The organism is Staphylococcus sp. MI 10-1553 (genome assembly GCF_010365305.1).
Lineage (GTDB): Bacteria > Bacillota > Bacilli > Staphylococcales > Staphylococcaceae > Staphylococcus.
Map to the genome: position 1 here is coordinate 692056 of NZ_CP048279.1, position 230686 is coordinate 922741.

The following is a 230686-nucleotide window of genomic DNA, read 5'->3' on the forward strand; positions in this document are numbered from 1 at the left end:
AGGAACAGTCGTCTTACCGTGCTCGCCAATCACAAACGCCTCGACACTTTTTGGATCAACGTGATAATGATCGGCAATTAAAGTACGAAAACGTGTCGACTCTAACATCGTACCTGTCCCCATGATTTTGTGATGTGGATAGTTGAATTGTGTTTCAGCAATATAAGTCATCGTATCCACTGGGTTTGAAATCATCATAATATGCGGAGATGTCGTCACGGTAGTAATCTGCGACATTATCTCTTGAATGATTTTAGTATTGTGTGCTGTCAGTTTCGTACGATCCGCCATATCTGCGTTGGAAGGAATGCTAGCAGAAATAATAATTAAATCAACATCTGCTAACATATCGTATGTACCCACTTTAATGCGTGTATGATGTGTCCCGCTTAATCCTTGAAAATGCATATGATCGAGTGCTTCACCTTCCACACGGTCAAGATCTGTATCTATTAAAACGATTTCTTGAAACAGGCCTGCATACTGAATATCAGTTAAAATCTGGCTACCTACGCGTCCTAAACCGATGAGTGCTACTTTATTGACCATTTAAAAACCCCCTTTAAGTTGTATCAAAGTATGTTATTGGATTGACTAAAATATAGATAATATTAGTATAAACTTTGTGGAAGACAAGATGCAATGACCAATCAATTCATCAGCAAACACATTTTTCAGAATTTTTGGTATGATAAGTAGGACGCATCCAATGAAGGGGGACAATGAATAATGAAAGATACAAAAGCATTACTCCAACAATTAACAAACCTTAACGGGATTGCTGGACATGAATACAACGTTAAAAAGGTAATGAACGACCTTTTAGAACCGAATAGCGATGAAATGATTTATGACAATTTAGGTGGCGTATTCGGTAAGAAGCATTCCAAAACAGGTCAACGTACCATTATGATTGCTGGTCATTTGGATGAGATTGGCTTTATGATTACGAAAATAGATGACAACGGCTTTATTCGTTTTACACAAGTCGGAAGTTGGTGGAATCAAGTGATGTTATCACAAAAGGTAACGATTACGACAGATGAAGGCCGTCAAATTCGCGGTATTATCGGTTCGAAACCACCCCATGTCCTAACGCCTAAAGAACGTAAACGCCCAGTTGAGATGAAAAATATGTTTATTGATGTCGGCGCAAAAGATAAAGCTGAAGTCGAAGCGGCAGGCATTGAAATTGGGAATATGATTACGCCATATTCTGAATTTGAGACGTTATTAAATGAAGATTACATGACCGCGAAAGCATTTGACAATCGCTTTGGTTGCGCAGTTGCAGTCGACGTGATGGACGAGCTTAAAGGTGAGGACATCGATGTGAATTTAGTCGCAGGTGCGAATGTACAAGAAGAGGTTGGCTTACGTGGTTCTAAAGTTGCGGCGCATAAAGTGAAACCCGATTTAGCAATTGCGGTAGACGTCGGTGTCGCGTATGATACACCAGGATTAGAAAGTAATGGAGACACGAAAGTAGGAAATGGGCCAATCGTGTTAAATTTAGATGCCACAAACATTGGCCATGTCGGTTTAATTCGTCACGTGAAAAAGGTAGCCAAAGCCAATGGTATCGACTTACAATGGGATTCCATTCCAGGTGGCGGTACAGATGCCGGTAGTTTCCATACAGCGTTAGACGGTATTCCTTCTATCGCATTGTCACTGCCATTACGCTACATGCATTCAAATGTATCAATCCTGAGTCGCAAAGATTATCAAGCAGTCGTTAAGTTAGTAAATGAAATCATTCGTGCCTTAAATGATGAAGTAATCGACGAAATCATTTGGTAAAATATTTAAAATTACGATTCAAGCAGAATTCCACTTGTTCAACTGAGCAGTGGCGTTCTGCTTTTTATGTGGAACGGGGTAAAAGTGAATTGAAGGAAGCAAAAAGATATTGTCTTCGCGTGTGAGTCATGATAGATTAGACAAAACTATAAAGACAGCAGAGGAGGCTTTCCATGACACAACAACATCAAAAAAGGTGGTTAGGTTATTTATTAGTCATCATAGGCGCTTCATTTTGGGGTGTAGGTGGAACAGTCTCACAATGGCTTTTCCAACATGCAAATGTCGACGTGACATGGTTTGTAGCCGTTCGACTCATGCTCTCAGGGCTGTTATTAATCGGCATTGCTTTTATTTCAGAAGGTTCGAAAGTCTTTCACATTTGGCGCGATAAACGATCCACGGCGCAAATTTTAATTTACGGCTTATTCGGCATGCTTACCGTACAATATACCTTTATGGTCACTATCAGTTATGGTAATGCGGCAGTCGCGACATTATTACAATACCTAGGTCTCATTTTCATTATTTTTTATCTCGTTTTCAAGAAAGTCACAAAAATAGGTGTGAAAGAAATAGTTGCGGTATTACTCGCATTAACCGGTACATTTTTATTATTGACTAACGGTGATATTCAAAATCTACAAGTTCCGAAATTAACGATTGTATGGGGATTACTGTCAGCCATCGCACTCGCTTTTTATACCATTTATCCAGTGAAATTATTAGCACGATGGAGTTCACTGACTGTAGTCGGTTGGGCAATGTTCATCGGAGGGTGTGCATTAAGCTCCGTACATCCACCGTGGCAAATGGACTTTACAACTTGGACGTTAGCGACTTATCTCTATTTTGGATTTGCCATCATTTTTGGAACGATGCTCGCATTTTGGTTTTACATCGATAGCTTGCGATATTTACATCCACATGAATCAGGGCTATTAGGCACACTCGAACCATTAACAGCACTCTTAACATCTGTTGTTTGGTTACATACCACATTCGGATTGTGGCAACTCATCGGCGTCGCTTGCGTCATATTAATGGTCGTCGTCATCTCCGTAGTCCAAAACAAATAAAAACATCGTACTGATTGAGAAAAATATGAATGCGTTTGTAACTTGAAAAGAAGGAAATTCAGAAAACTCATTGTAGAAAGTGAAGATTGCTTTGAGGAAAAAGATATAGCAGTATAAATTCACTTTGTCTCATGAGGATTGCCGCGCAGCTTTGAAGAAAATAGAACGCATTAACATTTAATAGAGAAGGCTTATATCGTTTCAATAATGTTGAATTACATTTTGAGTAGAATAAAAAAACAGATTGCACAACCACCCGAGACGCTTGAGGGATTAAGTGCATGCGAATAGCAAATACCTTTTAATTTTAATATTGATTGCTGCTTAACGCAGTAGCTGTCTGACTTCTCAATGCATCCGCTTTTGAGAAGTCTAGTCAGCCTTGCGGGGGCAGTACTACGAAATCTTTATTTCATATGAGATTTCTGTACTGCTCCCGAAAATCCAATTTGGCTTCCTTCAAGTGAACACTTTTAATCAAGCCAAATTGAGTTGAGGCAAGTCCCCTAAGGACGCGAGGGATGGTGACGCAATCTGTAAGTTTATCTTTAAAAATGATGTATGACCCATGTAAAAACGATACATAAGCTTTTTCATTTAAAACTACTAATGCATGTCGTGAATTTTCATCATCAACCCATGCGGCACATCATCATGTGATACTATCTTTTTCTTAATATATACATGCGGCTCATCTTTTTTCGCAACAAGCTTCACAAAATCACCCTTTTCAGGTCTGAAATCATCATCAGTCGGAATCTTCACATTTTCTTCCACAGTTTTATCAGACTCACTCACCACTTTTTCAGCAGTCGTGTCATCTTTCATATAACCGTAGTAAGTTTCCTTTTGTCCTGCAAGCATCATCGCTACAACAACTCCTACTGTAACGACTAACATAGCTACGATCAACACGATACCTATCGTTTGTTTTTCTTTCATTGTTGTGTCTCCTTTAAAAATTTAATTGCGACATGACTTCATAATAAGTCACTTCTTATTGTATCGAATGAAAATACTTTCGGAAAGTAAAATATTTAATGTACATGTGATGTGAATGCTATAGATTTTGTGTTCTAATGTGATGCGCACGTTAAATAGGTATATAAAAAGTTGATCGATGTGATGATGAAAACCTGCACAAAGATACGCAGAGAATTTTCAATTTTTTCACAAGTCGTGAATGGAGAGTTGTGGTATAGTGTCTATATTAGAAATTATCGCTTCCATGAAGCAAGAGGTGGAGGAACAACAATGTCTGAGTTCAATGGACATCAAAAAATTCAAGAGCAATGGCTACTCGTCTTCGGTGTTATTTTAATTGCGGCTACATTACGCGCGCCATTAACAGCCGTGGGACCGGTCATCCAACAAATTAAAACAGATTTACATATTAACAACGGAATTGCAGGTTTGATTACGACCATTCCACTCATTATTTTTGGTATTATATCGCCCTTTGTATCGCGTATGCTTTCAAAAATTTCGATGTCGCGTTTTTTATTTTTAACTTTAATGTTAACAATTGTAGCACTTTTCATTCGAATTTTGGGAGGTATTCCAGCATTTTTCATAGGGACAGTGTTACTCGGCGTATCGATTGCGCTGGCCAATGTGACTTTGCCGGCTTATGCGAAATGGGCTTTCCCGACACAAATAGGCATAATTACAGGCATTTATAGTGCAACGATGAACTTTACAGCGGGGCTAGGCGGGGGATTAAGTTATCCACTGTCTACTGTTACATCGTTATCATATCGCTTTTCACTCGTCTTTTGGGTCGCTTTTGCAGTGATCGCACTCGTGATATGGTTACCTCAGCTTAAACAAGCGTCTGATTTAGCTTCAAAACAGCATGATGGATTGAGAAAGCCTATTTATCGTTCAAAAATTGCATGGGCGGTGGCACTGACGATGGCGTTCCAATCTATGATGTTTTATAGTATCGTTGCTTGGTATCCGTCAATTTTAGTGAGTAAAGGCATTGATCCGGAAATGTCTGGTTACTTCTTAATGTTGAATCAATTTGCGCAATTACCGATGACGTTTACATTTCCGATTATTGCTGCAAAAATGTCGACACAAAGAAGTTTAATCAGCATTGTAGCAGCGCTGATGAGTGTAGGATTTATTTTGCTGTTTTTCAATAATACTTGGATATTACTTGTGGCGATGATTTTGACTGGTATGGGAATTGGCGCCTGCTTTAGTTTATGTATGACGATGTTTTCGATTCGTTCAAAAACAACAGCCGGCAGTATGGCTTTATCAGGTTTTGGTCAGTCAGTCGGCTATTGGGTAGCAGCGATTGGGCCTTTCGTACTTGGTATGGCACACGACATGTTGAATAATTGGACTGTCGCTATTGTGTTATTTTTAATGATGGTCGTAGCTGTATTTTGTGCAGGTATGATTGCTACTCAAAATAAATATATTGAAGATGAATAAGAGATGAAAGTAAGGGTTAAGACGAGGCCTATGTGCACCTTGTCGTAACCCTTATTTTTGCTGATGTTCAATCTTTCATCAGCAAACGATTACAACATATCTGATTGTTGCTGTGCTTGACTTTTCGTAATGCAAATTAATTTGATGTGACCAGAATGCAGTGTCGTTTGATAACGTGACTCATCAAAATGATGGAGCTGAACATTAAATAACAATTGATTCGCTGCATGAATGGATGAGATAAACTGTGGAGGCAAGTAATAGCCTTTTGTATTTTTTGCCAGGATGTCATCGATGTTACTGTATTTTGGATGATACGTATATTCTGCCACTAAATGTTGATGTAACTCTAAAGTACCGTATAGCTCATACGTTAAATCCTTTTTGTCATTTTGGACTTGAAACGGATGAAACAACAAAATATCATACCCCAATGGAGATTCATGAACGATATAGGAACGCCCCACCACACTATGCGAATGATTGAATGGTTGCATTAAATGAAATAGATGTTGTAGGGTGGTTTGATGGCCAAGTATATCGAAATAACCGTGCATTTCTGGCTGATGACAGATGAGCGGTAAAGTTAAACCTTGGACAGTATGATGCATATTCAACCAAATTTCCAACCATTCTCTTGGGTGTACTTTCTCTTCTTGTTGCGCAAATAACCATTCATTGACACCGGATAATAAAATCGGGCGTTGATTCAAGTTGTATTCTTCTAGCCAGTCTTTAAGTTGTCGATGAAAAGGATGCTCCAGTTGCAATGATGAAGATGTTGATTGCGAAGTGCTGTTCACCATTACCATATCCACCATATAATAATCAAAATCCGTATCAAGTTGTAATGTACGTTGTTGAATCGGCATATGCATGAGTAAAGTGAATTGGCAACTTTCCAGTAATGTATTCATCTCGCGAACGATGAATTTGATGTCACGTGCTAAAAGTGTCACATCATCTAATACGAGATTGAAACGCAACTGTGACATATTAAAATCAACAGCAGACTGGCGTAGCACTTGTAATAATGGTTGTAAAAAGTGCAATTTAAACTTTTCATAACTTTGCATAGATGAGATGCGATACGCGATGCCATATTGATGGTGCTGCACTAACTGGCTTAAACATTCGACCTCATCCAAGTTATCAAATGTGATATTCGCCCATGACGTTGCGTTGAAGTACAGTGTGATAGGCGCTGTTTTTTGATAAGTATGCGCATGAGAAGTTGAATTGAAAATCTGCATCATCTCACGCATATGTTGCACTTCAAGTAGTAACTGTTTAGATGGTAGCCATCGCGTTTGTTGGGATTGATTTAAATAAATGCTAAACGGCTGATTTGTATTAAATTTTTCATGATCATCGAGTAAATGACCTTCAAAATATTGATAATCAAACGGCTGAACGTCGACCTGAATGACTTGCTTTTGATGCTGTTTTCGAAACGCAATTGGACTGACACCAATGAAACGTTTGAATTGTTTAGAATAATGATTGTAATTACTAAATTGATAGTATAATGCAATCTGATTGATCGATTCATTCGTGTTCAGTAAGTGATAAATGGATAAGCCAATCTTCAGTGAAACAAAATACTTTTTGAACGTATAATTTAAATATCTGTTAAACAATGTTGAGATGTATGATTCGGTAACAAAAAAGTGCTCACTTAACTCTGGCAAAGATAATCGGGAAAGGGGTCTTTGGTGAACATAATCCATGATGTTATTAAATAAGATACTTTTCACTTGAATCCGTGGAACATGAACTGACCCTGTAACGATAAAACATTCATTGACCAATATTTCGATAATCGGTTTGAAGCATTCGAAATATTTGTCCGCATTATTTTCGGTAATCACTTTTTTTATTTGTGTGGTGATTATATTGTGAGATGATAACTTTTCTTGATTGAAAAATCCTAATAAATAATGTGGTTGATATTCTGAGAAGTAGTGTAATGGAATAGAGATTTTTGCGACAGCTTGTGCATCTTTAACTTTAACAATGTCATTATGGTTAATGATTGCAATTTGATGATAAAAGTGATTCTTTTTACCGTTAAGCTCGAGTGTCAGGACGCCTTCAAATGAAACGAATAATTCTATACGATTAAATACACGATATGCACTAGATGTGTACTGTTTCATTAATTCAATAGTGATGCCTTGCATAATTGACCTCTTTCAAATTCAATATTTTTCAACAGCATTGAAATGACTTAATAAATCAACATTATTATAAAATTATTGATTGTTAGACTACAATAAGAATTACAATATTGTGAAAAGAAAGACTTAAAGTGAAAAGATAACGACATATTAAATGGTTTAAAAAGAGTATAGAAAACAACATTCTTTAAAAAAAGATATATCCAGTAAAAAAACGTGGTAAACATCCAGAAGCGGTGTTGTACTATGGAATAGGTGCGAAAAGTTTAAAATTCAAAAGTAGAATAAGTAAACACTTTGGAGAGAAAGTAACGCCAATATCCAACAGATTTTGAAGTAACATTACTATAACATATCCTCAACAAAGCGACATCCTCGATTTATACATCATTGAACAGAAGTAACAGAGAATGATTGAATAGGTATTGATTATCCTTTTGAAAACGAATAAAATGAAGATGATTTTTTGGTACCGGTCCCAAAAAGTTTCAACAGCATTGAATAGGCCATTTTGAAGCCTTGCATTGTTTTTGAAACATATTTAAGAATGCAAGACAACTTAAGGAGTGATGTTATGACCTATCAAAAAGAAGCAGCAACGATTTTAAAAGCAGTGGGTGGAGAAGAAAATATTGAAGAAATGGCTCATTGTGCGACACGTTTACGCCTCACATTGAAAGATGAGGGCAGACGTAGTCGGAAATCCAATTTGGCTTCCATTAAGTGAACATTTCAATTAATGGAAGCCAAAGTGAGTTGAGGCAAGTCCCCTAGGAAACGCGAGGGATGGTGCACAATCTAAAAACTAAAACCTTTTGATTTCAAATATAAAATAATCACAAAACCAAACGTCAAAGCTTATCATTCCGCCATAAAAAGACAAACAATACAACCACAAGCACCGCAGAAAGCACAATAATAATCAACCAAGACAAGCCACTTTCTGTATCAATCGGCAATGGCACATTCATCCCAAAAAAGCTAAACACCAAAGTCGGCAACGTTAACAACACCGTAAAAATCGTTAACGTCTTCATCGTCGTATTCAACTGATTCGAAAGCAATGACGCATATGAATTCGACATACTTTCCACAATACGTAAATAAAGCTCAGTCGTTTCTACAGCTTGTTGGTGCTCATTTTTCAAGTCCTCTAACAATTCTTCATCATCATCAAACCGTTTAATTGCCGGCAAGCGGAACAGATGACGAATCGTTGAGGAATTGGTTTTTAATGAACCTAAAAAGTAAACGAGACTTTTTTCAATTTCACTTAATAAAAATAAACGTTGGTTCGTCACGCGTTGTTGTAAATTATACTCCACTTGACGACGCTCTTTATTTAGTAAGCGTAAACTTCTATTATATTGTGCCGCCATATCATACATGACTTTCAAGGCGAATTGACTTTTATACTTCAAGTTAATCGGCTTTTGAATTAAGTGATCAAAATAATGAAATGACTTTGCACAAACGGTCACAATAATATCTTTACCAATAATGATACCCAAAGGCAATGTTGTAAAACTTTTAAGCTTGTATTGGCCTGATTTTGTAATAGGGAAGTCACTAATAATTAATGAGTAGTCGCTATCGTCATCATACTCAATACGTGAACTTTCTTCGCTATCTAAAGCATCTTCAAGGAAATCTTGAGGGAAACTATACACATCAATTAGACGTTGTATTTCATCTTGAGTCGGTTTAACGACATTAAGCCACTGTGCATATTCCCAGTTTTCACTTTCTACTACACGGAGGTCCGCGTCATTACGATAGGCACGAATCATGTGGCGTCACCTTCTTCTATATCTTGTTTTAAATGTCTGATGTCTTTGTAGCCTTGTCTATAGGAGGCAAACCCTTCCATAATGGCATACCAATCTTCACCAAACTCTGACTTAATTCGATTAAATAAATCACTTTGTGCGCGATTTAACTTTTTGATTAACGCTTTACCTTCTGGCGTTGGATAAAGTCTCTTCAAACGACGATCCGTTAAATCCGGTTTATCATAAATTAAACCTTTTGATTTTAATAATTTGAGTGTCGCGTGTGAGCCTTGTTTTGAAATTTCTAGATTCTCCAGCAATTTTTTAGTAGTAATGCCTGGCAATTTGTTAATAAAAAAGAGAAAGCGATGGTGTTGACGACTCATATCATATTCAGCGATGAGATCATCAGCTGTTTTAGTAAATGTTTGATAAGCGTAATAAAAAAGAAATAGTTCATAATCATTATTTTGAGTCATAGTAAACTTCCTTTTCTGAAAAGTCTTTTTCATTATAGTAAAGAATTTTATTTCTGTCATGGATATGCTGATGAATTTTGAAGGATAGTGATTAAAGAACACACATGAGACTATGAGAAGGTGAAGCATACTTAACGGCGTACGTAGCCCTACACAGACTAATGTGAAGTTTGTATCGTGAATGTTAAGCGTTTGATGTGACATAAATAACACAAAATTTGGAATGTGACGCTAAATTTGTTGTGATTTTTTAGAAAAACCATGAATTTAAATCGAATCTTCATGAAATATTAACATTAAATTTACAAAGATAAGAGATAATCAGAGTGAATCATACTTGGATAGTATGGCTAAGATATTGAAAAGTAACCTATTTCATGTCTTTTTGATGTTTTTACAAACTTTATATTGAGGTGGAAAAATGGAAATGTCGGTAACTGAAGTCATCTTTTCGTTTTTAGGTGGCTTAGGTATCTTCCTGTATGGTTTAAAAGTAATGGGGGATGGTCTTCAAGCTTCTGCTGGAGATCGTTTGCGTAACATTTTAAATAAATATACCTCTAACCCAGTACTCGGTGTATTAGCAGGTATGATTGTGACAATATTAATTCAAAGTAGTTCAGGAACGACAGTGATAACAATTGGTTTGGTCACCGCTGGATTTATGACGTTGAAACAAGCGATTGGTGTCATTATGGGTGCCAACATTGGGACGACAGTGACCGCGTTTATTATCGGTATTGATTTAGGGGAGTATGCAATGCCGATTTTAGCATTAGGTGCGTTTCTTATCTTCTTTTTTAAACGTTCAAAAATCAATAATATCGGGCGAGTTTTATTCGGCTTCGGTTCACTATTCTTCGGTCTTGAGTTTATGGGAAATGCAGTGAAACCATTAGCCGAATTGGAAGGATTTAGACAGCTGATGCTCGATATGTCCTCACATACGATTTATGGGATTTTAGCTGGAATAGGTTTAACGGCACTTGTGCAAAGTTCGAGTGCGACAATTGGGATTTTACAAGAATTTTATAGTCAAGATTTAATCAATTTACAAGGTGCGATTCCGGTACTGTTAGGTGATAATATCGGAACGACGATTACAGCAATATTAGCAAGTTTGACGGGCTCACTCGCTGCAAAACGAGCGGCATTTGTCCATGTCATTTTTAATGTCATCGGTGTGCTCATCTTTGCGTTATTACTCCCCGTCGTCATCCCACTGATAGCGACAATTCAAGACGCATGGCATTTAAAACCAGTGATGACGATTGCATTTGCACACGGCGCATTTAATGTGACGAACACACTCATTCAATTACCATTTGTTGGTGTATTAGCTTGGATTGTAACGAAAATTGTACCAGGTAAAGATGTCACAGAAGATTATAAGCCGCAACATTTAAACAAAGATTTAGTGTATCATGCACCGGGTGTTGCGTTACAAGAGACGCAAAAAGAGCTGCAAAACGTTGGGAATATCGTACAATCTATGCTTAATGATGTACATCATCCATCTCAAATGGATAAAAAAATGATTAAAAATGTGCAACAAAAACATCAAGCTGTCGTGACGATTTGTGACAGTATACGCAATTATCTTGTGCGTATTTCGACTAAAAATATTACTCGGAAAGATGTTGAACGATTGGCTGTGATGTTTGATGTGAATCGTTCCGTTTTGAAAGTGTCCGAACTAATTGAAGCGTATATTGATCAAGTGAACCGTAAAAAAGCGAGAGAGATTACGTTAACAGATGATGCTGAGCGTGGCATTGATAAACTGTATCGCTTTGTTGATGAATCATTTACGAAAGCGATTGAAACATTAGATGTATATGATACGACGAAGAAGGATGAAGTGGTCGAGCGGAGTCGTGAAGCATTCAATATTGAACATCAGCTCCGTAAAGGTCATATTAAACGATTGAATCGTGGTGAATGTTCAACTGACGGTGGCTTGCTCTATGTAGATATTATTGCCATATTAGAGCGTATCGGTTATAACTCACGAAATATTTCAGAAGCCATGGTTGGTTTGAATGAAGATGTATCAATTGAAGAAGAAGTTGTGAACGTATAGCACGTTATCAACTCAATCAGGTGTAGGAGAGGGGATACAAAAATTTTTAATGTCCTATTCATCCTCATTTTTCGATTGATTTATAACTATTAATGTAAAATAAAGTAGATAGAGGCTGGGAAAGCTTGATATGCTCCCTCCAAAGTTTTCATTTTTTCAATGTCCACTTTGGAGGGGCATTTCATAGTGTCCCAGCCTCTATGCCTTTTTAAATGGAAGTGAAAACAAAATAAGAATTGATAAAAATATTTCATTAAAAACTATCATAATCAATAGTCGTTTTTACAATATTCTGTCAAATGAATAATGTTAAGTGACAAATATTTGAAAAGTAAACAAAATGATTGTGTTCATTTTTACTTTTGATAAACTTTTAAAGGATGACAAATTTTTGATTTTGTCTATACAGTATCGATTTGAAAGGGGTGAGTGCATGCACAGAATGAAAAAAAGCATGTATGTCATTTTTTTGATGGTGACATTCATGCTGTTTTTAACGATGCATCCGAAAGAAGCATCCGCGCATGCAACTTTAGAGAAACAAACACCGACTGAAAATAGTATTGTTCAGTCACAACCAGAGACGATCCAGCTCGAATTCAATGAACCTGTTTATACCGATTATTCTAAAATCACGCTTTATGATGATAAAGGGAATAAAGTAGATACATTGAAGCCACAAGAGTCTGGAAAATCACAAAAGCTGAATTTTGATGCTTCGGAAGTTGAGAAAGGGACATATCAAATCTCATGGGAAACAATCTCTATCGATGGGCATGAGGTCGATGGGCAGTATGATTTCTCTGTCGGTAAGAAGACGGCAGATGCGATTGATACGTCTGGTTCATTTTATACAGATGCCTTTTTCTGGTTCGGCCTCGTCCGCTTTATATTACAATCCGCATTGCTCATATTAACAGGCCTTTACATTGTGAATTTGTTTATGTCACGTCAAGAAGCACCTACATATCACATCATTCCTCATCACCGTAGTGCCGTTGTGTTGTTAATGATGACAGCTGTTGGCGCAGGGATTGTATATTTAATGACTTTACCAGAAGAAGTCATTATGTCGATATTAAAACTTGATTTTTCTGTTTGGATACAATTTCCGTTTATTCTTTCAATGACAAGTTTAATCGTCGTACTGGGCTTATTCACGCTGCGGAATATGGAATCGTTTTGGTATCAAATAATGCCGTTATTCATTTTTATTAGTTTAGCGATTTCTGGGCACGTTTGGACACAGGCTGTACCAATTTATTCCATTATTTTGCGAACGATTCATTTAATTGGTATCGCAACATGGCTCGGAAGTTTGGCCTATTTAATGGCTTACTTATTTTCGAAACAACGTCATTCTTATGTATTAATTATTAAAGACGTACTGTTCAAAACGAATATTGCTGCAGTCGTGCTTATTGTTGTGACAGGCTTTTTAATGTCTATCGACGTCACGTCTTTGTCTACCATGATAACGACTTCATCAACGTATAGTAGTCTTTGGTTCGCAAAAATTGGGTTAACGATTGTGATGATGGTTTTAGGTGCGTTACAAACTTTTTGGGCGATGCGGCAAAAACGTCGTATCCATCAACCGTTACTTTATATTGAAATCATTGTCGGCCTATTTTTAATCTTAGCCGGTGTAATCATGAGTCAAATTCAAATTCCATTATAGATAGAAAGGGAGTAAAAGAATGAAAATGCCTAAATTTTTAATGAGTCTCGCTGCTTTAATAGTGATGTTTGCGACGTTAACGACTGTAGCTGAAGCACATGTCAAACTTGAACCACAAGTGAGTGAGCCTGGATCTTTTCAGCAATATAACGTTCGTGTCCCAGTTGAGCGTGATAGCCATACGACAAAAGTTGAACTCGAAGTGCCTCAAGGTGTAACAGTGTCAGCCATTCAACCTGTGCCTGGATTTAAACATCAACAAGAGAAAAATAAAGCGGGCGAAATTACGAAAATCACTTGGACAGCAACAGGTGACGGCATCGGTGAAAATGAGTATCAAAATTTCCCGATTATGGTAGCTAATCCGGATAAAGAAGGCACGTTTAAATGGAATGCGCTTCAAACATATAAAGATGGCAAAGTGGTTAAGTGGACACAAGAGGGCGAAGATAGCGAAAACCCTGCACCATTGACAGAACTTAAAACGGGTGGTGCAGCGACGAATAGTGGAGAAGCGGGTGAAACGACAGCAGCTGTATCGCCATGGTTATGGGTTATCAGTATTGCTGCTTTAATTGTAGCAATCGTCGCATTGTTTAAACGACAAAACTTTACGAAATCTGACAAATAATTGTTATTGACACGATGTCTATGTTTCCCGATATAATCATTAGTATAGAAGATGAGGGTATCAAAATTTTTGTCTTTAATTCACTTGGATTTAATGGATGATTGCGTCGTATGTATGATGCATCAAACGGTTCGAAAAAGACGAAAAACGTCAATTCTCGTATTGTATAAAGTAATGTCAGCAAGCATGAGAATGAACGGATTAAAACAACGGAGCGTGAAAACAATGAGACGTATTTTATATGCATTTATGACTTACACCGTGTTGGGGTTATTGAGTGGATTTGCTTACAGAGAATTAACAGTACATTATGAATTTACGGGTTCTACCCAAATGAGCGTCATGCATACGCACTTATTGACGCTCGGTATGTTTATGTTTTTAATGTTAATTCCGATAGAAAAATTATTCAAAATCAGTAGCTACTATTTATTTAACTGGTATTTTATTATTTACAATATTGGTGTGTTGACGACAGTGTTAATGCAGTTTATGAAAGGGTTTAAGGAGATTTCAGGCGGTACGATTCCAGCGTCGTTTGCAGGATTTGCCGGTATTGGGCATGTGACGATAACGGCTGGATTTATTCTGTTATTTTTCTTATTAAGACAAGCCATTCTAGTGTCACCACGAGATGGTGCTGTATCCAAAGATGAAGTGAAAGACGAAACACCTGTTGAATAAGCGATGAAAACAAAAAGCCATTCAGTTCTCTGTCTAGAAATCGGACACAGTGCTGAACGGCTTTTTTGTGCGCGTTACTTTTCAATGGGATAGTGGCGGTACATCCCACCTGAATGCGGTTCTGTAGAGATAAAACCGAATTGCGCATAAAGTTGGTCGGCAGGATAATCCGCGATAAGACTGACATATGTACCGGGTTGACGCACGGACTCAATGTAATCCATAATCTGTTTCATAATCGCTTTGCCGTGACCTTGACCTTGGTATTCCGGACGTACTGCAATATCGATAATTTGAAATGCAGTTGCTCCGTCTCCAATGACACGTCCCATACCGATTAGTTGATTGTCGTCATAAAGCGTAACTGTAAAACACGCATTCGGCAATCCAATTCGAGCAGCAACTTCTGATTTTTCACTCAGCCCCGCGATACGACGCAGTTCACAATAGTCGACTGGGGTCGGAATTTCATATTTTACTTCAATTGTCATGGCATAACGTTCCTTTCGTTCTAGTGTGGTAAAAATTGACGATTCGCTTCTTTAAAGACATCGTTGTGACTCGATACGTAGCCTTCTTTTGGTGCTGAAGGATCAATGTATTGTTTAGCACTGTTTGCCGCATGAGCCGCATCACTGAAAGCACTCGTGATTAAATGCACTTTTGCGGGATGTTGTACAATGTCGCCACAAGCATAAATACCTGGCACAGAAGTACACGTATTTTTCTCACCATACACATAATCGTCATTCACAGTTTGAATTGTAACATCAGAATCATTCAAAAGTGTCAGTTCACGTTCGAAGCCATGACTAATGATGACGTCATCTACACGATGGATCGTTGTTTCACCAGTTTCACTATTTTCAAGGACGACTTCGTTAATCTTGTTCGCGTCATCCGCAGTACTCTTCAACTGTACAATTTTGCTATTCGGAAACTTTTGGACATTTAACGAATCCAAAATATTTTGCATCGCTTCATGACCAGAAATATCTTTTTTGCGGTAAACGAGTTTAACACTTTTCGCGTAACCGGATAAATCTCGCGCCCAGTCTAATGCAGAATTGCCTGCACCTGAAATGATGACGTCTTTATCTTTGAATTTTTGATATTGTTGAACGACATAATGTAAGTTCGTCAGTTCAAATCGTTCTGCACCTTCAATTTTGAGTGGTAACGGTTTGATGATGCCAGCACCTATCGCAAGAATAATTGCGCGTGACGTTAAAGACTGACCGTCAGCTGTAATGACTTCAAAATGGTGTTCACCATGTTTTTTAATATTTGTGACTTTCGTTTCCAGTAAAACGTCAGGGTTAAAATGAAGGCCTTGTTCTATAATATTTTTTAAGATGTCATAACAGGATTGAGGTGCGACACCACCAATATCCCAAATGATTTTTTCGGGATAAATTTGCATTTTGCCACCTAATTCTCGTTGAACATCTACAATGCGTACGTCCATTCCTCTAAGCCCTGCATAAAAACTCGCATATAAACCTGCCGGGCCACCACCGATAATTGTTACATCTTTCATTTTTTTACGCTCCCTCGAGTTAATCTGATGCTTTCTATTATCATATAAATGAGAATAATTATCAATTGAAGTACCGTCAATTTCTAAAATATATTTTGAAATATACACATAACAGTGTGGAATGGAAGTCGATAGGTGTCAAAATAATAAAAATCAGCCAATAAGCATGACGGTTCATACTTATTGACTGCACCACTATAGATTATTCGACATTTTTCGCATTCGTACGTGCACGCAAGTCTTGTTCGATTTGTTCAAGGCTGCGACCACGTGTTTCAGGCAAGAATTTCATAACGAAAATCATTGCAATGATACCAATGACTGCGAAGATTAAGAATACTTGATGAACTTGGAGCACGTCAGTGAGCACAGGGAAGAATTGTGCTACCAATAAACTACCAATGGATAATACGAGCGCGGCAATACCTGTTGCTGCACCACGCGCACGCATTGGGAATAATTCAGGTAACATGACCCATAATACTGGTCCCCATGACACACCGAAGAAAATAATGAATGTTGTTAAACAAATCATAATAATCCATACAGCGCTATTCACACCGATAAGCCAAATTAAGCCACTCATGATAAGCAACGAAGCCACCATGCCGATGTTACCAATCACGAGTAATTTTTTTCGGTCAATTTTGTCGATAATGGAAATGGCGAAAATGGTTACTAGAACGTTCACAACCCCGATACCGACTGTACTTAAAATGGCTGTTGATTCACCTAAACCAGCTGTTGCGAAAATTTTAGGTGCGTAGTAAATAATGGCATTAATCCCAATCAATTGTTGGAGTAATGCAAAAATACTACCGATAATGATTGTAGACAACAACCAAGGAGATTTAAGAACTGTCCAAGTGTTATCAGCAATTTGATTGATTTTCTTCATGTTTTCGATTTCATGATCAATTTCTGAAGCAGGGTAAGTCAATTTCATCACGTCACGCGCTGCTTTTTCACCACGTTTTTCAAGTAACCAACGTGGGCTTTCGGGCATGAAAATGACACCGATCATCAAAATAAGAGATGGAACAACTGCTAAGCCGAGCATCCAACGCCATCCTTCAATCGGCGCAAATGCGTAGTTCACAAGGTATGATGCTAAAATACCGATTGTAATCATTAATTGGTTGAGTGAACTTAATGAGCCACGTGCGTCTGTCGGTGCAAGCTCAGAAAGATAAACTGGAACAATCGCAGTAGAGCCTCCGACAGCTAAACCGATAATGGCACGACCTAAAACTAAAATTTCCATCGTTGGTGCGAGCGCTAAAATTAATGCACCGATAATAAAGACGATAGATATCATAAAGACTAAACGACGACGACCAAATTTTTCAGATAATGGGCCACTTAACCCAGCACCGACAATCGCGCCGACCAACATGGATGAAACAACAAGCCCTTCAGTATATGCGTTAAGTGTGATGTCATCCTTTAAATAAAGTAATGCACCGGAAATAACCCCCATGTCATAACCGTATAATAAACCACCTAAAGCACCAATGAAGAAAATCATCTTTTTATTTATTTTCATTGTGCAACCTCCAATATTTTTCTGTATACAAGTATACGCTTTCATAAGACAATAGTAAATTATAAAATTTTGCAAGTTTAAAGTTTTGTAATCAATAATAACTCGTCGTTGCAATATTTGTTTAAACTATTAATCATGCGCCTCTATACGACAAAGTTTGAATCCCATTAATTTGTGCGATGTTGCTTCAAAAGTGTGACGGATATCGCATTTCTGAAGCAACCATTGTATAATTTTTAAGCTTCAGGTCGTAAATCAACGACAATACGGCCTAAAAAGTCATGTTTTTCTGCTTTTGCTAAATATGTTTTTAATTCGCTAAATGGGATAACGGTTTTAATGTCATGCAACTTTTCAGGTTTTAAATCTTTAGAAAGACGTCGCCATAAATGCTGTCTACGTTGCATTGGAAAAGCAACTGAATCAGCACCTAAAAGTCGGATGCCACGTAAAATAAATGGGTAAACTGTACTTGTGAATTCAGCACCACTTAAATGACCACTGACGGCAACTGCACCGTGACGTTGAATACGTTTTAACACTTCAGTTAAAGTTTCACCACCGACAGGATCGATAGCCGCCTGCCATTCCGTTGAAGCGAGTGCTTTGTCAGTCACTTCATCAATTCTAGGGATAACCGTACGTGCACCTAACGCTTTTAATTGCTCGTGATGTTCGGTCTGACCAGAACTTGCAATGACTTTATAGCCAATTGCGTTTAACATCATGACCGACATCACACCGACACCACCTGTAGCGCCACGTACGAGTACAGGACCATTTGTACTTGTCATTTTATTGTCTTCTAATAATTGAATAGAAATCGCTGCTGTAAAACCTGCAGTACCAATAATCATCGCTTCTTCTAAAGTTAAGTCTTCAGGCAGATGAACCAACCAATCACCTTTCACACGTGCGACTTCACTAAAACCGCCGTCATGATTCACACCGAGGTCATAACCCGTTGCAATGACTTTGTCGCCTTCTTTAAACGACGGATGGTCTGAAGCCATTACGACACCAGCTAAATCAATGCCTGGTACAATCGGATAATTACGAATGATTTTATTGTTCGATTTTGTCGCTAAAACATCTTTATAGTTAATACTTGAATAATGTACACGAATTGTGACATCGCCTTCAGACAAATCATCTAACGTAAGCTCTGTGAAATCTGCAGAGAATGCGTCTTCATCATGATTCACGCGAAAAGCTTTAAATGTTTCTGTCATATGCATGTGCCTCCTCAAATTTTTTCGTTCACACTTTACCAAAAACGCTCATGAAAGGCAATTAGATTGCTTTTGCTCGTTGAAGTGAAGTGTCTCGTGTACAATAAAAGAAAAAGTGGGGAGATGAGACGTTGGTATATGAATTGAGAAAAGTGACTGTCACAGAGGTAGCAACGTTACAAAAGATAAGCAAAGATACATTTTATGCGGCGTATCGGCATGATTATGAACAAGCGTTATTTGACAGTTACTTTGCAGAAGAGATGTCTATAGAAAAGTTAACGGCTGAATTGGAAGATCTGTATATGTACTTTTTCTTTTTATATAAGGATGATGAAATAGTCGGTTACGTAAAAGTGAATGTTGAAGCGGCACAAACGGTAGCCAAAGGTATACAGTATGCTGAACTTCAACGGATTTATTTGTATCCTGACTATCAAGGGCAAGGGTTGGGACAATGGCTATTCGATTTTGTATGTGACTTCGTAAAAAATGAATTAGGGAAGCCTAAGTTATGGTTAGGTGTGTGGGAAAAGAATGCACCGGCACTCAACTTTTATTTGAAACAAGGACTTGTTAAAACAGGCGTACACCCATTTAAAATGGGAAAACATATCGACGAAGATTGGATTATGGAGAAAGATTTATAAATATTATTTGAAAATTTTGCCGGAAATGTTTAGTATTCAGTGTGAAGTGTATAAAAAAGTGATAGGGTTTTTCTATATCATATCCTGAATGAGGAGGAAGCATCATGAAAAGATTATTGGCAAGCTTGATGATAGTACCGTTATTACTCGTAGCATGTTCTGACGACGAAGGTAAGGACAAAGATCAGTCGTCGAACAAAGATCAAACAACACAAAAAGATAAGAAAGCAGATCAAGATAAGCAAAAAGAAAAAGACAACAAAGCGAAAGATAGCAAAGAGAAGGACAACAAAGCGAAAGTAGAGCAATCTAACGACAACGGTGCGTCATCATCAGACAACAACCAAGGTTCTAATGATGGACAAAGTACAAATAAGTCACAACAAAATCAAAATCAGGCGGACCAAGGACAATCATCAACACAAGGTCAGCAAAATAATGCATCAAATGGTAACGGAAATGGACAAAAACAAACGTCTCAATCATCTTCACAATCACAACCGAAATATGTCGCACCATATCAAGGACAAAATGTTACACCTGTTGCTCAAAATATCGTGCGTCAACAAGTTGATCGTCAACAAGCATTAAAACATCTTCCGAACTTCCAAACATCACTCGACAGTGCACAAGCAGAAGTGAACCGCTTAAATGGTCAAAACAATCCTTATAATGACTATGCATTGCAAGGTGATGGTAACCGTTACAGTTATATGTTTAGTTTTATCAACCAATCACAGCCGGGCACATATACAATCGTTACAGTAGATGGTACTGGTCAAGCGAAAATTGTAGACCCAGCGTATCGTCAATAATAGGTTTTGCACAAAAAGGTTAGGCACATGGGGGCTTAACCTTTTTTGATTTTCCAACATAAAAGTGATGAGATATCGCGTTTGCTGATCTTTATTATCATCGCGATATGATAGTAAAAAATGAAAAATAAACATATATTGTAAAATGAATAATTATTTTTTAACTTTGCATTTCTATCATATTGAAATCTATCATTGCAATTAGAAAAAACAACTTATATAATCTAAAATAAACGTCATTGTATGGTAATAAATACACTTTTTAAATGTTGATGACACGAATAAATAGTATTCTACAAGTATTGAGAAAATATTCACAAGCACTATTGAATTAATTGGTTTGGCGTGATATATTTTATGTGAAATCAATCACATGTCCCCTCATGGAGATTGAAGCAAAAAATAAATATTGAAGGTAGATGAAAAGAGATGCTAGTAGAGAATTTCGATCCATTTCACAATCTTGCAATTTCTGCATTGGTTGCAAGTATTCCAATCATTTTATTCTTGTTATGTTTAACAGTGTTTAAAATGAAAGGGATTTATGCAGCAATTACAACACTCGTCGTTACACTTGTGATTGCATTAGCTGTATTTAAATTACCAGTAGGCATTGCTTCTGGTGGTATTTTAGAAGGTTTCTATCAAGGTATTTTACCAATTGGCTTTATCGTTATGATGGCCGTATGGTTATACAAAGTAACAGTGGCTACTGGTCAGTTTGCCATTGTACAAGATAGTATCACAACAATTTCTGAAGACCAACGTATTCAATTGTTATTAATTGGTTTTGCGTTCAATGCATTTTTAGAAGGTGTAGCTGGATTCGGTGTACCGATCGCAATCTGTGCGGTATTACTGATTCAACTTGGATTTAAGCCATTACAAGCCGCAATGCTTTGTTTAGTAGGTAACGGTGCAGCAGGTGCATTCGGTGCCATTGGTTTACCAGTTTCTGTTATCGATACATTAGCATTAAAAGGTGACGTATCAGCATTAGATGTTGCTCAAGCGACAAACTTAAGTTTACCTATTTTAAGTGTCATTGTACCGTTCTTATTAGTCTTTATTATCGACGGATTTAAAGGGATTAAAGAAACATTACCGGCGATTATTGTAACAATCGTGCCATTCGTAGTATTACAAGTATTCTTTAACCAATTTTTCGGTCCTGAATTAGTGGATATTCTTCCACCACTTGCTTCAATGGGTGCATTAGCATTATTCTCTAAAAAATTCCAACCGAAAAATATTTTCCGTTTAAATGCTGGCGAAGAAAAGATGGAAGTCAAACATCATTCTTTCAAAGAAGTCGTATTTGCATGGAGCCCATTCATTATTTTAACGATTCTTGTATTAATTTGGAGCTCAAAAGCATTTAAAGGCCTCTTTTTGGAAGATGGCGCATTGTCATTCATGAATATTAAATTTGGTATTCCAGGTACAATGAATGATGTTTCTGGTCAACCCATTATGTTAACATTTAATATTTTAAATCAAACAGGTACAGCATTATTGATTGCCGGTATTATTACGATTTTAATTTCTTCAAAAGTAAACTTCAAACGTGCCGGTGCATTGTTTACAGAAGCATTTAAAGAATTATGGTTACCGATCTTAACGATTTGTTTCATCTTAGCCATTGCGAAAGTGACAACATATGGCGGTTTAACAAGCGCGATGGGTGAAGGTATTTCAAAAACTGGAGCAGTCTTCCCATTCTTATCACCAATTCTCGGCTGGATCGGCGTGTTTATGACAGGTTCAGTAACGAACAACAACGCATTATTCGCACCAATTCAAGCGTCAGTAGCACCTCAAGTAGGTACGAGTGGTGCATTACTTGTTGGCGCTAACACTGCAGGGGGTGCGATTGCGAAATTGATTTCTCCACAATCTATTGCGATTGCGACTGCGGCCGTAAAACAAGTAGGTAGAGAGTCAGAGTTGTTGAAGATGACTTTAAAATATAGTGTTGGTTTATTGATTTTCTGGTGTATTTGGACGTTTATTTTATCGTTAATTTTAAGTTAATGGGTTTGAGGGCTGATGTGGCTGATTTTGGCTATGTCAGTCCTTTTTTGGTTTGTTTCTTTTAGATTGCTGGAACCGTGCTACGCTTTCCGAGGCGCGGAAACATCAACTCAATTCGGTTTGATTCGATTGTACACGTGGTGGAAGCCGAATTGGATTTTCCGGCCCAGCCCATAGGAAACGCGAAGCCATGAAGGCAATCAAAACAACAAACTGTAGGAAGAGGGTGGGTTAATTCAAATACTGCATCAATAGCATCAAAAATCTTTATGTCTCCCTCCCTCGCTTTATATCGATAAGTCATGATGGATGTGTTCCAATCACATCATCCATTGCTTTTTTAAATTGATTATAAATGGATTCAGGATGATATTGTTCCACTGTTTGATAGCCGCTTTGAATAATAGGGTTTAAATATTTTGAATGTCCATATTCCGCAATTTCTAAGAGCTGCATTGCGAGTGCTGACGTTTGAAGATGTGGCACTAAGAAACCGTTACGGCTATGCTGAATAAGTGATTTCGGACCGGTATTACCATCAAAACTCACGACGATACTGCCTTGGTTCATCGCTTCTAAAATCGTCATGCCGAAACCTTCATTACGTGAGGGTATACATGTGATCTTACTTTCTGCAATATACGTGCTGAGATGTTGTGTCGTTGGTCGTAAAAAGACGAGATCCTGTAACCGTAAAAAGTTGATTTGTTGTTGTAATGCCTCTTTCTCACTACCATCTCCAAAAATCGATACAGTATATCCAAAGTCACGCAAATCTTCTTGTATTTCATAAACAGCTTGAATAAGGAGGTCAAATCCTTTTTCATATTCAAAGCGACCTGCTGCGATGATTTGGTTTTTCTTCATAATATGATGGCGCTTTTCATCAATCATATTTGGAACAACAAAAATAGGTGCATCTAAATATTGTGTATAGCACTGTTTATCGGCTTCAGTTAAAGTCGTTATCGCATTGAGATGTGGATAATAAGTCAATATCTCTTCTTTCAACTCTTGGCAATGTGCATCCAAGTTCATATGCTCCATCCCGATAGTTAATTGATGACTTTTCGCAAATCGTGCAATGAGAAGATTGTGACTGGCACGCGTACCTACAAAAATATCTGACGTGTCATTTTGTATGGCACGAATCATCTTTTTTTCAATATAACTTGAATATTGACGAAAACCGGGTTCGTAAGCTGTTAAATATTTTGGTTTTAACAGTGGTGTAAATTTACGAATGCGGTTTGTTGCGAGTGGGATGAGATTTCGTAAGCCAAGTTGATAATGAACTAATGACTTAACTGTGACGCGTGAATCAAGTTCGAAATACGGTTGTTGTTTCGATTTGAAAATTGAAATAATCGTGACTTGATGTCCTTGGTGAACTAATTGATTGGCAAGGTTTGTAATCGTCTTAACTGTACCGCCAACAGCAAAAATATTGTGCATTAAAAACGTGATAGACTTCATGACGCATCCCTCGATTAGTTACTTTTTCTTCATTATAGCACTGCTGAAATGTGGAGTGTTAATGAATTGTGAACGTAAAATGTAATTATTTCATGAAGATGTTAGAAATGAAAATATGCACAAAAATTTCTTCAAATGCATTTAATGAAAATTTCACAAATTAGACGGAATCGCTTTTTTCTTACATGATTAAGGTATATAATTAAATTATTGGCCTATTGTGTTATCGGATAGCATTTTCATGACATACGAATGATGATTTTGTATCGCTACGAAATGTAAGGATAAGGCAAAGGATAACAGTTCATATGAGGTATGATTAGCTGAAATAGTCGAAATATTTTTATACTTCATGAATGTAACAGATGGATTTGACAACATAGGATGCTGTGAATGATTTAAAACGAAAAAGGGGGTCTGTATTGTTATGAAAAACTTACATAACAAGACAGATGTTGTACTTATTGGTGGCGGAATCATGAGTGCGACATTAGGAACATTATTAAAAGAATTAGAACCTGAATGGGATATTAATGTTTTCGAACGTTTAGATAAATGTGCACAAGAAAGTTCTAACGTGTGGAATAATGCGGGCACAGGACATTCTGCACTATGTGAGTTGAACTATACAAGTGAACAAGAAGATGGTTCAGTCGACATTACAAAAGCAATTAAAATTAATGAACAGTTTCAAATTTCGAAACAATTTTGGTCATACCTCGTGAAAAATGGTCAGCTTAACCAACCTGCGGGCTTCATTCGCACGGTACCACATATGAGTTTTGTTACAGGGGAGAAAAACGTGAACTTCTTAAAAGCGCGTGTGAAAGCATTGCGTGAAAACGTATTATTCCAAGGTATGGATATTACAGATAATGAAGAAACGTTGAAAAAATGGGTGCCTTTAATGATGGAAGGTCGACAACAAGACGATGAACCGATTGCTGCGACACGTGATGAGTCAGGAACAGATGTGAACTTTGGGGCATTGACACACAAATTGTTGAGCAATCTAGAAGCTAAGGGTGGTTCATTATATTACGAACATGAAGTACTCGACTTAAAACAACATCGTGATGGTACGTGGACAGTTAAAATTAAAGACTTAAAAGAGAATCGTGTTTTTACAGTCGTTTCTAAATTTGTGTTTATTGGTGCGGGCGGTGCAAGTTTATCGTTACTCCAAAAAACAGGGTTACCCGAGTCAAAACGTATCGGTGGTTTCCCAGTCAGTGGTATGTTTTTAGTATGTAAAAAACCAGAAATTACGCATCAACATCAGGCGAAAGTATATGGTAAAGCAGAAGTGGGTGCGCCACCGATGTCTGTACCACACCTAGATACACGTTATATTGACGGAGAACGTGCCTTGTTATTTGGACCGTTTGCAGGTTTCTCTCCAAAGTTTTTAAAAAGAGGATCATATTTTGATTTAATTAAGTCTGTGAAACCAAATAACGTTACAACAATGTTAGCAGCGGGTGCTAAAGAAATGGGTCTTACTAAATATTTAATTCAACAAGTCCTGTTATCTAATGAAGAAAGAATGAATGATTTAAGAAAATTTGTGCCAACAGCGAAAGACGAGGATTGGCAAGTGGTTGTAGCAGGCCAACGTGTTCAAGTGATTAAAGACACAGAAGATAAAGGAAAAGGAACATTACAATTTGGGACTGAAGTCATTACGTCTCAAGATGGTACGTTAGCGGCATTGTTAGGTGCTTCACCAGGGGCATCTACAGCAGTTGCAGTGATGTTGGATATTTTACAACGTGCGTTCAAAGATAAATTTGAGAAATGGGAGCCGCAAGTGAAAGAGATGGTACCGTCGTTTGGTGTACATTTGACGGATGATATTGAGTTATTTAAGAAGTTGAATCATGAGATTTCGGAAAACTTGAAGTTGGATGAATCGGGTGCGTTATTGAGTTGATTTATAGATGAAAAAGCAGTGAGGTGATGTGGCTTCACTGCTTTTTTGCTTGTTAATGAAACAAAGTAATACACTTAAATGGGTTTCTAGTCTTAGATTGCTGAACCATTCTGCGCCTTCCTAAATGCTATGTTCTCGCCTTTTGTCTCACCAACTATGATTTATGAATTGTCAGATTGAGATGCTTCGATGCGTGGGAGGGTAATTGTAAACGTCGTCCCATGATTGATTTCGCTTTCTACGTCGATGTGGCCACCATGACGTTCAATAATGGATTTGGAAATCGCGAGTCCGAGACCATTGCTGTCTGCATGGCTGGAAGATTTATAAAAGCGTTCAAAAATCCGTTGTTTCACTGCATCACTCATGCCAGTTCCGTCATCTTGTACTTTTAAAATCATTTGATCGCCTTCAGCAGTGAGGTCGATTTCAATGGTACCGAACGCCTCTGTATACTTAATAGCATTTCGAATAATATTTTCAAAGGCTTGTGTTAACAAACGTGCATTCCCTCGAATCGTCATCTCTTCTAAATCATAGAGTAGCACTTGATTTTTCTGATCAATCGCATAATTTTCATGTTTTAAAATGTCTAAAATACAATCGTTAGCTAAAAATGTATCATCAAATTGTAAATGCGTATCATTGTCTAATTCTGATAATAACAACAGTTGACGTACGAGTTGACTCAGGCGATGGGTTTCATCATAAATGCGCTCAATATAACGTGATTGTTGTGCTGTCGTATGTTCTTGTTGAAGTTGCGTCAGTACATGATGAATATGTGTTAAAGGTGTTTTTATTTCGTGTGAGACGTTTTGAACAAAGTGCTGCCTCATATCATCGACTTGTTTTAATTCGAGTCGCATCGTGTCGAAATGTTGCTGGAGGACGCCGAGTTCATCGCGACGTGTGACGGCAATAGGTGTCGCAAAGTCACCCGCCATTAAACGTTCAGTTGCTTGTTTTAACTGTTTAACAGGTTTAACTAATGCGTAAGTTGACCAAGTCACAAGTGCGATAGAAATGATGACAAGTAAGACGAGCAGCACGAGTAAAAAGATACGAAATTCGCTAAAAGTATGTCCGATGTCAGGTCTCATAAATACTGCGACGTTACCATTTGAAGTTGTGAAATGTGTACCAACTGTGTTACGGGTTTCGTTATCAAAAAAGCCAGTAATGACGGGGTTAAAGGGTCTGTCACCAATCCCGTGATAATCTTGTCCTGACTGTACACGTCGAATATCAGCAGTCGTTAAATTTTGTTTTCTAAATGGCTCACCATAGTATGTCGCATGGCCCGCTTCATCATAAGCAACAACTTGATAATTTAAATCACCTAATAACGCTAAATAACGGTCTAAGTCTTCACTGTTTTGGGCATCTTTATACGCTTGTGCACGTTTAAGTGTGCCCATAATTTGCGCGTCATTTTTATCTTTTAATTGAAAATGATAGTAAATATTAGCAATCTCAAAACTGAGTAGCGAACTAATTAACATGACAGTAAAAGTATAAAGTGCAAAACGTGAGTACAATGATTTAAGCATCTTGCGTCACCTTATAACCGATGCCGCGTACAGTATCAATATGGACATTGGCACCTAATTTTTTTAAGCGTGTTCTTAAGCGTTTAATGTGGACGTCCACTGTACGTTCATCTCCTTCATAATCGATACCCCAAATTTTTTCAATCAATTGTTCGCGATGAAAGACTTGTTTCGGATAAGCGACGAGCAAACTTAACAATTCGAACTCTTTATGTGGTAAAATCATGCCTTTTGTATCAACCTTAACTTCGAGCTGTGTTTGATCTATTGTAAGGTTGCCAAGCGTCAAAAGTGTTTCAGTAGCAATTTGATAACGTCTGAGCACGGCTTGTATGCGAAATATGAGTTCAGCGACTTCGAATGGTTTTGTGACGTAATCATCTGTCCCAGCTAAAAAGGCACGTTCTTTGTCACTGAGTGCATCTCGAGCAGTTAGCATAATGACGGGATATTCATAGTCATACTTTAAGGTTTCGCATAGTTCAAAGCCGTCCATTCCATCCATCATGACGTCTACGATAGCGATATCAATGATATGTTTTTCAAGATATTCAAGCGCTGATTCACCACTTGTGACAGTGACAGCTTGATATCCTTTACGTTGCAAGTGTGTTTCAACATAGTTTAAAATCTCGGGATCATCATCAACAACTAAACATGTGACTGACACGTTGACCGTCCTCCTTGAAGTGCATTTTCAGCTTTTATCATCCATATGGATATAACGTTGTGGAGCTGTTGAAGTTATCTTGAACCTCTCATGACTAAAGTCACGAGATTCTTGGGAATAGAGCATACTTGTAAGTATATTTCTTTACTAACAGCGGTGTCTCTTATTTACCAAGCTATCCCCGTAGTTCCTACGGTTATTGTTTATTTAATTTAAGCTCGTCTCATAGAATGTAGTCTTAAACCTTCGTTCAAAATATTAATACTAGCATTGATGTCTCGATCATGATGGGTATGACAAATAGGACATGTCCATTCTCGAATTTCGAGTGGTTTCTTACCATCGTTGTGTCCACATTCCGAACAAATTTGACTAGATGGAAACCATTTATCTATCTTAACGATTTCTTTGCCATACCAATCAGCCTTATACTCTAATTTCGTTACAAAATTAGACCAAGAAACATCAGAAATACTTTTTGCTAATTTATGATTGCGCAACATGCCTTTTATATTTAAGTCTTCAATACAAATCATATCGTGGTTTTTGATCATTTCTGTACTCATCTTATTTAAAAAATCTTCACATTGGTTCATAACTTTCTCATATAATCTAGCAACTTTAATCTTCTGTTTTTGATAATTAATATCTCTTGTTGTGCATTTGGATATATTCTAAATTTATACGCTTTATGTTTAATCATAACTCTCACTCTCCTTGATTTTTCTATATATTTTTCTAATTTGTTCTTCTGTATTATTATCCATAGCAATTTGTTTCAATAACTGTTTAACATCAATATCGACATGACCATACAAAACAAAATATCACGTCGATATTTTACACACCAAACAAGATGATACTGAATAGAGTAGACGTATCCACGTCCATAATGGATTTCTGACATACAAAAAATACCGCTCAATAATTTTAACACACGTTTATGTTAAAAAGCGTATTTATAGGTGTTTTAAATATAGATTTAACATATGTCACTTGATTAGTATAGTTAAAGCTATACCTCAAGCGAAACCGATTCATCTACACGGCTAAAGTCGCGAGTATTCTCGGCTTTTGATAAATGTTTTTATTCAAAGTTGCAATTGGAAATGAAAAGTATGTTTTATGTGATGGCAATCACACTTTTCAGCTGTTGCCTACTTGTTTTAAAGTGTTTCATCAAAAATGTATCTTGTTCATATTCAGTTCATAAATGGGCGATATAGTATACCCAAGATGAAATTGAAAGGGAGATACGAGTATGAAACTTGCATTGAACGAACTCAAATTTTACAAGTTCAAGTATTTATTAATTACATTTATTGTCATCCTTCTTGCAAGTATGGTGCTTTTTATTACAGGATTAGCACAAGGTTTAGCAAGAGAAAATATCGCGCTTATTGACCAATTCAAGTCTGAACGCTTTGTTATTCAAAAAGATGTCGATCAACAACTTGAAAAATCAAATATCGATTCGCAAACACAACAAGACATTGAAAAAAATATCAAATCAGCGCCATTAAAATTAGCAATGGCAACGATGAAACATCAAGATAACAAAACAGACATGCTTTTTGCGACGATGCCTAAAGATGAACACCCTCAGTTAAAAACAGGGGAGTTACCGCAAAAAGCAAATGAAGTCGTCTTGAATCAGAAATTAGCAGGTGAAGGTGTCAAAATTGGTGATAAAGTGAACATCGAGGATAAAGATGTTACTTTAAAAGTTGTAGGTTTCTTTGATGATGCGATGTATGCACATACGAATATTGCTATGACAACGGATGAAGGGCTGAAAGATATAGCTGGTCATCATGTCGCAACGTCACTCTACTTTTTAAATGATGTCACAGCAAAACAACTCAAAAATATTGAAGGCATTTCAGGTATCGAAATCGTCAACAAACAAGATTTGACTGATGCGATTCCGAGCTACCAAGCTGAACAAGCACCACTGAATATGATGATTGTGAGCTTATTTGTCATTACTGCGATAGTACTGACAGCATTTTTCTACGTCATGACAATTCAAAAAACGTCAGAGATTGGGATTTTAAAAGCGATTGGGGTTAAAACGTCACATTTATTATGGAGTTTATTATTCCAAATTTTATTCGTGACGATGTTAGGTGTCATCATCGCACTACTACTCATTACAGGATTAGCAGCGGCTTTACCTGTAACAATGCCATTCTTTATAAATAGCAGCATGATGTTACTCGTCGTTGTCGTCTTTATTGTTGTAGCTATCGTCGGCGCATTACTGTCATTAGTGCGTGTCTTTAAAATTGATCCTATTGAAGCGATTGGAGGGGGACAAGTATGAGTTTAGTCGTCAAAAATTTAGTGAAAACATTCGGTAAAGGTGATGCAGCCACAAAAGTGTTAAAAGGCATTAACTTTGAAGTGCAACCAGGAGAATTCGTCATTTTAAACGGGATGTCAGGCTCTGGGAAATCAACATTGCTGACGATTATTGGTGGGCTCTTATCTCCTACAGAAGGCACAGTAATGTTGGATGGTGAAGATTTGAGCGGTTTATCTCAAAAGGCATTGACAGAAAAACGTTTGAAAGATATTGGTTTTATTTTTCAAGCTTCACATTTAGTCCCTTATTTAAAAGTACATGAACAACTAGAACTTGTTGGCAAAGAAGCAGGGATAGACCGGCAAACAGCACAACAGCGCGCGACAATGTTATTAGAGCAAATCGGTTTAAGTCATCGAGAACGTGTTTATCCACATATGTTATCTGGGGGCGAAAAACAACGTGTGGCGATTATGCGTGCATGGATGAATCAGCCGAGACTGTTACTTGCAGACGAGCCAACAGCAAGTTTAGATGCCAAACGTGCGACAGAAGTTGTAGAAATGATTAAACAGCAAGTACGTCAAGAAGGCGCTATCGGCATTATGGTGACGCATGATCAACGGTTGTTTGATTATGCAGACCGTATGATTTATCTCAATGATGGTGAATTGATGGAGACAGCGACAGCAGTAACTGTTTAATATTGTGGTTTTTCGTAGTTGGACAAATTAGAGTAAGAGGGACCTCCTAATGAAAAGGAGGTATCCCAAAAAGTTTCAATCGTAATTATTACAGATTGCAAGAGGCTGGGAGACTATTAAGTTTTCCCAGTTTTTCTTATGATAATAGGAAATCATAAAAATGAAATGTAAAATCACTTTAAGTCGTATGATGATTATCATTTAAGACAATCAAAATGATATACGTTTCACCCCTTTTTGCCTTCAGTGAGGATGAAATGTTATGACGTGACATGAATGGGTCCAGCTGGTCCTACAGGTATGCCCATTGAACCTCTCATGACTAAAGTCACGAGATTCTTGGGAATAGAGCATAACTTGTAAGTATATTTCTTTACTAACAGCGGTGTCTCTTATTTACCAAGCTATCCCCGTAGTTCCTACGGTTATTGTTTATTTAATTTAAGCTCGTCTCATAGAATGTAGTCTTAAACCTTCGTTCAAAATATTAATACTAGCATTGATGTCTCGATCATGATGGGTATGACAAATAGGACATGTCCATTCTCGAATTTCGAGTGGTTTCTTACCATCATTGTGTCCACATTTCGAACAAATTTGACTAGATGGAAACCATTTATCTACCTTAACGATTTCTTTGCCATACCAATCAGCCTTATACTCTAATTTCGTTACAAAATTAGACCAAGAAACATCAGAAATACTTTTTGCTAGTTTATGATTGCGCAACATGCCTTTTGTGTTTAAGTTTTCAATACAGATAATATCGTGATTTTTGATAATTTCTGTACTCAACTTATTCAGAAAATCCTCACGTTGGTTCATAACTTTCTCATATAATCTAGCAACTTTAATCTTCTGTTTTTGATAATTTTTAGCTTCAAACAATTTAATACCTTTCTGTTTAGCTCGCAATCGTCTCCTTGACAATTTTCTTTGCTCACGTTTAAGTTTCTGTTCCATTTTGTAAGTCAATTTGTTGTTATTATAAATAACTCCATTATCCAAAATAGCAAAGTTATTAATTCCCAAGTCAATCCCAACACTACTATTAGTCTTAGGTAAAGTATTAATTTCTTCTTCAACTAACACTGAAACAAAATATTTACCACTAGGTCGCTTACTGATTGTGGCTCGTAATATTCTACCTTTAACTTCTCTACTGTTAGCAAACCTTACCCATCTTAATTTAGGCAATTTAATTTTATTATCAATGATTTGAATACCCTTACTTACATTCTTAGTAGTATAGCTTTGATTAGGATTTTTCTTACTTTTAAATCTAGGTTTCATATTTTGTTTTTTAAAGAAGCGTTTAAAACTCTCTTCTAAATTTTTAATACTTGATTGTAAAGCAATACTATCGACTTCTTTTAACCACGAATATTCTTCAGACTTTTTCATGTGTGGTAACATGGCAGAGCAAGAATTATAACTTAATCCTTTTTTAGTTTTAGAATACGCTTCATTCCAAAGAGATAAGAAATGATTAAACACAAAACGTGATGAACCAATTGTTTTATTAATTAATATCTCTTGTTGTGCATTTGGATATATTCTAAATTTATACGCTTTATGTTTAATCATAACTCTCACTCTCCTTGATTTTTCTATATATTTTTCTAATTTGTTCTTCTGTATTATTATCCATAGCAATTTGTTTCAATAACTGTTTAACCTCAATATCGACATGACCATACAAAATATCACGTCGATATTTTACACACCAAACAAGATGATACTGAATAGAATATACGTATCCACGTCCATAATGGATTTCTGACATACAAAAAACACCGCTCAATAATTTTAACACACGTTTATGTTAAAATGCGTATTTATAGGTGTTTTAAATATAGATTTAACATATGTCACTGATTAGTATAGCTAAAACTATACCTCAAGCGAAGCCGATTCATCTGCACGACTAAAGTTGCGAGTATTCTCGGCTTTTGATAAAAATCATTGCGACAAGGGGTGGCATGACAATTGGGGCTGCGTCTCCAGCAATATTCCCCATCATACCGACAAAAATAATCGTCGGTAAAATGATGCGCTCAGGTGTGATTGAGACGACATAGATTATCAATTTATCAAAGTAGCCACTTTTTTCAGCGATCCCAATCCCAATCATGACAGAAAGTACAATTCCAAGTGCAGGAAATTGTGAAAAGTTCTTAATCGCATCGTTCATCAACATGACAAAGCCGTCATGACTTAAAATACTTCTTACTTCAATCATTTTGCCAGTACCTGGATGTTTGACAACTGTATCAAATTGTGACACCACTGCAGTTGCAATAGCTAATATGATACACAGTGAAAAGAATAGAATAATCGGGTCAGGTAAACGATTGCCGACTTTTTCAACTTGATTGAGAAACATTGAAATAATCGGCTTTTTATCATTTCTGTTTTGCATGACATCACATCCTATTTGAAAACTCGAAACGCGTTGTGAACAACAATGCTCCGCGCGTGATTTCGCTTGGTCAAATACATTTAATGAAATATATTTAAGTATTTAAATATGAGTATAACAAATAGAAAGGATGTCTGTATATTATTTTCTGAAATTTAAGAAAATATATTCAAAATACAAATGCCGACTTGTAAAATACTGTATAGTACCCACATTCGCGGATATTGAAAAAGTAGGCCACTATAATCACGAATGAGTTCACGGCTAACCCAATGATGGGGTGTTGGGGCACCATAGCCTAATACACGGACGTGTTGGCGTTCAGCAAGTCGGAGTGCGCGCATAATGTGAAACGAACTCGTAACGATAATCGTATGCGACAGTTTGTGTAACGCTAGATATCGCTTCGAAAAGTAAATGTTTTCTCTTGTATTGGTAGACTGATCTTCCATAGAAATGTGTTGAGGATCAATACCTTGTTGAATTAAATAACGTTGCATAGCGAGAGCTTCTGATATCGGTTCGTCAGGGCCTTGACCGCCACTCACGATGATATGAAATTGTTCTAAACGTTGACTCAATATGATGGCACGATCTAACCGCGCTTTTAACATCGGTGTGACGGCTTCGGTATATATTCCTGCACCAAGAACAATAAGGGTAGCGTGTGTGACAGAAGGTGCAGTTTGTAAATAAACATAGGTCATGAACAAATAACATTGCCATACTGTAAGAAATACAATGGCTAATTGAATTAACAGGTTAAAAGGTAGCGTTAACATGGCAGGGATTAAAGGTGTCACTAATAAACTTCCGACAATAAGTGCAATAATAGCTAAGTGGTAAGCAATGACAGGCCCCATAATATGACGATACATTTTAAGATGACGAAACATTGATAAAGTGAGTGCACTGAACCCAATGACTAAACTCAACATTAATAAGGTAAGACGATGTTCATGGTTGAGGTACGTCGTTGTCACTAAAAGCATATGTAGGTAAAGGATTAGTGTAAATGAAGTGATGCGTAAAAAAAGATGTGGCTTTATCTTTATTAGTATTAAGATTATAATGTAGCTTGTTAATAACATAATTTGAAATAAATTCATTTTTTGAGTCCTTTATTTTATCATTTACGGTAATCATACTAGATTCTTTACAAAAAATGTCAAAAAATGAGGTTTCCTTATAAAAAAATTGTTGGTACGATGGTAAGGATAGTTGTTTGTAATGAAGGCGGTGAATTAAAATGACCCATTCGAATTCGATGAGTCAACATATTACGTTTATGGGTGAATTTATGACGAATATGAATGCACTCACAACAGGATTGTTAAAAGATTTAAGATCTCGATATGGCATTTCAAATGAGCAATCGAGTGTTTTATTGATGCTTTCTAATGACAAATCACTCACATTAACAGAGATTACATTACGTCAAGGTGTGAATAAAGCAGCAGTTAGTAGAAGAATTAAAAAGTTAGTTGATTTAGGGTTAGTCAAATGGGTAAATATGGCATATGAATCTGATAAACGATTGAAATATGTCGCCCTTACAGAAGCGGGATTAGGCTATGTGCGTGCTTCAAGAAATTTAATTGCGGATTTGGCGAACGAAATGTTGTCGGATATCCCACTAGAAAAAATTGAACAAACGCGAGATATGCTTGAACTCATCGATGAACGTGTCCAAGGTCAATTGAATCAACTATGATGTGAGAGATAGATGCGCGCTACTTCTCACGTCTGATGCATTTTTTAATAACACAATTTATGATAAATAAGTATGACGCATGAGCAAAATTAAAAGAGTAGGAGGTGTAAGTATGGGTCAATGTGCGGTATGTCACCATGAAAAGTTACTACATCAAAGCGTCTGTCCAAATTGTCAAAGTCAAATATTGTATTCTAAAACACTTAATCAGCAGACACCTAAACAACGAGATGCAGCACAGTCATCATCTTCCAATAACAATAAAAGACCACCTTCATTAAAAAAAGTCATCCCTATTGCTATTGTAAGTTTTATCATTATTTTACTCATCATCTTATTTTTGCTACTCAGAAACTTTAATTCTCCTGAAGCTCAAGCGAAAATATTGATTAATGCGGTTAATAACGAAGATGTTGCAAAAGTATCGAATCTTTTAAGTTCAAAAGAAAACAAAGTGGGCCGACAAGAAGCATCTACTTACATCCAATTTATAAAAAAAGAAGTGGGCATGAAACTGTTCGAAAAAGAAGTATACGACACAGTGGATGGACTTAACCATGAAACCGCTGTAGCCTCTTATATTAAAACGCGTGAAGGTCAAGATGTTTTAAGAATTAGTAAAAATGGCCGTCGTTATTTAATTTTTGATAATTTAAGTTTCTTAGCACCGACGAAACAGGCTATCGTGAAGCCGAAAGAAAAGGCGACATTTGAGTTTGAATCAGATGGCGCACAAAAGAAAGTGGTCGCTGAAGCAGGACAATCCGTATCGCTAGGTCAGTTCATACCGGGAAGTTACGCGATTGATACAGTAAAAACAACGGATCGTGGTACATATGAAGGCCAATTGAAGTTTGATTTTGTGAACAGTAAAAATGAAACCATTCCAGTGACTGAAGACTTTAAAGAAGCTCAAGTGAAAGTGTCACTTAAAAATGCGAGTGCATTAAACGATATTAAAGTGGTTATCAATGACGAAAAAATAGCACAAAATAAAGAGGATACTTATGGCCCATTTCCAGTCAATCAGGACATTAAAGTATATGCTGAAGGTGAGGCTTACGATCATACATTTAAAACAAATGCAGAAGTGATTAAAAAAGATGATGTTCAATCTGAAAACGAAATCACTGTGTCATTTGATAAAGATGAGATTGAAAAATATCGCCAATCCAAAGAAAAAGATACGTTGAATAAGATCAAGGACTTTTTCAAAAAGTATACATCGTCATTAAATGAAGCATATGAAAGCCATGATTTTGATTTAATTTCCAAATATTTAAAGGAAAATACAACAAATTATGAAGCGATGCGTTCAAACGTGAAAAGTCAAAATCAATATGAATTCAAAAATCCTGAAGTGACAGATGTTTCGCGCAACGACGATTACTACGCAGTGACAGTCGAAAAAGAAGACGCACAAGGACGAACAATTCAATCCCATTATTTATTAGATGGGGATCAAAATGCCAACCACTTAAAAATTGTGAACTATCAAAATTATTGAAGGTGAAAAGTGAATCATATACCGAATGAAGTTCGAGTCTGTTGTTGGATTAGAACTTCATTTTTTAAGTGTACGCAAATTTTCGTTGAGGTGTTACAAGATGCTTCGAAAAGGTGTTGAATCAGTAGCGGTTCATGAAAGGCGATACAAGAAAGTTCAAGCAGAGTTAGCATTTTGAACGATCATCCGTATCAATGAGGACAAAGCATTTAAATAACCATAGAAGTTTTTAGTTATGTTTATGCCTCCACAATACGTTCGATTAACCAGTGGTGTAGCGATGATGATATGCAGTTAGATGCGTGCTATAGAGATGAAATTTATCGCAATTTGATGAATTTTCATCAAAAATAGAGAACGTGCATATTATGTAGAAGATTGCATATCGTACGTATACACCTTTATGATAAGTAAGGAAACTATAATTTGAAAGGTGTGTTCATGATGAAATTTACTAAACGATTATGGCAACGTGTTCAACCAATATGGGACAGCTATCTGGAACATCCGTTTGTCAAAGGGATTGGCGACGGGACGTTAGATAAAGAAAAGTTTAAACATTGGATGAAGCAAGACTATATTTATTTGATAGATTATGCGCGATTATTTGCGATAGGTGTAACAAAAGCGACGGATTTAGAAATGATGACCACTTTTGGCAATTTAGTTTCTGGGACATTAAATACCGAAATGCAACTACATCGTCAATACGCGGCGCAATTTGGAATTAGTGAACAAGAATTAGAAGCAACGAAACCAGCGAGTACTACTTTGGCTTATACAAGTTATATGTTGAATTTAGCCCAACGTGGTGGTGTAGAAAATGTCATCGCCGCAGTGCTTACTTGTACATGGAGTTATCACTATATTGGAGAGGCGTTAAATCAAATTAAAGGTGCTGCAGAACATCCTTTTTATGGTGAATGGGTAAAAATGTACAGTTCATCTGAGTTTACCGCGTTTAAAGAGGATGTCATTGCGATGATGGATCGTGTTGCTGAAGGGATGTCGGAAGAAGCATTGGACGCATTAGAAGAGATTGTCGTACATACGAGCTATTATGAATATATGTTTTGGGACATGGCAGAGTATTTGGAGACGTGGCCAATCAAAGGATAAGTGAAGAAGTGAGGGGGCTGGGACATAGAAAATTTTAAGCCTCAATCCATTTAGAGATTTATGATTCATTAACGACTTTAAAACCGTCGAAAAATGAGGGTGAATGGGATACAAAAAATGGATGCTATTGTTTTCTTGATTTCATCAACTTGCCCTCAGTTTCGCTGTATTGGGTCTAAGATTGCCCAGAAGGCTGAGACTCCTGAGGGAATGAGTGCATACTGTTAACAGTCACGTCTTTACTTTAAATAAGGACTAGTACGTTAAAGTACACTATTTCATGTTTATACTTTATCTTCTTTGACTGGAGGGATGTTGTGTTTTTAGGCTAGTAGCATTAAACAATTGAAGAGCAATAAAAAGAAGTCGCTATGGAAGGTGTTGTTTTTTCTATAGTGACTTCTTTAATTTGAGTATATTAAAGTTGTTTGCGGATTTTTGGACGTCTGTTTCTGAAAAATAGACTTATAAAATAAAGGACGGTGGCAATAGCGGTAAAAATAATCGCATTATGAAGTGCGTTCGACGGTGAAAAAACAGTAGTAGGATCTACGTTGCCGATGTAAGGTGCAAGTTTTTTTGTGATTTCTTCAGCAGCACGATTAACATAAAGTAAGAAAGCAATAGGAATGAGTACAATCCATATAGAGATGACCCAATTGATGACTTTCAAAATGGTACGGTTAAAGGCGAGTGTCAAAATCGCAATAATAATATTAACCAGTACTAAAATGAAGAAAATATTAAGACCCAAAATAATATAATTGAGGGTTTGTTCAATATTTGATGTATCGATGAATGATTGCGCTGTCAGTTGATCGGCAATCACTTTAAGTTTATCGAATGTGACATTTTCATCAAGAAAGCTCATTTTAAATAAAGTTTCGCTATACATACTATATGCAGCAATCGCAACGAGTACCATAGCGATCAGTGTCAAAATAAAGCTAACCCATGAGCGTCGTTTTTTACGATAATATGGACTACGGTGGATAGGTTGGTTTTCAAACTGTTGTTGAAACTGGGGGTGTTGTCGTGTGGTCTCTTTCATATGTAACGCCTCCTATATCATTGAACAAGCATTGTCAAAATCTTTCCCTAATACAATTATGCATTATAGTACACCTAGAATCATATTCATAGTGCTTTTTTATCAAAAATATGATAGAACTGAGGTAAGTTCATAATGGGAAATGGAAAAGGAGATTGTAGGATGGAAGTATTAAAAACACTGGATGCATATGAAGCGTTTGTTGCCAACTATCAAATCGCAGTCGTTCACGTTTCGAGAGACAATTGTTCAGTATGTCATGCCGTTTTACCACGTATTCAAGAGTTAGTTGCACGTTATGAGGGTGTTGCGTTAGGCAATGTCAGTGCAGATGATGTCCCTGAAATTGCAGGTGCGCTGTCAATTTTTACTGCCCCTGTCGATATCATATTCCTTGAAGGTAAAGAAATGCATCGTGAAGGCCGTTTTATTGATTTAGAACGTATTGAATCACAACTTAATACGATTTATGAAGGCGTCAAAGGCTCAAATTTATGATAATATGAAGATGATTTGTCGAAAACAGTTATTGCGATATGATGAATAACATATAAAATAAATATATAAGTAATGTTTTCAAGTGATACACTATGATTGTTGAGAAAAAGTGAGGGATACAATTGAAACGAAATGTCATGAGTAATTTAATGGGAAGATACTTGTCGCAACAACGTCATCTCAAATTTAAAACCCAAGCAGAAGTGGATGTTTTTTTAGAAAAGAGACGTGTGTTAAATCAATCCAAGCATAAACAGCCAGATCAAATTAATGTGAAATCGAATTTAATCAAAGATATGTTTGATGATATGCAGGTGTTTCGCTTTAATTTTGGTCATCATATTAAAAATAAAATCTTATATATTTATGGAGGCACTTTCGTATTTCAACCCTCTGTTTTTCATTGGCGGTTTATGGATAAGTTGGCATATGAAACGTTACACGAAATTGTGTTGCCGATTTATCCTAAGGCTCCTGAATTTACATATCGTGAAACCCACGAGGCAATTGAGCAAGCTTATCGTCGCTTATTAAAAGAAACAGAGCCTGAAAATATCGTCATTATGGGCGATGCTTCAGGCGGAAATATGGCGCTCAGTTTTGCGCAGAAATTAATGCAACAAGAAGAATTGCCACTGCCAGGAAAGCTTTATCTCATTTCACCTTGGTTAGATATTTCGTTATCCAATCAGGAGATAACTGAACAAGTGCAGAAAAAAGATCCTATCCAAAATATTTTCAGTTTACAGTCTATTGCAAAAGTATGGGCCGATGATCTGGAGCGTAAAAACCCACGTATTTCACCGATGTATGGACCTGTGAGAGGATTGCCACCTGTGTACATGTTTGGAGGCACGTGTGAGGTGTTTTATCCTGATATGAGAAAGTTAGCGGATTATTTTGAAGCAGAACAACAGCCGATTCATTTTTATGAATATCGCGATATGGTGACAGCATTTCCGTTGTATCCTATTGTTGAGTCGAGGAAAGTGTTGAAGCAGATTCGAAAAACGATTGATTCGTGATGGGTTTCATATAGATAAATCAGATTGGTATACAGATTGCTTGAACCGTGCTGCGCTAGGGCTGATCCCTTCAACTAACCAACGTTTTGATTTTACTGTTACATTTGTAGAGGAAGCATTGGTAGATTTTGGGAGTAGTACAGAAATTTCATGTACAACAAAGATTTCGTAGTACTGCCCTCGCAAGGCTGACTAGTCTTCTCAAAAGCACAAGCATTGAGAAGTCAGACAGCTACTGCGTTAAACAGTAGCGACTATCAAAATTAAAAGATATTGTTTTGTTTTCAACTTTATCATCCTTCAGGAGTCTTGCACGGTTTTTGCAATCTAAGGGCATGTTACTGCTGATTTTTCAAACGAATCTGTATCAATAGTTGTTGATATATAGCAAAAATGAATATGTTAGGGAGGGGCTGGGACTCAATTAAGTTTCCCGGCTTTTCCTATTTTAAGAAACATTTCTAGCTAAAGACGGTCTATGATAGGCGCATCATGATTATTTTTGGAAGCGTTCAAATTAAGCCGGCGTGCAAAAAACAAAAAACTTTAGTAAAATGAAATACATGAATAAACTATAAAAATTACACAGTTATTCAGAAAGTGAAATGATGAACAAGGGGCCTTTTTCGAATAACAAGAGGGGGGCATTATGGATTTACTTATCGGTACAGCATTTTTAGTTTTAGTACTCGTCATTTTCACATTATTTACATATAAAGCACCTAATGGTATGCGCGCAATGGGGGCACTTGCGAATGCAGCCATTGCGACATTTTTAGTTGAAGCCTTTAATAAATATGTCGGTGGCCGCGTGTTTCACAATGACTTTTTAGAACAAGTGGGTGCTGCTGCGGGTGACTTAGGTGGTGTTGCCGCAGCGGGTCTGACGGCTTTAGCCATTGGTGTTTCGCCTGTATACGCCCTAGTTATTGCGGCAGCTTGTGGGGGTATGGATTTATTACCAGGATTTTTTGCGGGTTATCTCATCGGTTATTTAATGAAATATACTGAGAAATACGTGCCAGACGGCGTGGACCTTATTGTTGCTGTGTTAATCGTTGCACCATTATCAAGAGCGATTGCGATGCTATTAACACCTGTCGTCAACAATACACTCGTTAGAATTGGTGACATCATTCAAAGTTCGACAGATACTAGCCCAGTCATTATGGGAATTATTTTAGGGGGTATCATTACCGTCGTCGGTACAGCGCCACTGAGTTCGATGGCATTGACGGCACTGCTGGGTTTAACAGGTGTTCCAATGGCTATTGGTGCGATGGCCGCGTTTAGTTCTGCATTCATGAACGGGACGCTTTTCCATCGTTTAAAATTAGGTGACCGTAAAGCGACGATTTCAGTGAGTATTGAACCGTTATCACAAGCGGATATCGTTTCGGCCAATCCGATTCCAATTTATATTACGAACTTTTTTGGTGGTGCGACGGCAGGTCTTGTCATTGCGCTTTCCGGTTTGATTAATGATGCGACAGGGACAGCGACACCGATTGCCGGCTTTATCGTGATGTTTGGTTTTAACTCTTGGGTCTCTGTTGTCGTGTATGGTGTGATTATGGGTATCATTGGACTCATTTGGGGTTATATCGGCTCTATTGTCTTTAAAAAATATCCGATTGTCACTAAAGCAGACATGATTAAACGCGGCGCAACAGACGCATAATTGAATAACATGACAAAACACTACAAGCAGTGACGAGGACTTGTAGTGTTTTTTATAATTTATGTGCGAGGAATACCGATTCGATGTCCCAATTGTTTTGGCCACTGAATCGTCCCTTGTGAGTCGGCATAGTGCTGAATAGCGTGAAAAATATCGTCAGGGAACACTGCTGGCCGCTCTGTTTTTCGGTCCATACCCATCATCATCGTTTCTGCAGTGGCCATGACAGTTTCTGTTTCTTGATGAAGCAGCTCTAAAAAGAAATGTGTACGTTTGACATCATAATCATAAATTTGGACTTTAATGTAAAAGGGTGTATCGCGCTTCAGTTCTTTAAGATACGTAATATGTGTTTCTAAAGTGAAAACAGTGTAGTCTCGACGGTCGCGTTCTGCTGTCGTTAAACCAATGGCATCATGAAAATGATTGATGGCTGAACTGAAAAGTCTTGCATAAACAGCATCATTCATATGACCATTGTGATCAATCCAGTCATTTTCTACGCGATATGTATCATAAAAAGGGTAATCTAACATAGGCCCACCTCTTTGCTTTATTTGTTCATCAGTATACCGCAAAAAGTTGAAGAGGTGAAACAGTGTGAAATAACCATATTTGACGTTTTAAAAAATGTTGATTTTCAAGAAAATACTTTATGTCGGCACTGAATATGATATAGTCAAATTAATCAACCAATGATGAGGGGTTTTAAAGGTAATGACGAATAAAAGAGAACAAAGAAAAAATGAACATGTACGATTAGCACTCGCGCAAAGTGATACGCTACAATCAGATTTTGATCGAATTCAATTTGTTCATCATGCGATACCGGAAATGGATGTAGATGAGGTGACACTGTTGCCTAACTTTAAAGCACTCCAAATGTCACACGTCCTCTATATTAATGCAATGACAGGTGGCTCTGAATGGACGGCAAAAACGAATGAACAATTGGCTCTAGTCGCTAAAGCTACACAAATTCCAATGGCTGTAGGGAGTATGCGCGGCGCGTTAAAAAATCCAGCTGTACGTCATTCTTATGCAGTGGCTCGTGAACAGTATCCAGACGGTTCGATTTGGGCGAATGTTAGTGCTGACGTGACGTTGGAAGAAGCACAAGCTGCGATTGAGATGATTCAAGCCAATGCGCTACAAATTCATGTCAACGCGCCACAAGAGTTAGTAATGCCAGAGGGAAATCGACAATTCAAACATTGGTTGACCCGAATCAGTGAAATTGTTAAAGGCGTTGATGTGCCTGTCATTGTGAAAGAAGTAGGCTTTGGGATGAGCTATGACACGATACAACAACTCATCGATGTAGGTGTGACTTATGTTGACATTAGTGGTCATGGTGGGACGAACTTTATCTCAATAGAAAATGAACGTCGCCAATTTAAAGATATGGGTTATTTAAAAGACTGGGGGCAATCGACAGTCGTTTCATTATTAGAAGCTCGAAATTTGAGCAGTCGTGTACATGTACTCGCAAGTGGAGGGATACGTCACCCGCTTGATGCGATTAAAGCATTACGTTTAGGCGCTGAAGCAGTGGGCATGTCGCGGCCGATTTTAAAGATGCTTCATGAAGAAGGCGTTGAAGCGACGATTGAATATGTAGAAGATTTTAAAACACAAATGGCCTACATTATGACTATATTGAATGCCAAAAATATAACAGAATTACGTCAGGCTGCGATTGTGTTTGATCCGTATTTAAAAAACTGGATACAACAGCGTCAATTGTAGTCGAACATAGGAACGAATGGAGGCGTCATTACGCCGTCATCCGTTCCTTTTTAATGCGGTTAACGGGTGTGTTCAAAAATCATTTCAAATTTTCATTGCGTTGATGGAAGTATTTATTATATACTGTAAAACGTAATTATTACGATTTTTAACGAGATGAGGAGGGCTATATATGGGGAAAATCCCAGTAACGGTACTAAGTGGGTATTTAGGATCAGGTAAGACGACTTTACTGAATCATATTTTAAACAATCGCGAGGGAAGAAGAATTGCTGTCATTGTGAATGATATGAGTGAGGTGAATATTGATAAAGATCTTGTCGCTGAAGGAGGGGGCCTTTCGCGTACAGATGAAAAACTAGTTGAACTTTCTAATGGCTGTATTTGTTGTACATTGCGCGATGATTTATTAAAAGAGGTTGAACGTATCGTCAAGCGTGGTGGCATTGATCAAATCGTTATTGAATCGACAGGAATTTCTGAACCAGTTCCTGTAGCGCAAACATTTTCTTACGTGGACGAAGCGCTAGGTATTGATTTAACAGAGATTTGTCGTCTCGATACGATGGTGACAGTTGTCGATGCAAACCGATTTATTAAAGACTATCAATCTGGAGACATGCTGTTAGATCGAGATCAAGCGGTCGGTGAAGATGACGAACGTACGATTGCAGATTTACTCATTGATCAAATCGAATTTTGCGATGTGCTCATATTGAATAAAATCGACTTAGTGAGTGAAGAAGAGGCGAATCGTTTAGAAGCGATGTTGCGTAAGTTACAACCGACTGCGAAATTTATACGCACGGTCAATGCAGCAGTCAACATTGATGAAGTATTAGAGACTGGACGCTTTAATTTTGAAGCGTCGAGTCAATCAGCAGGGTGGTTGAAAGAACTTGAAGCAGGTGGTCATGCCACACATACACCTGAAACTGAAGAATATGGCATTTCGTCATTTGTGTATCGCCGACGTTTGCCATTTCACGCAGAACGCTTCAATACTTTTCTTGAAAATATGTCTGAATCCATTGTGCGTGCGAAAGGAATCGCTTGGTTAGCACAATATAACAATGTCGCATGCCTCGTTTCTCAAGCAGGAACAGCTGTGGATATTCATCCTGTGACATTTTGGGTAGCAAGCATGCCAAAAGCTGAACGTGCAGCGATTTTACAAGAAAGACCTGATGTGCGTGCAGATTGGGATCCTGAATATGGTGATCGTCATACACAACTCGTCATTATTGGAATTGATTTAGATGAAGCGGCAATTACTGCACAATTAGATGAGTGTTTATTGAATAGTCAAGAAATTGATGCGGATTGGTCACAGTTTTCTGAGCCGTATGGATGGGAAATTCAACGCCAAGAAGCATAAAAAAAGAGGTGCGCGCACCTCTTTTTTTATGGTTTAAATATGTTAATGAATGTCGTAATAATCGGTACACCGAGTAAATCAACTAAGAATGCGCCAACAATTGGAACGACCAAATATGCACGTGGTGAGTTACCAAACTTTTTCGTAATGGCATCTAAATTGGCCATCGCATTCGGTGTTGCACCAAGTCCATGTCCAATGAAACCACCAATCATCACGGCTGCATCATAGTTTTTACCGAGCAAACGGAATACGACGAAAATTGAGAAAAGTGAAACGAAAATAATTTGACAAATAACGATAACAATCAGTGGTAATGCCAAATTGTATACTTCCGTTAATTTAATACTCATTAACGCAATCGATAAGAAAATACTTAATGAAATATCGCCAATTTGATTTGTTAGTTTTAAGTCGATTAAGTTTAGATTTGCAAATTCTGAAATATTACGAATAATCACCGCAATAAACATTGAAGCAACATATAATGGAATATTAATTCCTGACCAATCACTGAATAATTGACCTAAATATGTGCCAAGTCCCATACAGAACAAAATGACTGTCGCTTGAATAAAGAATACTTCATTTACAGTAAAGTTTTTATGTAGACGACGGTTTATCTCTACATTTGAATAGTCTTTTTGAATCGTTTCTGCATTACTTGGTGCTAAGTCATGTTTTTTAATTAAGTAACGTACTACTGGACCACCTAATAGGCCACCCGCTACAAGACCTAACGTCGCTGCTGCAAGTGCGGCTGTCACAGCTGAATCAATGCCGTAATTTTGAATCGTTTGACCGTATGCTGCTGCATTTCCGTGCCCGCCCTCCATTGACATGGCACCCGCTGTTAAACCTAATAACGGATCAATGTTTAACACTTTTGCCATTGAAACACCAATGACGTTTTGGAATGTTGCTAACACACCACAGAGAACCCAGTAGACAATTAACACTTTGCCACCGAGTTTTAATAATTTAAATGATGCCCCTAAACCAATTGTCGTGAAAAAGGCTAACATAAAAAAGTTTTGGAAAAATTTGCTATCAATTTTGATGTGTAATACCCCAGTAGAAGTTAATATGGCAGAGATAATCGCAAAAATGAGTCCACCTATGACGGGAGATGGAATACTGAGCCGATTAAATATTTCTACTTTATTTACAATAGCTTGCCCCACAATTAATAATAGACAGGCAAGAAACAATGTTGTAATACTGTTAAGCTCTAACATTGTTATACTCCTCCCTTTGAGTTAGTAAAATAGAAAGGGCTTTCAATCCCATACTAAACTATTGTACTTTTTTTAAAGACAAAAATCTATATAAAAATCAAATTGAGTGTGATTGTTCGAAATTAGTGGATATATGCTTTTAATATAGTCAGTAGTTGATAATTGGGTTGTATCACCATTTTTGAGTGTTCAGCATACTTTCAATTCATTAATGATCTCTTTACTGATGTTCTTCGCGATATTGGGTCGCCGTGACACCAAAATGTTTTTTAAATGCTCTCGAGAATAACAACGGGTCTTTATAACCGACACGATCTGCAATTTCTTGGCTTTGCAAATCCGTTTCCTTGAATAATTGTGATGCGTAATACATCCGAATATGAATTAAATAATGTTGTGGGGATTGATCGATGTGCTTTTTGAACATTTTATACAGGTAACTACGGCTGACATTGACGTGCTTGGCAACATCATTAATCGAAATCGCATGCATATAATTGTCATTAATATAACGAATCGCTTCTCTGACGTTAGAATATTTTTCATTTTTAACGACATGAAACGGTTTGGGAAAATGTTGATGTAGCTTATACAGGAGTTCGTATAAATCACGCATATGTAGAATATCATCAGAGTTTTCTGTGGCGTATTCAATGGAACGATGACACATCCGATAAATGATTTGGCGAATTGCGTTCGTTTGTTGATTTTGAATGACGCGTGTTTCATATAAAGACGTACGATTTAAATAATCAAAAACGAGTTTCCCGCTAAAACCAACCCAATAATACGTCCACGGTTCGTCCAAAGTTGATTCATAGTGCACTTTCATGCCACGACAAAGTAAGAAGAGGTCACCCGGTTTCAATGTATACTTTTTTTGATTATATGTCAGCGTGCCCGTCCCAGACATGACGACATGGAGCACAGCTGGCTTGGTCACCTCATATTGATAACCCCCTTGAGGCGTTCCGATTTCAATGCCACATTCATCAATATTGGCTTCAAATTGATTCTTTTTATACATTTTCCAGAGTAATTGCATTTATCCCACCCCACAAACTTTATATATGGAAACATTTTAACATATACAGTGACGATTGGTATATATTCTCTTAAGGTCTAAAGTGTTAAATTAAAAGCACAAAAAAATATATATTTTAATACTGGGGTGATGAGATGAACCAGCATTTGAAAAAGATAGAAATGCGAATTAATCAATATCAATTAACGAAAAGAACGCGTTATATTCCGTACATGAGTCATCATGTATTTGCGATACCATATATCAAATTTTTAAGTCATGCGGTAACACCTTTAAATCAACAATGGCACTATCAAGCTGAAAATGGCTTCAGGAATCCATTAACGGATAAAGATGAAACGTCGTATTTGCACTACGTACGTTCTTTTATGATTGAAGATTTTGATACCAGTAAAGATTATCATTTAAATGTTGAAGGGGTACAGCAACCTTTTATGATTTATATGAATCAAAGTTATGTTGGCACGGTAAATGGCAATGAAGGGCATATCGAGTTTGATATGACACATGCTGTTAATGGAGCAATGAATGAGATTGAACTGGTGCCAACAGAAACGACGACCGAAGCGATGATGTCGCAACAACAAAATCCATTTCAAGATATGTATGTACTCGAAAGGGCAAACGATCGTATTGTAAACTATTCAGTTAATGTGAGTCAAAATACACGTGGTGATATCAGTGTGCGTATTCAAATTCAAGATATCGAGGGTGCCCCGTTAATCAGCTATTTATTACAAAACGAACAGCACGTCACATTCGCCAAAGGGTTAATGGACATCGATAGCAGTTACCATTTAGTCATTCCAGCACATTTAGTAGAACAACAAGGGAAACATTTTACATTGTTTTTAGAGACCGAAGATGAAACGATTGCACATTATATTGACTCAAACGGTGAACATGAGCCGATCAATGTTAAAACAGTTTAAATAAAGTATCATTTGAAAGCGTATCGAGGTGATGAAAGCCTGGTACGCATTTTTTTTGCTTTTGAGTAGAGGCAAACAGACGTACCAAAGAATTTAACATAGTACCTTGCAATGTATAATAGTGTGTGCTATTTTATATTTGAGTATTATACATTGATTAGTACTGATTAATGTATTCATGGAGGTGCAACAATGAACATCCAATTCAAAAAAGGTGCGTTAGAGATGATTGTACTGTTGATTATTAAAAAGGAGCCCCAGTATGGCTACTCACTCGTACAAAATATTTCTAAGCATATGATGATTGCTGAAGGTACGGTTTATCCGTTGTTACGTCGGCTTGTTAAAGAAAGCTGTTTGACGACGTATTACGAACCCTCAACTGAAGGACCTGCGCGTAAATATTATGAACTCACACCTGAAGGAAATCAACGGTTACAACAATTGAAATCAGAATGGCATGAATTTGTCAGTATCGTGAAAATTTTTATCGAGGAGAGTGAATGCGAATGACAAAAGCAGAATATTTGAATACCCTTTATCAATACTTAAAGGGCATGTCAGAATCAGAAAAGCGAGACATTGTGGCTGAATATGAAAATCATTTTATTGAAGGATTACGTGATGGTAAATCTGAACAAGAAATCATTGGGATGTTAGGTGCACCGAAAGAGATGGCACGTGCTATAAATGCAGAAAGTGCTGTGAATCATGCTGAAGAGAGTCAGAAAACATCGAATATCACACAAGCCCTTGTCACTGTCATAGGACTCAGTGTACTGAATTTTATATTAATTACAGGTCCATTGATGATCGTCCTCGGTATCCTTTTAAGTATCGTCCTGACGAGCATTGCCTTTCTGATGACACCATTCGCCTTAGTTTTTAAATATTACGCTTTATCCGAAGCCATCCTCATTGAAGATGTGTTTGCGGTTGTCGGTTGGTTCGGATTGGGGCTAATTATGATTGTGTTATTATTTTTTATCCTCAAATGGAGCTATATCGGATTTGTAAAATATTTAAAATGGAACGTTAAACTGGTGAAAAGAGGTGTAAGTGCATGAAACGTGCATTGTTCTTTGTGTTTTTAATCGGTTGTGTGATGTTTGTAGTCGGACTTGCTGGCACAGTTTATTACACATTTTTTCATGACCAACTCGACCATGAGCCCACACAAAAAACTTATGAGACGGATGGGATAAAAAAGTTAGCGCTAGATATTAAAGACAGAGATGTGACTTTTGTCAAAGGCGATACATTGAAAATTAAAGGTGACATATCAGATGAAGACCACCTAAAAGCTGTGAAAAACGGGAATCAAATGAACGTATCGATTTCCAGTGATAGACGTCAAGCAATCTCAATTCATCTCAATCCGTTTCGTCTTTTAGATAGAAAGAAACTTATCATTACTATACCTACTTCACAAATTGATCAAGTGACGTTGAATGGGACAGATACAAATATGACTGTAGATGCACTGGAACTAACGAGTTTAACTTTGAATTTAACGAGAGCAGTTTTGTATGTTGATGACAGCCATATTCAACAATTCGATACGACAATGAATTACGGCACTTTGTATACTGAACATACTGACTTTAAAAAGGTGACTGCTAAAGTAGATGCTAGTGATGTCACTTTAGGAGATGCGCCACAAGATATTCCGATGTCTTGGGAGATTAATAATGGTACTGTGGATGTCACATACAAAGGTCAACTTTCGAACACGGCATTTCATATAGACGGGGACGAAGGAGAGGTCGACTTAGAAGGTGTTGAAGGATTGAACAGTAATAAAGTGGGCCGTGGTGATTATAAAGTCGATATTAAAGTTGAAAATTACGGTGATGCCACATTTACAGCGTATGACTAAAGGTGTTTATTCACTGTAAAAGATGAAGCGGTATGATTTCTTTTATAGTAAAAAGCAGATGACTAAGCATAAAAAACGTATCTATTCATAAAAAAATAATACGCGAAACTTGTCAAAGTGATATAAAAGTGTATAATCCTTATCATGATAATAAGATATTGAGGGGAAAGACATGTCTAAAGAATTAAGAAGTCAAAAACAATATGGTGCACTCGCGCTATTACCATTAGTCATCTTTTTAGTATTATACATTGGTGTGGGGCTCGTCTTTACAATGCTCGGCACAAAAGATGCGTTTCAACTATTACCGCGACATGTAGCGATTTTTATTGCGATTGTCATTGCATGGACGTGCTACGATCGTAAAACACCAATCACGCAAAAAGTTAAAATATTTACGGAAAATGCAGGTGCTTCAGGTATTGCAGAACTTGGACTGATTTTACTATTGGCAGGTGGTTTTGCCAGCGCGGCGTCAGCAATGGGTGGTCAAGAAGCGATGGTCAACTTGGGGCTATCTATTATTCCACCAAATTTGTTGATTCCTGGTATTTTTGTGATGAGTGCTTTCGTAGCAACATCAATAGGGACATCAACAGGAACACAAGCCGCTTTTATTCCTATTGGGGTTGCTGTTGCTCAAGCGGCAGACTTAAATGTAGCGGCTGCTGCAGCTGCAGTAATTGCAGGGGCTTACTTTGGTGATAACTTATCTATTATTTCTGATACGACGATTGCAGCAACAACAGGTGTAGGTGCGAAGATGAAAGACAAGTTTAAAGCGAATTTTCTTATCGCACTTCCTGCAGCGATAATCACTTTTATTATTTATGCCGTTGTTGGTGGGACAGGGCATATTAAAGGTGATTTAAGTTTTAATTTTATTGATGTGATTCCATATTTATTTGTACTCATTGCGGCTATTGCTGGGATGAACGTCATGCTCGTGTTAATTTCAGGGACGGTTTTAACTGGTATTATTGGTGTCGCACGAGGGAATATTGGGGTCTTTGAATGGACTTCTAAAATTGGAGAAGGAATGGAAAGCACGTTCTCTATATTCCTTATCGCTTTCTTAATTTCAGGTTTAGTCGCTTTAATTCGATACTATGGCGGTATTGACTGGATTGTAGAAACGATGAAAAAACGTGCAAATGGACCGAAAAGTGCTGAATACGCGATGAGTTTTCTATCGGGTCTGTTGTCTGCGGCTTTAGTGCATAATGTGGTCGCAATTATTATTTCAGCGCCTATCGCTAAAGAACTCGGCCAAATGTATAAAATTGCGCCAAAACGGATGGCCAGCTTGTTAGACATTTTTGCTGCCAGTGCATTGATGGTGTTGCCACATGACAGCGGGATGTTAATGGCTGAACAATTCGGTCATGTATCTTATTTTGAAGTATTGAAGTTTTCATACTATCCACTCATTTTAATTTTATGTGCGGTCATTTCAATTCATATTGGTATGTTTAGAAAGCAAAAAAACAATACTGTCGATGAACAAGTATAACGGTGCCATATCGGTGTAATGAGGTGTATAGCAAGAGGCTGGGACATTATGTTTTCCCAGCCTCTTTCCTACTTTTTAAAACTTTACCGCCAAGTTTCCTCAATAGGCCACATCTCACTTTTTCGCCTATGTGATACATAAGGATTCCCTTTAACACTATAACGTAAATGGGCAGCTGTCCAATCGCCTTTATGCGGAATACCGATACGCGGTCCGACTTCGATTTCTCGTGGAAACTTCCGATTTTTCGTATCAATTTTTAAACGCCCTATATTCAACTGACTGCCATCAATAGAACGAGGAATTTGCATCGCAGCGGTTAACTTTCCAGGTCCATTCGTTAACGCATAACCTTGTCGACCTCGATTATGCTGCATCATTTCAATACCTGCTTCAGGTTGAATGGCACGAATGAGCACACCTTCTGGAATGCCTTTTTCTTGTGTAACAAAATTGATGAGCAAGTGACGGTGCATGACATGTGCATAAATTGTTCCGCCCTGTTGATAGAGTGATTCTACTTTCGGTGTGCGACGTCCTTGATAACCATGTGCAGCCTGATCTTTGAAACCTAAATATGCTTCTGTTTCGACAATATAGCCACTATAGGTCATTTCTGGTGTTTCATAAATCAATTGAACTCCAAGTAAGTTTTGAGCGGTTTGAATCGTCGGTGGATGAATAAAATCCATAGTCGCCTCCGTTTAATTTAAGTATATGTTGCTATTTTACAGGAAATCTCTATTACATTCCACACACGTCATACGATGTAACTTGACGGAAAAACGATATAAAAATTATTTATATAGTATAGCAATAAAAATTGAGTATGGTAGACTAGAAGAGAAATACAACTTATTTAAGGAGGTCATTGAATTTGGAGACACCTAAAGTAGGATTTGTTGAAGCTTTTAAATTATTTTGGACAAACTATGTTAATTTTAAAGGGAGAAGTCGTCGGAGTGAGTATTGGTGGGTGATGTTATGGCACGTCATCATCATCGTCCCAGCGTTCATATTAGGCGTTATTTTATTATTCGTTCCAATTTTAGGTTGGATTATTTCAGTCATTTTGTTTATCGCGATTGGTTTATATTCACTCGCAACAATTATTCCGAATCTTGCATTAACAGTGAGACGGTTTCATGATGTCGGTTTTTCTATGCTGATTCCGATTTTATCGTTCATTGTAGGTATTATTTACAATATCGCCAGTGCTTTCACACAGCAAGATACGTTATTCCAAGATGAATCGACATCGACTAAAGTGAGTATTGTGAGTGAATTTGCATTTATTCCGGACTGGATTGCATACACGTTAATGGCGATCAGTATCATTTTAAGCTTAGTGACGTTTATTGTTTGTTTATTGGATAGTAAAGAACAAGACAATCAATACGGACCATCACCGAAATACGGTCGTCAATATGTAGGTCATCATCGAGATAATGGCGGTATGGCGTATCAACATGATAATCGCAATGACACAATGACGCAACAAGATGAACTACGGGATATTGAAGAAACGGAAAAGAAAGACGATCCATATCGTTATTAATAAACGCAGTATAAAGACTTTTGCAGTAATGATGCTGTAAAAGTCTTTTATTATATCGACGCATCCAATAAATAGTAAAAATTCATGATTAACTCGTCATATCGGTAATGGTTATGATGAGCGCGGAGATTCATTTAAAAGGGTAGGATTTTGAGTTATACATCCGTAGCTCTATTGGTTATATCGAGGTTTTGTAATTTAAATACGTCATTTTGACAAATATACTTGTCATTTTGTTGTGAATAAGATATATTCAATGTAAGCGTAAAAAAGAAGGAGTGTGCAGCGATGTCATTGAAAATTGAGCAAGTCACGAAGAAATTTGGTCAATTTACCGCAGTGAATCAGATTTCTTTTGAACTTGAAAAAGGGAAAATGTTAGGATTTTTAGGACGCAATGGGGCTGGTAAAACAACGACATTCCGTATGATTTTAGGATTGTCTGAGCCGACTGAAGGACGTATTACATATAACGGCCGCGTGATTGACCACACGATGTACGATCATATCGGCTATTTACCAGAAGAACGTGGTTTACATCCGAAATTGACAGTTACACAAGAGCTGACGTATTTAGCGACATTAAAAGGAATGGACAAAGCCGCGATTCGTAAGGCGATTGATTATTGGTTGGAACGCTTTAAAATTACTGAAAATCGCGATAAAAAAATTGAAGCACTTTCAAAAGGGAATCAACAAAAAGTGCAATTGTTGGCGAGTATGTTGCATGAACCTGAACTGTTGATTTTAGACGAACCATTTAGTGGACTCGATCCAGTGAACGTCGAGTTGTTGAAGCAAGCGGTGAAAGATTTGAATGCGCAAGGGACAACAATCATTTTTAGTTCGCACCGTATGGAACATATTGAAGAACTTTGTGATGCGGTGTGCATTTTAAATCGTGGTGAGATGGTCGTTCAAGGTGACATTCCATCTGTTAAAGAAAGTGTCGGCTATAAACGTGTCGTTGTGGATGCACCGTATGATTTATCAGAAGTGGCGTCGTTACCAGGTGTATTACATCATAAAGTCGTTAAAACAGAAAACTTCTTCACAGTGTCGGACGAAGCGGTGGCAGAAGCTATCTTTGAAGTTGTACAACAAAAAGGGTACGCGAAGAGATTTCAATTGATGGAACCGACCATGAATGAAATCTTTATCGAGAAAGTAGGTGATTTAGATGCGTAAGTTTGCTGCTACATTTAAATTGACGTATTTTAAAAAGTTAAAAGCAAGATCGTTTATTGTCTCAACCGTGATGATGATGTTGATTATTACAGGCGCAGCGAATTTCGATAAAATTATAAAGCTATTTGATGGTGGCAGTGAAAATGTCGCGATTGTGACGCAAGATACGGCATTGTACCAACAAGTAAAAGGGCAATTGTCGGCCATTAATAAAGATGTTCATTATGAAAAACTGTCAGAAAATGAGGCTAAAAAGCAGCTTAAGCAGGAAGAGATTGACCAGGCGTATGTGATTCATGAGGATAAGCAACATGCATTAACAGGTACGATTTTAAGTACATCGTCACCTTCTGACAATGATAAAGGGACATTACAAGCCGTATTGACGCAACTTCAAACGCAAAAAATCGCACAAGATCTCGGCTTACAAGGGCGTGACTTACAAAGATTACAAAGTCAAAGTCAAATCGACAATACGATTATTCAAAAATCAGGGCATGAAAATAGTAGTGCGTCTGAGGATGAGCAAGATTTCGCGAAAATTATTACGATGATAGGCACATTTTTAATGTTCTTTATCGTCTTTAACTATGCCCAACAAATCGCTACAGAAGTGGCTACAGAAAAAACGTCACGTGTATCAGAAATGATTATTACAAGTGTGAAACCGACGACACATATTATGGCAAAAATTGCAGGGGTATTAGCACTGGCATTCACACAAATCGTCATTTTAGTCCTAACTTTTGTCGCGAATTACTTTATTTTTGATTTGAAATCGATGTTCGGTTCAGTGAATTTATCGCTCACGCCACATCTGACAAGATTGATCGTTTTCGGTGTCATTTTCTTAATTTTGGGCATTTTAAGTTATGTTATTTTAGCAGCGATACTCGGTAATTTAACTGCCCGTATTGAAGATTTAGCACAATCGTTAATGCCGATGACGTTCTTGATTATGGCAGCATTCTATGCAGGCTATTTTGGCTCATTCAATCCGGACAATGTTTTTATTAACATTATGAGTTATGTGCCGTTCTTTTCGCCATTCGTGACTTTTTCAAGATTAGCGTTAACGACGACACCAACGTTTGAAGCGATTATTACAGTGATTATCCATGTTCTGCTCATCGGTGTATTACTCTTCCTTGCAGCGAAATCATATAAAAATGCAGTATTATCGTTTGAAAAAGGTTGGAAAAATGTATTAAAGCGCGCGTTTCAACGTGAACAGTAAAATTTGAAGTGATGAAAGACTATCGATGCAGCTTGTGTCGGTAGTCTTTTCAATGGCTTGAAATAGGGTTTGCGTGACACAATAAGAAATTATTACCCACTTGTTTGTCGGAAACTGATACAATAGAGTAAAAGTAATATGAGGTGAAGATGTGAACTTTTTATATTCCACAGCAATTTTTATCATAGCGGGGTTGTGTGAAATTGGCGGTGGGTATCTCATATGGCTATGGCTACGTGCGGATCGTCCATTTTGGCTTGGATGGATAGGGGGCATCGTATTGATTTTATACGGTATCGTTGCGACCTTCCAATCATTTCCTACTTTTGGACGTGTGTATGCAGCTTATGGCGGCGTTTTTATTGTCATGAGTCTATTATGGGCGTATTGGATTGATAAAGAGCCACCAGATAAATTTGATATCATCGGCGGCGTGGTTTGTATCATAGGGGTTTTAATCATGGTGCTGCCGGCAAGAGGGTAAACCTTGGGAGAGCGTAAAGGAGTAAAGAATCGCAATGAATATTAACATTGAACAACAATCTAACGGAATTGAACTCATTAAGATTGAAAATAAGGAAAGTAAAATTGTTTTCATGAATTATGGTGCGCGCATTGTAAGTTGGAAAATTGGAGATAATAATATTGTACTTGGAAATGAAGTGGAAGCGGATGAATTTTATCCACACAATCCATTTTATTTCGGTGCAACGGTCGGACGTTTTGGGGGACGTATTGCGAAAGGTCAATTTGAATTAAATGGTCAAACGTATCAATTAGAACAAAATGATGGTGATAATCATTTACATGGCGGATTACAAGGACTATCTGATCGCTTATTTGATTATGAAATCACTGAAAACGAAACAGAAGAAAATGTGCAAGTTCATTTTATGACAACAGTGAAGCAAGATGAAGATCATTACCCGGGAAATATAGATATTAAAGTCGTCTTTACGTATGATGCTTCGAAAACGTGGACAGTGGAATATTTTGCGGAGTCTGATGCGGATACATTGTTCAACCCAATGAACCACGTTTACTTTAATTTGAATCGTGACAACAAAGTCGTGGATAATCACGTCATTGCAAGTGAAAAATTACAGATGTTTCCGTTAGACGCGTCAGGCATGCCAGTGTTAGAGCCGATTGACTTAGCAGTGACAATGGGCAGTCATGAAATTGAACTTGCGACATTATTCGATACCGAAGATGCCCATATTCAAAAACAAGTCACAACACGCGGTGGACTCGATCATCCGTTTGAAGTGAAGGATGGCAAGATGACAATTTCAAACCGTGATTTAGTATTACATGTTGAGACGGATACACCACAAATTGTGATGTACACATTAAATGATTCTGAAGATTGGAAAAGTCGTATGAATATTTTTAAACCACATTCGGGAATTACTGTAGAAACACAAAGTGTACCGAACGATATTAATCTTTTCGGAGCATCTGCATATTCAGTGTTAAAAGCGCATACACCTTTTTACTCTAAAACAAGTTATCAAGTGGAATTAAAGCCAAAAGACGCATAATCACACTTAAAACATCAATAAAAGAACAAGCTATCCATCATAGACAGCTTGTTCTTTTTTTACTCATTTTTACCTGCCTCTATGGAATGTGCAAACGACAAAGTCTCACTTTCGCCTTAAAAAGTGAAGCAACCGAGCCCATTCAATCAAACGTTACTGATTTAACATTTTTTCTAAAACACTTTTTCGTTTTTCTGTGAGATATGGGTTGTTGAGTGCAGATGCAATACGTTCTTTGTTTTTTCTGTCATTGTAATAAATGTCATTCAATTCTTGCACAGATAAACGAGTTGATTCAGGTGCATGTTTGACTAACGATAAATGACTATTTGGAGAAACGAAACCTTCTTTAATCACACGGAAATAACAGCCAGTTTTCCCTGATTTCGACATGTCTTTAACGAGTCTAGGGTAGCCATATTTGTTTTGAAGTTTCCAACAAGGCTCGCGTATTTCTGACACTTCGATAATCGCTTCACCTAAACGATATTGATCACCGAAAAAGAGTTCAGTTTCATCAATAGCATATACAGTAATGTTCTCACCAAATAGCGCTGAATCAGGTAAGGGGTGAATCACGTCTTGCCACATTGCATAGTTCGATTTACTGTATAAACAAACCGCTTTGTCGGGACCTCCATGATCTTTGTACTCTTGCTCGTCTTCTACAAATCCAGTCCGAGAAAGCCACATTTTTTCTTGAATGGGCTTTTTATTCAAAGCACTTTCCATAGGACGTCTGTCTTCGTATTGCAATGATTCGATTTTGCCAGTCGATATCGCATAAATTGCATAATTCATTGAAATCACCCTCCATCCTTATCTTACTGTAATTTTAGCGTAATTTGTTGCGTTCGTCATGGTTTTTCGGCGTAAATGTTGTACAATAATGTTAATATAATAAGTCATAATGAAGGAGTGGGCTCATGAGTAATAAACAACTTAAACTAATGACGCTAGATGAAGCTGTCAGTCGTATTAAAGACGGCATGACGGTTGGGATTGGTACAGGCAGTACAGTAGAGTTACTTGTGCCTAAAATTGCGGAATTGATTCATGAAAAGGGGTACCAATTGATTGGCGTGTGCACATCAGAACGCACGGAAAATCAAGCGAAATCATTGAACATTCCGATTGCACATATTAACGACGTACAACATATTGATATCGCGATAGATGGTGCTGACGAAATCGATCCAAAACTAAACTTGATAAAAGGTGGAGGCGGTGCACTGTTCCGTGAAAAAGTCGTGGACACTTTTGCTGACCGATTTATCGTCATTGCCGACCAATCGAAACGAGTTGATTATTTAGGTCAAACTTTTAAATTGCCAGTTGAAGTAGACCGCTTTAATTGGAAACAAGTGGCACAGTTCATCGAAAAAGAATATGATATTGAAGTGACACGTCGAATGGTGGAACATACGCCGTTTATTACAGATAACGGCAACTATATTTTAGATTGTGCTTTGAATCGAGAAATTGATCCGTATCAGGTGCATGAGTTTTTAATTCATCTTGTCGGTGTATTGGAGACGGGGTACTTTTTAGATACAGTAGAAGAAGCTATTGTAGGGACTGAACAAGGTGTGAAACTGATAAAGCTGTCAGATATTAAATAAATCATAAGAAAACATACTAAGATTAGCTGTGAAGAAATTTATGACGATAGATTTCTTCACAGCTATTTTTTATAGTTGTAGAGAGAAGTAGATCGCGCAGTCCCTTGGATCTTTGAATCCGTAATGTAAACTGATCAGCTTTACTCTCCTTTTGAAATTCGATTGAAGTATGTTGGGTTTTAGAAACCGTGTATAGGAAAATGAAATGAAAAAGGCTAAGTAAAGTTAAAATCTTCTCAATTCAATAGAGAAAGGTATGATTTTTATTAACTGTTTAGGTATTGATATCAGTAAGTCAGAAAGTGTGGTCGCACATTATAAGGATGAAGTTTTCGTTAAAGAATTGGTCATTCAAAATAATCAAAATGGCTATCGTTATCTTAAAAATGATATCAAGCATCTTGATTCCCTGTTTATCCTCTTTGAATCAACAGGTGTTTATTCAAGAGGTATGAAACACTTTTGTGAAATTCACAAAATAAATTACTTAGAAATGAACCCCCTAGAAGCCAAGTTTAAAACAAATTCGTTAAGATCATGGAAAACAGATAAGTCAGACGCACATAAACTCGCACTTCTTGCCTTTAGAATGAAAGATTCAAAGGTACAACGTCATCCTGAAGAGATCTACTTTGAACTGAGAGAACGTGCGCGCTTTCACTTAGAAATGGAGATCAACCAAAATTGTCTCAAAGTTGAGTTAGTCGAAACACTACATCAAACATTTCCAGGGTTAGAAAAGTTATTTACTAACAGATATTCAAAAATCGCATTAAATATAGCTAAAGCATTTCCTCATCCTGATTATGTAAGTATTTTGACTCATGATGAATTGGTGGAAAAAGTACTTCATTCAACTGATAAAGGCATTTCAATTAAAAAAGCGCACAAGTATGCCAAAAAATTAATTGAAATAAAGAATAATAGTTTTCCGAATGTGCGCAAGTCTTCTTTCCTCCTACAAAAAGTCCAATACTTATGCGACAAACTGCTTATTGGGATAGAAGAAATGAAAGCATTTAATCAGGAAATGATTGATTTAGCTAAAAATACAACTGAGTTTGAAAATATTATTTCAATTCCTGGCATCGGAGAACTCACAGCTACATTGCTTATTGGGGAACTTGGAGATATTAGAGAATTCAAAACAAATAAACAACTGAATGCATTTGTAGGCATTGATATTAAACGTTACCAATCAGGAACTTCAAAGAGTCGAGATACGATTAATAAAAGAGGAAATAAAAAAGCAAGGCGTTTATTGTATTTAATCACTATGAACATTCTTAGGGGAAGAAATCATTATCAAAGCCATATTGTGGATTATTATTATAAATTAAGAGAGCAGCCTCATGGGAAACCCCACAAGACTGCCGTAATAGCGAGTATCAATCGCTTATTAAAGACCATTCACTACTTGATAGTCAATGATAAATTATATGATTATCAGAAAGCACCACACTAACGAAACCACATAATCATATACATCATAACACCTTATTCAAAAAAGTAAAAATTGGACGGTCTAGTTCAGTAATGTCAATTTCACTTATTGAACCCTTGACAAATCGTAGGAATAAGGGGCTGGGACGTAATTCCTGCCCTCTTCGCTAAAAAAGCTCTGATTAGATGTAAAAAAACATTTAATCAGAGCTTTTTTAGATATTATTTAAAAAAATAAAGCACTTCCTGTATAATTATTAATAACGACAAAAATAATAGACAGGGGTGCTTTATATGTATAAAAATTATAACATGTTTCAACTTACACTTCCAATAGAAACTGAGATGTCTTTTCCAGAAAATGATATTGTATTTATTATTAACAAACTTGTAGAATCTATCCCCCAAGAAGCGTTTAATCCATATTATAGCCAAAGAGGTCCTTCATCATACCATCCAAAAATGATGTTAAAAATCATACTTTATAGTTATGCCCATTCTGTTTTTTCAGGACGAAGAATCGAGCATCTGTTAAAAGATAGTTGCCGAATGATGTGGCTTGCGCAAGGTCAAACGCCAACTTATAGAACCATCAATCGCTTTAGAGTGAACCCCCATATGATGGAATTTCTACATATTTTATTTGTCGGTTTAAGAGCACAGTTATTAGAAGATAAACTCATAACAGAGGATGTCATTTATATTGATGGCACAAAAATAGAAGCAAATGCGAATAAGTACACATTCCAGTGGCTGGCTAATACGAAGCGTTTTAGTCAGTCTGTCATTGAAAAATCAACGGCTTTATATGAGCAACTCGTTTCTGAAGAGATTATTCCTGAAATCAAACGTGAATCTGGGCATGAATTAACAAGTGAAGAACTGAATCAAATAGAGACGCATTTAGGTCATAAAAATGATGCGCTCACGTCTGAAATTGAAACGACTCAAGATGTAGAGACAAGAAAAACCCTTAGAAAAGAAAGAAGTAAGGTGAGACAAAGTAAGAAAGCCATCCAAGATTTTAAAGACCGTAAAATCAAATATGACAAGCAAATGGAAATTTATGGTGACAGAAAAAGTTATTCAAAGACCGACCACGATGCGACCTTCATGAGAATGAAAGATGATCATATGAGAAACGGCCAATTGAAACCGGGTTATAACCTACAAATCGCAACCCATAATCAATTCGTTTTAGCTTTTGGTGTTTACAGTTATCCAGGTGATACAAGAACGCTCGAACCATTTTTAAAATCCATCCACAATTTATATGGTGACATTCCAGAGTATATTGTGGCAGATGCGGGTTACGGAAGTGAATACAACTATACCATGATACTCGATGAATTTGAGAAAACACCTTTAATCACTTATAGTATGTATCTCAAAGAGAAGCAGCGCAAATATAAAAACAATCCATTGATTACTGCTAACTGGGAATACCGTGAGATAGATGATTACTATATATGTCCTAACAAAAAGGAATTACATTTCCAAAGTTACAGAAAGAAAAGAGATGGATACGGTATTCAAAGAGATTTTAAATTATATGCATGTGAAGAGTGTGTGGGCTGTCCATTACGAAGTCAATGTATGAAGCAAAGTACGAACCCCAACACAAATAAACGCTTATTTAGAAATTTAACTTGGGACTATTTTAAAGCCTTCACAAATCAACAGCTTTCAGATCCAAAGACGAAACACATTTATCAAAAGAGAAAGATAGATGTTGAATCAACTTTTGGAAATCTGAAGGCTAATTTGGGTTTCCAAAGATTATCGGTTCGCACAAAATCAAAGGTTGAGTGTGAACTTGGCATCGCACTCATGGCAGTAAATATACGAAAACTAGCTAAAATAAGTGCTCGTTTTCGTTCGTTAATAAGAAAAAAGCCGTCAAATTCTAAAAAAATGAATTTTGACGTCTTTTTCTTAAAGGAGCTGAAGGTCTATGTCCCAGCCTTTACTATAGGTATCATCAACGTTACAATCGCGCATAGTATTGAACAACTATGACTTTATCATTTCATTAACAGTGGATGAAATGCCCTAAAAAGTGTGCGGCCAACTTTGCTGTGCGTTGATCGATATCATACTTTGGATTTGTTTCTGCAATACTGATTGAAGTGACTTTGTCAGATTGTAAAATACGGCGACCAAGTTCTAAAACAATGTAAGGTGTGAGCCCAAGAACCGCATTCGCACTGACACCAGGGGCATAAGCACTATCAATGACATCCATACAAATTGTGAATAAAATGACGTCATGTTCATTGATGAAATGATCGAGTTTATCTTTGACTGGCGGACATATTTGACCCATTAATTCTTCTGCAAGGACATATTGTGTATTTGTTTTGTCAGCGTAATCGAACAATGCTTGTGTATTGCTTGTACGTTGAATGCCTAATACGAAATAGTCTAAATGATCATCTTCAGTTAACATTTGATGAAAACTTGTCCCAGATGTAGAATAACCTTCCTGTCGATTGTCAAAATGCGCATCGATGTTAATCACACCAATCGATTGCTCTGGATAAGCTTCACGGACACCGAGATATTGTGCGTACGCAATATCATGCCCTCCTCCTAGTAGAAATGTGCGTTGATGATGACGTAATAATTGTGCGACATATTGACCATATGCTTGTTGAGAGGTGATTAAATCATCGGCCGAGTGTGTCCAGTTGCCATATTCGATAATGTTTAAATCTGTTGAAGCGGGCAAACCGGCAAATGCACTTTTAATCGCATCCGGACCTTCTTTTGCGCCCACACGACCTTTATTCAATCTCACACCCTCATCGATTGCATATCCCAATAACGCAATGTCTCCATTTTGAGGCGCTTCATTTTCAAGATCGACAAATTGAACAGTTTGAAAATGACGAAATGCTTGGCGGTCTGTCTCACTGTCTAGACGACCTGTCCACAACTTTTGATTTGGTTTTTGATACATAAATCGGACCCCTTTCATATTCACTAACATATAGTGATAACCCATGTGTCACTTCCATGCTACTATTTTTAAAACATAAATTCCAAGAAAAAAGTAAGCGCTTTAACCAAGATGGAGAAATGAGGGACTATGATGACTTTCTTGAGCCTTGACATTATCACTTTCGCTTTCTTAACTAAGTTTGGTCGCAATGATATGATTTATTGTATAATTTTTATTCTTGAAAACTTTCAACAAATCATCTCGCTTATATTACAATTCAATGATATTTCACAGCTACTAATTTATTTCTATTCCATAAATGGTTATAATGTACCTTAGATTCTATGACTTGATATTCGTCCAACACACATTAGCAGTACGAACCTTAACTGGACCACCTCATGCATACGAACATTAATAGTGATTGTTTAATATGGAGGATTAATTATGAATCGAACGCGTATCTCTGGCTTTCAGTGGGCATTGACGATTTTTGTGTTTTTTATCTTATCCTATGCAACGCCTATCATATTACAGGATTTTCAAAAAGCGTCGGGATTCAAATCATTTGTATTTTCTTTAAATTCATTGGGCCCATTTATCGCAGCAGTATTATGTATATTAATATTTAAAAATAAAAAAGAACAAGTCGCTGGTTTAAAACTCATAATCAATTTAAAAGTGGTTGAGCGATTGTTAATTGCCTTTACGTTACCACTCGTTATTTTTATGATTGGCATGTATAGTTTTAATACGTATGCCGACAGCTTTATTTTATTACAGTCTAAAGATTTATCCGAAACGATCTGGACGATTTTAATAGGTCATATACTCATGGCATTTTTCATTGAATTTGGATTTCGTTCTTATCTTTTAAACATGGTTGAAACCAAATTACCGCACTTTTTCTCAAATATTGTAGTCAGTGTGTTGTATTTAATTTGGGATGTCAATACGGCTTTCGGTATGCCTTACACGATGTACAGTGCCATTTACGTATTTGCATTTTCGATGATCGCAGGTGAATTAGTGCGTGGTACAGGTGGTCGTTCGATTTACGTGGCAACATTGTTTCATGCAAGTATGACTTTCGCAAAAGTGTTCTTTTTCAGTGAAGAAATTGGGGATGTCTTCTCCATGAAAGTATTGGCTTATTCAACAGCAGGTGTCGCAATTGTCGTTGTTGTATTAGGTTTAATCATGCGATTATTCTCTCCTCGCAAAAAAGGGGAAGACGATGATACACCAATGTTAATGGATACGACGACAGAAGAAGATGAAGCAGAAACTGAGCAAGAAGTTGAAGAAGCACCAACAAAGGAAGAGAAATAGATTTTTGAAGAACACCTCTTAATATAGGGGTGTTTTTTGTTTTGGGTTTATGGCAAAGGTTGTTTCATATACAAAAGAGATGTGGATGATCTTAAAATTGCTACTATCATGCTTCCTTTCCCAGGGCTGAACCTTCAACTCAATTCGGCTTAATTAAAGTGTATACGAGATGGAAGCCGAATTGGATTTTCCGGTTCAGCTGATCCCGAAATTCACCAATACTTCCTTACAAATGTCACAGTAAAATCTAAGGCTCTAGAAACGAGAGTTCATAATGACAATGATTACAATTCAACAAGGAATGAAAGTGAGTCAATTAAAATATATCGAGTAAGATAAGCGAAAAATTTTATGTCATATCCCTTGTTTTCTGAGTCAAAAAGATGCAATGTACAACTGACTTTCATAGAGTATCAAGCGTGGTTAATGCTATAATATACTTTAAATAATGAATGCCGATTTGTATTAAAGATAGGGGGGGATTCCATGTTTCGAACATTTTTAGGTCGTGCTGGAACGGGCAAAAGCACACGCATGTTAGCAGAAATTAAAGACAAAATGAAGGCACAACCGATAGGGCATCCTATCATTATGATCACGCCGATGCAAGGGACGTATTTGTATGAACAAGCACTCGTCAAAGATGCCGCGTTGTTAGGGAGTGTACGTACAGAAGTGTTGCACTTTGAACGACTGGGTCATCGCATCATCCAAGAATTAGGTGGGGTGCATGAAAAACGTTTGTCGTCGATTGCCATTGAGATGATGATTTATGATATTTTACAAGAAGCACAAACAGAGTTGAAGTTGTACCGCTCACAAGTGGGTTATATGGGGTTTAGTACAAAAGTGCGGGAACAAATTCAAGATTTTGAAAAATATGCTGTGACCCCTGAGATGGTTTCGGAAATGGCTGCAGATGCACACCTTGAACCACGCACCCGTCATAAGTTGCATGACATTGGTTTGATTTATGAAAAATTGCAAGAACGTATGTCTTCGGAATATATTACTGGCGAAGCGATGATGAATCGACTGGTCGCGCTTATTCCACAGTCGAAGTGGCTCAAACAAGCAGAAATATACATAGATGGATTTCATAATTTTTCTACTCAAGAATACCAAATGATCGAAGCTTTAGTGAAACATGTGAAGTCCGTGACGGTGGCATTAACGACAAACGGTGATCAAGATGTATTAAGTATGTTCCGTAAGCCATCTGAGTCGTTACGTCATTTTGAAGAGATGGCTCAGCGTGTCGGCCAACCACTCGAACGGTTGTATTTCAATACACAGCAACGATTCAAAGCACAGTCATTAACCGTGTTAGAACAGCAGTTTGACGCATTACAACCTGAAAGTCACCATGCAGCAGACGATGGGATTCTCATACTAGAAGCATCGACGACACGTGAAGAGGTCAATGAAGTGGCACGAGTGATTTTAAGAGATGTGCGTGAAAAGCAGTACCGTTATCAAGATATTGCAATTTTGTATCGTGATCCGTCATATGTCTATTTGTTAGATGCGATTTTGCCACAATATGATATTCCGTACAATATTGACGTCAAAAAATCGATGACGCACCATCCGATTATGGAAATGTTGCGTACATTAATCGAAGTACTACAAACAGAATGGCAGTTTGAACCGTTGATGCGCTTGTTGAAAACGAATGTCTTAACCCAAACGATTCCAGATAGTGCGTATTTAGTCCATTTGTTGGAAAACTTTGCGATAGAGCGGGGGATTTATGGCAAACGTTGGCTCGACCCGCAATATTTTGAACTGAATCAATTCCGTAAAATGGGCATCCGACCGACCGATCCACTGACGGAAGAAGAGACAGCTACATTTGAACGTGTGATTGATTTAAAAACAAAAGTGTTTAATCAATTGTTGAAATTTGAAGAAAAGTTAGCACAAGGTTCAAATGCCAAAGCTTTTGCGACGTATTTTTATGAAACGATGGAAGATTTTGAACTGCCCAATCAGTTGATGACGCAGCGTGATATGTTAGATGAGCAAGGTGAACATGAAGCCGCCGAAGAAATCGACCAAATTTGGAACGGGTTTATTCGAGTGTTGGATGATGTCGTGACCGTGTTTGGTGAACGTGACATGACGTTAACACGCTTTTTAGAAGTGTTAGATGTTGGTTTGAACGAACTCGAATTTTCAATGATTCCACAAACGTTAGACCAAGTGACGATTGGGACGATGGACTTAGCGAAAGTGGAAAATAAAAAGCATGTTTATATGATTGGGATGAACGACGGAATCATGCCCCAAGCGATTAACGGTTCTGGCTTGATTTCAGATAATGAAAAGAAAGATTTTGAAACATATGCGGGAGTGCAGTTGAGCCCGACATCCGATATTTTACAAATGGATGAAGCATTCGTCTGCTATTTTGCAATGACACGTGCGACAGAAGCGGTGACGTTTTCATACAGTTTGATGGATGCGAATGGTGCAGAACGAGAAAAAAGTCCGTTTTTACATGATATCCGTCAAATGTTTCGTAACTTAGACATCATCCAATTAACACACCAACACGCACGTGACACGTTATCCCTTATCGAACATTCACATCAAACGAAAGTACATCTGTTTGAAGCATTTAAAACATGGTTAGATGAAGGATTGATTTCGGATACGTGGTTTACGACTTATGCAGTGATGGCACAGTATCCACAGCTTAACGACGGCCTGACACATTTGAAATCAGCACTCACATACAATAACGATACAGTACAATTGGATGCAGATTTGACGACGCAGCTATACGGTAAAGCGATTCATGCGAGTGTGTCCCGTTTTGAAGGGTATCAAAGTTGTCCATTTAAACATTATACGTCGCACGGTTTGAGACTGAATGAACGTACGAAATATCAACTTCAAAATTTTGACTTAGGGACAATTTTCCATGATGTTTTGAAATATATTGCTGAAAAGGTTGAAGGGCGTTTCAACCAATTAACTGAGCTTCAAATTGCGGAATTGACGAATGACGCATTAGAAACATTGTTACCACATGTACAGTTTAATTTGTTGAATTCAACGTCGTATTATCGTTATTTATCACAACGCATCGGTGCAATTGTACAAGCGACACTATATGCGATGAAGTATCAAACGTCGCATTCACAATTTAAGCCGATCGCATTTGAAAAGTCGTTCCGTAAATCACCGAAAGATGCATCAGAACTAAAAGCAGAAACGTTGTATACATCACAAGGCATGCCAATCTATATTCGTGGCCAAATTGACCGTATCGATACGTACCAAAAGGATAATAAAAGTTTCGTCAATATTATCGATTACAAATCATCATCTTCAAGCGCGTCACTTGATTTAGTGAAAGTGTATTACGGCTTGCAGATGCAAATGATGACCTATATGGATATCGCGCTTCAAAACAAAGAACGTTTAGGTTTAGTGGAAGAAGTGAAACCAGGCGGCTTTTTATACATGTACGTGCATCAATATAGAGATGAAAAGCGTGCGTGGAATGATATCGAAGCAGCCAAATTAGATGAAGCCTTTTTGAAATCGTATCAATTACAAGGATTGCTCAACAATGATGTAGATGTGTTAGAAGCGTATGATGAACGATTAACAGCTGGCTTTAAATCCGACATCGTGCCACTCGGTATGAAAAAAGATGGTAGTTTAAATGCGACGAGTAAAGTGGCGGATGAACAAACAATTTATAAACTGATTCAACATAATAAGCAAAACTTTGTGGATATCGCGAGTCGTATAATGGATGGACATAACGAAGTAGCGCCAATGCAATACCGCAACCATTTACCGTGTCAATACTGTCAATATCAAGCCGTTTGTCACGTAGATAGTATGATTGATAGTCCGAAATATCGTCGGGTGGATGAAAAAATTAAGCCACTTGAAATACTTGCGGCAGAAGAAGAGGAGGATGAAATATGATTCCAACAAAACCTGAACATGTACAATGGACCGATGCACAGTGGGAAAGTATATACGCAAAAGGTCAAGATGTACTTGTAGCAGCAGCGGCTGGTTCTGGTAAAACGGCAGTTCTCGTTGAACGCATTATTCAGCGTATTTTACGTGATGACATTGATGTCGACCGTTTACTCGTTGTGACGTTTACGAACTTGAGTGCACGCGAAATGAAACATCGTGTCGAAGCCCGTATCCAACAAGCCGCCATTGAAGATCCTTCCAATCAACATTTAAAAAATCAACGGACGAAAATTCATCAAGCACAAATTTCAACATTGCATAGCTTTTGTTTGCGTCTCATTCAGCAACATTATGATGTGTTGGACATTGATCCTAACTTTAGAACTGCGAGTGAAGTTGAAAATGTCTTGTTGCTAGAAGAAGTGATTGATGACGTGTTTGAAAAGCATTACGACCGTTTGGATCCAACATTTGTGACGTTGACCGAGCATATTTCGACGGATAGAGATGATGCCGCATTACGTTTAATGGTTAAAAATCTATATTATTTCAGTATCGCAAACCCTGATCCGATTGGCTGGTTACATGCGTTAGATCAACCTTATTTGGAGCGTCATTTGCAACAGCATTATTTAGATATTTTAAACAAATATGTCCGTTTATATTTAGAAGCAGCACAAAATGCGATAGAAGAAGCGTATCATCAATTCGAACTAGTAGGAGATTTTCCTAAGCACATTGATTTTATCGAGGGTCACCGCCAATTTTTGCGCCGACTATTAAGTGAACAGCCCATCGATAAAACAGCATTGGCGACGTATCAACTCGGTCGTATCCCACCTAAACCGAAAGCTGTGAAAGAAGATCCGATGCTTGATGCGGCTTATGAAAACTTTAAAGCGTATTATGAGCAATTTAAAGACCATCTCAATGCAGTGAAATCCTCATTCGTTGGGCGTGATGATGAGACACTGCTTGAGGAATTGCAACACCTTGCCCCGCGCGTGAACTATTTGTCAACTTTAACGGAAGATGTCATTCATGCATTGAGTCGTGCGAAAAGAGCGCGCAACATCTTGGACTTTTCAGATTATGAACATTTTGCGTTACAAATTTTACGAGATGAACAGGGTGAACCGTCAGAAATTGCTACGTTATATCGTGAACGTTTTGAAGAAATATTAGTCGACGAATATCAAGATACGAACCGTGTGCAAGAAAGTATTATTGGAAGTATTAAACGAGGGGACGAATCAAACGGAAATTTATTTATGGTGGGCGACGTGAAACAGTCCATTTATAAATTTAGACAAGCGGATCCGAGTTTGTTTATCGAAAAATATCAACGTTTTAACCAACCAGACCAGTCGAGTGGTTGGCGTATTGATTTATCGCAAAACTTCCGTTCTCGCAAAGAAGTGCTTTCGACGACGAACTATTTGTTTGATCATATGATGGACGCTGAAGTGGGGGAAATTGAGTACGATGCAGCCGCAAAACTTTATTACGGTGCACCGTATGATGAGGTCGATATCCCTGTGCAGTTCAATGTACTCATGGTCGATAAAGACCGAGAGATGACTGCGAGTGAACAAGAGGCGTATTTTATTGCGCAACAAGTACAGACGATTTTAGAGTCCCAAAAAGTGTATGATCCGAAAACAGGTGCGTATCGTCCGGCACAATATAAAGATATCGTCATCCTTGAAAGAAGTTACAGTAATGCAAGGCTCATTCAACAAGCGTTTAAAGAGCAAGATATCCCGCTATTTGTGAACAGTAAGCAAGGTTATTTTGAACAAACAGAAATTCGATTAATGTTGTCATTTTTACGTACGATTGATAACCCACTACAAGATATTTATTTAGTCGGCTTAATGCGTTCGGTCATTTATCAATTTACAGAAGATGAACTGGCTAAGATTCGTATTGTGTCACCGCAAGATAACTATTTTTATCAATCAATTCAACATTACATAGAAGATGAAGCGGCGGACCCTGCGATTGTGGCAAAGTTAAAGACATTTTTAAATGATTTAGCGCGTTACCAAGACTACAGCCAACATCATCCAGTGTACCAACTCATCGACAAACTGTTTAATGATCATTACATTATTCAATATTTTAGTGCACTTGTAGGTGGCCGTGGCCGTCGTGCGAATTTACATGGTCTGTTTAATAAAGCTGTCGATTTTGAAAATTCTAGCTTCCGCGGTTTGTTTCAATTTATTCGATTTATCGACCAAATGATTGAACGTGGTAAAGACTTTGGTGAAGAAAATGTCATCGGTCCAAATGATAATGTGGTGCGTATGATGACGATTCATAGTAGTAAAGGTCTTGAATTTCCATTTGTCATTTATTCAGGGTTAACACGCGACTTTAATAAAAATGATTTAGGAAAACCTGTCGTCCTGAATCAACACGCAGGTCTCGGTTTACAATATTATGATGAGGCACAAGGGTTATTTTATCCATCGCTCATTTCTATGAGTATCGATTTGATCAATCAAAAAGAGTTCATCTCTGAAGAAATGAGATTGATTTATGTTGCTTTAACACGTGCAAAAGAACAACTTTATTTAATTGGGACGTCCAAAAAAGCAGAAGAACTTGATATGATGGCCGCTGCTACAATTACTGATGAAAAATTAGCAGCCATTGACCGATTTAATGCGAAAAATCCATTTCAACTGATGTATAGTATTTTGAGTAAACATCAGAACACGAATATTCAACGCCATCAACGTTTTGAAGCGGATGTTGAGGTTTTGGATGCAGCTGTAAAGCCACGCCTTCAATTACAACACATGGATGCAAGAGACGTGTTACCAACAGAACAAGATTTGGCCACATCTCAAGGTCACGCGATTGAAACGTTAGAGGCGCGACTTGCTGCGACACCATTGGACGATGAACTCGCGCAACGTGTGATGGAACAATTGTTGTATGTTTATCCATATCAACAAGCTGTACAACAAGCTTCAAAGCAATCTGTGTCAGAGCTCAAACGTCAACTCGATACAGAACAGGCCGATACGAACTATGAGCGTGTCCGCCAATATCGTTTAGGTGTGGCCACGTATGAACGTCCGCAGTTTTTACAAGAACAACAACATACTGCAGCAGAAGTAGGGACATTGATGCATACGGTTATGCAACATTTGCCATTTAAAGAAGCCGGATTAACAGATCAAGCGTTAAATGACTACATTGAATCATTGGTCAAGCGTTCAATCATTCGTGCACATGATATCAATGTTATCGCGATTGAAGAAATTAAACGTTTCGTTCAAAGTGATTTGTATTATCGTATTGCGAAAAGTAACGAAGTGTATACCGAATTGCCGTTTGTCGTGAATCAACATCAAGTCGAACATACACCAGATACGACAGATGCATCTATTATTCAAGGGATGATTGACCTGGTTTTTAAAGAAAACGGTCATTACTACTTTGTGGACTATAAAACAGATGCACTCATTCGTCGTAAAGGGATGTCTGATGAAGAGTTGGAAAGACAATTGAAAGAGAAATATCGTATACAAATGCAATATTATCAACGCGCTTTAGAAACCATTTTGAAATGCCCAGTGAACGGCTATTTGTACTTCTTTAAATATGGCGAACTCGCGATTTAAACACGTTAACTTCAAAAATTTGTGATTTGTCTAAATTTTTCGTTATAATATGACTAAGATATACGTTAGGAGCTGATTATGAATGAAATTCCTATCATTCAAACATAAAGGTGAAACTTCATATGGAGTGAAGGTAAAAAGAGAAGAAGCGGCTTGGGATTTAAAGCAAGTCTTCGCAAATTTTGGAGAAGGTGATTTCCATCCAAAAACATTGCTCGAAGGATTACAACAAAACCAAACATTAGACTTTCAAGAGCACGTACGTAAAGCAGTCGTTGCTGCAGAAAACAGTGGAAACGGTGATGCGTATAAAGTGAAATTTGAAGATATCGAATTTTTACCGCCAGTGACACCTACGAATAACGTCATTGCATTTGGACGTAATTTTAAAGAACATGCAGAAGAGTTAAAGCATGAAGTGGATCGTTTATATGTGTTTACGAAAGCAGCTTCGTCATTAACAGGTGATGAAAGTACAATTCCGAACCACCAAGACATTACAGATGCTTTAGATTATGAAGGCGAACTTGGTGTAGTGATTGGTAAATCGGGCGAAAAAATTCCAAAAGGTTTAGCGTTGGATTATGTATATGGTTATACAATTATTAACGACATCACAGACCGTAATGCACAAAAAGCGCATGACCAAGCATTCTTGTCTAAAAGTTTAACAGGGGGCTGCCCAATGGGTCCTTACATCGTGACAAAAGATGAACTCCCTACACCTGAAAACGTAAATATCGTCACAAAGGTGAACAATGAAATTCGTCAAGACGGCAATACTTCACAAATGATTTTAAAAATTGATGAGTTGATTGAAGAAATTTCAAAATATGTAGCGTTACATCCAGGAGATATTATTGCGACGGGTACACCAGCAGGCGTCGGTGCCGGTATGAATCCACCGAAGTTTTTACAGCCTGGTGATGAAGTGAAAGTAACGATTGATAATATTGGAACGTTAACAAACTTTATTGCGAAAGATTAATATGAAATGAGCATCAAGTGATTTTGCGCTTGGTGCTTTCTTATTGATGTCGTGGGGGTTTATAAATTGCTGAACGATTCTTTGGAGCTTTTAGTGAATCAACTTTATTGATTGCTATTTTGGGTTCGCGTTCCTAGGCGCCTCACTTCAACTAACCAACGTTTTGATTTTAGTGTTACATTTGTAGTGGAAGCGTTGGTTGTTTTTTAGTTTGGGCTCTATGCCTCAGGAGTCTCGCCCAGATTTGCAATCAAATAAAGTATCGATATTGAGTAGGAAAAGAATCGTTCTTGTAGTTATAAGAAGTGCGTCAATTTGAATAGTGGTGCGCAAATCATATGATGCGTCGATATTCATTTTCTGCATAATGATATGTGGTATGGAGTAAAGAGGGTTAAGGAGAAATTACTTTATTGATTGCTATCTTGGGACGCTTTCTGAGAGCAGTCCCTGGTAAGTCCACGAATCCGAGTTGGTAATAAAGTAAACGAAGAAAGCATTGCGGGATGAAAAATTTTTAACTCTCCCCAAAGCTTGTCATCAAAATGTTGCTGTTTGCTATGATAATTTTCAAAAGTGTTTGGATTAACAATAATTAGGTAATTAAAATGTGTAGAAGGCTATATTATGTTATGATTGGAAAGATGCGCAACATAAGGAGGTTACCAAACATGTTTTTAATCAACGTGCATATTGTAAGTTGGATTGTTCTTTTGATTTTGTTTTATGCGACGTATGAAAATTATTCAAACAAGCAAGGTCCGACGCCATTATTTAAGTCACTCCATATGGCAACACGATTATTTATGCTTTTCGTTTTAATTACAGGTTTTTGGCTTGCGATCAAAGCTTTTTCAGCTACGGGTGTGAGTCATATGTTAATGACTTTGAAACTGCTAGCGGGTATTGCAGTCATTGGTTTAATTGAAGTGACTTTAGCGCGTAAGAAGAAAAAAGCGCCAAGTCGAGGTGTCTTTATTGCTACTTTAGTTGTTGTTATTGTTACCATTATTTTAGGCGCAATTTTACCATGGGGTCCGATTACTGATTTATTCCGTTAAGCAAGGGTTCACACGTTTGAAATGTGAATCATTCATAAAAGTACAACCGTTCATACAAAACAAATAAAAGTGAAGGATGCGCCATTGATGCTCCTTCGCTTTTTTCTATATTATAGATTTCGTGTTTTATAACCTAACATATTAATTAAATCTTTAGGATGTGCAAATGGTGGCGCATAAGCAACTTCAAATTCTGTTAATTCGTCAATTGTTGTTTGATGCATTAATGCCATAGATAGAACGTCAATACGTTTGTCGACATCTTTTTGACCTACTGCAGCGACTCTTAAAATGCGGCGTGTCTCTTTATCAAAATACGCTCTTAAATGGACTTTGCTATTATCAGGGTAATAACTCGCGTGTGTATTAAGATTCACTTCTACCATTTGATAATCAAAGTTTTTCAATTCTTGCGGTGAGATACCTGTACTTGCTAATGTGTAATCGAAAAATTTAACGATATTGGCACCGACGTAACCTTTAAATCTAACTTCTGGATGACCTGCAATTTGTTCAGCAACGACACTTGCACCGCGATGTGCACCCCAAGCGAGTGGTACATGTGCAGGCAGGTCAACGTGACGATAAAAGCTTGTGACAATATCGCCAACCGCATAAATGTTTGGAATATTCGTTTCAAATTTGTCATTGACTGGAATATAGCCCTTTGCGTCAAGTTGCACACCAGAATTTTGGATGAACTCTGAATTTGGTTGTACACCGACGCCTGCAATAATCATGTCATAATCTTCAACTACACCTGACTTAAATGTTACCGTATGACCGTCAATGGACTGAATCTCCTCATTTAAGCGATACGGAATACTGTATGCATTCAGCGCATCGAAAATGACACTGTTCATATCTTGATCCATCAATTTATTCACTGCTTCAGAACGATGGATTAATGTCGGATGTAGGCCGCGATGGTGCATATTTTCTACCATTTCAAGGCTGACGTATCCCGCTCCGACAATTAAAACGCTTTGTACATTGTTTTTGCGAATATATGTATCGATTTGGTCAGTATCGTCCATATTGCGCAATGTGAAAAGGTGAGGAACGTCAAAGTTAAGGTGGCTTGCACGTGCACCTGGACTGAGCACTAAAATATCATAAGGGTCTTCAAATGTTTCGCCAGTCAGATGATTTTTCACGGTTACTGTTTGATTTTTGACATCTAGTTTAAGTACTTCGTATTTCACTTTGACATCAATATTCTTTTTCGCCTTAAAGTTTTCTGGTGTTGCTGATAAAATGTCATCTCGTTCTTCTACAACATTTCCCAGGTAATAAGGTAAACCACAATTTGCGAAACTCATAAAACTATCTTTTTCATATACAGTAATACGGCTTTCATTGTCTAAACGTCGAATTTGGCTGGCACTTGTTGCACCACCCGCGACTGCACCGACGACAATAATATGTTTTGTCATTGTAACTACTCCTTCTTCCAACAGTTGTGTTATTTCTCTTTAGGCATATTTAAGTTAAAGAAACGATTTAAATAAATTCCGATACCGTCTTCATTATTCGACAGTGTTGTTTCTTTTGCGACATGTTTGAGCTCATCAATCGCATTTCCCATCGCAATACCATGTTTCGCATATTTAATCATTTCTAAATCATTATCTTCATCGCCAAATGCAATAATATGGTCATGCTCGATTTGTAGACAATCTTTCACAATATCGATACCGACTGCTTTACTGATGCCCTTTTTGACAATTTCAATGACTGGGAAAGGGGCCCCCCAACGACGATGTTCGATATTTTCAGCATAGAAGCGTGTCAACACTTGTTTCACACGTGGAATCATCATTTCTTCCGCTTCAATTAATAGTGATGTTGGATCTTCATTTAAGTTTTCGCGTAAATCGCCAACTTTTGTCACTGGATTTCCCATGCTAAAACCTTCAAAAAGATGTGGGTCAGGTTGATCTAAAAAGACGCAATCTTTCACTTCAGCAATCATATTTTTCACTTGCATTTTTTTCAAAGTTTCAATAATGCTCGTCGCAAGTCCTTCATCTAAACGATGGTGTTGCACTGAGAATGTCTCATCATGGGGATGATGTACAAACGCACCATTAAAGTTAACGATAGGCGTTTTTAATCCAAGTTGATCGTAATAACGCTGACTTGCACGATAAGGTCGACCCGTTGCAATAATGACGGCATGCCCTTTTTGTTGTAGTGCTTTTAACACACGAAATGTATATTCTGGAATCTCCTTTTCATCATTTAAAAGTGTTCCATCTAAATCTAAACAAATTAAATGTTGTTTCATTCATACTCTCCTTAGTACCAAGTTTCAGTGTATACATATCATAGCATTTTATTGTCGAAAAGTGGGGATTTTGATATATTGTTACTAGTAATAACATAAAAGAGGTGATACGGATGGAAGAGGCACTGAAAGATAGTATTTTAGGCGCGCTTGAAAATGTCATTGACCCTGAGTTAGGGATTGATATTGTCAATTTAGGGCTTGTTTATAAAGTTGATTTAGATGATGATGGTTTATGTACTGTAGAAATGACACTCACTTCAATTGGTTGTCCATTAGGGCCACAAATTGTTGACCAAGTTAAAACAGTATTAGCAGAACTTCCAGAAATTCAAGATACCGAAGTGAACATCGTTTGGAATCCACCATGGAATAAAGATATGATGTCACGTTATGCTAAAATTGCGTTAGGTATCAGCTAATATTTTTGAAGTAGTTAAAGGGGCTTTCTCAATTGTGAATTCAATTTTGAAAGTCTTTTTTTTACCTATGAACAGGACGCAATCTTACTGCTCCCCCGCATAACTCCTTGAAGTTACAGGTCAATAGCATCGTTTGAAGTATAGCTACCACAATGTAAAAAATTTTAGATGCTCAATAAAACGTTTACATAAATTTCGCGAATACAATTGCACGAATGAAAACAAAAGTATACAATATATAATCAATACATTAAATTTGGAAAGAATGATGTTTGTGTGGAACTATAATCAACGAGACAGAAAACCTATAAGTCCGCGATACATGCCTGGGTTAGACGGTATTAGAGCGGTTGCAGTCATCGCAATCATTATCTATCATCTCAATCCACAATGGTTGTCGGGTGGCTTTCTAGGGGTAGATACATTTTTTGTGATTTCTGGTTATTTAATTACGAGTTTGTTATTAACGGAGTATCATCATACGGGAAAAATTGAATTGACATCATTTTGGCTAAGACGTGTTAAACGACTAATTCCTGCAGTGCTCTTTTTAGTCATGGGCGTACTTGTGCTTACCTTAGTTTTCATGCCAACGGAAATTCAAAAAGTACGTGCGGATAGTATTGCGGCAATATTTTATGTGTCGAATTGGTGGTACATTATGCAAAATGTCGATTACTTTGAACAATTTGCAGTACAACCATTAAAACATCTATGGTCATTAGCAATAGAAGAGCAGTTTTATCTCGTGTTTCCGATTGTATTACTTGGTTTGTTAAGCTTTATGCGTCGTCTGAAATCGATACGCATCACATTTTTAATATTACTCGTCATCTCCATGATCACGATGATGGTGTTATACGTACCGAACGAAAATGTTGCACGTGTTTATTTTGGTACTGATACACGGATACAAACATTATTGATGGGGGTATTGCTTGCACTTGTTTGGCCACCTTTTCAATTAAAAGCGAAAGTGAACCGCAAGATGCGCATGATGATCGATACTGCTGGCGTAATCGGTTTGGCTATTTTATTTATATGTTTCAAATTCGTATCTGAAACGAATAGTATTTTGTATTACGGAGGATTTTTTCTCATTTCAGCGGTCACATTATTAGTTATCGCAAGTAGTGTTCATCCTTCAGGGTATTTTGCGAAGTTTTTAGGCAACAAAGTTTTTACCTTTATCGGTAGCCGATCGTATAGTTTATATTTATGGCATTATCCGATTATCGTATTGATTCACCATCAGTTCGTGCAAGGTCAAATTCCACCTTTAGTTTATGTCGTTGAAATTTTATTGATGGTGCTCATGGCGGAGTTTTCTTACAAATCTATCGAACAGCCGTTTAGAAAAGAAGGATTTAACATTTTCGCCTTTAATCATTTGAAAAATTGGCGTTCACAAAAAGTTTTGCGGACATGGTTAGTGATTATTTTACTCATTCCAACGTTACTCGTAATGGTGGGGGTCTTTAACCGTTTCACCAAAAATAATAGTACGCAAGTGACAGAAGTGAATACCGAAGAAATTGATAAACTGATTACCCAACCACTGCCGTTACCACAACTTGAAATTGATGGCTTTGTCGTGAAAGGGAATAAGCAGAAATATGCATCATGGAAACCGTTATTGATTGGTGATTCCGTGATGGTAGACATTGGCGACTACTTTAAATCATTTGTGCCTAAAGCAGACATTAATGGTAAAGTGGGACGTAACTTAGTAGAAGCGATACCTCTTGCGAAACAGCAATATCAAAGCTATCGTGATAAAAATGATATTGTCGTCCTTGAATTAGGGACAAATGGTGATTTTACAGAAGAACAGTTGAACAGTTTGCTAGAACAATTCGGCAAGGCAGATATTTATGTCGTGAATACGCGCGTCCCACGTTCTTATGAATCACATGTGAATGCAGTGTTAGCGAAAGCAGCGAAAAAACGAGCGAATGTGACGTTAGTCGATTGGTATAGCCGTTCTGAAAATCATACAGAATATTTTGCGCCGGATGGCATTCATTTAGAGCCACCAGGTGTGCGTGCATTAACGAACAGCATTATTCAAACGATTGAAAAAAATCACAGTACGAAGAAAAAGAATAAGTAACAAAAAGAGGGTTATGTCTTGAAAAAGATGTAGCCTTATTTTTTGATTAAAATGGATGTGATTGGGTTAAATATATGAGGGAGAATTAAAAAATAGTCAAAAAAAGTCAAAGTTATCGATTGATTTTTAGTAAATGTGGACTTATAATAGAGTTAAGGTCAAAGAAAGTCAAAGTCAATTTGACCTATTCCAATAAAGGAGTGAGACATTTTGGACATTAATCAAATGACACATGCGATTCAAAATGCACTTCAAAAAGCAATTGAACATGCGAAAACATACAAATTAACAAATGTAGAAGTAGAGGCTGTTTTAAAAGCAGTACTCGAAGCACCAGAAAGCTTATTTCACAGTATTTTAGAACGTGCAAACATTGATACGCATGCTTTAAACCAAGCATATGAAGACAAGTTAAAAAATTATCCAACAGTGAAAGGTGACAACGTCCAATATGGGCAATATATGTCGCCTCAAATGAACAATTTATTCGTTAAAGCTGAAAATTACATGCAAGCATATGACGATCAATATATTTCGATGGAACATGTTTTACGTGCGGCCATCGATGTTGATGAAACGACGAAACGATTTGTTGACGGTAAAAAAGATATCATCATTGAAATTATTAAAAAGATAAGAGGAGGGAATCATGTGACTACACAAAATCCTGAAGTAAACTACGAAGCATTAGCAAAATATGGTCGTGACCTCGTTGAAGAAGTTCGTAAAGGCAACATGGACCCTGTCATTGGTCGTGATGAAGAAATTCGTAATACGATTCGCATTTTAAGTCGTAAAACGAAAAACAACCCTGTTCTTATTGGTGAACCAGGTGTCGGTAAAACGGCGATTGTTGAAGGATTGGCACAACGTATCGTGAAAAGAGATGTGCCCGATTCATTGCTCGACAAGACAGTGTTTGAATTAGACTTAAGTGCGCTCGTTGCAGGTGCGAAATACCGTGGTGAATTTGAAGAACGACTCAAAGCGGTATTGAAAGAAGTCAAAGAATCAGAAGGTCGTATTTTACTCTTTATAGATGAAATTCATATGTTAGTCGGTGCAGGTAAAACGGACGGTGCGATGGATGCCGGCAACATGTTGAAACCCATGTTAGCAAGAGGTGAACTTCACTGTATTGGTGCGACAACATTAAATGAGTATCGTGAATACATCGAAAAAGATTCTGCGTTAGAGCGTCGTTTCCAAAAAGTTGCAGTTGCGGAGCCGACTGTTGAAGATACAATTTCTATTTTAAGAGGCTTGAAAGAACGTTATGAAGTCCACCATGGTGTGCGTATTCAAGACCGTGCACTCGTTGCGGCAGCGGAATTGTCAGATCGCTATATTACAGACCGATTCTTACCGGATAAAGCGATTGATTTAGTCGATCAAGCTTCAGCAACCATTCGAACAGAAATGGGCTCTAATCCAACTGAACTCGACCAAGCGAATCGTCGTGTGATGCAGTTAGAAATTGAAGAAAATGCATTGAAAAAAGAGTCTGATGAAGCAAGTCGTATTCGTTTGAAAGAATTACAAGAAGAATTAGCTGAAGAAAAAGAAAAACAAGCGGCATTGCAAGCACGTGTGGAAAATGAAAAAGAAAAAATTGCAAAAGTCCAAAAAAAACGTGCAGAACTTGATGAAAGTCGTAAAGCGTTAGAAGATGCAGAAAACAACTATGACCTTGAAAAAGCAGCGATTCTTCAACACGGTAAAATTCCAGAATTAGAAAAAGAATTAAAAGCGTTAGAAGCGGCATTCCAAGAAGAAAAAGGCACAGACTCAGACCGCATTATTCGTGAAGTCGTGACAGACGAAGAAATCGGTGAAATCGTCAGTCAATGGACAGGCATTCCTGTGTCAAAACTTGTCGAAACTGAACGTGAAAAATTATTACACTTATCCGATATTTTACATGAGCGTGTCGTAGGTCAAGATCGTGCGGTAGATTTAGTAGCGGATGCGGTTGTACGCGCTAGAGCAGGAATTAAAGACCCCAATCGTCCTATTGGCTCATTTCTATTTTTAGGGCCAACAGGGGTCGGTAAAACAGAACTAGCGAAATCATTAGCGTCATCATTGTTTGATTCTGAAAAACATATGATTCGCATTGATATGAGTGAATATATGGAAAAACACGCTGTCTCTCGTTTAATCGGGGCGCCTCCAGGTTATGTGGGTCATGATGAAGGCGGTCAATTAACAGAAGCAGTGAGACGTAACCCATATTCAGTCATTTTGTTAGACGAAGTGGAAAAAGCACATACAGATGTCTTTAACGTATTACTTCAAATTTTAGATGAAGGTCGTTTAACAGATTCAAAAGGACGTAGCGTTGATTTCAAAAACACAATTATCATTATGACAAGTAATATCGGCTCACAAATTTTACTTGAAAATGTGAAAGATAGTGGCAAGATTGATGATGCGACAGAAAAAGCAGTCATGAACAGTTTGAATGCATACTTTAAACCTGAAATATTAAACCGTATGGACGATATCGTATTGTTCAAACCATTAACAATGGATGATATGCAAATGATTGTCGATAAAATCTTGATTAACTTGAACATGCGCTTAATGGATCAACGTATTACATTAGAAATTTCAGATGAAGCGGCAAAATGGATGGCTGAAACAGCTTACGAACCACAGTTTGGTGCACGTCCACTTAAACGCTTTGTACAACGACATGTCGAAACACCACTTGCACGTATGATGATCAAAGAAAACTTACCAGAAGGCACAATCGTATACGGCGATTTGAAAGATGGGGACATTCATTTTGAAGTAGAAAAACCGCAAAGTGTAGACAGTGAAAACGAATAGATTATAGATTGAGGCTGGGAGACAATTGAGTTCTTCCAGCCTTTTATGATCAAAGAAAGTTGTAATCGTGAAGCAAATAATGAACATAGGGTATATGGGACTAAAAAATTTTGATACTTGTCATGTTCCTTATTCATAAATTTGTCCGCATTGATTCATTGTCTTTGAAATTCAATTGCCCAAATGGACGAGACTCCTGAGGAAAAAGTAAAAAACAATATCACGTCTAATCACTTTGATAGTGGTTACTGTTTATCGCAGTAGCTGTCTGACTTCTCAAAAGCATACGCATTGAGAAGTCAGACACTTTGTGTGTAGGCAGTACTACGAAATCTTTGTGACACATGAGATTTCTGTACTGCGCCCAAAATCCAATTCGGCTTCCATCTAGTGAACCTTTCAATCAAGCCAAATTAAGTTGGAGGATCAGCCCCTAGGAAACGAGAGTCTATGATGGCAATTGTGAGCATTTAATAAGGTTATTAATGAGGGCGATTTGATTAAAATATATCAATCAAGACAAGCAATAATTTTTATGGTGCTTCTTTTCAATGTCATAAATATAAAAAATTAATAGAAATATTGAGATTTACTAAAAAAGGTTTTAATATAGATGTGTGAATTTAACTATCAGCCCAATTCGCACATTATACATAGAAAAGGTGAAGAACTTGAATAAATGGACAAAAGCATCAGCAGCACTTTTAGCATTAGGCATCGTTTCTTCTAGCGTATCGACTGCAACATACGCTTCAGGTAGTGGCGCAGTTAAAACTGAGCAAACAGAAAAGCACGAAATAAAAGCGAAAGATAAGGCAGCGCAAACGTTAGGTCAACAAAACATCATGAGTGTGGCTTGGTATCAAAACTCAGCAGAAGCCAAAGCATTGTATGCACAAGGTTATAACGCAGCGAAAGAAACTTTAAGTAAAAAGATTAAAAATCATCACGGTGGTAAAAAATTAGCCATCGTCCTTGATATTGATGAAACAGTGCTCGATAACTCACCGTATCAAGCAACGAATGCATTAAAAGGTCAATCTTTCCCAGAAGGTTGGCATGAATGGGTACAATCTGCACAAGCAAAACCTGTTTATGGCGCGAGATCATTCTTGAAATATGCAGATCGTCATGATGTTGAAATCTTTTATGTATCAGACCGTTCACATGAAAAAGATTTAGACGCGACAATTAAAAACTTAAGAAATGAAAAATTGCCACAAGCCGATAAAAAGCATGTGTTGCTGAAAAAAGAAGGGGAAAAAGGAAAAACTGAACGTCGCGATAAAGTACGTACAGATTACAATTTAGTCATGTTATTTGGCGACAACTTACTTGATTTTGATGAGCCTAAACAACCGACAGCGAAATCACGTGAAGCACTTGTGAAGCAACATGAAGATGATTTCGGTAGCAAGTACATCATTTTCCCTAACCCAATGTACGGTAGTTGGGAAGCGACATTATATGACAATAACTACGGCTTAGAAAACAATAAAAAAATTCAAAGTCGTGAACAGTCATTACGTTATTTCGATGCGAAAACTAATAAAGTACAATCGTACGAAATGAAGTAAATTCTACTAAAACCTTAAAAAACTGATGAGGCCATATTAAAGTCTCGTCAGTTTTTTACGTATGGGCAAGTGCTTTGAAATACGTGTGGAATATGTAAAAAAGGCTAGAAATTGAACAAAAATTCTGTCCAACATCCAACCTTTTCAAAATGGCATACGATGTCAAATCTCATTCGTATCTTGTGATTGCTTCGGTGGTGTCGTTGCAACATCTAACAATGCAAGTGCAATCACTATAATGACAGCGACAAACAATGGCGTCACAACATTTAGTGGACCGCCACCACTCAAGCTATTTAAAACGAAATTAATCATTTCTATAAGTAAAACAGCCCAAATCAATGTGATGAAGTATTTCATTGTATATTGCCTCCATTTAACTGATAATTCTATTATAGTATGCTTGAGATGTTTTGTATACCATCCCTAGCATGTCACTTGTCTTTTTTTGTGACTATATGTTAAATTAATACCTGGTATTAAAAATTTTAAAAGAAGGTGTTCAAACCATGAATGTAGGTATTAAAGGATTTGGTGCATATGCCCCAGATCGAGTTGTCGATAATGCATATTTTGAATCATACCTAGATACATCTGACGAATGGATTTCACAAATGACTGGGATTAAAGAACGTAGATGGGCAGATGAGAATCAAGATACATCTGATTTAGCGTATGAAGCAAGTATTCGTGCGATTGAAGATGCAGGTATCGATGCACAAGACATAGACATGGTTATTGTTGCAACATCTACTGGAGATCATCGTTTTCCAACAGTGGCAAATATGTTACAACAGCGACTAGGACTCGGTAAAGTTGCATCTATGGATCAATTAGCCGCATGTTCTGGATTTATGTACGGTATCGTTACAGCACGTTCATTTGTATTATCAGGTGAATATCAAAATGTGCTCGTAGTGGGTGCAGATAAACTTTCAAAAATTACAGATTTAAATGACCGTTCAACTGCTATTTTGTTTGGAGACGGTGCAGGTGCAGTGATTATTGGCGAAGTATCTGAAAATCGTGGTATTCTGAGCTATGAGTTAGGTTCAGATGGTGTTGGTGGCAAATACCTTTACCAAGATCAAGAAACAAACTTTATTCGTATGAATGGCCGCGAAGTTTTCAAATTTGCGGTACGTGTGATGGGTGAATCGTCACAACGTGCAGTTGAAAAAGCGAATTTAGGCCCAGATGACATTAATATGTTTATTCCACACCAAGCGAATATCCGTATTATGGAATCCGCGCGTCAACGATTAAATTTACCAAAAGAAAAAATGAGTGTTTCAGTGGATAAATTTGGTAACACATCAGCAGCTTCTATCCCGCTCAGTGTCAAACAAGAACTAGAAAATGGACGTATTAAAGACGATGATGTCGTTGTTTTTGTAGGCTTCGGTGGCGGACTTACTTGGGGCTCAATCGTCATCAGATGGGGTAAATAAATAGAGGAGGAAATGAATATGACAAAAAAACAGCGTGTTGTAGTGACAGGTCTTGGTGGCTTATCACCAATCGGAAATGATGTCCCGTCAATGTGGGAAAATGCATTAAATGGTGTGAATGGTATTGATAAAATTACTAGAATCGATACAGAACCTTATCAAGTGCACATTGGTGGAGAACTAAAAGATTTTAATGTTGAAGACTTTATTCCTAAAAAAGAAGCACGTAAAATGGCGCGCTTTACACAATATGCCGTTGTAGCGTCACGTGAAGCGTTAACAGATTCAGGACTTACAATTGATGAAACGAATGCGAATCGTGTCGGCGTATGGATTGGTTCAGGCATCGGTGGTATGGAAACATTTGAACAAGCATATGATCAATTGAAAGCCAAAGGACCACGTCGCGTTAGTCCTTTCTTCGTACCGATGTTAATTCCAGATATGGCATCAGGACAAGTGTCAATTGATACAGGTGCGAAAGGGCCAAACGGTGCAACAGTTACAGCATGTGCGACTGCAACGAACTCTATTGGTGAAGCATTTAAAATTATCGAACGTGGCGATGCAGACGTGATGATTGCAGGGGGAACAGAAGCCCCAATCACACATATGTCTATTGCAGGATTTAGTGCGAGCCGTGCGTTAACTACAAATGGTGACATCGAAACAGCATGTCGTCCATTCCAAGAAGGTCGTGACGGTTTTGTCATGGGTGAAGGTGCAGGGATTTTAATTTTAGAATCATTAGAATCTGCACAAGCACGTGGCGCGAAAATTTATGCTGAACTTGTCGGATACGGTGCTACAGGTGATGCGTATCATATTACTGCGCCAGGTCCAGAAGGTGAAGGTGGTTCTCGTGCGATGGAAGCTGCGATTAAAGATGCAGGTATCCAACCGAGCGATATTCAGTACTTAAATGCACACGGGACAAGTACACCAGTAGGCGACTTATCTGAAATTCAAGCGGTTAAAAATACGTTTGGTGAAGCAGCGTATCACCTTAAAATTAGTTCTACAAAATCAATGACAGGTCACTTATTAGGTGCAACAGGTGGTGTCGAAGCGATTTTCTCTATTTTATCTATCCGTGATAGTAAAATCGCACCGACCATCCATGCAAATTCACCAGATCCAGAAATTGATTTAGACATTACACCAAATGTTGCGGTGGATCATGACATCGAATATGCGATGAGCAACAGTTTAGGTTTTGGTGGACATAACGCTGTATTAATTTTCAAGAAATATAGTGAATAGAGCGATTAAAAATGAGCGATGATGCTTTCTATGATGATAGAGGGTGTCATCGCTTTATTCATGTATGTAACTTTTTCTAAAAAACAGCACGACGATGAATGCGATAATAGAACAAACGACATAGACGATACCATAGTGAAGCGGTACGAACAACCCGAATAAGACACACGATAAAGGTGTCAAACCGAAAACGATACTTTGTGTTAATGAAAATACGCGTGATTTGAAATTTTCTTCAATCATTTGATGCATCATCATTTGAAATGTAATAATATTCAGCGACACTGAACAGCCTAACAAAACGTTACTGAGCAATATCAAACTGTAGACGAGCATAGGATTTGTGAGTAAAAAGTATGTAGACGCAACAATCAATAAGGATAAAGCTTGTAATAACATAGAGATGACATATAAATTTTTAATGTGGCTATTGATTTTAAACATCGTGATAACGAGCGACGAAAGTACAATAGCACCTCCAAGTACACCTTCAGCCATACCTAAAAGTTTTGACGAGTAATGGAGTTGGTTCACAATGACGATAGGGAATCCGACAATGAGGGCATTACATAAGAAATTCATACATAAACTCGTGATGATGATCATCTTTAATGGATGATGGTGAAATAAGTATGTCATGCCTTCTAACAAACCTTTTGAAAATGATGTTGCTTTAGGATGTACAGTTGGATTTTTAAATGTTAAAAAGAGCAATAAAATCAAGCCAATGCGCTCTGTAGCCGCATTGATGAACGCGAGTGTATTGATTTTGATGATTGCAACGATGAATCCGCCTAAAATGGGTGTGATGAGTAATGAAGCGGTTTGAATGGTTTGCCTTATCGATACCATTTTTTCTAAGTAAAGGCCCCGTGATAAACTTAAAATTGGACGAAATCGTTATTTTAACCATCGCATCAACAAAAACTAAAATAATCATCACTGTAAAGATACTAGAGATGTCGTTGTGATGGAGACATGCAAATAAAAATAAAGACATACTGCTTAAAAGTTGACCGAATAGCAGTATTTTTTATTGGAATGTCGATCAATTAAATTGCCTAACAATGGGCTAGTAAGTACAGTAATGATAGATAGAACAGCAAGATAACTCCCGAAAATTGAGCCCGAATCCGTAATTGTTAAAATGTAGAAGCCACAAGCAAATGTAAAAATAGCAGAAAAAATGTTGATATCGTTTCAAAACATAACAGTATGATTGAGTTTTTCATGCAATCCCCCCTAGTCATTAATTATAATACATACAAAAAAATGAAGGCCTTTACTTTTTCGAAAATTCTAATAAAAATATTTTTGACTAAAAAAAGACGAGGCCATCTCAAAATTCCCTCGTCTTTTTGGGTTTTGCTATTGTTAAAGTCATTTTCATTTCTCTGAATAGTTATACAGCACTGTTTGTATTAGAAGCACATTTGGATGGTTACATGAGGCTCTACTTTGGAAATGAAATGGTAAAAAGTCACTATATAATAGTAGAAAGTCGTCACAAATATTCCATTTATGAAGTACCCTGCTGTTGTTGTCATATTGCTACAAATCTATCATCACAAGGCATCATGCATGTGAGCTGAGTTCTAAATAGAGCATTCGAACTGACAATGGATAAATAACTTAAAAGTGATAAAGGATGTCGGCGATATTTCGGAATTATCAGACTTCATACACACGCTAAACAAACATTTGTGCATAAGAGATACACATCATTTTAAATTAAATATGCAATGATAATCGCTAATAAAAAGTAGACGAGCTGCATGATTAAAGCAGGTTTAATCCACGGTGATACAAAATGGTGTGCTTTTTTAGGTTCTTTAGGGTTAAAAAATTCGTCGTCTTCTAAACGTGAACGATTTTTTTTGCGCATCATTTGGTAACGGAACTTTCTAAAACCATAGCTTGTCACATCGAGTATCCCTTCTTGCACGATTAACAGTGTGAACAATAAAATGCCGACTAAAATAGATACGGTGAAAAAGATGTTCAACAACTGGGTGAAAGAATGTGTCGAGAACAGCCAAATGATCAAGCTTGCGATAGGTGTTAATAAGATATAGATTAACGCATTGTTGTTTAAGTATTTCATCGTTTCAGTCCTTTTTTGTATTTACTCCCATATTGTAACGGAAACAGCTCAATTTGACATCTTATTTTTAGTTCATTAAAAATTTATACCCTGTCTAAAGAGTAGGTATAAAGCTAAAATATCTAAAACTTTATTGAGGTAAATCAAAATGTTATTGATTAAATTTTATGAAAAGTTTATAATGGCATTAATATTTCTGAAAATTTAGAAGGGAATGTTAATTAGCATGTAGGGGGTAAAAATCAATGCTTAGATATACGTTAAAGCGTTTGCTGTATATGGTCATTTCTCTATTCATCATTGTTACCATCACATTTTTCTTGATGAAATTAATGCCAGGTTCACCATTTAACGATGAAAAGTTAAGTGAACAACAAAAGACCATTTTGAATGAGAAATATGGATTAAATGATCCACTACCTGTTCAGTACGGCAACTATATGAAAAATGTTGTAAAAGGAGATTTTGGTAATTCATTCCAATACGACAACCAACCTGTTTGGGATCTCATTAAACCGAGATTAGTACCGTCGTTTCAAATGGGCTTATTTGCGATGGTCATTGGTGTCATTTTAGGGGTGATACTCGGGGTTATCGCAGCGACCCGACAAAACACATGGGTAGATTATCTCGCCACCTTTATATCGGTTATCGCCATTTCGGTACCGTCATTCGTATTAGCAGTATTATTACAATACGTGTTCGCGGTGCGTTTACAATGGTTTCCAGTAGCGGGTTGGGAAGGCGTATCTACGGCAATCTTACCATCACTCGCATTATCAGCAGTTGTTTTAGCAACAGTGGCACGATATATTCGAGCGGAAATGATTGAAGTGTTGAGTTCTGATTATATATTACTTGCTCGAGCAAAAGGGAATTCGACAGCAAGAGTATTATTCGGGCACGCGTTACGAAATGCACTGATTCCAGTTGTCACTATTCTTGTACCAATGTTAGCGAGTATTTTAACTGGGACATTAACGATTGAAAATATCTTCGGTGTACCAGGACTTGGTGACCAGTTTGTGCGTTCGATTACAACAAATGACTTCTCAGTGATTATGGCGATTACATTATTATTCAGTACGTTGTTTATCGCTTCAATTTTCATTGTGGACGTCCTTTACGGTTTAATTGATCCACGAATTCGCTTGCAAGGAGGTAAAAAATAATGTCAAATCAAGAACGTCATTTACCACAAGATGATCATTCAGGCGCGACAGTTGCGCAAACCTCTGGAATGATGCACGAAGATTTTATTCGTACAGGTGCACCGGATAGTGGAGAACAAGAATTTCAACGTGAAGGTCGCACATTTTGGCAAGATGCTTGGGCACAATTAAAGCGTAATAAACTTGCTGTAGTTGGGATGATAGGTCTTGTGATTATCATCTTATTTGCTTTGATTGGGCCGTTATTAAACGGGCATGACTTTGCAGAACAAGATGTACAACGCCGTAACTTACCGGCGAAAATTGCAGTATTAGATAAAGTGCCATTTCTACCGTTTGATGGACAAGGTGTAGATGGTAATGCCTATGAAAAAGCACACGTGACAGAAAACTTCTGGTTTGGTACGGACCAACTCGGACGTGATTTATGGACACGTACATGGCAAGGGACGCAAGTATCACTCTTTATTGGTCTTGTTGCCGCGTTATTAGATATCTTTATTGGTGTGATTTACGGTGCGATTTCCGGCTATTTCGGTGGTCGCGTTGATGATATTATGCAACGTATTATCGAAATTATTTCTTCAATCCCAACGCTAATTGTCGTGATTTTGTTCGTCTTAATTTTTGAACCATCAATTTGGACAATTATTTTAGCGATGACAATTACAGGTTGGATTGGGATGAGCCGTGTTGTACGTGGAGAATTCTTAAAATTAAAAAATCAAGAGTTCGTATTAGCATCACGTACATTAGGATCATCGAATTTAAAACTGATTTTTAAACATATTTTACCGAATACGTTAGGTGCGATTATTGTTACGTCAATGTTTACTGTGCCGAACGCGATTTTCTTTGAAGCATTTTTAAGCTTTATCGGAATTGGGGTACCTGCACCAAGAACTTCTTTAGGTTCGCTTGTAAATGATGGCCGTGCGATGTTATTAATCCATCCACATGAGTTGTTTATTCCAGCGGTCGTATTAAGTTTATTAATTCTATTTTTCTATCTCTTTAGTGATGGGCTACGCGATGCATTTGACCCTAAGATGCGTAAATAAAGGAGGAATGTACAATGTCTGAGCGTGTATTAGAAATCAATGACTTGCATGTATCCTTCGATATTGAAGCAGGGGAAGTGCAAGCAGTTAGAGGCGTTGATTTGTACTTGGATAAAGGTGAAACATTGGCCATCGTTGGAGAGTCAGGTTCAGGGAAATCTGTCACAACGAAAGCAATCACGAAATTATTCCAAGGGCAAACAGGTCGCATTAAAAACGGCAGTATTATTTTTAACGGAGAAGATTTAACACAAAAATCGGAAAAGGAACTCATGAAATTACGTGGGAAAGAAATTTCAATGATTTTCCAAGATCCGATGACATCACTGAACCCAACGATGAAAATTGGGAAACAAGTGATGGAACCGATTATTCGTCATATCGGCTTAAGTAAAGCTGAAGCGAAAAAACGTGCAGTCGAGTTGTTAAAACTCGTTGGCTTAAAACGTGTTGAAGAGCGCTTCAATGCATATCCCCATCAATTTTCAGGAGGTCAACGTCAACGTATCGTTATTGCGATGGCATTGGCATGTGAACCGAAAATTTTAATTGCCGATGAACCGACAACGGCACTTGATGTAACGATGCAAGCACAAATTTTAGACTTGATGAAAGAGCTTCAACAAAAAATTGATACGTCTATTATTTTTATCACGCACGATTTAGGTGTGGTGGCGAATGTGGCAGATCGTGTCGCAGTGATGTACGGCGGTCAAATGATTGAAACAGGCGATGTCAACGAAATTTTCTATGATCCAAAACATCCATACACATGGGGCTTACTCTCATCTATGCCAGATTTAGAAATGGCGGATGACACAGCATTGTTAGCTATCCCAGGTTCACCACCTGATTTAACACGTCCACCTAAAGGAGATGCCTTTGCGGCGCGTAGTGATTATGCTTTGGCGATTGATTTCAAAGAGGCGCCCCCATGGTTTAAAGTGTCACCAACACATTTTGTTCGTTCATGGTTGTTAGATGAGCGTGCACCTGAAGTTGAACCGCCAGAAATGGTAAAGCGTAAGCAGCGTCCAATGCCGAATAACTTTGCCAAACCAGAACGCGTAGAAAGGGTGTCGTTTAATGAATGAAAAAGAAGTATTAGTTGAAGTGAAAAATTTGAAGCAATATTTCAATCAAGGCAAACGCAATGAAGTTCGTGCGATTGAAGATATTTCTTTTAAAATTTTTAAAGGAGAAACTTTCGGACTTGTAGGCGAATCAGGTTCTGGTAAATCGACAACAGGTAAAGCGATTATCAAGTTGAACGATGTCACAGATGGACAGGTGCTTTACGAAGGGGTTAATATTCAAGAAATTAAAAAGCGTAAAGATTTATTGCAGTTTAATAAAAAGATTCAAATGATTTTCCAAGATCCATACGCATCATTGAATCCACGTTTAAAAGTAATGGATATTGTTGCGGAAGGGATTGATATTCACGGTTTAGCGAAAGACCGAAAAGATCGTAAAAAGCGTGTCTATGACTTGTTAGAAACTGTAGGGTTAAGAAAAAGTCACGCTAATCGTTATCCGCACGAATTCTCAGGGGGGCAACGTCAACGTATCGGGATTGCCCGTGCATTAGCGGTGGAACCTGAGTTTATTATTGCAGACGAACCGATTTCAGCATTAGACGTATCGATTCAAGCACAAGTCGTCAACTTAATGCAAAAATTACAACGTGAACGCAATATCACATTTTTGTTTATTGCTCATGATTTATCAATGGTGAAATACATCTCGGACCGAATTGCTGTCATGCATCTTGGACGAATTGTAGAACTTGGACCTGCTGATGAAATCTATCACAATCCGATTCACCCTTATACGAAGTCTTTATTATCTGCTGTCCCACAACCTGATCCAGAAAGTGAACGTACAAGAACACGTGTCGCATATGAAGAGGATCATACGAAAAATGATCACCGTCGATTAGTGGAGTGCGCGAAAGATCATTATGTGTTTGCGACAGAAGAAGAATTGAAACAATATCAAACGGAACACCAATCAGTCGGTGTATAAAGACGGGAAGGGGGAATCACAATTGAAAAAGCAGCATAGATTAAAATTATTCATCACATCTGTTTTATCAGTACTCGTATTAGCAGCATGTGGTAACAATGGTGGGATTTATAGTGACGAAGGACAAGTATTTCGTAAAGTGATTGCGCAAGATATGTCCTCACTCGATACAGCTAAAGTAACAGACTCAGTAAGCTTCGATAAATTTAATCAAGTCTATGAAGGGTTGTATACTTTAGATAAAAATGATAATGCAGTACCGGGTGTCGCGAAAGGTCAACCGAAAATTTCTGACGATGGCAAAACGTGGACGATTGAACTGCGTAAAAATGCGAAATGGTCGAACGGAGATCCTGTGACAGCACACGATTTCGTCTTCTCATGGCGTCGTGTGCTAGATCCAGATACAGCTTCAGAGTATGCGTATATTATGTATGACTTGAAAAATGCTGAACAAATTAACATGGGTAAAAAGAAACCTTCAGAACTCGGTGTGAAGGCGCTAGACGACTATACTTTACAATTTGAATTGGAAAAACCGATTCCATATTATAAAGAAATGTTAGCGTTCGGTACGTTTTTACCTCAAAATGAAAAAGTCGTGAAAAAATTTGGTGATCGCTACGGTACAACAGCTGAAAAAGCGGTTTATAATGGTCCATTTAAAGTGAAACAATGGGCAGTAGAAGATAAAATTTTATTAGTTAAAAATGACAAGTATTGGGATAAAGATGTCGTCAAACTTGATAAAATTAACTATAAAGTGTTAAAAGACGGTCAAGCAGGTGCGTCACTGTACGATACAGAATCCGTCGATGATACGACGATTTCATCAGAGCAGGTGGATAAATATAAAGGAACACCAGCATTACAAAAACGTTTACTTGCGGCGACATTCTATTTGAAACTCAACCAAGATAAAGTGCCAGCATTTAAAAATAAAGATATGCGTCTTGCGTTGGCAAAAGCGGTCGATAAAAAAGCTTACGTTGATGCAGTACTCAACAATGGTTCTGCGCCAAGTGATGGCTTTACATCAAAACAAACAGCCAAAGATCCAAATGGCGAAGATTATACTGATCAAATTAAATCACCATTAAAGTACAATCCAGATGAAGCAAAAGCACACTTTGAAAATGCGAAAAAAGCTTTAGGTCAAAGCGAATTCACGTTTAAAATGAATACAGATGATACACCAGCGAACAAAATTTCCGCTGAATTTATTAAAGCGCAAATTGAGAAAAACTTGCCAGGTGTTACAATTAAAATTCAACAGTTACCATTTAAACAACGTGTTGCACGTGAACAAAGCGGCAACTACGATATTTCTATCTCAGGTTGGGGTCCAGACTATCCTGATGCGATGACATATTTATACATTATGACTACAGGTAACGCATCAAACAACACAGGTTGGAGTAATAAAGAATATGATCAAAAAATTAAAGATGCGAACGGGCCGTTGTTAAGTGACGTTAAAAAGCGTAACCAAACATTAGTAGACGCTGAAGAATTATTATTAGCTGAAGCACCTATCGCACCAATTTATCAAAAAGGTGAAGCGCATTTAACGAACCCACAAGTGAAAAATCTTTACTATCATAACTTCGCTGGGGATACAACATTGAAATACGCTTATATCGATAAGAGTATTGATAGAGAAACAGGTAAGAAGAAAGAAAAGTAGTCTAAAGAACAAACTAAAAAGTGTGTTATTGTTTAGGTTCATCCTATGCAGTAACACGCTTTTTTGTGGTGATAAGTTGCGAGTGGTGTAAAAGAAGAACACAGACAAAAACTGTTGAGGACAAACTAGTACGAATCAAAAGGCAAAGCAACAAACCTGAGATGAATTAAAAATTGGACATCAGCAAATCTTATTGGATGATAAAGTGAGGAATAAAGAGAAGAGGTGAGGTGGAAAAGCGGATTAACAAATAAATGGAAGTATACGAAATGGCGCATTGTCAAAAATAAAGCAGTTGCAAGTTAGATAGCGCCCGGGTTGAGACTCCTGAGGGAATGAGTGCATACTGTTAACAGTCACGTCTTTACTTTGATAGTAGTTGCTGTTTATCGCAGTAGCTGTCTGACTTCTCAATACTTATGCTTTTGAGAAGTCTAGTCAGCCTTGCGGGGGTAGTACTACGAAATCTTTGTGACACATGAGATTTCTGTACTGCGCCCAAAATCCAATTCGGCTTCCATCTCATGTATGCTTCAATCAAGCCGAATTGAGTTGAAGGGCCAGCCCCTAGGAACGCGAAGCCATGATGGCAATCAAAAACACAAATCATAAGGAGGGCAAATTAAACAAAATACTGCATCAATAGCATCAAAAATTTTTATGTCCCATCTCCTAGTCAGCCTTGCAACTTTACTTTTCTAAAATAATTATGAAGTATCCAAACTATTATGGAATTAAGTCATGCAATTTATCGCTTACGACCTAACCCCATTGCTTTCTCCATCTTCTTCAATGTTTTAAACGATGCGCGATGTGCTTTGTCACGGCCTTCATCTAAAATCTTATCCAATTCATCTGATTCATAGAAACCATTGAACTTCTCTTGGAAATCCGTCAAGAAGTTTTCAACCACTTCTGCCAAATCTCCTTTGAACTTACCATAACCTACATTCGCATAACGGTCTTCCAATGACGCAATAGATTCGCCTGTTAAGCTAGAATAAATCGTCAATAAATTCGTAATACCTGGCTTGTTCTCTTTATCGAATTTGATAATACCATCCGAATCAGTTATGGCACTTTTAATCTTTTTCGCAGCGACTTTGGGTTCATCTAATAAAGAAATGAAGTTTTTAGGATTGTCATCACTTTTACTCATTTTCTTAGTTGGTTCTTGTAAACTCATCACACGTCCGCCGACTTCCGGCATTTTAATCTCTGGCTTTGTCAAAACGTCGTTATAGCGACTGTTGAAACGATCCACTAAATTACGTGTCAATTCAATATGTTGCTTTTGGTCATCACCGACAGGCACGATGTCAGTGTTATATAATACGATATCTGCTGCCATTAATGGTGGATAAGTCAGTAATCCAGCTGGAATGCCTTCGCTTTGTTTTTGAGATTTATCTTTAAATTGTGTCATACGTTCAAGTTCGCCGATAGAAGAAATCGTTGTTAACATCCATCCAGCTTGTGCATGGGCTGGTACTTCGGATTGGATAAATAATGTAACTTTTTCTGGGTTAAGGCCTGTTGCAAGATAAATTGCTGCGAGTTGGCGAATTTGTTTTCTTAATTTCAAACGATCTTGTGGTACCGTAATCGCATGTTGGTCAACGATACAAAAATAACAGTCGTACTCATCTTGAATGTCGACAAACTGCTTTAATGCACCGATGTAATTACCGATTGTGGGGATACCACTCGGTTGAATTCCTGAGAATAACGTTTTCATAATGAATAGCCTACTTTCTTTCATGTTTAATCGATACTCTTATTGTAACAGTATTTTCATCGTTTGTAAGTTATGATATGATGAACGTAATGAATGGATTGACAAAACTACTACTAAAGTCTGATTATTGAAATCATTGCATTATTTTGCATTTTTCTCATTTAATTTTAATGTTTTAGGTGTATAATAGTAACATAGCGTTAGAAACGAAAACGTAAAGATTTGAATTGTTTTAACACATATTGAGCAGTTAATCTTGAAACGTTAAATTACAATGAATTCATTTTCATTAAATTAGGAGAGTGAGATGTATGGTAACATTATTTACTTCACCAAGTTGCACATCTTGCCGTAAAGCGAAAGCATGGTTACAAGAACATGACATTCCGTATACGGAGCGAAATATTTTTTCTGAACATTTAACTTTAGATGAAATTAAACAAATTTTAAAAATGACTGAAGATGGAACGGACGAAATTATCTCAACACGTTCTAAAACTTACCAAAAATTAAACGTGGATATTGATGCCTTACCTCTTCAAGATTTATATGCGATTATTCAAAATAATCCTGGCATTTTACGTCGACCTATCATATTAGATGATAAACGGTTACAAGTGGGCTATAACGAAGATGAAATTCGTCGTTTCTTACCACGTAAAGTACGTACGTTCCAATTACAAGAAGCGCAACGTATGGTTGATTAAGCTTTCATCGTAATGAAGTCATATATTAAAGGACTAGAACTTTTGACGTTCTGGTCCTTTTTCTGTTTTTACCCATGCGGCGATCACGCTATAATGCTTACAATTAAAATGACTTGCTCCATAGACATTGTCATTGTACAGTTGAGGTATAAAATGAAGATGTTAAATGAACATGTCATAGGGGAGTTACAAAAAATGGTGTGATAAACAGATTGTGTTATACTTAATATATGGTATTCTTGAAAGATTGTATGATACAGACAAATAGATTGAGTTTTTGGAAGTTGTTTAATACAATAGGATTACTATTCATCGACTGTAAGGAGTGAGATGATATGAGAATAGAACGAATTGATGACATGACAGTGAAGCTTTTTATTACGTATACAGATATAGAAGCACGTGGATTCAAACGTGAAGATCTTTGGACGAACCGTAAACGCGGAGAAGAATTTTTCTGGTCAGTAATGGAAGAAGTCAACGAAGAAGAAGATTTTGTAGTTGAAGGGCCATTGTGGATTCAAGTACATGCCTTCGAAAAAGGTGTCGAAGTAACCATTTCAAAATCTAAAAATGATGATTTAATGCAAATGTCTGAAGAAGATAGCGCCTTTGATGAATTTGATAGTCAACTTAATGAATTGTTGTCACAGTCGTTGAAAGATGAAGAAACTGATGACCATAAAGATACAGAACAGTCATATCGTAAGCGCTCAGGCAAAAATCGTACAACGACACGAACAGCAATCTTTAGGTTTGAAGATTTAGAAGATGTGATTGCTTATGCACATCGAAATGACCAACGTCTCACAGAATTTGAAGACTTACTTTATATGTTAGATGACACGTATTACTATATCGTTCATTTTGATGATACTGTTGCAGAAGAACACATTCATGATTATTATGGACAAATTTTAGAATTTACTGCACCAAGTGATAAAACAGAATTTTACTTGAATGATTACGGTAAAATTGTAATGAGTCATAACGTGGTAGAACAAGTGAAACGTTATTTCCCTGAAGCAGAATAAATTGAATATCAAATAAATCAAAAAGAGATCAAGTGTGATTATGGCTTGGTCTCTTTTTGTTTTTAGCTTTTCGTTAGCAATACTTTTTATACATATTAGAAGAGGGCGATGGGGCAGTTTCTCTACAATGACGTAAGAATGTAGTCAGAAATTATCTTGCTTTGGCTTAGTTCACGATTAATGACGTGGTACCAAATGATATTTAATTATATTATTTGGTAAGTTGTCATCTATCCCAAGTGTAAAATAATTCACCTATTTTGTTATTCCTGTTTATCATCTTTATTTTTCTATTAAGTAGTGAAATTATTCCTGTTTATTTTCTTTGTGAAATATGCCAAAGTCTAAATTTTCTTGTCGACTCAATCAGGATATTGGTTTCGTGTAAGTGAAGAATAAATAGATGTTTTTGAGATAATATTGTGTATATTTTTTATAGTGTTTTCTAGAAAAGACACTTTCATATACAAGTTAATTTAATAATATTAAAATTACTGTTGATTAATATTTAATTTATGTATATATTTATATAAAAGGGGTTGAGGAGGATAAGGTGAAAAAGGTAACAAAACTTGTTTTTATTGTATTATTTCTTAGTATGTATACTCCGTCATATGTAAATGCAGAAGAATTCATAGCTGATGATGGAATTATTGAGTCACAAGCTACTGATATTTCTGCTATGCCAGGAGATATATTACCAATGCCTAGTACAGAAGCATCAACACAAAGTAAAGTTAATTTTAATAATACCGATAACTACGGAGATTTTTTTCCTCATGTCGAAAGTGTTATTGGTACTGACGAAAGGAAGAAAGTCTCTTCATTTACTTCGTCTCCTATTAAAGAGAATGTCGCTATAAAAGTTGAATGGAAGAATTCAGAGGGAAATTACGAAGGATATGTTGCATCTGGTGTAATGGTTAGTAAAGATACTGTGCTAACTGCAGCTCATGTTGTATATGATGAGGGAAGAAAAAAGATTGCAGAAAGAATAACTGTATACAGTGGGTTATATGGAAATATCATTCGAGGTTCTGCAAAAGGTATAAAAACGTATGTACTTAAAGGTTATACCAGTACACTAGATAGTAAATATGATTTAGCGGCTATAAAACTAGATACAAATTTAGGTAGTTTAACAGGTTCTTTGGGTATAACATCTACTATTGCTTTAGGGGATAAAATTGCAACAGCAGGTTATCCTGATGATAAGACCGATCGAACAAACAGTAATGATTTAAAATATTATATGTGGCGATCTACTGGTAAAATAATAAATTTGGATAAATATAGAGTTTATTATGATGCTGATACATCTGGAGGACAAAGTGGTAGTGGTGTATGGGATGTTAAAAGCAACAAGCTTGTGGCAATTCATACAAACGGAGGTAAAACATTTAATTTTGGAACAAGGATTACTCCACAATATCTAGATTATATAAAATATTGGATTGGGACACCTGTGGCTCATACTTATAACAAAAATGTTTCTATTTCAAAAGAAGGTCAAAAATTGTGGGGAGATCTTCAATTTTTAAAAGTAAAATCTGAAACCAAAGGTAAACTTGGGAAAGTGTATAATGCTAAATATTACTATAATCATCCAAATGGTAATAAATACCTTTCTTTATACAATAAAGATGGCACTTGGGCAGGATATAGCAATATGAATCATTCAGTCAATGTTACTGCTGTTTCTTATAACAAAAAAGTAGTAATTACTAAGAAGAAATATGATTTATGGAATAGTTTTTATTTCGATTCAAAAAAAGGGAAAAGTGATGCATATGTTAACAAACCGGTTATTGCTAAATATATTTACACATTAGGAAATGGTAGACAATATTATTCTTTATACTCAATTAAAAGTGATAAATGGTTAGGCTATGTTAATGTTAATGCTACAAAATAGAAAATGGAGGTCTTTTTAATGAAGAAAACAATTGCAGTACTTGGTCTGGGGCTATTAGCAACATTTTTTGTAAGTAACGAATCTTATGCCGCAGAAACGATTCAAAACAATACGTCATCAAGTGAAACGAATCAAAATTCAGATCAGGCACCGTTAGATCATTATATTCGAAAAGCGGATGGCACACTGGTTGAACCGAACGTGTACCCACATAAAGATTATGTAGAGAATGAAGGACCTTTACCAGAGTTTAAATTTCGAGTTGACTCTAAGAAAGATTCATCTGATTCAAATCAAGAGCCATTAGATCATTATATTCGAAAAGCGGATGGTACGCTTGTTGAACCGAATGTATATCCACACAAAGATTATGTCGAAAATGAAGGGCCTTTACCAGAGTTTAAATTTATGTATGCTGACAAACAAAATCATCATGACCAACAGAGTAAAAACAACAAGGATAAGCAGCGTGCAAATAACAGTGACAAAAAGCATAATGATCAGCCGAGTCATCCAAAAGCAGTCACGCCAGCTGCGCAACATGATAAAGCAGTAACTTCAAACGCTACTGTAAAAGAATTACCAAACACAGGTGAATCTGATAAAACAAGTCAATTACCCATCGTATTATCATTGTTATCTGTGGGAGTTTTAGTTTTATTAAAAGCGAGAAATAAATAAAATATAGACGCTTACATGAAAGAAAGGGATGACCCTATTTGCGTAGGGTTTTCTCTTTTTATTTTAACTATTCATATGGCATGGTTGTAGTGTCAGATTATCATGTTATACATATTGCTGCGTAAGTCGAGGCCAACTGGGAAACATATAGATAAAAATGAGGTCAAGAGGTGTGTATCGCTTGGTCTTTTTATTTGCGAAAAAATTTACCTTATCCCAAAGTAATTCTACAAACTTAAACGTGTAATAGGATGAGGTGAAAAGAGATGTTAACAGCTTATAATGCGCAATCGCAACAAATTTTAGCAACGCACGCACGTAAGGAAGAAGTGTATCATTGTCCAATCTGTAAAGAAGTATTGATTTTAAAGCAAGGGGTGCGGAAAGGTGCTCATTTTGCGCATTATCGGCATTCAATGGGGCATGTACATTTAAAAGGAGAGTCTGTTCAGCACGCACGATGTAAAGCTGCTTTGTATGAACAACTTTGTGAAATCGATTCGGAAACACAATTGGAGCCTTATATTAAAAGCATTACACAAATTCCAGATATTATTTTTGGAGTATGGGCTATTGAGGTTCAACTGAGTTCCATTGCGATAAAGACGATGAGAGCACGGACAGAAGGATTACAAAGAGAGGGATATCACGTTTTATGGTTAGCGGAAAAACCTCAAATAAAAAAGGGACTTTATGTGTTATCACAACTGCAACAACAATGTATCATCCCTTCTATAAAAACGTTATATTGTATGGATACAACATCATGTGAGCTGTTCAGATTGTCCCACATCATGCCGATCACTGCCAAAACCTTTCATGGACAATTGACGCCGCTTTCTATTCAAGAATTTAGCCGCGCATTACAACAGGAACCTCAGTATGATGTGATTGTCAGAAAGCTGTCGACATCTCAAATTTTGAAATACATTCAGCAATGTCGGCGTCAAAACAGTGTGTTAGAGCCTACGCTGTCATTGATGTATCAAATGCGCATGTCGGACAAACAAGTTACGAAAATTACAGGCTTTCTATTTCCGGAACAAATTTACATCCATACGCATCCAGTGTTATGGCAACTGTACATATTGAAATGTCTTCAAGCAGGTATACCGAGTCATTCACTGTTGTTAAAGCAATTGAAGTTTCGTCATTTTGCAGTAGAGGAATGCGATTGTCAACAGATCATCAACCGAATCGTACAGCGTTATTTAAAACTTCTCAATTTTTAGGTATATAGGGTGCATTATTTTGAGAAAAATGAGAAAATAGGAGTGTTACATACATCACGAGGAGGAATTTATAATGAGCCAGCAATTAACAAGAGAACAACAAGAACAAAAGTATCCAGAATATTCATGGGACCTCACGACGATTTTCGAAAGTGATGAGGCTTGGGAAGCAGCGTTTAAAACAGTTGAAAGCTATCTTGGCAAAGAAGAGCAATTCAAAGGCCATTTAGGTGATGATGCGGAAACATTGTATCAAGCCCTTTCATTAGAAGATGAAATTGAAACAGAACTTGAATCAGTTTATGTATATGCACATTTAAAGCAAGACCAAGACACAGCGAATGACAAATACACAGGTTTTGAAGCGCGGGCACATCAATTAGCCATTAAATTAAGTTCGGCTTGGAGTTTCTTAGTACCAGAATTACTTCAAATCGATGAAAAAACAATCGAATCTTACGTTGCTGAACATGAAGGATTAAAACGTTTCGAATTTGATTTGAACTTAATTAACCAAAAACGTCCGCACGTCTTAGATGCAGAAAAAGAAAAATTATTAACTGAAGCGCAAGATGCGTTGTCTACACCGAGCAATGTGTTCAGTATGTTTGATAATGCCGACTTAACATTTGATGATGTCACAGACAAAGACGGTGAAAAGCATGCATTGACACAAGGTTCATACATCAAATATTTAGAGTCAGATGATCGTATTTTACGTCAATCAGCTTATGAAAACATGTATAAAGCCTATGGTAGCTATAACAATACATTGGCGGCAACATTAGCAGGTGAAGTGAAGAAACATGTGTTTAATGCACGTTCTCACAACTATAAGAGTGCAAGAGCGCAAGCATTAGGTAACAACCATATTCCTGAAGAGGTTTACGACAATCTCGTGAAAACAGTTCATGAATACTTGCCACTGTTACATCGTTACACAAAATTAAGAAAAGAATTGCTCGGTGTCGATGATTTGAAAATGTACGATATGTATACGCCAATGGTTAAAGATATCAAATTTGAAATGCCTTATGACGAAGCGGTTGAATGGATGTTAAAAGGTCTTGAACCGATGGGCGAAGAATATTTAAATGTTATTAAAGAAGGTTTGAATAACAGATGGGTCGACGTTTATGAAAACAAAGGTAAACGCTCAGGTGCTTATTCATCAGGTTCACACAAAACAAATCCATTCATTTTATTAAACTGGTCTGACACAGTATCTGACTTGTATACGTTAGTACACGAATTCGGTCATTCAGCGCACAGCTATTTCAGTCGTAAAAACCAACCATCAAATATGAGCGGTTATTCTATTTTCGTGGCTGAAGTGGCATCAACATGTAATGAAGCGTTATTAAGCCACTACATGGAGCAGAATTTAGATGACAAGCGTCGTTTACTCTTACTCAACCAAGAATTAGAACGTTTCCGTGCAACATTATTCCGTCAGACAATGTTTGCAGAATTTGAACATAAAATTCATCAAATTGAAGAAGCAGGGGAGCCATTAACTGCAACACGTATGAACGAAGAATATGCCGCATTAAACCGTCAATATTTTGGTGATACTGTTGAAACAGATGATTATATTAGTAAAGAATGGTCACGCATTCCACATTTCTATATGAACTATTACGTCTATCAATATGCGACGGGTTATAGTGCAGCACAAAGTTTAAGTCATCAAATTTTAACAGAAGGTGCACCTGCTGTTGAACGTTACATTAATGAATTTTTGAAAAAAGGAAGTTCAAATTATCCGATCGAAATCTTGAAAAATGCTGGTGTCGATATGACAACACCAGGTCCAATTGAGGATGCATGTAAAGTGTTTGAACAAAAATTAGACGCTTTTGAAAAATTAATGAAAGCTTGAGGATGCTGAATCCGTTTACAATATGTCAGTTTTGTGAAAGTTTTAATTTCTGGGTTTAAATGGGTTGAAACAACATCACACACGTGATATATTATGAACATGAAATTAATCACATTACAAACATACCCCTTTGTTTGAAGTGAAAAATTTCTCCCATCCCCTTTGTTTAGCGCCGTGTCAAAACACGGCGTTTTTTTTTACTTAATTTTTCTGTTTATTAAAAATCATCCCTACAATTGTGACACCCAAAATGATTGATATTCCACTTAACCAACAAAATATTCCGTTTATAGCCTTCTCGTTTTATCATATCAGAAGCATGCGATATAAAAATGTGTATGAGAAGTCATTCAAAGTTAACCATATTAAATAAATTGACTAAAAAGCCTCTAAAGGTATGTTATCGTTATCTTCTCTATTAAATCACTTTGCTGTAAAAGAAGTACAAAGCGTTTTAAATACTTTTCAATCAAGTTTATAAAATGGATTAAAAAAACTCCGAACTTGAGTAGTCATATCACCACACAGATTCGGGGCTTTCCTATTAATGTTGGGTGGAGCATTAAAAAGAGGGAAGCACATTCCTTTTTCGAACATGAGCATTTCAAAATTTTTAGATCCGCTCAAGTCGTAGGAGGGCTTAGGTCGTTGTAAATGATTTATTACTTGCGATAAGTAGAAACCTCAAAATAAGACATGTGCTCACCATTCAAAAATAACGTAAAAAAGAGGTCCCCCACAAACGAGATACCTCTTTACATCATCGACTTCCAAAATTCACCGTCTGGATAATTCAATTTTCTTACTTTCTGTTGCAACATTAATTTCTTTAACTCTTTCTGCAACGTTTTCTCTGGCCATTCATAAATAGTGAGTAACTCTTCCTCAGTCACCAATTGCTTTTGTTGAATATACTCGCATAATTTAGGTGGTAAGCTTTTTTCTATAGGTGATCCCATCATTTCGTTAATGATATACGTATAAATATGGTACGGGTAAAGCCCTTCCACTTTTAACCCCTCAGCTTGAATATCCTCATTAAAAAATACTAAAGAAGGGGCCTGTTCGACTTCCATTTCTCGTGCGATATGGAGGTCGACTTTCAAACTCTCACGTAATTGCCCATTTTTTAAATCGTCAAGGTAAACATCATAATCCAGTCCAGCATTAATAATACATTTTGCTATCATGTCCTCTGTCACAATATCGCGCTTCGGTATAATTTCATTTTGAATGAGATGCATAAAACGATGCGCACGTGCACGCCCTTGTAACTCCGCTGCTTTAAAGGCGAGTGCAATATTGTCTCGATCTGATGTACTTTGTGCCTGACATTTCGTGAGTATCCGCAATGATGGGTTTAAAATATGACGAATACGGATATATTGATGATATTCAATTCTTAACTTTGACAAAACGGCAGATAGTTTAAAACTGTCTTTGTCAAATGGATCAAAAAAAGAATATATTTCAATCTTACTAACAGGTGAAAGATTTGAATCTTCACGACAAGTATTTACAATAGCTCTCAATTCTTTCGTCATGTTATTTCACCTACAATTAATTTTCTATATTGACCATGTGATTTGCTGTTAGACGTAATCTTTCGTACAAATAATCGCCCGCACCGTGAGAAAGTTGGGCGTGCGTGATTGCAGTATACATATTTTCAAGCCAAGCCTCTTTCGCTTTGTCGTCGATAGGAAAAGGCATATGGCGCATTCTTAACATAGGGTGACCGTGTTCTTGGGTATACAAGTCGGGTCCTCCTAAAAATTGTGTTAAAAACTGTTTTTGTTTACGTGCTGTTTCTGCAAAATCACCTGGGAACAAATGATTCATACGATTATCTTGTTCTACAAGGCTATAGAAGTGATCAATGAGCTGATAGAGCTTTTCTTGTCCAATCACTTCATAAGGCGTTTGTGTCATTTATATCACCGCTCATATGACTTATTATATATAAATCATAACATGAATTTTTACATTTCAAAGCAAAAACACTTACATACAAGATGTTTCGTTTTGGCAGCTGTACTTATTAAGATTTTCGGCAAAAAATAAAGGTGTAACATGACGGTTTTTGAATGTACAAAAATCGCCACCTGTATGAACTAAGCGTCACTAAATAGATTGAGAGTAAACAAAGTCGTGCTAATTAAAGTCGCGCATTACTTTGCTCTCAAACCCACCTTCAAAATGTTATTTTTATTATTTTACAGTTTATGAAATAAGAGTTAAAGAAAAATGCATGGTTTGCTATAAAGCTTTTAAGTTTTTTCACTGATGTTCGCGTTGATATTCGAAAAAGCGTTGAACTTTATTTTTCGGGACAACGGGTGACAACTTGAGCTGTGCCAATAAACTGTTAAAAGCTTGTTGACCGGCTTCGAAATCACGCACTTCAAATTCGAGCTCATAATCTTCAGTGCCTAAGTAAAGACTATGGTCAAGTACGAGTAATCCTTCGTCTGTCTGAGTTTCTAATCGATACGTCGTTAAAGCACCTAAAATTTTTAGTTCATCTAATTGAACATGCCGCTGTTGAAGTACTTCACGTATTTCGTCATCGACATCAGAAGGGTTGAGTGTCATATTTTCTGCTGGTTGAATGTGGAAGTGCGCATTATATTCTAACAAGCCGACTGTGTCAGGGACTTTTAATGTGAGTTCAAAAGTACCGTCAGCTTTTTCACGGATGCGCAATGCCATTTTTTGAGATTGTATTTGAAAATCAGCCGTATCGATATAGTAATTGACTTGTTTAAAAGGGGTCTGATCTTTAAAATATTGTGCTTTGATAGATGTATAACTGTTTGCGTCCAATAATTGTTTAAATTCTATTTCACGTTCGATTGCCAATAAAATCACTCCTTATGCCATATTATGCCGAATTGATACTTGATTGAAAAGTATTTAGAATAGGGTAGAGTTCACCGATGAGAGTGCGCGTGAATTGTGTTAAAATATTATGTGATGAGGAGGAAAGTATATGCGTATTTATGTCAACGAAGTAAAAATTCAAGATAACCGTATTTTATGCTATACGGATCAACCTACAGAAGGTCTAACAGAAGTCGGACAAATGCTTGCCGATAGTGACCGTCATGCTTTTGTTTATTTATTAGACGATGGCGCTTCATTCTCATACTTATTGTTTGTAGAAGAAACTTGGTCAATGCTTCACGAACATCGAGATAAAGAGATAGTCATTAATGATTCCTTAATGCTCACAAAGTTTTCTGAGGAATTAGATTACCTGCTCGATAATATAAAAGGTAATTCAAACTATGGGAAAGAATTTGTGTCTGCTGTTGAAGAAACATTTGAACTCAAATGAAGCGGAGTGAGTTAAGATGAACCAATGGGAAATTTTTCTAGCACCTTATCAACAAGCCATAGATGAATTAAAAGTGAAATTAAAAGGTTTGCGCAAACAATATCAAGTGAATGAACATAATTCACCGATTGAATTTGTCACGGGTCGCGTCAAACCGATTTCGAGTATTGTTGATAAGGCGAATAAAAGGGGGATTGCATTCGATTGTCTGCGTGAAGAAATGTATGATATCGCAGGACTTCGAATGATGTGTCAATTTGTGGATGATATTGATATTGTCGTCGAGCTATTGCGTCAACGAAAAGATTTCAAAGTGATTGAAGAGCGCGACTACATTAGTAATACGAAACAAAGTGGTTACCGTTCATACCACGTAATTATCGATTATCCTATTGAAACGTTAGATGGGACGAAATCGATACTCGCTGAAATTCAAATTCGAACACTTGCAATGAACTTCTGGGCGACGATTGAACATACATTGCGTTATAAATATGATGGAGACTATCCACCAGAAATTCAAACGAGACTCGAACGTGCCGCTGAAGCCGCTTTTCTCTTAGATGAAGAAATGTCTGAGATCAAAGAAGAAATTCAAGAGGCACAAAAGTATTATTCTAAAAAGCGTGCCAGCAAGCATGATCATGATGATTGAGGTGTGTATAAATGCGTTACGTTATTTTATCTAAGGGAGATCCTAAATCAGAAGCATTGAAGCATAAAATGATGTGTCACATGCAAGACTTTAATATGATAGAGGATGCTGAAAACCCTGAAATTGTTATTTCTGTCGGTGGTGATGGGACTTTGCTTCAAGCATTCCACCATTATAGCCATATGTTGTCACGTTGCGCATTTGTCGGGATACATACAGGGCATCTTGGTTTTTATGCAGACTGGCTCCCTCATGAAGTTGAAAAGCTGGTCATCGCGATTAATAAAGCAGAGTTTCAAGTGATTGAATACCCGTTGTTAGAAGTGATTGTCCGTTATAATGATGAGGGATATGAAACGCGTTATCTTGCATTAAATGAAGCAACGATGAAAACTGAAAATGGCAGTACGTTAGTCGTAGATATTGATATTCGTGGCCAACATTTTGAACGTTTTAGAGGTGACGGGCTTTGTGTCTCTACGCCATCAGGTTCGACGGCCTATAACAAAGCATTAGGTGGAGCACTCATTCATCCGTCATTAGAAGCGATTCAGTTGACTGAGATTGCGTCTATTAATAATAGAGTGTTCCGCACAGTCGGATCACCGCTCGTATTGCCTAAACACCATACATGTCATGTAAAACCTGTTAATCACGGTACGATTTTGTCGACTGTCGACCATATTAGTGTCAAACATAAAAATGTGAACGCTGTCCAATACCGCGTCGCCAATGAAAAAGTACGATTTGCACGGTTTAGACCTTTCCCATTTTGGAAACGTGTGCATGACTCGTTCATTTCTAGCGGTGAATCATTGTGATTTTTAAATATCATGTGACAGAATCGACAACGTTAAAGACATTTTTATATGAGCAACAATTTTCAAAAAAGACGTTGAGCGCCATTAAACAAGATGGCGCTCTCCTTGTTAACGGCACGGCACGTACGGTACGCCACCTTTTGCATGTCGGTGATATATTGGAAGTGCATTTGCCGACAGAGATACCTAGTTCGTATCTTGAGCCTTACGATGTGCCTTTAAATATTTTATATGAGGATACGTGGTTGTTGATTGTGGCCAAGCCGAGCCATCAAAATACTGCACCTTCACGTGAACATCCACATGAAAGTTTGGTCGAGCAAGCGTTAGCCCGTATGCAAAAGTGTGGCGAACGAGGGATTCCGCATATTGTAACACGTCTGGATCGCAATACAATGGGCATCGTCATTATCGCAAAATCACGTCATATGCATCATCTTATGAATCAATGTGAAATTGAGAAGTATTATGAATGTATTTGTGAAGGCGTCTTAACGGAACAAGGCGTAGTTGATCAACCGATTGCAAGAGCGTCAGATAGTATTATTAATCGAATCGTCTCTGAAAATGGGAAACGAGCGCGAACAATTTATTGGCCGCTCAAAAATTTCAAGACTTATACATGGTGCCGTGTTAAACTTGAAACGGGTAGAACACATCAGATTCGTGTGCACTTTCAATGGTTAGGGGCGCCATTAGTGGGCGATACATTATATGGACACGCACATCATACGTATCAAACCCAATTATTAAAATGTGCGGAGGTCAGGTTTGTACATCCATTGACTCAGGAAAAACTGACAATCAAGAGTGAACAGCCTCACTTCGAACAATTTTTAACCACTTTGTAGATTTACAGGAACGATGGAGGTGGCAAACGTGGTGAACGACAATGAACAAATCTTGTTAGATGACGAAGAAATGTTCAACAAAGCTTTGTTAGATGATTTCATCGCGAAAGGGGATATCGACGGCTTTCGTGAAGAGTTTTTAGCATTGCACTCATATGAACAAAGCGAATATTTCGAAGTAAGTGACGATGATGTCCGTCAAAAAATGTATCGATTTTTATCACCAGAAGAAGTTTCGGAGTTCTTTGAGAATTTAGAGATTGATGAGGAAGATTACGAAGCATTATTTGAAACGATGAATGCGACCTATGCAAGTCAAGTGCTCGAGCAAATGTCTTACGATAATGCGGTCGATATTTTAAACCAGCTTTCGAAAAAGAAAATTGCGAGTTTATTAATGTTGATGAACCGCGAAGAAGCAAAAGAAATTAAAGCATTACTCCATTATGACGAGGATACAGCCGGCGGTATCATGACGACGGAGTATATTTCACTCACGATTAATACACCGGTACATGAAGCGTTAATGCGTGTGAAGGATCAAGCGCCAGACGCCGAAACGATTTATGTGATTTTCGTAGTGGATGAGGATAAAAAACTGGTCGGGGTTATTTCATTAAGAGATTTAATTATAGCTGAAAATGACGCGTACATTGAAGATATTATGAGTGAACGTGTCATTAGTGCGAATGTCGCTGATGACCAAGAAGATGTTGCGCAAACGATGAGAGACTATGACTTTATCGCCATGCCGGTTGTAGATTATCAAAATCATCTGTTAGGGATTATTACGATTGACGATATCGTCGACGTTATGGATGAAGAGGCAAGTGAAGACTACTCTCGTTTAGCCGGGGTATCTGATATTGACTCTACTGATGATACGATATTCCAAACCGCCTTAAAACGTTTGCCATGGCTACTGATTTTGACTGTATTAGGTATGATTACGGCATCAATTTTAGGCTCATTTGAAGAAACGTTAGAAAAAGTGGCCCTATTAGCTGCATTTATTCCAATTATTAGCGGGATGTCCGGAAATTCAGGCACCCAGTCGCTTGCCGTATCTGTCCGTAACATTTCAACAGGTGATATTAAAGAAAAAAGTAAAATTAAGCTCGCATTACGTGAATCAGGCAGTGGCTTTTTGACAGGGATTACATGTGCGGTAAGTTTAAGTTTTATTATCATATTGTTGTACGGCCAACCTTACCTTGCATTGATTGTAGGGACAAGTCTGACAATCGCGATGACTGTAGGGACAACGATTGGTTCTGTCATTCCACTTGTGATCAATCGTTTAGGTATTGACCCTGCTGTTGCGAGTGGTCCGTTTATTACAACGATTAATGATATTGTCAGTATGTTGATTTATTTCGGATTAGCTACGACTTTTATGTCATATTTAACTTGAGGGGGTACCCATGGAATTTGTATCGCTTGTCGTCGTCATAGTGGCTGCTATGATTACACCGATTTTGATTCATAGGTTGAAAATATCGTTTTTACCTGTTGTGGTCGCCGAAATTTTAATGGGGATCATCATCGGAAATTCGTTTTTAAACCTCGTACATCGTGATGAAATGTTGAATATCCTGTCAACATTAGGGTTTATATTTTTAATGTTTTTAAGTGGCTTGGAAATTGACTTTTCAGCATTTAAAAAGGATAAAGGTAAAAAGAAAAAGGATGAGGAAAAGCAACAAAGTCCAAGTCATTTTAAACTCGCATTGAGTGTGTTTATGCTGATTATGATTTTGTCGATTATACTTGCGTACGCATTTCAATGGATGGGCTTAATTGACGATGTGCTGTTAATGATTATTATCATTTCAACGATTTCGTTAGGTGTGGTTGTGCCGACGTTGAAAGAAATGAACTTAATGCGTACGACGATCGGTCAATTAATTTTGTTAGTTGCAGTATTAGCCGACTTAGCAACGATGCTTTTACTTACTGTTTATGGTGCGTTACATGCTTCAGGTGGCGGCACTATTTGGTTGATCGGTATTTTAGTCGTCTTTACGATTGTGTTCTATTTCTTAGGCGGCTTGTTCAAAAAAGCACCATTTTTAGAAAAGTTGATGGCTGGAACGACACAAATTGGGATTCGAGCTGTTTTTGCGCTCATCATCTTACTTGTTGCGTTGGCTGAGGGTGTCGGTGCGGAACATATTTTAGGTGCCTTTTTAGCCGGTGTAGTCGTGTCATTACTCGGACCAACGCAAGACTTGGTTGAAAAGCTCGACTCATTTGGATATGGCTTTTTTATCCCGATTTTCTTTATTATGGTCGGTGTGGATTTGGACATTCCATCGTTAATTAGCGATCCTAAAGTATTAGTCATTATTCCAGTGCTTATCATTGCATTTATCATTTCTAAATTAATTCCTGTTATGTTGTTGAAAAAATGGTTTGATATGAAGACAACGATTGCGTCTGCATTTTTATTAACTTCGACACTGTCACTTGTCATTGCAGCGGCAAAAATCGCTGAAAAACTTGGCACGATTAGTGAAGAAATTTCAGGTATTTTGATTTTAAGTGCGGTCATTACATGTGTATTTGTGCCGATTGTCTTTAAGAAATTAATTCCTATTCCTGATGAAATGCAACGTTCAATTAAAGTGGCTATGATTGGGAAAAACCAATTGTCAATTCCGATTGCACAGGGATTGCGATCACAGTTATATGAAATTTCATTGTACTATCGAAAAGATTTATCAGATCATCGCGTATTGTCAGATGATATTACGATGATTGAAATTACAGATTACCATTCTGATATATTGGAACGGTTAGGTTTGTATGATAGTGATATTGTCGTATGTTCAACTAACGATGATGAAATTAACCGTCATGTTGCATTAATAGCTAAAGAACACGGTGTCGAACGCGTTATTTGTCGTCTCGAAACGAATGACGAATCTCAAGAACTCAGCAGCCAAGGTATCGAACTGTTCAGTAACTTCCAAAGTAACCAAATTTTATTAAAAGGTATGATTGAGACACCAAACATGCTGAACTTATTGAGTAACGTCGAGACATCATTATATGAAATTGGTATGTACAATTACGCTTTCGACCATATGCAACTCCGTCATTTCCCATTTGGCGGCGATATTATCTTTGTCCGTATTATTCGAAATAATGAATCGATCGTGCCTCACGGGGATACACAACTCCAATATGGTGACCGATTGATTGTGACAGGTACGAAAGAATACGTCGATCAACTGAAAATAGAATTAGAAATGTTTTAACTGAACTCAGACACAGTTTTGAAATATTGAAGTCATCTATTTCAAGGCTGTGTCTCTTTCTCCAAAAGGGAAATACTTTTCAAAATTTAGTACCAGATGTTAAAATTAATTTAATCATGTTATTAAACGTAAAGGAGCAATCTACAGTGATGAATCTTGAAGGTAAAACTTTTGTAATTATGGGTATCGCAAACAAGCGTAGTATTGGTTTCGGTGTAGCAAAAGTATTAGACCAATTAGGCGCAAAATTAGTTTTTACATACAGAAAAGAAAGAAGTTTTAATGAATTAGATAAGCTTATCGATCAACTCAACCAATCTGAAAAGCATGTGTACCAAATCGATGTACAAAGTGATGAAGAGGTTGTCAACGGCTTTGAAAAAATGGGTCAAGAAGTTGGCAAAATTGATGGTGTATTCCATTCTATCGCATTTGCACGTGTAGAAGAATTAAGAGGTCGTTTCTCAGATACATCACGTGATGGTTTCTTACTTGCACAAGACATCAGTGCGTATTCATTAACGATTGTTGCACGTGAAGCCCGTAAAATTATGAATGAAGCGGGTAGTATCGTGACATCATCATACATTGGCGGCGAATTTGCAGTACCGAACTACAATGTGATGGGTGTCGCAAAAGCAAGTCTTGAAGCATCTGTGAAATATTTAGCGGCAGACTTAGGCCAAGATAACATCCGTGTGAATTCGATTTCTGCAGGGCCAATCCGTACATTAAGTGCACGAGGCGTTGGAGGCTTCACTAGCATCTTAAAAGAAATTGAAGAACGCGCACCTTTAAGACGTAATGTCGATCAAGAAGAAGTAGGAAAAACAGCTGCATACTTATTAAGTGATTTTTCTTCTGGCGTTACAGGGGAAAATATTCACGTTGACGCAGGTTACCACGCGATTCGATAAAATGGATAAAAAAGACACCCATCTGATTTGGAAAGGGTGTCTTTTTTGATAGTTTGACTATGGAGTGATCAGAGTCACTAACACAGAACAAAAAATAACCATCTCTAACTTTGACAGGTGAGATGGTTATTTTTTACCATTATAACTATAGTCACCGTCTTTTTAACGGTCTCACTGAGGCAATGCACATCATGTGTGTTGCCTTTTATACTTATAACATAGCACATGCGACAATTTTTGTCTATGATCGAGATGTTTCTTATATCTCAAATTTTTTATTTCGAGATATAGGGGTGAAAAGATGAAAAAGTGATCATACAATGTGTCGATTCCATTGTTTTTTCAACAATTCACCCTCACTTTTTAATAAATTAAATAAAAGTGTTTAGAAATATAATTGTAGACAAAGTAAAGTGGTGCCCATAAAATAAAAGTGTGAGAAAGTTAGATGGATGGTGGCTATCTCGGTATAAAGAGAGGTGATGCGTATGAGCGTATTATCAAAATCTTTAGAAAGGAGAAGCCTCGAATGATGAGTGTAACAGACACACTATTGCTGATGTTTGCTTTCGGTAATCTTATCGTAGCATTAATCAGTTTAGTCGTGTTTATCGCTATCAATGTTCAAAAAAAATAACCATCTCTAACTTTGACAGGTTAGATGGTTATTTTTTAACCAAACAATGAAGTCACCGTCTTTTTAACGGTCTCACTGAGGCAATGCACATCATGTGTGTTGCCTTTTATACTTATAACATAGCACATACGGCAATTTTTGTCTATTGTATTTTTTATGATGTTTCTGAAGTCAAATAAAGGAGATGTCTTAGATAGCAAGCTTCAAACCATATAAAATGAATAAACTGTGAATCGTTTGCAGATGATACAATGCCTTGGTGTCACCATACATAAAAAACATGCTAACCCTAATGTTGAAGTCAGCATGTCTATTTATCAATTAAAGCATCCCTTTATCATTGACGTCACTGTGGGCTTTAAGCATAATTTGATGACGGTATTTGAACACGTTACGTACGACTGTTTTAAGTACAGCATAAAGTGGTACTGCGACTAAAATCAATGTAAAGCCACCTAAACTACCTGAAGCTAAAATGACAATGATAATCGTGAGTGGGTGAATGTTTAATGATTTACCCATAACGTTGGGTGTAATGACATTACCTTCTAGTTGTTGAGCGATTAAAGTAATGACACAGACCCAAATGAATGTGGTTGGACTTTGAATTAAGCCTAAAATACCAGCTGGTAAGAACGCCATCCAAGGTCCTAAAAATGGAATCATGTTCGCTACAATCGCAAACATCACTAAGAGCATTGTGTACTCTAAACCGATAATCGAATAACCAATATATAAAATAGCCCCAAGAATTAAACTTACTGTCACTTGACCTTGAATGTAAGACATCAGCGTTTGGTTTAAATCTTTTAATAAGTTAACGATGAAAATTTTACGTTCGCCATTAAAAATATTTGCGACGGCTGGAATAAAACGTTCGTGGTCTTTTAACATATAAATCAAGAAGAATGGCACTAAAATCAACAAGAACAATGTCGACACAATACTTGAAATAATGTTAAGAGAGTTAGACAACAGATCCGAAGCCATTTGACTTGAATAAGAGACGATGTCGTTAACTTTTTCTGTCACTTGATCAGGTAAACGATCGCGTTGGTCGAGTGCAAAATTAATTAAACGTTCAGTTTCACGTTGAATAAATGGAATTTGATGGATTAAATTCTCGATTTGAGTGGCAATAACCGGTCCAATCACACCAATAACTGCCGCCATCATTGCTGTTAATGCGAGTAAGATAATCGTAATGCTTGCCCATCTCGGTAGATGACGTTTCTCGAGCATTTTCTGGAATGGCAAACAGATGTAAAATAAAAAACCACTCAGCAATAAAGGTAATATAATTGATTGAATAATAATAATGATTGGCATAAATATGTGGTTAACATCTAAAAATAATTTGATGATTAAAAATAAAAGTAGTAGTGCTACACCTGTTCGGAACCACACTTTATTTGTCATACATTGTTTCCTCCTTCTATAAGAACATTGATTACAGTATATCCCAATCGGAATCGCATTAAAAGAAAAAATTTAATCAATACTAGAATAATTTTCATTTTTGCGTGGTGTATTGTCGTTAAAAAAGAGTTGCGCGGAACTTTTTAACTGTGTATACTTATATCATATTTATCAGAAAATTTTAAAAATGGATACATAGGAAAAAGGGGGAATGCTTATGTTAGAAACGATTGTGGGATGGCTCAATGATATTGTTTGGAGTAAGCCATTAGTTTATGGTCTCTTACTGACGGGAGTCGCATTTAGTTTGATGAGTCGATTTTTACAGGTCCGTCACTTTAAAGAAATGATTCGTCTCATGTTTCAAGGCGAAAAGTCACCAACTGGGATTTCTAGTTTTCAGGCCATTGCGTTATCATTAGCAGGTCGTGTTGGAACAGGGAATATCGTTGGGGTATCTACCGCGATTTTCATCGGGGGTCCTGGTGCAGTCTTTTGGATGTGGGCTACTGCATTTTTAGGCGCAGGGACAGCCTTTATCGAGTCAGCATTAGGTCAAATTTATAAGCAAGAAGAAGACGGTGAATACCGTGGTGGTCCAGCCTACTATATTGAAAAAGGGATTAAAGGTAAATTTGGGAAGGTTTACGGTTTAGTCTTCGCGATTGTGACGATTATTTCAGTCGGTCTATTACTGCCAGGTGTTCAGTCGAATGCGATTGCAAGTTCAATGCATAATGCATTCGGTGTTCCTGCATGGGTGATGGCAGTCGTACTTGTAGTGATTTTAGCGCTCATTATTTTTGGTGGAGTGAAATGGATTGCGAAAGTAGCGACAGCAGTTGTCCCGTTTATGGCGATTATTTATATTTTAATGGCGATTGTCATTATCGTACTTAATATTCAAGAAGTGCCTGCATTATTCGCGCTTATTTTTAAATCAGCATTCGGTATGGAAGCTGCTTTTGGTGGTATTATCGGTGCAATGATTGAAATCGGTGTCAAACGTGGACTTTATTCAAACGAAGCAGGTCAAGGTACAGGACCTCACGCAGCGGCAGCAGCAGAAGTGTCTCACCCAGCTAAACAAGGTCTCGTTCAAGCCTTTTCTGTTTACGTGGATACACTATTCGTTTGTACTGCAACAGCGTTAATTATTTTAATTTCTGGTACATACAATACAACAGATGGTACAGTTGCGGCTGATGGTATGCCTGGTTTATTAAAAAATGGTGAAATTTTTGTGCAAAACGCGGATGGTACGAAAGATTACTCAGGTACTGCGATGTATGCACAAGCAGGGATTGATAAAGCGTTACAAGGTGCTAGTTACCACTTTGATCCGAATTTCTCAGGATTTGGTTCATACTTTATTGCGATTGCGTTATTCTTCTTTGCCTTTACAACTATTTTAGCGTATTACTACATCGCCGAAACGAATGTAAGTTTTTTAACGAATCGTATTGCGAAAAATCAAAACCAATTATGGCGTAATGTGACACGTCTCGTTCTAATCGCAGCGACTGCATACGGTGCGGTGAAAACGGCTGACATTGCATGGGCTATGGGTGACTTAGGTGTCGGATTGATGGCCTGGTTAAACATTATCGCGATTTGGATTTTATATAAACCAGCCATGCATGCATTAAAAGACTTTGAACGCCAGAAGAAGGAGAAAGGGACAGGTAAAACCGCGATTTACCGTCCAGATCCTAAAGAGATTCCAACAGCAACGTTCTGGTTAGAAGATTATCCGAAACGTTTGAAAGAAGAAGATATTCAACCGTAACATCACAAGATAGACAAAATAGCGTCAAATCAAGCTTTATAGATTAACACAGCACGCGTCTCCTGATACAATGAGATTAATTCGTATGAGGAGGCGCTTTTTATGACTACATTTAATCCGGGTGAAGTAACGGTCACACACTTACAAAGCGACTACTTAGAGCGAGAAATTACATTATCAGTATATTTGCCGAAAGATTATTCTGATTTATATAAATCGAAAGTAATTTTTTGTTTTGATGGTCGTGATTTTCTAAGGTATGGTCAACTTCATCGTGCTTATGAGAAATTAAGAAAAAATGGGGAAGTCGAACGTGCAATTATCGTCGGACTGCATTATCAAAATGTGAAGATGCGTCATATGGAATTTCATCCAGAAGGCGAAAAAGCTGCACAAACGGTTCAAGCTGTCGCAAATGAGATCTTACCGTGGATTGATGAAAATTTCGCAACATATAAAGTGGGGAACGCGAGAATTTTATTAGGTGATAGTTTAGCAGGTAGTATCGCATTGTTAACGGCGCTCTCGTATCCACGTGTGATGAGTCAAGTTGGCTTGTTGAGTCCGCATTATGATGATATTGTGAAACTCATTTTTGATCGTTGTCAGTTTAAATCAGAATTAAACATTTGGCATGCGGTAGGGAAAGAAGAGATCGATTTTAAATTGCCGACCAGTGGTGAACGGGCAGACTTCTTGACACCTAATCGTACATTAAAAGATTTATTTGAATCGAAACAAATGACATATTACTACGAAGAATTAAATGGTGGGCACAATTGGAAAACTTGGCAGAAAGAATTGCCAAAAATGTTAACTTACTTTTTAGGTAACTCGTTTTAACTTAATTCAGGCAGAAGTCTCCCATCCTCTATAGGTGGGTGATGAATGCCGTTCGGTATGAGGGTTACCGTTGGTAACTCGAAAACCGACACGCAAGGCTCATCGCCTTTTTATTTTGTTCTATGTTATAATCAGTCTATATAAGAAGTGAGTTGATATAACATGAAATTAGATACTAATAATCATTCGGTGTTTCTTCTCTATTATCATCTTGTGTTGGTTACTAAATACCGTAGACAAGTGATTGATGATAAAATTTCTGAATTTGCTAAAACAACTTTTGTACGAATTGCAGCGTCTTATCATATTACTCTAGTTGAGTGGAATCATGATAAAGACCATGTTCATATTATGTTCAAAGCACAACCAAAAACAGAATTGACAAAATTCATCAATGCCTATAAAAGTGCCAGTTCGCGTTTGATAAAACGCGACTTTCCAAAAGTAAGACAGTTTCTTTGGAAAGAAATGTTTTGGTCTAGAAGTTTTTGCCTTTTGACAACTGGTGGCGCACCAATTGACGTTATAAAAAAATATATTCAGAATCAAGGTTATAATCATAAATAGAGAGGTGCGTAGCTTATGGAACGACTCAAAGCATATAAATTTAGAATCTATCCAACTGAAGAACAAAAAATTTTCTTCGCTAAGTCTTTCGGTTGTGTCCGTAAGGTCTACAATCTAATGCTTGATGATCGAATGAAAGCTTATGAAGAAACTAAGAATGTTTCTTCTAAAAAAATGAAGTTCCCGACACCAGCTAAATATAAGAATGAATTTCCATTTTTGAAGGAAGTAGATAGCCTTGCCTTGGCTAATGCACAACTCAATTTAGACAAGGCATATAAGAATTTCTTTAGAGATAAATCTGTTGGATTTCCTCGGTTCAAAAGTAAGAAGAATCCCGTTCAAAGCTATACCACTAATAATCAAAATGGCACAATATCCTTGATTGATAATAAATTCATCAAAGTTCCTAAGTTGAAGTCATCAGTTAAAATAAAGCTTCATAGACAACCTAAAGGTATTATCAAATCAGCTACAATATCACGCCGTTCAAGCGGTAAATACTATGTTTCTTTATTGTGCAAAGAAGAAGTTGTCGAGTTTCCTAAAACTAATTCTGCAATTGGAATTGACCTTGGAATCACTCATTTTGCCATTTTTTCTGACGGTCAAAAGATTGATAATAATAAGTTCACTTCGAAAATGGCACAGAAACTAAAACGTGAACAACGTAAGTTGTCGAGACGTGCCCTGTTAGCCAAAAAGAAGGGTATCAATCTCTTTGAAGCCAAAAACTACCAGAAACAAAAACAGAAAGTTGCACGACTACATGAAAAGGTAATGAATCAACGCACTGACTTTCTAAACAAGTTGAGTACAGAGATTATCAAAAATCACGATATTATCTGTATTGAAGACTTAAACACAAAAGGTATGTTGCGAAATCATAAACTGGCTAAAAGCATTTCTGATGTGTCATGGTCTAGCTTTGTGATTAAGCTACAATACAAAGCTGACTGGTATGGACGTGAAATAGTCAAGATTGATAAATGGTTTCCATCAAGTCAAGTCTGTTCAGAGTGCGGACATAATGATGGCAAGAAAAATCTCAAAATTCGAGAATGGTCTTGTCCTATTTGCCATGCTCACCATGACCGAGATATAAACGCGAGCATCAATATTTTGACCGAAGGGCTACGAATGCAAACATTAGCTTAGAAAAGATCGATAACCGTAGGGTCTACGGGGATAGCTTGGTCAATAAGAGAAACCTCTGTTAGTAAAGAAATACACTTACAAGTACGCTCTATTCCCAAGAAGCTCCCACTTCAAGCGTTAAGAACCTTTATGTTTTAGCTAAGTGGTGAGTAGTTCACGAAAATTTGCTATAATAAAAGTAAGCGAATACAAAGGAGGAATTCAAATGATTTTAGGATTAGCGTTAATTCCGTCAAAAGATTTCCAAAGCGAGGTCAACGCTTATCGTAAACGTTATGATAAGCACTACACAATGATTCAACCTCATATTACGATTAAAAGTAATTTTGAAATTGATGAAAAAGATCTTGGTCAAGTTAAAGCTGAAATAGAAAAACGTTTAGAAGGGGCACAACCGGCAGATGTCCATGTATCAAAAGCATCAAACTTTGCACCGATTACAAACGTTATTTATTTTAAAGTAGAGAAAAATACAGCGTTAGAAGATTTATTCAACCGCTTTGATAGCGAAGATTTTTATGGTAAATCAGAACATGCATTTGTACCACACTTTACGATTGCACAAGGTTTAACAAGCCAAGAGTTTGAAGACATTTACGGTCAAGTGCATTTAGCTGGTATTGATCATAAGGAAACGATTGATACATTATCATTAATGCGTTTTAAAGAGGACGCAGAAGAATGGGAAGAAATTGCTACTTTTTCATTATAAGACGTTGTGGTGAGGCGTAAGTGATTCAACAACATGTCTCATTACTTCAAATGTCTTTCTCATTTATGACATGACTGCACGATCACCAAAGTTTTTTAATGAATCAATGCGTTATGTTAATTAAACTAAGTCATTTTTTAGGTGTGTGATGTATAAAATTGTTCGGCCGCCTATCGCATTCTATCAAACTACAGGATATTATAAAATTAACAAAAACATCTGCATTTAATGCACCAACCCCCTTACTTTGGCCGTAGCAAGGGGGTTTTTATTGGTGTGAAAAAGCTATGTAAAATGTATCACGCGCTAACGGATAATATACTATAATAGGTGGTAAGAGAGTTAAACGGAGGAAAAGCAATGTCAATTACTGAAAAACAGCGCCAACAACAAGCGGAATTACATAAAAAATTGTGGTCTATCGCGAATGACTTAAGAGGGAACATGGATGCGAGCGAGTTCCGTAATTATATTTTAGGGCTCATTTTTTATCGTTTCTTATCGGAAAAAGCAGAAGCAGAAGTCGCTGAAGCCTTATCAGGAGAAACACTGTCATACGAAGAAGCATGGGCAGATCCAGAATATCGAGAAGACTTAAAAGGTGAATTGTTAGACACAGTCGGCTACTACATCGAACCGCAAGATTTGTTTAGCACAATGGTGAAGGAAATTGAAAACCAACGTTTTGATATCGAACATTTAGCGAAAGCCATTCGCAAAGTCGAAACGTCAACGCTCGGTCAAGACAGTGAAGAAGATTTCATCGGGCTATTTAGTGATATGGATTTAAGTTCGACACGACTGGGTAATACTGTTAAAGATCGTACAGCATTATTAAGTAAAGTGATGGTGAACTTAGCGGACTTGCCATTTGTACATAGCGACATGGAAATTGACATGTTAGGCGACGCATACGAATATTTAATCGGACGTTTCGCGGCGAGTGCAGGTAAAAAAGCAGGCGAATTCTATACGCCACAACAAGTATCGAAAATTTTAGCGCAAATCGTCACATTAGGAAAAGATAAATTAAGAAATGTATATGATCCCACATGTGGTTCAGGTTCCTTACTGTTACGTGTCGGTAAAGAAACGAAAGTGTACCGTTATAATGGACAAGAACGTAACAACACAACGTACAACTTAGCACGCATGAATATGTTGTTGCATGACGTCCGTTATGAAAACTTTGACATTCAAAACGACGATACACTCGAAAATCCAGCCTTTTTAGGTGAGAAATTCGATGCCGTTGTAGCCAATCCACCATACAGTGCGAAATGGTCAGCCGACAGTAAATTCAATGACGATGACCGTTTCAGTGGTTACGGCAAACTCGCACCGAAATCAAAAGCCGACTTTGCTTTTATCCAACATATGGTGCACTATTTAGATGACGAAGGAACAATGGCAGTCGTCTTACCACATGGCGTCCTGTTCCGTGGTGCAGCAGAGGGTGTCATTCGACAATATCTTATTGAAGAGAAAAATTACTTAGACGCGGTTATTGGCTTACCGGCAAATATTTTCTACGGCACAAGCATTCCGACGTGTATTTTAGTGTTCAAAAAATGTCGTAAATCAGACCACGACGTGTTATTCATCGACGCATCTAACGCATTCGAAAAAGGTAAAAATCAAAACCACTTAAACGACGAACACGTTGAAAAAATCATCGACACATACAAAAACAGAGCAACGATTGATAAATACAGCTATGCCGCAACATTACAAGAAATTGAAGACAATGACTACAACCTCAATATTCCGAGATATGTCGACACTTTTGAAGAGGAAGCACCCATCGACCTCGACCAAATTCAACAAGATATCGTGAAAGTAGATGAAGACATCGCGCAAATCGAACAAGACATCGAGGGCTATTTGAAAGAATTAGGAGTGTTGAAGCATGACTCATCCAAATAAAAATGTACCGGAGTTAAGATTTCCAGGGTTTGAAGGTGAGTGGGAAGAGAAGAAACTAGGAGAAGTTCTAACGGTTCTAGACGGTGACAGGGGAAAAAATTATCCTTCTGGAACAGATTTTTCAGAAATGGAACACACTTTATTTTTAAGTGCAGTTAATGTTACTAAGAATGGTTTTCAATTTAATCAAAGGCAATATATAACTGAAGAAAAGTCACTTTCAATGGGAAATGGAAAATTAGCTGAAAACGATGTGGTTTTAACAACAAGAGGGTCTATTGGTAATGTAGGTTGGTATAATAAAAAAATATATAATAAAATTCCCTTTGCTAGAATTAACTCTGGAATGTTAATTTTAAGAACCAATAACGATAAGAAAGCTCAATTTTTAAGTCATTTTTTAAGAACAACAATAGGTAAAAGAAGAATCCAACTCATTAGCTTTGGTTCAGCACAGCCTCAATTGACAAAAAAAGATATTAAATTATATAAAATGCATTTTCCTAATATAATTGAACAACAAAAAATAGGGGAGTTCTTCAGTAAACTCGACCGTCAAATTGAATTAGAAGAACAAAAGTTAGCATTGTTGGAAGAACAGAAAAAGGGCTATATGCAAAAGATTTTCTCACAAGAACTTCGATTTAAAGATGACAATGGAAATGATTATCCAGAGTGGGAAGAGAAGAAGTTAGGGGAAGTATACAAAGTAACAATGGGTCAAAGTCCTAAAAGTATTAATTATACAGATGATCATAGCTATCCTGTTTTAGTACAAGGAAATGCAGATTTATATAAAGGTAATATTTATCCTAGAATATATACTAAAGAAACTACAAAATTAGTGAAAGACGGAGATATATTGCTAACTGTAAGAGCGCCAGTAGGAGAAGTAGGGATAGCTCAATTTGAAGCATGTATAGGTCGGGGCGTCTGCTCAATAGTAGGGGATAAGTTTATTTATTACCACCTAGAATTTTTTAGCCTTCAAAGTAAATGGCAAAAGTTATCTCAAGGTAGTACATTTGAATCTATTTCAGGAAGCGAAGTTAGAAATGTTGAAGTTTCTATACCAAGTGCAAGTGAGAGAGAAAAGATAAGTCGTTATTTCACCAAATTAGATCAGTTAATTAATCGACAAACTCAAAAAATTGACTTGCTTAAACAGCGCAAGAAAGGCTTCTTACAAAAGATGTTCGTATAAATATAAAATGTTATTAAACAATAGATATTAAGTGAATGAAAAATCAGATAAGGCTGTCTTTATTTTCAAACAGTATTTTACATTTAATAGTATTAAAAATCGAAAAAATCATATTTTGCTACAAATGTATGAGGAAAAGTCATATCAATTAGTATTTTCTAACTCATTAAACTATATGAGGGAAGAAAGCGCATATGGATAAAAGCACAAATAATTTAGTGAAAGTATACTTTATTAAAGCAATGTACTTTTTCCTGGCAGCTTTTGCTAATATACTCACTATAATTCAAACTCAAAACTTTTCTGTTATAATGCTAGGAATTTTCCTATCATTGCACTCCAATAATGATTGATAATGATGTGAAGGTAACCTACAGAAGCGTTACAGTTATTTTAAGGCGGATAGGTTACATTCTGCCGTGTACATTTCTGTTTTTAAATTTATAATGATTATAAGTTTGTGGATCATAAAAAGCTTTTGACATGTTCATATTCAAAAAATCCCTCATTGCATTGGCGCTGCTTTTAACGCTGATTACTGCTCATATTGCAGAACATCATTTTCAAGTATCTCAAGGTGTTAACGATAAAAAAAGCAGCCATACGCGACAAACAAAACGTAAACACGTCATTGAAATTTTACTTAAAGGCCCTGAGTATAGTGCCGCAGTTTATGGAATTTAAACATGTAATGCCTAATATATTGCACGCGTCTTTCTAGCAACAACATATCATCAAAAAATCCCGCTACGTTTGCCCAGCTAAACGAAAGTAACGGGATTTTAGTTTCATTTCTTATAATTTTTGTAAAATGCCTAAGCTTGAGAAAAGAATAGCTACGATAATAACGATGAAAATCGCACGCGTTGAGTTCATGTTTTTACGACCTAATAACCAATAGACACCGAAAACGACTGCTAATGGTACAAGACGTGGTAAAATCATATCTGCATTTTTACTGAAGTTGACAGTGACATCACCAAGTGTTGGCTCAAATGCAAATTTCACACGAATCATTGTCGCAACGAGAGCACCCACCATGAAGACACCCATTAATGTTGCTGCATTCGTTAATGATTCTAAACGGTGTTGCATTGTTGTCACGAGTGAAATCCCTTCTTTATATGCGAATGGCAATTGTTTCCATCTGAAGCCGATAATGAATAAGACTGCAAAGAACCAAAGTAAAATACCGAATGGGTTACCGTCTGCTGCCATGTTTGCTGCGATGGCACCGAAGATGGTTGGAATTAATGAACCGAAAATGGCATCCCCAACTGCCGCGAATGGTCCCATTAAACCGACTTTAATCCCTTTAACAGATTCTTTTGCTTTAAGACCTTCATTTTCTTCCATTGCGATATCAATACCTGTCACAATTGTATTAAAGTAGTTACTTGTATTGAAGAATTGCGCATGTGTACGCATCATTTCTTTTAATTCAGGTGAGTTATCGCCATAGATTTTACGTAATTGCGGCAAAATCGTAAATAAGTAACCAGAACCTTGCATACGCTCGTAGTTCCAACCCCATTGGAAGAATAGTAAACTACGTAAGTTGATTTGACGAAAGTCTTTCTTCGTGAGTTGATATGGTTCTTTAGGGGGACTTCCTGTTAATGTTGGATCTTCAAATGGATTGTTTAATGCTAAAGGTTCTTTTGAATTTTTCGTTTTAGAGTTCGTCATCTTCTATTTCCCCCTCATCATCTACACTTGACTGTTGACGTTGTTGACCCGCATATCTTGGTACTGTTTGCGTGCTACGTTGGTAAGCCATTGTTGCTAAACTGAACCCGATTAAAGCAACTGCAAGCATTGGAAGTGGGCCCATTGCAGCTGTAAAGTTTTTGTCTAAACCAGCGACTGAAGTACCTAAAGTTGTTAAACCACCAAAAATCGTAACGAATAATGCAGTAATGATGAAACCAAGAATAAAGTATGGGTAATGACGTTTTAATGGTAAGTATTTTAATAAGATTGCGAAACCAACAGCTGGTAAAAGGGCACCTGCTAATGTTAAGCCATCACCTAACCATTTTAAGTCAGTGTTTAAGTAATTTACGACCGGCTTAACGATATTGCTACCGAAAGTTAAAGCTAAAAACACAGGAACCGCACGTGATAATGACCACGGAATCGCCCCGTATAAGTAGTTGCGTTCAATGGCACGATAGTCCATTTTTTCAATTTTGCTATCAATACGATGTGCAAAAAATGTGTTAGTGAAACGAGCTAAAATATCAGTTTGAATCATTAAACTCGCTACCGGCACCCCTAAAGTTGCTAACGCTTGTTCTGGATTCATACCAATCGCAACTGAAAAAGCTACCGCTAATACAGTACCTGAGTTGGCATCGATATGAGATGCACCACCAAATGTCCCAACTCCGAGGATTGTTAACTGCATACCGCCCCCAATAATAAGGCCTGTAGTGACATCACCCATAACGAGACCACTGATAAGGCCGGCCATGACAGGTTGTGCTAAAAATCCGAATGATAAGTTATCTAGAATTTGGACACCTGCATAGATTGTTAAAAGTAAAACTTGCCACCATAGAATATCCATCATTTTCAACTCCCTTTATGTTAACGCTTACATCATTTATTTAAACTGAAGCTATATGTGCAGTACATATAGCTTTAGAATAAAACAGTGTCATATTGATTGAATGATTGACGTTGACGCTGTGCAGATTTGTTTCGCGCTTGTAAATGATCGAGTGTAGGTTTTGTTTCAGGCAAAATCTGCAGTTCACCATTTTTCACAAAACCTTCTTCTCTATCCGTCAATGCTTTAATCAATTGTTGCTTTAATTCATTTTTAATCGCTTGATGTTCAGCTTCATGAATTAAGTTATGTTTTTCATGTGGGTCATTTTGATAATGAAACAATTGTTCTATCCCTCTTACTGGATACCATGTGTATTTCCAAGCTTCATTCATAATAAATTGGTTCGAATCTTTACCGAAACTGTGTTCACCATGTAAATATTCGCGTGTCACAAAAGTATCATCATAAAGGGCAGGTTTTAAGCTCACACCATCAATGTTTTTGGGAATGTCGATATTAGCCAAATCTAATAAAGTCGGATAAATATCTCTTAATTCTCCAATTTGATGTAAATCGTGATGCTTTCCTTTTAATAAGTTGCCTTTATCATAAATCATCATCGGAATGTGAATGCTCCCTTGATATGGGTACGCTTTTCTGAATAAATTGTGTTCGCCTAATTGATCGCCATGATCAGATACAAATAAAATGATTGTATTTTTCGCGATTCGTTGTTCATTCAATGCGATAAGGAAACGACCAATTTGGTGATCAATATGTGTGATATTACCGTAATAACCCGCACGCATACGATCCAATTCGTCTTTATGATAATGTCCTTTTTTAGCTGTAATACTAAAAGGTAACGGCTCCTCTATATCTTTCCAGTCACCAATCTCAATCTCCGGAAATGCATCTATTTTATTCATATACATATCAAAATAGTATTGGGGCGGATTGAGTGGCGGGTGAGGGCGTGTAAATGAAAGGTTTAAGAAAAATGGTTTTTCGGGGTCTCTTCTTTGTAAAAAACGAATGCCTTCATGTACAACCCAGTTTGTAGGATGATACTGTTCCTCATACATCCACGGACGTGCGACCCATGAATTCGGCTCGATGCCATCGTCCATTAAATCTGCGCGATGACCTAACTGTTCTTTCAACCACATTAAATAATCGTCAGCATATTCGAAATTTTGACCATACGGTGCGGTGTACTGACGTGCTTCATGAAGATAACCATCATGCAACATTACATGATCAAAGCCAATACGTTTTCGTTCAGGTGTAACATGTAACTTTCCCACTGCCTCTGTTTGATAGCCTGCAATTCTAAAACTATCTGCCATAAATTGTTCGTAAGCCCAGTCCACATTGTCTTCATAACCGACCCGACCATGATTCGCTTGTGTCAAACCCGTCATCAGTGCTGCACGACTTGCGATACAACTTGGCACAGCAGTATACATTTGATTGAAATGATAACCTTGAGATGCCAACATATCCAAATGTGGCGTTGAAACGACAGGGTGATGATGATGACCTAATGTGTCAAAGCGCAGTTGATCTACACAAATGAGGATGATATTTGGTTGTTGTGTATCCATCCAATCTCTCCTTTCTCTATTTAATTTAAAAATAGCACTAATGGTACGTATTGACAATATGACCAATTTTAAAGGGAATAAGTGAATGATGGGGCTGCTAATGTAAGCGCTTACTTAATTATAAGGCATTTCAGCTTGTCATGAGTGGTTATGACAAGTTTTGAAAATTTTCGAAAGAATTGTTAGAGTTCAATGTTAACTATTAAATGATGTCTTTTAGTATGGACATAATAAAAAAAGAAAAAGTTAAGAAGGATTATAAAATCAAATAGTTCTATGCACTCTAAAAAGTAAAATAAGAAACTTTGTATTGACTTTAAAAAAGGATGAGCACCGCTTTGTATGGTATAATATATCTTTGTATAGTATTAAGTGTTTGGCTAGGATTAGTTAAAAATTATTGTTCACTGAACTATTAGTTTATACATATGGTAATGTGTGATTTTTGATTCGCTTTTTATAATGTAACAATAACGAGTGATTAAAGGGGGAGGAAATTGTTGAAAGAATTAACAGAGATTACAAGTTTCGTTGGAATAAATTTTTCAACTGATCCTTTATATGCCAAAATCGAAAATACGGTTGTTATAGCCAAACACATCGACAATCCGCAAGGCCACTATGCATTATTTAATGAATGTATGGGATATGCACTCGCTAAGAAAATGAAGATTCCAACGCCAGAATTTGGATGTGCAATATTTGTAGCAGGAAAAACTATAAATTATATTGCATCTGAATATAGAATTAATCATAATGATCTTTTTACGTATACCGTTATGGAGAATTCAGTAGTTCCGATAGAAAACCCGATGCTGACAATGTCAATAGGTGAAAAAGAGATTGTAAAACTGATAATTTTCGATGTTATTATAACAAATCTTGATAGAAATAAAGGAAACTTACTCATAAAAATGCCTAAAAAAGGAGAAGAGCCGCGTTTATTTCCTATTGATTACACTCACATTTTTCCTGGGCAATGTATTTGGTTTGATGTCTTGAAGCGACCGTTTCCTAGTACTAAGAAAATTGTTGAACAAATTTTTGAGCACGGAGGACATCAAAATTTAATTGAAAATAGAAATTTTGATGCTATGCTAATAGACGAAGTAGCTCACGAGTTTAAAGTGAAATTACAGGGTATTGACATTTCCAGTATAATAGAAAGCGTACCTCAAATACTTCTAAGCCGTTTTGAAAAGAATGATATCGAGAATCTAAAGAAATACTTAACAAGAAACATTGAAGAATATGATGATATAATTAAAGAAATTAAGCAATATTTAGTGAGGTGAGCAATATGTATAAAGTAAAATACGCAAGTTTAAATTATTATCCTGATGTTTTATTGATTTCAAATATAGCTGTTGCAGTTGTCTTTCAGGTAGATGGAACTTCTTATCATAAGAATCACTTTAATATTATGCCAAAAATAAATAAACTTTTTACATTTGATGACGAACTTAATCCGAAATTCACTAAATTATTGTTAAATTCTATTAAAGAAAGCGTATTGAATTTTAAAGGAGAGTTATCTGACTTTACCTTCAATTATGTGAATAATTTCAAATTCACGAGTATCGAATCTCAAACATTTAATGATTTAAAACAAGTCGAAAAGTTCATTGAAAATACGACGCGGTATATATTGCATACTTCAATGAATGAAGATAAAAAAATGACAGAAGATGAAAAGAAAGAATATATCACGACTTATCTTAAACAAAGATTTGCGAAAGTAAGAAAATCATATAGAGTCATTGGCAAAAATAAGAAAGATAACATAACATTTGATTTCATGGCTGTAGATGAAAGTGGGCAAAATATCGGATTTAAAATCATAAATAAATCAAATCAAGCCATGTACAGTATTCGTTCTTTTGCCATGCACGCCATGATTAATAAAGAAAATTTGACATTTATTTTAGATGAAGATATGAATGATGAAAAAGCGTTTGTTAAAGATTTAAAACAGCCCAATATTATAGCGTTAGATAAAAATGAACTTATAACATTAAATTAATTTTTTACCGTACTTTTTTGGTACGGTTTTTTTAGTGCGCCCGGCATGGGTAACATCTTGACGGTGAAAGTCCGTTACAGGCTTGGTAGTAGGAACTGTTAGCGAAAGACAAGGGTGTCCATTGCGAAATGGAATCTGAAGGAAGTCGGACGCAAACACTCGCACTGACGAACAGAAACATCATACTAAGGCTGTGTAGAATGGATGAATCTGCTAAACAAGATGAAGTCCGATACTACCCGAGTTCTATATAGTAAATGATGCGGTGACATGAGTGGAAAGAGGTTACACCTTACCCGGGGAGGTCTCATCAGCGGTATTTTTACCGTAGTAACAACGAATGATGAGAGGTCAGCAGAAGTCATAGTAGGGAAAATGTACCGAAGGACTGAACAATATTCAATACAAAGTAAAGATTGGAGGTTATAGATTTACGACGTACAGAATACGGTTTTAACCGGCAACTTATGGAAGGATAAGTAGTGGAACGAAAAAGAATACATAAGTGTGTACAGTAAATCTTAGGTGAAATGAAAGAAATGTATCGTAAGTCTTCATCTCTGATGGAGCTTGTTGTAAGACCTGACAACATAGAAAAAGCTATCAAGAAGGTAAAGAAAAACAAAGGTGCTCCTGGAATTGACGGCATGAAAGTCAGTGAACTCCATGCCCACTTTGCGCAATACTTTTCGCAGATAAAAAAGAAACTGCTTGATGGTACTTATCAACCTCAAGCAGTTCGAAAAGTTCAAATTCCCAAACCAAACGGGGAAATGCGTGTGCTTGGTATTCCTGTCGCTAGAGACAGAGTGATACAACAAGCGATTAGACAAGTGATTGAACCAGGCATCGACCGAACATTTTCAAATCATAGCCATGGTTTGTGATTTGAAACAGTGCTTTGACATGTTGAATCATGATAAGCTCATGTATTTGTTCGAACGTCATGTTCAAGATAAGTCAATTTCTAAATTTATCCGTAGAAGTTTACAAGTGGGTGCTATTGACCTATCTGGCGAAGTCGCAGAAAGAAAGATAGGTGCACCACAAGGGGGCGTTATCTCTCCCTTACTATGTAATATCTATCTACATGAACTGGATAAAGAACTCGAAAAGCGTGGACACCGTTTTGTACGATATGCCGATGATTTTGTTATCTTTGTACGCACAAAACGTGCAGGTGAACGCGTAATGACGAGTGTAACGAAATTTATTGAAAAGCAACTGAAGTTGGTTGTCAATGAAGAGAAAAGTAGAGTCGGAGCAGTTACACGTTTAAAGTTTTTGAGTTGTCTAATAACCAAGGTCAATGGGGTTTATCGTTTCAGACCGACTACGGAAGCAAAAAGAAATTTAATACGCGCCTTAAGGAAAATAACGAAACGAAATAGACCCGGTACCTTTAAAGAGATTATCACTGAAATCAACCAAGTAACACGAGGTTGGATAAATTACTTTGGCAGAGGTTTTATCAAAGGATTTATTGAAACCACGCAATCTTGGCTAAACCGCCGACTTAGACAACTCATTCTTAAACGGTGGAAAAGAGTAAGAACTCAATATAAGATGTTACGCCAATATGGTCTTGACCATAGAAGTGCAATGAAAATCGCACAGTCTCGCAAAAAGTACTGGCGATTATCGAATACGCACGAGGTTCATCGTGCACTTACAACAAAACAACTCTACAAGTGGGGACTGATACCATTAGCCCAGCTTGCAGAGTTGGCTTACGCAAGGTATTGAACCGCCGAGTACGGAACCGTATGCTCGGTGGTGTGAGAGGACGAATAGTCAGTTAATGACTATTCTCCTACTCGATTGTCCAATAGAAATAAGCAAAACTGAAAAGCGAGGTTTAAGTACGCAATGACCGTAACCTCGCTTTTAAAATATATTTAATTGTATTTTAATATGCCTGCCGTTGTTTGATGAAATACACGCCATAAAAGAAGGCTAAGAAAAAGATAAGGAGTGCCGCGAAATAAAATGTAAATATGGGACTGCCCATAAATTGAGATATTGGACCGCCGAATAATGGTCCGAGCATGGCACCAAAACCTTGGATACTGTTGATGACGCCCCAAGTTTCTTCTTGTTCACTTGGATGAATGAATTGTGCCATAAATGTATTCCATGTCGGTAAAAGTAACCCGTACAGTAAGCCGATAAATAGCGCGATAATCCAGACGATGACAATTTGTTGAATCAATGTTAATGCGAAAATTGCTAAGCCATAAATGATAAAACCAACGAAAATCACACTATACATAAAGCGTGTAGAATAGGCATCAATCATTTTAGACAAAAACAGCATCGAAATCGTACAACCCATACCGCCAATCACAATAGCAACCGTATATTCAACGGTACTTACACCGACGATATCCACGGCATATTGAGGCAATACAGGAATGAGCGCACTGATCGCAATCCCTTGAAGTAAAATCCCTGGAAAGAGCACAAGATGACGCTGTGATACGCTCACAATTTGTTTAAGCTGTTGTTTTACATTTTTCGTATTGTAATCCGTTAATTTGACTTTAACAAAATAATAAAGCACAAAAGCAATCGCTACGCAAAGGGTCATCAAAAAGTTGAAATGTGTCGGATGTGCTTTGAAAATTAAATTCATCCCAATCATGCCGGCTAACATCCCAGCAAGCCATGCAAAATAAACGTAACCCATCTGTGTGCCACGTTTGCTTTCGTCTACACTGGCGAGCATGATGACCCATATTGGACAGACGGCAACACCGAGCATGACAGCACTTAAAATAAGAATCATCGGCGAGGTCGGCATCCAAATAATTAAAATGAGACTCACTAAAGCGAGAAAAAAGCCCGAAGTGAGTACAACTTTAGCGCCAAAACGTTTCAACACAAAGCCAACGAAAAAGTTTGTTATTGAGTCAGAGATAAAATGTATGGAAATTGCAATTGAAGTAATACTAACGGCAATGGTTGTTGCTGTTGGTAATAAAGGTAAATAACTTAAAACAAACATTCCTCTTGCAAATTCCATCAGAAATAAAATGACTAATAGGATATAGAAATTCCGCATAGCCATCTTATTTGACAAGTAGTTTTGCATATAAAGGCACCTTTCCATATACAGTTTCGAATGTTGAAGCGTTGTAAAGTAAATCTAACAAGTCTTGGCATAAACGTTTCGTCGCGTGCGGTTGACGGGCTTCACTCATATTATGAATCATTTGGTCGATTTCGTTTGAGTGACGTGTTAAATGCGTAACAATATCAATCGCCTCTGTAGGTGTGTTCGCAGTTTTCCCAAAACCTTTTTGTTCAAAATAGAGCGCGTTTTCTAATTCTTGACCTGGCGCAGGATTCAAGAAAATCATTGGTATTTTTCGGGTTAACGCTTCTGAAATCGTAATGCCACCTGGTTTCGTAATCATTAAATGACTGGCCGCCATCCATTCATTCATATGTGTCGTATAACCTAAAATAAGCACGTTAGGATTGTCTTTAAACGCAGCGGACAATTGACGTTTCAGTTCTTTGCTATGACCACATATCATGACGACTTGTGCATTCTGACTTTCATCAAGTATACGTTGAATCATTTCGTCAAATCCTTTAGACACACCAAAAGCACCCGCCGACATTAAGATGGTTTGCGCTTCGGGGTCAAGGTGATGTTGACGTAACCAAGCTACGCGATCAATCGGTTCTTCAAATTGTTCGGAAATAGGAATACCCGTTACTTTAATGCGATCACTTGGAATGCCCACTGATTTAAATTCTTGCTTCAAATCATGTGTGGCTAAATAATAGCGCTCAGAATTCGGTGTAATCCAGTTTTTGTGCATACGATAATCCGTCATGACTGTCGCAATCGGAATATTCATATTAAACTGCTCGGTCAATACAGACATGACTGGTGTAGGGAAAGTTACCAAAATTAAATCTGGCTTTTCTTTTAATAGTAAGTTGAGTAATTTATTTAAACCGTAATATTTATAGAAGCACTTATCTAATTGATCAGGGCGACTATAATAAAATGCTTTATACATACGGCGGAAATACTTAAAACTATTGATGTACCACTTTTTAGTAATCGTTGTCATAATCGGATGTGCTTCTAAAAACAAATCACGTTGTATGACTGTCAGATTGTCAAGATTCATTTGATTCAACTGTTCAACAATACTGTTCGTCACTTGAATATGGCCGTTGCCGAATGAACCGGTGATAATCAATATTTTTTTCTTTTCAGTGATCATGAAAGCCACCCTCCGAGATATTGAGACTTTAACTGGTTCTATGCTAGTGTACCGCAATTTGTACGTCTTGTGAAAAGTTAAAGGTATTTCTTACAAAACGAAAACAATATTAAAATCATTTTGACTGTACACCTTGTTGTAAAAGATGAGAAAATGTGTATACGCTACCCATATTTTACGGTAAATTCATTATATTATCTTAATATACTCCATAGATAGGCACAATAGTGATTTACATATTTCAGTCTTGAGATGTAAGAAAGAATAAAATAATATTTAAATCAATATACCCGCTAATTAAATTTTCAATCGTATTTGACTGATAAAAAGCAGTTGTCGCGCTATAAAAATACGTGACATTTAATAGGATTTCAAGCAAAAAAGTGTATAATAAATGAGTGTATATATAAAGGAGAGATGTCTGTGAATGCACAACAATTATTTGATGATATTTTAATTAAACAGGTCATAGGACGTTTAGATATTGAAGTGGATGATATTACGACAGATTCGCGTCAAGCAAAGGCTGGCAGTATCTTTGTCGCATCAAAAGGCTATACCGTCGATAGTCATCGTTTTGCGCAAGACGTCGTAGAACAAGGATGTCAGATTGTTGTTGTGAATCGAGTACTTGAATTACAAGGTGACGTCACACAAGTGGTTGTGCCAGATACGTTACGTGTAGCGAGTCATTTAGTGCATCATTTGTATGGATTTCCAAGCAAGCAACTGACGACGATTGGTGTCACAGGTACAAATGGTAAGACATCAATTGCGACGATGATTCATCACATTTATCGAAAGTTAGGCAAAGGCAGTGCGTATTTAGGTACGAATGGCTTTCAAATTAACGAAACAGTGACAAAAGGCGTGAACACAACACCAGAAACCGTTGTATTAACGAAGAAGATTCATGAAGCGGTAGAAGCAGGGGCTGAAGCGATGACGTTAGAAGTGTCGTCGCATGGGCTCAGCTTAGGACGTCTGAGTGGCGTTGAATTTGACGTTGCGATATTTTCAAATTTAACACAAGATCATCTTGATTTTCATGGCACAATGGAGGCGTATGGTCATGCGAAATCGTTGTTATTTAGTCAACTCGGTCAAGATCTGAGTCGTGATAAATACGTCATTATTAACGCAGACGATGTATTTTCTAATTATTTAAAATCAGTTACACCGTACGAAAGTTTAACATATGGCATTGAACAAGAGGCACAGTTCATGGCAACAAACATTCATGAATCTTTACAAGGCGTGACGTTTGATTTTGTAACACCTTTTGGTACATATCCAGTACGTTCACCGTACATCGGTCGATTCAACATTGCGAACTTAATGGCAGCAATGTTAGGTGTATGGGTGAAAGGTGCGCCACTAGAAACGGTGACACAAGTCGTCGCTGATTTAGAACCGGTAGAAGGACGTTTAGAAGTGCTCGATCCATCATTGCCAATTGATTTAATTATTGACTATGCGCATACAGCAGATGGTATGTCGAAATTGATTGATGCAGTCGAACCGTTCGTTAAGCAAAAACTCATTTTCCTAGTCGGTATGGCTGGAGAACGTGACTTAACGAAAACGCCTGAAATGGGGCGTGTTGCTTCACGTGCAGATTATGTCATTTTCACACCGGATAACCCGGCAAATGATGATCCAAAAATGTTGACGGCTGAACTTGCGAAAGGTGCGACACATGATCATTATGTGGAATTTACAGACCGCGCAGAAGGTATACGACATGCGATTGAAGTGGCAGAACCAGGTGATACCGTCGTACTTGCCTCTAAAGGACGTGAACCGTATCAAATTATGCCAGGTCATGTCAAAGTGCCTCATCGTGATGATTTAATCGGGTTAGAAGCAGCATATCAAAAATTCGGTGGAGGTCCAAATGAAGATTAGGGAAAGTCACAGTGAAAATTATTCAGCAAAAGTTTGGTTATATCACAATCAAAAAGAACATTATATCGTCGTATCGATTCCAGATTTGTACTGGTCGATTCAAATAGAAGATACATTATACGGTGAAGAATTAACGGAACATTTATTCATGCATTTATTTAATGTGATAGATGAGGAAGAAGCACAAATTTTAGCATTACGTATCACAAGATGGTTACAAGAAGTTTGATGAATTAAAGGAGACATACAATGAGTATTAAAAAAGAAGTAGAATCCCGCAAGACGTTTGCGATTATTTCTCACCCTGATGCGGGGAAAACGACATTAACTGAAAAACTGTTGTACTTTAGTGGTGCGATTCGTGAAGCAGGGACAGTAAAAGGGAAGAAAACAGGTAAATTTGCGACAAGTGACTGGATGAAAGTTGAACAAGAACGTGGGATTTCGGTTACAAGTTCTGTGATGCAGTTTGATTACGATGATTTTAAGATTAACATTTTAGATACACCAGGGCATGAAGATTTCTCTGAAGATACGTATCGAACGTTAATGGCGGTCGATAGTGCGGTCATGGTCATTGACTGTGCAAAAGGGATTGAGCCACAAACGTTAAAGTTGTTCAAAGTATGTAAAATGCGTGGTATTCCTATTTTTACATTTATTAACAAACTTGACCGTGTTGGGAAAGAACCGTTCGATTTATTAGATGAAATTGAATCAACACTCGGTATTGAAACGTATCCGATGAACTGGCCGATTGGAATGGGGCAAAACTTCTTCGGGATTATTGACCGAGAAGGACGTACGATTGAACCGTTCCGCGATGAAGAAAACATTTTGCATATTAATGAAGATTATGAATTAGAAGAGGCTCATGACATTGCGAATGATAGTATTTTTACGCAAGCGATTGAAGAGTTGATGCTCGTGGATGAAGCAGGTGAGTCATTTGATAACGATGCGTTAATGCGCGGAGATTTAACACCGGTCTTTTTCGGCTCAGCATTGGCGAATTTCGGGGTTCAAAATTTCTTGAATGCGTATGTTGACCATGCACCGATGCCACACGCACGTCAAACGGATGAAGAGGTTGAGGTGAGCCCGTTCGATACAGATTTTTCAGGTTTTATCTTTAAAATCCAAGCGAACATGGACCCGAAACACCGTGACCGTATTGCCTTTATGCGTGTTGTGAGTGGCGCATTCGAACGTGGCATGGACGTGACATTACAACGTACGGGTAAAAAACAGAAAATCACACGTTCAACAAGTTTTATGGCCGATGACAAATCGACAGTGAATCATGCTGTAGCGGGTGATATTATCGGTTTATATGATACAGGGAATTACCAAATTGGGGATACACTTGTTTCAGGTAACCAAAAGTTCCATTTCAAAGCACTGCCTCAGTTTACACCTGAAATTTTCATGAAAGTATCGCCGAAAAACGTAATGAAACAGAAACATTTCCATAAAGGGATTGAACAGCTCGTGCAAGAAGGGGCGATTCAATATTATAAATCACCACATACGAACCAAATCATTTTAGGCGCAGTAGGACAACTCCAATTTGAAGTGTTCGAACATCGCATGAACAATGAATATAATGTCGATGTCGTGATGGAACCTGTCGGCAAAAAAATCGCGCGTTGGATTGAAAATGAAGAAGACGTGCAAGATAAGATGAGTACGAGTCGTTCGATTTTAGTAAATGACCGTTATGATAATAAAGTCTTCTTATTTGAAAATGATTTTGCGACACGTTGGTTTGAAGAAAAATTCCCAGAAATTAAACTGTATAGCTTGTTATAATTGATTGAAATACAAATGATAGATTACGAATAAACGATGAAAAAGCGGATTTTGCGTCGAATTGGTGCACAGTTCGCTTTTTTATTTTTTGAAGGTGTTGTGTAAACAATAAAAATCGAGATGCGTTGATTATTAATATTTTTTAATTTCAAGATAATAGACTGTTATTTTCATAAAAAATTGGGTATAATGTTAGCATCATAATTAAATACCTGTGACTGACTATTGTCAGAGGGGAGTAACTTGATTAGCGTACCAAACGTTAATAACGCTTTGTCGTCATTACGAAGAAACTGAATTTCTTCCGGTGAAGCGGGCATGATAAATTTGCTTAGTGAGACCTTTGCTATTGATTTAGCATGGGTCTCTTTAATTATGTCTTTCACTGAGCATGGGTGTTCACGCGAAACAATGGAATGGTACAGGGCGAGAACATGTGCCCATATAAAAAATTGAAGGAGTGGTCTGTTAATGGATCCGAGTTTGTTATTATCTTATGGATGGGTCGTATTAGTACTTGTATTTTTAGAGGGACTATTGGCTGCAGATAATGCAATTGTTATGGCTGTTATGGTGAAACATTTACCACCAGAACAGCGTAAAAAAGCACTATTTTATGGTTTATTAGGCGCATTTGTTTTCCGTTTTATCGCATTATTCTTAATTAGTATTTTAGCGAATTTCTGGTGGATTCAAGCGATTGGTGCTGCATATTTAATTTATATGTCAGCGAAAAACTTATATGACTTTTTCAAACATAAAGGTGGAGAACACGAACAACCTGACAACGATAATCATCATTATGACGAGTCAGGTGTTGAGAAAAAAGTGAGTGCGAAAGAATTTTGGGGTACCGTCCTTAAAGTTGAAGTTGCAGATATTGCTTTTGCGATTGACTCTATGTTAGCTGCATTAGCGATTGCCGTAACATTACCGACAATTGGTGTTCATTTCGGTGGCATGGATGCAGGTCAATTCGCGGTTATGTTTATCGGTGGTCTCATCGGTGTGATTTTAATGCGTTTTGCTGCAACATTCTTTGTAGAGTTACTGAACAAGTATCCTGGTCTTGAAGGTGCTGCCTTTGCGATTGTCGGATGGGTCGGAATTAAACTTGTCGTACTCGTATTAGCACATGAAGATATCGGTGCGATTCCGCATGACTTCCCACATTCTACATTGTGGCAAATCATTTTCTGGACAGTCATGATTGGACTTGTACTTATCGGTTGGTTTACATCAGCAGTGCGTAATAAAAAACACGATGCATCATAATGAAATGTGAATAAGGGTGTTTGACTTAGGCTGGGATATGAGTTATCCTGGCCTTTCTTTATATATTGATACATTAAAGCAGTAGCAATATAAGTGTGTTCGTTGAGATCAAACAGGGTGCAGCTACTTTTTTGTTGAATGATGTAAGGTGAAAAAGTATTTAAAATTCTATAAAATCAAACGTTATAAGTATGTGACGTATAGCAGAAAATACAACTTAAAAACCATTCAAAAAGTTTGCGATATATAAGTAAACATTACAGAAATTTAAGTAGCGATATGTCATAATAGATAAAAGAGAGACATAAGGAGGGCGTGCAATGGAACGAGATAAGAAACATGTGATTCCAAGGCAACATTATAAGCGCAAACGTCGCGAATATTTCCATAATGAAGAGCGTGAAGAAAGACTCAAAGCTGAAGAAAAAGAAAACGCGCTCAAAGCTGAAAAGGAAAAAAAGCAAGCGAAAAATAATGAAGAACGTGTCAAAGATAATCTACGTAAAGCACGTATTGAAAAATTAACGCATGACGATGGTGATAAAAATCATCCACCATCTGAAATAACGGCCGAAGAAAAATCCGAAAGTGCACGACCACTTGAAGATACATCATCAGTGACTATCAACGGCAGTCAAGCGAAGGAAACGGCGCATAAGGGTGTAGGAGCCGAAATAACGCATCAGTCAAACATGCCGCCACATGATACATCAGAAGCAACTGCAAAGGCTGAAGATGAACAAGTACATACTGAAGACAGTCACCAAACAGAAGCGTCGAAGCATCAATATACGACAAAACGTGATTGGACTGAAAAAGTCACACAATTCATCTCTAGAGAATGGGCAAAAATTTTAATTGTACTCGCGGCCATTTTAGTATTGTTGTTATTGTTTACTATTTTTAATAACGTCAATAAAAGTGACAATGCGAATATGAAACAAGCACTCGAAACGCAACAGAAAGAGAAGGGAACGAATAAAAAAGTCACACAAACGATGGCAAATGCGAATACAGCTGTAAAATCTGTCGTTTCCATTGAAAATAATAGTCAGCCTACACCGGATGCAGTTCAGAATTCAGATGCTCAGGCACAAATTGAAAAAGAAAGTGGATCGGGTGTCGTCTACAAACAAGTAGGCGACACTCTTTATATACTGACAAATGCGCATGTCGTTGGAGACCGTAAAGAACATGAACTCACTTTTGGTAACAAGCAAACCGCTAAAGCTAAAGTGATTGGCAAATATAAAATGGCTGATATTGCTGTGATGACGATGAAAGCTCCTAAAGGCGATACATTAAAACCACTTGAACACGGAGATTCTAGTGCAGTTGTATTAGGAGAACCAGTTTTAGTTGTGGGCAATCCGCTCAGTTTGGACTTCCAAAATACAGTGGGTGAAGGTATTGTATCAGGATTAAATCGCGATGTCCCAGTTGATCTCAACCAAGATGATGAATATGATACATTGCTCAGTGCGTTCCAAGTTGATGCACCGATTAATCCAGGTGACTCAGGTGGTGCGGTAATCGATCAAGAAGGCCATTTAATTGGTATCGCTTCACTAAAAATTAACATGCCGAGTGTTCAAAATATGGGGTTTGCCATTCCGATTAACTCAGCGTTAGCTATTGCGCAAAAAATTGAAAAAGAAGGTGACATTCAACAACCTAAGACGGACATTGATATGCAAAACGTGGTTGATATTGATAAAGCGACACGCAATGAGTATAAGATCCCTCAAGATGTTTCAACAGGTGTCGTCGTTCAAAACATTAATGAAAACAGTCCAGCGAAAAATTCTGGTTTGAAAAAAGGCGATGTCATAGTAGAATTAGATAGTAAACCTATCAAAGATAATTTGGCTTATAAACAAAAGTTAACGCAACACATTGATCAACAAAAGCCAGTGAAGTTAAAGGTCTTACGTGAAAATGAGGTGAAGGAAATCTCATTTAAATTGAAATAACTTTGGGGTGAATGACTTGTCCATAGTCAAATTACTACTAAAAAAATCCAGCCCACAACAAGGGATTGTCTTGTATTATCTTGTCGCAATTGTCGGTGCTTTTTTGCTACTTAATCTACCCGGTGTCCATAAGCCAGGTGTAAAAGTCGCACCGATTGATACGTTGTTTGTAGCGGTATCAGGTGTCAGTGTGACAGGATTAACACCAGTCAATATTTCCGAAACATATTCAGCATTTGGATATATTGTCTTGTTGGTCATCCTTAATATTGGTGGCATTGGTGTCATGGCAATCGGTACATTGTTATGGGTTGTATTAGGCAAGCACATTGGCATACGTGAACGTCAACTCATTATGTTAGATAACAATAGAGAGGCGATGAGTGGGACAGTCAAACTGATTTTAGATATTGTGAGAGCGATTTTAGTGATTGAATTAGTAGGTGCAACACTGCTCGCATTTTATTTTTATCAAAATATCCATGATTTAAAAGAAGCGATATTACAAGGTGTCTTCGTTTCCATCTCTGCGACGACAAATGGGGGTTTAGACATTACAGGGGACTCCTTAATCCCATATGCGAACGATTACTTTGTACAAACGATTGTGATGTTTCTCATCGTTTTGGGGTCAATTGGATTCCCAGTATTATTAGAAATTAAAGCATATATTAAAAATCGAATTCCAAACTTTCGATTTTCACTGTTTACTAAAGTGACAACGGTGACGTATTTACTGATTTTAATTGCAGGTGTGATCGGAATTTTATTAATCGAAGCGAATGGTGTGTTCGCAAATGAGTCATGGCATAAGACGTTATTTTATGCGATGTTTCAATCGGTGTCGACGCGAAGTGCAGGGTTACAAACATTTGACGTGTCACAGTTTTCAGATGCGACAAACCTTTTGATGGGGGGGCTTATGTTTATTGGTTCCTCACCAAGTTCTGTAGGTGGCGGCATACGAACGACGACTTTCGCAATTATTATCCTGTTTGTTATTAACTACAAACCGAACGCTGAAAAGTCATCTATTAAAGTATTTAATCGTGAAATTCATAATCAAGATATTCAACGTTCATTTGCAGTATTTTGTATTGCGATTGTGATGACATTTGTGGGTACATTTATCATCATGTTAAACGAAGGCCATCATATCGATTTTATTAAAATTTATTTTGAAATTATGTCCGCATTCGGAACGTGTGGTTTATCGACGGGAATTACTTCGGAACTCGGCAGTGTTTCAAAAGTCGTCTTGATGATTTTAATGTTTATCGGACGTGTAGGCTTGATTTCCTTTATTATTATGATGAGTGGCAATCGTGAACCAGCCAAGTATCATTTTCCGAAAGAACGCATTCAAATTGGCTAAAATAGAAAGGAGAAGTGTTGGGGAATCCCAGCTCTTCTCCTATTTTTTACGGGGATGTGGAAGATAGCGTGTGGGCATGTTTTGTATGACACGACTGAGAAGATGCATAGCCAAATGCAACATTCAGCAAATAGAAAAAGAGACATCATCAACCGAATAAAGAAAGCCATAGCCTGTTTTGAAAACTGACAGGTTATGGCTTTTTAAAATGTGTTATTAAAATTATTGATCGATGTGCTGTTTAATATGTTGCGTCACTTCAACCCAACCGCGCCATCCGATATGGACAGCATCACTCATGTAATAAGAATCATAGTCGTGATGTGATAAATCCACAACATGACCGTGGTGGTCTTCAATAGTTTTGACGATCTTTTCATTGACCGCTGCACGTCTGTTACGTGGAAGATCAATGTGGTCGTACCATTTACCATTGACAGGAATTAACACGTATTGCACATCCGCACCTGCAGCATTGAGTGTATCAACTAAAAGTGATAAATCATCATACTCAACAGATTTTAAGCGGAACTCGTGGTCACGGCTCACAGACTTTTTATGCTTTAACTTTTTCCAATACTCATCCTTGATTTGGTAAGGGTTAGACTGACTGTGATGCGCCCCATATTGATGCGCTTCTTTGTCTAATGCTTTCCAATTCAATGGTTGTTTTTGACTTTTATCAAACAGTCTCGGCAATTTACCTTGATGATGGAACGGTAAATAACTCTTCAATGCTTCCATTTTCTCAAGATGATTCGCATAAAGTGGGTTTAAGAAATGTCCATCTGCTTCATGTGACTTTGCAAAGTGTTTTAAAAAGTCGTTCTGCTTGTTGTCTTTAAAATGCAATAAACGTTTAGCTAAGCGTGTTTTAATATCGTTAGAAATATTTGAGTTATTGAATATACTATTAATTTGTAACTGAGAAGCACGACCTTGGTAATTCTCTTCAGTTAAGCCATGTCTCGTAAACCATTGTGGTGATACAATGACCGTCATCTTTTTATTTTTTAAATGGTCATATTGAGCACCTAACGTCATTAACTGAATTAAATCCGTGGAACCCCCAGTACCCACATAAAAAAGATTTTTCGTGTGCCCCTTTAACAAGATGGCAGGTTGAAATGGATCTTCTTTATTAAGCTCACTTGAACCATAAACTGGGTAGTAATCAGGGTCCTTAATCATAGCTTCTTGTACATACTGGCCTTTTAACATATCACTATCTGTTGACACTTGATAATTTGGAAGTTGGTTTCCGATATGTGGTGGCACAAACCATTTTGCTGGTAATATGATAAAAATACCGAATAATAGAATACTCGCCAAAAAAGCAATGATGTAAGGTTGTTTTAGTTTCATTGTAATTTTGCCAATTCGTTAATGATTTGATTTGGCGTACCCCAATCTTCTCTATTAAAGTCCATAATTGGTACTTCTATATCAAGTTCGTCTTGAAACGCAACTAATAATTGTACAGATTGCATTGAATCCATAATCCCCTCATCAAAAATATGAATATCTGGATTTGATTTCACAATATCATCATCGGCAACTTCTGCAATAATATCTAAAACTTTTTCGTTAAATTCCATAAAACTCTCTCCTTAAATTAATTGTCCTGAAAAGATTAAAAAGCCAAAAGCGACACAGTGGAAGGTGATAACGATGCTCAGTGCGTTAATCACCGGATGATCCCACTTACCAAAACGCTTTTTACGCCATTTTTCATAGTGGTTATACAAAAAGAATAACAACGCGTGATACAAACCATACGCGACATAAAACCATTCAAAACCGTGCCAAAGTCCCATAATACCGAAATTAAGTAAGAAGGCAAGGTTAGACACATGGAAGTTTGATTTAATATATTTTTTCTTAGTCATAAAGAAAATAAAACGCATGTAAATACAATCACGGAACCAGAACGATAGACTCATGTGCCATCTGTTCCAGAAATCTTTAATATTTTTTGCTCTAAATGGTTGGTTAAAGTTAATAGGTGTTTCAATACCGTACAAGTAACTCAATGCAATAGCGAATAAGCTGTAACCTGCAAAGTCAAAGAACAGGTAAAAACTATAGCCATACATGTATATCACGTAATCGCCAAACGAATCGAGGTGACCTGTATAAGGTGTCACAAAATACTGTTGGACGAAATGCGCAATGATGTATTTGTAAAGTAAACCTATCATAATGTAATGAATCGCTTTGCCAAGTAGTTGTGAATACTTATCCATGGCGATGTCTTTATCGTAATCTTTCACAAAACGACGATAGCGATCAATCGGACCAGAAGAAATCGTAGGGAAGAACGTAATGAATTGTACGAGCTTTTTCACATCTACAGTTTGCTTTAATGTGCCGTCATGAATTTCCATGATCAGTTGAACACTTTTGAACATAATGTATGAAATACCGAGGAAACCGAACAGTTCCACGATTTTTGAGCTGTGCAAGTGAAGCTGTCCAGAGCCTAGCCACGAACTTTGTAGGAGTTTGACCATAAAGAGTGGCAAGATAGACAGAATCATCGTTGTAATGTAAAGCGGGGTGGAGCGCTTGTTTGCTCTTAGTCGCTCGAACCCTTTAATAATCATCGTTTGCCAAATAATGTATAAAACAAGGCTCAGTAAATGATAACTTAAATATTTGATGCCGAAAAAGTTGTGTTGATCGTCAGCAAATATGACGACAATCATAATCAATGTACTGATCAAGTTGTAAGCTTTAGATCTTTTGCCTAACAACCCAAGTATGATCACAGGTAACAGCACAATGAGCGCAATCGCAAAAAAGTGAAAGCTACTATATGGGATCATGATTGATATACCTCGTTAATTCGTTTGCGGTCGAGCTTGCCATTGTTAGTCAGTGGCATTTCTTCAGCAATTTCGATTTTTTTAGGAATCATATAATCAGGCAACTCAGCTTTAAGACGTTGCTTCACTTCTTTTGGTACATCTGCTGGATCGATGTCTTCAGAATTTAATTTGACGACACCTTTCAAGTAGGCAATTTTGTCTTTTTTATAAATTGGCACAACCAATGAAGTATTCACAAATGGTAGTGCGTTCATTTTAGCTTCAATTTCTTCAAGTTCCATACGATAGCCGTTATATTTGATTTGGTTATCAATGCGGCCTTTAATAAACCACATGTCATCTTCAAATACAGCTTTGTCACCTGAATTGTAAGCGCGTTTGTCGCCATCTTTGAAAAAGGCTTTCTCTGTTTTTTCAGGGTCTTTTAAATAACCCGCACTTACTGAATTACCAGTGATAATGAGCTCTCCTTCTTCGGAAACACTTAACGTCGTGCCTTTTCTCGGTAAGCCTACAGGAACATACTTGTGGCTATCAAGTACCGATTGCGTCACTCTAATACTTGTAATCGCAACAGTCGCTTCTGTAGGGCCATACGTGTTGTATAAATAAGATTGTGGAAACTTGTTTAACAACGTTTGCGCTGTATGGTGACCTAAAACTTCACCACAGAACAAGAACGTACGTAAGTGTGGCATGCCGTCTTCATTGACATTCGGTAACATTAAGCAAATTTCCATAAATGATGGGGTAGACACCCAAACATTAATTTTCTCGTTTTGGAACAGTTCATACAATTTTTTAGGCGCTGCAATCATTTCTTTGTTAACTAACAATAGTGTACCGCCTGAAATGAGACACGGATAAATCGCCATGACTGATAAATCAAATGAGAATGGTGCTTGGTTTAACCAGACATCTTTCGTGTGATATTGGTTGAGCAAGTCCACCCAATTTGCGAACTCTACTAAGCTCTCGTAATAAATTTTTACACCTTTAGGAAGACCTGTTGAGCCCGATGTAAAAATGGTGTAGGCAATACCATCATTTTGCATTAAAGGTAATGATGATACCGTATCGAATGATTGAATATCTTGAATTGTAATCTCTGTCACACCTTCATCATTGAGCGGTGTATCTGTCGTGTTAATTAAAAATTGTGGTGAAACTTTTTCTATAATATGTTGAATACGGTTTGCAGGTATAGATTGATCAATTGGAACGTAACCGCATCCGGCTTTAAGTGCACCAATCATACCCACTACCATAAATGGGGACATGTGGCCATAAACAATAACAGGATTGTCGCTTTTAAGCAGTTGTGATGCTAAGCGTGTGGAATAACTTTCTAACTCTAGATAAGTTAATGATTCACTCTGATGTTGTACGGCAACTCGGTCCGGCTGAGTTTGACTGTGCTGTGAAATCATTGTTAAAACATCTTTCATGTGTCGGCTCCTTTAATGATTAAAAATCGTTGTAGATAAAAGTATTTTGTGTATCACCATTACCGTAAATAAAATACAAAGTCAGCATTATTGCAAAATAAAGCAATGTTAATGCGACTGTTTTAATAGGCAATCGATTCAATTTCATAATAAATTTTCACCTTCTGCATAATATGACATGAAGGTTAAACTATCTCATTTAACCCAGATAAATTTAATGTAATTTAATACTTTATGAAAGTCAATTCATTTATTGAAAAAAAGGATAAAAATACAAGAAAATAGGTCTAGAGTTGTATGAGTAAGTTTTTAATATATAAAATTATAGTTTAATTAAAGACTGCTATTGAATCATATTTAAAAATAAAAATGGTTTGCTTATGATCAACTTATTCAAATGAAACGTATTTACATTTATTTCTGTGTACAAGGAATAATGATAGTGGGGGGATGTCGAGATATGGTAGAATACGAGATGAATATTGAGATTTGGGGTGAAAGCAATGAGTGAGCATGATGAGATAAATATACAAATTATAGCGACTTCGGATATGCATAGCCATATACTCAATCAAACTGAACGTTCCAACATATATCGAGCGGGTACATATATTAATGAAGTAAGACAACAACATCAGCACGTCGTATTAGTGGACAACGGTGGTAATTTAGCGGGCAGTGTGACAGCTTTTTATTACGCCATTATTGCGCCATACAAAAGACATCCGATGATTAAGTTAATGAATGCGATGAACTATGATGCAAGTGGGATGAGCGAAAATGAATTTAAATATGGTTTGGACTTTTTTAATCGTTCTGTCGCGTTATCACGTTTTCCATGGTTATCGGCGAATGTAGAATATGCTGTAACTCATGAACCGTATTTTTCAACACCTTATACTGTGAAAGATATTGCAGGGTTGAAATTAGTCGTGATGGGCGTTTCGTCTGAAGGCTTGATGAAAAATGAAAATGTGGAAATGGAGCCTGAAGTGATTGTCGAAAGTGCGACCTTTGCGGCACAGCGTTGGATTCGCTATATTTATGAAACGATAGAACCCGACTTTCTCATTGTTTTGTACCATGGTGGCTTGTCAAAATTGAGTCATGATGCAAAATCACAATTTGAAAATCGTGCAGAAGAAATTATGAGACAGGCAGGTATTATTGATCTTATGATTACTGGGCATCAACACGAAACTATTATCGAAAACGATGGGACGACGCTTTATGTTCAAGCGGGTCAAAATGCTGAAAATGTAATTCATGTTAATGCGAAATTTAAAAAACGCCGCAACTCTTTTGAATTGTTTGAGATGCAGCCAGAGATTGTTACATTGACGGATTATGATGAAGATGAACATTTACTGAACTTAACGTATTACGACCGAAAAGCGATACGGAATTGGAAGAACGAATATATTATTACGCATGAAGTGGATATGCAATTTGATGCATTTCATGAACTGTTAATCAAACCCCATCCATACATTCAATTGTTACATCAAAGTTTGAACCATGAGACGGAAATCCCGTTAACATGTGTACATTTGCCTTTGCCGAATACGAAAGGGTTAAAAGGGCGTTTGAAAAATGAAGATGTTTATAATACGTATCCACATCCCGACAAACCGATTGATCTTACATTAAAAGGGAGCGATATTAAACGTTTAATTGAAGAAAGTGTAAGTCACCTTGAATTAGAAAAAGGACAGTGGACGTTGAAAGATACGGACCCTACACACTTTTTATTTTGGTCAGGTTTTGACTATACTGTAGATATGGCGAAACCATTAAATGCGCGTGTTACGGATTTTGAATTGCGAGAAGATTATTGTTACCGTGTGGTGACGACGGATTATATTTATCGTCATTATCGTCATCTGTTGAGTGAAGCGGTCGTGCATCAAACATTTGCAATAACAATGCCAGAGTTGCTCGTTCGAGAAATTCAAACAGAACCAGACATGCAACCTATACCGCAAAATATGCATATCATAAGTGAATCATCGTTGTAATAGAATATGAAATTTAAAAAGACCCATGTCAAGCATTTCATTAAGAAACGCGACATGGGTCTTTGTGTTCATCACACTTAAATCACGAGTTGAAGTTAGTGTGACTGTTTTTTATCTTGGTGTTTTTTACGTGCAAAGAGTAATGCGCCTAAAGCAGCTAAAATACCACCGAATAATGTTCCTTGATGTGATTCAGTTTCACCTGTTTCAGGTAAAGCTTTTTGTTGTTCAGATGGTTTTGCCTTTTCGCCATGATTTTTTGATTGTGTAGCATCAGTTGAACCTGGTTTTTCAGGGTTCTGAATGCTTGGTACTCCCGGATAATTTGGTTGTTCCGGAGTAGGATTGTTCGGTTGACCTGGTTCAGAGGGTTGCTCTGGACTAGGATGATCTGGTTGACCAGGTTCAGAAGGTTGCTCTGGACTAGGATGATCTGGTTGACCAGGTTCAGAAGGTTGCTCTGGACTAGGATGATCTGGTTGACCAGGTTCAGAAGGTTGTTCTGGACTAGGATTGTCAGGTTGACCAGGATCTGGATTGTCAGGTTCAGTTGGTGGTACAGGTGTCTCTTTGTAGAAACCACTATCAATTGTTAAATCATCACTGTCCCCAACAGTTACTTTTGTAGAAGTACCGTTAGAGTCGTTATCAGTTGTACCTTGACCTGTTTGCGTAGGTGTATAACCCTCAGGTGTTTCGAAAGTAACAGTATAGTCCCCAGCTTTAACGTTTTCGAATAAGTAGTTACCATTGGCATCAGTAACACGAGTACCAACAACATTACCGTCCGCATCTGTCAATGTAACTTTAACGTTAGCAATACCTGGTTCATTGTCGTCTTGGATCCCGTCTTTATTCAAGTCGTCCCATACTTTGTCACCAATATTGTGAGTTGGTGGCACAGGTGGTTCAGCTTTGTAGAAACCACTGTCAATCGTTAAGTCATCATCCGTTTCGACAAAAATACGTGTTGAAGCACCGTTAGAGTCTTTGTCTAACGTACCTTGCCCCGTGATAGTCGGCGTATAACCCTCAGGTGTTTCGAAAGTAACCGTGTATTCGCCTTCTTTAACGTTTTTAAATAAATAGTTTCCTTTATCGTCAGTCGTACGTGTATCAACGACATTACCGTCCGCATCTGTCAATGTAACTTTAACGTTAGCAATACCTGGTTCATTCTCATCTTGGATTCCGTCTTTATTCAAGTCGTCCCAAACTTTGTCACCAATATTTCGTGTAGGTGCTTCAGTTTGATAAAAACCTTGGTCAACGGTTAAGTTATTACCGTTACTAATTATGCCTTGTGCACTTGTAGGGCCATCTGAATCCAATGCATCATTACCTTGATTATGTGGACTTGCTGTATAGCCTTCAGGTGCTTTGAAGTCTACTGTATAAATCCCGTTTTTCAAATTATCGAAAACGTATTTACCATTCGCATTTGTTTCAGTAAACTCTAGTACTTTGCCGTCTTTATCTTTTAAAGTAACGATGACGCCTGGGATACCAACTTCACCCTCATCTTGGATCCCGTTTTTGTTCGCGTCATTCCAAACTTTGTCACCTAATTGATATGAAGCTTCTGTCCCATCTGCTGTACCGCTAGATGTGCTTTTCACAATGTTGTTATCCCAAGTTAAACGATCATATTGTCCATAAATATTTTTCGTGTACATTGAAGAACGTAAGTTTAAGTCTTCAGAAGAACCTGAAACCTCTTTACTTGAAACTTTAATAATATAGCGTGCACCGCGTAAGTCGCCGAGGTAAATATCCGCTAAGTTTTCACCGTCACGATAAACTGTTTTAAATTGGTCAGTTACATCTTGATATTGACTATCGTCTACACCGAAGCTGCTATTAAGCGCTTGTCCATCAGCAACTTTCAAAATTTTGATTTGAGTCGCATCTGGATTCACTTGACCATTACTTGTAGCAGGGTCATTTTGGAAACCTTGAACTCTTACGACAGTACCATGTGCTGTTCTTTGTAATGGATTTACATAAATATATTGTTCGTATTCACCCGTTTTAGGATCTTCCATCGTTATCATCGATTTCAAGTTAGAGTCACCTACACGGTAATATTGACCGTAGTGAACATTAATTTGTGTATTGAAAGTTTCTCCAGCAATTTCATAATTTAATGGATATGTTGCTGAATCTTTTGCGACTTTACGGTCCACAAATTGTGTTAAATTAAATGAACCTGTCACATTTTGTAAATGATTAACAGCGCTAGTAAATCTGTAAGTCAATGTATGGCTATCTACATCATAGTCACCTAAAGCGATCACATCACCATTACTGTTTTTAAGTAGTTCTTTAAAGTCAGGTGAGTAACGTGTGTCTCCATAAGTGTTGACAGTATTAGGCATTTTAACTGTGAAGTAATCGCCTTCTTGAACTGTACCAATGACAGAGAAACGACTCTTCAAGTAGAAGCTACCTGAGTTATTCGGTTCAATGTATGATTCACTGATACCCATATCTGAAGCTGTCACTTTATCATTCACATTTGTACCACCTGCAGCTGCTGGGGTAACCGCAGTCGCATTTACTGCACGCAATTGTGTTGTACCTTTAACCGTCTTTAATTGACGAGGTGCAGTCACTGCATTTCGTGTAGCGTCAACTTCTTCTGTTTTAACAGTTTTGTCTGGAATTGGTGTTGATTCAGTAGGTTGTTCATTTAAAGTTGAGTTTGATGTAGATGTCTCACCACTTGGTTCATCATTTGTAGGAAGTTGTTGATCATTCTTTTGCGGTGAAGATGTCGTAGTTGAGATACCTTGTTGCGATGAACGTGTAATTTGAGAATTAGAAGGTGTTTTTGCTTCTTGTTGTGCATTAGGTTTTTCCTGTGTGCGACTTACGCTTTCTTTTTCTACTTCTCGATTTGATGTATTTTCTGGTGATTCGTTCTGTAATGTTTCAGTCGCTTCATTTTGCGTTTCTTCTGTTTGAGCACCGTCAGCTTCTTTTGGACTTTCTTCAGCTTGCGTTGTGTTGTCTTTAACTTCTAATGATGCAGCATCTGAAGTTTGTTCAGCTTGTGTCGCTTCTTGAGCTTGAGTTGGTGCGATATCTGTTTTTGATTGTTCCGTTGTAGCTGTTGATTCATCTATAGAGGTTTCATTCACTTTTGTTTGTGAGTCAGCTTGTTCTTCTGCCGACGCTTTGTTTGAGCCCTCTTGTAATTGCGTCACAGTGACAGGCGTTGTTGAGTTTTCAGCTGCAAAAGCTTCGTGGTGAATGCCGAAAAATGCAACAGTCCCGATTAAAAAGGACGCTGTACCTACAGAACACTTTCGAATAGAAAATCGGGATAGCGTTCTGGCATATTTTGAATTAGGGTTTTTCATTTAAATATCATCTCCAATAACATTTGTTGATTTAAAATTCCAATCAATCGCGTAAAAATTCTATCATAATAAACTCTTTAATACAAGAATAAAAAATAAAAGATTTAATTAATCAAGATTTTTTAAACGCAATCTTTTCTACTGTATAAGTATTATTTTTTTTGTAAAGGGTTAATTTTGTACACTAATACCGTGCAACAAAATAATGATTAACTAAGACTCATGAATTAATTTGATTATTATATTATAATATAACAATCTGTATATGAGTGCGTTATCTTTCAATTCATTTATAGCTTTATATATTTCATCATTTGGGGTATCAACTACTTAATAAGAAAGAAATTTAACAAATTAATCAATCTTTACAACAAAGAACCCATACGCCTAAAAAGTAACGCTGCCCCTCATCCTATTTAAGAATCACTATGGTTAAGATTAGGACCTCGCTTATGTTTCTATCAATCGTTCCAAAATAATATAGAGGCATTACTGTCCTGCCCAGCCATATGCTTTTTATATTTGAGATATGTTACTCGATGGTATAAGCTCTTTTTCTAACACTAGCATATCTCGACATTGAATGCCTTCTTCATAGAAACACAACAGATGCCAGTAAGCAAAAAGGAAGTGGAAAATGCGATTAATAAATCGATTTTTGATGTCGCATCAGATTTTGGATATTCTTTTAAATCATCAGGTAAATACTATATTGGAATCGAACATGATTCTTTAGTATTAAACAAAGCGAAAAACACTTACAACTGGTATTCTAAAGGCGAATATGGTAACACGATTAACTTTGTTCAGAAAGAATTAGGAGTAGATTTCATCAATGCTGTAAAATATTTAAATGATCAAGAGTATACAACAGCCAAAAATTATGAAGAAGCATCATCGATAAAATATGATGCTTCTTCATATGAATATGAACCCAAAGATCAAATAGATGAAGAATTTGCTGGCATAGAAATGTAAGGCGAGATAAGAGGGGAGGGCTTTTTCAGCCTCCCCCCCCTTTTTTTGTAATTTTATCTGAGTATAAAACGATGTGACTAATTGATAAAATGCTTGTGACTAGCTTGTGACTAAAATGATGATTTTTTAGTCATTGTCTAGTCACATTGTGGCGAAATTTTTTTTAAACTAAGTTAAAGGTAGTTAAACAAAGTTTGTCTCTTATTTTTATAATCTCCTGAAACCCTTGATACGACTGGATTTGACGAAGAAATAAAAAAAGCGTCAAAAAAGTATTTTAAACTTTTTTGACGTCCTAGCGGAAACGGAGGGATTCGAACCCTCGCGCCGCTTTCGCGACCTACACCCTTAGCAGGGGCGCCTCTTCAGCCAACTTGAGTACGTTTCCATGGCTCCACAGGTAGGACTCGAACCTACGACCGATCGGTTAACAGCCGATAGCTCTACCACTGAGCTACTGTGGAATAACTTTTTCAATCACAAATATTATTATATCAACATCATTGAAGAAATCAAGGGTTAAAAACAAAAAAGTTAACGGAACATTTACACTATGCGTATATAAATTCCGCTAACTTTACACTTTGTTAAAGAAATAGTCTGAATTAAGTATGTTGCGTTTTCTCGCAAGTCATGCAATCATGATTCATTCAATACAAAATATCAAAATAAAGTGGCTACAAGTAAGTTGCGTTTTTCTTCTTTTCTTCTAATTCCCTTTTTGCATTTTCTAATAAGGCATATTGTGATAGAGCTTCAAAAATATTAAAAGGTTGCTGGTCATAATCAATAGGTTTTTCAGGATTATGTGTTTGTACTTGATTAGACCTTCCTACTAAATAAGCGAAATAAACACAATTCAATAATTGATGTTTAACACTATGATGCGAAATAGGCAGTGTGACAGTTAGATCATTGGCAAAAGTGACTTTACAACGGGCGCCTTTTAATGGTTTAAGTTTGACTACGTAATGCATATTCAGCCAACTATTTTCAGGAACCCTGTCCGAGTGAGTGGGGAAAAAGTAGGTTTGATAAATCGGAGTGAGCAATATTGGTGTCTTGTTAGAGATATTGGCGATACGTTTAGCTTGTGCTTTTCTTCCAGAGTACGATTCACCATAATGTCTACAACTACGCTCAATAATACGTTGGGCACGATCGTGAATAATAAAATGATCACTATCGTATCTATAGATTTCCGTACTCATGAGCGCACCATCCGGACCATCTACTGGTCTCAAAAACATATCTCCTTTACTAATTGCATACCTGATGTTGGATTTTTGGTCCATAATAGAACCCTCCTATCTCTTAAGGTGTCGGGTCTCTCTATCTAATTCCCATTATATGAATATCCTGAATTAAGTCAATGTCTTTTTGTAAATATATGGATAATATTACAAAAATTAGATAAAAATTTGACTTAATTACTTTAAAAATTCAGAAAATTCATTGCGTTTTGCGACATGTTTCGTTATACTATTAAATAACTTAATACTATGCATTTAACACAAAGGAGTGACTCAACATGAAAAATCAAACTGATGTAAAGAAACAAATGGTTGCTGACCCGGTCCGTACGATTAATCAGCTGGGCGTTGAACTTGTGATTGAACATGCATTAAAGAACCAAAGAAAGCGGAAATTGCAGCATTTAATTGATGAAGCATTGGTCAATAAAAATGAACAAGCATTTCTTAAGTATACTGATGAATATTTAGAGTTGGAGGCAGTCAACGGTGAGTAGTCAAATGATATCCACGTCTTCAAATTAAACAGGACTATCCGTCATGTGTGGGGTAGTCCTGTTTTTATGTCATTATATTAAATTTTTCACTGTCTTATATTCAGAAATTAACTAATGAGAGAATATTTACACTTCTAGCAAAAGTAAAACATATTACATTTGTCTCAGAATAAGATGAAGTTAATATACAATATGATTAATGACAGTGTGGTCTACGTGTATTAAACCATCATGTCGATGAGACCATCACGAGGAATGTCACCAAAGTAATGATAAAGATCATAATTTTTGAGCGCTTCTTGGATGGCTGCTCTTTGATGTAAAACGTCTGTAAGTGCATTTTCAAGTTCGGTCACATCACCTTCACCGAAAAAGTCCCCGAAAATTTTAGCATGCGCAATACGACCTTTTTTGACATCAAGTTTAATTTGAACAAAACCTTTTTCAAATTTATGCTCACGCTCAAAGTTATATTTTGGATTTTTACCGTAATTCCAATCCCACGTACGATATTTTTCGTTACTTAACTTTTCAATATTTTTCCAGTCTTCCTCTGTCAAAGTATAAGATTCGACTTCTGCTTCACCGAATAATTTTTTAAGTATAATCGCTTTGAATGCTTCAATATCGAGCGGTTCATCTAAAAATTCTTGAATGTTGGCGACCCGTTTACGGACAGATTTGACACCTTTAGATTGAATTTTTGCAGGATTGACACGCAATGCATTTTGCACTTCATCCAAATCACTGTTCAACATGAGTGTCCCATGACTAAACATACGATCTTTCACTTTTACCATCGCATTACCAGAGATTTTAGCTTGGCCAACTTGAATATCGTTGCGGCCTGTGAGTTCGGCCTTTACACCTAAATCGTTGAGGACTTCAACAATCGGCTGCGTGAATTTTTTGAAGTTATGAAAACTATCGCCATCATCTTTAGTAATGAAGCTAAAGTTCAAATTACCGAAATCGTGATACACTGCGCCACCCCCAGAAATACGGCGCACGACATCAATCGCATTTGTTTCGATGTAGGGTTGATGCACTTCTTCAATCGTATTTTGGTTTTTGCCAACAATGATGGACGGTCGGTTAATATAAAATAGGAAATAACTATCGTTGTCATCCATAGGTACTGTTTTTAAAACGTATTCTTCCATCGCTAAGTTTAATGTTGGATCAGTATGGTTTTGATTACTAATAAATTTCACTCAGAAACACTCCTTTCCCAAAATATGCCCTTACTTATGTTATGCATGATTTAATTCGATTTTTCCAATCATTTATCTTAAAAAGACACTGAATGTAAATAATTTCTGACAATTGACGTAAATTGTTTATTTAAAATGTAAATTTTAGTACAATATATGCTAGTAAATTTCTAAGGGGGACAGAAAGATGACAATTGCAGAAGTAGGAGACATTGTAGAATTTTATGATGGGATACGAGGAAAAGTTGAAAAAATCAATGATAACTCTGTCATTGTTGATTTAACGATTATGGAAAATTTCAGCGATTTAGATTTGCCTGAAAAAACAGTGATTAATCATAAGAGATATAAAATTATTGAACAAAAAGGATAAACGCATATGAAAAAGATCAACAAACCGCTACTTTGGTTTATACTAAGCTTTATTGCTTTCCACATCATTTTAATGTTGTTGTGGGGTGAGCACGGTGTATATTGGCAACTCTATACAGGAATTATGTTAATAGCAGGAATTAGTTATGTATTTTATCAAAGAGATTTTGCATCCAAACGTCTATTAACATCCATTGCGATAGGGTTAGCGACTGGTGTTGCGCTTGTACTTATACAAGTCATTTTCTCATGGATTACTTCAGAACTGACGTATGCTTCGTTGATTAAACAATTATCACGAACAGGTGTCTATTTTAAATGGCAAATTTTAGTGACGCTTTTATTTGTAATGCCATGTCATGAATTATATATGCGTACTATCTTACAAAAAGAAATCGTGCGTATGACTTCAAAACCGTGGCTCGCTATATTAGTCGGTGCTTTAGCTTCAGGTTCATTTTTTATCTATTTAGATCAATGGTGGATCGTGACATTCATTTTTGTTTGCCAATTGTTGCTCGGTTTTAGTTATATGTACACACGCCGAATTATCACCACAACAGTCGCTCAAATTGTAGCGGTCGTCATTTTATTGATTTTTCATGGTTAAACCTTACACAGTAAATGTTGTTTTTCATACAATGTTTGCTGTGTTTTTGTGTTTTTAATGTGATAAAAAGCATATCCAATACATCTTTTTGAATCAAATCATGACATCTTTTTTCAAATCAGGGTATAGGATAAAATCAAGTCAATTACAGGTAAATCACGCGATGATGTTGCATGCCTATACTATTCAATAGCATACAATTCGTTCAACCCGATGACTAATCGATCTGTGCGCCGTTCATTAGTGAGCACTAATTCGTTCGTCAATGTATCGATACTCGCGATATAACCTTGAATGGTATGAATGTGTCCAGCGCGCCAATAGTGAATTTTACTAAAAGCGTTGTGCGATATTTTTAAATGCAGCATTTGGTTCAGTTCATTGATTTGATCTTCGCTTAAGTCAGGACGATCGATTTTAAGTTGATTGGCCTCGAACTGTTTAATTGCTTCAAACTGTTCGGGCAATGTTGCGAAAGGGGCCCATTTCACAATGCCACGCCCTCTAGGAATTCGAGTGTTAAGATATTGTCTTGGAATTTTTCGATAGTCTGTTTCAGATTGGTATGCTGTAGGGAGCGTACGATCATGCATGGAAATCACCTCAATCCGATTATAGAACACTTGTTCTGTTTTGTGAAGTATTTTTAGAACATTCGTTTGTAAAAATGTTGAGGTATTTTTAAACGTCAGTTAAATAGGCTAAAATGTAAAGAGTGAGGTGACTCAAATATGATTAGAAAAGCAACATCCCAAGATGCGCGTGCGATTGCAGAGTTAACATACCTCATTTGGCAAGATATGGAACTTGAAATTGTGCGTCGTTATGAGAAAGAGACCGTGATAGCAGCACTTGTTAAAAGCGCAATAGAAGTTCATTACCGGAATCATATTGAACACGTGGATATTTATGAAATAGCAGGACAAGTGGCAGGTATATTGATTGCGTATCCGGGACAATACGAAGCGGAATACGAACAGGCTTGGCAAAATTTAACCTTAGATGAAAACATTCAATTAGAAACGGGTACGCCATTACCTGTATTAGAGGCAGAGCGTGGAGATGATTATATTGAAGCGATTGCTACTTTTCCTGAGTTTCGTGGTCGAGGGATTGCGACAAAATTGATTCAAGCACGTCTCCAATCGAATCCAGAAGCGACATGGAGTTTAAACTGTGATGAGCATAATGAACGTGCCTATCAGTTGTATCGCAAGTTAGGGTTCCGTGAGAAAATGAAAAAAGTACTTTACGGGCATGAATATCACTATATGATCTATCAAAATGAGGAGAACGCCTATGCTTGAGTTAACAAACGTCAGCTACGAAAGCGGTGAACGCAAAATTTTACACAATATAAGTTATCATATGGAAAAAGGTGAAGCGGTTGCTGTTGTCGGACCGTCTGGAAGTGGTAAAAGTACGCTGTTGAGGTTAATTGCAGATTTAATGAGCCCAACCAGTGGAAATATTGAATTTAAAGGGAAACCTTATGCACACTATTCACCGGAAATATTGAGACAGCATATTAGTTATTTGCCGCAAAGTGTGGAATTGTTTGGTGAGACGATTCAAGATAATTTAGCTTTTCCGGCAAAGGTGCGTCAAGTTTCGTTTAATAAGTCTAAAGCAAATACGCTGTTGGAAAAAGTAGGTTTAAAAAAATACAAACTTTCGGACAAGGTGCAACATATGTCCGGGGGTGAAAAACAACGTATCACGATTGCACGCCAGCTCATGTTTACCCCAGATATACTGATGCTTGATGAGGCGACGAGTGCGTTAGATGACAAGAGCAGTCGTCAAATTGAAAAATTGGTGTTTGATTTAGTCCAAGAAGGCATGTCCGTTTTGTGGATTACTCACAATGATGCGCAAAGTCAACGCCAATTTCATCGCAAAATGGAAATTCGTAATGGTATGTTAACGAGGGAGGCGCGTTTGTCATGATGAGTACGACTTCGCTATTATTGACATCATTATTGCTACTCATTCCCATTTTAGTTTCGTTTAAAGAGCGATTACATATTGCTAAAGATTTAATCATTGCAGCGATACGTGCTGTTATTCAATTAGTGATCATTGGTTATTTACTGGAATTTGTTTTTAAATTAGAAACGCCATGGATTGTACTATTACTCATTTTAGTCATCATGATCAACGCGGCCGCCAATACACGGAAGCGAAAGCCAGAAGTGGTGCGCCATGCGTTTTGGATTTCTTTAGCGGGGATATTAACAGGCGCAATTTTATCTTTAGGTGGCGTGCTTTTAACGGGCGCTATTGATTTTAAACCAAATGAAATCATTCCAGTTGCGGGTATGGTCGGCAGTAATGGCATGATTGCGATCAATTTAAGTTATCAAAATTTAAATCGTATTTTTACGAAAGAGACAGCGGTCATTGAATCCAAACTATCTTTAGGTGCAAGTCCAGCCATGGCGGCAAAAGATGCGATTAGGGAAAGTATCAAAGTCGCGATTGTGCCGACGATTGATTCTGTGAAGACATATGGCCTTGTATCGATTCCGGGTATGATGACGGGGATGATTATTGCAGGTGTGCCGCCGATACAAGCGATTAAGTTTCAGTTAATGGTCGTATTTATTCATACTACAGCGACGATTATTTCAGCATTAGTCGCGACGTATTTGACCTATCGACAATTTTTCAATGCGCGTCATCAATTAGTACAAGCGTCTCAGAATTAGCTGATTTAAATCATTTGAGGCATGAGTTTAAGAGATAAATGCGTACCGTTATGGTGCAGTATGCGTGATATTCAGAAGCTCTTCCCAATTTTTACAAAGTGCGTGAAGATATCAAAAGCGTGGCATTTCTTTAAGCATACATATGCAAATAAGGGGATGACACGAATGAGAAAAATGGTAAAGTAGAGATATATTAAAATTTCGTGAATACATTTTCGTTTATAAGCGAATAGTGTGGTACGATATATAAAACTGTAAAAAAAAGAATCGAAGCCTTTGTAATTTTAAGACTTCGATTCTATCGAGTGATTTAACTTATACGCCACCGAGCAATGCACTAATGTAAATACCTAATGCGTAAAGTAGACCGAATAATGTATTCGTTTTACCTGAAGCAGCCATTGCCGGCATCATTGATTGCGGTGTATCATTCTTTTGGAAACGACGATACACTTTCACTGGTAATGGAAAACTAAGTAATACGAGCAAATAGAACAGTGAACCGCCATCTTTGAAAAGTGCAGTGTAAATGACAAAGAGGTAGGCAATCGCGTAAAATGTTGCTAAAAAGATAAGCGAGCCACGTTTTCCTAATAAAATAGGTAAAGTGCGTCTACCACTTTGACTGTCTTTGACTCGGTCACGAATGTTATTTGACATGTTGATGAGCCCAATCGTAATGACAATAGGAATACTAATCCAAAAAGCATAATTTTGAAGGTTACCTGTTTGGATATAAAAAGCGATTACGATAATAATCATACCCATGAAAACACCTGAGAATAATTCGCCAAACGGTGTCCATGAGATTGGGAATGGGCCGCCTGTATAAAGGTAACCAATAGCCATACATAACAGACCAACAGGAATAAGCCAAAATGAACTTTGAATTGCTAAGTAAAGCCCAAGTATTGCTGCAATGATATAGAAAATAATTGCAAGTCTTAATACATGTTGGGGTGTCATCCCGTTACGTACGATGGCGCCACCAATACCTACTGATTCATGGTCATCTAACCCTTTTTTGAAGTCATAGTATTCATTGAACATATTCGTTGCGGCTTGAATCAACAAACAAGCGAACAACATCGCTAAGAATAAACCGAAATGGAGATGGTCCTCGCTACCTAATAAAAAAAGTTTTGCAGTTGCTGTTCCGACTAAAACAGGAACAACGGATGCTGTTAATGTATGAGGACGCATGAGTTGCCAATATTTGTGGAATGTTGAATGTTTTTCAAATTGAGACGTCATGTTAGTCAACCTCTTTTTTTATAATATTTATATTACATTGATATTATAAAAAAGTTCGTCAATGAAATCAATAACAATATTATGGAAAAGACACTTGTGCACACAATCGTCTTTAAAAATGTTAAAATGTGATAATGGATAAAACTTGATTATGATGAAAGAAGTGAGTATGGGATGAGTGTTGATGTCTGCGAACAGGCAATCATCGACGCGGTACAACAAACAAAACAACAATGGGTCTCAGTTGAAGTCAAATTAGAACAACAATTAGATCCGATTACGTTGTTCGATATGTCGAAAGAAGATGCAGGGGACCGTTTTTATTTTCGATTAAATGATAACGAAACTTCTTTTTTTGGATACCGTGTTGCTGCAAAAATAAAAAATGATTTTACAAATAAACGTTCTATTTTTAAAGAATGGGAAAAATTTAAAGATGATATCGCATTAATCCATCCCGATTCTGAACGCCATCATTTACGTATTTGCGGTGGATTTCAATTTTCTACTAAGCGGATGGGGGATGAATGGCGTCGCTTTGGTGTGAATCATTTTATTTTACCTGAAGTCTTAATATCGCAAGTCAATCAAGAAACGTTTTTAACATATACTGTACAAAAAGAAGCGTTTTTGATTGAGCAATTTTATGAGTTAGTTGAAAAATTAAATCATTTACCGCGCGTGGTCGTGCAAAATACAACGCCGCCACAAATTAAGCGGATTGAAGATATATATAAAGATGAGTGGGAAGCATTAGTTGAGGAAACGACAGCAAAATTAGCGCATGATGAAAAGGTCGTGCTCTCTCGTCGTCGTATGGTGCAATTTGATGCGGATATTGAAATCGGGGCTGTGTTATATCGTGCACTTAAAAATGAAAAAAATAGTTATTTATTCGCGTTAGAGTCAGAAGATGATATTTTTATTTCTCAAACGCCAGAGCAATTATTTAAGGTCACAAATGGTATGTTATCAACGAAAGCAGTTGCGGGAACAATTCCAAGAACACACAATGAAGTACAAGATCAGGCGCGTATTAATGCGTTGTTAAAAAATGAAAAGAACTTAATTGAACACGGTATTGTCGTCGAAAGTATTCTTGAAGATATTCGACCGTTTATTCAGTATGCCGATTATAATCGTGAGCCACAAGTATTGAAAAATGACCATTTATATCATTTATATACTGAAATTGGAGGCCTGTTAGCGCATAAATCATATATTGAGCTGATAGATGATTTACATCCAACACCTGCGCTAGGGGGATATCCGAAAGCACGCGCATTAGAATATATTGAAGCGCATGAATTTGGGGCACGTGGCCTTTACGGTGCGCCAGTCGGTATGGTAGATATGTACGATGATTGTGAATTTATCGTGGCGATTCGCTCGATGTTAATGAATCATCAGCAAGCGTTATTGTTTGCAGGTGCAGGCATTGTGAAAGATTCGGATGCAGCAGAAGAAGTCGCTGAAACAGCATTAAAATTCAAACCGATGATGGTAGCTTTAGGGGTGAGTGAACATGACTAATCAACGCTTTTTGACGGAGCAAGTGTTTCATTTTGTGTCAGAGTTATATGCATATGGGTTACGTGAAGTCGTGATAAGTCCGGGGTCACGCTCCACTCCTTTAGCACTCGCGTTTGAATGTCATCCACATATTCAAACGTGGATCCATCCCGATGAAAGAAGTGCTGCTTTTTTTGCGTTAGGTTTGATCAAAGGCAGTCAACGTCCGGTCGCGATTCTTTGTACATCTGGCACAGCTTCTGCAAACTATGTGCCTGCTATTGCTGAAAGTCATATTAGTCGTTTGCCACTTATTGTACTGACAAGTGATCGACCGCATGAATTAAGAGGTGTAGGTGCGCCACAAGCAATCAATCAAGTCAATATGTTTCAAAACTATGTGCGTTTCCAATTCGATTTACCGATTGCAGATGGGACGCCGAATACACTGGATGTGAACAAATACCAGTTACAAAAGGCGAGTCAGTTTTTCGACGGTCCACACCAAGGTCCAGTGCACTTCAATTTACCTTTCCGTGAACCGTTAACACCGGATCTGTCGTGCCAAGATTTGTTGACGTCATATCATTATGAACGTCCACACTATCAAAAAACGATGGATTTCAGTGCAATTCTTCCAGTGTTGAAGCAATCTAAAGGGCTGATTGTAGTAGGGGACATGCAGCTTCAAGATATTTCACAAATTTTAACTTTCGCGACGATATATGATTTGCCGATATTGGCTGATCCACTTAATGGTATTCGCGCGACACAACATCCGAATGTCGTCACGACGTATGATTTATTGTTGCGCTCAGGACTCGACTTGTCGGCTGATTTTGTCATTCGTGTCGGTAAACCAGTCGTCTCTAAAAAGTTAAATCAATGGTTGAAAACGACAGATGCGACACAAATTTTAGTCCAAAATAATGCGGATATAGATGCGTTTCCGAAAAATCCAGATTACTTTTTTGAAATGTCGGCCAATGACTTTTTCAGAGCACTAGGGGATATACCTGCTGCTTACCGAAAAATGTGGTTGCGACAATGGCAAAGTATAGAAGAGCAGGCGCGACATACGATCAAAGCACATCAAAAAACGGCAAATGATGAAGCGGCGTATGTCAGTCGTGTACTCGATAAATTAGGGGCTGACGACGCGTTATTTGTCAGCAATAGTATGCCGATTCGTGATATCGATAATTTATATATTGACCATCAAGCACGTATTTATGCAAATAGAGGGGCGAACGGCATTGATGGCGTTGTTTCTACAGCACTCGGTATGGCTGTACATAAAAAAGTGACATTGCTTATAGGCGATATTGCATTTTATCATGACATGAACGGACTATTAATGTCGAAACTGAACGATATCCATATGAACATTGTCTTATTAAACAATGACGGTGGCGGTATTTTTTCTTATTTACCACAAAAAGAAGGTGCACCTGAACATTTTGAACGGTTATTTGGTACGCCGACTGGTTTGAACTTTGAACATGCAGCATTGTTGTATGACTTTAACTATAAACGATTCCAAGACTTACAATCGTTTGAATACAGTCATTTGACAACGATGACACCGACATTATTTGAAGTCGTGACGCAGCGTGAAGCGAATTACGAAGCACATCAAAATTTATATCAGAAATTGAGTGAAGTTGTGAATGTTACATTATAACTGGTATGCAGCACAGTCAGAAACGAATAAAATGATCGTCCTCTTGCACGGTTTTATGGGTGATCAACGCACATTTTCATCTCATATTGAGCCATTGACACAAGAGGCACATATCTTAAGTGTGGATTTGCCTGGCCACGGTCAAGATCAATCACCAGAAGATGTTGTATGGAATTTTGACTGGGTATGTACGCAATTACATGTTGTGTTGGAACAGTTCAAAGACTACACGCTATACCTTCATGGCTATTCAATGGGTGCACGTGTTGCTTTAGCTTATGCATTGCAATATCAAGACGCGTTGGCAGGTGTTATGTTAGAAAGTGGCTCACCTGGAATTGAAGATGATGATGCACGTCTCGAACGTCAACAAGTGGATGTAGCTCGGGCACGTGTCCTTGAAATTGCGGGTATTGAAGTGTTTGTGAATGATTGGGAAAAATTGCCATTGTTCCAAACGCAACGCTTTTTAACTGAGACCACACGCCAACACATTCGTCAGCTGAGACTTGCACAACAACCGAAGCGATTAGCGAAAGCATTGCGTGATTATGGTACAGGACATATGCCAAACTTATGGCCACAATTAGAAAGTTTGAAATTGCCTGTGCAACTCATCGTAGGGGAATGGGATGAAAAGTTTGTACACATTGCTGAACGTATGTCTGACACGCTTTCAGAGGCACAATTGACAGTCGTATCGCAAGTCGGCCATACGGTAAATGTGGAAGATGGCGTTAAATTTGATACAATACTATTAGAGTTTATAAAAGGTTAACTTGAGGAGGTCCACCATGGAAAGACAATGGGAAACATTAAAAGAATATAAAGAAATCAAATATGAATTTTTTGAAGGGATTGCGAAAGTAACAATTAATCGTCCCGAAGTACATAATGCATTCACACCGAATACAGTACAAGAAATGATTGATGCATTTACACGTGCAAGAGATGACGAACGTGTAGGTGTCATTGTATTAACGGGTGAAGGCGACAAAGCGTTCTGTTCTGGTGGAGACCAAAAAGTACGTGGCCATGGCGGTTATGTCGGTGATGACCAAATTCCACGTTTAAATGTATTAGATTTACAACGTTTAATTCGTATCATTCCGAAACCAGTTATCGCGATGGTAAAAGGGTATGCCATTGGTGGCGGTAACGTACTTCAAGTCGTATGTGACTTAACAATTGCGGCTGATAACGCAAAATTTGGTCAAACAGGTCCTAAAGTGGGTTCATTTGATGCAGGTTACGGTTCAGGTTATTTAGCGCGCATTGTCGGTCATAAAAAAGCACGTGAAATTTGGTATTTATGCCGTCAATACGATGCACAACAAGCGTTGGACATGGGTATGGCCAACACAGTTGTACCACTTGCTGACATTGAAGATGAAACAGTGCAATGGTGTAAAGAAATCATGCGTCATTCACCAACAGCGTTACGTTTCTTAAAAGCAGCGATGAACGCAGATACAGATGGATTAGCTGGTTTACAACAATTCGCTGGCGATGCGACATTGTTATACTACACAACAGATGAAGCGAAAGAAGGTCGTGACGCGTTTAAAGAAAAACGTGAACCTGACTTTGATCAGTTTCCTAAATTTCCATAAGTCTTTAATTTAAAGATGTAAGATGAAAAGTCCGTTATATTCATTGAGTGAGTAGAATGGGCTTTTTACTTTGACATTGAATATCGATTTGAATATGAAGAGAGTGACATTGCTGAATGATAACAAAAAAGTAGCAGATGTTGCTGTTGAATCATCTCACAACACCAGCTACTTTTATCATGTATTAAGTTATGAATAACGCGCTTCCAAATACTGTCGTAAACGTGCCATACCTTCTTGTAATTGTGCCATATCATAAGCGTATGAGATGCGGACGTAGCCTTTACCGAAATCAGTAAATGCGGAACCAGGCACCATCGCAACACCTGCATTTTCTAATACATCGACACAGAAAGCAAAGTCATCTTCGGCAAAGGCTTCGATATTAGGAAAAATGTAAAATGCACCTTGTGGCACACCGTCTAAGCGAAAGCCCATCGATTGTAATGCATTGACGAGGTAATCTCGACGTTCGACATAGGCTTGATTCATCACTTGAGGTGCATCGACGGCTTCACGTAATGCAGCTATTGTTGCCATTTGTGCGGGTACATTGGCGCATATACAGTTGTACGCATGCATAAATGTCAGCTTGTCGATTAAGTATTGTGGACCTGATAGAAAACCGATACGAATTCCAGTAGCTGAATGAGATTTACTTAAACCATTAATTAACAATAATTGATCACGAATTTCATCAAACTGCGCGAAAGATGTGTGAGAGTGACCAAAAGTATTCTCAGCATAAATCTCATCGCTAATCACAAACAAAGGGTGCAGTTTTAACACGTCGACAATAGCTGCAACCTCTTCAGCCGTCAATATCGCCCCAGTTGGATTGGAAGGATAGTTGAGTAATATCGCACGTGAACGCGGTGTGATATGCTGTTGAATTGCTTCAGGGGTCACTTTAAAACCTGTCTCACGTGTATCGATAAATACAGGTACGCCACCTAACGTTTGAATTAACGGAATATAGCCCGCATAAACAGGCCCAGGTAATAAAATTTCGTCTCCTGGATTAATCATACAACGGAGTGCCGTATCTAATGCTTCAGAAGCGCCATTCGTAATAATGATTTCTTCCGGGTCATAATGAACATTGAAGCGGGATTGATAATAATTTGCGACAGCTTCACGTGTGTCACGACGGCCTTTGTTGTGGGAATAAGTCGTATAATCATTTGTAATCGCATCTTGATACGCTTGTTTAACGGCATCGGGCATATGAAAATCGGGTTGCCCAATTGTCAGATTAATCACATCGTTCATTTCATTGATTTTACTTGAAAACTGGCGGATACTTGGTGCTTTTAAATATTGTGCGTATGTATTGAGTTCTAATTTCATCCTATCACGTCCTAAAAAAAGAGAAGTTAACATTTAGAATAACACGACCGTATAGCCAAAATCTAATATAAAGTGATGACTATAGGAGATGTATTCTCATGTTAACTTCATCATTTATTGGTTATAAGGTTTAAATGCGGAAGGGCGTTGTAAATGAACAACAGGATTCGTCCATTTTGCCACAAAGTTACTCGACCATATCCAAACGATAAAACATGCGAATAGGAAGTTATACAACAATCCTAACCAAGGGTGTTCAATAAATGGATAGATTTGATGGCCACGAATGACACCGATAAAAATACCGTGGAGTAAGTAAACATACATCGTGCGTGAGCCCATATATGTAAATACATGATGCGCTCTAGGCACTAAATTAAGAAAGGCGTACATCGTCCCTAGAATAATGACGTATAAGCTCAATCTTTTTAATGGGCTTAATAAAAATTCGATGCCTTCAATATTTTTATAAGGTGTGCTTGCGAGTAACCAGTCCGAATCGATAGGGTGTACGGTATAAAAAATAAAGAAGCTTACTAACACGATCACCGACACTGGCATAAAACGTCTTAATCGGATATAACGACTAAATCTACCATCCATAATATAACCGATGTAGAAGATAGGGAAAAATACAAGTGTACGTGACCAACTCAGATACCCGTTGACATCAGTAGAGTAACCTGCTAATACTGCAATTAAAATCGCAATCGGGAGCACGTAAATCGGTTTGAATTGACGAACAATGACGATAATGACATTGAAGAAAAAGAGTGTTAATAAAAACCAAAGTGCAAATACTGGGTCAAATGGATCTAAGTCTAGTGAACTATTTTTACCGGTAATAAAGTAATAAATCGAAAAAAATGCGAAAAAGATCAAGTAAGGGCCTAACAATTTTTTGCCGACATTTTCGATATAATCCGCACGTCCGACATTTTTAGCAAAGTAACCAGAAATAAATAAAAACGCTGGCATGTGAAAGCTATAAATGAGTAAATATAGTGCATATACTGTTGGATGTGCATCGGTATAAGGTTGTATTAAATGTCCAAACACAACAAGAAATATTAAGATTGCACGTGCATTATCAAAAAATGTATCTCTCTTTTTAGTTTGTGCCATATTACTGTGTGTCTCCTTTTTTAATATCAACATTAGGTTATTATAAATCCTTTTCATAATGCAAAGAAAATGAATATTAAACACAATCATTTGTAAGAATATTAAAGGCACGATGTTGAGAAAGATGAAATTTCGCTTATAATAATTGAGGGGACTAAAAATAATCGTTAAGGGTAGAGCAAGCTTCTTTATAATATCTAGTGTCGAGGCTGGGGCATTCACTTTTTCAGCCGCTCCTACTTATGAAGTTATGATTCATTTAAAATTATAAAACAGATGAAAAATAAGGATGAATTGTACATAAAAAATTGAGGCTATTGTTTTTTAATTTCAAAAACTTGCCCTCAGTTTTCCTGTGTTTGATCTAAGATTGCCCAGAAGGCTGAGACTCCTGAGGGAATGAGTGCATACTGTTAACAGTCACGTCTTTACTTTAAATAGCGATGACTGTTTATCGCAGTAGCTGTCTGACTTCTCAATACGTAGGCTTTTGAGAAGTCTAGTCAGCCTTGCGGGGGCAGTACTACGAAATCTTTGTTGCACATCAGATTTCTGTACTGCGCCCAAAATCCAATTCAGCTTCCATCTCATGTATGCTTCAATCAAGCCGAATTGAGTTGAAGGGTCAGCCCCTCGGAAAGGGAAGACATGAGGGCAATCAAAAACCCAAAATCGTTGGAACAGTGCAAGTTATACAAAATACGGTATCAATAGCATCAAAAATTGTTATGTCCCATCACTATGCAATAAAACTTTTACGATACGTCATATATTATCTGTTTTATTTGGGATAATTTTGTGGTAAATTGAATAGCATATATCCACAAATCGTTTCTTAATAAATCATCAATTAGGAGAATATTGTTATGTTACATCATCATTTTACTGCAATGAAACGATTGCAACATCCACCACGGTATTTGCCGGGACTGGATGGGTTGCGTGCAATTTCAGTGATTGCTATCATTATTTATCATCTTAATGCACAGTGGCTAGCTGGAGGCTTTTTAGGTGTAGATACATTTTTTGTGATCTCTGGTTATTTAATTACATCACTATTATTATTTGAATATGAAAACTATCAAACAATCGATTTAGCAAACTTTTGGATTAAACGTTTTAAAAGGTTAATCCCAGCGATGCTATTCGTGACATTAGTATCAGTAATATACGTCGCTTTATTTGCCCCTCAAATATTACATTCGATTAAAGGGGATGCGATTGCAGCATTGTTATATATATCGAACTGGTGGTACATTTTTCAAGATGTAGACTATTTTGACCAGTTCAAACCGATGCCATTGAAGCACTTATGGTCATTGGCCGTTGAAGAACAATTCTATATCTTTTTCCCAATTGTATTAACGTTATTTTTTAAAATATTTAAAAGAAAAAGATGGATCGTACTCGCGTTTTTCATTATTTCTATTGCTTCGGCAGTATTAATGTTATATATGACAACGCCCGATACGAACCATGCACGTACATATTTTGGGACAGATACCCGTTTACAAACTTTATTATTAGGTGTCATTTTTGCATTTATATGGCCAGCTTTTCGATTGAAAGAACATCCGCCTAAATTTGCGGCTAACATTATCGATAGTCTAGGTCTTATCGCATTATTAGCGCTACTTACATTGTTCTATTTTGTAAACGAACAGCAATTCATCCTTTATAACGGTGGATTTTACTGTATTTCATTACTGACATTGATACTCATTGCGAGCCTTGTACTTCCGAATGGGCGATTAGCTAAAGTGATGAGTAATCCTGTATTTTTGTACATCGGTAAAAGGTCATACAGTTTATATTTATGGCATTACGTCATTGTGACATTTGTACATCAATACTTTGTCGCAGGTCAATATCCATATTATGTTTATATTATTGATATTGCGTTAACATTTTTGATGGCAGAAATTTCATATCAGTTTATTGAAACGCCATTTAGACGTTATGGTTTCAAAACATTCTATTCAAAAGACAAGATTTGGTTAACGGTGATTCGTACACCAGTCGTTTTGGCTATTATCGTCACAGCAGCTTTAGTGCTCAGTGGTCAATTTGATTATCTTGCCAAACAAGAGAAAAAGGCGAGCAGTTATCAAACGAATCATAAAAATAACGGTAAAGAAAATGAAAAATTAGCAGAAGACCCAGCTGAAAAGGAACAGAAAGCAGAAAAGTTCGATCCTAAAAAGCAATCACCGCTCTTTATTGGTGACTCCTTAACAGTAGGGATGGGTTATTATCTGGATGAGCATTATCAAAAGCCTACCATTGATGCACAAGTCGGTCGTTCAATGGGAGCAGCAATCGAGGTTGCGAGAAACTATACATCATTTAATCAAAAAGGGCAACCGGTCGTCATTCAAATTGGCACGAATGGTGATTTTGATCAAGATCAATTAGAAACACTCATCAAAGATTTTGATAAAGCGGACCTATATTTAATCAATACGACAGTGCCGCGTGATTATAAAGATCATGTGAATCAATTGCTTAAAAAAGCAGCTGATAAACATAAACATGTGACATTAGTTGATTGGAATAAAGTCGGTGTCGGTCATACGGAATATTTTGCGTATGATGGAATACATTTAGAACATCCAGGAATTCAAAAGCTCGTGTCAGAGTTGGATAAAGAGATGAAGGCGAATCAGAGTAAGTCCAAAAATAAAGCAGAAGCAAAATAGAGAGAAGCGGTTGATGGTGAAAACCATTGACCGCTTTATTTTTTAATACTATCAACATACCTTAATTATAAAACCTCAACAAATTAATAAAAAAGCTCTAATCACCGTGAAGATGACTAGAGCTGATTTTGGCTATATTTACTTCTTATACACATCAACGTCGAAATATTTACCTGTTTCACCGATTTGATCGTAGAAAGATTTCATGCGTTGTGCGTTCACATTTGCCCAATTAATATCAGTCGCATACTGATGTGTGGCAGGGTGTTCTGGGTTCCAACGCATACGATACAATGTGTTTTGTCCAGAACCGATGTATCGATCACGGATGAATTCCGCACCACCGATAATCGCTTTGCTGACCGTATTCCAACCATATTTTTCAGCAGTTTTAAAGCCATTACGTAAAGCGTCTGTATCGATTGCTCCGATGCCAAACATGTTGTAATACTTCGGTTCACCTGTTGTTACCACTTTGTTGTTTTTATCAACGTGACCGCCATTCGCAAGTTGAGAAGTCCCATTACCTGTTTCTAAAAGTGCGTGAGATATTAAGTAAATCTCATTAATGTTATGCTTTTGTGCGGCTTCTTTAAATGCGGCACCTTGACCTTCTAAAATCCCTTTACCTTTTAACAATTCATTGAGTTCTTCCGCGCCGAGACCTTGGTATGTGTCAAGTTTTAAAAATTGATAAATGAGTGTCGGATCTTTTTCAAGCGCTTCTGTATTCATTGCTTTTTCAGTTTCTGCACGATTAGCATTTACCCATTTACCTGCTACATGTTGGACTTGAGGCGGATAACTCAATGCCATTTGTTTATCGAGTGCTTCTTTCAATGTGCTACTTACTGCAGTGTGTTGAATGAATAATGAACGTACGTCAGCTGCTTTAATCCACCCTTTCGTACCGTTTTGGAATGTGCCATAGTACCAAGTAATACCGTTAAGTAAAGATGTTTTTTCGACTTTAAAAATTTGTTGGTAAAAGCCTTTTAATGCACCTGCTGTTTTTGAATTTCCAACTTTAATGTAATAATAACCATTTTTGTTTGTGATGACATAATCTTCTACTTGTTTCAAAGTTGTGATTGCGGCACCCTTGACTGCGCTGTTCGATGCGGTTTTAATGTTTGCAACTTTTGCCACTGCAACTGTTAAGTCTTTTTGATTAATCCAGCCTAATTTTTGATTTACTGTACCGAATAAGAATGTATCATTACCGACTTTAACCGATTTTGAAGCTGTAAATAGACGACTTGCTGCATTTTTTAATGTATCGACACGTTGCTTCGTTGTACCCCAAGGCATAGAGTAGAGGCCAGATGTTTTACCATTGATAGTGTAATGGCCTTTAACAGCCGTTTCAGTGCCTAAGCTACGTGTTGTGACATCTTTAACATTAAACCAACCGAGTGGTGTGCCTCCTGTATGATTTTGCAGTAATACATAGTCTTCGTTGTTGGCAGAAGCTGTTTTTGTAATTTTATAAGTTTGACCTGCCCACTTGGCTGCATCTTTTGCTGTTTTGTCATAAATAGAAGCTTTGACACCGCTATTTTTTGTGTTGAGTTGCCCGATTTGAGAAACTGTTTTCGTAATACTACTTGCTGCTGCTTTTTGTACTGTTAATGCTGTTGAATTAATCCAACCAGATAATTTGCCGACTGTACCATACAAGTATGTTGCTTTACCTACAGTTTGAGATTGTGTCGCTTTGAATGTTTGTAACGCATCACCTGTCACTGTACCCGCAACTTGTTTACTTGTACCCCAAGGCACTTGATACAATTTCGCACCTGATTTAATCGTATAATTTTGATTCACTTTAGAAGGAGCTTTACTTGTTTGATAATCGACATCTGATTGTTTCACCCAACCGATATTTGTGCCTTTAGCATAATCTGAAACTAAGTAGAATGATTGGCCATTGACGCTTGCTTTTTTCGTTACTTTGAATGTTTGGTTTGTGGCTGAAGTGCTTTTACCAGTTTTATCATAAACCGTTGCATATAAGCCACTATTTTTATCTTTAATGCGACCTAGACCAGTGTCTGTTGTTACTTTTAATGCGGTATTCGTTGATGGTTTTTGGTCATTTGCTACAACATTGCTTGCATCAATCCAGCCTGTAATTTTGCCAACTGTACCGTAAAGCCATTTTGTTTTCGCAACAGTTTGTTCTTTCATTGATTTGAATGATTGATTTGTCTTACCTGCAACTTTACCAGCTGTTTGAGATGAGGTACCCCAAGGCACTTGATACACTGTTGTTCCTGGTTTGACAGTATATGTTTTCGTTACTTTTTTCTCAGCTTGTGCGGTTTGGTATGTTGCGTCGTTTGATTTGACCCAACCGAGTGTTTGATTAGATTTGGCATCATTCATTAAATAGAACTTTTTGCCATTTAAAGTCGCTTCTTTTGTGACTTTTAATGTTTGATTCGTTCGATTTGTCGCTTTACCTTTTTGATCATAAACTGTTGTATATAAACCGCTATTCGTTGTGTTAATACGGCCATAACCTGTTGTATTTTTAACTGTTAAGCCTGTATTTGTTGATGGTTTTGATGGTGTAGAAGACGAGTTGGCTGGTGAGGCATAACCCATTTTCACTTGATATTTTTCATTGATTAAATCATACAACTCATCAAAAGAATAACCGTGTTGTTTTAAATAGCCGTGCGGATCAGTATGGTCTGTACCACCTAAAAATCTAGAAACGGCATCATGTGTCCAAACTGTACCATACCCATCATATTCAGCACTATCTGGTGAAAGGCCATAATATTGTAAGTTCGTCGCTGCATAATCCGCCATATTATTCATTTGACGTGCGAAGTCTTCTTTACTGTGAACATGGACGAGCTCGATATGAATAAAGCGTTCATTCGCAACAGCACCCGCACCCCATGCTAAATAATCTGTTGGTTGTGTTTCAACAATACGTTGACCATTAATAAAGCCATGCACGAAAGCACTTTGATAATTTCTTTTCATGTAACTGATTTCGTCATCAATTGTAGAGTAATTATTTGCTGTATCATGCACGACGATGCCTTCAGGTTTACCTACACCATTACGATAACCGTATTTAGGGAAGTAACTTGAATAATCTTCTTCGTATACAGGCACGTTATATTTTTGCTTACGAATATAGTCATTAATAGGCGACTTCACTTTAGGTTGATAAGCACTCGGTTTACTAGCGACAGCTGAACGGAATGCTGTTTGACCAGTAGATTGTAGTGAAAGTGAAGCAGGGGGCCCCCCTTTACCGCCAACGCGTGGAGGTGTTGGCCCATCCGGATTCGCATTAATGTCTTTGTCAGTTGCTGTTTGTGCACTATCAGTTGTTGCTTTAACAGATGGTGCTTTCTTATCTGCTGTTGTTTTCGCTTGTGTATCAGCTTGACGTGTCGTTGAAGCAGGTGCTAGTGTTTTCGCTGATGTTGCATCCATTTTGGCTTCATTTGTCACTGATGTGCGTTTTGCCAATTGCTCAGTACTTTCTTGATTACCAGTTGCTGATTGTGCTGTATTTTGAGTTTCTGTTGCTTTATTTTCAACTTGCGTCGTGTCTTTTGCATTGACTTGAGGTGTTGAATTTTGTGCTGTTTCAGTAGCTGCCTTCGTTTCTTTGTTGACTTCAGGTTGTACATCTGCTTGAGGTTGTGTAGCAAATGCATCTTCAGTTGTTGAAACAGCATTTTTTTCATTCGGATTTGTTGACGTATTTGCTTGTGTCACGTCAGATTTCGCTGTTGTTGAATCGCTTACATCCGTTGATGAAGGTTGTTGCGCATGAGTGTCCGGTGCATGATATGTATCTGGTGACACGGTTGCGTCTTCATGTGTATCGATTTCACTTGAACTATAAGGATATTGAGTCGCATCTTCAGTTGTGTCTTGTGTATGATTGTTGGCCATTTCATCTGAATGGAGTTGTGCGTTTAGTGTTCCTTCATCTGTAGAAGCTAGCGCAGGTGATGCACTTTCGTCTGTACCTTTGGATACAGTGCTATCTGTTGATGTCACTTCATCAGTTGGGGCAAGTTGTTGTGCGTCTTGTTGTCCTTCTTCTACGCGCGTTTCAGTTTGAGCTGTATCAATTTGTGAAGGATCCTTGTATTCTTTTGAACCTGCAAGTGTTGTTGCTTGTGTCGTTTGTTTCGCATCATCAACTTGTTTTAATGCGTATTGATCATCAAGCACATTCGTAGGTGTTTTTTCAGGTACAACTTGTTCAGCGGCATTGGCTTGGTGTGCAGAAAATGCAGTTCCAGCCAAAGTAAGTGCAACGATTGTAGGTGTTTTATAACCAAATTTTTTGACCATTATATTGCTCCTTTTAGATAAAATAAAAAGTTGATTATTCACATTATAGAGTTATTGGGAGACGTTTTGTGTATTTTAACTGGATTGTAATTTAATTTTAATAATCGTCCTCCGTATTTATATTTTCAGTTTGTTTTTATTTAGGAGAATTAGTTAAAGTTAACATTTAATAATTTAAAAGTGAATATTTTGGAAGAAAGAAAAGATAGAGTATTAAAGTTTACGGAGATGAATTTATTTGATAATGATATTAAATGATCGAATTGAAATCGCCAACGAGGGCACATATCTCAATTCGAATCATTGATATGAATGAAGCGGGAAAAGTCTAAAAAGTGAGGTGCTTTTCCATATGATAGTGAGGGATACCTGCATCTAAAAATTCTTCGCCGTACGTATGATAACCTAATGATTCATAAAAAGGGATAGCATGTGTTTGGGCCCCTAATTTGAAATGACGGTAGCCCTGTTCATATGCGACCTGTTCAAGATATTGCATGAGTTGTTTTCCAATACCTAAGCCACGTGCACTTTTCAACACGGCGACACGTTCAACTTTAGCGCTGCCTTCTACATTGCGAAAACGTGCTGTTGCGATAGGCTGTTGGTCGTCATTATAGGCGATGACATATTGTGCAGTATGTTCATGTTCATCAATTTCTTCATCACGAGAAACACCTTGTTCGTCGATAAATACCGTTTCACGAACGAACAGAACATCTTGATATTCTTGTTCAGTTTCAACTGTTTTAATCATAGGGCACATTCCTTTCATAAGTAAGTTTAATGTTTATCATAAACGATTTAGCTATAGAATAAAAGTGTTTTTAAAGTTGAAATGACGGCTCGACAGATGACGTGCGTTGACTTGTTGTTGTAATGATATAAAAAAAAGTACCCATCATCGTAAAAATGACGGATACTTATAATTTAATTCATATTTGACGGCGTTACATAGCTTGTTGGCGTACTAGGGCAGTATATTGCCAGAAAAGACGCATTTGTACGAGATTCCAGTTGTTCATGCCCATTGTATAGCCAGAAGGTTTGAAAATATTCACGTCTGTCACTTCTAATGCCGCAGCGACAAGATATTGAATCGGCACGCTTAAGTTTTGCATTGCGGGTGTTAAACCATTCTCATCATAAACCCAAGAAAACGGTAATGGCGATTCAAAGACATCAATCGCATCAAAAATTTCAGGAAGGGCGACGATATAACATGCGGCATTGATGACAGGGTTCGTTGCGCTTTCCTGATAATAAAGCAATAGCGCTTCATAATTTTCACGATGCGTATGATTCACATAGAACAACTCTTGACGAAAATGCGCCATGTCTTTACTGTGAATGATTTGTTGCTCGAGCATATTAAAAATGCCATTGATATGTCTAATTTTTTCTTGTGTATGACGTGCCATCTGTGAACCTCCTATTAGTAGTATGAACCATCAGGATTTTGGTTTTGATCCGGTACTCCTTGTTGCTGATTATTCGTTGTTCCATTTGTGTTATCAGCTGATTCACCCGTATTATTTTGATCATTGTTATCATCTTTCGGTATTAGCTTTTTAACGTCTTGTAACAATGATTCTTCTAGATATGTGAGCGGCGGGATTTCTCCATAGTATGCTTTTACACGCTCGACTAAAAATTGATTTCTGTTTTTAATAGGCGCTAAACCTAAGTCTTTACGTAAAGTGTTAGACGTTTCAATTAAATTATCAACGTCAGGATTAATGTAATAAATACCATTTAGTAATTCATTTTCACCTTTAAGTTGTTGTGATTTAATGTCTACATCATTTGCTAAGTAGTTCGCCGCGAGTGCTTTGATTTCTGAGTAACTTAAGTTGTGTTTTGAATTTTTTCCTACAATTTCAATGATATCATCTAATTTGTGTAAAGATTTAGTGTCTTGGGCTTTTTTGAACAATATTTTTAATACTTCCATTTGTCGTTGCCCGCGTTTTAAATCAGAGTCTTGCTTACGTGTACGTGTCACAGCAAGCACTTCATCACCATTAAGTTGTTGCTTTCCTTTTTTAAGTTTGATTCGACCTTTGTCCATTGTATTCGGTTCGTTCAGATCGTATGGGACATCATATTCAATACCGCCAAGTTCGTCTACTGTTTTTGCAAAAGCTTCCATATTAATACGAACATAGTAATCAACGGGCACATTTAAATTCGCTTCTACGGTACGCATTGAAGCTTCTGGTCCGCCGTATGCATGCGCATGTGTAATCTTATCATAGTAACCGACTTCTGGAATGTAACTTAACGTGTCACGAGGAATACTGAGCAAACGAATTTGATGTTTGTCAGGGTTCATGGTTGATAAAATCATCGCATCGGTCCGTGCATTTTCGGCACTTTGTCCGTTTTGTCTTCTTGTACTGCTATCATCTATGCCTAAAAATAAAATAGAGATAGGTTGTTTGGCAGCATTGACTTTTGAATCTCTTAATTGGGATTGTCGTTCATCCGATTGTGAGAACGAGTCGTCAAAAGCATTCTTTGATGAGTTAAAAAGAGTGAATGCGAAAATTGTAGGAACAATTATAAGCATTAAAGCTAATAAATAGAGTAAAAATTTGAGTCCTTTATTCATAGTGAATTGCTCCTAACAGGTATTTTTACATATGATTATATATTGTAATGAAGTGTTGATGACTTTTCAATCATTTCATACATTTTCATCTATTTTGTAGAGGTTAGTCTATTTCTATGTTGGAAGCGTGTAGTTCATGTATAATGAAGTTACTATTATGAATGAGGGATATCAATTACGTTTGAATCCCGTTAGTTTTAAATCAATGAATCATATGAGGATGGTGGATGTTTTGAAAGCACAATGGATGTCAAAACTAGATGAAAGTTTAGTACGCGAATTTTATGAAGGACAAACCGAAGAAGAACGACAAGCAGGCTTTGAAGATGTGCTTACATTTGGGACTGCAGGAATTCGAAGTACTTTTGGCATTGGACCTGGACGTTTAAATAAATTTACAATTCGTAAAGTCGCGCTCGGTTTAGCACAATATTTAAACGCGAAACAATCAGATGCGACGGTTGTCATTCATTTTGACACACGCTTTTTATCGGAAGACTTTGGACGCGAAATTGCTCGTGTATTAGCGACGGCAGGTGTCAAAGTGGTACTGGCTGACAGTTATAAATCAACGCCTGAACTTTCGTTTGCAGTCCGTCATTTACAAGCGACGGCAGGTGTGATGATTACAGCGAGCCATAACCCAAGCAATTACAATGGGATTAAAATTTATGGTCCTGATGGCGGTCAATTGTTGCCAGATGCTTCAGAAGATTTAAGCCAATATATTAATGCGATTGAATCACCGCTAGACATTGAAGCGAATGATTTCGAAGCTTTACGTAATGCCGGCATGATTTTACCATTAGCTGATGAAGTCACTGAAGCGTATAAAGAGGGCGTTAAAACATTAGTAGGGCCAATCGAATCACAAGGCGAAAAGGTCGTGCTTACAAGTCTTCATGGTACAAGTCTACCATTAGGTGCGACATTATTAACGGAGCTCGGATTTGAAGATTTTGTCATTGAAAAAACACAATCACAACCAGATGGACGTTTCCCGACAGTTAAAAGTGCGAATCCAGAAGAAGAAGCGGCATTTGAATACGGTATTCGCCTTGCTGAACAAGAAGACGCCACATTAATCATCGCTACAGATCCAGATGCTGACCGTTTCGGATTTGTTGAAAGATATAAAGATGGCTCAACACGTTATTTCAATGGTAATGAAATTGGTTTGATTTTAATGAAACTTCGCTATCAAGAACTACAACCGACTGGAGAAGTGTTTTATATCATCAAATCGATTGTGACAGGTGCTTTGAGTGAAGCCTTTGCGAAAGCTTTAAATATCGAAGTTGTCAATGTTTTAACAGGCTTTAAATACATCTCTGAACAATTGCAACAGCGCGAAACAGATGACGCACAACTCGTTCTCGCATTTGAAGAAAGTCACGGTTACCTTGCGAAAGATTTATCACGCGACAAAGATGCCATTCAGTTTATGCCGTTATTAGTGAAATATAAGCAAATGTTAACGCAAAACGGTTTGACGTTTAAAGAAGTGTTAGAGGATATTTATGCACAAATTGGACGTTATGATGATGTGACACTTTCGCCAACATACGCAGGTCAACAAGGCAGACAGAAGATTAATCAGCTTATGACACACTTTAGAAATGATACGAGTGATAAGTTACTTGGTTTAAACATCGTGACGAAAGAGGATTACTTAGGGCAACAGACGACGCATTTGGCAGATGGTACGACAACTGTAATTGATTTACCACAGGCGGATGTGATTCGTTATACATTTGAGGAGGGCTTTATTGCTTTGAGACCGTCTGGTACGGAGCCAAAGATTAAAGTGTATTTCTCGTTGAATGTGGATGATTTTGATACATTGGTGGACCAGTTTGAACAGGCATATTTATAACCCAAATGTATCATAAAAACTTGCACGCTGTTGACTTACACCCTTTATGATTGCCTTGATGGATTCGCTTTTATCCCCTGAGAACGCGAGTCCAAAAGGGCAAGTGTGAGTCAATGGTATGCTTAAAAACAACAGAAAAAGAGCCGCCCCTGCGAACGTGAAACCATCAAAGCAACCGTAAGTACCCGACATGTTCACGAAGCAGTAAGACAAGCTCATTAATATCGGTTATTTAATTATTGTTATAAGTTAATCAAATTGACCGAATGGCTGAGTATTAGGCTTATATCCATATTTTCCGTCACTATAACCAACTTGTGCGTAATATCTTTTTCCATTTTTTTCGAAACCAACCCATACATAGCCGTCGTTAACATATTTATAGTCATAAATTAAATATTGTCCTTTTTTCAAGGTGTCGAATTGTTTTCCATCATTATTCGGTTGAGAGTATACGGCCACACCTTTCTGATGGGTTACTTTAAATCTGCCATTTTCGTAACGCATTGTGACACCTGATTTTGTTTTTTGCCAGTTGCTCGTAACTGCATTGCTATTATAAGGTGTATCTGAATAACTTAATTCTGAGAAGTTCACTTTAGTAAATGCACCAAATGGCTTACTTCCAACTTTGTATCCAATTTTTCCATCACTAAAACCTGTTTGAACATAATAACGTTGGTGATTTTTCTCAAAACTTACCCATACATAACCATCATTAACATATTTATAATCGTAATTAAGCTTTGTACTCGGCTTCAAATTTGTTACCTGTTTGCCATCATTATTAGGAGCTTGATAAACTGCAGCGCCTTCTTTTCTTGTTACGGTGTATTGCCCATTTTCATGTCTATAAGTAATGCCACTTCTCGTCTTCATCCAGTCACTAACTACGGATTGAGGGTTTAAAACAGTATCAGAATAAGAAGAATCAGGTTGAGGCCATTCGTTAGAGAAATTCGGTCTGATAAAATAAGCTACATCTGTATATTGATGCGATGCTAATCTTCCAACCTCTCCATATGACAAGTTTCCGCTAATATTTTGTTCTAAAGAAGTAAACTGGTTTAAATTCGCTTCTTTAACAATACCGATGTGACCATAACTTGCATTCCATGATCTAGGATACCAAACGACAATGTCACCTGGTTTTGGTAAAAAATTTGGTGTGTTGGCATAAACTTTAGCGTAGTTGCCTAATGCATTATTTTTCGCTTGGTAGGCATTACCATTTAAGCGAACATTCCCATTCGATAACTGATACATATAATCTATCGCTAAGTCCATACATTGATAGCCATAATACCCATCAAAATCCACGCCCACACCGATATGATTTTGTATGTAACGTGAGGCATCTTCCTGTGACCACCGATGCGTATTTACTGTATCAGCAAAAGCATTTTGATTTTCAAAAATGTTGAGAAGGTAGAGCGATGTTGTTGTCATTGTATGTTTTGATAAGAAACTTTTAAAATGTATATCTTCTAAGTTATCTTTGTTAATAAAAGACAGTCCCCCTATAACAAGAACTGTCCCCATGCCTATTTTCATGCTCATTCTTAAAACTTTTGAACCATTTTTCATGTATGTTCCTCCTCAATATAGAAATCATTGCAATTTAAATAATAACAAACGTTTATTAAAAATATAGATAAAATTGTAAAATATATTTTATTGTTTTATTAAGCAGGCATTTACATTATAAAAAGTATTTTATTTTATCCCGATTAAGGCACTTTTTATAAAGAAGAGAAAATTCATTCGTCAATTCACTTTATTAAGAAAAACGGAGGAAAAATGACGGGTACAGTAACATTCTTCACATTTTAAAAGGGAGGCGCATGATTCATTAGTGTAATAAAAAATGTACATGTGGTTAAAGTCAGATCTTGTATAGAACGGCGAAGATATAGGGGAAATTGGATAATATTTAACATTTTGTTCAATTCTTTAAATACTCCACCTTCTTTTACTAGCAACTGTTTTTCAGAAATACACCCCTTAATATTGGAAATGAATACCAAATAAAAAAATTAGCTTTAACAGGGCTCAAACTTTTTTGACATGATTGGGTGATTTTTACATAGAATATGTTTTTTAAAATGTCGAAAGCAAGATTGCCGTATGGACAAGAGGAAAAATGTAGTTATCTATAAATCTGTACGCTTTCTCTATCGTTGACGTAAGATTGCCCACCTGGACGAGACTCCTGAGGGATCAGACGCAGCCGAAAATCCAATTTGGCTTCATTCAAGTGTACATTTCAATCAAGCCAAATTTAGTTGAGGCAAGTCCCCTAGGAAGCAAACACCATCACATTTTTCTTAAAATAAAATTTACGCCTTATCTCGCTTTTTAAGTCTAATGTAAAGAATATGTAAATTTTGTTGGTTTAATGTTTGCCGAATTATAAAATATAGTAAAATAATTGATAATTTTGTATTTTTAATTGAAATCATAGTTCATATACTTAAAAATTAGTATAGAAATCACGTTTAACAAAAAGAGGGATCATTTTGAATTTTGTTGATAAATGAAACGTTCCAAAAATTTCTATGGAAGAAAGGTGTATGAAAGTGAAACTCACAACTGTAGGATTAGGTTACATTGGTTTACCGACGTCAATTATGTTTGCAAAGCATGGTGTAGACGTCATAGGTGTAGATATTAATGAAGAAGCTGTTAAGAGTTTAAACAATGGGCAAATTCACATCGAAGAACCAGGTTTACAGGAAGCCTACGAGGAAGTTTTAGCGACAGGGAAATTCAAAGCGTCACAAACCCCAGTAGAGGCAGACGCATTTATTATTGCAGTACCCACACCGAATAATGATGATCAATACGAATCTTGTGACATTTCAATTGTCATGAGTGCAACTAAAAGCATCATTCCATTTTTGAAAAAGGGCAATACTGTCATTGTTGAATCGACTATTGCACCGAGAACGATGGACGACCATGTGAAGCCATTATTAGAAGAACATGGGTTTACGATTGGTGAAGATTTATATCTCGTCCATTGTCCAGAACGTGTATTACCTGGAAAGATCTTAGAGGAGCTTGTGTACAACAATCGTATTATCGGTGGCGTGACGCCTGCATGTATCGAAGCAGGAAAACGTGTTTACAGTACATTTGTGAAAGGTGAAATGATTGAAACTGATGCACGTACTGCTGAAATGAGTAAATTAATGGAAAATACGTATCGTGATTTAAATATTGCTTTAGCGAATGAGCTAGCAAAGATTAGTAACCATTTAAACATTAATGTATTAGATGTGATAGAAATGGCGAATAAACATCCACGTGTGAATATCCATTTGCCAGGTCCAGGTGTAGGGGGACATTGTTTAGCTGTAGACCCCTATTTCATTATTGCGAAGGATCCTGAAAATTCTCCGTTGATACAAACAGGGCGTCAAATTAACCGTTCGATGCCACAATATGTGGTGGAAAAAACGAAAAATATGTTGCGTGAATTAAATGGAAATAAAATTGCAGTGTTTGGCTTAACGTATAAAGGGGATGTAGATGATATCAGGGAATCACCTGCTTTTGATATCTATGAATTGTTGCGTCAAGAGTCGAATCTTGATGTGGTTACGTATGATCCGCATGTCAAACTTGATTTTGTAGAGAAAGATATTCAAAAAGCAGTTGCGGATGCTTCTCTTGTGTTGATTTTAAGTGACCACTCAGAATTCAAACATTTAACTGACAACGATTTTGTAAATATGAAGGATAAAGTTATTTTTGATACTAAAAATGTCATTCAAAGCCAATTTGAGACAGTTCAATATTATAACTATGGTAATTTGTATGCATTTGATAATCAAAAACAATTAATTTAATTTGAAGATAAAGTGAGTTTGTATTGGAAATCTTTCTAAAAATCATCTTTAAATAGCGAAGTTGTGTTTTGGAGTTTAGATTTCTACAAGCTCACTTTTCTTTAAAAATATACTTTAAGAGGTTAGTTTATGGATGATTTAAAAGCATATATGATTGAAAACCAAATTCTATTTAACGTTTTTTTAGATGAACCGAGGCATCAATTTATATATAGTGATGCCAATTTGAAAGAAGAAATCGGCACAGTAGAAGCTTTTAATTATAAAGTTTATCTAGTGTTGAGTACGAGAATCATTGAAGGTCAATTGCACGGTTATTTAAAAGGACAAAGAGAAATTGGATGGGTGAAGTTGGAACATTCCCATTATGTGTTCAATAAACAAAATGAAATCGTTTTTGTGAAAAATAATACAGGAGTTCAAAACGCATTAAATATTACATACCAGTTCGTGGACAGTTTTACACGAGATGTCCAGAATAAATTTTTGACGTCTAAAGGTTTGGTGAAGTATAAAGGTGAATTTTATGAGCTGCTATTTCAAAAAAGGCGATTCGTTGGCTTTATGAAACCGTCTGATCTTGATGTGGGATATCATGTAAACGAAGACGTCAACTTAGGGCAAGGGACAGCATTGTTTTTGGAAAGTCGTCTTAAGACAAAAGCTGAAAATGTTCATGTTAAAGATGATTTTCAATTAAAGTTGCTGTTTCCAGAAAAAGGCATTGGCAAGTTAGAAGAGAATGGAAAAGTTTATTGGATTGAATTAAAGCATGTCGATCCGCAACAACTTGAGCGTATTTTAGGCACTTTGCCTGATTATAGTTCAACCGAAGAAGTAGAAAAGAACGATCTCATTCATAATTTTTTAATAGAAAGACTTCAAGCGAAACATGTCATTACGGCGTTAGTGAAGGACAAAATGAATCAAGGATTGAATGCACAACTTGACGGAATTGAGGGTCATAGCAATATCCATGAACGATACCAAAATTTAAAAAACTCCAAATTAGGACAGTTACAAATTAAATATTGGAATATGAGAAAAAAGTGGGGGAAGTCACATGGCAAATCAACCTCAAACTAAAAAGAATCAATTGATGGAAGCTATTGATTTACTTAAAACGGATTATTTGCTCGGTTTGAATCGATTAGAAGAAACTTTAAATGCAAGTGATGTGGCGATGTATTTAAAGTTACTAGAAAAAAATGGCAAACTGGACTTTATGCATCAGTTTAAGGATGAATTAGAAAAAGAAAAAGCGAGTAATGGTTCTCGCATTTTGAAAAAAGCACAGTATCAAATTGGCATGATTGCAGATGAGTTTTTATACAATTCATTTAAAGATACAGCGGACATCACTTTTATTCCGAGTGATGCTGAAATTGAAAAAATGCAGTTTGACTTTGTGATCGTGGCGACGACATGGCGAGGGATTGATGCATCATGGCAAGGTATCGCCAGTCCTAAAAGTAGAATGCGGGCACATCTCATGCAATTACTTGATGAACTCATTGAGCGTCAAATTCCGTTAGTCTTTTATTCTAAAGAAGACCCCGTCAACTTCCATTTATTTAAAGATATTGCACGAAAATGTGATTATATTTTCACGACTGCACAAGAAATGGTTCAAGATTATATTGAATACACGAATAATACAAATGTGAAAGTTTTACAATTTGGGGTGAATCCACATTATCATAATCCGATTGGAACGAGAACCGATGAAGCGGCGAAAAATAAAGATAACGTCATTTTCGCCGGCAGTTGGACTAAAAAATATCCACAAAGAAATAAAGATTTAGCACGTATGTTTGATGGTTTGAGTTTAAGTGGCAACGATTTAACGATTTTTGACCGTAATTTACACCTTGAAAGAGAACGCTATTTATTCCCTAGCAAGTATATACCTTATCTGACCGGTCCGTTAAGTCATGATGAACTGATGAAAGTACATAAGATTTTTAGATGGGCACTCAACGTGAATTCAGTCAAGTATTCGGACACGATGTTTGCCAATCGCGTTTTTGAATTACAAGCATTCGGTAATTTGATGATTTCTAATTATTCAGTCGGCGTGAACAATCAATTTCCTAATGTGTTGATGGTGAATGATGTATCGGATGTCGGCCCTATTTTAAATCGGTATTCGGAGCACGAGTTGAGAGCCTTTCAAGCGAAGAATATACGAAATGTGATGCTAGAACATACGACTTATCACCGTATCAATGAAATTGCGAACTTTATGGGATTAACGAGCACTGCTGTCCAACCTGTCATTGGTGTCGTCGTACGAGAAAGAACAGAATCTCTAGTAGAGATGTTTCAACGTCAAATGAATGTGAAGAAAATTTTATTAACCGAACAAGAACTGAACGACCGCATACATGAATTAGATTTTGTGACTTTTTTTGATGACAACTACATTTATGAAGAATATTACTTAGCTGATTTACTCAGTGCATTTTATTATACCGATGTCGATTTCGTACAAAAAACTTTAAACACAGACGTCCAAGTACATGACTATGCTGAGACGTATGATGAGCCACATTTAACGCTATTTGATGTACAAGCTTATCAGTCTGGAGAGCTCAAATTCGGATACACATTAGATGATGCTGAAATCTTTGACAATGAAAAACAAATTTTAAGTCAAAATGATTTAGTCAGTGTGATTGTTCCGATCCATAATAATGGACGTTATTTAGAAGATAAATGTATGCGCAGTTTGAGACGTTCTTCAATGTTTGACCGCTTTGAAATTATTTTTGTGGACGATGGTTCTACAGACGAAGAAACACGTCATGTCATACAAAGATTAAGACGAAAATATCCGAATATCGTTTACTATCGATTTGAATCAGGTTCAGGTAGTGCTTCGAGACCACGTAATAAAGGTGTCGAACTTGCAACAACGCCATATATTACGTATTTAGATCCTGATAATGAAGCGATAGGGGATGGCTATGTGCAATTGTATGAAAAATTAAAAGAAAATCCCTCTATCGATATGGTAGTAGGCAACATTATTAAAGAAGACAATCGTAAAAGATCCGTTTTTAATTATTACGGCACGATTAAAAAATATAATCATGATGACCCTTTGATTACAAATACGAAAAAGTTTCTTAAAACGGCAGGCCTACGTGCTCAAAGTATTCAAGCGTTAATGATTAAAGCAGAAGTGATTAAGAACAATCACATCAAAATGGTGGAAGGTGCTGCCGGGCAGGATACCGTCTTCTTTCAAGAACTGATGTTATATTCTAAAAAAGTGTTAGGTATCAAAGTGCCCATTCATATGTACTATGCTGCAGTAAGTGGATCAGTCACGAACTCGACTTCAAAAAAATTATTTGATAAGTACTATAAACTCGAACTGGAACGCATTCCTTTTCTAGAGCAACATCAACTCATGGATGCCTATATGGAACAGCGTTTTAATTTGTATCTGAAAGGTTGGTACAGACCTCGTCTAGATATCGTGAAAGCGGAAGAACGACCAGCAGCCATTCAACGATTTTTAGATATTTATCAGTTATACGAAAAATATGAGCGACCACAAGATATTGAATTAGACGATTACATTAAGGCGTTAAAAAAAGAAGTGAAACAGCGATAAGGGGGATGGCAGATGTACGATGACTTACAATTAATCAATTTTGCTAAAAGTTTTTTTATACTGCCAAATGAACAACCGTTTGAAGTAGACGGTTACTATCGCCAAAAGATCAGTCAAAAAACGATTTATTTTACGCCAGATTTGAGTCATATCACTTTTTCAGTGCGAGGCTATCAAATCCTTATTCTTGGAGAGTTGATAGACGTGAGGGACAGTATGAAGTCGGTTGATATGATTGTAAGTGATCTGTTGCAACATCCCGTCGATTCTGATGCCTTTCTAAATGAAATGTCTTTTTTCAATGGCAGATACGGTTTGTTCATCGCTTTAGAAGATAAACTGTATTTTTATAACGATGCGACTTCATTTCTTTCATTGTATTACCATGATGTGCAACCGGTTTATGCATCTCATTCAAAGTTATTACATCAACTGTTACAACAAATTTACAGTATAGAAGAACGACGCATAGCAGACAAAATGCGTGGCTTTCTTGATTTAAGCAAATATGAAAATATATATAAATTCAATGCGAATATGCGTTTTGAACTGAATGAGCATGCATTAAAAAGGATATATCCAATTGTTCAGCATCAAACCTTGGATACCTCTCGCGTTGTCGAACAAGCCATTCCGTTGATGCGAGAGATGGTGGCCTATATTTATCGTATGGGCCGACCTGTTGTGATGTCACTAACAGGCGGCTCTGATTCAAGAGTATCCCTTGCACTATTGAAAGACAAGTTACCGCAAACGTTATTTTTTACGTATTTAAAGACGGATGAACAGGAAGTCACGCGTGCACAAAAGAGAATATATGATATGGATCAAAAAGCGGTGCACTTTCTTGTGGATCAACTGCATTTAAAGCATCATTTTTTCAACATTAATCATAACGATGGAGATCAAGCAGTGGCTGATTTATATGCACATTACGAATCCGGTCATTCTGAAAATATGATTCATTACTATAGTCAACATGACCAATTTCAAAACGTATCGCATGTGAAATCGTCAGTTTTTGAGCTAGCAAAAGGGATTAGACCTAGAGAAGTCGAACAGCAATATGACAAGATCGAGGCATATGTCCCGTATATAGAAAAATGGTCGCCTATTAAACAGAAATCATGGATTCAACATGCATTCGCACAATTTATAGCAAGAAATGAAATGAGCGCATGTGTAGAAAATGGCTATCATCCCTATGATGTTTTGTATCTAGAGTCAAGAATGAATGGGTGGCATAGTGCCATTATTCAAGAAAGCGACCCTTACATGGAGGTTTATAACTTAATTCATTGTCGTTTCATTTTATTTCAATTGATGCAAATGGATTATGAGGAGCGAAAACGGCATGCATTTCATAAAGCTGTAATTGACCAGTGTTGGCCGCTGCTTCACTTTTTTGGGGTTAATACAGATAAAAATTTATACAATCAATACCAGGACCTTGAAAAACAATTTGAAGTATATAAAAATAATCAAGAAAATGCAAAAGAATTAAAATTAGATTACGATACACAAGATTTTGATCAAACATTTGAGCAGCAAAGTATTCATTTTAAGTTGAATCATCAAAAGTTTCTTGAACATGAAGCTTATCGTTTAAATATTACAAATCAACGCGATGAAGCCGTACCTATTGATATTCGTACATTTTATAAAAATCGTAAAGGCCGAGCACGTATTTTTATCACAATTGGTCATGCGAAGTACGATATCGTGGATTTAGGATATGAAAGTATAGAGAAAACTATCGCACCGCATTCGCAACTCACTATTCTCGTTCAATCGAGGAAAGATATCGATAAGCATTCTTGGATAGAAGCGGCTAAATTTCAAATTAAAGAAATTGATTTACATAAGAAGGTTATAGAATGAGAGCAATCATAGAAATCTTTAAAGAACAAATCACGAATTTACCTAAAATTTTTAAATTAGCTATTTATAATATGAAGAGTCAATATGCCAATCATTATTTAGGTATCTTTTGGAACATTTTGCAGCCGGTTCTCCAAGTGGCCATCTACTATATTGTGTTTGGTTTAGGGCTAAGGGGAAGTAATAGCTCAATCATGGGTGTACCTTTTATTGTTCATTTAATCTCAGGTTTATTTCCTTGGCTATTTATTTCTCAAGGTATCAATTCCGGTGCGTCAGCGATTCAAAAAAATATTGGATTGTTAGCTAAGATGAAATTTCCTTCTTCCATTTTTATATCGATTGCGCTAACGAATAATATGATCAATTTAATGATTACAACAAGTATCGTGTTTGTCATTTCATTAGTGAATCATTATGTTCCGTGGTGGCATTACGTATGGTTTATTTATTTTTTGATCGGATCTTTTTCCATCATTTTCGGTATTTCTTTAATAATGAGCACCCTGACTGTCATTGTGAGAGATACAAAAAATTTGTTGCAAAATGTTATTCGCATGCTCTTCTTTATGACACCGGTATTTTGGGTGTTAGAGGAACAACATGGCATTTTAGCTAAGTTAGCAAGCTTAAATCCTTTTGCATATCTTGTGGGTGTTTACCGCACCGCATTCGTTCATCACCAAACGGCTGTGTATGGGACATGGTCTGATCATATTTATTTTTGGATGACGGTTTTTTTACTCATTTTAATTGGTTCAGTCATTCATATGAAATTCAGAAAGAGAATTCTAGATTATATATAGGGGCTTAAAATATGAAATCGAAAAAACTCTTAATGATTACACAAAACTTTTATCCCGAATTAGGTTCAGCAGCGAATCGAATGAAAATGTTGTTCAAACATTTTACCAAGGAAAGTGTTATTACAAACGTTTTAACGACGCAACCTTCATATCCTAATCATGAGTTGTTTCAAGATCGAAGTTATTTTGATGATGAAATGATTAATCGCTATGAAAATAACAGGATTGTGCGGATGCAGATGATTTTTGAAAAGCAAAATAAAAATCTCTTCGCAAGACTCATTTACTATATCGAGCAATATGTGAGGGTCAGATATTATATTTTCAAGCATAAAAATAACTATGACTATATTTATGTCACGAGCCCTAATATTTTTATAGCTTGGGCGACGTTGTTTATGAAAAAAGCAAAAAGACCAGATTATATTTTAGAGGTCCGTGATTTGTGGCCAGATAGTGTGAATGGCATTAAAGGTATTAATCTTAAATTGACGTGGCCTATACTCAAGCGACTAGAGCAGTTGATGTATCATCGTGCGGATAAAATTGTAATCAATAATGAAGGGTTTCGGCAACATATTCAGGATATGTTAGACAAAAATAAACCGATTCAATTTATTCCTAATTCAGTCAGTGAAGCAGAGCGTTTTACCGAAGAAAAGTATACAGAATTCCATGTGATTTACACTGGAAATATTGGTTACGCACAAGACGTCAATCATTTAATCGAATTATTTAAAGGGCTGAATGACAATCAAATTCATGTTACAGCGATTGTGTATGGTGTAAAAGCACCAAAATTTAGAAAAGCTGTTCAACATTTAGATTACGTTACGCTTAAACCTGCCATGAGTCGTGAACAGTGTCTTCAAGAAATTTCGAAACATCACGTAGCACTATCAATTTTAAATGAAAATGATACGTTTTTAAATGTGTTACCTGGAAAGATTGTAGATGCAATAGGGGTCAATACACTTCCTGTCACTAATATAGGTGGAAAGATGGCTGAAGATATCAATACTTATCAAATGGGTTTTGCTAAAAAGAAAGCGACACCTGAAGTATTATTAGAGCAAATCTTAACTTATAGAGATTCACCTTCATATTTAGGAGCCCAATTGAAAAATGTCAGACAGTATCGGGATCAATTTTTAAACTGGGAAAAGAATATTAAAATATTAATTAGCTTCCTTAAGGAGTGAACGGTATGACAGAAACGCAATATAATGTAATATGTGAAAATGTGACAAAAATTTATGATCTGAACCGGAGTAGAAAAGACAAATTACTCTCGTTATTCACTTTTGGAAAATCATATTCATTTAAACCTTACTATGCCTTAAAAGATGTAAGCTTTAAAGTAGAACGTGGCACATCAGTTGGCATTATAGGATTAAATGGCTCCGGGAAGTCTACACTGTCTAACATATTAGGTCAAGTAGTGATGCCAACATATGGGAAAGTCAATACAGAGGGTAAACCTTCATTAATTGCGATAGGAGCAGGTTTGAATCCCTCTTTTACGGGTGAAGAAAACATACGCTACAAATGTTTGATGCATGGCATGTCCACGAAAGAAATTAATGAGAAATTTGATGAAATCGTGAAGTTTAGTGAACTGGATGAATTCATCTATCAACCGCTTAAATCTTATTCAAGTGGGATGAAGTCGAGACTAGGCTTTTCTATAGCGATTCATACAGACCCCGACATTTTAATAGTGGACGAAGCGCTATCTGTTGGTGATGAAACCTTTTCAAACAAATGTATTGAGCGAATGAAGGCATTTCAAAAGGAAGGAAAAACGATCTTTTTTGTTTCTCATTCTGCAAGTCAAATTCGCAAAATGTGTGATAAAGCGCTATGGATTCATTACGGTCAAATGGTCGTGTATGATGATGTGAGTTCAGTCATTAAACGTTATAATGCATTAGTTCAAAAAATTAAACGCATGACTAAATCAGAACAAGTCGCGTATAAAAAAGAGAAGTTAAAGCAACAACAAGTCGGTAATTATGACGAATCAACTTTGTCACAACAGCGAGAAGTCTCGTTAATGACACATGGATTTATTGGTATCACTTTAGTAGCTTGGTTCGCGGCCATGTATTTTCAATTATTCGGATAAGATATAGGAGCGGTCTCAAATGATTCAATTCAATTATGATACATTAACTCGAGAAGACTTGTTAAAGGCAAATAATCAAAAAGTTAAACTTATTGTAGACGGCATCGATTTTTACATTTTTATTCATATTAAACCGAATACTCATCGACTTCTTGTTCATTCAAATGGTGCGATTGATAAAAAGAAGTCGACACCTCCAGTTTTTTTAAGAAAGAGTTGGCGAGAAGATTTTGACGCGCATTGCCTGTTTATAGACGATCGTACTATTCACGATAGCTCGCTTAATTTAGGTTGGGGATTAGGCACAAAAGAGCGGCACTATATTGAAGATTATGCACGTATTAGTCAAAAGATAAGTGATCTTTTAAATGTAGAGGATGAAAACGTGACTTATTATGGGAGTTCGGGTGGTGGATTTATTTCACTGATGTTAGCCACGTCTCATAAAAACTCCCGCGTCGTTGTGAATAACCCACAAACTTATGTCCATAGATATGTTAGAAAAGCGGTGCTAAAGGCCTATCAGTTTGTTTTTGGAGATATGTCATTTGAAGAGGTCAATAAAAATTATGCGAAACGAGTCTCTTGTACTAGGCATATGAAGCGATGTAATCATGTCCCTGAAATACTCTACATACAAAACCGTTTAAGTCATCAGGATATGGAGGAACATGTGACACCTTTAATCAAAATGCTAGATAAATATAAGCTTGATAGTTCTCGCATTAATTTTCTGTTATACAGTGACAAGCAATCAGGACATAACCCGTTACCCAAAGATAAAACGGTTGAATTGGTCAACTTGTTTATGAAGAGGGAATTGAATATTTATTAGAAGCTGAATTTTAATGATAATCACAACAAGGGAGATGACAAGATGAAAAAAGTAGCGATGTTCGTATGGAACCACTTCACCAATGATGCCCGCGTGAATCGAGAGTGTACGGCGTTGGCAGAAGCGGATTATGATGTAGATTTAATTGCTATTAATGATCCGAAAAATACAGCGATTGAGGCATTTGAACAGCGTGGGCCTCATTTTAAGGTACATCGCGTTAAACGTTATCCATTTTTAATTCAAGCCTATGCAGATCATGGAAAAAAATTCCTCGTTATTATCGGTGGCATGTCATTTACGATTGCGGCTGGGTTATTTTGGATTAATTTAAAGCTCATGCTCGGCTATTTAGTATTGTTATTAGCGGGCATGGCCATGATTAAAGTGAAGAAATTGCGCAAATGGGTTGTGAATGGAGCAATTATTGCGCGTATGATTGTAAAAGGTTATCAACAAAAGGCAGACATTTACCATGCGAACGACTTGAACACATTACCTCAAGGAATTGTTTGTTCAAAATTAAGATTACACCCAAAACCTTTAGTCTATGACAGTCATGAGGTCCAGTCTGATCGTACGGGTTACAATCCCGAACGTATTAGAAAAATTGAACGTTTTTTACTGCAATTTGTTGATAAGATGATCGTGGAAAATCACACTCGTGCCAAACATAATGAACGCCTATATGGATTTTACCCGCAACCGCTTTATAACTATTCTACATTGTATGATATTGCACAACAGCCTCATTACCATTTGCATGAAAAATTAGGTCTCGATCCACATGAAAAAATATTACTTTATCAAGGTGGTTTACAACAGGGGCGCGGCCTAGAAAAACTAATTGAAGCAATGCCGATGATTCAAGAAGGGGTGCTCGTGTTTGTAGGTGGTGGTAAATTAACTGCGGCATTGAAAGCACAAGCCCAACAGTCTGAAGCACGAGATCGTATTTACTTTTTAGATAAAGTTCCATTTGAGCAGTTGCCAAGTATTACTCGTGAAGCACACGTTGGTTTTCAAGTATTGCAAAATATTTGTTTCAACCATTATTCTGCAAGCTCTAATAAATTATTTGAATATATCATGGCGCACGTTCCTGTCATTGCATGTGACTTTCCTGAAATTAAACGTGTCGTGGAAGAAAATGAAGTAGGTATTGTCACGGATACGCATGACAGTCGCAATATTGCTGAAGCAGTCAATCAATTGTTGCACCACCCTGATTTGTATGAACGATATCGTGCCAACACACGTAAAGCTAAAATGATTTATAATTGGCAAAATGAAAAACAAAAATTACTCCACGTGTACAATACATTAGAAAGTAAATATTCATATATAGGAAAAATACAGTCTCAAATGAAATAAACGTCTCATTATTTAGTCCGATATTGAAATAAATTTGATATGAATATGTGTTAAATACTATTCAATAGGGTATATCAATTTTACAAAACAAAATCGGAGGCGTTTAACATATGAAATTTAAAATGATATCTTTATTATTATCAACAGGGATTGTTCTCGCAGCTTGCGGAAATGACGATAATGATGATCAAAAAAACACGAGCAACACAGACAATAACACAAAAACAGAACAAACGACGGATAATGATCAAAAGCATGACGACAATGATCGTGACAATGATGAACAAGACAGCAATCCAAACGTTAAAGCACAAACGATTGACGTGAAACACATTCAAACGCAACCTGAAGATGCTATTAATACAGCAAAATCTTCATTTGATGGTGACGTTAAGCAAGTGGAATTTAAAAAGGAAAATGGCGAATGGGTGTATGACATCGATTTAAGAAACAACAACGAAGAAGCAGAAGTGAAAGTTTCAGATAAAGATAATAAAGTCTTAAATAAACAAACTGAAAAAGAAATGGACAATGACCGTAATCAATCCATTAACTATGAAGATGCGATTGACTATCAAGAAGCGGTGAAAAAAGCACAAGATGCGCAACAAGGTGACTTAAAGCAATGGTCATTAGATAGTGATGATGGTCAATTTGTATATCACATCAAATTAATGACGCAAAATGGTGAGCAGGAATTAACATTAGATGCGAAGTCTGGTAAAGTTTTACAACAAGAAAATGATTAATGTGACATCTTAATATTTTGCTGAACTTGCGCTCTTTTCATTAAGAACATGCCACTTGTGTGAGATTACCGTCTTGGACTCGCATTCTTAGGAAACTTGCCTCAACTCAATTCGGCTTGATTGAAAGGTACACTAGATGGAAGCCGAATTGGATTTTCGGGAGTAGTACAGAAATCTCATGTGTTACAAAGATTTCGTAGTACTGCCCCCCAAGGCTGACTAGACTTCTCAAAAGCACGAGCATTGAGAAGTTAGACAGCTACTGCGTTAAACAGTCGTCTCTGTTAATAATCAGAAACTACATTTAAGCCTTTGATTTATCCCTCGGGAGTCTCATCCATCCGGCAATCTTACGTTAATGGCTGTGGGAAAGAGGGCAGTGCCAAGTATCCGAATCAATTATCATCATCAAAAGTTGCATCTCTTTTCAACTTATTTTAACCATAGGAAGACAGAGCAAGGTAAATTGAATGACCTCGCTCTGTTTTTTCTTTGTGATAGGGTGGGACTGTTGATGGGTTGTTCTGTAGATGCGTAAATTGAGATGTGCCCATATGTAGCAAAACGCATTTCATATAATTGGTGGAGTACATTGGAAAGTTAACGCCTTTTTTAACTTACGGTTTTAAGGGCAGTATTGTAACATTTCGAGAAAAGCAGCTTGAAAGTCCTTAGCTTGAATATCCATCAGTACTTGTGTGGGGCTTTCTGTAACGTTAAAGTCTACAAACGTTGCGCCACGAGCATGTGTGCCACTTAATTCGACATGAACTTCAGCAGGGCGAGCTGTAAATAACTCTGGATAACATAAATACATGATTGTGTAGGCATCATATACATTTAATCCTTCTAAAAATGATTCACCACGATAATGTTGAAAAAGATGATACAACATATTCCCAGTTTGATTCATTGCTTTGATTTCTGGGAGTAATGCATACGGTAAATTAGATGCGCGCGCAATATCGAGTCCTGTCATCACGATAGGTAACCCCGAATGAAAGACGATGTGTGCCGCTTCAGGATCCGCATAAATGTTAAATTCGGCAGCAGGAGTGACATTTCCTGCACCGGCGCTTCCACCCATTAAAACGATTTGTTGGATATGCGCACGAACTTCTGGATACGTTTTTAGCAAGAGTGCGATATTCGTTAATGGGCCAATCGGTACTAATGTCATCGGTGTATGAGATTGAAGTAACATCTCTTTCATGGTTTCTACACTATTTTGGGACACAAGCGAAGTCGTCGGTGTTTCAAATTGATAACCTGCCATGCCACTTTCACCATGAACATGAGGCGCATGGACTGCTTTTTGAATTAGCGGTTCTGATGCACCTGAAGCGACAGGTACGTTTGAATGAAAGTGTTCAATCAATTGTTGTGCATTTCTCGTAGTTTTATCAATAGATACGTTACCATGTACAGTTGATATCAGTTGTACGTCAAGTTGTGGATGATGAAGTGCAAAGCTAATAGCAGCTGCATCATCAATGCCAGGGTCTGTATCAATAATAATCGGAATGGGCATATTAAAACCTCCTTTTTATCTATAGTAATGGTTACGTACGTTCGCTTCAACTTGTTAAAACTGTTATAGGAAAAAAGATGTGACAATATCAAAGGGGAGTACAATAGAAGTGTCATACTAGAAAAGGTATGAAAAAAGCACTAACACATCACGTGTTAGTGCTTTTTTCGTCATGGATTAAATATGTGAACCATGACCACCTTGCATTACCCAGTATGTTCCGATAACTGTAATAAGTGTAATGATAATCGCGAAGATAACTTTTGCAAGTTGAACACGACCATCTTTACCTTCAGTTAAGTGCATGAACATTAAGAGTTGTAAAAACGCTTGGATGAATGCAAAACCGAAAATAATTGTTACTTTTGCTTGAAATGACAATGATGTATATAGAGTCACGAAAACAGCGAGTAAAGTTAAAATGATTGAGGCGATAAAGCCTATTGTATGTTTTACAATTGTATTCATCCGCTATACACCATCCCTATCATATACACTGCAGTGAAGATGAAAATCCACACAACGTCTAAGAAGTGCCAGTATAAACTTACAATAAATAATTTTGGTGCATTATATTTTGTAAGTCCACGAGTGGCAACTTGGATTAATAAACATATAATCCAGAAGATACCTACTGTAACGTGGGCACCGTGCGTTCCTAAAAGGATGAAGAAACTTGACCAATAAGATGCAAGTTGTGGTGTAGCACCTTCATGCACATAGTGACTAAATTCGAAAATCTCAAAGCCAACGAATCCCATCCCTAAAATAATTGTAATAATCATCCAAATTAATAACAATTGCTTGTTCTCTTTACGCATGTAGTAAATTGCAATACCACAAGTGTAAGAACTTGCTAAAAGTAGGAATGTCATGATTAATACAAGTGGTAATTCAAACAAATCCGTTGTTAACATACCACCGTAGCTACCGCCATGTTGGAGCGTTAACAATGTTGCGAAAAGTGTACCAAAAAGTGCGAATTCAGCTGTAAGGAAGATCCAGAAACCGAGTTTATTTAAATCGCCTTCATGTGTACGAGCATCAATAGTATTCACATTTTTATGACTCATGATTCATAGCCTCCCTTTCTTTTTGGCGAGCTTTTCTCAAGCGCGCTTCAGTTTCAGCTACTTCACTTGCAGGGATGTGGTAACCATGATCTTGTTGGAAACTTCTCCAAATCATTAAACCGAAGATACTAGCTAATGCTAGAATCGCAGGTAATAATGTTTCGAATACTAAGAAGAAACCACCGATGAAGAAACAGATACCCATCCAGAAACCGATGTGTGTATCGTTCGGCATGTGAATGTCGCTGTAATTGTGATTGTCAAGATAGTGTCTACCTTGTTTTTTCATTTCAACAAATGTATCAATGTCATCCCAATCAGGTGTAATCGCAAAGTTATATTTAGGCGGAATTGCAGATGCAGTAGACCACTCTAAACCACGACCTAAACCGTTCCAGTTATCACCAGTTGCTTCACGTGGTGCTTTGAGGTGACTGTAAACAATGTTACCTACAAAGATTAAGAACGCAATAGACATCATTGCAGCACCGATTGAAGAAATCACGTTTAATACGAACCAACCGTCTTCTGGCATGTAAGTGTATAAACGACGTGGCATACCATCAAGACCTAAAATGAATTGTGGTAAGAATGTCACGTTGAAACCAACCATGAAGATCCAGAAGAACCATTTGTTTGGTTTTTCGAATAATTTGTACCCCATAGCTTTTGGATACCAGAAGATCATAGCTGCGAAACATGCAAATACAACACCGGCAACAATTGTATAGTGGAAGTGTGCCACTAAGAAATATGTGTTGTGGTATTGGAAGTCTGCTGATGCCATCGCAAGCATAACCCCAGTAACCCCACCAATTGTAAAGTTAGGAATAAACGCTAATGCGAATAACATTGGCGATTCGAATGAAATACGTCCTTTGTGTAGTGTAAATAACCAGTTAAAGATTTTTACACCTGTTGGCACAGCAATCAACATTGTTGTGATTGAGAAGAATGAGTTAACTAATGCACCATTACCCATTGTATAGAAATGGTGAACCCAAACTAAGAAACTCAAGAATGCGATACCAGCTGTTGCCCACACCATGCTTTGGTGTCCAAATAAACGTTTACGTGCAAATGTTGGAATAATTTCTGAATAAATACCGAATGCTGGAAGGACAAGGATGTATACTTCAGGGTGCCCCCATACCCAGAAGAAGTTTGCCCATAACATCGGCATACCGCCATTAGCTACTGTGAAGAATGCAGTATCAAACACTCTGTCAACAGTCATTAATGCAAGTGCTACAGTTAACACAGGGAATGCCAAGATGATGATTAACATTGTAATAAATGTTGTCACAACGAACATTGGCATTTGCATAAATGTCATACTTGGTGATTTTAGACGGATGATTGTTACGAAGAAGTTCACACCCGTTGCTAAAGTACCAATACCTGAAATCTGGATGGCAATTAAGTAATAGTTGACACCAGGTCCAGGACTGAATTCACCGGCAAGTGGCGCATAGTTTGTCCAACCTGCAGCTGGTGAACCACCGACGATAAATGAAAGGTTAAATAAAAGCATACCCGCTACGAACAACCAAAAGCTAATGTTGTTCAGTACTGGGAAAGCAACGTCACGTGCACCGATTTGTAATGGGATAATGATGTTCATTAAACCAATTACAAGTGGCATTGCCATGAAGATAATCATGATGACACCGTGCGTTGAGAAAATTTCGTTATAGTGATTTGACTCTAAGAATGGGTTATCTGGTACAGTTAATTGAATACGTAATAGAATTGCATCAATACCACCACGTACGAACATTAATACAGCACAGATAAGGTACATCAAACCGATTTTTTTGTGGTCGACTGACATGAACCATTCCTTATATAAATATCCCCAGAGCTTAAAGTAAGTAATGGCAGCAATGACACCGATAACTAAGAAAGGTGCACTGATTTGAGCCAATGTAATCATCCAGTTACCTTTTACGATAAGCTCATTCCATGGAAAGTCCATCATTAATGTCCACCTCCACTTTTATGATCTTTGTGTGCCTCAGTGTCTTTGGCACCTTCATGCATTGATTCCATTTCGTCCATAGTATGTTTTTGCTCTTTTTTGAACGCGTTATCAAACGGTTGATCGTTCTTAAGAATTGCTGCTTTCATACCATGACGTTCATAGTTGGCATTCGTAATTTGTGCTTTACGAGCTGGCTTATTCGGTTCGCTTAAGACACCTTCTTTATCATCATAGAAGTTGTGGTCTTTTGGCGCATAGTTAAATCGATCATAAGCGTAGAAGATGTATTCTGGATCAGCTGCTGGATCAACAAATGCCATGTGAGTACCACTAAATGTTAATTCTTTGTTTTCTGTGATAGGAAGAAGTTGCTTATCAAATGTATCCTGGTCGAGTTGTTTCTTAGATTGTGCATCTTTAACCCAAGCATCATACTCTTTTTGGCTCACAGCTTCAACGTTAAATGTGTGACGTGAGAAACCTTCACCGTTGAAGTTTGAGTTACGGCCACGATATGTACCTTCTTCATGAGCTTCGTAAGTCCACTCCATAGTCATCGCAGTCATTGCGTATTTTTGACCACCTAGTTGTGGAACCCAGAAACTTGTCATTGTATCCATCGCTTGAAGTTTGAATGTCACTGGACGATCAGTTGGAATTTTAAGATGGTTAACCGTCTCAATTTTTTCATCCGGATAAGCGAAGAACCATTTGTATCCACCACTTACTGCATAAATGACGATAGGGTCATCTTCAGATTTAGGTGGCTCCTCATATTGATATAAGGCTTTAACAGTTGGAATCATCAATGCAATTAAGATAATTACAGGGATTAAGAACCAAACTGTTTCAAGAAGTGCGTTGTGATGCATCTTACCAGATTCGCGCGTATTATTATAGCGGTATTTATAAGTGAATATCGCGAATAAAATAAGTACAACAACAACAATGGCAACCATGAAGATGATTGAATAAATAATCAAAAATCTTTGGTCGCTGGCCATTGGCCCTTTTGCGTTTAAAACTTCTACATCAGAACAGCCCGCAAGCAAAAACAATGTTCCGAATGCAAGAAGCAAAGACTTTAATTTTGACACTTTTTTTGACCTCCTAATACTACAATTGTAGGGCTTACATTAATTTTAAAATAATATGTGATATTTACAAGTGGCTTTTTGAAAAAACAATCATTAAAAATTAGAGAAACCCTTGTTACTCTAGGTGTGGCGCCGTTTCTGAGATTTATTAAAATTATGTGTACATTTTGTGAAATATCACAATGTTTACTTATTAATGAAGAAAAAGGGGGAAAATAATAAAATTCACGTCTGTGAACAGAAATTTCTTATAGCTTAGACAGAGGGGATTTTGAATTAAAATTTAGGGAATTGACTAATAAAAGTTTGTGAAAAAAAGTGTAAAATAAAAGTGTAGGGTGCGATAGTATATAGAGCCTGATTATGGAATGGTGAGGTCTGCTCTATATACTATATGGGGTGATGATGAAATCCAACTTTGATACTTAGGATAAAACAATGGACAAGTGGAAGATTAAAAATGAAGAAACGTTATGCATTCATAGTCATTGAATTGTTAGCTACTCGTTAAGTGGGGCGTCTACAACTTTAATGGTACGTGATGACGTTTCGATAGCACCATCAGAATCAGTTACTTCATATTGTAATGTATAGATACCTTGTTTCGTTGTATCGATATGCCCATTGACCTTAATTTTATCAGTTAAGTCACCGTCTTCTTTATCGTATGCTTTGACACCATCACAAGGATTGTAGTCCTCGCCAACTTTGATGACTAAATCCTCTACACCTTTAATAGAGGGAACAGTATTCGTAGTTGCCTCTGCATTAAGATTAGGTGAAACGAGTGTCGCTGATACACCAAGTGCTGATAAAGATTGAAGTATTTTGTTCATAAAATAAGGCCCTCCATTCAACGCAATGATTTCGATGTCGTTTGATTAATTAGTATTATACATTTTTGAGCAAAATAAGCTATCCTACTATGGACCGAATTATGATTAAAAATTTGTAAGTTTATTGAATGATTTATAGAGTTGGTGTAAAGCCTGTTTATCAATAGCGTACGATATATCAATTCATATAAACTATAGAATGTAAACTTTAAACAGGAGTGATTATCAATGTTAACGCAAGAAGAAAAAGGGATTATTTTAGAAACAGTACCGGTATTAAAAGAAAAAGGCACAGAAATAACTTCTAATTTTTACAATCGTATGTTTAACCAACACCCTGAATTACGTAACATGTTTAATCAGACGAACCAGAAAAAAGGATTCCAATCTACCGCACTCGCGCAATCTGTATTGGCTGCTGCGATGAACATTGAAGATCTGACACCCATTTTGCCAGTAGTGAAAGAAATTGGCTATAAACATTGTGCGTTACAAGTATTACCAGAGCATTATCCTATCGTAGGAGAAAATTTACTTGCGGCGATTCAAGAGGTCGTAGGTATTGATGAAAATCACCCAATTATTCAAACTTGGACAAAAGCGTACGGCGTGATTGCAGACGCATTTATTATGGTTGAAAAAGAAATCTATGAAGGTATGGCTTGGGATGGTTTTAAACCATTTAAAATATCAAAAATCGAGACAGTGACACCTGATATTAAGGCATATACAGTCACTTCAGAAACACAAGATTTAAGTCAATTCACACCAGGGCAATATATTACAGTCGATATCGAAAGTGAAAGATTACCGTACAAAGCGAAAAGACACTATTCAATTGTTGATGGCGGTAAAGATTTCTTAACATTCGGCGTTAAACGTGACGTGAATGAAGGACATGAAGGTGAAGTATCGACGGCATTACATGATGAATTTCATGAAGGGGACACATTATACTTATCTGCGCCGGTGGGTGGCTTCAAAATCCATAATCCAGAGCGTCCTCAATTATTCATTGGTTCAGGTGTAGGGATTACGCCATTAATTTCAATGTATCGCCAAGTTGCGGGTGATGACGTATCTGCACAAATGATTCATGTTGCGGCAACTGAATCAGAAGCGGCATTTGTACCTGAGCTTGAGCGCATCACTGCATCTGGTAAAAATAATCATTTACACATTCATTTAAGAGATAGAGAAGGGTATTTGGAAGTAGAAGAATTAAAATCGTACCTTTCAGAGGATACAGAAGTTTACGTTTGTGGTGGTACGGCATTTTTACAATCGATGCTTAAATCATTACAAACATCAGGTGTGGAACAAGATCGCGTCCATTTCGAAACGTTTGTACCACGTTTAAGCGTACCTGTATAAAAAAGAGGAAGGAAGAGGCTGGGAAAACTTGTCCTAGCCTCTGTTCTTTATTTGAGCTTCGATTTATGTCCCAGCCCTTTCCTACTATTCAATACCGTGACGCATTTTTTCAGCGATTAACGTATTATTCAATACCATTGTGATTGTCATTGGACCCACACCACCAGGTACAGGCGTAATCGCACCAGCCACTTCTTTCACTTCATCGTATTCAACATCGCCTTTAAGCTTACCGTTTTCATCTGGTGTATTGCCGACATCAATGACAACAGCACCTGGCTTCACGTCATCTTTAGTCACCATTCCTGGACGACCTACAGCGCTGACAATAACATCAGCTTGTTTTAAATGTTCACTAATATTTTGACTGCGTGAGTGTAAAATTGTCACAGTTGCATTTTGTTGAAGTAATAATTTCGCAACAGGTTGTCCTACAATATGACTGCGACCGATGACCACTGCATTTTTTCCTTCAAGTTCAATATCAGCGTGTTTTAATAATTCCATCACGCCAAGGGGTGTACAAGGAATTAATTGTGCATTGTCTAAGTATAAGCGACCAATATTGATAGGATGAAAACCATCGACATCTTTATCTGGATTAATCGCATCAAGCACTTTTTGCTCATCTACATGATCAGGGAGTGGCACTTGAACTAAAATACCACTGACTGAATCGTCTTGGTTCAAACGATCTAACTCTTTTAAAACATCTGCTTCTGAAGTACTTTCCTCTAAATGAATCACTTCTGAAATCATACCGATTTTTTCAGCTGCTTTCTTTTTAGAACGGACATAACTTTGGCTCGCACCGTCATTCCCAACTAAAATAACCGAAAGTTTCGGTGTATAACCTTGTTCTTTCAATTTTTCTACTTCATCTTGTAAACCTTGACGATAATCTTTCGCAATTTGTTTGCCATCTAAAATCTTTGCACTCATAAAATATTAGCCTCCTCATGATAATTCGAACGTTAACGAATGATTGCAATTTGATTATAACAAAAACGAACCTAAATACGAAATATAGATGTTAAAAAAGTATTAAAGTTCGATTTTTGCGTTGAAAAAACAATTTAAGCTTGTTATGCTATACCTGTAATATACAACTATTAAGAATAGTATTTCAAACTTTTGAAAGGGTGTTCATTGTGAAAGTAGCAGTCATTATGGGGAGTTCTTCAGACTGGAATGTTATGAAGGAAGCATGTGTCATGTTAGAAGAATTTAATATTCCGTATGATCAAAAAGTAGTATCTGCACATCGTACGCCACATATGATGGTCGATTTTGCCACAAATGCGCGCAGTAATGGATATCATGCCATTATCGCAGGTGCAGGGGGAGCCGCGCATTTACCGGGAATGGTGGCCTCGATGACAACACTTCCCGTCATCGGTGTACCGATTGAGTCAAAAAGTTTAAAAGGGCTAGATTCTTTACTTTCAATTGTACAAATGCCAGGTGGGATACCCGTTGCGACGACAGCCATTGGTCAAGCAGGGGCGAAAAACGCGGGGATTTTAGCGGCAAGAATGATTGGGATGACCGATCAAGAAGTACAACGCAAACTCGAAGCATACGAACAATCGCTTGTTGAGAAAGTGGAGGCGATGCAAGATGACCTTCGATAAGTTGCAAATAGGCCAAACTGTTGGCATTATCGGCGGCGGTCAATTGGGAAAAATGATGGCACAATCCGCACAAAAAATGGGATTTAAAGTTGTCGTACTCGATCCTGTTGAGACGTGTCCTTGTCGTTACGTTGCACATGAATTTATACACGCAGCGTACGACGATATGCCAGCGTTAGAGCGATTAGGTGAACTATCAGACGTCATTACGTATGAATTTGAAAATATCGCAGCAGAACAGCTCCAAAAATTAGTTTCAAAATACAATGTGCCACAAAGTTATCAAGCGATTCAATTGTTGCAAGACCGTTTGACAGAAAAACAAACACTTGATCAAGTAGGAACGAAAGTGGTGCCATTTGTTCAAGTGACTTCTGAAGCGGATTTAGATGAAGCGGTGAAGACGTTAGGTTTTCCGTTTATGTTGAAAACACGTTTTGGTGGATATGATGGTAAAGGTCAAATTCGCCTCACTTCTGAAGCACAATTAGATGAAGCGCGTGAACTGATTGCCACCCAAGAATGTGTCGCGGAACAATTTTTAGACTTAGCAAAGGAAGTATCTTTAACTGTCACAATCGGTAATGAAGGTCAAATTGTGTATTTCCCATTACAAGAAAATGAACACCGGAACCAAGTATTATTTAAAACTGTTGTACCTGCACGGGCGAATCACGAACAAGAAGCACGTTGTGAAGTCGACAAAATCACGCAAGCAGTACATTTTGTAGGGACGTTTACAGTCGAATTTTTCATTGATCAGCAAAATGAATTGTATGTGAATGAAATTGCACCACGTCCACACAATTCAGGACATTATTCGATTGAGGCGTGTGATTATTCGCAATTTGATACCCATATTTTAGCTGTCACAGGACATCGTTTACCTGAACAAATCGAATTGTTAAAACCTGCAATCATGATGAATTTGTTGGGTAAAGATTTGGATTTGTTAGAGGATGAACTGTTTGCACATCCTGATTGGCACGTCCACCTCTACGGCAAAGATTCACGTAAACCTGAACGTAAGATGGGGCATTTAACAGTTTTAACTGATGATATTTCAAAGACTGAACAACAAATGGTCGTAAAATTTGAAGGGAGAGACGAATACAAATGAGTCTTTTATATGAAGGCAAAGCGAAACGTGTTTTTTCAACAGAACAACCGGATGTATTGAGAATTGAATATAAAGATGAAGTGACAGCTGGAAATGGTGCAAAGAAAGATGCAATGGTTGGGAAAGGACGCTTAAACAATCAAATTACATCACACATCTTTGAATACATTAAAAAAGAAGGTGTCGATAGTCATTTTGTTCAGCAACTGTCTGAAACAGAACAACTTGTTAAAGCAGTCGATATCGTTCCTTTAGAAGTCGTTGTACGTAACATTGCAGCTGGTTCAATTACGAAACGTCTAGGATTTGAAAAAGGACACGTTTTTGATTATCCGTTTGTAGAGTTTTTCTATAAAAATGACGACCTCAATGACCCACTCATTACAGATGATCATGTCAAGCTGTTAGGGATTGCGGATGATACAACGATTGCACAGTTGAAAGAACAAGCGTTACGCATTAACCAAGCATTGATTAAATTAATGGATGAAATGGGCTTAGCATTAGTTGATTTTAAAATTGAATTCGGCGTTGATCGTGAAGGTCAATTGTTGCTCGCTGATGAAATTTCTCCGGATACATGTCGTATTTGGGATAAAGCAACACAAGAAAACTTTGACAAAGATGTTTATAGAGAAGATACAGGATCTTTAATTGATACTTACCAAACTTTCTTAAATAAATTGGAGGCACTTTAATCATGAAAACAATCGAATTACACATCACTTTACAACCACAAGTTTTAGATACACAAGGTCAAGCGTTAACACGCGCTGTACACGACTTAGGTTATGAACAAGTCAACGATATCCGCGTCGGTAAAGTTTTATATATGACTGTAGATGAAGCAACTGACGAAGCGGTACACAATGTCGTGACAACTTTAAGTGAAAAGTTATTTGCGAATACTGTGATTGAAGAATATAGTTACAAAGTTTTGGATGAAAAGGAGAATCAATAATATGAAGTTCGCTGTCCTTAGATTCCCAGGTTCTAACTGCGACCGTGATATGTATAATGCAGCATTGAAATCAGGTGTCGATGCGGATTATGTAGATTACCGCGAAACGTCATTAAAAGGGTACGATGGCGTGCTGATTCCTGGTGGTTTCTCATTTGGTGACTACTTACGTTCAGGTGCGGTTGCAAGTGTGGCACCGATTATTACAGAAGTAAAAAGATTGGCTGATGAAGGGAAACCCGTTCTTGGCGTATGTAACGGATTTCAAATTTTAACGGAAATTGGGTTATTACCAGGTGCGTTATTACACAACGATTCACACTTGTTCGTCAGTCGAAATGAACACCTTAAAATTGTGAACAATCAAACGCCATTTACAAATCGCTATGCAGAGGGTGAAGAAGTGGTTTACCCAGTTGCACACGGTGAAGGTCATTATTATTGTACGGATGAAATTTATCAAGACTTGGTAAAAAACAATCAAATTATTTTGAAATATGTGGACAATCCAAATGGTTCACATGATGATATTGCTGGCATTGTGAATAAAGCAGGAAACGTTTGTGGCATGATGCCTCATCCAGAGCGTGCATTAGAAGCAATTCTTGGTACTGATAGTGGTGTGAAATTATTTGAATCTATGGTAAATAGTTGGAGGGAACAAAATGCCTAAATTTTTAGAGCCATCTGCGGAAGAAGTTAAATCAGAAAAATTGTATCGTGATATGGGGTTAAGTGATACAGAGTTCGAAAAAGTGACTGAAATTTTAGGTCGCACACCTAACTTTACTGAAACTGGTATTTTTTCAGTAATGTGGAGTGAGCACTGTTCTTATAAACACTCTAAGCCATTTTTAAAACAATTTCCGACAACTGGTGAACATGTATTAATGGGACCTGGCGAAGGCGCAGGTGTTGTGGATATTGGTGATAATCAAGCGGTTGTTTTCAAAGTTGAATCACACAACCATCCATCAGCAATAGAACCATATCAAGGCGCAGCAACAGGGGTTGGGGGCATTATTCGTGACATCGTATCTATCGGTGCACGCCCAATTAACTTATTGAACAGCTTACGTTTTGGTGAACTGACTGAAAAAACAAACCGTCGTTTATTACGAGGTGTCGTTGCAGGGATTGGCGGTTACGGTAACTGTATCGGTATTCCGACAACTGCTGGTGAAATAGAATTTGACGAACACTATGACGGTAACCCACTTGTCAATGCGATGTGTGTCGGTGTCATTGATCATGACATGATTCAAAAAGGAACTGCAAAAGGTGTAGGCAATTCTGTCATTTATGTTGGATTAAAAACAGGACGTGATGGGATTCACGGTGCGACATTTGCATCAGAAGAGTTAACTGAAGAAAGTGAAAGCAAACGTCCTTCTGTTCAAATCGGGGACCCATTTGTTGGTAAGAAGTTAATGGAAGCCACTTTAGAAGCGATCACTTATGACGAACTTGTCGGTATCCAAGATATGGGTGCTGCTGGTTTAACATCTTCATCATCTGAAATGGCAGCTAAAGGGGGTAGCGGGATTCATCTTGAACTCGAAAAAGTCCCAGTACGTGAAGAAGGTATTTCTCCATATGAAATGATGTTATCTGAAACGCAAGAACGTATGTTACTTGTCGTTAAAAAAGGAACAGAACAAAAGTTTTTAGACTTGTTTGATTATCATGAATTAGACAGTGCAGTCATTGGTAAAGTAACAGATACGAACCGCTTCGTCCTCACTTATGAAGGTGAAGTATTTGCAGACATTCCTGTTGAACCGCTCGCGGATGAAGCACCGGTATACATTCTTGAAGGCGAACCGTTACAACACGATGCAGCACCGAACCGTTATGACAATATTGACGTGAATGATGTTTTCGATCGTTTATTAACACATCCAACGATTGCATCAAAACATTATTTATATGACCAATACGATCAACAAGTAGGTGCGAATACGATGATTAAGCCAGGGTTACAAGCGTCTGTTGTCCGTGTAGAAGGTACAAACAAAGCGATTGCGTCTACAATTGATGGTGAGGCACGTTACGTCTTTAATGATCCATATGAAGGCGGCAAAATGGTCGTAGCTGAAGCATACCGTAACTTAATTGCTGTAGGCGCAAAACCTTTGGCGATGACGGACTGTTTAAACTATGGTTCACCTGAGAAAAAGCATATTTATCAACAATTGACAGACTCAACACGTGGCATGGCAGAAGCATGTGAAGCACTTGCAACACCTGTCGTATCTGGGAACGTTTCACTTTACAATGAAACACGTACATCTTCTATTTTCCCAACACCCGTTGTAGGGATGGTCGGCTTAATTGAAAACGTCGACTTCTTAAAATCATATCAACCGTCTGTAGGTGACACACTTTATGTCATCGGTAAAACGACAGATAGCTATGGTGGAAGTCAAATCGAAAAATTATTGTATAGCGATGTGAACCACGAAGTTGAAAAAGTCGATTTATCACAAGAAGCGGCGAAAGGTGAAGCAGTTCGTGCTGCGATTCGTGAAGGTGTGATCTCACATACACAAACTATCGGTAAAGGTGGTTTAGTGATGACGCTTGCTAAAATCAGCGCGCATTACAGCTTAGGTATTGATGCTGAAGTGAACTTAACGAATGCACAATTATTCAGTGAAACGCAAGGACGCTATATCGTTGCAGTGAAAGCAGGTCAAACATTAACCATCGAAGGCGCAACACGTATCGGTTCATTGACGGATACAGATGACTTTAAAGTCGTTGCACAAGACAGTGTGATTGAACGTCGTACATCTGAACTTAAACGTGAATGGGAAGGAGCTATTGAGTCATGTATGACATCCGTGGACTAAACGAAGAATGCGGTGTTTTCGGCATCTGGAACCATCCTCATGCAGCCTATTTGACTTACATGGCATTACACAGTTTGCAACATCGTGGTCAAGAAGGCGCAGGGATTGTGTGCTCGAACGGTGAACAACTTTTTGGTGCACGTGGTATGGGATTGTTAACTGAGGCAATTTCACAACAACAATTGGATTCATTACAAGGTTATCCGAACGCCATTGGTCATGTCCGTTATGCGACAACAGGTGCGAGCGAGATTTCTAACGTGCAACCGTTCTTGTTCAAACATTCTAAAGGGGACTTAGGTTTGGCACACAACGGAAACTTAACGAACGCACATCAAATTCGTTTAGCCATTGAATCAACAGGCGGCATTTTCCAAACAACGAGTGACTCAGAAGTACTCGCACATCTGTTGATCAAAGGAAAATCTGAAAATATTAAAACGAACCAAAAAGCAGCACTGAATCAAGTGAAAGGAGCATTCAGTTGTGTCATTTTAAATGAAGGGCAACTGACAGCTACACGTGACAATCGTGGCGTCCGTCCATTGATGTTAGGTCAAGTCGATGGTGCATATTGTGTTGCGAGTGAGACATGTGCCTTTACAGCGATTGGTGCAGAATACATCCGTGATATCGAACCAGGTGAATTGATTACATTTTCTGGTGAGAACGAGGTGGAGTATGACATGTATACACAAGACATCGGTTATAAAATGTGTTCAATGGAATATGTCTACTTTGCACGTCCGGATTCAGAATTCCACAGACACTCGATTTACAATGTACGTAAAGCACTTGGACGTAAATTAGCTGAAGAAATGGGCATCGATGCAGATATCGTGATCGGTGTTCCGGATTCTTCACTGCAAGCGGCGAAAGGCTTTTCTGAACAAACAGGTATTCCAAACGAACAAGGGTTGTTAAAGAACCGCTATATCGGCCGTACATTTATTACACCGGATCAGTCTGTGAGGGAAAGACAAGTCCGTATGAAGCATTCACCAATTCGTGATGTCATTGAAGGCAAGCGCGTTGTCGTAATTGATGACTCGATTGTACGCGGAACGACAAGTAAATATATCGTCAAAGCATTGAAGTCTGCAGGTGCGAAAGAAGTCCACATGGGTATTTCTTCTCCGCCATTACAAGATCCATGTTACTACGGTATTGACGTGTCTACCCATGCAGAATTGATGGCAGCCCAACATACTGTAGAAGAAATTCGTGAAATGATCGGCGCTGATACATTGACGTATTTATCTGTTGAAGGGATGCATGAAGTGTTTAAAGCCCACGATTCTAAAGGCGAATGTAACGCTTGTTTTACGGGCGACTATCCGATTGAAATTGTGGATCATGAACTACCAGAAGTTAAGGAAATGAAAAGAAGAGGAGTGTAATCAATGGCTGAATCATATAAAAAGGCTGGTGTCGATATCGAAGCTGGCTATGAAGCGGTAAAACGAATGTCAAGTCACGTTGAACGAACGATGCGTAAAGAAGTGCTTGGTGGCTTAGGAGGATTTGGTGCAACATTTGATTTATCACAACTCAATATGAAAGCACCCGTGCTCGTATCAGGAACAGATGGTGTCGGTACAAAGTTAAAGCTCGCTATCGACTATGACAAACATGACACAATCGGTATTGATGCCGTGGCAATGTGTGTGAATGACATTTTAACGACTGGGGCAGAACCACTTTACTTTTTAGACTATATTGCGACACATAAAGTCGTACCGGAAATTATCGAACAAATCGTTAAAGGCATTAGTGATGGTTGTGTAGAAACAAACACGGCTTTAATCGGTGGCGAAACAGCTGAAATGGGTGAAATGTACCATGAAGGTGAATACGATGTCGCTGGCTTTGCTGTCGGTGCAGTTGAAAAAGACGAGTATATTGACGGTTCAAAAGTAGAAATAGGAGACGTCATCATCGGTCTTGCTTCAAACGGCATCCATTCAAACGGTTACAGTTTAGTCCGTCGCCTTGTCGCAGAATCAGGTATTGATGTGAACGATACATTTGAAGGTGAGCAAAGCTTCTTGGACGTGCTATTGACACCAACTGCTTTATACGTGTCACCTGTGCTAGCGGTGAAAAAAGACATTCAAATTAAAGCGATGACACATATTACAGGTGGCGGTTTTTACGAAAATATTCCGAGAGCTTTACCAAAAGGCAAAACGGCTGTCGTGAACACAGCATCGTTCCCAACACCGTCTATTTTCAATTGGCTACAAGCACAAGGCAACATCAACACAGATGAAATGTACCATATCTTTAACATGGGGATTGGTTTTACGCTTGTCGTTGCACCTGAAGATGAAGCAGCTGTTCATGAAATCTTAAAAAATGCGAATGTGGACGCATATACAATCGGTCATATTGCTGAAGAAGACAGTGCCATTCGCTTAACGGAGGCAAAATAGTGGTTAAAATTGCAATCTTTGCATCTGGTTCCGGCACAAACTTCGATAATATTATGAAACGTGTCAAATCAGGTGAACTCGAGCATATTGAAGTCACAGCATTGTACACAGATCAACCTACAGCGGCATGTCGTCAGCTTGCACAACAACACGACATTCCTGTACATGCATTCGAACCACGTACTTTTGATGATAAAGTAGCTTATGAAACGGCAGTATTGAATGGGTTGCGTCACGAAGAAGTAGAGTGGATTGTATTAGCTGGTTATATGCGTTTAATCGGTGAAACATTGTTATCAGCATATGAAGGGCGCATTTTGAACATTCACCCTTCATTATTGCCAAAATATAAAGGTAAAAATGCAGTCGGACAAGCGTTAAACAGTGGGGATAAAGAAACGGGTTCAACAGTACATTACGTCGATGCAGGTATGGATACAGGTCAGATAATTGAACAACGCACATGCCCAATTTACGAAGACGATACACAACAATCATTAGAAGAACGTATTAAATCATTAGAGTATGAATTGTACCCAGCAGTCATTAAGAAGATTATTCGATAAGGAGATATCATCAATTATGAAAAAAGCGATTTTAAGTGTTTCAGACAAAACGGGTATTGTTCAATTTGCACAATCACTCGTTAAAGCAGGTTATGAATTGTATTCAACAGGCGGGACTTTCCGTGCAATTGACGAGGCAGGTGTGAAAGTGACATCGGTTTCTGAACTGACACAATTTGAAGAAATTATGGACGGTCGTGTGAAAACATTACATCCAGCTGTTCATGGCGGTATTTTAGCAGATCGTGATAAACCAGAACATCTTGAGCAATTAAAAGGTCAAAATATTGATTTAATCGATATGGTCGTTGTGAATTTATACCCATTTAAAGAAACGGTGAAAAACCCAGACGTCACTGAAATGGACGCGATTGAAAACATTGATATCGGTGGTCCAACAATGTTACGTGCAGCTGCGAAAAACTTCAAACATGTCACAACTATTGTTGACCCAACAGACTATGATGAAGTGATTCGACGTATTCAAAACGGTACTTTAGATGAAGCATTCCGCAAGTCATTAATGATTAAAGTGTTCCAACATACATTTGAATACGATCAAGCAATTACACAATTTTTTGGTCAACAACTCGAACAATTACGTTACGGTGAAAACCCACAACAATCTGCGCAGTTTATTCGTACGTCTACAGCGAAAAATACGGTTGCGGGCGCGACACAATTACACGGTAAACAACTGAGCTACAACAATATTAAAGATGCAGATGCGGCATTAAGTTTAGTGAAACAATTCGAGCAACCTGCAGCGGTCGCTGTGAAACATATGAATCCATGTGGTGTAGGTACAGGTGACCACATTCATGCAGCGTACACACATGCCTATGAAGCGGACAGCCAATCTATTTTCGGTGGTATCGTCGCATTAAACCGTCCAGTCACAGCTGAACTAGCAGAAGACTTACACGCGATTTTTTTAGAAGTCGTCATTGCACCAAAATTCGAACAAGCCGCTTTAGATATTTTACAACAGAAGAAAAATATTCGTTTACTAGAAATTGAAATGACTGAAGAAGTAGATGCAACAGAATTTGTATCGGTTTCAGGGGGGTATTTAGTTCAAGATAAAGACCGTTTTGATGTGGCACAAGCTGACATGAGAGTCGTGACAGATGTGGAACCGACGAAGGAACAATGGGAGGCATTGTTATTAGGTTGGAAAGTTGTGAAATCTGTTAAAAGTAATGCGATTGTCCTTGCGAATGACAAACAAACAGTCGGTATCGGTGCAGGCCAAATGAACCGTGTAGGCTCAGCTAAAATTGCGATTGATCGTGCGATTGAAATGAATGACAATGTTGTCTTAGCATCAGATGGCTTCTTCCCAATGGGCGACACGGTCGAAACGGCAGCACAAGCAGGCATTAAAGCAATCATTCAACCAGGTGGCTCGATTAAAGATCAAGAGTCTATTGACATGGCGAATCGCTATGGTATTGCTATGGTGACAACAGGCATGCGTCACTTTAAACATTAATGAGGAGGATGTCGAATATGCACGTATTAGTTGTCGGTGGCGGGGGACGTGAACACGTACTCGCACACAAATTAAATCAATCGTCATTAGTTTCACAAGTTTATGCGATTCCAGGCAATGCTGCAATGAGCAATGTTGCAGAGGTACATGGTGAAATTGCAGAATCAGATCATGAAGCAATCGTCGCATTTGCACAAGCACATGATGTGAAATGGGTCGTGATTGGACCTGAACAACCGTTGACAGAAGGCTTAGCTGATGCATTAAGAGCGGTACACATTAAAGTATTTGGTCCGAACCAAGATGCGGCTCAAATCGAAGGCTCAAAATCATTTGCGAAACGTCTCATGGCAAAATATAATATTCCAACTGCAGCATACCAAGAAATCGACCAAAAAGATGAGGCACTGGCGTATATTGAAACGTGTGAATTGCCGATTGTATTGAAAAAAGACGGACTCGCAGCAGGTAAAGGGGTCATCATTGCTGAAACACGCGAACAAGCACGAGAAGCAGTAGAAACATTATATCCGGAAGCGAACAGCAAAGTTGTATTCGAACAGTTTTTAGAAGGGGAAGAATTTTCACTCATGACATTTGTCAATGGCGATTATGCTGTCCCATTCGATACGATTGCCCAAGATCATAAGCGTGCGTACGATCAAGATAAAGGACCGAACACAGGCGGTATGGGTGCGTACTGTCCCGTGCCACATATGAATCAAAGTGTCCTAGATGAAGCGAATGACAAAATTGCGCAACCGATTGCCAAAGCGATGCAAGCAGAAGGGCACGATTTCTTCGGTTTATTATACATCGGTGCGATTTTAACGAAAGAAGGGCCGAAAGTCATTGAATTTAATGCACGTTTTGGTGATCCTGAAGCACAAGTGTTATTGACACGTTTAGAAAGTGATCTCATGGCACACATCATTGAATTAGATGAAAAAGCACCAATCAACATGAAGTGGAAAGCGGATGCGGTAGTTGGCGTCATGCTCGCTTCAAAAGGGTATCCAGGTGCATACGAAAAAGGCGCAACTGTAAAAGGTTTTGAAGATGAACCAGGTGCTTACTTTGTCAGTGGTTTAACACATGATGGTGAAAACTATGTGACATCAGGTGGACGTGTTATTTTAGCGATTGGCGAAGGTGCAACAATCGAAGCTGCACAACAAGCGGCCTATAAACGTGTCGAAAAAATAGAAAGTGACGGTTTATTCTATCGTCAAGACATTGCACACAAAGCGATTAAAGCAAATTAATATTGAAAGAACATTAAAAAGCGTAAAATCTTACTGGTGAAATCACCAAGGTTTTACGCTTTTTAGTTGAATATAAAAATCCCTTTATTGACTATCAAAAATCAATAAAGGGAAACGATTTCCTTTGCAGATGGAAATAAACGGGAAAGTTAAAAAGGAAATCTAGACCTGCCTTTTCACATCGTCGAGATCATGAAAACGCAAAATCTGAGTTCGGTTAGCGTGCATCAGTAATCCCAGTTATTGGTAACACTTGTGCGAATGTAAATGCTAATATGACGATGACCACAGTGAGAACAATTAGAATCAAGTCTTTATAACTAAAAGGGACATGATAATAATAAGTCCGTGGTCCATCTTTAAATCCTTTTTTCTCCATAGCTACTGATAGGCGATGCGCTTTTCTAATGTTTTGACTGAGCAATGGAATTAATAAATGTTTCAGACGTTTGAAGCCTGAATAGTTGCGGTTATCAATCATTTGATAGCGCATTTTTAAGGCGTTGCGTAGTTGGAAAAGTGATTCTAACATGATTGGAATCATACGAAATGCCGCCATAAAAGCATAAGCAATTTTCGGTTTCACTTTTAAATGCTGCATCAAGCTGTAAAAAATCATGATGACTTGTGACGTAAAGGCAATAGACAATCCAAAATAACTCACAGTCATCGTCCGGAATGAGAGATGGAGCCCACGCACAAGACTTTCCGTCGTGATGTTAACGAAGCCGAATTTTAATAACTCATGTTGCCCATCACCGTAAAATATCATGAATAATGAGGAGGTGAGGGCGAAAAATGTTGCGAGTAATGTGAACGTCAAGACGACTTTCCACTGTGTCCCTGCAACGAGTAACATAAAAATGAGCATCAATGTCGCAAGATAAATCATCACGTCAAAATGATGAACGAAAATAATGAAGAAGAAGAGTGAGACGCCTAACAATAATTTGGTTACGATATTCACATCATCCATGAACGTGTGACGTGTTTTCCAAGATTCAATCATGTGCGCACCTCCTCGACTTCATAGAGTTTGCCATCTTTGACTTCTATCCGACGAGTAGGGTAACGTTCAATAATATGTGCATCGTGCGTGACCATTAAAATCGTCTGACCTTGCGCAATTCGACTTTGGAACAATTCAATTAATTTAAACGTGTTATGACTGTCTAAGCCAAATGTCGGTTCATCTAATAAAATCATATCTGCATTGGTACTTAATGCGGTAGCGACACTCAGTCGACGCTTTTGACCCATAGATAATTCAAATGGGTGTTGACTCGACACATGCTCCAAATCAAGCAACGCTAACATTTCCGCAGTTTTCGCTTTCGCATGCTCAGGATCCATATGATGATAATTGACCCATATTTCATCAAACACACTATTTTGTATAAATTGCAGTTCAGGATTTTGATACACTAAAAACATATGTTGCGCTGCATCTTTAATTTTAGTTAATTTCTGCCCGGCGTAACGCATGTTCCCCTTATAACGTATCAATTGCATCATCGACTCTAACAGCGATGTCTTACCTGAACCATTTTTCCCTGTTAGTGTAATCCATTCTCCTGGTCCAATTTGTAATGCGTCCACTTCATATAATGTACGACGGACCCTTTGTATAGCGCCTTGTTCGAATGAAAAATGAAAATTTTGAGCAGTAGATTGGACGGGATGTTGGGGCATAGGTGCATGCGACCACGCTTTTGGATGCCACACGCCATATTCACTTAATAATGCTTCGTAATGCGACATAATATATTCAGGCGTGCCTTGTTGCACAATGTGGCCATGATGATTCATCAGTATGACACGATCGACATGTTGCCAAATATGTTCCACCTTATGTTCGACAATCAGTACGGTCTTGTCCTCCCACAAATCCTTCAGTAGATTCCATAAATTTTCTGTCGCTTCTACATCTAACATCGCAGTCGGTTCGTCAAGAAACAATGTATCTGCGCCCTGGAGTAACGTTCCCGCAATCGCTAATTTTTGTTTCATGCCGCCACTCAATTGATGAATACGTTGCTTCGGATTCACATCCAGACCGACATAGTTTAAAGCTTCATGAATACGGCCGTCCATATCGTGACGCGGAATTTGTTGGTTTTCTAATATAAATGCCAATTCTTCATTTACTTGTGGCATACAAAACTGCGAATCTGGGTCTTGGAAAATGACACCCGAATTTTCAGCGATTTCTAATGTATCATATTTCATTGGTAAATCAATTAAGTTCGGCACAATGCCACTTAACACATTGAGTAACGTACTTTTACCTGAACCAGATGGCCCAAGTAAAAGCACTTTTTCTTTGTCTTTGATTTCTACGTCAATCCCGTCAAAAATTTTATAATCTGCACTCGGGTATTTTAAACGTAAATTTTTAACTTTTAACACAGTAAGTCACCCTTATAATGCATCGTAATCGTCTTTTGAAGCAGGACGAAACAGTTTCGTTACACCAGTTTGATCCAATGCCTTAACGAGTAAGTATGGGAAAACACCGGCTAATACAGCACCACTGATAATACGAAAAGCAATCAGTAGAACTAAGTTCCAAGTCGCGACTTCATTTAAGTAACCATAGTACCAGTCGATAGGTAAGCTAATGATTGCAGCTGCCATACCTGCAAGCACAGCTACCATAAAAGCACGTGATTTGTAGCGGAAAATCGCAAAAATAATCTCACACGCCAAACCTTGGAGTAAAGCGTAAATAATTGTAGGGATATCAAAACGTCCCATTAAAATGGTTTCACCAGCACCTGCAGCAAATTCAGCTAACAATGCAATACCCATTTTAGGAATAATGAGATATGCAACGACTGCAGCGCTAAACCACATACCATACATCAATTGATCAAGATGTAAACCTAATGGCTGTAAAGTATTCGTGACAGCCCACCATAAATTATAAATCACTGCAAATATCACTGATACGAGTACAGTGACGAGGATGTCTGACAACGTTAAGCCTTTTTTCATATCTAAACTCCTCCCAAAAATTAAAAAAATACGCATATCTCTTAAACCAAAGATAGGCGCATCATGTGCTCATTAATATATGGATATGCTATTGGAGTGACATACAAAGTCCATCGCTCAATATACATATCATAACAAAACACTTTCCTACGCTAGTATCATCTAGTTCAGGTTCAAAGGGTTTGAGGTGACACCTCATCTCAGCTTTCACACCCCTAGTGTGCGTATTTAATTGATAATGTCAATGTACACCTAGAACATTGAAAAGTCAAGGTTTCAAACGAGTGCTGACTAAATATTTGTAAATCTACAAACCATTAAAAATGTATATATATTGGAAAAATGAACAGTCAAGGCGAGCATCAACATAGCAGTCACAATCAAGACAACAGTATGACACCCAAATGACTTTTAGAACAATGCACTATGAGGATTAGGATTAGGTGGGCAGTTGAGTAGGGATGACTTGAAGTGTACGTATGAGGATGGGCATTTCAATTTATCAGTAAAACGATGTACTAAAGCTGGTGAACACCTATTGACACTCAGCGACCTCCAACCTTAAAGAAGAAAAGGTGAGAGGTTACTTTAACAATGGTAATTGATTTTGATATTGATAAGACATCATGGTGAAATGAGGAAGTATTGAATTTAAAACATTTCACTCTCACAATTAAGAACACTCACGAAAGATTGTAAGAACAGCTCGAGACTCCCGAGGGATAAATCAAAGGCTTAAATGTGGTTTCTGATTATTAACAGAGATCACTGTTTAACGCAGTAGCTGTCTGACTTCTCAATGCTCATGCTTTTGAGAAGTCTAGTCAGCTTTGCGGGGGGGGCAGTACGACGAAATCTTTGTAATACATGAGATTTCTGTACTGCTCCCGAAAATCCAAGTTGGCTTCCATTTCGTGAACACTCCAATCAAGCCAAATTGAGTTGCGTCAAGTCCTTGGGAAAACGAGAGCAAGTTCGTCAATTTGTAGGGTAAGAGGAAACATTTAACAAAACAAATGATATCCCAATGTTTTAAAAATAAAAAGGAACAGGCCACAATCAGCCCATTCCTCACACATCAAACAAAAACTAAAGATTACTCAAACGTTTTTTGAATATCATCTTTCGTTTTCTCTGCACCATCTTTAGCATCTTCAGTTTTATCTTTCAACTCTTTCTCTTTATCTTTCGCTTGTTCTGCAGCTTTTTTAATATCTTTTTCAGCCATTTCCAACGCCTACCTTTCAAATTGTTTGTATCACTACTATAGCCTTTATGTGCACAACTTAAACATTAGACCTATATAGAAATGAGACTTTGACATATCGTGCGCCTAGCTATATAGAGAAATATGAATGAAATAAGTAAATGCAACATTAAAAATTTTAGCTTCTGTTCTCGTATAAAAATAAATGAATTTTGATATACTTAACGCATCATTACGATGTAAAAACAACTCATGGATAATTAAGATATTTGAAAATAAAAATAAAAATAAATCCTTATGGTATTATGTATTAAATGGATAGGTCATTCTGAAGACTGATATTTTTGAAATATAAAGACAGGTGACAAGAGTTCGTATATAATAGCTTTGAGGTGAGAGGATGTTTTTGTTAAACAAATACACCGAAGTGATTTATAGCTATATTATCGGTGTGCTTTCAATTTTATTAAGCATCATTATTTTTATTAATATTCCACTCATTCAACAGTTTAAGTCAGGCAAACAACCGAGTACAAATATCGACAATTTGTGGGATTTTATTATGGCATTCTTTAATGAAATCATTCGCGTCATGAGTCAATACATTGGTGACATCCCACTTGCGAGCGGTATTGTCATTTTATTGTTTGGAATTTTAATGATTTTTATTGGTCGGACATTAACGAATACAACACGATTTGATTATGACATTTCAATATTATTTTTATTAGTGGGCATTATTTTCTTCGTATTAACATTAATTTTTATGTCTCAAGTTTATGGTTGGATTGCATTTATATTTATTATTCCTTTTCTTGTACATATTGGTTATATCGCATACAAAGACGAATTAAATCCATTGCACCGTAAAGAACATTATTTATGGATTATATTCAGTTATGGGCTTTGTTATATCATTACACAAATTGCGCTCTATGCCCGTATTGAAGCGAAAGATGTAGCTTCGATTGACGTTCTGAGTATTAATACATTTTTTGTAGTTTTATGGTTGATTGGACAAATGGCAGTATGGAATTTCCTCTTTTTACGTCGTTCATTACCAGTGTCTGAGGAAGAAATCACTGGTGAAGCGAATGCGTATTCAAGAAGTAAAAAGTATCAATTTACGAATACTTCTAAAAACCATTTCAAAGACTTTCAAGATCGTACGGCCGAATTCACACATGGTATTTCACAACGTACACGCCGTAGTATTGATTTAGAGAAGTTACGCCAAAAACGTGAAACACTTGCCAAAAAATGGTTTTCATGGGCTAAATTAGAGGAAGATGACATTCCATCGTTCCTTAAAATGAGGCCTAAATGGTTGAACCGCAATTACGTCATGATTGCTTGTGGCGTGATTCTGTTATTCTTTATATTACTAGAGTTCAATAACCGTAATGCGTTATTTATGTCAGGGGACTGGCAATTATCTCAAACACAATACGTGTACGAATGGGTTAGCTTACTTTTATTACTCATTGTTGCGATTGTCTTTATTTTTACAACAGTTGTAAGGATGTTAAGAGGTAAGTGTGATTATTTACAACTTTTCATGATTAGTATTTTATTCTTCAAATTGCTAACGGAATATATTGTGATTTTGATCCACGGACTATTATTATCAATTTTCATTACGCCAATTCTCGTATTAATGTTAGTACCAGCAATTGTGGCGTTCGTCTTACAATTGAGACAGCCTGTGGACATACAAGTTAAAAAGCATTAATAATGAATGACTTTAAAAGGGCTAGGGAGACCATTTCCTAGTCCTTTTTATAATGAGTGTTTTGGTGAAAGATATCATTGTGAAATCATCCGTGTTAAAATCAGAATAATGATATGAAAAGAAAGGCTGATAAAATGAAGACAGCTATTTTAAATAAAGGTAAAGAAGAAAAATATTTCAACCAGTACCCACTTGTGGAGGAAGAGGATTTATTTCAGTATGATCAATTAGAAGAAGGTGATGTCTTTCATCTGTTGGCTCCAACACAAGTCTATATCGCGACTTGTTATGTAGGGCGTCAACATAAAGGATTAGGTTGGGTATTGACGTATCAAGAAGATGAAGCGATTGATCAAGCATTTTTTGAGCAACTGTTCGCGCAAGCACTAGAAGTCCGTCAGTATTACTATCAAATTGAAGGCACCAATGCATTTCGCTTATTTAATGGTGAAGGTGATGGCGTGGGTGGTCTCACGATTGACAACTATGATGGTCACTTATTAATTCAATGGTACTCAGAGGGCATTTATCGTTTTCGTCAACAGATTGTGAGCGCGATTAAAAATATTTTTGATTTTACCTCTATTTATGAAAAAACGCGTTTTAAACATCAATCCATTGAAGGCGGCCTTGTAGATGGGATAGCACCTGAATTTCCGATTGTCGTTGAAGAGAATTTCACGTTTTACAATGTGCATCTTGACGATGGTCCGATGACGGGGATTTTCTTAGACCAAAAAGAAGTGCGCAAAAAAATTAGAGATTATTATGCTGAAGGACGTCAATTGCTCAATTTATTCAGCTATACAGGTGCTTTTTCAGTCATCGCAGCTACAGGCGGAAGTCAGACGACAAGTGTTGATTTGGCCAATCGTTCACGTCAGTTAACTGAAGAGAACTTTGGTTTGAATGGTATCGACCCTAAATCACAACATATTTACGTGATGGATACGTTTGATTACTACAAATACGCGCTGCGACACGACTTACGTTACGATACGATTGTCATTGATCCGCCAAGTTTTGCGCGCAATAAAAAGAAAACATTTTCTGTGACAAAAGACTATGACAAGTTAATTGAAGGCGCACTCAGTATTTTGAACCCAGGTGGTAGTCTCGTGTTGAGTACCAATCATAGTGCCTATACGCTAAAGGCATTTAAAAATATGGTGAAACAAACGATTGAAAAGCAAGGTCTTACATATGAAATGAATGAAGTTATGGGCTTGCCAAAAGATTTTAAAACACATCCGCACTATAAACCTTCGAAGTATTTAAAAGTGATTTTTATTACAATAAAGTAGTAGAAACTGTTTGAAAAGGGTATAAAGGTTAAGACTTTTTATAATGAGGTGAGTATGGAAGATGAATTTTAAAAGAAAAATTTCTGAAACGTTAGGCAATAAAGTACTAGATATTGAAACGATTGATCGAAAAGATGTGCTACCGACGACAGAACAAGAGATACGTGTAAGACGTGAACGTGCAGAAGCGATTGTGAGAAAGAAGGCGCTGTTATCTTCAGGTGCAACCGTTGTTCCTATACCGGGATTTGATTTTGGGATGGACATGAAATTAATGCGCGACGTCATTGATGATGTGAACAAAATTTACGGCTTAGATCATCAACAAGTGAACCAAATGAGTGATGACATGAAAAACCGTATATTGATGGCGGCCGGTATTCAAGGCAGTCAATTAATTGGTAAAAAAGTGTCGAGTGGATTGTTGAAAGTTTTAGTACGTGATGTAGCTAAGAGAACTGCTGCGAAACAGACACGTTGGTTCCCGATTGTAGGACAAGCCGTTTCAGCGTCCATTAGTTATTATTTTATGGTTAAAGTCGGTAAAGACCATATTCAAAAATGCGAAAATGTAGTAAAATCATTATTATAGCATGTAAAAAATTTCACAAAGCACTATCAATGGCGTTCAAAATCGAGATGTCGGGGCATTTACGAATTGAATTTAAATATAGAATTTGGTAATGTAATGCTATGTAGCGAAGTTAAATATAATTTATGCTAGTAAATCTAGAAGTAGAAGGAGTAAGATGACAGATGGAACAACAATCATATGTAATTATTGACGAAACAGGTATTCACGCACGTCCTGCAACAATGCTTGTTCAAACAGCTTCAAAATTCGATTCAGATATTCAATTAGAGTATAACAGTAAAAAAGTTAACTTAAAATCTATCATGGGTGTTATGAGCTTAGGTGTGGGTAAAGACGCAGAAATTACAATTTATGCTGACGGTAGCGATGAAAAAGGCGCAATCGACGCAATCACTGAAGTATTATCTAAAGAAGGATTAACAAAATAATGTCAAATATTATTAAGGGAATTGCAGCTTCTGATGGTGTTGCTATTGCCAAAGCGTATCTGCTCGTAGAACCCGATTTAAGTTTTAGTAACGAAAAGACGGACCAACCGGAAGCGGAAGTCCAAAAATTTAATGAGGCGCTTAACAACTCTAAAATTGAATTAACGAAAATTCGTAATCATGCAGAGGAACAATTAGGTGCGGATAAAGCGGCTATCTTTGATGCACATTTACTCGTTTTAGATGATCCTGAGTTAATTCAACCGATTGAAGAGAAAATTAAAAATGAAAGCGCAAGTGCACCTCAAGCATTAACTGAAGTGACACAAAACTTCATTACTATTTTCGAATCAATGGATAACGAATATATGAAGGAACGTGCTGCGGATATCCGCGACGTAGCTAAACGTGTTTTAGCGCACATTTTAGGGGTGGAATTACCAAATCCGAGTATCATTGATGAAAGCGTCATCATTGTGGCTCAAGATTTGACGCCATCAGATACAGCACAGTTAAACAAACAATATGTTCAAGGATTCGTTACCGACATTGGTGGTCGTACTTCACATTCAGCAATTATGAGTCGTTCATTAGAGATTCCTGCTGTTGTAGGTACAAAATCAATTTCTGAGTCTGTACAACAAGGGGACATGGTTATCGTCGACGGTTTAACAGGGGATGTCATCGTTAATCCTTCAGACGATGAAATCAAAGCGTATCAACATAAGCGTGAATCTTTCTTTGCAGATCGTGAAGCGTTGAAACAATTACGTGACGAACCATCGAAAACATTAGATGGACATGAAGTAGAACTTGCGGCGAACATTGGTACACCGAATGATTTAGAAGGTGTGCACAACAATGGCGCAGAAGGTATCGGTTTATACCGTACTGAGTTCCTTTACATGGGCCGCGACAACATGCCGACTGAAGATGAGCAATTTGAAGCGTATAAAAAAGTGCTCGAATCAATGGAAGGTAAACGCGTTGTCGTACGTACGTTAGATATCGGTGGTGACAAAGAACTACCATATTTAAACTTACCTGAAGAAATGAACCCATTCTTAGGATACCGTGCGATTCGTTTATGCTTAGATCAACCTGAAATTTTCCGTCCACAATTACGTGCATTATTAAGAGCTTCAGCATACGGTAAATTGAATATTATGTTCCCAATGGTGGCAACAATTCAAGAATTCCGTGATGCGAAAGCGTTACTTCTTGAAGAAAAGGAAAACTTGAAACAAGAAGGCGTAGAAGTGAGCGACGATATCGAATTAGGTATCATGGTTGAAATCCCAGCAACAGCCGCACTTGCAGATGTATTTGCGAAAGAAGTGGATTTCTTCAGTATCGGTACAAACGATTTAATTCAATACACAATGGCTGCAGACCGTATGTCAGAACGTGTATCTTACCTTTACCAACCATACAACCCATCAATCTTACGTTTAATTAAACAAGTCATTGACGCATCTCACCAAGAGGGCAAATGGACAGGTATGTGTGGTGAAATGGCTGGCGACGAAACAGCAATTCCATTATTAATTGGTTTAGGATTAGATGAGTTCTCAATGAGTGCAACTTCTATCTTAAAAGCACGTCGTCAAATTAAAGATTTAAGCCGTACTGAAATGGTACAATTAGCAGACCGTGCATTAAATTGCGCAACTGTTGATGAAGTTGTTGACCTTGTAAAAGCAAAAACAACAAAAGCTTAATTGATACAAATAAAAAGAGATTGAGTCAATCTTTGCGACTCAGTCTCTTTTTTGGTTGTGGCTAATGCTGTCATTAATATTTTAAAGAGACATGTACAGGGGGGAAATGATAAAACTTAAAAAAGGGATGGGACATAAAAATTTTTGATGCTATTGATGCAGTATTTTTGTTAAACTTGCCCTCTCCCTAAGAATTTTGTTTTTGATTGCCATCATGGCTTCGCTTTCCGAGGGGCTGACTCTTCAACTCAATACGGCTTGATTGAAATGAACACTTGATCGATGCCGAATTGGATTTTGGGAGCAGTACAGAAATCTCATGTGTCACAAACATTTCGTAGTACTCCCCCCGCAAGGCTGACTAGACTTCTCAAAAGCATAAGTATTTAGAAGTCAGACAGCTACTGCGATAAACAGTAATCGCTATTTAAAGTAAAGACGTGACTGTTAACAGTATGCACTCATTCCCTCAGGAGTCTCAGCCTTCTGGGCAATCTTAGACCCAATACAGCGAAACTGAGGGCAAGTTGATGAAATCAAGAAAACAATAGCATCCATTTTTTGTATCCCATTCACCCTCATTTTTCGACGGTTTTAAAGTCGTTAATGAATCATAAATCTCTGAATGGATTGAGGCTTAAAATTTTCTATGTCCCAATTCCTTCCTACGCAAATAAACAATATTCAAATGATGCAATTATAATTGAATACCGAGCTTTTTGTTCATCAAATCTAAATCGACTTGATACATTGGCTCGCCATCAATTAAAATGAACGGTGTTGAAAAAGCATCATGTTCAATCATTTCGTTTCTATACGTTGAATTGTCAATGTTTCGTTCTTCAAATGGGACATCGTGATTCTCAAGATATTGTTTGACGAATGAACAAGGAGGACATTCATTTTGTGTGTAAATAATAACTTCTGACATAGAGACGCCTACTTTCATATCAATTGTTGTTACATCTTAATCGACACTTTAATAAAATGCAACTGAATCGACTGTATAAAAATGACAAATTTTGGTCATGTCATTAAATTGTCAATGTCTTAATGAACAAAAATATATAAATGTGGCCTGTGTATCGTTTATAATGAATGGACATTTTCATTATAGGTAAGGAGGTCATGAAATGGATGCAGTGGACATTAGTCGATTTTTGACGGGAATGACACTTGCAGTCCACATTATTTTTGCAACGATTGGTGTAGGTATGCCACTTTTCTTTGCGATGGCAGAATTTATTGGCATTAAAAAGAAAAGTGCTCAATATATGGCATTAGCTCAACGATGGGCTAAGGGATATACGATTACCGTGGCAGTAGGTGTAGTAACAGGGACTATTATAGGTTTACAGTTATCATTACTATGGCCTACGTTTATGCGAATAGGTGGGCACGTCATTGCTTTACCATTATTTATGGAAACATTTGCGTTTTTCTTTGAGGCGATTTTCTTAAGTATTTATTTATACACTTGGAATCGTTTCAAAAATCAATGGATACACTTTTTCATTAGTATCCCAGTGATTATCGGTGGAAGTTTTTCCGCTTTCTTTATTACATCGGTCAATTCCTTCATGAATACACCGGCAGGTATGGCAATAGAAAATGGGCGCATGGTCAATGTGGATCCAATAGCAGCGATGTTCAACGCATCATTTTTTGTTAGATCTTTCCATGTTATTGCTACAGCACTTATGACAATGGCGTTCATTTTAGCAAGTATTGCAGCGTTTAAGTTACTTAAAAACAAAATTGAAAAGGATCGACGTTATCATCAAGCAGCACTGAAAATGACGATGATCGCCGGATTAATTTTTTCAATGTTATCGATGTTAGCAGGGGATTTATCTGCGAAGTTTTTACATCAAGAACAACCTGAGAAACTTGCGGCATATGAGTGGCATTTTAATACAGAATCTCAAGCTGATCTCGTGTTATTTGGTGTACTCGATGAATCAACGCAAGAAGTGAAAGGCGCCATCCATATTCCAGGTGCGTTAAGCTTTTTATCTGATTCAAGTTTTGATACAGAAGTAAAAGGACTCAATGAATTTCCAAAAGATGAATTACCACCACTAATTGTCCATTATTTCTTTGATTTAATGGTATTCTTTGGGATTTTCTGTTTTGCCATTTCATTCGCTTATGTCATGGCATTGTGGATTAAAAAATTCAACCCACATCATAAACTTTTGCTCTATGCAACATTGTTAGGTGGTCCAGCAGCAATGTTAGCGATTGAGTTTGGTTGGTTCTTAACTGAGCTTGGGCGTCAACCGTGGATAGTCAGAGGCTTCTTAAAAGTACAAGATGCTGCGACAGATGCAAGTGGACTCGTGTTTGTGACGATTTTATTTGCAATACTTTATTTCGTGCTGTTATTCTCAGCCACATACGTGCTTGTGAGAATGTTTAAAAATAAGCCGGTCTATCAGCACATTGAAAGTTTAAGGCAACGAGGTGATGCATGATGAGTTATGAAGTGATAGGGATAACAGTACTCTGGATTTTCTTATTTGGTTATATCATCGTCGCTTCGATTGATTTCGGCGCAGGATTTTTCTCGCTACATGCAAAATTATTTGGACAATCGCATGATATTAATGATTTAATTCAACGTTATTTGAATCCTGTGTGGGAAGTAACAAACGTATTTTTTGTCTTTTTCTTTGTAGGTATTGTCGGATTTTTCCCAGACACAGCTTATTATTACGGCACAGTGCTATTAGTGCCAGGTTCGATCGCGCTAATTTTACTTTCGATTCGAGGGGCCTTTTACGCTTTCGAAAATTATGGTCAAGATAGTAAGTTGTCTTGGCTCATGTTATATGCGGTATCAGGATTACTGATTCCTGCTTCGCTATCAACGGCATTAACCATTTCTGAGGGTGGTTATATCACAGAGTCATCTTCTGGCAAGGTTGATTTGAATTGGACAGAATTACTATTAAGTCCATTCGGTTGGGCGGTAGTTCTATTAGCCATTGTGTCTGTGTTATACATTTCATCAGGATTTTTAACATTTTATGCGCACCGTGCCAAAGATAAACCAGCATATCAATTGATGCGTAAATGGTTTTTAATGTGGGGCGCACCGATGATTATGATGTCATTGTTTGTGTTTTTATCATTAAGAATGCAAAACAAAGCACACTTTATGACAGCAGTGTTTGATTATGGCTGGTTATTTATGATCAGTTTCATCGCTTTTGTTATTGCTGGCGTACTGACACTCTTGAAAAAAGCACACGGTATCGCTTTTATCTTTGTCATCATTCAAATGGGTACAGCCTTTTTCGGATATGGATTAAGCAAGTTGCCATACATTTTATATCCGTACGTGCACATTGACGATGCGGTCACAAATGATAGTATGGCGTTAGTGTTAACGATCGCATTTATCGGTGGTTTACTATTATTGTTACCGTCACTCTTTTTCATATTTAAATTGTTCGTATTTGATAAAGAATACGTCCGTGGTAAAAAGTAAGCCGGACCAGCAAAACGATGCATCATTAATCATTTTGTAGTAATATGATAATAGTATTGAATACATGTGTGGCTTAAAGTGTAGGATCATAGACATCTGGACACTTTGAGCCCACATTTTTAATTTAACTTAATTCAGGAGGCCAAAAATGGATAAAGAGTATGTAGTCATTGGTCTAGGTCGCTTCGGTGGCAGTATTGTAAGAGAATTGAACGCGTTAGATATGGATGTCATGGCGATAGATAAAGATGAAAATCGTGTCGATGAATACAGTGATATTGCGACACATGCCGTCGTGGCTGATACGACTGACGAAGCCGTTATGAAAAGTTTAGGAATCCGAAATTTTGATCATGTCATCGTAGCAATCGGGGAAAATATTCAGGCAAGTACGTTAACGACATTGATTCTTAAAGAACTCGGTGTTAAAAAAGTGACGGCTAAAGCACAAAACGATTATCACGCCAAGATTTTAAACAAAATTGGTGCCGATACAGTCGTGCATCCTGAAAGAGACATGGGTCGTCGTATCGCGCATAATGTGGCTAGTGCAACAGTGCTCGATTATTTAGAGCTTTCTGATGAACACTCCATCGTAGAAATTAAAGCGAGCGAAACGATGGCAGGACAAACCCTCATCGACTTAGATATTCGTGCCAAGTTTGGGATTAATATTATTGCGATTAAAAGAGGGAAGGAAATCATCGTCGCACCCGATCCAGATATGGGATTAGAATTTGATGATATTTTAATTATGATTGGTCACGATAATGATTTAACACGTTTTGAGAAGAAAATGGCACATTAATGGATAGAGAAGCGGGATGGCTGAGGCTGTCTCGCTTTTTTGTGTTCATCGTAAGTGGTTAAACAGATAAAAGTGATGAATGTGATGTGTAAAATTAAGTATCTTTTTTACTTTAATGTACTATGATATACATAAGGAGATTAAAAGGTGAAAATTGATGATTTCATATGCGATGTTCAACCATTTGAAATCAGTTAATGCACTATCCATTGCGCTAATATGAGTCATATCACACTTATAATTTTAAGAATATTTCGAGAAAAGGTGATTATTATGACTGTAATAAACTTTATGAGACTAGTAATATTGCTCGTATTAATCAGTTTTATTGTTGTTTACTTTACGTTAGGTTTTGGATGGTTAGGGCACATATTAATATGGATACTGCTCATTCTCTCTTTAAGTTTTCAGCATTATAAAAATAAAGAAGACAAAAAGCATGGTTGGTAATTGGAATGGATTGTTATAAAAAAATCGACAAAGTTAGCGCAAAATGGACAAAAATCTCTAGTGTATTGGGTTAATGACATCGAACTTTCTCAGCCCTTTACACAAAAATAAACGAGTCTAGGTTTGTTGTTGTCCTAGACTCGGTCCTTATTGATACATCTATTTTTCATTGACTTTCATAATGACTGGTAAAATCATTGGTTTACGTGCTGTTTTTTCGAACAAGTACGGTTGTAATGTTTCGATAATAGATGATTTCACTTGATGCCATTGAATATTTTCGTTGTGATTCAATTTATAGATAACATCTTGCTTAATCTTCTTTTGTGCGTCGTAAATCAATTGACCTGATTCACGCATGTAGACAAAACCGCGTGAGATGATGTCTGGCCCTGATAACAGTTGGTTTTTGTTGAAGTCAATGCTAACTACGACAATGACTAAACCTTCTTCAGACAATAATTTACGGTCTCGAA

General features: G+C 37.3%; 193 protein-coding genes, 2 tRNA genes, 6 pseudogenes and 1 riboswitch (2 of these 202 running past the window's edge). Of the genes and pseudogenes, 127 read left to right on the forward strand and 74 right to left on the reverse strand.

From position 1 onward, the window contains the following. Positions 1-549, reverse strand: partial view of a lactate/malate family dehydrogenase gene (locus tag GZH82_RS02975; protein ID WP_162681247.1) — the 5' portion only. The gene continues 399 nt to the left of window position 1, outside the view; 549 of the gene's 948 nt are visible here — the first part of the coding sequence; it begins with the start codon at positions 547-549; its stop codon lies beyond the left edge, outside the window. 180 nt (positions 550-729) lie between these two features. Between GZH82_RS02975 and GZH82_RS02980 the strand changes: the two genes are divergently transcribed. Together GZH82_RS02980 and GZH82_RS02985 are read left to right on the forward strand one after the other, a co-directional pair. Further along, on the forward strand, positions 730-1803 hold the full coding sequence (locus GZH82_RS02980) for a M42 family metallopeptidase (protein WP_162681248.1): 1074 nt from the start codon (positions 730-732) through the stop codon (positions 1801-1803). Positions 1804-1976: 173 nt separating this feature from the next. Continuing rightward, positions 1977-2882, forward strand: a complete 906-nt coding sequence (locus GZH82_RS02985) for an EamA family transporter (RefSeq protein ID WP_162681249.1) — start codon at positions 1977-1979, stop codon at positions 2880-2882. 606 nt (positions 2883-3488) lie between these two features. Here GZH82_RS02985 and GZH82_RS02990 read toward each other — a convergent pair. Then, on the reverse strand, positions 3489-3824 hold the full coding sequence (locus GZH82_RS02990; protein WP_162681250.1) for a DUF4889 domain-containing protein: 336 nt from the start codon (positions 3822-3824) through the stop codon (positions 3489-3491). Positions 3825-4136: 312 nt separating this feature from the next. Between GZH82_RS02990 and GZH82_RS02995 the strand changes: the two genes are divergently transcribed. Then, positions 4137-5330: a CynX/NimT family MFS transporter gene (locus GZH82_RS02995; protein ID WP_162681251.1), complete on the forward strand. Its 1194-nt coding sequence runs from the start codon at positions 4137-4139 to the stop codon at positions 5328-5330. Between the two features lie 89 nt (positions 5331-5419). On the opposite strand, the gene GZH82_RS03000 is transcribed toward GZH82_RS02995, so the two are convergent. Then, positions 5420-7513 carry a helix-turn-helix domain-containing protein gene (locus GZH82_RS03000; RefSeq protein WP_162681252.1) on the reverse strand — a complete coding sequence of 698 codons (2094 nt, stop codon included), beginning with the start codon at positions 7511-7513 and terminating at the stop codon, positions 5420-5422. Between the two features lie 571 nt (positions 7514-8084). Here GZH82_RS03000 and GZH82_RS03005 point away from each other — a divergent pair. Then, positions 8085-8201 (forward strand): annotated as a pseudogene (locus GZH82_RS03005) (PTS sugar transporter subunit IIB); the annotation flags it as partial. A gap of 160 nt (positions 8202-8361) precedes the next feature. Here GZH82_RS03005 and GZH82_RS03010 read toward each other — a convergent pair. Then, complete coding sequence (locus GZH82_RS03010; RefSeq protein WP_162681253.1) at positions 8362-9300, reverse strand: magnesium transporter CorA family protein; 939 nt, start codon at positions 9298-9300, stop codon at positions 8362-8364. Beyond that, positions 9297-9761, reverse strand: a complete 465-nt coding sequence (locus GZH82_RS03015) for a MarR family winged helix-turn-helix transcriptional regulator (protein WP_162681254.1) — start codon at positions 9759-9761, stop codon at positions 9297-9299. Before GZH82_RS03015 ends, GZH82_RS03010 begins: the two co-directional genes overlap by 4 nt. Positions 9762-10188: 427 nt before the next feature. Here GZH82_RS03015 and GZH82_RS03020 point away from each other — a divergent pair, with 427 nt between their 5' ends. The 4 genes from GZH82_RS03020 to GZH82_RS03035 all read left to right on the forward strand — a co-directional run bounded on the left by GZH82_RS03020 (position 10189) and on the right by GZH82_RS03035 (position 14840). Continuing rightward, complete coding sequence (locus GZH82_RS03020; RefSeq protein ID WP_162681255.1) at positions 10189-11844, forward strand: Na/Pi cotransporter family protein; 1656 nt, start codon at positions 10189-10191, stop codon at positions 11842-11844. Between the two features lie 454 nt (positions 11845-12298). Continuing rightward, positions 12299-13525, forward strand: coding sequence for a copper resistance CopC/CopD family protein (locus tag GZH82_RS03025; RefSeq protein WP_238989627.1), 1227 nt, complete (start codon positions 12299-12301; stop codon positions 13523-13525). 19 nt (positions 13526-13544) lie between these two features. After that, a complete protein-coding gene (locus tag GZH82_RS03030; RefSeq protein ID WP_162681257.1) occupies positions 13545-14156 on the forward strand; it encodes a YcnI family copper-binding membrane protein in 612 nt (203 codons plus the stop codon). A gap of 225 nt (positions 14157-14381) precedes the next feature. Next, positions 14382-14840 (forward strand): DUF2871 domain-containing protein, encoded by a 459-nt coding sequence (locus tag GZH82_RS03035; RefSeq protein WP_162682985.1) that lies wholly within the window; start codon positions 14382-14384, stop codon positions 14838-14840. Positions 14841-14914: 74 nt separating this feature from the next. On the opposite strand, the gene GZH82_RS03040 is transcribed toward GZH82_RS03035, so the two are convergent. The 4 genes from GZH82_RS03040 to GZH82_RS03055 form a co-directional block, all read right to left on the reverse strand. Further along, on the reverse strand, positions 14915-15331 hold the full coding sequence (locus tag GZH82_RS03040) for a GNAT family N-acetyltransferase (protein WP_162681258.1): 417 nt from the start codon (positions 15329-15331) through the stop codon (positions 14915-14917). 20 nt (positions 15332-15351) lie between these two features. Further along, a complete protein-coding gene (locus GZH82_RS03045) occupies positions 15352-16380 on the reverse strand; it encodes an NAD(P)/FAD-dependent oxidoreductase (RefSeq protein WP_162681259.1) in 1029 nt (342 codons plus the stop codon). A 202-nt stretch (positions 16381-16582) separates the two neighbouring features. Beyond that, on the reverse strand, positions 16583-17926 hold the full coding sequence (gene glcP / locus GZH82_RS03050) for a glucose transporter GlcP (protein ID WP_162681260.1): 1344 nt from the start codon (positions 17924-17926) through the stop codon (positions 16583-16585). Between the two features lie 236 nt (positions 17927-18162). Next, positions 18163-19158, reverse strand: coding sequence for an oxidoreductase (locus GZH82_RS03055; RefSeq protein ID WP_162681261.1), 996 nt, complete (start codon positions 19156-19158; stop codon positions 18163-18165). A 131-nt stretch (positions 19159-19289) separates the two neighbouring features. Here GZH82_RS03055 and GZH82_RS03060 point away from each other — a divergent pair, with 131 nt between their 5' ends. The 3 genes from GZH82_RS03060 to GZH82_RS03070 all read left to right on the forward strand — a co-directional run bounded on the left by GZH82_RS03060 (position 19290) and on the right by GZH82_RS03070 (position 22657). Continuing rightward, positions 19290-19808, forward strand: a complete 519-nt coding sequence (locus GZH82_RS03060; protein WP_162681262.1) for a GNAT family N-acetyltransferase — start codon at positions 19290-19292, stop codon at positions 19806-19808. Positions 19809-19912: 104 nt separating this feature from the next. Further along, complete coding sequence (locus GZH82_RS03065; RefSeq protein WP_162681263.1) at positions 19913-20623, forward strand: hypothetical protein; 711 nt, start codon at positions 19913-19915, stop codon at positions 20621-20623. Positions 20624-21052: 429 nt separating this feature from the next. After that, the gene (locus GZH82_RS03070) at positions 21053-22657 is read left to right on the forward strand and encodes an L-lactate permease (RefSeq protein ID WP_162681264.1); all 1605 of its coding nucleotides are present in this window, start codon (positions 21053-21055) and stop codon (positions 22655-22657) included. Positions 22658-22957: 300 nt separating this feature from the next. Here GZH82_RS03070 and GZH82_RS03075 read toward each other — a convergent pair whose 3' ends face one another. Further along, positions 22958-24133, reverse strand: coding sequence for a glycosyltransferase family 4 protein (locus GZH82_RS03075; RefSeq protein ID WP_162681265.1), 1176 nt, complete (start codon positions 24131-24133; stop codon positions 22958-22960). A gap of 427 nt (positions 24134-24560) precedes the next feature. Between GZH82_RS03075 and mqo the strand changes: the two genes are divergently transcribed. Further along, the gene (mqo, locus tag GZH82_RS03080; RefSeq protein ID WP_162681266.1) at positions 24561-26066 is read left to right on the forward strand and encodes a malate dehydrogenase (quinone); all 1506 of its coding nucleotides are present in this window, start codon (positions 24561-24563) and stop codon (positions 26064-26066) included. A gap of 161 nt (positions 26067-26227) precedes the next feature. On the opposite strand, the gene GZH82_RS03085 is transcribed toward mqo, so the two are convergent. The 5 genes and pseudogenes from GZH82_RS03085 to GZH82_RS14165 all read right to left on the reverse strand — a co-directional run. Continuing rightward, positions 26228-27619 (reverse strand): sensor histidine kinase, encoded by a 1392-nt coding sequence (locus GZH82_RS03085; RefSeq protein ID WP_162681267.1) that lies wholly within the window; start codon positions 27617-27619, stop codon positions 26228-26230. Continuing rightward, the gene (locus tag GZH82_RS03090) at positions 27612-28289 is read right to left on the reverse strand and encodes a response regulator transcription factor (protein WP_162681268.1); all 678 of its coding nucleotides are present in this window, start codon (positions 28287-28289) and stop codon (positions 27612-27614) included. The genes GZH82_RS03085 and GZH82_RS03090 overlap by 8 nt, the downstream gene beginning before the upstream one ends. Before the next feature lie 212 nt (positions 28290-28501). Further along, positions 28502-28933 (reverse strand): annotated as a pseudogene (locus GZH82_RS03095) (RNA-guided endonuclease TnpB family protein); the annotation flags it as partial. Beyond that, positions 28882-28992 (reverse strand): helix-turn-helix domain-containing protein, encoded by a 111-nt coding sequence (locus GZH82_RS03100; protein ID WP_162681269.1) that lies wholly within the window; start codon positions 28990-28992, stop codon positions 28882-28884. The pseudogene GZH82_RS03095 and the gene GZH82_RS03100, both read right to left, overlap by 52 nt. Positions 28993-29038: 46 nt before the next feature. Beyond that, positions 29039-29196: pseudogene (locus GZH82_RS14165) on the reverse strand (transposase); the annotation flags it as partial. 354 nt (positions 29197-29550) lie between these two features. On the opposite strand from GZH82_RS14165, the gene GZH82_RS03110 reads away from it, so the two are divergent. Both GZH82_RS03110 and GZH82_RS03115 read left to right on the forward strand, forming a co-directional pair. Then, positions 29551-30615 carry an ABC transporter permease gene (locus GZH82_RS03110; protein WP_162681270.1) on the forward strand — a complete coding sequence of 355 codons (1065 nt, stop codon included), beginning with the start codon at positions 29551-29553 and terminating at the stop codon, positions 30613-30615. Beyond that, entirely contained in the window at positions 30612-31301 is a 690-nt protein-coding gene (locus tag GZH82_RS03115) for an ABC transporter ATP-binding protein (protein ID WP_162681271.1), read from the forward strand. Before GZH82_RS03110 ends, GZH82_RS03115 begins: the two co-directional genes overlap by 4 nt. 441 nt (positions 31302-31742) lie before the next feature. Here the strand turns inward: GZH82_RS03115 and tnpB (GZH82_RS03120) are convergent, their stop codons facing one another. The 4 genes and pseudogenes from tnpB (GZH82_RS03120) to GZH82_RS03135 all read right to left on the reverse strand — a co-directional run bounded on the left by tnpB (GZH82_RS03120) (position 31743) and on the right by GZH82_RS03135 (position 34715). Next, a complete protein-coding gene (gene tnpB / locus GZH82_RS03120; protein WP_162681272.1) occupies positions 31743-32888 on the reverse strand; it encodes an IS200/IS605 family element RNA-guided endonuclease TnpB in 1146 nt (381 codons plus the stop codon). Beyond that, positions 32881-33087 (reverse strand): transposase, encoded by a 207-nt coding sequence (locus GZH82_RS03125; RefSeq protein ID WP_203232840.1) that lies wholly within the window; start codon positions 33085-33087, stop codon positions 32881-32883. Before GZH82_RS03125 ends, tnpB (GZH82_RS03120) begins: the two co-directional genes overlap by 8 nt. Positions 33088-33252: 165 nt before the next feature. Then, positions 33253-33723, reverse strand: a pseudogene (locus tag GZH82_RS03130) (AbgT family transporter); the annotation flags it as partial. 155 nt (positions 33724-33878) lie between these two features. Then, positions 33879-34715 carry a YdcF family protein gene (locus GZH82_RS03135; RefSeq protein ID WP_238989628.1) on the reverse strand — a complete coding sequence of 279 codons (837 nt, stop codon included), beginning with the start codon at positions 34713-34715 and terminating at the stop codon, positions 33879-33881. A 257-nt stretch (positions 34716-34972) separates the two neighbouring features. Here GZH82_RS03135 and GZH82_RS03140 point away from each other — a divergent pair, with 257 nt between their 5' ends. The 3 genes from GZH82_RS03140 to tenA all read left to right on the forward strand — a co-directional run bounded on the left by GZH82_RS03140 (position 34973) and on the right by tenA (position 38063). Beyond that, on the forward strand, positions 34973-35437 hold the full coding sequence (locus GZH82_RS03140) for a MarR family transcriptional regulator TcaR (RefSeq protein WP_162681274.1): 465 nt from the start codon (positions 34973-34975) through the stop codon (positions 35435-35437). A 112-nt stretch (positions 35438-35549) separates the two neighbouring features. Then, positions 35550-36944 carry a membrane-associated protein TcaA gene (locus GZH82_RS03145; protein WP_162681275.1) on the forward strand — a complete coding sequence of 465 codons (1395 nt, stop codon included), beginning with the start codon at positions 35550-35552 and terminating at the stop codon, positions 36942-36944. Between the two features lie 444 nt (positions 36945-37388). Beyond that, on the forward strand, positions 37389-38063 hold the full coding sequence (gene tenA, locus GZH82_RS03155; RefSeq protein WP_162681276.1) for a thiaminase II: 675 nt from the start codon (positions 37389-37391) through the stop codon (positions 38061-38063). A gap of 418 nt (positions 38064-38481) precedes the next feature. Here the strand turns inward: tenA and GZH82_RS03160 are convergent, their stop codons facing one another. Continuing rightward, complete coding sequence (locus GZH82_RS03160; RefSeq protein WP_162681277.1) at positions 38482-39114, reverse strand: hypothetical protein; 633 nt, start codon at positions 39112-39114, stop codon at positions 38482-38484. 162 nt (positions 39115-39276) lie between these two features. On the opposite strand from GZH82_RS03160, the gene GZH82_RS03165 reads away from it, so the two are divergent. Both GZH82_RS03165 and GZH82_RS03170 read left to right on the forward strand, forming a co-directional pair. After that, the gene (locus tag GZH82_RS03165; protein WP_162681278.1) at positions 39277-39612 is read left to right on the forward strand and encodes a thioredoxin family protein; all 336 of its coding nucleotides are present in this window, start codon (positions 39277-39279) and stop codon (positions 39610-39612) included. Between the two features lie 122 nt (positions 39613-39734). Beyond that, a complete protein-coding gene (locus tag GZH82_RS03170; RefSeq protein ID WP_162681279.1) occupies positions 39735-40637 on the forward strand; it encodes an alpha/beta hydrolase fold domain-containing protein in 903 nt (300 codons plus the stop codon). A gap of 648 nt (positions 40638-41285) precedes the next feature. On the opposite strand, the pseudogene GZH82_RS14170 reads toward GZH82_RS03170, so the two are convergent. Beyond that, positions 41286-41369, reverse strand: a pseudogene (locus GZH82_RS14170) (hypothetical protein); the annotation flags it as partial. Between GZH82_RS14170 and GZH82_RS03180 the strand changes: the two are divergent. After that, positions 41332-42318: a PTS sugar transporter subunit IIC gene (locus tag GZH82_RS03180; protein WP_238989690.1), complete on the forward strand. Its 987-nt coding sequence runs from the start codon at positions 41332-41334 to the stop codon at positions 42316-42318. The pseudogene GZH82_RS14170 and the gene GZH82_RS03180 sit on opposite strands and share 38 nt — an antisense overlap. 59 nt (positions 42319-42377) lie before the next feature. Here the strand turns inward: GZH82_RS03180 and GZH82_RS03185 are convergent, their stop codons facing one another. After that, entirely contained in the window at positions 42378-42854 is a 477-nt protein-coding gene (locus GZH82_RS03185) for an acyl-CoA thioesterase (protein ID WP_162681281.1), read from the reverse strand. Between the two features lie 181 nt (positions 42855-43035). Between GZH82_RS03185 and fni the strand changes: the two genes are divergently transcribed. Further along, positions 43036-44067, forward strand: coding sequence for a type 2 isopentenyl-diphosphate Delta-isomerase (gene fni / locus GZH82_RS03190; protein WP_162681282.1), 1032 nt, complete (start codon positions 43036-43038; stop codon positions 44065-44067). A gap of 172 nt (positions 44068-44239) precedes the next feature. Beyond that, positions 44240-45445 carry a GTP-binding protein gene (locus tag GZH82_RS03195; RefSeq protein WP_162681283.1) on the forward strand — a complete coding sequence of 402 codons (1206 nt, stop codon included), beginning with the start codon at positions 44240-44242 and terminating at the stop codon, positions 45443-45445. A gap of 26 nt (positions 45446-45471) precedes the next feature. Here GZH82_RS03195 and gltS read toward each other — a convergent pair whose 3' ends face one another. Together gltS and GZH82_RS03205 are read right to left on the reverse strand one after the other, a co-directional pair. After that, the gene (gltS, locus tag GZH82_RS03200; RefSeq protein ID WP_162681284.1) at positions 45472-46683 is read right to left on the reverse strand and encodes a sodium/glutamate symporter; all 1212 of its coding nucleotides are present in this window, start codon (positions 46681-46683) and stop codon (positions 45472-45474) included. Positions 46684-46903: 220 nt separating this feature from the next. After that, positions 46904-47728, reverse strand: a complete 825-nt coding sequence (locus tag GZH82_RS03205; protein ID WP_162681285.1) for an AraC family transcriptional regulator — start codon at positions 47726-47728, stop codon at positions 46904-46906. Positions 47729-47862: 134 nt separating this feature from the next. On the opposite strand from GZH82_RS03205, the gene GZH82_RS03210 reads away from it, so the two are divergent. From GZH82_RS03210 to GZH82_RS03230, 5 genes are all read left to right on the forward strand, one after another. Next, complete coding sequence (locus GZH82_RS03210) at positions 47863-48660, forward strand: glycoside hydrolase family 2 protein (protein WP_162681286.1); 798 nt, start codon at positions 47863-47865, stop codon at positions 48658-48660. A gap of 192 nt (positions 48661-48852) precedes the next feature. Further along, the gene (locus tag GZH82_RS03215; protein WP_162681287.1) at positions 48853-49173 is read left to right on the forward strand and encodes a PadR family transcriptional regulator; all 321 of its coding nucleotides are present in this window, start codon (positions 48853-48855) and stop codon (positions 49171-49173) included. After that, positions 49170-49727, forward strand: coding sequence for an HAAS signaling domain-containing protein (locus GZH82_RS03220; RefSeq protein WP_162681288.1), 558 nt, complete (start codon positions 49170-49172; stop codon positions 49725-49727). The genes GZH82_RS03215 and GZH82_RS03220 overlap by 4 nt, the downstream gene beginning before the upstream one ends. Beyond that, positions 49724-50539 carry a DUF4097 family beta strand repeat-containing protein gene (locus GZH82_RS03225; protein ID WP_162681289.1) on the forward strand — a complete coding sequence of 272 codons (816 nt, stop codon included), beginning with the start codon at positions 49724-49726 and terminating at the stop codon, positions 50537-50539. Before GZH82_RS03220 ends, GZH82_RS03225 begins: the two co-directional genes overlap by 4 nt. Before the next feature lie 172 nt (positions 50540-50711). Continuing rightward, positions 50712-52052, forward strand: a complete 1341-nt coding sequence (locus tag GZH82_RS03230; RefSeq protein WP_162681290.1) for a Na+/H+ antiporter NhaC family protein — start codon at positions 50712-50714, stop codon at positions 52050-52052. An 83-nt stretch (positions 52053-52135) separates the two neighbouring features. On the opposite strand, the gene GZH82_RS03235 is transcribed toward GZH82_RS03230, so the two are convergent. Beyond that, positions 52136-52744: a DNA-3-methyladenine glycosylase gene (locus GZH82_RS03235; RefSeq protein ID WP_162681291.1), complete on the reverse strand. Its 609-nt coding sequence runs from the start codon at positions 52742-52744 to the stop codon at positions 52136-52138. A 179-nt stretch (positions 52745-52923) separates the two neighbouring features. Between GZH82_RS03235 and GZH82_RS03240 the strand changes: the two genes are divergently transcribed. The 5 genes from GZH82_RS03240 (at position 52924) to GZH82_RS03260 (ending at position 57579) form a co-directional block, all read left to right on the forward strand. Then, on the forward strand, positions 52924-53610 hold the full coding sequence (locus tag GZH82_RS03240; protein WP_162681292.1) for a DUF805 domain-containing protein: 687 nt from the start codon (positions 52924-52926) through the stop codon (positions 53608-53610). 288 nt (positions 53611-53898) lie between these two features. Then, positions 53899-54798 (forward strand): ABC transporter ATP-binding protein, encoded by a 900-nt coding sequence (locus tag GZH82_RS03245; protein ID WP_162681293.1) that lies wholly within the window; start codon positions 53899-53901, stop codon positions 54796-54798. After that, entirely contained in the window at positions 54791-56035 is a 1245-nt protein-coding gene (locus GZH82_RS03250) for an ABC transporter permease (protein ID WP_162681294.1), read from the forward strand. The genes GZH82_RS03245 and GZH82_RS03250 overlap by 8 nt, the downstream gene beginning before the upstream one ends. A 151-nt stretch (positions 56036-56186) precedes the next feature. Next, positions 56187-56519 carry a YnfA family protein gene (locus GZH82_RS03255; RefSeq protein WP_096542624.1) on the forward strand — a complete coding sequence of 111 codons (333 nt, stop codon included), beginning with the start codon at positions 56187-56189 and terminating at the stop codon, positions 56517-56519. Between the two features lie 34 nt (positions 56520-56553). Next, entirely contained in the window at positions 56554-57579 is a 1026-nt protein-coding gene (locus GZH82_RS03260; RefSeq protein WP_162681295.1) for an aldose epimerase family protein, read from the forward strand. A gap of 153 nt (positions 57580-57732) precedes the next feature. On the opposite strand, the gene GZH82_RS03265 is transcribed toward GZH82_RS03260, so the two are convergent. Further along, positions 57733-58380 carry an MOSC domain-containing protein gene (locus tag GZH82_RS03265; protein WP_162681296.1) on the reverse strand — a complete coding sequence of 216 codons (648 nt, stop codon included), beginning with the start codon at positions 58378-58380 and terminating at the stop codon, positions 57733-57735. Positions 58381-58505: 125 nt separating this feature from the next. On the opposite strand from GZH82_RS03265, the gene rpiA reads away from it, so the two are divergent. The 3 genes from rpiA to GZH82_RS03280 all read left to right on the forward strand — a co-directional run bounded on the left by rpiA (position 58506) and on the right by GZH82_RS03280 (position 62663). Then, a complete protein-coding gene (rpiA, locus tag GZH82_RS03270; protein WP_162681297.1) occupies positions 58506-59201 on the forward strand; it encodes a ribose 5-phosphate isomerase A in 696 nt (231 codons plus the stop codon). A 265-nt stretch (positions 59202-59466) separates the two neighbouring features. Continuing rightward, the gene (locus GZH82_RS03275) at positions 59467-60666 is read left to right on the forward strand and encodes an IS110 family RNA-guided transposase (RefSeq protein ID WP_343236276.1); all 1200 of its coding nucleotides are present in this window, start codon (positions 59467-59469) and stop codon (positions 60664-60666) included. 272 nt (positions 60667-60938) lie between these two features. After that, entirely contained in the window at positions 60939-62663 is a 1725-nt protein-coding gene (locus tag GZH82_RS03280) for an IS1182 family transposase (protein ID WP_162681298.1), read from the forward strand. A gap of 13 nt (positions 62664-62676) precedes the next feature. Here GZH82_RS03280 and hutG read toward each other — a convergent pair whose 3' ends face one another. Beyond that, a complete protein-coding gene (gene hutG / locus GZH82_RS03285) occupies positions 62677-63606 on the reverse strand; it encodes a formimidoylglutamase (RefSeq protein ID WP_162681299.1) in 930 nt (309 codons plus the stop codon). 429 nt (positions 63607-64035) lie between these two features. Between hutG and sdpC the strand changes: the two genes are divergently transcribed. From sdpC to GZH82_RS03310, 5 genes are all read left to right on the forward strand, one after another. Then, positions 64036-64920 carry a peptidoglycan release complex CPBP-like subunit SdpC gene (gene sdpC, locus GZH82_RS03290; protein WP_162681300.1) on the forward strand — a complete coding sequence of 295 codons (885 nt, stop codon included), beginning with the start codon at positions 64036-64038 and terminating at the stop codon, positions 64918-64920. Positions 64921-65406: 486 nt separating this feature from the next. After that, on the forward strand, positions 65407-68871 hold the full coding sequence (gene addB / locus GZH82_RS03295) for a helicase-exonuclease AddAB subunit AddB (RefSeq protein WP_162681301.1): 3465 nt from the start codon (positions 65407-65409) through the stop codon (positions 68869-68871). Next, positions 68868-72512 (forward strand): helicase-exonuclease AddAB subunit AddA, encoded by a 3645-nt coding sequence (gene addA, locus GZH82_RS03300; RefSeq protein WP_162681302.1) that lies wholly within the window; start codon positions 68868-68870, stop codon positions 72510-72512. The genes addB and addA overlap by 4 nt, the downstream gene beginning before the upstream one ends. Positions 72513-72594: 82 nt before the next feature. After that, the gene (locus tag GZH82_RS03305) at positions 72595-73500 is read left to right on the forward strand and encodes a fumarylacetoacetate hydrolase family protein (RefSeq protein WP_162681303.1); all 906 of its coding nucleotides are present in this window, start codon (positions 72595-72597) and stop codon (positions 73498-73500) included. Positions 73501-74171: 671 nt separating this feature from the next. Beyond that, positions 74172-74561: a YisL family protein gene (locus tag GZH82_RS03310; protein WP_162681304.1), complete on the forward strand. Its 390-nt coding sequence runs from the start codon at positions 74172-74174 to the stop codon at positions 74559-74561. A 110-nt stretch (positions 74562-74671) separates the two neighbouring features. On the opposite strand, the gene GZH82_RS03315 is transcribed toward GZH82_RS03310, so the two are convergent. Then, positions 74672-75997 carry a CoA-disulfide reductase gene (locus GZH82_RS03315; protein ID WP_162681305.1) on the reverse strand — a complete coding sequence of 442 codons (1326 nt, stop codon included), beginning with the start codon at positions 75995-75997 and terminating at the stop codon, positions 74672-74674. Between the two features lie 29 nt (positions 75998-76026). Continuing rightward, complete coding sequence (locus GZH82_RS03320; protein ID WP_162681306.1) at positions 76027-76851, reverse strand: Cof-type HAD-IIB family hydrolase; 825 nt, start codon at positions 76849-76851, stop codon at positions 76027-76029. A 113-nt stretch (positions 76852-76964) separates the two neighbouring features. On the opposite strand from GZH82_RS03320, the gene GZH82_RS03325 reads away from it, so the two are divergent. The 4 genes from GZH82_RS03325 to GZH82_RS03340 all read left to right on the forward strand — a co-directional run bounded on the left by GZH82_RS03325 (position 76965) and on the right by GZH82_RS03340 (position 83798). Continuing rightward, positions 76965-77273 (forward strand): metal-sulfur cluster assembly factor, encoded by a 309-nt coding sequence (locus GZH82_RS03325; protein ID WP_014614389.1) that lies wholly within the window; start codon positions 76965-76967, stop codon positions 77271-77273. A gap of 268 nt (positions 77274-77541) precedes the next feature. Continuing rightward, positions 77542-79386 carry an acyltransferase family protein gene (locus GZH82_RS03330; protein WP_162682986.1) on the forward strand — a complete coding sequence of 615 codons (1845 nt, stop codon included), beginning with the start codon at positions 77542-77544 and terminating at the stop codon, positions 79384-79386. A 210-nt stretch (positions 79387-79596) separates the two neighbouring features. Further along, positions 79597-82221 carry an ATP-dependent chaperone ClpB gene (clpB, locus tag GZH82_RS03335; protein WP_162681307.1) on the forward strand — a complete coding sequence of 875 codons (2625 nt, stop codon included), beginning with the start codon at positions 79597-79599 and terminating at the stop codon, positions 82219-82221. 671 nt (positions 82222-82892) lie between these two features. Next, a complete protein-coding gene (locus tag GZH82_RS03340) occupies positions 82893-83798 on the forward strand; it encodes a 5'-nucleotidase, lipoprotein e(P4) family (protein ID WP_162681308.1) in 906 nt (301 codons plus the stop codon). 162 nt (positions 83799-83960) lie between these two features. On the opposite strand, the gene GZH82_RS03345 is transcribed toward GZH82_RS03340, so the two are convergent. Continuing rightward, positions 83961-84158, reverse strand: coding sequence for a DUF2929 family protein (locus GZH82_RS03345; protein ID WP_162681309.1), 198 nt, complete (start codon positions 84156-84158; stop codon positions 83961-83963). A 149-nt stretch (positions 84159-84307) separates the two neighbouring features. On the opposite strand from GZH82_RS03345, the gene GZH82_RS03350 reads away from it, so the two are divergent. After that, positions 84308-85249: a beta-ketoacyl-ACP synthase III gene (locus tag GZH82_RS03350; protein WP_096596531.1), complete on the forward strand. Its 942-nt coding sequence runs from the start codon at positions 84308-84310 to the stop codon at positions 85247-85249. A gap of 18 nt (positions 85250-85267) precedes the next feature. Beyond that, positions 85268-86512 (forward strand): beta-ketoacyl-ACP synthase II, encoded by a 1245-nt coding sequence (gene fabF, locus GZH82_RS03355; protein WP_162681310.1) that lies wholly within the window; start codon positions 85268-85270, stop codon positions 86510-86512. Between the two features lie 54 nt (positions 86513-86566). On the opposite strand, the gene GZH82_RS03360 is transcribed toward fabF, so the two are convergent. Both GZH82_RS03360 and GZH82_RS03365 read right to left on the reverse strand, forming a co-directional pair. Next, positions 86567-87364 (reverse strand): MFS transporter, encoded by a 798-nt coding sequence (locus GZH82_RS03360; protein ID WP_238989631.1) that lies wholly within the window; start codon positions 87362-87364, stop codon positions 86567-86569. 874 nt (positions 87365-88238) lie between these two features. Then, positions 88239-88616 carry a DUF3899 domain-containing protein gene (locus GZH82_RS03365; RefSeq protein ID WP_162681311.1) on the reverse strand — a complete coding sequence of 126 codons (378 nt, stop codon included), beginning with the start codon at positions 88614-88616 and terminating at the stop codon, positions 88239-88241. Positions 88617-88861: 245 nt separating this feature from the next. Between GZH82_RS03365 and opp3b the strand changes: the two genes are divergently transcribed. The 5 genes from opp3b to GZH82_RS03390 are packed head-to-tail and all read left to right on the forward strand — an operon-like array spanning position 88862 to position 94564. Continuing rightward, a complete protein-coding gene (opp3b, locus tag GZH82_RS03370) occupies positions 88862-89788 on the forward strand; it encodes an oligopeptide ABC transporter permease (protein WP_162681312.1) in 927 nt (308 codons plus the stop codon). Then, positions 89788-90849 (forward strand): oligopeptide ABC transporter permease, encoded by a 1062-nt coding sequence (gene opp3C / locus GZH82_RS03375; protein WP_162681313.1) that lies wholly within the window; start codon positions 89788-89790, stop codon positions 90847-90849. The genes opp3b and opp3C overlap by 1 nt, the downstream gene beginning before the upstream one ends. A 14-nt stretch (positions 90850-90863) precedes the next feature. Continuing rightward, complete coding sequence (locus GZH82_RS03380) at positions 90864-91943, forward strand: ABC transporter ATP-binding protein (protein WP_162681314.1); 1080 nt, start codon at positions 90864-90866, stop codon at positions 91941-91943. Continuing rightward, positions 91936-92877 (forward strand): ABC transporter ATP-binding protein, encoded by a 942-nt coding sequence (locus GZH82_RS03385; RefSeq protein WP_162681315.1) that lies wholly within the window; start codon positions 91936-91938, stop codon positions 92875-92877. The genes GZH82_RS03380 and GZH82_RS03385 overlap by 8 nt, the downstream gene beginning before the upstream one ends. 22 nt (positions 92878-92899) lie before the next feature. Continuing rightward, on the forward strand, positions 92900-94564 hold the full coding sequence (locus GZH82_RS03390; RefSeq protein ID WP_162681316.1) for a peptide ABC transporter substrate-binding protein: 1665 nt from the start codon (positions 92900-92902) through the stop codon (positions 94562-94564). A 748-nt stretch (positions 94565-95312) separates the two neighbouring features. Here GZH82_RS03390 and trpS read toward each other — a convergent pair. Next, positions 95313-96302 (reverse strand): tryptophan--tRNA ligase, encoded by a 990-nt coding sequence (gene trpS, locus GZH82_RS03395; protein WP_162681317.1) that lies wholly within the window; start codon positions 96300-96302, stop codon positions 95313-95315. A gap of 311 nt (positions 96303-96613) precedes the next feature. Here trpS and spxA point away from each other — a divergent pair, with 311 nt between their 5' ends. From spxA to pepF, 6 genes are all read left to right on the forward strand, one after another. Then, on the forward strand, positions 96614-97009 hold the full coding sequence (spxA, locus tag GZH82_RS03400; RefSeq protein ID WP_162681318.1) for a transcriptional regulator SpxA: 396 nt from the start codon (positions 96614-96616) through the stop codon (positions 97007-97009). Between the two features lie 335 nt (positions 97010-97344). After that, the gene (gene mecA, locus GZH82_RS03405; protein ID WP_162681319.1) at positions 97345-98043 is read left to right on the forward strand and encodes an adaptor protein MecA; all 699 of its coding nucleotides are present in this window, start codon (positions 97345-97347) and stop codon (positions 98041-98043) included. A 553-nt stretch (positions 98044-98596) separates the two neighbouring features. Then, on the forward strand, positions 98597-99958 hold the full coding sequence (locus GZH82_RS03410) for a trypsin-like serine peptidase (RefSeq protein WP_238989632.1): 1362 nt from the start codon (positions 98597-98599) through the stop codon (positions 99956-99958). 18 nt (positions 99959-99976) lie between these two features. Continuing rightward, the gene (gene spsR, locus GZH82_RS03415) at positions 99977-100639 is read left to right on the forward strand and encodes an LPXTG-anchored surface protein SpsR (RefSeq protein WP_162681320.1); all 663 of its coding nucleotides are present in this window, start codon (positions 99977-99979) and stop codon (positions 100637-100639) included. 266 nt (positions 100640-100905) lie between these two features. Beyond that, entirely contained in the window at positions 100906-101871 is a 966-nt protein-coding gene (locus GZH82_RS03420) for a competence protein CoiA (RefSeq protein WP_162681321.1), read from the forward strand. Positions 101872-101944: 73 nt separating this feature from the next. Continuing rightward, a complete protein-coding gene (gene pepF / locus GZH82_RS03425; protein ID WP_019165984.1) occupies positions 101945-103753 on the forward strand; it encodes an oligoendopeptidase F in 1809 nt (602 codons plus the stop codon). Positions 103754-104508: 755 nt separating this feature from the next. Here the strand turns inward: pepF and yjbH are convergent. The 3 genes from yjbH to GZH82_RS03440 form a co-directional block, all read right to left on the reverse strand. Further along, positions 104509-105297 carry a protease adaptor protein YjbH gene (gene yjbH / locus GZH82_RS03430; protein WP_162681322.1) on the reverse strand — a complete coding sequence of 263 codons (789 nt, stop codon included), beginning with the start codon at positions 105295-105297 and terminating at the stop codon, positions 104509-104511. A 16-nt stretch (positions 105298-105313) separates the two neighbouring features. Beyond that, positions 105314-105685 carry a truncated hemoglobin YjbI gene (locus tag GZH82_RS03435; RefSeq protein ID WP_162681323.1) on the reverse strand — a complete coding sequence of 124 codons (372 nt, stop codon included), beginning with the start codon at positions 105683-105685 and terminating at the stop codon, positions 105314-105316. Between the two features lie 348 nt (positions 105686-106033). Continuing rightward, positions 106034-106615: a CYTH domain-containing protein gene (locus GZH82_RS03440; protein ID WP_162681324.1), complete on the reverse strand. Its 582-nt coding sequence runs from the start codon at positions 106613-106615 to the stop codon at positions 106034-106036. Positions 106616-106745: 130 nt separating this feature from the next. Between GZH82_RS03440 and GZH82_RS03445 the strand changes: the two genes are divergently transcribed. From GZH82_RS03445 to GZH82_RS03480, 8 genes are all read left to right on the forward strand, one after another. Next, on the forward strand, positions 106746-107093 hold the full coding sequence (locus GZH82_RS03445; protein WP_162681325.1) for a UPF0738 family protein: 348 nt from the start codon (positions 106746-106748) through the stop codon (positions 107091-107093). 16 nt (positions 107094-107109) lie between these two features. Continuing rightward, positions 107110-107748: a GTP diphosphokinase gene (gene yjbM / locus GZH82_RS03450; RefSeq protein WP_014614363.1), complete on the forward strand. Its 639-nt coding sequence runs from the start codon at positions 107110-107112 to the stop codon at positions 107746-107748. 11 nt (positions 107749-107759) lie between these two features. Further along, positions 107760-108569 (forward strand): NAD kinase, encoded by an 810-nt coding sequence (locus GZH82_RS03455; protein WP_096596542.1) that lies wholly within the window; start codon positions 107760-107762, stop codon positions 108567-108569. Further along, entirely contained in the window at positions 108566-109420 is an 855-nt protein-coding gene (locus GZH82_RS03460; protein ID WP_162681326.1) for an RluA family pseudouridine synthase, read from the forward strand. The genes GZH82_RS03455 and GZH82_RS03460 overlap by 4 nt, the downstream gene beginning before the upstream one ends. Before the next feature lie 70 nt (positions 109421-109490). Next, positions 109491-110834, forward strand: a complete 1344-nt coding sequence (gene mgtE / locus GZH82_RS03465) for a magnesium transporter (RefSeq protein ID WP_457853114.1) — start codon at positions 109491-109493, stop codon at positions 110832-110834. Positions 110835-110844: 10 nt separating this feature from the next. After that, on the forward strand, positions 110845-112683 hold the full coding sequence (locus GZH82_RS03470; RefSeq protein ID WP_162681328.1) for a monovalent cation:proton antiporter family protein: 1839 nt from the start codon (positions 110845-110847) through the stop codon (positions 112681-112683). A gap of 146 nt (positions 112684-112829) precedes the next feature. After that, positions 112830-113600: an enoyl-ACP reductase FabI gene (gene fabI / locus GZH82_RS03475; protein WP_162681329.1), complete on the forward strand. Its 771-nt coding sequence runs from the start codon at positions 112830-112832 to the stop codon at positions 113598-113600. A gap of 529 nt (positions 113601-114129) precedes the next feature. Beyond that, positions 114130-114237, forward strand: coding sequence for a putative holin-like toxin (locus tag GZH82_RS03480; protein ID WP_162681330.1), 108 nt, complete (start codon positions 114130-114132; stop codon positions 114235-114237). 321 nt (positions 114238-114558) lie between these two features. Here the strand turns inward: GZH82_RS03480 and cozEa are convergent, their stop codons facing one another. Beyond that, the gene (gene cozEa / locus GZH82_RS03485; protein WP_162681331.1) at positions 114559-115656 is read right to left on the reverse strand and encodes a lipoteichoic acid biosynthesis protein CozEa; all 1098 of its coding nucleotides are present in this window, start codon (positions 115654-115656) and stop codon (positions 114559-114561) included. Between the two features lie 217 nt (positions 115657-115873). Between cozEa and GZH82_RS03490 the strand changes: the two genes are divergently transcribed. From GZH82_RS03490 to GZH82_RS03525, 8 genes are all read left to right on the forward strand, one after another. Beyond that, positions 115874-117445 carry an alanine/glycine:cation symporter family protein gene (locus GZH82_RS03490; protein ID WP_162681332.1) on the forward strand — a complete coding sequence of 524 codons (1572 nt, stop codon included), beginning with the start codon at positions 115874-115876 and terminating at the stop codon, positions 117443-117445. Positions 117446-117547: 102 nt separating this feature from the next. Continuing rightward, positions 117548-118288 (forward strand): esterase family protein, encoded by a 741-nt coding sequence (locus tag GZH82_RS03495; RefSeq protein WP_162681333.1) that lies wholly within the window; start codon positions 117548-117550, stop codon positions 118286-118288. Positions 118289-118450: 162 nt separating this feature from the next. Beyond that, complete coding sequence (tnpA, locus tag GZH82_RS03500) at positions 118451-118855, forward strand: IS200/IS605 family transposase (RefSeq protein ID WP_162680810.1); 405 nt, start codon at positions 118451-118453, stop codon at positions 118853-118855. A gap of 15 nt (positions 118856-118870) precedes the next feature. Next, positions 118871-120013, forward strand: a complete 1143-nt coding sequence (gene tnpB, locus GZH82_RS03505; RefSeq protein ID WP_162681057.1) for an IS200/IS605 family element RNA-guided endonuclease TnpB — start codon at positions 118871-118873, stop codon at positions 120011-120013. Positions 120014-120218: 205 nt separating this feature from the next. After that, positions 120219-120725 (forward strand): 2'-5' RNA ligase family protein, encoded by a 507-nt coding sequence (locus GZH82_RS03510; protein WP_162681334.1) that lies wholly within the window; start codon positions 120219-120221, stop codon positions 120723-120725. 360 nt (positions 120726-121085) lie between these two features. Next, a complete protein-coding gene (locus GZH82_RS03515; protein ID WP_162681335.1) occupies positions 121086-122651 on the forward strand; it encodes a type I restriction-modification system subunit M in 1566 nt (521 codons plus the stop codon). Continuing rightward, entirely contained in the window at positions 122635-123855 is a 1221-nt protein-coding gene (locus GZH82_RS03520; RefSeq protein WP_162681336.1) for a restriction endonuclease subunit S, read from the forward strand. Before GZH82_RS03515 ends, GZH82_RS03520 begins: the two co-directional genes overlap by 17 nt. Positions 123856-124338: 483 nt before the next feature. Next, positions 124339-124539, forward strand: coding sequence for a hypothetical protein (locus GZH82_RS03525; protein WP_162681337.1), 201 nt, complete (start codon positions 124339-124341; stop codon positions 124537-124539). A gap of 111 nt (positions 124540-124650) precedes the next feature. Here the strand turns inward: GZH82_RS03525 and GZH82_RS03530 are convergent, their stop codons facing one another. The 3 genes from GZH82_RS03530 to GZH82_RS03540 all read right to left on the reverse strand — a co-directional run bounded on the left by GZH82_RS03530 (position 124651) and on the right by GZH82_RS03540 (position 128019). Further along, complete coding sequence (locus GZH82_RS03530; protein ID WP_162681338.1) at positions 124651-125544, reverse strand: PTS system mannose/fructose/sorbose family transporter subunit IID; 894 nt, start codon at positions 125542-125544, stop codon at positions 124651-124653. Next, entirely contained in the window at positions 125531-126427 is an 897-nt protein-coding gene (locus GZH82_RS03535; RefSeq protein WP_162682988.1) for a PTS mannose/fructose/sorbose/N-acetylgalactosamine transporter subunit IIC, read from the reverse strand. The genes GZH82_RS03530 and GZH82_RS03535 overlap by 14 nt, the downstream gene beginning before the upstream one ends. Positions 126428-126501: 74 nt before the next feature. Further along, positions 126502-128019 (reverse strand): arylsulfatase, encoded by a 1518-nt coding sequence (locus tag GZH82_RS03540; protein ID WP_162681339.1) that lies wholly within the window; start codon positions 128017-128019, stop codon positions 126502-126504. 500 nt (positions 128020-128519) lie between these two features. Between GZH82_RS03540 and GZH82_RS03545 the strand changes: the two genes are divergently transcribed. From GZH82_RS03545 to GZH82_RS03555, 3 genes and pseudogenes are all read left to right on the forward strand, one after another. Beyond that, the gene (locus GZH82_RS03545; protein WP_238989633.1) at positions 128520-129314 is read left to right on the forward strand and encodes a protein kinase family protein; all 795 of its coding nucleotides are present in this window, start codon (positions 128520-128522) and stop codon (positions 129312-129314) included. A gap of 5 nt (positions 129315-129319) precedes the next feature. Beyond that, entirely contained in the window at positions 129320-130042 is a 723-nt protein-coding gene (locus GZH82_RS03550) for a hypothetical protein (RefSeq protein ID WP_162681341.1), read from the forward strand. A gap of 539 nt (positions 130043-130581) precedes the next feature. Continuing rightward, positions 130582-131788, forward strand: a pseudogene (locus tag GZH82_RS03555) (group II intron reverse transcriptase/maturase). Between the two features lie 163 nt (positions 131789-131951). On the opposite strand, the gene ltaA reads toward GZH82_RS03555, so the two are convergent. Beyond that, the gene (gene ltaA, locus GZH82_RS03560; protein ID WP_162681342.1) at positions 131952-133136 is read right to left on the reverse strand and encodes a lipoteichoic acid biosynthesis MFS flippase LtaA; all 1185 of its coding nucleotides are present in this window, start codon (positions 133134-133136) and stop codon (positions 131952-131954) included. Then, positions 133114-134289, reverse strand: a complete 1176-nt coding sequence (locus GZH82_RS03565) for a diglucosyl diacylglycerol synthase (RefSeq protein WP_162681343.1) — start codon at positions 134287-134289, stop codon at positions 133114-133116. Before GZH82_RS03565 ends, ltaA begins: the two co-directional genes overlap by 23 nt. Before the next feature lie 423 nt (positions 134290-134712). Between GZH82_RS03565 and GZH82_RS03570 the strand changes: the two genes are divergently transcribed. The 6 genes from GZH82_RS03570 (at position 134713) to GZH82_RS03595 (ending at position 142632) form a co-directional block, all read left to right on the forward strand. Then, the gene (locus tag GZH82_RS03570; protein WP_162681344.1) at positions 134713-136197 is read left to right on the forward strand and encodes a UDP-N-acetylmuramoyl-L-alanyl-D-glutamate--L-lysine ligase; all 1485 of its coding nucleotides are present in this window, start codon (positions 134713-134715) and stop codon (positions 136195-136197) included. Then, positions 136187-136426, forward strand: coding sequence for a YueH family protein (locus GZH82_RS03575; RefSeq protein ID WP_162681345.1), 240 nt, complete (start codon positions 136187-136189; stop codon positions 136424-136426). Before GZH82_RS03570 ends, GZH82_RS03575 begins: the two co-directional genes overlap by 11 nt. A gap of 20 nt (positions 136427-136446) precedes the next feature. Then, positions 136447-138009, forward strand: coding sequence for a peptide chain release factor 3 (locus GZH82_RS03580; RefSeq protein ID WP_162681346.1), 1563 nt, complete (start codon positions 136447-136449; stop codon positions 138007-138009). Between the two features lie 465 nt (positions 138010-138474). After that, positions 138475-139284, forward strand: coding sequence for a TerC family protein (locus tag GZH82_RS03585; RefSeq protein ID WP_203232868.1), 810 nt, complete (start codon positions 138475-138477; stop codon positions 139282-139284). Positions 139285-139604: 320 nt separating this feature from the next. Then, a complete protein-coding gene (locus tag GZH82_RS03590; protein WP_162681348.1) occupies positions 139605-141257 on the forward strand; it encodes a S1C family serine protease in 1653 nt (550 codons plus the stop codon). A 16-nt stretch (positions 141258-141273) separates the two neighbouring features. Beyond that, on the forward strand, positions 141274-142632 hold the full coding sequence (locus tag GZH82_RS03595; RefSeq protein WP_162681349.1) for a TrkH family potassium uptake protein: 1359 nt from the start codon (positions 141274-141276) through the stop codon (positions 142630-142632). 222 nt (positions 142633-142854) lie between these two features. On the opposite strand, the gene dltD is transcribed toward GZH82_RS03595, so the two are convergent. The 5 genes from dltD to GZH82_RS03620 are packed head-to-tail and all read right to left on the reverse strand — an operon-like array spanning position 142855 to position 147059. Next, positions 142855-143997 (reverse strand): D-alanyl-lipoteichoic acid biosynthesis protein DltD, encoded by a 1143-nt coding sequence (gene dltD / locus GZH82_RS03600; RefSeq protein WP_162681350.1) that lies wholly within the window; start codon positions 143995-143997, stop codon positions 142855-142857. Further along, positions 143994-144230, reverse strand: coding sequence for a D-alanine--poly(phosphoribitol) ligase subunit DltC (gene dltC, locus GZH82_RS03605; RefSeq protein WP_162681351.1), 237 nt, complete (start codon positions 144228-144230; stop codon positions 143994-143996). The genes dltD and dltC overlap by 4 nt, the downstream gene beginning before the upstream one ends. 12 nt (positions 144231-144242) lie before the next feature. Beyond that, positions 144243-145460 carry a D-alanyl-lipoteichoic acid biosynthesis protein DltB gene (gene dltB, locus GZH82_RS03610; RefSeq protein ID WP_162681352.1) on the reverse strand — a complete coding sequence of 406 codons (1218 nt, stop codon included), beginning with the start codon at positions 145458-145460 and terminating at the stop codon, positions 144243-144245. Next, positions 145457-146911: a D-alanine--poly(phosphoribitol) ligase subunit DltA gene (gene dltA / locus GZH82_RS03615; protein WP_162681353.1), complete on the reverse strand. Its 1455-nt coding sequence runs from the start codon at positions 146909-146911 to the stop codon at positions 145457-145459. The genes dltB and dltA overlap by 4 nt, the downstream gene beginning before the upstream one ends. 19 nt (positions 146912-146930) lie before the next feature. After that, a complete protein-coding gene (locus GZH82_RS03620; RefSeq protein WP_162681354.1) occupies positions 146931-147059 on the reverse strand; it encodes a teichoic acid D-Ala incorporation-associated protein DltX in 129 nt (42 codons plus the stop codon). A 355-nt stretch (positions 147060-147414) separates the two neighbouring features. On the opposite strand from GZH82_RS03620, the gene GZH82_RS03625 reads away from it, so the two are divergent. Beyond that, positions 147415-148929 (forward strand): bifunctional metallophosphatase/5'-nucleotidase, encoded by a 1515-nt coding sequence (locus tag GZH82_RS03625; RefSeq protein ID WP_162681355.1) that lies wholly within the window; start codon positions 147415-147417, stop codon positions 148927-148929. A gap of 95 nt (positions 148930-149024) precedes the next feature. On the opposite strand, the gene GZH82_RS03630 is transcribed toward GZH82_RS03625, so the two are convergent. Then, positions 149025-152294, reverse strand: coding sequence for an SdrD B-like domain-containing protein (locus GZH82_RS03630; RefSeq protein ID WP_162681356.1), 3270 nt, complete (start codon positions 152292-152294; stop codon positions 149025-149027). Between the two features lie 609 nt (positions 152295-152903). On the opposite strand from GZH82_RS03630, the gene GZH82_RS03635 reads away from it, so the two are divergent. Then, positions 152904-153272: a CHC2 zinc finger domain-containing protein gene (locus tag GZH82_RS03635; RefSeq protein ID WP_162681357.1), complete on the forward strand. Its 369-nt coding sequence runs from the start codon at positions 152904-152906 to the stop codon at positions 153270-153272. A gap of 299 nt (positions 153273-153571) precedes the next feature. On the opposite strand, the gene GZH82_RS03640 is transcribed toward GZH82_RS03635, so the two are convergent. The 3 genes from GZH82_RS03640 to GZH82_RS03650 all read right to left on the reverse strand — a co-directional run bounded on the left by GZH82_RS03640 (position 153572) and on the right by GZH82_RS03650 (position 154567). Continuing rightward, positions 153572-153660, reverse strand: a tRNA-Ser gene (locus tag GZH82_RS03640). Position 153661: 1 nt separating this feature from the next. Then, positions 153662-153736: transfer RNA gene (locus GZH82_RS03645), tRNA-Asn, on the reverse strand. A 213-nt stretch (positions 153737-153949) separates the two neighbouring features. Continuing rightward, positions 153950-154567 (reverse strand): competence protein ComK, encoded by a 618-nt coding sequence (locus GZH82_RS03650; RefSeq protein ID WP_162681358.1) that lies wholly within the window; start codon positions 154565-154567, stop codon positions 153950-153952. 236 nt (positions 154568-154803) lie between these two features. Between GZH82_RS03650 and GZH82_RS03655 the strand changes: the two genes are divergently transcribed. Continuing rightward, positions 154804-155022, forward strand: a complete 219-nt coding sequence (locus tag GZH82_RS03655) for an IDEAL domain-containing protein (RefSeq protein WP_162681359.1) — start codon at positions 154804-154806, stop codon at positions 155020-155022. Positions 155023-155243: 221 nt separating this feature from the next. Here the strand turns inward: GZH82_RS03655 and GZH82_RS03660 are convergent, their stop codons facing one another. Further along, entirely contained in the window at positions 155244-156236 is a 993-nt protein-coding gene (locus GZH82_RS03660) for a lipoate--protein ligase (RefSeq protein WP_162681360.1), read from the reverse strand. Between the two features lie 187 nt (positions 156237-156423). On the opposite strand from GZH82_RS03660, the gene GZH82_RS03665 reads away from it, so the two are divergent. Next, positions 156424-156609, forward strand: coding sequence for a YkvS family protein (locus GZH82_RS03665; protein WP_162681361.1), 186 nt, complete (start codon positions 156424-156426; stop codon positions 156607-156609). A gap of 6 nt (positions 156610-156615) precedes the next feature. After that, positions 156616-157218: a CPBP family glutamic-type intramembrane protease gene (locus tag GZH82_RS03670; RefSeq protein ID WP_162681362.1), complete on the forward strand. Its 603-nt coding sequence runs from the start codon at positions 156616-156618 to the stop codon at positions 157216-157218. A 182-nt stretch (positions 157219-157400) separates the two neighbouring features. Here GZH82_RS03670 and GZH82_RS03675 read toward each other — a convergent pair whose 3' ends face one another. After that, positions 157401-157811 carry a YolD-like family protein gene (locus GZH82_RS03675; protein ID WP_019165640.1) on the reverse strand — a complete coding sequence of 137 codons (411 nt, stop codon included), beginning with the start codon at positions 157809-157811 and terminating at the stop codon, positions 157401-157403. 138 nt (positions 157812-157949) lie between these two features. On the opposite strand from GZH82_RS03675, the gene GZH82_RS03680 reads away from it, so the two are divergent. The 3 genes from GZH82_RS03680 to GZH82_RS03690 are packed head-to-tail and all read left to right on the forward strand — an operon-like array spanning position 157950 to position 159929. Beyond that, on the forward strand, positions 157950-158525 hold the full coding sequence (locus GZH82_RS03680) for a GNAT family N-acetyltransferase (protein ID WP_162681363.1): 576 nt from the start codon (positions 157950-157952) through the stop codon (positions 158523-158525). Further along, positions 158518-159168 (forward strand): ABC transporter ATP-binding protein, encoded by a 651-nt coding sequence (locus tag GZH82_RS03685; protein ID WP_162681364.1) that lies wholly within the window; start codon positions 158518-158520, stop codon positions 159166-159168. Before GZH82_RS03680 ends, GZH82_RS03685 begins: the two co-directional genes overlap by 8 nt. Further along, positions 159165-159929: an ABC transporter permease gene (locus tag GZH82_RS03690; protein ID WP_162681365.1), complete on the forward strand. Its 765-nt coding sequence runs from the start codon at positions 159165-159167 to the stop codon at positions 159927-159929. The genes GZH82_RS03685 and GZH82_RS03690 overlap by 4 nt, the downstream gene beginning before the upstream one ends. Before the next feature lie 315 nt (positions 159930-160244). Here GZH82_RS03690 and GZH82_RS03695 read toward each other — a convergent pair whose 3' ends face one another. After that, positions 160245-161183 (reverse strand): 1,4-dihydroxy-2-naphthoate polyprenyltransferase, encoded by a 939-nt coding sequence (locus tag GZH82_RS03695; protein ID WP_019165636.1) that lies wholly within the window; start codon positions 161181-161183, stop codon positions 160245-160247. Positions 161184-161357: 174 nt separating this feature from the next. On the opposite strand from GZH82_RS03695, the gene GZH82_RS03700 reads away from it, so the two are divergent. Genes GZH82_RS03700 through menB form a run of 4 tightly spaced genes read left to right on the forward strand, consistent with a single transcriptional unit; the run spans position 161358 to position 165992 of the window. Next, positions 161358-162716, forward strand: coding sequence for an isochorismate synthase (locus GZH82_RS03700; RefSeq protein ID WP_162681366.1), 1359 nt, complete (start codon positions 161358-161360; stop codon positions 162714-162716). Continuing rightward, positions 162709-164379 carry a 2-succinyl-5-enolpyruvyl-6-hydroxy-3-cyclohexene-1-carboxylic-acid synthase gene (gene menD / locus GZH82_RS03705; RefSeq protein WP_162681367.1) on the forward strand — a complete coding sequence of 557 codons (1671 nt, stop codon included), beginning with the start codon at positions 162709-162711 and terminating at the stop codon, positions 164377-164379. Before GZH82_RS03700 ends, menD begins: the two co-directional genes overlap by 8 nt. Further along, positions 164366-165157 carry a 2-succinyl-6-hydroxy-2,4-cyclohexadiene-1-carboxylate synthase gene (gene menH / locus GZH82_RS03710; protein ID WP_162681368.1) on the forward strand — a complete coding sequence of 264 codons (792 nt, stop codon included), beginning with the start codon at positions 164366-164368 and terminating at the stop codon, positions 165155-165157. The genes menD and menH overlap by 14 nt, the downstream gene beginning before the upstream one ends. Before the next feature lie 16 nt (positions 165158-165173). Further along, positions 165174-165992 carry a 1,4-dihydroxy-2-naphthoyl-CoA synthase gene (gene menB / locus GZH82_RS03715; RefSeq protein WP_014614316.1) on the forward strand — a complete coding sequence of 273 codons (819 nt, stop codon included), beginning with the start codon at positions 165174-165176 and terminating at the stop codon, positions 165990-165992. 189 nt (positions 165993-166181) lie between these two features. On the opposite strand, the gene GZH82_RS03720 is transcribed toward menB, so the two are convergent. Together GZH82_RS03720 and GZH82_RS03725 are read right to left on the reverse strand one after the other, a co-directional pair. After that, positions 166182-167342 (reverse strand): aminotransferase class I/II-fold pyridoxal phosphate-dependent enzyme, encoded by a 1161-nt coding sequence (locus GZH82_RS03720; protein WP_162681369.1) that lies wholly within the window; start codon positions 167340-167342, stop codon positions 166182-166184. Positions 167343-167456: 114 nt separating this feature from the next. Next, positions 167457-168467: an acyltransferase family protein gene (locus GZH82_RS03725; RefSeq protein ID WP_162681370.1), complete on the reverse strand. Its 1011-nt coding sequence runs from the start codon at positions 168465-168467 to the stop codon at positions 167457-167459. 866 nt (positions 168468-169333) lie between these two features. Between GZH82_RS03725 and GZH82_RS03730 the strand changes: the two genes are divergently transcribed. Then, positions 169334-171166 carry an acyltransferase family protein gene (locus tag GZH82_RS03730; protein ID WP_162681371.1) on the forward strand — a complete coding sequence of 611 codons (1833 nt, stop codon included), beginning with the start codon at positions 169334-169336 and terminating at the stop codon, positions 171164-171166. 138 nt (positions 171167-171304) lie between these two features. Here GZH82_RS03730 and GZH82_RS03735 read toward each other — a convergent pair whose 3' ends face one another. The 4 genes from GZH82_RS03735 to GZH82_RS03750 form a co-directional block, all read right to left on the reverse strand. Continuing rightward, on the reverse strand, positions 171305-175504 hold the full coding sequence (locus GZH82_RS03735; RefSeq protein WP_162681372.1) for a GW dipeptide domain-containing protein: 4200 nt from the start codon (positions 175502-175504) through the stop codon (positions 171305-171307). A gap of 328 nt (positions 175505-175832) precedes the next feature. Beyond that, positions 175833-176261, reverse strand: coding sequence for a GNAT family N-acetyltransferase (locus GZH82_RS03740; protein WP_162681373.1), 429 nt, complete (start codon positions 176259-176261; stop codon positions 175833-175835). Positions 176262-176454: 193 nt separating this feature from the next. Continuing rightward, entirely contained in the window at positions 176455-176925 is a 471-nt protein-coding gene (locus GZH82_RS03745; RefSeq protein ID WP_162681374.1) for a DUF2538 family protein, read from the reverse strand. Between the two features lie 14 nt (positions 176926-176939). Beyond that, entirely contained in the window at positions 176940-178118 is a 1179-nt protein-coding gene (locus GZH82_RS03750) for an LCP family protein (protein WP_162681375.1), read from the reverse strand. A 232-nt stretch (positions 178119-178350) separates the two neighbouring features. Between GZH82_RS03750 and GZH82_RS03755 the strand changes: the two genes are divergently transcribed. Next, complete coding sequence (locus GZH82_RS03755) at positions 178351-179994, forward strand: phospho-sugar mutase (protein ID WP_203232843.1); 1644 nt, start codon at positions 178351-178353, stop codon at positions 179992-179994. Positions 179995-180243: 249 nt separating this feature from the next. On the opposite strand, the gene GZH82_RS03760 is transcribed toward GZH82_RS03755, so the two are convergent. Continuing rightward, entirely contained in the window at positions 180244-181581 is a 1338-nt protein-coding gene (locus GZH82_RS03760) for an SH3 domain-containing protein (RefSeq protein WP_238989637.1), read from the reverse strand. Between the two features lie 992 nt (positions 181582-182573). Between GZH82_RS03760 and GZH82_RS03765 the strand changes: the two genes are divergently transcribed. From GZH82_RS03765 to GZH82_RS03810, 10 genes are all read left to right on the forward strand, one after another. Further along, the gene (locus GZH82_RS03765; protein ID WP_162682990.1) at positions 182574-183848 is read left to right on the forward strand and encodes a nucleotide sugar dehydrogenase; all 1275 of its coding nucleotides are present in this window, start codon (positions 182574-182576) and stop codon (positions 183846-183848) included. Positions 183849-183977: 129 nt separating this feature from the next. Beyond that, positions 183978-184934 carry a hypothetical protein gene (locus GZH82_RS03770; RefSeq protein WP_162681377.1) on the forward strand — a complete coding sequence of 319 codons (957 nt, stop codon included), beginning with the start codon at positions 183978-183980 and terminating at the stop codon, positions 184932-184934. Continuing rightward, a complete protein-coding gene (locus tag GZH82_RS03775) occupies positions 184912-187473 on the forward strand; it encodes a glycosyltransferase (protein WP_162681378.1) in 2562 nt (853 codons plus the stop codon). The genes GZH82_RS03770 and GZH82_RS03775 overlap by 23 nt, the downstream gene beginning before the upstream one ends. 12 nt (positions 187474-187485) lie before the next feature. Continuing rightward, positions 187486-189354 (forward strand): hypothetical protein, encoded by a 1869-nt coding sequence (locus GZH82_RS03780; RefSeq protein WP_162681379.1) that lies wholly within the window; start codon positions 187486-187488, stop codon positions 189352-189354. Beyond that, complete coding sequence (locus GZH82_RS03785; RefSeq protein WP_162681380.1) at positions 189351-190160, forward strand: ABC transporter permease; 810 nt, start codon at positions 189351-189353, stop codon at positions 190158-190160. Before GZH82_RS03780 ends, GZH82_RS03785 begins: the two co-directional genes overlap by 4 nt. 11 nt (positions 190161-190171) lie before the next feature. Further along, the gene (locus GZH82_RS03790) at positions 190172-191362 is read left to right on the forward strand and encodes a glycosyltransferase family 4 protein (RefSeq protein ID WP_162681381.1); all 1191 of its coding nucleotides are present in this window, start codon (positions 190172-190174) and stop codon (positions 191360-191362) included. Positions 191363-191367: 5 nt separating this feature from the next. After that, entirely contained in the window at positions 191368-192288 is a 921-nt protein-coding gene (locus tag GZH82_RS03795) for an ABC transporter ATP-binding protein (RefSeq protein WP_162681382.1), read from the forward strand. A gap of 19 nt (positions 192289-192307) precedes the next feature. After that, on the forward strand, positions 192308-193123 hold the full coding sequence (locus GZH82_RS03800; RefSeq protein WP_162681383.1) for a prolyl oligopeptidase family serine peptidase: 816 nt from the start codon (positions 192308-192310) through the stop codon (positions 193121-193123). A 42-nt stretch (positions 193124-193165) separates the two neighbouring features. Beyond that, positions 193166-194497, forward strand: a complete 1332-nt coding sequence (locus tag GZH82_RS03805) for a glycosyltransferase (RefSeq protein ID WP_162681384.1) — start codon at positions 193166-193168, stop codon at positions 194495-194497. Positions 194498-194607: 110 nt separating this feature from the next. Then, positions 194608-195246 carry a PepSY domain-containing protein gene (locus GZH82_RS03810; protein ID WP_162681385.1) on the forward strand — a complete coding sequence of 213 codons (639 nt, stop codon included), beginning with the start codon at positions 194608-194610 and terminating at the stop codon, positions 195244-195246. A gap of 625 nt (positions 195247-195871) precedes the next feature. Here the strand turns inward: GZH82_RS03810 and rihC are convergent. The 6 genes from rihC to GZH82_RS03840 all read right to left on the reverse strand — a co-directional run bounded on the left by rihC (position 195872) and on the right by GZH82_RS03840 (position 201767). Continuing rightward, entirely contained in the window at positions 195872-196777 is a 906-nt protein-coding gene (gene rihC / locus GZH82_RS03815; protein ID WP_162681386.1) for a ribonucleoside hydrolase RihC, read from the reverse strand. Positions 196778-196954: 177 nt separating this feature from the next. Further along, positions 196955-197245 (reverse strand): cytochrome aa3 quinol oxidase subunit IV, encoded by a 291-nt coding sequence (gene qoxD / locus GZH82_RS03820; RefSeq protein WP_014614288.1) that lies wholly within the window; start codon positions 197243-197245, stop codon positions 196955-196957. Then, positions 197242-197850: a cytochrome aa3 quinol oxidase subunit III gene (gene qoxC / locus GZH82_RS03825; protein ID WP_162681387.1), complete on the reverse strand. Its 609-nt coding sequence runs from the start codon at positions 197848-197850 to the stop codon at positions 197242-197244. Before qoxC ends, qoxD begins: the two co-directional genes overlap by 4 nt. Then, positions 197840-199828, reverse strand: coding sequence for a cytochrome aa3 quinol oxidase subunit I (gene qoxB / locus GZH82_RS03830; RefSeq protein ID WP_162682991.1), 1989 nt, complete (start codon positions 199826-199828; stop codon positions 197840-197842). Before qoxB ends, qoxC begins: the two co-directional genes overlap by 11 nt. Positions 199829-199830: 2 nt before the next feature. After that, positions 199831-200931 (reverse strand): cytochrome aa3 quinol oxidase subunit II, encoded by a 1101-nt coding sequence (gene qoxA, locus GZH82_RS03835; RefSeq protein WP_162681388.1) that lies wholly within the window; start codon positions 200929-200931, stop codon positions 199831-199833. Positions 200932-201431: 500 nt separating this feature from the next. Beyond that, entirely contained in the window at positions 201432-201767 is a 336-nt protein-coding gene (locus GZH82_RS03840; RefSeq protein WP_019165608.1) for a DUF5011 domain-containing protein, read from the reverse strand. Between the two features lie 228 nt (positions 201768-201995). Here GZH82_RS03840 and GZH82_RS03845 point away from each other — a divergent pair, with 228 nt between their 5' ends. Beyond that, positions 201996-203141, forward strand: coding sequence for a globin domain-containing protein (locus tag GZH82_RS03845; RefSeq protein WP_162681389.1), 1146 nt, complete (start codon positions 201996-201998; stop codon positions 203139-203141). A gap of 84 nt (positions 203142-203225) precedes the next feature. On the opposite strand, the gene folD is transcribed toward GZH82_RS03845, so the two are convergent. Then, positions 203226-204083, reverse strand: coding sequence for a bifunctional methylenetetrahydrofolate dehydrogenase/methenyltetrahydrofolate cyclohydrolase FolD (gene folD / locus GZH82_RS03850; RefSeq protein ID WP_162681390.1), 858 nt, complete (start codon positions 204081-204083; stop codon positions 203226-203228). A gap of 209 nt (positions 204084-204292) precedes the next feature. Between folD and purE the strand changes: the two genes are divergently transcribed. From purE to purD, 11 genes are read left to right on the forward strand one after another with little or no spacing between them, the layout of a single operon-like run. After that, on the forward strand, positions 204293-204775 hold the full coding sequence (purE, locus tag GZH82_RS03855) for a 5-(carboxyamino)imidazole ribonucleotide mutase (protein WP_162681391.1): 483 nt from the start codon (positions 204293-204295) through the stop codon (positions 204773-204775). Beyond that, positions 204762-205895 (forward strand): 5-(carboxyamino)imidazole ribonucleotide synthase, encoded by a 1134-nt coding sequence (purK, locus tag GZH82_RS03860; protein WP_162681392.1) that lies wholly within the window; start codon positions 204762-204764, stop codon positions 205893-205895. The genes purE and purK overlap by 14 nt, the downstream gene beginning before the upstream one ends. Beyond that, entirely contained in the window at positions 205892-206593 is a 702-nt protein-coding gene (gene purC / locus GZH82_RS03865; RefSeq protein ID WP_162681393.1) for a phosphoribosylaminoimidazolesuccinocarboxamide synthase, read from the forward strand. The genes purK and purC overlap by 4 nt, the downstream gene beginning before the upstream one ends. A 2-nt stretch (positions 206594-206595) precedes the next feature. Continuing rightward, positions 206596-206856 (forward strand): phosphoribosylformylglycinamidine synthase subunit PurS, encoded by a 261-nt coding sequence (gene purS, locus GZH82_RS03870; RefSeq protein WP_014614277.1) that lies wholly within the window; start codon positions 206596-206598, stop codon positions 206854-206856. A 1-nt stretch (position 206857) separates the two neighbouring features. Continuing rightward, the gene (purQ, locus tag GZH82_RS03875; protein ID WP_162681394.1) at positions 206858-207529 is read left to right on the forward strand and encodes a phosphoribosylformylglycinamidine synthase I; all 672 of its coding nucleotides are present in this window, start codon (positions 206858-206860) and stop codon (positions 207527-207529) included. After that, positions 207522-209711 (forward strand): phosphoribosylformylglycinamidine synthase subunit PurL, encoded by a 2190-nt coding sequence (gene purL / locus GZH82_RS03880; protein ID WP_162681395.1) that lies wholly within the window; start codon positions 207522-207524, stop codon positions 209709-209711. Before purQ ends, purL begins: the two co-directional genes overlap by 8 nt. Continuing rightward, positions 209690-211111, forward strand: coding sequence for an amidophosphoribosyltransferase (gene purF / locus GZH82_RS03885; protein WP_162681396.1), 1422 nt, complete (start codon positions 209690-209692; stop codon positions 211109-211111). The genes purL and purF overlap by 22 nt, the downstream gene beginning before the upstream one ends. A 3-nt stretch (positions 211112-211114) precedes the next feature. Continuing rightward, on the forward strand, positions 211115-212146 hold the full coding sequence (gene purM / locus GZH82_RS03890) for a phosphoribosylformylglycinamidine cyclo-ligase (RefSeq protein WP_162681397.1): 1032 nt from the start codon (positions 211115-211117) through the stop codon (positions 212144-212146). Then, positions 212146-212712, forward strand: a complete 567-nt coding sequence (purN, locus tag GZH82_RS03895) for a phosphoribosylglycinamide formyltransferase (RefSeq protein WP_162681398.1) — start codon at positions 212146-212148, stop codon at positions 212710-212712. Before purM ends, purN begins: the two co-directional genes overlap by 1 nt. A gap of 16 nt (positions 212713-212728) precedes the next feature. Beyond that, a complete protein-coding gene (purH, locus tag GZH82_RS03900; protein ID WP_162681399.1) occupies positions 212729-214207 on the forward strand; it encodes a bifunctional phosphoribosylaminoimidazolecarboxamide formyltransferase/IMP cyclohydrolase in 1479 nt (492 codons plus the stop codon). 17 nt (positions 214208-214224) lie between these two features. Next, on the forward strand, positions 214225-215472 hold the full coding sequence (gene purD, locus GZH82_RS03905) for a phosphoribosylamine--glycine ligase (protein ID WP_162681400.1): 1248 nt from the start codon (positions 214225-214227) through the stop codon (positions 215470-215472). Between the two features lie 217 nt (positions 215473-215689). On the opposite strand, the gene GZH82_RS03910 is transcribed toward purD, so the two are convergent. The 4 genes from GZH82_RS03910 to graF form a co-directional block, all read right to left on the reverse strand. Beyond that, positions 215690-216481 (reverse strand): energy-coupling factor transporter transmembrane component T family protein, encoded by a 792-nt coding sequence (locus GZH82_RS03910; RefSeq protein ID WP_162681401.1) that lies wholly within the window; start codon positions 216479-216481, stop codon positions 215690-215692. Continuing rightward, entirely contained in the window at positions 216478-217881 is a 1404-nt protein-coding gene (locus GZH82_RS03915) for an ABC transporter ATP-binding protein (RefSeq protein WP_162681402.1), read from the reverse strand. Before GZH82_RS03915 ends, GZH82_RS03910 begins: the two co-directional genes overlap by 4 nt. 12 nt (positions 217882-217893) lie before the next feature. Next, positions 217894-218469, reverse strand: coding sequence for an ECF transporter S component (locus GZH82_RS03920; protein ID WP_162681403.1), 576 nt, complete (start codon positions 218467-218469; stop codon positions 217894-217896). Between the two features lie 127 nt (positions 218470-218596). Beyond that, positions 218597-218696, reverse strand: a riboswitch (TPP riboswitch). 869 nt (positions 218697-219565) lie between these two features. Further along, on the reverse strand, positions 219566-219697 hold the full coding sequence (gene graF / locus GZH82_RS13865; protein ID WP_014614266.1) for a glycopeptide resistance-associated protein GraF: 132 nt from the start codon (positions 219695-219697) through the stop codon (positions 219566-219568). Between the two features lie 379 nt (positions 219698-220076). Here graF and auxA point away from each other — a divergent pair, with 379 nt between their 5' ends. The 5 genes from auxA (at position 220077) to ptsP (ending at position 225456) form a co-directional block, all read left to right on the forward strand. Beyond that, on the forward strand, positions 220077-221408 hold the full coding sequence (gene auxA, locus GZH82_RS03925) for a lipoteichoic acid stability factor AuxA (RefSeq protein ID WP_162681404.1): 1332 nt from the start codon (positions 220077-220079) through the stop codon (positions 221406-221408). 134 nt (positions 221409-221542) lie between these two features. Continuing rightward, positions 221543-222712: a class I SAM-dependent rRNA methyltransferase gene (locus tag GZH82_RS03930; RefSeq protein ID WP_162682992.1), complete on the forward strand. Its 1170-nt coding sequence runs from the start codon at positions 221543-221545 to the stop codon at positions 222710-222712. Between the two features lie 61 nt (positions 222713-222773). Beyond that, positions 222774-223304 (forward strand): DUF697 domain-containing protein, encoded by a 531-nt coding sequence (locus GZH82_RS03935; RefSeq protein ID WP_162681405.1) that lies wholly within the window; start codon positions 222774-222776, stop codon positions 223302-223304. 164 nt (positions 223305-223468) lie between these two features. Continuing rightward, positions 223469-223735 carry a phosphocarrier protein HPr gene (locus GZH82_RS03940; RefSeq protein ID WP_162681406.1) on the forward strand — a complete coding sequence of 89 codons (267 nt, stop codon included), beginning with the start codon at positions 223469-223471 and terminating at the stop codon, positions 223733-223735. Then, positions 223735-225456: a phosphoenolpyruvate--protein phosphotransferase gene (ptsP, locus tag GZH82_RS03945; protein WP_162681407.1), complete on the forward strand. Its 1722-nt coding sequence runs from the start codon at positions 223735-223737 to the stop codon at positions 225454-225456. The genes GZH82_RS03940 and ptsP overlap by 1 nt, the downstream gene beginning before the upstream one ends. Before the next feature lie 697 nt (positions 225457-226153). On the opposite strand, the gene GZH82_RS03950 is transcribed toward ptsP, so the two are convergent. After that, positions 226154-226387, reverse strand: a complete 234-nt coding sequence (locus tag GZH82_RS03950; protein ID WP_162681408.1) for a glutaredoxin family protein — start codon at positions 226385-226387, stop codon at positions 226154-226156. A 202-nt stretch (positions 226388-226589) separates the two neighbouring features. Between GZH82_RS03950 and GZH82_RS03955 the strand changes: the two genes are divergently transcribed. The 4 genes from GZH82_RS03955 (at position 226590) to GZH82_RS03970 (ending at position 230210) form a co-directional block, all read left to right on the forward strand. Beyond that, a complete protein-coding gene (locus GZH82_RS03955) occupies positions 226590-227933 on the forward strand; it encodes a cytochrome ubiquinol oxidase subunit I (protein ID WP_162681409.1) in 1344 nt (447 codons plus the stop codon). Next, a complete protein-coding gene (locus tag GZH82_RS03960) occupies positions 227933-228952 on the forward strand; it encodes a cytochrome d ubiquinol oxidase subunit II (RefSeq protein WP_162682993.1) in 1020 nt (339 codons plus the stop codon). Before GZH82_RS03955 ends, GZH82_RS03960 begins: the two co-directional genes overlap by 1 nt. Before the next feature lie 148 nt (positions 228953-229100). Then, entirely contained in the window at positions 229101-229760 is a 660-nt protein-coding gene (locus GZH82_RS03965) for a potassium channel family protein (protein ID WP_014614257.1), read from the forward strand. 291 nt (positions 229761-230051) lie between these two features. Further along, positions 230052-230210 (forward strand): hypothetical protein, encoded by a 159-nt coding sequence (locus GZH82_RS03970; RefSeq protein ID WP_162681410.1) that lies wholly within the window; start codon positions 230052-230054, stop codon positions 230208-230210. Positions 230211-230369: 159 nt separating this feature from the next. On the opposite strand, the gene rnjA is transcribed toward GZH82_RS03970, so the two are convergent. Continuing rightward, on the reverse strand, positions 230370-230686 hold the final stretch of the coding sequence (gene rnjA / locus GZH82_RS03975) for a ribonuclease J1 (RefSeq protein WP_162681411.1). Its footprint extends 1363 nt past the window's final position; only the last 317 of its 1680 coding nucleotides appear in the window; the start codon falls outside the window, past its right edge — the gene reads right to left on this strand; it ends in the stop codon at positions 230370-230372.

Coding starts and splice junctions, on each gene's coding strand:
- tenA (WP_162681276.1), top strand. CDS start 37,389: ATGAAATTTACTAAACGATTATGGCAACGTGTTCAACCAATATGGGAC.
- GZH82_RS03550 (WP_162681341.1), top strand. CDS start 129,320: ATGTATAAAGTAAAATACGCAAGTTTAAATTATTATCCTGATGTTTTA.
- hutG (WP_162681299.1), bottom strand. CDS start 63,606: ATGTATCAAAAACCAAATCAAAAGTTGTGGACAGGTCGTCTAGACAGT.
- GZH82_RS03110 (WP_162681270.1), top strand. CDS start 29,551: ATGAAACTTGCATTGAACGAACTCAAATTTTACAAGTTCAAGTATTTA.
- GZH82_RS03810 (WP_162681385.1), top strand. CDS start 194,608: ATGAAATTTAAAATGATATCTTTATTATTATCAACAGGGATTGTTCTC.
- GZH82_RS03960 (WP_162682993.1), top strand. CDS start 227,933: ATGAGTTATGAAGTGATAGGGATAACAGTACTCTGGATTTTCTTATTT.
- GZH82_RS03700 (WP_162681366.1), top strand. CDS start 161,358: ATGAGTGTTGATGTCTGCGAACAGGCAATCATCGACGCGGTACAACAA.
- GZH82_RS02980 (WP_162681248.1), top strand. CDS start 730: ATGAAAGATACAAAAGCATTACTCCAACAATTAACAAACCTTAACGGG.
- purQ (WP_162681394.1), top strand. CDS start 206,858: ATGAAGTTCGCTGTCCTTAGATTCCCAGGTTCTAACTGCGACCGTGAT.
- tnpB (WP_162681057.1), top strand. CDS start 118,871: ATGGAACGACTCAAAGCATATAAATTTAGAATCTATCCAACTGAAGAA.
- dltD (WP_162681350.1), bottom strand. CDS start 143,997: ATGAAACTAAAACAACCTTACATCATTGCTTTTTTGGCGAGTATTCTA.
- trpS (WP_162681317.1), bottom strand. CDS start 96,302: ATGAAAACGTTATTCTCAGGAATTCAACCGAGTGGTATCCCCACAATC.
- GZH82_RS03420 (WP_162681321.1), top strand. CDS start 100,906: ATGTTAACAGCTTATAATGCGCAATCGCAACAAATTTTAGCAACGCAC.
- GZH82_RS03940 (WP_162681406.1), top strand. CDS start 223,469: ATGGAACAACAATCATATGTAATTATTGACGAAACAGGTATTCACGCA.
- GZH82_RS03675 (WP_019165640.1), bottom strand. CDS start 157,811: ATGCATGATCGTACGCTCCCTACAGCATACCAATCTGAAACAGACTAT.
- GZH82_RS03775 (WP_162681378.1), top strand. CDS start 184,912: ATGGCAAATCAACCTCAAACTAAAAAGAATCAATTGATGGAAGCTATT.
- GZH82_RS03790 (WP_162681381.1), top strand. CDS start 190,172: ATGAAATCGAAAAAACTCTTAATGATTACACAAAACTTTTATCCCGAA.
- gltS (WP_162681284.1), bottom strand. CDS start 46,683: ATGTTAGAGCTTAACAGTATTACAACATTGTTTCTTGCCTGTCTATTA.
- purS (WP_014614277.1), top strand. CDS start 206,596: ATGAAAACAATCGAATTACACATCACTTTACAACCACAAGTTTTAGAT.
- GZH82_RS03445 (WP_162681325.1), top strand. CDS start 106,746: ATGCGTATTTATGTCAACGAAGTAAAAATTCAAGATAACCGTATTTTA.
- GZH82_RS03495 (WP_162681333.1), top strand. CDS start 117,548: ATGACTACATTTAATCCGGGTGAAGTAACGGTCACACACTTACAAAGC.
- rpiA (WP_162681297.1), top strand. CDS start 58,506: ATGAGTAATAAACAACTTAAACTAATGACGCTAGATGAAGCTGTCAGT.
- GZH82_RS03745 (WP_162681374.1), bottom strand. CDS start 176,925: ATGGCACGTCATACACAAGAAAAAATTAGACATATCAATGGCATTTTT.
- GZH82_RS03625 (WP_162681355.1), top strand. CDS start 147,415: ATGAGTGAGCATGATGAGATAAATATACAAATTATAGCGACTTCGGAT.
- qoxB (WP_162682991.1), bottom strand. CDS start 199,828: ATGGACTTTCCATGGAATGAGCTTATCGTAAAAGGTAACTGGATGATT.
- GZH82_RS03635 (WP_162681357.1), top strand. CDS start 152,904: ATGCCAGTAAGCAAAAAGGAAGTGGAAAATGCGATTAATAAATCGATT.
- GZH82_RS02990 (WP_162681250.1), bottom strand. CDS start 3,824: ATGAAAGAAAAACAAACGATAGGTATCGTGTTGATCGTAGCTATGTTA.
- ptsP (WP_162681407.1), top strand. CDS start 223,735: ATGTCAAATATTATTAAGGGAATTGCAGCTTCTGATGGTGTTGCTATT.
- GZH82_RS03695 (WP_019165636.1), bottom strand. CDS start 161,183: ATGACGTCTCAATTTGAAAAACATTCAACATTCCACAAATATTGGCAA.
- GZH82_RS03100 (WP_162681269.1), bottom strand. CDS start 28,992: ATGATTAAACATAAAGCGTATAAATTTAGAATATATCCAAATGCACAA.
- pepF (WP_019165984.1), top strand. CDS start 101,945: ATGAGCCAGCAATTAACAAGAGAACAACAAGAACAAAAGTATCCAGAA.
- purM (WP_162681397.1), top strand. CDS start 211,115: ATGGCTGAATCATATAAAAAGGCTGGTGTCGATATCGAAGCTGGCTAT.
- qoxD (WP_014614288.1), bottom strand. CDS start 197,245: ATGAATACAATTGTAAAACATACAATAGGCTTTATCGCCTCAATCATT.
- GZH82_RS03215 (WP_162681287.1), top strand. CDS start 48,853: ATGAACATCCAATTCAAAAAAGGTGCGTTAGAGATGATTGTACTGTTG.
- purD (WP_162681400.1), top strand. CDS start 214,225: ATGCACGTATTAGTTGTCGGTGGCGGGGGACGTGAACACGTACTCGCA.
- GZH82_RS03365 (WP_162681311.1), bottom strand. CDS start 88,616: ATGAAATACTTAAACAACAATGCGTTAATCTATATCTTATTAACACCT.
- GZH82_RS03515 (WP_162681335.1), top strand. CDS start 121,086: ATGTCAATTACTGAAAAACAGCGCCAACAACAAGCGGAATTACATAAA.
- GZH82_RS03920 (WP_162681403.1), bottom strand. CDS start 218,469: ATGAAAAAAGGCTTAACGTTGTCAGACATCCTCGTCACTGTACTCGTA.
- GZH82_RS03380 (WP_162681314.1), top strand. CDS start 90,864: ATGTCTGAGCGTGTATTAGAAATCAATGACTTGCATGTATCCTTCGAT.
- GZH82_RS03075 (WP_162681265.1), bottom strand. CDS start 24,133: ATGAAGTCTATCACGTTTTTAATGCACAATATTTTTGCTGTTGGCGGT.
- GZH82_RS03025 (WP_238989627.1), top strand. CDS start 12,299: ATGTATGTCATTTTTTTGATGGTGACATTCATGCTGTTTTTAACGATG.
- GZH82_RS03210 (WP_162681286.1), top strand. CDS start 47,863: ATGAACCAGCATTTGAAAAAGATAGAAATGCGAATTAATCAATATCAA.
- GZH82_RS03575 (WP_162681345.1), top strand. CDS start 136,187: ATGAAGATTAGGGAAAGTCACAGTGAAAATTATTCAGCAAAAGTTTGG.
- GZH82_RS03785 (WP_162681380.1), top strand. CDS start 189,351: ATGAGAGCAATCATAGAAATCTTTAAAGAACAAATCACGAATTTACCT.
- GZH82_RS02995 (WP_162681251.1), top strand. CDS start 4,137: ATGTCTGAGTTCAATGGACATCAAAAAATTCAAGAGCAATGGCTACTC.
- GZH82_RS03250 (WP_162681294.1), top strand. CDS start 54,791: ATGCGTAAGTTTGCTGCTACATTTAAATTGACGTATTTTAAAAAGTTA.
- GZH82_RS03320 (WP_162681306.1), bottom strand. CDS start 76,851: ATGAAACAACATTTAATTTGTTTAGATTTAGATGGAACACTTTTAAAT.
- GZH82_RS03235 (WP_162681291.1), bottom strand. CDS start 52,744: ATGGATTTTATTCATCCACCGACGATTCAAACCGCTCAAAACTTACTT.
- GZH82_RS03035 (WP_162682985.1), top strand. CDS start 14,382: ATGAGACGTATTTTATATGCATTTATGACTTACACCGTGTTGGGGTTA.
- addA (WP_162681302.1), top strand. CDS start 68,868: ATGATTCCAACAAAACCTGAACATGTACAATGGACCGATGCACAGTGG.
- purC (WP_162681393.1), top strand. CDS start 205,892: ATGAGTCTTTTATATGAAGGCAAAGCGAAACGTGTTTTTTCAACAGAA.
- menH (WP_162681368.1), top strand. CDS start 164,366: ATGTTACATTATAACTGGTATGCAGCACAGTCAGAAACGAATAAAATG.
- purF (WP_162681396.1), top strand. CDS start 209,690: ATGTATGACATCCGTGGACTAAACGAAGAATGCGGTGTTTTCGGCATC.
- GZH82_RS03305 (WP_162681303.1), top strand. CDS start 72,595: ATGAAATTCCTATCATTCAAACATAAAGGTGAAACTTCATATGGAGTG.
- GZH82_RS03085 (WP_162681267.1), bottom strand. CDS start 27,619: ATGCTTAAATCATTGTACTCACGTTTTGCACTTTATACTTTTACTGTC.
- yjbH (WP_162681322.1), bottom strand. CDS start 105,297: ATGACGAAAGAATTGAGAGCTATTGTAAATACTTGTCGTGAAGATTCA.
- GZH82_RS03220 (WP_162681288.1), top strand. CDS start 49,170: ATGACAAAAGCAGAATATTTGAATACCCTTTATCAATACTTAAAGGGC.
- purK (WP_162681392.1), top strand. CDS start 204,762: ATGACCTTCGATAAGTTGCAAATAGGCCAAACTGTTGGCATTATCGGC.
- GZH82_RS03955 (WP_162681409.1), top strand. CDS start 226,590: ATGGATGCAGTGGACATTAGTCGATTTTTGACGGGAATGACACTTGCA.
- GZH82_RS03030 (WP_162681257.1), top strand. CDS start 13,545: ATGAAAATGCCTAAATTTTTAATGAGTCTCGCTGCTTTAATAGTGATG.
- GZH82_RS03670 (WP_162681362.1), top strand. CDS start 156,616: ATGAAAAAGATCAACAAACCGCTACTTTGGTTTATACTAAGCTTTATT.
- GZH82_RS03260 (WP_162681295.1), top strand. CDS start 56,554: ATGAATATTAACATTGAACAACAATCTAACGGAATTGAACTCATTAAG.
- GZH82_RS03055 (WP_162681261.1), bottom strand. CDS start 19,158: ATGACAGAAACATTTAAAGCTTTTCGCGTGAATCATGATGAAGACGCA.
- GZH82_RS03140 (WP_162681274.1), top strand. CDS start 34,973: ATGACCCATTCGAATTCGATGAGTCAACATATTACGTTTATGGGTGAA.
- GZH82_RS03735 (WP_162681372.1), bottom strand. CDS start 175,504: ATGGTCAAAAAATTTGGTTATAAAACACCTACAATCGTTGCACTTACT.
- dltB (WP_162681352.1), bottom strand. CDS start 145,460: ATGATCCCATATAGTAGCTTTCACTTTTTTGCGATTGCGCTCATTGTG.
- GZH82_RS03470 (WP_162681328.1), top strand. CDS start 110,845: ATGGAATTTGTATCGCTTGTCGTCGTCATAGTGGCTGCTATGATTACA.
- GZH82_RS03630 (WP_162681356.1), bottom strand. CDS start 152,294: ATGAAAAACCCTAATTCAAAATATGCCAGAACGCTATCCCGATTTTCT.
- GZH82_RS03205 (WP_162681285.1), bottom strand. CDS start 47,728: ATGCAATTACTCTGGAAAATGTATAAAAAGAATCAATTTGAAGCCAAT.
- GZH82_RS03685 (WP_162681364.1), top strand. CDS start 158,518: ATGCTTGAGTTAACAAACGTCAGCTACGAAAGCGGTGAACGCAAAATT.
- GZH82_RS03045 (WP_162681259.1), bottom strand. CDS start 16,380: ATGAAAGATGTAACAATTATCGGTGGTGGCCCGGCAGGTTTATATGCG.
- GZH82_RS03935 (WP_162681405.1), top strand. CDS start 222,774: ATGAATTTTAAAAGAAAAATTTCTGAAACGTTAGGCAATAAAGTACTA.
- menD (WP_162681367.1), top strand. CDS start 162,709: ATGACTAATCAACGCTTTTTGACGGAGCAAGTGTTTCATTTTGTGTCA.
- GZH82_RS03525 (WP_162681337.1), top strand. CDS start 124,339: ATGTTCATATTCAAAAAATCCCTCATTGCATTGGCGCTGCTTTTAACG.
- GZH82_RS03195 (WP_162681283.1), top strand. CDS start 44,240: ATGGGGAAAATCCCAGTAACGGTACTAAGTGGGTATTTAGGATCAGGT.
- sdpC (WP_162681300.1), top strand. CDS start 64,036: ATGAATCGAACGCGTATCTCTGGCTTTCAGTGGGCATTGACGATTTTT.
- GZH82_RS03795 (WP_162681382.1), top strand. CDS start 191,368: ATGACAGAAACGCAATATAATGTAATATGTGAAAATGTGACAAAAATT.
- GZH82_RS03965 (WP_014614257.1), top strand. CDS start 229,101: ATGGATAAAGAGTATGTAGTCATTGGTCTAGGTCGCTTCGGTGGCAGT.
- GZH82_RS03650 (WP_162681358.1), bottom strand. CDS start 154,567: ATGGACCAAAAATCCAACATCAGGTATGCAATTAGTAAAGGAGATATG.
- dltA (WP_162681353.1), bottom strand. CDS start 146,911: ATGAAAGATGTTTTAACAATGATTTCACAGCACAGTCAAACTCAGCCG.
- GZH82_RS03065 (WP_162681263.1), top strand. CDS start 19,913: ATGAAAAGATTATTGGCAAGCTTGATGATAGTACCGTTATTACTCGTA.
- GZH82_RS03145 (WP_162681275.1), top strand. CDS start 35,550: ATGGGTCAATGTGCGGTATGTCACCATGAAAAGTTACTACATCAAAGC.
- GZH82_RS03580 (WP_162681346.1), top strand. CDS start 136,447: ATGAGTATTAAAAAAGAAGTAGAATCCCGCAAGACGTTTGCGATTATT.
- GZH82_RS03070 (WP_162681264.1), top strand. CDS start 21,053: ATGCTAGTAGAGAATTTCGATCCATTTCACAATCTTGCAATTTCTGCA.
- GZH82_RS03230 (WP_162681290.1), top strand. CDS start 50,712: ATGTCTAAAGAATTAAGAAGTCAAAAACAATATGGTGCACTCGCGCTA.
- GZH82_RS03530 (WP_162681338.1), bottom strand. CDS start 125,544: ATGACGAACTCTAAAACGAAAAATTCAAAAGAACCTTTAGCATTAAAC.
- GZH82_RS03350 (WP_096596531.1), top strand. CDS start 84,308: ATGAATGTAGGTATTAAAGGATTTGGTGCATATGCCCCAGATCGAGTT.
- GZH82_RS03800 (WP_162681383.1), top strand. CDS start 192,308: ATGATTCAATTCAATTATGATACATTAACTCGAGAAGACTTGTTAAAG.
- GZH82_RS03665 (WP_162681361.1), top strand. CDS start 156,424: ATGACAATTGCAGAAGTAGGAGACATTGTAGAATTTTATGATGGGATA.
- auxA (WP_162681404.1), top strand. CDS start 220,077: ATGTTTTTGTTAAACAAATACACCGAAGTGATTTATAGCTATATTATC.
- graF (WP_014614266.1), bottom strand. CDS start 219,697: ATGGCTGAAAAAGATATTAAAAAAGCTGCAGAACAAGCGAAAGATAAA.
- spxA (WP_162681318.1), top strand. CDS start 96,614: ATGGTAACATTATTTACTTCACCAAGTTGCACATCTTGCCGTAAAGCG.
- GZH82_RS03720 (WP_162681369.1), bottom strand. CDS start 167,342: ATGAAATTAGAACTCAATACATACGCACAATATTTAAAAGCACCAAGT.
- GZH82_RS03770 (WP_162681377.1), top strand. CDS start 183,978: ATGGATGATTTAAAAGCATATATGATTGAAAACCAAATTCTATTTAAC.
- GZH82_RS03000 (WP_162681252.1), bottom strand. CDS start 7,513: ATGCAAGGCATCACTATTGAATTAATGAAACAGTACACATCTAGTGCA.
- fni (WP_162681282.1), top strand. CDS start 43,036: ATGACGAATAAAAGAGAACAAAGAAAAAATGAACATGTACGATTAGCA.
- GZH82_RS03185 (WP_162681281.1), bottom strand. CDS start 42,854: ATGTTAGATTACCCTTTTTATGATACATATCGCGTAGAAAATGACTGG.
- GZH82_RS03280 (WP_162681298.1), top strand. CDS start 60,939: ATGTATAAAAATTATAACATGTTTCAACTTACACTTCCAATAGAAACT.
- GZH82_RS03750 (WP_162681375.1), bottom strand. CDS start 178,118: ATGAATAAAGGACTCAAATTTTTACTCTATTTATTAGCTTTAATGCTT.
- GZH82_RS03265 (WP_162681296.1), bottom strand. CDS start 58,380: ATGAATTATGCAATTTATGCGATATCGACTGGCAAAATCGAATCATTG.
- GZH82_RS03845 (WP_162681389.1), top strand. CDS start 201,996: ATGTTAACGCAAGAAGAAAAAGGGATTATTTTAGAAACAGTACCGGTA.
- GZH82_RS03315 (WP_162681305.1), bottom strand. CDS start 75,997: ATGACAAAACATATTATTGTCGTCGGTGCAGTCGCGGGTGGTGCAACA.
- GZH82_RS03565 (WP_162681343.1), bottom strand. CDS start 134,289: ATGATCACTGAAAAGAAAAAAATATTGATTATCACCGGTTCATTCGGC.
- cozEa (WP_162681331.1), bottom strand. CDS start 115,656: ATGACAAATAAAGTGTGGTTCCGAACAGGTGTAGCACTACTACTTTTA.
- GZH82_RS03590 (WP_162681348.1), top strand. CDS start 139,605: ATGGAACGAGATAAGAAACATGTGATTCCAAGGCAACATTATAAGCGC.
- qoxC (WP_162681387.1), bottom strand. CDS start 197,850: ATGAGTCATAAAAATGTGAATACTATTGATGCTCGTACACATGAAGGC.
- GZH82_RS03950 (WP_162681408.1), bottom strand. CDS start 226,387: ATGTCAGAAGTTATTATTTACACACAAAATGAATGTCCTCCTTGTTCA.
- GZH82_RS03725 (WP_162681370.1), bottom strand. CDS start 168,467: ATGGCACAAACTAAAAAGAGAGATACATTTTTTGATAATGCACGTGCA.
- GZH82_RS03115 (WP_162681271.1), top strand. CDS start 30,612: ATGAGTTTAGTCGTCAAAAATTTAGTGAAAACATTCGGTAAAGGTGAT.
- GZH82_RS03225 (WP_162681289.1), top strand. CDS start 49,724: ATGAAACGTGCATTGTTCTTTGTGTTTTTAATCGGTTGTGTGATGTTT.
- GZH82_RS03480 (WP_162681330.1), top strand. CDS start 114,130: ATGATGAGTGTAACAGACACACTATTGCTGATGTTTGCTTTCGGTAAT.
- GZH82_RS03520 (WP_162681336.1), top strand. CDS start 122,635: ATGACTCATCCAAATAAAAATGTACCGGAGTTAAGATTTCCAGGGTTT.
- GZH82_RS03345 (WP_162681309.1), bottom strand. CDS start 84,158: ATGAAATACTTCATCACATTGATTTGGGCTGTTTTACTTATAGAAATG.
- GZH82_RS03655 (WP_162681359.1), top strand. CDS start 154,804: ATGAAAAATCAAACTGATGTAAAGAAACAAATGGTTGCTGACCCGGTC.
- GZH82_RS03040 (WP_162681258.1), bottom strand. CDS start 15,331: ATGACAATTGAAGTAAAATATGAAATTCCGACCCCAGTCGACTATTGT.
- GZH82_RS03330 (WP_162682986.1), top strand. CDS start 77,542: ATGTTTGTGTGGAACTATAATCAACGAGACAGAAAACCTATAAGTCCG.
- folD (WP_162681390.1), bottom strand. CDS start 204,083: ATGAGTGCAAAGATTTTAGATGGCAAACAAATTGCGAAAGATTATCGT.
- GZH82_RS03730 (WP_162681371.1), top strand. CDS start 169,334: ATGTTACATCATCATTTTACTGCAATGAAACGATTGCAACATCCACCA.
- yjbM (WP_014614363.1), top strand. CDS start 107,110: ATGAACCAATGGGAAATTTTTCTAGCACCTTATCAACAAGCCATAGAT.
- GZH82_RS03490 (WP_162681332.1), top strand. CDS start 115,874: ATGTTAGAAACGATTGTGGGATGGCTCAATGATATTGTTTGGAGTAAG.
- mqo (WP_162681266.1), top strand. CDS start 24,561: ATGAAAAACTTACATAACAAGACAGATGTTGTACTTATTGGTGGCGGA.
- GZH82_RS03840 (WP_019165608.1), bottom strand. CDS start 201,767: ATGAACAAAATACTTCAATCTTTATCAGCACTTGGTGTATCAGCGACA.
- fabF (WP_162681310.1), top strand. CDS start 85,268: ATGACAAAAAAACAGCGTGTTGTAGTGACAGGTCTTGGTGGCTTATCA.
- GZH82_RS03435 (WP_162681323.1), bottom strand. CDS start 105,685: ATGACACAAACGCCTTATGAAGTGATTGGACAAGAAAAGCTCTATCAG.
- GZH82_RS03135 (WP_238989628.1), bottom strand. CDS start 34,715: ATGCTTTTAGTGACAACGACGTACCTCAACCATGAACATCGTCTTACC.
- GZH82_RS03245 (WP_162681293.1), top strand. CDS start 53,899: ATGTCATTGAAAATTGAGCAAGTCACGAAGAAATTTGGTCAATTTACC.
- purH (WP_162681399.1), top strand. CDS start 212,729: ATGAAAAAAGCGATTTTAAGTGTTTCAGACAAAACGGGTATTGTTCAA.
- GZH82_RS03360 (WP_238989631.1), bottom strand. CDS start 87,364: ATGGTATCGATAAGGCAAACCATTCAAACCGCTTCATTACTCATCACA.
- GZH82_RS03930 (WP_162682992.1), top strand. CDS start 221,543: ATGAAGACAGCTATTTTAAATAAAGGTAAAGAAGAAAAATATTTCAAC.
- GZH82_RS02985 (WP_162681249.1), top strand. CDS start 1,977: ATGACACAACAACATCAAAAAAGGTGGTTAGGTTATTTATTAGTCATC.
- GZH82_RS03325 (WP_014614389.1), top strand. CDS start 76,965: ATGGAAGAGGCACTGAAAGATAGTATTTTAGGCGCGCTTGAAAATGTC.
- GZH82_RS03125 (WP_203232840.1), bottom strand. CDS start 33,087: ATGTCAGAAATCCATTATGGACGTGGATACGTATATTCTATTCAGTAT.
- GZH82_RS03165 (WP_162681278.1), top strand. CDS start 39,277: ATGGAAGTATTAAAAACACTGGATGCATATGAAGCGTTTGTTGCCAAC.
- GZH82_RS03015 (WP_162681254.1), bottom strand. CDS start 9,761: ATGACTCAAAATAATGATTATGAACTATTTCTTTTTTATTACGCTTAT.
- menB (WP_014614316.1), top strand. CDS start 165,174: ATGGAAAGACAATGGGAAACATTAAAAGAATATAAAGAAATCAAATAT.
- ltaA (WP_162681342.1), bottom strand. CDS start 133,136: ATGCAAAACTACTTGTCAAATAAGATGGCTATGCGGAATTTCTATATC.
- glcP (WP_162681260.1), bottom strand. CDS start 17,926: ATGAAAATAAATAAAAAGATGATTTTCTTCATTGGTGCTTTAGGTGGT.
- GZH82_RS03690 (WP_162681365.1), top strand. CDS start 159,165: ATGATGAGTACGACTTCGCTATTATTGACATCATTATTGCTACTCATT.
- GZH82_RS03910 (WP_162681401.1), bottom strand. CDS start 216,481: ATGATTGAATCTTGGAAAACACGTCACACGTTCATGGATGATGTGAAT.
- purL (WP_162681395.1), top strand. CDS start 207,522: ATGCCTAAATTTTTAGAGCCATCTGCGGAAGAAGTTAAATCAGAAAAA.
- GZH82_RS03760 (WP_238989637.1), bottom strand. CDS start 181,581: ATGAAAAATGGTTCAAAAGTTTTAAGAATGAGCATGAAAATAGGCATG.
- GZH82_RS03010 (WP_162681253.1), bottom strand. CDS start 9,300: ATGATTCGTGCCTATCGTAATGACGCGGACCTCCGTGTAGTAGAAAGT.
- GZH82_RS03385 (WP_162681315.1), top strand. CDS start 91,936: ATGAATGAAAAAGAAGTATTAGTTGAAGTGAAAAATTTGAAGCAATAT.
- GZH82_RS03620 (WP_162681354.1), bottom strand. CDS start 147,059: ATGAAATTGAATCGATTGCCTATTAAAACAGTCGCATTAACATTGCTT.
- GZH82_RS03740 (WP_162681373.1), bottom strand. CDS start 176,261: ATGATTAAAACAGTTGAAACTGAACAAGAATATCAAGATGTTCTGTTC.
- GZH82_RS03680 (WP_162681363.1), top strand. CDS start 157,950: ATGATTAGAAAAGCAACATCCCAAGATGCGCGTGCGATTGCAGAGTTA.
- GZH82_RS03780 (WP_162681379.1), top strand. CDS start 187,486: ATGTACGATGACTTACAATTAATCAATTTTGCTAAAAGTTTTTTTATA.
- GZH82_RS03535 (WP_162682988.1), bottom strand. CDS start 126,427: ATGGATATTCTATGGTGGCAAGTTTTACTTTTAACAATCTATGCAGGT.
- opp3b (WP_162681312.1), top strand. CDS start 88,862: ATGCTTAGATATACGTTAAAGCGTTTGCTGTATATGGTCATTTCTCTA.
- GZH82_RS03540 (WP_162681339.1), bottom strand. CDS start 128,019: ATGGATACACAACAACCAAATATCATCCTCATTTGTGTAGATCAACTG.
- rihC (WP_162681386.1), bottom strand. CDS start 196,777: ATGCCCATTCCGATTATTATTGATACAGACCCTGGCATTGATGATGCA.
- spsR (WP_162681320.1), top strand. CDS start 99,977: ATGAAGAAAACAATTGCAGTACTTGGTCTGGGGCTATTAGCAACATTT.
- tnpA (WP_162680810.1), top strand. CDS start 118,451: ATGAAATTAGATACTAATAATCATTCGGTGTTTCTTCTCTATTATCAT.
- GZH82_RS03020 (WP_162681255.1), top strand. CDS start 10,189: ATGTCGGTAACTGAAGTCATCTTTTCGTTTTTAGGTGGCTTAGGTATC.
- addB (WP_162681301.1), top strand. CDS start 65,407: ATGTTTCGAACATTTTTAGGTCGTGCTGGAACGGGCAAAAGCACACGC.
- opp3C (WP_162681313.1), top strand. CDS start 89,788: ATGTCAAATCAAGAACGTCATTTACCACAAGATGATCATTCAGGCGCG.
- GZH82_RS03970 (WP_162681410.1), top strand. CDS start 230,052: ATGAGACTAGTAATATTGCTCGTATTAATCAGTTTTATTGTTGTTTAC.
- dltC (WP_162681351.1), bottom strand. CDS start 144,230: ATGGAATTTAACGAAAAAGTTTTAGATATTATTGCAGAAGTTGCCGAT.
- GZH82_RS03310 (WP_162681304.1), top strand. CDS start 74,172: ATGTTTTTAATCAACGTGCATATTGTAAGTTGGATTGTTCTTTTGATT.
- tnpB (WP_162681272.1), bottom strand. CDS start 32,888: ATGATTAAACATAAAGCGTATAAATTTAGAATATATCCAAATGCACAA.
- mecA (WP_162681319.1), top strand. CDS start 97,345: ATGAGAATAGAACGAATTGATGACATGACAGTGAAGCTTTTTATTACG.
- GZH82_RS03160 (WP_162681277.1), bottom strand. CDS start 39,114: ATGAAAGAGACCACACGACAACACCCCCAGTTTCAACAACAGTTTGAA.
- mgtE (WP_457853114.1), top strand. CDS start 109,491: ATGTTCAACAAAGCTTTGTTAGATGATTTCATCGCGAAAGGGGATATC.
- GZH82_RS03455 (WP_096596542.1), top strand. CDS start 107,760: ATGCGTTACGTTATTTTATCTAAGGGAGATCCTAAATCAGAAGCATTG.
- GZH82_RS03510 (WP_162681334.1), top strand. CDS start 120,219: ATGATTTTAGGATTAGCGTTAATTCCGTCAAAAGATTTCCAAAGCGAG.
- GZH82_RS03805 (WP_162681384.1), top strand. CDS start 193,166: ATGAAAAAAGTAGCGATGTTCGTATGGAACCACTTCACCAATGATGCC.